Origin of the sequence: Streptomyces viridosporus T7A, assembly GCF_008704515.1 — a bacterium.
Classification (GTDB): Bacteria; Actinomycetota; Actinomycetes; order Streptomycetales; family Streptomycetaceae; genus Streptomyces; species Streptomyces viridosporus.
In genome coordinates, this window is record NZ_CP023700.1 from 2736793 (window position 1) to 2963539 (window position 226747).

At 73.1% G+C, this 226747-nt stretch carries 200 protein-coding genes, 4 tRNA genes, 8 pseudogenes and 1 riboswitch (2 of these 213 running past the window's edge); of the genes and pseudogenes, 113 read left to right on the forward strand and 99 right to left on the reverse strand.

Going from position 1 to position 226747, the window contains the following annotated elements:
- From CP969_RS12750 to CP969_RS12780, 7 genes are all read left to right on the forward strand, one after another.
- A protein-coding gene (locus CP969_RS12750; RefSeq protein WP_016826490.1) for a glycoside hydrolase family 10 protein crosses the window boundary here: on the forward strand, positions 1 to 903 show its 3' portion. It extends 507 nt beyond the left edge of the window; 903 of the gene's 1410 nt are visible here — the last part of the coding sequence; its start codon lies beyond the left edge, outside the window; the stop codon is at positions 901 to 903.
- 308 nt (positions 904 to 1211) lie between these two features.
- Positions 1212 to 1284: riboswitch (cobalamin riboswitch) on the forward strand.
- A gap of 129 nt (positions 1285 to 1413) precedes the next feature.
- Positions 1414 to 2649 (forward strand): prenyltransferase/squalene oxidase repeat-containing protein, encoded by a 1236-nt coding sequence (locus CP969_RS12755; RefSeq protein WP_016826489.1) that lies wholly within the window; start codon positions 1414 to 1416, stop codon positions 2647 to 2649.
- Complete coding sequence (locus CP969_RS12760) at positions 2646 to 3338, forward strand: SCO2322 family protein (protein WP_016826488.1); 693 nt, start codon at positions 2646 to 2648, stop codon at positions 3336 to 3338. Before CP969_RS12755 ends, CP969_RS12760 begins: the two co-directional genes overlap by 4 nt.
- Positions 3331 to 4491 carry an energy-coupling factor transporter transmembrane component T gene (locus CP969_RS12765; RefSeq protein WP_004988778.1) on the forward strand — a complete coding sequence of 387 codons (1161 nt, stop codon included), beginning with the start codon at positions 3331 to 3333 and terminating at the stop codon, positions 4489 to 4491. The genes CP969_RS12760 and CP969_RS12765 overlap by 8 nt, the downstream gene beginning before the upstream one ends.
- Complete coding sequence (locus CP969_RS12770; protein WP_150474922.1) at positions 4488 to 6149, forward strand: ABC transporter ATP-binding protein; 1662 nt, start codon at positions 4488 to 4490, stop codon at positions 6147 to 6149. The genes CP969_RS12765 and CP969_RS12770 overlap by 4 nt, the downstream gene beginning before the upstream one ends.
- On the forward strand, positions 6146 to 7006 hold the full coding sequence (locus CP969_RS12775) for an ECF transporter S component (RefSeq protein ID WP_016826485.1): 861 nt from the start codon (positions 6146 to 6148) through the stop codon (positions 7004 to 7006). Before CP969_RS12770 ends, CP969_RS12775 begins: the two co-directional genes overlap by 4 nt.
- A gap of 338 nt (positions 7007 to 7344) precedes the next feature.
- A complete protein-coding gene (locus CP969_RS12780) occupies positions 7345 to 7761 on the forward strand; it encodes a lytic transglycosylase domain-containing protein (protein ID WP_004988774.1) in 417 nt (138 codons plus the stop codon).
- A gap of 108 nt (positions 7762 to 7869) precedes the next feature.
- Here the strand turns inward: CP969_RS12780 and CP969_RS12785 are convergent, their stop codons facing one another.
- Positions 7870 to 10029 carry a bifunctional glycosyltransferase 87/phosphatase PAP2 family protein gene (locus tag CP969_RS12785; RefSeq protein ID WP_016826484.1) on the reverse strand — a complete coding sequence of 720 codons (2160 nt, stop codon included), beginning with the start codon at positions 10027 to 10029 and terminating at the stop codon, positions 7870 to 7872.
- 387 nt (positions 10030 to 10416) lie between these two features.
- Here CP969_RS12785 and proP point away from each other — a divergent pair, with 387 nt between their 5' ends.
- Positions 10417 to 11802: a glycine betaine/L-proline transporter ProP gene (proP, locus tag CP969_RS12790; RefSeq protein WP_016826483.1), complete on the forward strand. Its 1386-nt coding sequence runs from the start codon at positions 10417 to 10419 to the stop codon at positions 11800 to 11802.
- Between the two features lie 103 nt (positions 11803 to 11905).
- Complete coding sequence (locus tag CP969_RS12795) at positions 11906 to 12586, forward strand: O-methyltransferase (RefSeq protein ID WP_004988757.1); 681 nt, start codon at positions 11906 to 11908, stop codon at positions 12584 to 12586.
- A 9-nt stretch (positions 12587 to 12595) separates the two neighbouring features.
- Here the strand turns inward: CP969_RS12795 and CP969_RS12800 are convergent, their stop codons facing one another.
- Positions 12596 to 12988 carry an FHA domain-containing protein gene (locus tag CP969_RS12800; protein ID WP_016826482.1) on the reverse strand — a complete coding sequence of 131 codons (393 nt, stop codon included), beginning with the start codon at positions 12986 to 12988 and terminating at the stop codon, positions 12596 to 12598.
- A gap of 98 nt (positions 12989 to 13086) precedes the next feature.
- On the opposite strand from CP969_RS12800, the gene CP969_RS12805 reads away from it, so the two are divergent.
- Positions 13087 to 13509 carry a DnaJ family domain-containing protein gene (locus tag CP969_RS12805; protein WP_016826481.1) on the forward strand — a complete coding sequence of 141 codons (423 nt, stop codon included), beginning with the start codon at positions 13087 to 13089 and terminating at the stop codon, positions 13507 to 13509.
- Here CP969_RS12805 and CP969_RS12810 read toward each other — a convergent pair.
- Both CP969_RS12810 and CP969_RS12815 read right to left on the reverse strand, forming a co-directional pair.
- Positions 13498 to 14127: a hypothetical protein gene (locus CP969_RS12810; RefSeq protein ID WP_016826480.1), complete on the reverse strand. Its 630-nt coding sequence runs from the start codon at positions 14125 to 14127 to the stop codon at positions 13498 to 13500. The genes CP969_RS12805 and CP969_RS12810 overlap by 12 nt on opposite strands.
- Positions 14128 to 14132: 5 nt before the next feature.
- On the reverse strand, positions 14133 to 14804 hold the full coding sequence (locus CP969_RS12815; protein ID WP_026085227.1) for a hypothetical protein: 672 nt from the start codon (positions 14802 to 14804) through the stop codon (positions 14133 to 14135).
- Positions 14805 to 15062: 258 nt separating this feature from the next.
- Between CP969_RS12815 and CP969_RS12820 the strand changes: the two genes are divergently transcribed.
- Positions 15063 to 15554, forward strand: coding sequence for a GNAT family N-acetyltransferase (locus CP969_RS12820; protein ID WP_004988739.1), 492 nt, complete (start codon positions 15063 to 15065; stop codon positions 15552 to 15554).
- A 6-nt stretch (positions 15555 to 15560) separates the two neighbouring features.
- Here CP969_RS12820 and CP969_RS12825 read toward each other — a convergent pair whose 3' ends face one another.
- Positions 15561 to 17666, reverse strand: a complete 2106-nt coding sequence (locus tag CP969_RS12825) for an MFS transporter (protein ID WP_039831674.1) — start codon at positions 17664 to 17666, stop codon at positions 15561 to 15563.
- A gap of 158 nt (positions 17667 to 17824) precedes the next feature.
- Between CP969_RS12825 and CP969_RS12830 the strand changes: the two genes are divergently transcribed.
- The gene (locus tag CP969_RS12830) at positions 17825 to 19030 is read left to right on the forward strand and encodes a peptidoglycan-binding domain-containing protein (RefSeq protein ID WP_223887072.1); all 1206 of its coding nucleotides are present in this window, start codon (positions 17825 to 17827) and stop codon (positions 19028 to 19030) included.
- 27 nt (positions 19031 to 19057) lie between these two features.
- Here the strand turns inward: CP969_RS12830 and CP969_RS12835 are convergent, their stop codons facing one another.
- Entirely contained in the window at positions 19058 to 19741 is a 684-nt protein-coding gene (locus CP969_RS12835; protein ID WP_016826477.1) for an HAD-IA family hydrolase, read from the reverse strand.
- 761 nt (positions 19742 to 20502) lie between these two features.
- Here CP969_RS12835 and CP969_RS12840 point away from each other — a divergent pair.
- From CP969_RS12840 to CP969_RS12855, 4 genes are all read left to right on the forward strand, one after another.
- Positions 20503 to 21147 (forward strand): HNH endonuclease family protein, encoded by a 645-nt coding sequence (locus CP969_RS12840; protein WP_004988725.1) that lies wholly within the window; start codon positions 20503 to 20505, stop codon positions 21145 to 21147.
- A gap of 68 nt (positions 21148 to 21215) precedes the next feature.
- Positions 21216 to 22862 (forward strand): alkaline phosphatase D family protein, encoded by a 1647-nt coding sequence (locus tag CP969_RS12845; RefSeq protein WP_016826476.1) that lies wholly within the window; start codon positions 21216 to 21218, stop codon positions 22860 to 22862.
- Positions 22863 to 23115: 253 nt separating this feature from the next.
- Positions 23116 to 23568 carry a DoxX family protein gene (locus tag CP969_RS12850; protein ID WP_004988722.1) on the forward strand — a complete coding sequence of 151 codons (453 nt, stop codon included), beginning with the start codon at positions 23116 to 23118 and terminating at the stop codon, positions 23566 to 23568.
- A gap of 269 nt (positions 23569 to 23837) precedes the next feature.
- Entirely contained in the window at positions 23838 to 24440 is a 603-nt protein-coding gene (locus tag CP969_RS12855; protein WP_016826475.1) for a DedA family protein, read from the forward strand.
- 55 nt (positions 24441 to 24495) lie between these two features.
- Here the strand turns inward: CP969_RS12855 and CP969_RS12860 are convergent, their stop codons facing one another.
- Positions 24496 to 24726, reverse strand: coding sequence for a DUF2277 domain-containing protein (locus CP969_RS12860; protein ID WP_016826474.1), 231 nt, complete (start codon positions 24724 to 24726; stop codon positions 24496 to 24498).
- Between the two features lie 422 nt (positions 24727 to 25148).
- Between CP969_RS12860 and CP969_RS12865 the strand changes: the two genes are divergently transcribed.
- A complete protein-coding gene (locus CP969_RS12865) occupies positions 25149 to 25508 on the forward strand; it encodes a hypothetical protein (RefSeq protein ID WP_026085226.1) in 360 nt (119 codons plus the stop codon).
- 106 nt (positions 25509 to 25614) lie between these two features.
- Here CP969_RS12865 and CP969_RS12870 read toward each other — a convergent pair.
- Positions 25615 to 25686: transfer RNA gene (locus CP969_RS12870), tRNA-Val, on the reverse strand.
- Positions 25687 to 25882: 196 nt separating this feature from the next.
- Between CP969_RS12870 and CP969_RS12875 the strand changes: the two genes are divergently transcribed.
- The 3 genes from CP969_RS12875 to CP969_RS12885 all read left to right on the forward strand — a co-directional run bounded on the left by CP969_RS12875 (position 25883) and on the right by CP969_RS12885 (position 28529).
- A complete protein-coding gene (locus tag CP969_RS12875; protein ID WP_016826472.1) occupies positions 25883 to 26716 on the forward strand; it encodes a DUF4097 family beta strand repeat-containing protein in 834 nt (277 codons plus the stop codon).
- A 74-nt stretch (positions 26717 to 26790) separates the two neighbouring features.
- The gene (locus CP969_RS12880; protein WP_026085225.1) at positions 26791 to 28227 is read left to right on the forward strand and encodes a hypothetical protein; all 1437 of its coding nucleotides are present in this window, start codon (positions 26791 to 26793) and stop codon (positions 28225 to 28227) included.
- 74 nt (positions 28228 to 28301) lie between these two features.
- Positions 28302 to 28529, forward strand: a complete 228-nt coding sequence (locus tag CP969_RS12885; RefSeq protein ID WP_016826470.1) for an FmdB family zinc ribbon protein — start codon at positions 28302 to 28304, stop codon at positions 28527 to 28529.
- Positions 28530 to 28553: 24 nt separating this feature from the next.
- Here CP969_RS12885 and CP969_RS12890 read toward each other — a convergent pair.
- Both CP969_RS12890 and CP969_RS12895 read right to left on the reverse strand, forming a co-directional pair.
- Positions 28554 to 28676 (reverse strand): annotated as a pseudogene (locus CP969_RS12890) (DNA-binding response regulator); the annotation flags it as partial.
- Positions 28670 to 28828, reverse strand: a pseudogene (locus CP969_RS12895) (sensor histidine kinase); the annotation flags it as partial. The pseudogenes CP969_RS12890 and CP969_RS12895, both read right to left, overlap by 7 nt.
- Before the next feature lie 245 nt (positions 28829 to 29073).
- Here CP969_RS12895 and CP969_RS12900 point away from each other — a divergent pair.
- Positions 29074 to 29913, forward strand: a complete 840-nt coding sequence (locus CP969_RS12900; protein ID WP_004988711.1) for a DedA family protein — start codon at positions 29074 to 29076, stop codon at positions 29911 to 29913.
- A gap of 16 nt (positions 29914 to 29929) precedes the next feature.
- Here CP969_RS12900 and CP969_RS12905 read toward each other — a convergent pair whose 3' ends face one another.
- From CP969_RS12905 to CP969_RS12915, 3 genes are all read right to left on the reverse strand, one after another.
- Positions 29930 to 30742, reverse strand: a complete 813-nt coding sequence (locus CP969_RS12905) for an HAD family hydrolase (protein WP_004988710.1) — start codon at positions 30740 to 30742, stop codon at positions 29930 to 29932.
- Entirely contained in the window at positions 30742 to 33267 is a 2526-nt protein-coding gene (locus tag CP969_RS12910) for a phosphoribosyltransferase (RefSeq protein ID WP_078495422.1), read from the reverse strand. The genes CP969_RS12905 and CP969_RS12910 overlap by 1 nt, the downstream gene beginning before the upstream one ends.
- An 85-nt stretch (positions 33268 to 33352) precedes the next feature.
- A complete protein-coding gene (locus CP969_RS12915) occupies positions 33353 to 34519 on the reverse strand; it encodes an HpcH/HpaI aldolase/citrate lyase family protein (RefSeq protein WP_004988707.1) in 1167 nt (388 codons plus the stop codon).
- A gap of 173 nt (positions 34520 to 34692) precedes the next feature.
- Here CP969_RS12915 and CP969_RS12920 point away from each other — a divergent pair, with 173 nt between their 5' ends.
- Positions 34693 to 35637, forward strand: coding sequence for a TerD family protein (locus tag CP969_RS12920; RefSeq protein ID WP_016826465.1), 945 nt, complete (start codon positions 34693 to 34695; stop codon positions 35635 to 35637).
- A gap of 34 nt (positions 35638 to 35671) precedes the next feature.
- Here the strand turns inward: CP969_RS12920 and CP969_RS12925 are convergent, their stop codons facing one another.
- From CP969_RS12925 to CP969_RS12950, 6 genes are all read right to left on the reverse strand, one after another.
- A complete protein-coding gene (locus CP969_RS12925; RefSeq protein ID WP_016826464.1) occupies positions 35672 to 36409 on the reverse strand; it encodes a TerD family protein in 738 nt (245 codons plus the stop codon).
- 144 nt (positions 36410 to 36553) lie between these two features.
- Entirely contained in the window at positions 36554 to 37693 is a 1140-nt protein-coding gene (locus tag CP969_RS12930) for a DUF475 domain-containing protein (protein ID WP_004988704.1), read from the reverse strand.
- 50 nt (positions 37694 to 37743) lie between these two features.
- Positions 37744 to 38319, reverse strand: coding sequence for a TerD family protein (locus tag CP969_RS12935; RefSeq protein ID WP_004988703.1), 576 nt, complete (start codon positions 38317 to 38319; stop codon positions 37744 to 37746).
- Between the two features lie 397 nt (positions 38320 to 38716).
- The gene (locus CP969_RS12940) at positions 38717 to 39292 is read right to left on the reverse strand and encodes a calcium homeostasis/redox stress adaptation protein (RefSeq protein WP_004988702.1); all 576 of its coding nucleotides are present in this window, start codon (positions 39290 to 39292) and stop codon (positions 38717 to 38719) included.
- Positions 39293 to 39424: 132 nt separating this feature from the next.
- On the reverse strand, positions 39425 to 39883 hold the full coding sequence (locus CP969_RS12945) for a peroxiredoxin (protein ID WP_004988699.1): 459 nt from the start codon (positions 39881 to 39883) through the stop codon (positions 39425 to 39427).
- Between the two features lie 176 nt (positions 39884 to 40059).
- A complete protein-coding gene (locus CP969_RS12950; RefSeq protein ID WP_016826463.1) occupies positions 40060 to 40497 on the reverse strand; it encodes a DUF3052 domain-containing protein in 438 nt (145 codons plus the stop codon).
- A 436-nt stretch (positions 40498 to 40933) separates the two neighbouring features.
- On the opposite strand from CP969_RS12950, the gene aceE reads away from it, so the two are divergent.
- Complete coding sequence (aceE, locus tag CP969_RS12955) at positions 40934 to 43681, forward strand: pyruvate dehydrogenase (acetyl-transferring), homodimeric type (RefSeq protein WP_016826462.1); 2748 nt, start codon at positions 40934 to 40936, stop codon at positions 43679 to 43681.
- Between the two features lie 85 nt (positions 43682 to 43766).
- Here the strand turns inward: aceE and CP969_RS12960 are convergent, their stop codons facing one another.
- On the reverse strand, positions 43767 to 44075 hold the full coding sequence (locus CP969_RS12960; protein WP_004988693.1) for a hypothetical protein: 309 nt from the start codon (positions 44073 to 44075) through the stop codon (positions 43767 to 43769).
- Positions 44076 to 44401: 326 nt separating this feature from the next.
- Positions 44402 to 46021, reverse strand: coding sequence for an MFS transporter (locus tag CP969_RS12965; protein WP_004988691.1), 1620 nt, complete (start codon positions 46019 to 46021; stop codon positions 44402 to 44404).
- A 111-nt stretch (positions 46022 to 46132) separates the two neighbouring features.
- Here CP969_RS12965 and CP969_RS12970 point away from each other — a divergent pair, with 111 nt between their 5' ends.
- The 3 genes from CP969_RS12970 to CP969_RS12980 all read left to right on the forward strand — a co-directional run bounded on the left by CP969_RS12970 (position 46133) and on the right by CP969_RS12980 (position 49006).
- Positions 46133 to 46822 (forward strand): TetR family transcriptional regulator, encoded by a 690-nt coding sequence (locus CP969_RS12970; RefSeq protein ID WP_016826460.1) that lies wholly within the window; start codon positions 46133 to 46135, stop codon positions 46820 to 46822.
- Positions 46823 to 46876: 54 nt separating this feature from the next.
- Positions 46877 to 48094 carry an alpha/beta hydrolase gene (locus CP969_RS12975; RefSeq protein WP_016826459.1) on the forward strand — a complete coding sequence of 406 codons (1218 nt, stop codon included), beginning with the start codon at positions 46877 to 46879 and terminating at the stop codon, positions 48092 to 48094.
- 66 nt (positions 48095 to 48160) lie between these two features.
- Positions 48161 to 49006, forward strand: a complete 846-nt coding sequence (locus CP969_RS12980; protein WP_016826458.1) for a DUF4429 domain-containing protein — start codon at positions 48161 to 48163, stop codon at positions 49004 to 49006.
- Positions 49007 to 49155: 149 nt separating this feature from the next.
- On the opposite strand, the gene CP969_RS12985 is transcribed toward CP969_RS12980, so the two are convergent.
- Positions 49156 to 49620 carry a MerR family transcriptional regulator gene (locus CP969_RS12985; RefSeq protein ID WP_016826457.1) on the reverse strand — a complete coding sequence of 155 codons (465 nt, stop codon included), beginning with the start codon at positions 49618 to 49620 and terminating at the stop codon, positions 49156 to 49158.
- A gap of 95 nt (positions 49621 to 49715) precedes the next feature.
- Between CP969_RS12985 and CP969_RS12990 the strand changes: the two genes are divergently transcribed.
- From CP969_RS12990 to CP969_RS13000, 3 genes are all read left to right on the forward strand, one after another.
- On the forward strand, positions 49716 to 50186 hold the full coding sequence (locus CP969_RS12990; protein WP_026085223.1) for a GNAT family N-acetyltransferase: 471 nt from the start codon (positions 49716 to 49718) through the stop codon (positions 50184 to 50186).
- 18 nt (positions 50187 to 50204) lie between these two features.
- A complete protein-coding gene (locus CP969_RS12995) occupies positions 50205 to 51032 on the forward strand; it encodes a serine hydrolase domain-containing protein (protein WP_016826455.1) in 828 nt (275 codons plus the stop codon).
- A gap of 694 nt (positions 51033 to 51726) precedes the next feature.
- Positions 51727 to 53301, forward strand: a complete 1575-nt coding sequence (locus CP969_RS13000; RefSeq protein WP_016826454.1) for a S8 family peptidase — start codon at positions 51727 to 51729, stop codon at positions 53299 to 53301.
- A gap of 145 nt (positions 53302 to 53446) precedes the next feature.
- Here the strand turns inward: CP969_RS13000 and CP969_RS13005 are convergent, their stop codons facing one another.
- Complete coding sequence (locus CP969_RS13005; RefSeq protein ID WP_004988677.1) at positions 53447 to 53866, reverse strand: ATP-binding protein; 420 nt, start codon at positions 53864 to 53866, stop codon at positions 53447 to 53449.
- A gap of 95 nt (positions 53867 to 53961) precedes the next feature.
- Here CP969_RS13005 and CP969_RS13010 point away from each other — a divergent pair, with 95 nt between their 5' ends.
- Complete coding sequence (locus CP969_RS13010; RefSeq protein WP_016826452.1) at positions 53962 to 54810, forward strand: helix-turn-helix domain-containing protein; 849 nt, start codon at positions 53962 to 53964, stop codon at positions 54808 to 54810.
- Complete coding sequence (locus CP969_RS13015) at positions 54770 to 54967, forward strand: DUF397 domain-containing protein (RefSeq protein ID WP_004988675.1); 198 nt, start codon at positions 54770 to 54772, stop codon at positions 54965 to 54967. Before CP969_RS13010 ends, CP969_RS13015 begins: the two co-directional genes overlap by 41 nt.
- Positions 54968 to 54985: 18 nt before the next feature.
- Here the strand turns inward: CP969_RS13015 and CP969_RS13020 are convergent, their stop codons facing one another.
- Together CP969_RS13020 and CP969_RS13025 are read right to left on the reverse strand one after the other, a co-directional pair.
- A complete protein-coding gene (locus CP969_RS13020) occupies positions 54986 to 55186 on the reverse strand; it encodes a hypothetical protein (RefSeq protein WP_004988672.1) in 201 nt (66 codons plus the stop codon).
- Positions 55187 to 55307: 121 nt separating this feature from the next.
- Positions 55308 to 55988, reverse strand: coding sequence for a pirin family protein (locus CP969_RS13025; protein WP_016826451.1), 681 nt, complete (start codon positions 55986 to 55988; stop codon positions 55308 to 55310).
- 49 nt (positions 55989 to 56037) lie between these two features.
- Here CP969_RS13025 and fasR point away from each other — a divergent pair, with 49 nt between their 5' ends.
- The 5 genes from fasR to fabF all read left to right on the forward strand — a co-directional run bounded on the left by fasR (position 56038) and on the right by fabF (position 60986).
- Positions 56038 to 57243: a fatty acid biosynthesis transcriptional regulator FasR gene (gene fasR, locus CP969_RS13030; protein WP_016826450.1), complete on the forward strand. Its 1206-nt coding sequence runs from the start codon at positions 56038 to 56040 to the stop codon at positions 57241 to 57243.
- Between the two features lie 89 nt (positions 57244 to 57332).
- A complete protein-coding gene (locus CP969_RS13035) occupies positions 57333 to 58256 on the forward strand; it encodes an ACP S-malonyltransferase (RefSeq protein WP_004988662.1) in 924 nt (307 codons plus the stop codon).
- 22 nt (positions 58257 to 58278) lie between these two features.
- Positions 58279 to 59280 (forward strand): ketoacyl-ACP synthase III, encoded by a 1002-nt coding sequence (locus CP969_RS13040; protein ID WP_004988659.1) that lies wholly within the window; start codon positions 58279 to 58281, stop codon positions 59278 to 59280.
- Positions 59281 to 59382: 102 nt separating this feature from the next.
- Positions 59383 to 59631, forward strand: coding sequence for an acyl carrier protein (locus CP969_RS13045; RefSeq protein WP_004988657.1), 249 nt, complete (start codon positions 59383 to 59385; stop codon positions 59629 to 59631).
- A gap of 83 nt (positions 59632 to 59714) precedes the next feature.
- Complete coding sequence (fabF, locus tag CP969_RS13050; protein WP_004988655.1) at positions 59715 to 60986, forward strand: beta-ketoacyl-ACP synthase II; 1272 nt, start codon at positions 59715 to 59717, stop codon at positions 60984 to 60986.
- Between the two features lie 76 nt (positions 60987 to 61062).
- Here the strand turns inward: fabF and CP969_RS13055 are convergent, their stop codons facing one another.
- Positions 61063 to 61557, reverse strand: a complete 495-nt coding sequence (locus tag CP969_RS13055) for a DUF3145 domain-containing protein (RefSeq protein ID WP_004988652.1) — start codon at positions 61555 to 61557, stop codon at positions 61063 to 61065.
- Positions 61558 to 61796: 239 nt separating this feature from the next.
- Between CP969_RS13055 and CP969_RS13060 the strand changes: the two genes are divergently transcribed.
- The 3 genes from CP969_RS13060 to CP969_RS13070 all read left to right on the forward strand — a co-directional run bounded on the left by CP969_RS13060 (position 61797) and on the right by CP969_RS13070 (position 65402).
- Positions 61797 to 62723 carry an SGNH/GDSL hydrolase family protein gene (locus tag CP969_RS13060; protein WP_171817533.1) on the forward strand — a complete coding sequence of 309 codons (927 nt, stop codon included), beginning with the start codon at positions 61797 to 61799 and terminating at the stop codon, positions 62721 to 62723.
- Positions 62724 to 62795: 72 nt separating this feature from the next.
- Positions 62796 to 63767, forward strand: a complete 972-nt coding sequence (locus CP969_RS13065; protein ID WP_004988642.1) for an aldose epimerase family protein — start codon at positions 62796 to 62798, stop codon at positions 63765 to 63767.
- A 369-nt stretch (positions 63768 to 64136) separates the two neighbouring features.
- Positions 64137 to 65402, forward strand: coding sequence for a pyroglutamyl-peptidase I (locus CP969_RS13070; RefSeq protein WP_026085220.1), 1266 nt, complete (start codon positions 64137 to 64139; stop codon positions 65400 to 65402).
- On the opposite strand, the gene CP969_RS13075 is transcribed toward CP969_RS13070, so the two are convergent.
- The 3 genes from CP969_RS13075 to CP969_RS13085 all read right to left on the reverse strand — a co-directional run bounded on the left by CP969_RS13075 (position 65374) and on the right by CP969_RS13085 (position 68042).
- Positions 65374 to 65988 (reverse strand): LysE family transporter, encoded by a 615-nt coding sequence (locus tag CP969_RS13075; RefSeq protein ID WP_016826446.1) that lies wholly within the window; start codon positions 65986 to 65988, stop codon positions 65374 to 65376. The genes CP969_RS13070 and CP969_RS13075 overlap by 29 nt on opposite strands.
- Entirely contained in the window at positions 65985 to 66779 is a 795-nt protein-coding gene (locus CP969_RS13080) for an EI24 domain-containing protein (protein WP_016826445.1), read from the reverse strand. The genes CP969_RS13075 and CP969_RS13080 overlap by 4 nt, the downstream gene beginning before the upstream one ends.
- Positions 66780 to 67019: 240 nt before the next feature.
- Positions 67020 to 68042, reverse strand: coding sequence for an NADP-dependent oxidoreductase (locus CP969_RS13085; RefSeq protein ID WP_016826444.1), 1023 nt, complete (start codon positions 68040 to 68042; stop codon positions 67020 to 67022).
- Positions 68043 to 68135: 93 nt separating this feature from the next.
- Here CP969_RS13085 and CP969_RS13090 point away from each other — a divergent pair, with 93 nt between their 5' ends.
- Positions 68136 to 68576 carry a MarR family winged helix-turn-helix transcriptional regulator gene (locus tag CP969_RS13090; RefSeq protein ID WP_004988630.1) on the forward strand — a complete coding sequence of 147 codons (441 nt, stop codon included), beginning with the start codon at positions 68136 to 68138 and terminating at the stop codon, positions 68574 to 68576.
- Positions 68577 to 68656: 80 nt separating this feature from the next.
- Here CP969_RS13090 and CP969_RS13095 read toward each other — a convergent pair whose 3' ends face one another.
- Positions 68657 to 69403: an SCO2400 family protein gene (locus tag CP969_RS13095; RefSeq protein ID WP_026085219.1), complete on the reverse strand. Its 747-nt coding sequence runs from the start codon at positions 69401 to 69403 to the stop codon at positions 68657 to 68659.
- Positions 69404 to 69622: 219 nt separating this feature from the next.
- On the opposite strand from CP969_RS13095, the gene CP969_RS13100 reads away from it, so the two are divergent.
- The 8 genes from CP969_RS13100 (at position 69623) to CP969_RS13135 (ending at position 80193) form a co-directional block, all read left to right on the forward strand.
- Positions 69623 to 70786: a mandelate racemase/muconate lactonizing enzyme family protein gene (locus CP969_RS13100; protein WP_016826441.1), complete on the forward strand. Its 1164-nt coding sequence runs from the start codon at positions 69623 to 69625 to the stop codon at positions 70784 to 70786.
- 31 nt (positions 70787 to 70817) lie between these two features.
- Positions 70818 to 71822 carry a zinc-dependent alcohol dehydrogenase gene (locus tag CP969_RS13105; RefSeq protein WP_016826440.1) on the forward strand — a complete coding sequence of 335 codons (1005 nt, stop codon included), beginning with the start codon at positions 70818 to 70820 and terminating at the stop codon, positions 71820 to 71822.
- Between the two features lie 177 nt (positions 71823 to 71999).
- Positions 72000 to 72968: a glycosyltransferase family protein gene (locus tag CP969_RS13110; protein ID WP_016826439.1), complete on the forward strand. Its 969-nt coding sequence runs from the start codon at positions 72000 to 72002 to the stop codon at positions 72966 to 72968.
- A gap of 143 nt (positions 72969 to 73111) precedes the next feature.
- The gene (gene chvE / locus CP969_RS13115) at positions 73112 to 74215 is read left to right on the forward strand and encodes a multiple monosaccharide ABC transporter substrate-binding protein (protein ID WP_004988617.1); all 1104 of its coding nucleotides are present in this window, start codon (positions 73112 to 73114) and stop codon (positions 74213 to 74215) included.
- A 43-nt stretch (positions 74216 to 74258) separates the two neighbouring features.
- Positions 74259 to 75809, forward strand: coding sequence for a multiple monosaccharide ABC transporter ATP-binding protein (gene mmsA, locus CP969_RS13120; protein WP_004988614.1), 1551 nt, complete (start codon positions 74259 to 74261; stop codon positions 75807 to 75809).
- Positions 75806 to 77050, forward strand: coding sequence for a multiple monosaccharide ABC transporter permease (gene mmsB / locus CP969_RS13125; protein ID WP_016826437.1), 1245 nt, complete (start codon positions 75806 to 75808; stop codon positions 77048 to 77050). Before mmsA ends, mmsB begins: the two co-directional genes overlap by 4 nt.
- 53 nt (positions 77051 to 77103) lie before the next feature.
- Positions 77104 to 78264 (forward strand): aldose epimerase family protein, encoded by a 1161-nt coding sequence (locus CP969_RS13130; RefSeq protein ID WP_016826436.1) that lies wholly within the window; start codon positions 77104 to 77106, stop codon positions 78262 to 78264.
- A gap of 204 nt (positions 78265 to 78468) precedes the next feature.
- Positions 78469 to 80193, forward strand: a complete 1725-nt coding sequence (locus CP969_RS13135) for a pyridoxal phosphate-dependent aminotransferase (protein WP_150474924.1) — start codon at positions 78469 to 78471, stop codon at positions 80191 to 80193.
- A 42-nt stretch (positions 80194 to 80235) separates the two neighbouring features.
- On the opposite strand, the gene CP969_RS13140 is transcribed toward CP969_RS13135, so the two are convergent.
- The 14 genes from CP969_RS13140 to CP969_RS13205 all read right to left on the reverse strand — a co-directional run bounded on the left by CP969_RS13140 (position 80236) and on the right by CP969_RS13205 (position 93836).
- Positions 80236 to 81495 carry a lytic transglycosylase domain-containing protein gene (locus CP969_RS13140; protein WP_016826433.1) on the reverse strand — a complete coding sequence of 420 codons (1260 nt, stop codon included), beginning with the start codon at positions 81493 to 81495 and terminating at the stop codon, positions 80236 to 80238.
- A 63-nt stretch (positions 81496 to 81558) separates the two neighbouring features.
- Positions 81559 to 82434 carry a hypothetical protein gene (locus tag CP969_RS13145; protein WP_016826432.1) on the reverse strand — a complete coding sequence of 292 codons (876 nt, stop codon included), beginning with the start codon at positions 82432 to 82434 and terminating at the stop codon, positions 81559 to 81561.
- Positions 82435 to 82479: 45 nt separating this feature from the next.
- Positions 82480 to 83028 carry a nuclear transport factor 2 family protein gene (locus CP969_RS13150; RefSeq protein WP_016826431.1) on the reverse strand — a complete coding sequence of 183 codons (549 nt, stop codon included), beginning with the start codon at positions 83026 to 83028 and terminating at the stop codon, positions 82480 to 82482.
- Positions 83029 to 83055: 27 nt separating this feature from the next.
- Positions 83056 to 83709 (reverse strand): nuclear transport factor 2 family protein, encoded by a 654-nt coding sequence (locus tag CP969_RS13155; RefSeq protein ID WP_016826430.1) that lies wholly within the window; start codon positions 83707 to 83709, stop codon positions 83056 to 83058.
- Positions 83706 to 84221, reverse strand: coding sequence for a hypothetical protein (locus CP969_RS13160; RefSeq protein ID WP_004988595.1), 516 nt, complete (start codon positions 84219 to 84221; stop codon positions 83706 to 83708). The genes CP969_RS13155 and CP969_RS13160 overlap by 4 nt, the downstream gene beginning before the upstream one ends.
- Entirely contained in the window at positions 84218 to 85495 is a 1278-nt protein-coding gene (locus CP969_RS13165) for an MCE family protein (RefSeq protein ID WP_016826429.1), read from the reverse strand. Before CP969_RS13165 ends, CP969_RS13160 begins: the two co-directional genes overlap by 4 nt.
- Positions 85492 to 86823: an MCE family protein gene (locus CP969_RS13170; RefSeq protein WP_016826428.1), complete on the reverse strand. Its 1332-nt coding sequence runs from the start codon at positions 86821 to 86823 to the stop codon at positions 85492 to 85494. The genes CP969_RS13165 and CP969_RS13170 overlap by 4 nt, the downstream gene beginning before the upstream one ends.
- Entirely contained in the window at positions 86820 to 87863 is a 1044-nt protein-coding gene (locus CP969_RS13175; RefSeq protein WP_026085217.1) for an MCE family protein, read from the reverse strand. Before CP969_RS13175 ends, CP969_RS13170 begins: the two co-directional genes overlap by 4 nt.
- Positions 87860 to 88945, reverse strand: coding sequence for an MCE family protein (locus tag CP969_RS13180; protein ID WP_004988589.1), 1086 nt, complete (start codon positions 88943 to 88945; stop codon positions 87860 to 87862). Before CP969_RS13180 ends, CP969_RS13175 begins: the two co-directional genes overlap by 4 nt.
- Entirely contained in the window at positions 88942 to 90000 is a 1059-nt protein-coding gene (locus CP969_RS13185; protein WP_004988588.1) for an MCE family protein, read from the reverse strand. Before CP969_RS13185 ends, CP969_RS13180 begins: the two co-directional genes overlap by 4 nt.
- On the reverse strand, positions 89997 to 91250 hold the full coding sequence (locus CP969_RS13190) for an MCE family protein (protein WP_026085215.1): 1254 nt from the start codon (positions 91248 to 91250) through the stop codon (positions 89997 to 89999). The genes CP969_RS13185 and CP969_RS13190 overlap by 4 nt, the downstream gene beginning before the upstream one ends.
- 1 nt (position 91251) lies before the next feature.
- The gene (locus tag CP969_RS13195; protein WP_016826424.1) at positions 91252 to 92058 is read right to left on the reverse strand and encodes an MlaE family ABC transporter permease; all 807 of its coding nucleotides are present in this window, start codon (positions 92056 to 92058) and stop codon (positions 91252 to 91254) included.
- A 6-nt stretch (positions 92059 to 92064) separates the two neighbouring features.
- Positions 92065 to 92829: an MlaE family ABC transporter permease gene (locus CP969_RS13200; protein ID WP_004988583.1), complete on the reverse strand. Its 765-nt coding sequence runs from the start codon at positions 92827 to 92829 to the stop codon at positions 92065 to 92067.
- Complete coding sequence (locus CP969_RS13205) at positions 92826 to 93836, reverse strand: ABC transporter ATP-binding protein (protein ID WP_016826423.1); 1011 nt, start codon at positions 93834 to 93836, stop codon at positions 92826 to 92828. Before CP969_RS13205 ends, CP969_RS13200 begins: the two co-directional genes overlap by 4 nt.
- Before the next feature lie 721 nt (positions 93837 to 94557).
- Between CP969_RS13205 and CP969_RS13210 the strand changes: the two genes are divergently transcribed.
- The 4 genes from CP969_RS13210 (at position 94558) to CP969_RS13225 (ending at position 99314) form a co-directional block, all read left to right on the forward strand.
- On the forward strand, positions 94558 to 95193 hold the full coding sequence (locus CP969_RS13210; RefSeq protein WP_004988573.1) for a hypothetical protein: 636 nt from the start codon (positions 94558 to 94560) through the stop codon (positions 95191 to 95193).
- Positions 95194 to 95316: 123 nt separating this feature from the next.
- Positions 95317 to 96891, forward strand: coding sequence for a DUF6801 domain-containing protein (locus CP969_RS13215; protein WP_026085214.1), 1575 nt, complete (start codon positions 95317 to 95319; stop codon positions 96889 to 96891).
- A gap of 48 nt (positions 96892 to 96939) precedes the next feature.
- Positions 96940 to 97881, forward strand: a complete 942-nt coding sequence (locus tag CP969_RS13220) for a hypothetical protein (protein ID WP_016826420.1) — start codon at positions 96940 to 96942, stop codon at positions 97879 to 97881.
- Between the two features lie 221 nt (positions 97882 to 98102).
- The gene (locus tag CP969_RS13225; protein WP_026085213.1) at positions 98103 to 99314 is read left to right on the forward strand and encodes a PucR-like N-terminal domain-containing protein; all 1212 of its coding nucleotides are present in this window, start codon (positions 98103 to 98105) and stop codon (positions 99312 to 99314) included.
- Positions 99315 to 99348: 34 nt separating this feature from the next.
- Here CP969_RS13225 and CP969_RS13230 read toward each other — a convergent pair whose 3' ends face one another.
- Both CP969_RS13230 and CP969_RS13235 read right to left on the reverse strand, forming a co-directional pair.
- Positions 99349 to 100335, reverse strand: a complete 987-nt coding sequence (locus CP969_RS13230; protein ID WP_016826418.1) for an arabinan endo-1,5-alpha-L-arabinosidase — start codon at positions 100333 to 100335, stop codon at positions 99349 to 99351.
- A gap of 304 nt (positions 100336 to 100639) precedes the next feature.
- A pseudogene (locus CP969_RS13235) lies at positions 100640 to 100963 on the reverse strand (DUF4360 domain-containing protein); the annotation flags it as partial.
- A gap of 271 nt (positions 100964 to 101234) precedes the next feature.
- Here CP969_RS13235 and CP969_RS13240 point away from each other — a divergent pair.
- Positions 101235 to 104213, forward strand: coding sequence for a glycoside hydrolase family 35 protein (locus CP969_RS13240; RefSeq protein WP_016826416.1), 2979 nt, complete (start codon positions 101235 to 101237; stop codon positions 104211 to 104213).
- Positions 104214 to 104296: 83 nt separating this feature from the next.
- Here the strand turns inward: CP969_RS13240 and arfA are convergent, their stop codons facing one another.
- From arfA to CP969_RS13260, 4 genes are all read right to left on the reverse strand, one after another.
- Positions 104297 to 105811 (reverse strand): arabinosylfuranosidase ArfA, encoded by a 1515-nt coding sequence (gene arfA, locus CP969_RS13245; protein WP_016826415.1) that lies wholly within the window; start codon positions 105809 to 105811, stop codon positions 104297 to 104299.
- 85 nt (positions 105812 to 105896) lie between these two features.
- Positions 105897 to 106760, reverse strand: a complete 864-nt coding sequence (locus CP969_RS13250) for a carbohydrate ABC transporter permease (RefSeq protein WP_016826414.1) — start codon at positions 106758 to 106760, stop codon at positions 105897 to 105899.
- Positions 106757 to 107695, reverse strand: coding sequence for a carbohydrate ABC transporter permease (locus CP969_RS13255; protein ID WP_016826413.1), 939 nt, complete (start codon positions 107693 to 107695; stop codon positions 106757 to 106759). Before CP969_RS13255 ends, CP969_RS13250 begins: the two co-directional genes overlap by 4 nt.
- Positions 107692 to 109050, reverse strand: a complete 1359-nt coding sequence (locus tag CP969_RS13260) for an extracellular solute-binding protein (RefSeq protein ID WP_026085212.1) — start codon at positions 109048 to 109050, stop codon at positions 107692 to 107694. The genes CP969_RS13255 and CP969_RS13260 overlap by 4 nt, the downstream gene beginning before the upstream one ends.
- Positions 109051 to 109422: 372 nt before the next feature.
- Between CP969_RS13260 and CP969_RS13265 the strand changes: the two genes are divergently transcribed.
- The 5 genes from CP969_RS13265 (at position 109423) to CP969_RS13285 (ending at position 115085) form a co-directional block, all read left to right on the forward strand.
- Positions 109423 to 110658: a DUF6545 domain-containing protein gene (locus CP969_RS13265; RefSeq protein ID WP_004988549.1), complete on the forward strand. Its 1236-nt coding sequence runs from the start codon at positions 109423 to 109425 to the stop codon at positions 110656 to 110658.
- Between the two features lie 109 nt (positions 110659 to 110767).
- Entirely contained in the window at positions 110768 to 111274 is a 507-nt protein-coding gene (locus CP969_RS13270; RefSeq protein ID WP_016826411.1) for a hypothetical protein, read from the forward strand.
- Entirely contained in the window at positions 111271 to 112455 is a 1185-nt protein-coding gene (locus CP969_RS13275; protein WP_109538806.1) for an MAB_1171c family putative transporter, read from the forward strand. Before CP969_RS13270 ends, CP969_RS13275 begins: the two co-directional genes overlap by 4 nt.
- Positions 112456 to 112504: 49 nt before the next feature.
- Positions 112505 to 113695 (forward strand): MAB_1171c family putative transporter, encoded by a 1191-nt coding sequence (locus CP969_RS13280; RefSeq protein WP_004988543.1) that lies wholly within the window; start codon positions 112505 to 112507, stop codon positions 113693 to 113695.
- A complete protein-coding gene (locus tag CP969_RS13285) occupies positions 113685 to 115085 on the forward strand; it encodes an NAD(P)/FAD-dependent oxidoreductase (protein ID WP_016826409.1) in 1401 nt (466 codons plus the stop codon). Before CP969_RS13280 ends, CP969_RS13285 begins: the two co-directional genes overlap by 11 nt.
- Positions 115086 to 115118: 33 nt before the next feature.
- On the opposite strand, the gene CP969_RS13290 is transcribed toward CP969_RS13285, so the two are convergent.
- From CP969_RS13290 to CP969_RS33215, 4 genes and pseudogenes are all read right to left on the reverse strand, one after another.
- Entirely contained in the window at positions 115119 to 115979 is an 861-nt protein-coding gene (locus tag CP969_RS13290; RefSeq protein WP_016826408.1) for an SMP-30/gluconolactonase/LRE family protein, read from the reverse strand.
- Positions 115976 to 116749 carry an IclR family transcriptional regulator gene (locus CP969_RS13295; RefSeq protein ID WP_004988534.1) on the reverse strand — a complete coding sequence of 258 codons (774 nt, stop codon included), beginning with the start codon at positions 116747 to 116749 and terminating at the stop codon, positions 115976 to 115978. The genes CP969_RS13290 and CP969_RS13295 overlap by 4 nt, the downstream gene beginning before the upstream one ends.
- A gap of 246 nt (positions 116750 to 116995) precedes the next feature.
- Positions 116996 to 118230, reverse strand: a pseudogene (locus CP969_RS13300) (PucR family transcriptional regulator).
- Complete coding sequence (locus CP969_RS33215) at positions 118227 to 118382, reverse strand: hypothetical protein (protein ID WP_016826406.1); 156 nt, start codon at positions 118380 to 118382, stop codon at positions 118227 to 118229. Before CP969_RS33215 ends, CP969_RS13300 begins: the two are co-directional and overlap by 4 nt.
- Positions 118383 to 118584: 202 nt before the next feature.
- Here CP969_RS33215 and CP969_RS13305 point away from each other — a divergent pair, with 202 nt between their 5' ends.
- The 10 genes from CP969_RS13305 (at position 118585) to CP969_RS13350 (ending at position 130796) form a co-directional block, all read left to right on the forward strand.
- Entirely contained in the window at positions 118585 to 119571 is a 987-nt protein-coding gene (locus CP969_RS13305) for a cell envelope lipid trafficking protein PgfA (RefSeq protein ID WP_004988523.1), read from the forward strand.
- A 176-nt stretch (positions 119572 to 119747) separates the two neighbouring features.
- On the forward strand, positions 119748 to 120953 hold the full coding sequence (locus CP969_RS13310; RefSeq protein ID WP_026085211.1) for a glycosyltransferase family 4 protein: 1206 nt from the start codon (positions 119748 to 119750) through the stop codon (positions 120951 to 120953).
- A complete protein-coding gene (locus CP969_RS13315) occupies positions 120950 to 121726 on the forward strand; it encodes a class I SAM-dependent methyltransferase (RefSeq protein ID WP_016826404.1) in 777 nt (258 codons plus the stop codon). Before CP969_RS13310 ends, CP969_RS13315 begins: the two co-directional genes overlap by 4 nt.
- Positions 121723 to 126075: an alpha-(1->3)-arabinofuranosyltransferase domain-containing protein gene (locus tag CP969_RS13320; RefSeq protein WP_191093695.1), complete on the forward strand. Its 4353-nt coding sequence runs from the start codon at positions 121723 to 121725 to the stop codon at positions 126073 to 126075. Before CP969_RS13315 ends, CP969_RS13320 begins: the two co-directional genes overlap by 4 nt.
- The gene (locus tag CP969_RS13325; RefSeq protein ID WP_016826402.1) at positions 126072 to 127376 is read left to right on the forward strand and encodes a condensation protein; all 1305 of its coding nucleotides are present in this window, start codon (positions 126072 to 126074) and stop codon (positions 127374 to 127376) included. The genes CP969_RS13320 and CP969_RS13325 overlap by 4 nt, the downstream gene beginning before the upstream one ends.
- Positions 127373 to 128137 (forward strand): class I SAM-dependent methyltransferase, encoded by a 765-nt coding sequence (locus CP969_RS13330; protein ID WP_016826401.1) that lies wholly within the window; start codon positions 127373 to 127375, stop codon positions 128135 to 128137. The genes CP969_RS13325 and CP969_RS13330 overlap by 4 nt, the downstream gene beginning before the upstream one ends.
- A 15-nt stretch (positions 128138 to 128152) precedes the next feature.
- Positions 128153 to 129169, forward strand: a complete 1017-nt coding sequence (locus CP969_RS13335) for a hypothetical protein (RefSeq protein WP_171817502.1) — start codon at positions 128153 to 128155, stop codon at positions 129167 to 129169.
- On the forward strand, positions 129075 to 129380 hold the full coding sequence (locus CP969_RS13340; RefSeq protein ID WP_016826399.1) for a Trm112 family protein: 306 nt from the start codon (positions 129075 to 129077) through the stop codon (positions 129378 to 129380). The genes CP969_RS13335 and CP969_RS13340 overlap by 95 nt, the downstream gene beginning before the upstream one ends.
- Entirely contained in the window at positions 129377 to 130219 is an 843-nt protein-coding gene (locus CP969_RS13345) for an FkbM family methyltransferase (protein ID WP_016826398.1), read from the forward strand. Before CP969_RS13340 ends, CP969_RS13345 begins: the two co-directional genes overlap by 4 nt.
- Positions 130185 to 130796, forward strand: coding sequence for a hypothetical protein (locus CP969_RS13350; protein ID WP_039831190.1), 612 nt, complete (start codon positions 130185 to 130187; stop codon positions 130794 to 130796). The genes CP969_RS13345 and CP969_RS13350 overlap by 35 nt, the downstream gene beginning before the upstream one ends.
- On the opposite strand, the gene CP969_RS13355 is transcribed toward CP969_RS13350, so the two are convergent.
- Entirely contained in the window at positions 130774 to 131649 is an 876-nt protein-coding gene (locus CP969_RS13355) for an ATP-grasp domain-containing protein (RefSeq protein WP_016826396.1), read from the reverse strand. The genes CP969_RS13350 and CP969_RS13355 overlap by 23 nt on opposite strands.
- A 208-nt stretch (positions 131650 to 131857) precedes the next feature.
- Here CP969_RS13355 and CP969_RS13360 point away from each other — a divergent pair, with 208 nt between their 5' ends.
- The 6 genes from CP969_RS13360 to CP969_RS13390 all read left to right on the forward strand — a co-directional run bounded on the left by CP969_RS13360 (position 131858) and on the right by CP969_RS13390 (position 138398).
- The gene (locus tag CP969_RS13360) at positions 131858 to 132934 is read left to right on the forward strand and encodes a MerR family transcriptional regulator (protein ID WP_016826395.1); all 1077 of its coding nucleotides are present in this window, start codon (positions 131858 to 131860) and stop codon (positions 132932 to 132934) included.
- Between the two features lie 941 nt (positions 132935 to 133875).
- Positions 133876 to 134172 carry a hypothetical protein gene (locus CP969_RS13370; RefSeq protein WP_016826394.1) on the forward strand — a complete coding sequence of 99 codons (297 nt, stop codon included), beginning with the start codon at positions 133876 to 133878 and terminating at the stop codon, positions 134170 to 134172.
- A gap of 68 nt (positions 134173 to 134240) precedes the next feature.
- Positions 134241 to 135008, forward strand: coding sequence for an ATP-binding cassette domain-containing protein (locus CP969_RS13375; RefSeq protein WP_016826393.1), 768 nt, complete (start codon positions 134241 to 134243; stop codon positions 135006 to 135008).
- Positions 135005 to 136237, forward strand: a complete 1233-nt coding sequence (locus CP969_RS13380; protein ID WP_106431068.1) for a DUF7224 domain-containing protein — start codon at positions 135005 to 135007, stop codon at positions 136235 to 136237. Before CP969_RS13375 ends, CP969_RS13380 begins: the two co-directional genes overlap by 4 nt.
- A 203-nt stretch (positions 136238 to 136440) precedes the next feature.
- Complete coding sequence (locus CP969_RS13385) at positions 136441 to 136857, forward strand: hypothetical protein (protein ID WP_223887073.1); 417 nt, start codon at positions 136441 to 136443, stop codon at positions 136855 to 136857.
- 1019 nt (positions 136858 to 137876) lie between these two features.
- The gene (locus tag CP969_RS13390) at positions 137877 to 138398 is read left to right on the forward strand and encodes a pyridoxamine 5'-phosphate oxidase family protein (RefSeq protein WP_016826390.1); all 522 of its coding nucleotides are present in this window, start codon (positions 137877 to 137879) and stop codon (positions 138396 to 138398) included.
- On the opposite strand, the gene CP969_RS13395 is transcribed toward CP969_RS13390, so the two are convergent.
- A complete protein-coding gene (locus CP969_RS13395; protein WP_078495420.1) occupies positions 138385 to 138567 on the reverse strand; it encodes a hypothetical protein in 183 nt (60 codons plus the stop codon). The genes CP969_RS13390 and CP969_RS13395 overlap by 14 nt on opposite strands.
- 210 nt (positions 138568 to 138777) lie before the next feature.
- Between CP969_RS13395 and CP969_RS13400 the strand changes: the two genes are divergently transcribed.
- Positions 138778 to 139872, forward strand: a complete 1095-nt coding sequence (locus CP969_RS13400; protein WP_051044426.1) for a Gfo/Idh/MocA family protein — start codon at positions 138778 to 138780, stop codon at positions 139870 to 139872.
- Here the strand turns inward: CP969_RS13400 and CP969_RS33800 are convergent.
- Positions 139821 to 139997 (reverse strand): annotated as a pseudogene (locus CP969_RS33800) (prevent-host-death protein); the annotation flags it as partial. The gene CP969_RS13400 and the pseudogene CP969_RS33800 overlap by 52 nt on opposite strands.
- A 231-nt stretch (positions 139998 to 140228) precedes the next feature.
- On the opposite strand from CP969_RS33800, the gene CP969_RS13410 reads away from it, so the two are divergent.
- The 4 genes from CP969_RS13410 to mreB all read left to right on the forward strand — a co-directional run bounded on the left by CP969_RS13410 (position 140229) and on the right by mreB (position 145423).
- Entirely contained in the window at positions 140229 to 141683 is a 1455-nt protein-coding gene (locus tag CP969_RS13410; RefSeq protein ID WP_016826387.1) for an acyl-CoA synthetase, read from the forward strand.
- Entirely contained in the window at positions 141676 to 143091 is a 1416-nt protein-coding gene (locus tag CP969_RS13415; protein ID WP_109538792.1) for a carboxyl transferase domain-containing protein, read from the forward strand. The genes CP969_RS13410 and CP969_RS13415 overlap by 8 nt, the downstream gene beginning before the upstream one ends.
- 302 nt (positions 143092 to 143393) lie before the next feature.
- A complete protein-coding gene (locus CP969_RS13420) occupies positions 143394 to 143816 on the forward strand; it encodes a CU044_2847 family protein (RefSeq protein ID WP_016826386.1) in 423 nt (140 codons plus the stop codon).
- A gap of 569 nt (positions 143817 to 144385) precedes the next feature.
- Positions 144386 to 145423 carry a rod shape-determining protein gene (gene mreB, locus CP969_RS13425; protein ID WP_026085208.1) on the forward strand — a complete coding sequence of 346 codons (1038 nt, stop codon included), beginning with the start codon at positions 144386 to 144388 and terminating at the stop codon, positions 145421 to 145423.
- A gap of 31 nt (positions 145424 to 145454) precedes the next feature.
- Here mreB and CP969_RS13430 read toward each other — a convergent pair whose 3' ends face one another.
- Positions 145455 to 146408, reverse strand: a complete 954-nt coding sequence (locus CP969_RS13430; protein WP_016826384.1) for an anti-sigma factor RsbA family regulatory protein — start codon at positions 146406 to 146408, stop codon at positions 145455 to 145457.
- Positions 146405 to 146761, reverse strand: coding sequence for an STAS domain-containing protein (locus CP969_RS13435; protein WP_004988473.1), 357 nt, complete (start codon positions 146759 to 146761; stop codon positions 146405 to 146407). Before CP969_RS13435 ends, CP969_RS13430 begins: the two co-directional genes overlap by 4 nt.
- A gap of 199 nt (positions 146762 to 146960) precedes the next feature.
- Here CP969_RS13435 and CP969_RS13440 point away from each other — a divergent pair, with 199 nt between their 5' ends.
- Both CP969_RS13440 and CP969_RS33220 read left to right on the forward strand, forming a co-directional pair.
- Positions 146961 to 147638, forward strand: coding sequence for an ANTAR domain-containing response regulator (locus CP969_RS13440; protein ID WP_026085207.1), 678 nt, complete (start codon positions 146961 to 146963; stop codon positions 147636 to 147638).
- 323 nt (positions 147639 to 147961) lie between these two features.
- Positions 147962 to 148132, forward strand: a complete 171-nt coding sequence (locus CP969_RS33220) for a hypothetical protein (RefSeq protein WP_016826381.1) — start codon at positions 147962 to 147964, stop codon at positions 148130 to 148132.
- A gap of 49 nt (positions 148133 to 148181) precedes the next feature.
- On the opposite strand, the gene CP969_RS13445 is transcribed toward CP969_RS33220, so the two are convergent.
- The 3 genes from CP969_RS13445 to CP969_RS13455 form a co-directional block, all read right to left on the reverse strand.
- Positions 148182 to 148258: transfer RNA gene (locus CP969_RS13445), tRNA-Ile, on the reverse strand.
- A 178-nt stretch (positions 148259 to 148436) separates the two neighbouring features.
- Positions 148437 to 148509 (reverse strand) — tRNA-Asn (locus tag CP969_RS13450).
- A gap of 5 nt (positions 148510 to 148514) precedes the next feature.
- Positions 148515 to 148587 (reverse strand) — tRNA-Asn (locus CP969_RS13455).
- Between the two features lie 167 nt (positions 148588 to 148754).
- On the opposite strand from CP969_RS13455, the gene CP969_RS13460 reads away from it, so the two are divergent.
- From CP969_RS13460 to CP969_RS13475, 4 genes are all read left to right on the forward strand, one after another.
- The gene (locus CP969_RS13460) at positions 148755 to 149060 is read left to right on the forward strand and encodes a hypothetical protein (protein ID WP_004988467.1); all 306 of its coding nucleotides are present in this window, start codon (positions 148755 to 148757) and stop codon (positions 149058 to 149060) included.
- Between the two features lie 50 nt (positions 149061 to 149110).
- Positions 149111 to 150565: an FGGY family carbohydrate kinase gene (locus tag CP969_RS13465; RefSeq protein WP_026085206.1), complete on the forward strand. Its 1455-nt coding sequence runs from the start codon at positions 149111 to 149113 to the stop codon at positions 150563 to 150565.
- Positions 150566 to 150677: 112 nt separating this feature from the next.
- Positions 150678 to 152411, forward strand: a complete 1734-nt coding sequence (locus CP969_RS13470) for an ABC transporter ATP-binding protein (RefSeq protein WP_004988461.1) — start codon at positions 150678 to 150680, stop codon at positions 152409 to 152411.
- Positions 152411 to 154339, forward strand: a complete 1929-nt coding sequence (locus CP969_RS13475; RefSeq protein WP_026085205.1) for an ABC transporter ATP-binding protein — start codon at positions 152411 to 152413, stop codon at positions 154337 to 154339. Before CP969_RS13470 ends, CP969_RS13475 begins: the two co-directional genes overlap by 1 nt.
- A 44-nt stretch (positions 154340 to 154383) precedes the next feature.
- Here CP969_RS13475 and CP969_RS13480 read toward each other — a convergent pair whose 3' ends face one another.
- Positions 154384 to 155676 (reverse strand): RNA polymerase sigma factor, encoded by a 1293-nt coding sequence (locus CP969_RS13480; protein ID WP_016826378.1) that lies wholly within the window; start codon positions 155674 to 155676, stop codon positions 154384 to 154386.
- Positions 155677 to 155778: 102 nt separating this feature from the next.
- On the opposite strand from CP969_RS13480, the gene CP969_RS13485 reads away from it, so the two are divergent.
- Entirely contained in the window at positions 155779 to 156432 is a 654-nt protein-coding gene (locus CP969_RS13485; protein ID WP_016826377.1) for a hypothetical protein, read from the forward strand.
- Positions 156429 to 157421 (forward strand): nucleotidyl transferase AbiEii/AbiGii toxin family protein, encoded by a 993-nt coding sequence (locus tag CP969_RS13490; protein WP_016826376.1) that lies wholly within the window; start codon positions 156429 to 156431, stop codon positions 157419 to 157421. The genes CP969_RS13485 and CP969_RS13490 overlap by 4 nt, the downstream gene beginning before the upstream one ends.
- Positions 157422 to 157430: 9 nt before the next feature.
- Here CP969_RS13490 and dnaG read toward each other — a convergent pair whose 3' ends face one another.
- From dnaG to CP969_RS13510, 4 genes are all read right to left on the reverse strand, one after another.
- The gene (dnaG, locus tag CP969_RS13495; RefSeq protein ID WP_016826375.1) at positions 157431 to 159350 is read right to left on the reverse strand and encodes a DNA primase; all 1920 of its coding nucleotides are present in this window, start codon (positions 159348 to 159350) and stop codon (positions 157431 to 157433) included.
- Between the two features lie 68 nt (positions 159351 to 159418).
- Entirely contained in the window at positions 159419 to 160684 is a 1266-nt protein-coding gene (locus CP969_RS13500; protein WP_016826374.1) for an NAD(P)/FAD-dependent oxidoreductase, read from the reverse strand.
- 169 nt (positions 160685 to 160853) lie between these two features.
- Positions 160854 to 162185, reverse strand: a complete 1332-nt coding sequence (locus tag CP969_RS13505; RefSeq protein WP_004988441.1) for a deoxyguanosinetriphosphate triphosphohydrolase — start codon at positions 162183 to 162185, stop codon at positions 160854 to 160856.
- Between the two features lie 49 nt (positions 162186 to 162234).
- On the reverse strand, positions 162235 to 163062 hold the full coding sequence (locus tag CP969_RS13510) for a sirohydrochlorin chelatase (RefSeq protein WP_191093696.1): 828 nt from the start codon (positions 163060 to 163062) through the stop codon (positions 162235 to 162237).
- 210 nt (positions 163063 to 163272) lie between these two features.
- Here CP969_RS13510 and CP969_RS13515 point away from each other — a divergent pair, with 210 nt between their 5' ends.
- The 3 genes from CP969_RS13515 to CP969_RS13525 all read left to right on the forward strand — a co-directional run bounded on the left by CP969_RS13515 (position 163273) and on the right by CP969_RS13525 (position 166772).
- Entirely contained in the window at positions 163273 to 163974 is a 702-nt protein-coding gene (locus tag CP969_RS13515) for a SanA/YdcF family protein (protein WP_004988439.1), read from the forward strand.
- A gap of 108 nt (positions 163975 to 164082) precedes the next feature.
- Positions 164083 to 166260 carry a molybdopterin oxidoreductase family protein gene (locus tag CP969_RS13520; protein WP_016826372.1) on the forward strand — a complete coding sequence of 726 codons (2178 nt, stop codon included), beginning with the start codon at positions 164083 to 164085 and terminating at the stop codon, positions 166258 to 166260.
- Between the two features lie 104 nt (positions 166261 to 166364).
- Complete coding sequence (locus CP969_RS13525; RefSeq protein WP_004988435.1) at positions 166365 to 166772, forward strand: gamma-glutamylcyclotransferase family protein; 408 nt, start codon at positions 166365 to 166367, stop codon at positions 166770 to 166772.
- A gap of 22 nt (positions 166773 to 166794) precedes the next feature.
- On the opposite strand, the gene CP969_RS13530 is transcribed toward CP969_RS13525, so the two are convergent.
- On the reverse strand, positions 166795 to 167379 hold the full coding sequence (locus tag CP969_RS13530) for an NADPH-dependent FMN reductase (RefSeq protein ID WP_004988434.1): 585 nt from the start codon (positions 167377 to 167379) through the stop codon (positions 166795 to 166797).
- A gap of 321 nt (positions 167380 to 167700) precedes the next feature.
- Between CP969_RS13530 and CP969_RS13535 the strand changes: the two genes are divergently transcribed.
- Positions 167701 to 168258 (forward strand): hypothetical protein, encoded by a 558-nt coding sequence (locus tag CP969_RS13535; protein ID WP_016826371.1) that lies wholly within the window; start codon positions 167701 to 167703, stop codon positions 168256 to 168258.
- Between the two features lie 116 nt (positions 168259 to 168374).
- A complete protein-coding gene (locus tag CP969_RS13540) occupies positions 168375 to 169025 on the forward strand; it encodes a class F sortase (protein WP_004988428.1) in 651 nt (216 codons plus the stop codon).
- A 122-nt stretch (positions 169026 to 169147) separates the two neighbouring features.
- Here CP969_RS13540 and CP969_RS13545 read toward each other — a convergent pair whose 3' ends face one another.
- Positions 169148 to 169930: a sulfite exporter TauE/SafE family protein gene (locus tag CP969_RS13545; RefSeq protein ID WP_004988426.1), complete on the reverse strand. Its 783-nt coding sequence runs from the start codon at positions 169928 to 169930 to the stop codon at positions 169148 to 169150.
- A 195-nt stretch (positions 169931 to 170125) separates the two neighbouring features.
- Between CP969_RS13545 and CP969_RS13550 the strand changes: the two genes are divergently transcribed.
- The 3 genes from CP969_RS13550 to nirD are packed head-to-tail and all read left to right on the forward strand — an operon-like array spanning position 170126 to position 174320.
- Entirely contained in the window at positions 170126 to 171343 is a 1218-nt protein-coding gene (locus tag CP969_RS13550; protein WP_016826370.1) for an NAD(P)/FAD-dependent oxidoreductase, read from the forward strand.
- Positions 171343 to 173955, forward strand: a complete 2613-nt coding sequence (nirB, locus tag CP969_RS13555; protein ID WP_016826369.1) for a nitrite reductase large subunit NirB — start codon at positions 171343 to 171345, stop codon at positions 173953 to 173955. The genes CP969_RS13550 and nirB overlap by 1 nt, the downstream gene beginning before the upstream one ends.
- Positions 173952 to 174320 carry a nitrite reductase small subunit NirD gene (gene nirD, locus CP969_RS13560; protein ID WP_016826368.1) on the forward strand — a complete coding sequence of 123 codons (369 nt, stop codon included), beginning with the start codon at positions 173952 to 173954 and terminating at the stop codon, positions 174318 to 174320. Before nirB ends, nirD begins: the two co-directional genes overlap by 4 nt.
- Positions 174321 to 174377: 57 nt before the next feature.
- On the opposite strand, the gene CP969_RS13565 is transcribed toward nirD, so the two are convergent.
- The gene (locus CP969_RS13565; protein WP_016826367.1) at positions 174378 to 175307 is read right to left on the reverse strand and encodes an oxidoreductase; all 930 of its coding nucleotides are present in this window, start codon (positions 175305 to 175307) and stop codon (positions 174378 to 174380) included.
- A 204-nt stretch (positions 175308 to 175511) separates the two neighbouring features.
- Here CP969_RS13565 and CP969_RS13570 point away from each other — a divergent pair.
- A pseudogene (locus CP969_RS13570) lies at positions 175512 to 176670 on the forward strand (alkaline phosphatase PhoX).
- Between the two features lie 185 nt (positions 176671 to 176855).
- Positions 176856 to 177299 carry an excalibur calcium-binding domain-containing protein gene (locus CP969_RS13575; protein WP_016826362.1) on the forward strand — a complete coding sequence of 148 codons (444 nt, stop codon included), beginning with the start codon at positions 176856 to 176858 and terminating at the stop codon, positions 177297 to 177299.
- 138 nt (positions 177300 to 177437) lie between these two features.
- Here CP969_RS13575 and ppdK read toward each other — a convergent pair whose 3' ends face one another.
- Positions 177438 to 180185 (reverse strand): pyruvate, phosphate dikinase, encoded by a 2748-nt coding sequence (gene ppdK / locus CP969_RS13580; RefSeq protein WP_004988410.1) that lies wholly within the window; start codon positions 180183 to 180185, stop codon positions 177438 to 177440.
- Positions 180186 to 181058: 873 nt separating this feature from the next.
- Here ppdK and CP969_RS13585 point away from each other — a divergent pair.
- The 3 genes from CP969_RS13585 to CP969_RS13595 all read left to right on the forward strand — a co-directional run bounded on the left by CP969_RS13585 (position 181059) and on the right by CP969_RS13595 (position 184635).
- Positions 181059 to 182663, forward strand: coding sequence for an alkaline phosphatase family protein (locus tag CP969_RS13585; protein ID WP_016826359.1), 1605 nt, complete (start codon positions 181059 to 181061; stop codon positions 182661 to 182663).
- Between the two features lie 233 nt (positions 182664 to 182896).
- Positions 182897 to 184498, forward strand: a complete 1602-nt coding sequence (locus CP969_RS13590) for a sodium-dependent transporter (RefSeq protein ID WP_016826358.1) — start codon at positions 182897 to 182899, stop codon at positions 184496 to 184498.
- Positions 184498 to 184635 carry a methionine/alanine import family NSS transporter small subunit gene (locus CP969_RS13595; RefSeq protein ID WP_004988400.1) on the forward strand — a complete coding sequence of 46 codons (138 nt, stop codon included), beginning with the start codon at positions 184498 to 184500 and terminating at the stop codon, positions 184633 to 184635. Before CP969_RS13590 ends, CP969_RS13595 begins: the two co-directional genes overlap by 1 nt.
- Positions 184636 to 184714: 79 nt before the next feature.
- Here the strand turns inward: CP969_RS13595 and dusB are convergent, their stop codons facing one another.
- Positions 184715 to 185893 (reverse strand): tRNA dihydrouridine synthase DusB, encoded by a 1179-nt coding sequence (gene dusB / locus CP969_RS13600; protein WP_016826357.1) that lies wholly within the window; start codon positions 185891 to 185893, stop codon positions 184715 to 184717.
- A 97-nt stretch (positions 185894 to 185990) separates the two neighbouring features.
- Here dusB and CP969_RS13605 point away from each other — a divergent pair, with 97 nt between their 5' ends.
- Positions 185991 to 187436, forward strand: coding sequence for an MFS transporter (locus CP969_RS13605; protein WP_026085204.1), 1446 nt, complete (start codon positions 185991 to 185993; stop codon positions 187434 to 187436).
- A 686-nt stretch (positions 187437 to 188122) separates the two neighbouring features.
- Positions 188123 to 188329 carry a hypothetical protein gene (locus CP969_RS13610; RefSeq protein ID WP_016826355.1) on the forward strand — a complete coding sequence of 69 codons (207 nt, stop codon included), beginning with the start codon at positions 188123 to 188125 and terminating at the stop codon, positions 188327 to 188329.
- A gap of 154 nt (positions 188330 to 188483) precedes the next feature.
- Here CP969_RS13610 and CP969_RS13615 read toward each other — a convergent pair whose 3' ends face one another.
- Complete coding sequence (locus tag CP969_RS13615; RefSeq protein ID WP_004988388.1) at positions 188484 to 189866, reverse strand: glycine--tRNA ligase; 1383 nt, start codon at positions 189864 to 189866, stop codon at positions 188484 to 188486.
- A gap of 159 nt (positions 189867 to 190025) precedes the next feature.
- Between CP969_RS13615 and CP969_RS13620 the strand changes: the two genes are divergently transcribed.
- The 4 genes from CP969_RS13620 (at position 190026) to CP969_RS13635 (ending at position 193181) form a co-directional block, all read left to right on the forward strand.
- Positions 190026 to 190991, forward strand: coding sequence for a metal ABC transporter substrate-binding protein (locus tag CP969_RS13620; RefSeq protein ID WP_026085203.1), 966 nt, complete (start codon positions 190026 to 190028; stop codon positions 190989 to 190991).
- Positions 190992 to 191026: 35 nt separating this feature from the next.
- Positions 191027 to 191794 (forward strand): metal ABC transporter ATP-binding protein, encoded by a 768-nt coding sequence (locus CP969_RS13625; RefSeq protein ID WP_026085202.1) that lies wholly within the window; start codon positions 191027 to 191029, stop codon positions 191792 to 191794.
- Between the two features lie 3 nt (positions 191795 to 191797).
- Positions 191798 to 192700, forward strand: coding sequence for a metal ABC transporter permease (locus tag CP969_RS13630; RefSeq protein ID WP_016826352.1), 903 nt, complete (start codon positions 191798 to 191800; stop codon positions 192698 to 192700).
- A gap of 61 nt (positions 192701 to 192761) precedes the next feature.
- The gene (locus CP969_RS13635) at positions 192762 to 193181 is read left to right on the forward strand and encodes a Fur family transcriptional regulator (protein WP_004988380.1); all 420 of its coding nucleotides are present in this window, start codon (positions 192762 to 192764) and stop codon (positions 193179 to 193181) included.
- 151 nt (positions 193182 to 193332) lie between these two features.
- Here CP969_RS13635 and CP969_RS13640 read toward each other — a convergent pair whose 3' ends face one another.
- From CP969_RS13640 to CP969_RS13655, 3 genes are all read right to left on the reverse strand, one after another.
- Positions 193333 to 194166: an isoprenyl transferase gene (locus CP969_RS13640; protein ID WP_004988378.1), complete on the reverse strand. Its 834-nt coding sequence runs from the start codon at positions 194164 to 194166 to the stop codon at positions 193333 to 193335.
- 61 nt (positions 194167 to 194227) lie between these two features.
- Positions 194228 to 194974 (reverse strand): DNA repair protein RecO, encoded by a 747-nt coding sequence (gene recO, locus CP969_RS13645; protein WP_004988377.1) that lies wholly within the window; start codon positions 194972 to 194974, stop codon positions 194228 to 194230.
- 234 nt (positions 194975 to 195208) lie between these two features.
- Positions 195209 to 195427 (reverse strand): hypothetical protein, encoded by a 219-nt coding sequence (locus tag CP969_RS13655; RefSeq protein WP_004988375.1) that lies wholly within the window; start codon positions 195425 to 195427, stop codon positions 195209 to 195211.
- 96 nt (positions 195428 to 195523) lie between these two features.
- On the opposite strand from CP969_RS13655, the pseudogene CP969_RS33810 reads away from it, so the two are divergent.
- Positions 195524 to 195934: pseudogene (locus CP969_RS33810) on the forward strand (transcriptional regulator); the annotation flags it as partial.
- Between the two features lie 166 nt (positions 195935 to 196100).
- Here CP969_RS33810 and CP969_RS13670 read toward each other — a convergent pair.
- On the reverse strand, positions 196101 to 196298 hold the full coding sequence (locus CP969_RS13670) for a hypothetical protein (RefSeq protein WP_016826348.1): 198 nt from the start codon (positions 196296 to 196298) through the stop codon (positions 196101 to 196103).
- Between the two features lie 11 nt (positions 196299 to 196309).
- Positions 196310 to 196894, reverse strand: a complete 585-nt coding sequence (locus tag CP969_RS13675; protein WP_016826347.1) for an ArsR/SmtB family transcription factor — start codon at positions 196892 to 196894, stop codon at positions 196310 to 196312.
- A gap of 327 nt (positions 196895 to 197221) precedes the next feature.
- Here CP969_RS13675 and CP969_RS13680 point away from each other — a divergent pair, with 327 nt between their 5' ends.
- Entirely contained in the window at positions 197222 to 197479 is a 258-nt protein-coding gene (locus CP969_RS13680) for a hypothetical protein (protein WP_016826346.1), read from the forward strand.
- A 32-nt stretch (positions 197480 to 197511) separates the two neighbouring features.
- Here CP969_RS13680 and CP969_RS33815 read toward each other — a convergent pair.
- The 7 genes and pseudogenes from CP969_RS33815 to CP969_RS13715 form a co-directional block, all read right to left on the reverse strand.
- Positions 197512 to 197933, reverse strand: a pseudogene (locus tag CP969_RS33815) (LuxR C-terminal-related transcriptional regulator); the annotation flags it as partial.
- A gap of 667 nt (positions 197934 to 198600) precedes the next feature.
- Positions 198601 to 199794 carry a hypothetical protein gene (locus CP969_RS13690; protein ID WP_016826343.1) on the reverse strand — a complete coding sequence of 398 codons (1194 nt, stop codon included), beginning with the start codon at positions 199792 to 199794 and terminating at the stop codon, positions 198601 to 198603.
- Between the two features lie 101 nt (positions 199795 to 199895).
- Positions 199896 to 200903 (reverse strand): SCO2521 family protein, encoded by a 1008-nt coding sequence (locus CP969_RS13695; protein WP_026085200.1) that lies wholly within the window; start codon positions 200901 to 200903, stop codon positions 199896 to 199898.
- Position 200904: 1 nt separating this feature from the next.
- Complete coding sequence (locus CP969_RS13700; RefSeq protein WP_016826341.1) at positions 200905 to 201870, reverse strand: SCO2522 family protein; 966 nt, start codon at positions 201868 to 201870, stop codon at positions 200905 to 200907.
- Positions 201867 to 202784: an SCO2523 family variant P-loop protein gene (locus CP969_RS13705; protein WP_016826340.1), complete on the reverse strand. Its 918-nt coding sequence runs from the start codon at positions 202782 to 202784 to the stop codon at positions 201867 to 201869. Before CP969_RS13705 ends, CP969_RS13700 begins: the two co-directional genes overlap by 4 nt.
- 3 nt (positions 202785 to 202787) lie before the next feature.
- Positions 202788 to 204632 carry an SCO2524 family protein gene (locus CP969_RS13710; RefSeq protein ID WP_004988354.1) on the reverse strand — a complete coding sequence of 615 codons (1845 nt, stop codon included), beginning with the start codon at positions 204630 to 204632 and terminating at the stop codon, positions 202788 to 202790.
- Positions 204633 to 204687: 55 nt separating this feature from the next.
- The gene (locus CP969_RS13715; protein WP_016826339.1) at positions 204688 to 205443 is read right to left on the reverse strand and encodes an SCO2525 family SAM-dependent methyltransferase; all 756 of its coding nucleotides are present in this window, start codon (positions 205441 to 205443) and stop codon (positions 204688 to 204690) included.
- 339 nt (positions 205444 to 205782) lie between these two features.
- Between CP969_RS13715 and CP969_RS13720 the strand changes: the two genes are divergently transcribed.
- Positions 205783 to 206331 (forward strand): GNAT family N-acetyltransferase, encoded by a 549-nt coding sequence (locus CP969_RS13720; protein ID WP_004988348.1) that lies wholly within the window; start codon positions 205783 to 205785, stop codon positions 206329 to 206331.
- A gap of 72 nt (positions 206332 to 206403) precedes the next feature.
- Here the strand turns inward: CP969_RS13720 and CP969_RS13725 are convergent, their stop codons facing one another.
- Both CP969_RS13725 and leuA read right to left on the reverse strand, forming a co-directional pair.
- The gene (locus CP969_RS13725) at positions 206404 to 207105 is read right to left on the reverse strand and encodes a TerB family tellurite resistance protein (RefSeq protein WP_004988345.1); all 702 of its coding nucleotides are present in this window, start codon (positions 207103 to 207105) and stop codon (positions 206404 to 206406) included.
- A 184-nt stretch (positions 207106 to 207289) separates the two neighbouring features.
- Entirely contained in the window at positions 207290 to 209011 is a 1722-nt protein-coding gene (gene leuA, locus CP969_RS13730) for a 2-isopropylmalate synthase (RefSeq protein WP_004988344.1), read from the reverse strand.
- Positions 209012 to 209342: 331 nt separating this feature from the next.
- On the opposite strand from leuA, the gene CP969_RS13740 reads away from it, so the two are divergent.
- From CP969_RS13740 to CP969_RS13750, 3 genes are all read left to right on the forward strand, one after another.
- Positions 209343 to 210413: a M4 family metallopeptidase gene (locus CP969_RS13740; RefSeq protein ID WP_004988339.1), complete on the forward strand. Its 1071-nt coding sequence runs from the start codon at positions 209343 to 209345 to the stop codon at positions 210411 to 210413.
- 57 nt (positions 210414 to 210470) lie between these two features.
- A complete protein-coding gene (locus CP969_RS13745; protein WP_004988331.1) occupies positions 210471 to 210737 on the forward strand; it encodes a protealysin inhibitor emfourin in 267 nt (88 codons plus the stop codon).
- Positions 210738 to 210805: 68 nt separating this feature from the next.
- Positions 210806 to 212116, forward strand: coding sequence for a GH1 family beta-glucosidase (locus tag CP969_RS13750; protein WP_016826337.1), 1311 nt, complete (start codon positions 210806 to 210808; stop codon positions 212114 to 212116).
- An 18-nt stretch (positions 212117 to 212134) separates the two neighbouring features.
- Here the strand turns inward: CP969_RS13750 and era are convergent, their stop codons facing one another.
- The 8 genes from era to CP969_RS13790 form a co-directional block, all read right to left on the reverse strand.
- Positions 212135 to 213088 carry a GTPase Era gene (gene era / locus CP969_RS13755; RefSeq protein ID WP_026085199.1) on the reverse strand — a complete coding sequence of 318 codons (954 nt, stop codon included), beginning with the start codon at positions 213086 to 213088 and terminating at the stop codon, positions 212135 to 212137.
- Between the two features lie 111 nt (positions 213089 to 213199).
- Complete coding sequence (locus tag CP969_RS13760) at positions 213200 to 213550, reverse strand: hypothetical protein (RefSeq protein ID WP_004988325.1); 351 nt, start codon at positions 213548 to 213550, stop codon at positions 213200 to 213202.
- 35 nt (positions 213551 to 213585) lie between these two features.
- Positions 213586 to 213945, reverse strand: coding sequence for an MmcQ/YjbR family DNA-binding protein (locus CP969_RS13765; protein ID WP_004988321.1), 360 nt, complete (start codon positions 213943 to 213945; stop codon positions 213586 to 213588).
- Positions 213942 to 215243 carry a hemolysin family protein gene (locus CP969_RS13770; RefSeq protein ID WP_004988317.1) on the reverse strand — a complete coding sequence of 434 codons (1302 nt, stop codon included), beginning with the start codon at positions 215241 to 215243 and terminating at the stop codon, positions 213942 to 213944. Before CP969_RS13770 ends, CP969_RS13765 begins: the two co-directional genes overlap by 4 nt.
- A complete protein-coding gene (gene ybeY / locus CP969_RS13775; RefSeq protein WP_004988315.1) occupies positions 215240 to 215737 on the reverse strand; it encodes an rRNA maturation RNase YbeY in 498 nt (165 codons plus the stop codon). Before ybeY ends, CP969_RS13770 begins: the two co-directional genes overlap by 4 nt.
- 12 nt (positions 215738 to 215749) lie before the next feature.
- Positions 215750 to 216820 (reverse strand): PhoH family protein, encoded by a 1071-nt coding sequence (locus CP969_RS13780; protein WP_004988313.1) that lies wholly within the window; start codon positions 216818 to 216820, stop codon positions 215750 to 215752.
- Between the two features lie 150 nt (positions 216821 to 216970).
- Positions 216971 to 218128, reverse strand: a complete 1158-nt coding sequence (locus tag CP969_RS13785) for a carbohydrate kinase family protein (RefSeq protein ID WP_016826335.1) — start codon at positions 218126 to 218128, stop codon at positions 216971 to 216973.
- Positions 218129 to 218237: 109 nt separating this feature from the next.
- Positions 218238 to 219584 carry a glucarate dehydratase family protein gene (locus tag CP969_RS13790; RefSeq protein ID WP_016826334.1) on the reverse strand — a complete coding sequence of 449 codons (1347 nt, stop codon included), beginning with the start codon at positions 219582 to 219584 and terminating at the stop codon, positions 218238 to 218240.
- A 443-nt stretch (positions 219585 to 220027) separates the two neighbouring features.
- On the opposite strand from CP969_RS13790, the gene CP969_RS13795 reads away from it, so the two are divergent.
- Positions 220028 to 221371 (forward strand): MFS transporter, encoded by a 1344-nt coding sequence (locus CP969_RS13795; RefSeq protein ID WP_004988306.1) that lies wholly within the window; start codon positions 220028 to 220030, stop codon positions 221369 to 221371.
- Between the two features lie 3 nt (positions 221372 to 221374).
- Here CP969_RS13795 and CP969_RS13800 read toward each other — a convergent pair whose 3' ends face one another.
- The 4 genes in view from CP969_RS13800 to CP969_RS13815 are tightly spaced (at most 53 nt apart) and all read right to left on the reverse strand, a layout consistent with a single transcriptional unit that may run on beyond the window.
- Positions 221375 to 222379: an adenosine deaminase gene (locus CP969_RS13800; protein WP_016826332.1), complete on the reverse strand. Its 1005-nt coding sequence runs from the start codon at positions 222377 to 222379 to the stop codon at positions 221375 to 221377.
- A gap of 20 nt (positions 222380 to 222399) precedes the next feature.
- On the reverse strand, positions 222400 to 223305 hold the full coding sequence (locus tag CP969_RS13805) for a ribonuclease Z (protein WP_016826331.1): 906 nt from the start codon (positions 223303 to 223305) through the stop codon (positions 222400 to 222402).
- A 6-nt stretch (positions 223306 to 223311) separates the two neighbouring features.
- The gene (locus CP969_RS13810; RefSeq protein ID WP_004988298.1) at positions 223312 to 223665 is read right to left on the reverse strand and encodes a histidine triad nucleotide-binding protein; all 354 of its coding nucleotides are present in this window, start codon (positions 223663 to 223665) and stop codon (positions 223312 to 223314) included.
- 53 nt (positions 223666 to 223718) lie between these two features.
- On the reverse strand, positions 223719 to 226747 hold the 3' portion of the coding sequence (locus tag CP969_RS13815) for a S41 family peptidase (protein WP_026085198.1). The gene runs 178 nt beyond the window's last position; 3029 of the gene's 3207 nt are visible here — the last part of the coding sequence; its start codon lies off the right edge, out of view; the stop codon is at positions 223719 to 223721.

Genomic DNA, 226747 nt, shown 5'->3' on the forward strand with positions numbered 1-226747 from the left:
ATCCACTCCTGGGACGTGGTCAACGAGGCGTTCCAGGACGGCGGCAGCGGCGCCCGGCGCAGCTCGCCCTTCCAGGACAAGCTCGGCAACGGCTTCATCGAGGAGGCGTTCCGCACCGCCCGCGCGGCCGATCCGAACGCCAAGCTCTGCTACAACGACTACAACACCGACGGCGTCAACGCGAAGAGCAATGCCGTCTACGCCATGGTCCGGGACTTCAAGTCCCGCGGCGTGCCGATCGACTGCGTCGGCTTCCAGTCCCACTTCAACCCCAACTCCCCCGTGCCCTCCGACTACCAGGCCAACCTCCAGCGCTTCGCCGACCTCGGGGTCGACGTGCAGATCACCGAGCTGGACATCGAGGGCTCGGGCACCGCGCAGGCCACCGACTACGGCAACGTCGTACGGGCCTGCCTGGCGGTGACGCGCTGCACCGGCATCACGGTGTGGGGCATCCCGGACAAGTACTCGTGGCGGGCGAGCGGAACGCCGCTGCTGTTCGACGACAACTACAACAAGAAGCCCGCCTACCACGCCGTGCTGAGCGCGCTCGGCGGCTCCTCCGGCGGCGACCCGGGCGGCCCGGGCACCCCGGGCGCGGCCTGCACCGCCACCTACACCACGGCGGAGGACTGGGGCGGCGGCTACAACGGCAAGGTGACCATCACGGCGGGCGGTTCACGGATCAGCGGCTGGAGCGTGAACGTCACGCTGACCGCCCCGCAGAAGGTCGCCACGGTCTGGAACGGCACGCCCACCTGGGACAGCAGCGGCAACGTCATGACGGTGCGCTCCAGTTGGAACGGCACGCTGGAGGCCGGAGCCTCGACCAGCTTCGGGTTCACCGTGAACCGGAACGGCGGCTCGACGCCCCCGCAGGTCGGCGCCTGCACGGCCTCCTGACCGGTCCCCGCCCCCGGCCGGCCCGCATCCCGCCGACGGGTGCGGGCCGGCCTCCCGCCGCGCCCGGCCCTCCCCGGCACCGGTGTCCCCGGTGCCGGCCCCCGCGGTCGGCGTCACCTCACCACCGCGGTGCCCCACCGTCGCGAGCCCGCTCCCCCTCCGGCTCCCCGTCGTGCACGCTTCGGCTCCCCGTCGTGCACGACAGCCTCGCCGTACCGCCGCCGTGACCCCGATCACCCCAGGAAGCCACCCCTGGTCCCTTTCCTACGGCCGGGTAGAGTGGCGGGGTCGTCATCACACCCGTACGGGGGGAAGCCGGTGCAATTCCGGCGCTGACCCGCAACCGTGAGCCGTCCACCGGGACGGCGAGCCGGAATGCCCCGGACGGATCGTGACCGGCTCACGTGCCCGGCGCTCCGCCGGTACACGGCGCCGTCGAGGTATACGGAGCCGAGCCGCCGGGGTGTCCCGTGCTGCCCGGCTCCCCGCAGGGAGAGGCACCCGCCGATCATGAACGTCCGCCGCAGCGCAGCGGTCCTGACCGCCGTCGCCGTGATCGGCGCCGCCGCGCCGGCCGCCGCCGACGCGTCCCCTTCCCCGTCGCCGTCCCGGGCGGCGCTCCCGTCCGCCCTCTACGGCGACGGGGACCCGCAGTACGACGGCGTCTGGCGCCAGTCGCTCGCCCTGCTCGCGCAGCACACGGTGGGCGTCGAGCCGCCGGAGCCGGCCGTCGACTGGCTGGCCGGGCAGCAGTGCGCCGACGGCTCCTTCGCCCCGTACCGCGCCGACACCGCGAAGGCGTGCGACGACAAGACGATGGTCGACACCAACCAGACCGCCGCCGCCGTCCAGGCCCTCGCCGCGCTCGGCGGCCACGACGCCGTGACCGAGAAGGCCGTCGGCTGGCTGAAGTCCGTGCAGAACGAGGACGGTGGCTGGGGCTACACGGCGGGCGGCGACAGCGACACCAACTCCACCTCCGTCGTCATCGGCGCGCTGACCGCCGCCGGCGAGCGGCCGGCCGACGTGAAGAAGGACGGCAGGTCCCCCTACGACGCCCTGCTGAAGCTGGCGCTCCCGTGCGATGCCGACGGCGCGGGCGCCTTCGCCTTCCAGCCGGGCAAGAAGGGCGAGTTGGTCGCCAACGCGGACGCGACGGCGGCGGGCGTCCTCGGTTCGCTCGGCAAGGGCCTGGTCGTCGAACCGGGCGAGGAGGCGAAGACGAAGGCCGGCTGCGAGAAGGCCGCGACCCCCGAGCAGGCCGCCGCCAACGGCGCCGCCCACCTCGCCTCCGTCCTCGCCGAGGACGGCCACCTCACCTCCGCCCTCGCCGGCGCCGAGGACCAGCCCGACTACGGCAACACCGCCGACGCGGTCGTCGCGCTCGCCGCGCAGGGCTCCACCGAGCCGGCCACCGCGTCCCTGGCCTGGCTGGAGAAGAACGCCGCCGACTGGGCCGCCCAGAGCGGCCCCGCCGCCTACGCCCAGCTGATCCTCGCCGCCCACGCCACCGGCGCCGATCCGCGCGACTTCGGCGGCACCGACCTGGTGGAGCAGCTCACCGCGACCGGCCCGGCCGCCCAGGCGGACCAGGACGGCAAGGGAGAGGAGGACGAGGCGGAGAAGAAGCAGCAGGAGGAGAAGGACTCCGGCTTCGGCATCTGGTGGTTCGTCGGCGTCTGCCTGGTCGCCGGTGTCGGCGTCGGCTTCCTGATCAGCGGCCGCGCGAAGAAGCGGCAGCCGTGATACGCCGCACCGTCGTCCTGTTCCTGGCCGCGCTCCTGCCGTTGCTGGCGGGCGCGGGCCAGGCGCAGGCCACCGGCTACCGCTACTGGTCCTTCTGGGAGCGCGACGGCGGGGCGTGGACGTACGCCACCCAGGGCCCGTCCCTCGCCCGCCCCTCCGACGGCGACGTCCAGGGCTTCCGCTTCTCCGTCAGCGAGGACTCCGCCGACGCGGCGAAGCCCCGCGGCACCGCCGACTTCGCCGCCATCTGCGCCGGGACCCCGCCGCGGGACGGCGAGAAGCGCGTGGCCCTGGTCATCGACTTCGGCACGCCCGCCGACGCCCCCGCCGGCGAGACCCCGCCCGCGGGCCGCACGGCCTGCGCCCGGGTCTCCCCGGACGCGACGACGGCCGACGCCCTGGCCGCCGTCGCCAAGCCCCTGCGCTACGACACCAGCGCCCTGCTGTGCGCGATCGCGGGGTACCCGGAGAAGGGCTGCGGGGAACAGGTGTCGGGCGAGAACGCCCCGGCACCCGGTGAGAAGGACACCCCGAACCCGTCGGGCTCTTCGGACTCCTCGGATTCCCCGGGCTCCTCGGACTCCTCCGGCTCCTCGGACGGCGGTCCGTCCCTGGGCCTGGTGGCCGGGATCGCGGTGGTGGTGCTCCTGGGCGCGGCGGCGACCTGGCAGGTACGCCGTCGTGGCTAGCGACGCCCGCCCGCGGGGGCGTTCCGGCACCGCCGTCCCGGTGCCGCCGGACGTCCCCGCCTCCCGCCACCGCGGCACCCCGCTCCACCCCGGCGCCTGGTGGCTGTGGGCCCTCGCCCTGGGCACCGCCGCCACCCGCACCACCAACCCGCTGCTGCTCGCCCTGCTCATCACGGTCTCCGGGTACGTCGTGGCGACCCGCCGCCCGAACGCCCCCTGGGCCCGCTCCTACGGCGCGTTCGTCAAGCTCGCCCTCGCCGTGCTGCTCGTCCGCCTCCTCTTCGCGATCGTCCTCGGCTCCCCCATCCCCGGCACGCACGTGATCGTCCACCTTCCCGAAGTCCCGCTCCCCGACTGGGCGCAGGGCATCCGCCTCGGCGGCCGGGTCACCGCCGAGGCCCTCACGTTCGCCCTGTACGACGGCCTGAAACTCGCCACGCTGCTCATCTGCGTGGGCGCCGCGAACGCCCTCGCCAACCCCTCCCGCCTGCTCAAGTCCCTCCCCGGCGCCCTGTACGAGATGGGCGTGGCCGTCGTCGTGGCGCTGACCTTCGCCCCGAACCTGATCGCCGACGTCCAGCGCCTGCGCGCCGCCCGCCGTCTGCGCGGCCGCCCCGACAAGGGGCTGCGCGGCCTCCTGCACGTCGGACTGCCGGTCCTGGAGGGCGCGTTGGAGCGTTCCGTCGCCCTCGCCGCCGCGATGGACGCCCGCGGCTACGGCCGCAGCGCCGAGGTCCCGCCGTCCGTCCGCCGGACCACCGCCGCCCTCACCCTCGGCGGTCTGCTCGGCGTCTGCGCCGGAACGTACGGGCTGCTCACCGCCGAGGGCGGCACCTACGGCCTCCCCGTCCTCCTCGTCGGCCTCGCCGCCGCCCTGGCCGGCCTGTGGCTGGGCGGCCGGCGCACCCTGCGCACCCGTTACCGCCCCGACCGCTGGGACGCCCGTGCCTGGCTGGTCGCCGGTTCGGGCGCGGCGGTCGCGGCGCTGCTGGCCCTCGCCGCCGGCCGCGACCCGGCGGCCCTGCACCCCGGCGTGGTCCCGCTCGTCGCCCCCACCCTCCCCCTGTGGCCCGCGGCGGCCGTCCTGATCGGCCTGCTCCCCGCCTTCGTCACCCCCGCCCCCGAGGGCGCCCCCCGCAAGGAGCCGTCGTGATCCGCTTCGAGAACGTGTCGGTGACCTACGACGGTCTGACGCAGCCCTCCGTCCGGGGCGTCGACCTCGAGGTCCCCGAGGGCGAACTGGTCCTCCTCGTCGGCCCGTCCGGCGTCGGCAAGTCCACCGTGCTGGGCGCGGTCAGCGGTCTGGTCCCGCACTTCACCGGCGGCACCCTGCGCGGCCGGGTCACCGTCGCCGGCCGCGACACCCGCACCCACAAGCCGCGCGAACTGGCCGACGTCGTGGGGACGGTGGGCCAGGACCCGCTCTCCCACTTCGTGACGGACACCGTCGAGGACGAACTCGCCTACGGCATGGAGTCGTTGGGCCTCCCCCCGGACGTGATGCGCCGCCGCATCGAGGAGACCCTCGACCTGCTGGGCCTGGCCGACCTGCGCGACCGCCCCCTCTCCACCCTCTCCGGCGGCCAGCAGCAGCGGGTCGCCATCGGCTCGGTCCTCACCCCGCACCCCCGGGTGCTGGTCCTGGACGAACCGACCTCCGCGCTCGACCCGGCGGCGGCCGAGGAGGTCCTGGCGGTCCTCCAGCGCCTGGTCCACGACCTGGGCACCACGGTCCTCATGGCCGAGCACCGGCTGGAGCGCGTCGTCCAGTACGCCGACCGGGTGGCCCTGCTGCCGGGCCCCGGCGAGCCCCCGCTCCTCGGCGCCCCGGCGGACGTGATGGCGGTGTCCCCCGTCTTCCCTCCCGTGGTGGACCTGGGCCGCCTCGCCGGCTGGTCCCCGCTGCCGCTCACCGTGCGGGACGCCCGGCGCAGGGCGGCCCCGCTGCGCGAACGCCTCGCCGACCGGGAGCCGCGGCGGGACGCGGTCCCGGCGCCCGCGCCGCCCCCGGCCGGCCGGCGCCTGTTCCGGCGCGCGAAGCCGGACGCCCCGTCCCCCGCGTACGTGGCCGAGGTCCGCTCCCTCGCCGTCCGCCGCGACCGCGTCCGGGCCCTGCGCCACGTCGACCTGACGGTCGTCCCCGGTGAGACCATCGCCCTCATGGGCCGCAACGGCGCCGGGAAGTCGACGCTGCTGAACGCGCTCGTCGGCCTCGTCGAACCGTCCGCCGGATCGGTGCGCACCGGCGACGCGGTGCCCCACCGCACCCGCCCCCGCGACCTGGTCCGCCGCGTCGGCCTGGTCCCGCAGGAGCCGCGCGACCTGCTCTACGCCGACACGGTCGCCGCGGAGTGCGCGGCGGCCGACCAGGACGCGGACGCGGAGCCGGGCACGTGCCGCGCCCTGCTGTCCGAGCTGCTTCCCGAAGTGGCCGACGACACCCACCCCCGCGACCTGTCCGAGGGCCAGCGCCTGGCGCTCGCCCTGGCGGTGGTCCTGACCGCCCGCCCGCCGCTGCTCCTCCTGGACGAGCCGACCCGCGGCCTGGACTACGCGGCGAAGGCCCGCCTGGTGGCGATCCTGCGCTCACTGGCCGCCGAGGGCCACGCGATCGTCCTGGCCACCCACGACGTGGAACTGGCGGCGGAACTCGCCCACCGGGTGGTCCTGCTCGCCGAGGGCGAGGTGATCGCGGACGGCCCGGCGGCGGAGGTGGTCGTGGCCTCCCCGTCCTTCGCCCCGCAGGTGGCGAAGGTCCTGGCCCCGCAGCACTGGCTCACGGTCTCCCAGGTCCGGGAGGCGCTGTCGTGACCGCCGAGGGCACCGGTACGACCCGCGGCGGCACCGGCACGCAACGCCAGGCCCGGGCCGTCCGGCTGGGTCCGCGCTCCCTGGCGGCCCTGGTCCTGGTGAGCGCGGTGGGCGTGGCCGGCTTCGGCTGGCCCTTCCTCGCCCCGCCCGACTCCACCCTGAACGCCCACGCCCAGGACGCCCCCTGGCTCTTCGCCGGTCTCCTCGTCCTGCTGGTCGCGGTCGTGGCGGCGACGATCTCGGAGTCCGGCCTCGGCCCGAAGGCGGTGGCGATGCTCGGCGTCCTGGCGGCGACGGGCGCGGCGCTGCGCCCCATCGGCGCCGGAACGGCCGGTCTGGAGCCCATGTTCTTCCTCATGGTCCTCAGCGGCCGGGTCCTCGGCCCCGGCTTCGGCTTCGTCCTCGGCTCGGTGACGATGTTCGCGTCCGCCCTGCTCACGGGCGGGGTCGGCCCCTGGCTGCCCTTCCAGATGCTGGCGATGGGCTGGTTCACGGCGGGCGCGGGCCTGCTGCCGGGCCCGGACCGCCTGCGCGGCCGCGCCGAGGTCCTGATGCTGGCGGCGTACGGCTTCCTGGCGGCCTTCGCCTACGGCACCGTGATGAACATGGCGGGCTGGCCCTTCATGTCCGCCCTCGCCTCGAACATCTCCTTCGACCCGGAGGCGACGGTCCCCGCGAACCTGGCCCGCTTCCTGGCCTACTGCCTGGCCACGTCCCTCGGCTGGGACCTGGGCCGGGCGCTGGTCACCGTCGCGCTGACCCTGGTGCTGGGCGCCCCGGTCCTGCGGGCCCTGCGCCGCGCCACCCGGAGGGCGGCCTTCGAGGCGCCGGTCACATTCGACGCTCCCGCTCGGTGAGACGCCGCACGCGGTCCGTGACCGGGGTGGTGAACCACCCCACATGACGCGGATCACGTACGAAGCGGGGCCGTAGACACGGCGCGGCGCCGGACCCCGGCGCCACCGGGTCACACCAAGCCTCCGTGCCCCGCCCTCACCCTGACACGGCGTCCGATATGCGACCTCGGGTAGTAAAAGGGCTCATTGCGGTCAAACCCCGGATTTGTTTCGGTGAAGCGGTCGCCAGGCGCCGACGTGCCCTCCCGGGCCGCGGCGCCGACGCATGTCCGCCGCGCACCGCACGGCACCGGGCACCGCACACGGCGACCACCCCGTCCCCGACCGAAAGGCCGCCCGTGTCCGCCGTTTCCCTCCTCCGCACCCTCGCCACCCCGAAGAAGGCCGTCGCCGGTGCCGCCCTCGCCGCAGCCGCCTGCGGCACGCTGATCGCCGCCGCACCCGCGCAGGCCGCGCCGACGGCGGCCACCTCGGCCCAGGCGACCGCGCAGAAGATGATCGGCAACTCGGCGCAGTACCAGTGCTTCTCGAACATCGTCCAGCACGAGAGCAACTGGAACCACACCGCCACCAACGCCTCCAGCGGCGCGTACGGCCTGGTCCAGGCCCTGCCGGCCACCAAGATGGCCTCGGCCGGCTCCGACTGGAAGACCAACCCCGCCACCCAGATCAAGTGGGGTCTGGACTACATGAACGACCGCTACGGCAGCCCCTGCGCCGCCTGGGACTTCTGGCAGTCCAACAACTGGTACTGATCCCGACTCCCGCACCCCGTACCGAAGGCGGCGGCTCCCCGATCCCCGGAGCCGCCGCCTTCGCCATGCCCGAAGACGCCCCGGCCCCGGGACCGGGCGAGTACCGGATCAGCTCGGAGCACGATCCTTCTCCGGCGCCGACGGCTGGCTGCCGATCCTGCCGACGGTCCTGCCGACGGCCTCGGCACCGCTCCCGGAACCGGTCCCGGAATCGGTCTCGCCACCACCCTCGGCACCGGTCCCGCCACCGCCCTCGCCGTCCCCCTCGGCTGCGGCCGTGACCGTCCGGGCGCGCGGGCCCTGGAGCAGGTACGTCAGTCCGAAGCCGGCACCGACGACGATCGCGCCGCCGACCGCGTCCAGGATCCAGTGGTTGCCGGTGGCGACGATCGCGGCGGCCGTGAACAGGGGGTGGAGCAGACCGAGCGCCTTCATCCACATCCTGGGCGCGATGATCGCGACGACCAGTCCGCACCACAGGGACCAGCCGAAGTGCAGCGACGGCATCGCCGCGTACTGGTTGGTGAGGGCGGTGAACGTGCCGTAGTCGGGCTGGGAGAAGTCCTGCACGCCGTTGACCGTGTCGATGATCCCGAGGTGCGGCATCAGGCGCGGCGGGGCCAGCGGGTAGAGCCAGAAGCCGACCAGGGCCAGGAGGGTGGTGAAGCCGAGGCTCGAGCGGGCCCAGCGGTAGTCGACGGGACGGCGCCAGTACAGCAGGCCGAGGACGGTCAGCGGGACGGCGAAGTGGAACGAGGTGTAGTAGAAGTCGAAGAAGTTCCGCAGCCAGCCGATCTCCACCACGGCGTGGTTGACCGCGTACTCGATGTCCAGGTGGAGCACGCGCTCGAGGTCGAGGATCTGCTGCCCGTGCTCCTCGGCACGGGCGCGGCCGGCCGCGTTGCTGCCGCCGGTCGCGGCGAGCCGGACCTTGGCGTACGCGGCGTACGTGACGCGGATCAGCAGCAGTTCGAGCAGGAGGTTCGGGCGGGTGAGCACCCGGCGCAGGAACGGCAGCAGCGGGACGAACCGGAAGCGGGCCGGGACCGGGGCGGCGTACCGGGTCGGGACGGGTGAGCGGAAGTACGGCGAGGTGCGGGAGAGGAACGGGACGGCGGTGGCGGCGGCCAGGGCGGCGAGGAGGACGACGTTGTCGCGCAGCGGGTGCAGCGCGGCCATGTCCGGCAGCATCATCTTGGCCGGCAGCGTCATCACCAGGACGACGGCGACGGGCCACACCGGCCGGTCGGAGGCGCGTCCGCCGACCCGGCCGACGGCCGTGAGGAGCACCCACAGCAGTTGGTGCTGCCAGGCGGTCGGGGAGACGGCGATGGCGGCGCAGCCGGTGACGGCGACGGCGAGCAGCATCTGGCCGTCGCGGGCGTAGTGGACGGCGCGGCGCAGGCCGAGGGCCACCACGGCGGCGCCGAGCAGCAGGAAGAGGCCGATCTCGAGGGGGCCTTCCAGGCCGAATCGGAGCAGGGCGCCGTGCAGGGACTGGTTGGCGAGGTCGTCCGCGGGGCCGCCGAGGCCGGCGCCCGCCATGTGGTGCACCCAGTAGGTGTGGGAGTCCTGCGGCATGGCGGCCCAGGCGAGCGCGGTGGCCGCGGCGAAGGTGGCGCCGGTGGCCGCGGCGGCCCGGCGGCGGCCGGTGAGCCACAGCAGCGGCGCGAGGAGCAGCAGGGTGGGCTGGAGGGCCGCCGCGACGCCGATCAGGACGCCGCCGGCCCGCTGGCCGTGCGCGACGAAGCAGCCCAGCAGGACGAGGAGGACCGGGATGATGCTGGTCTGGCCGAGCCACAGGGTGTTGCGCACCGGCAGGGACAGCATGAGCAGGCTGACGGCGACCGGGGCGGCGAGCAGCGCGGTGCGCCGGCCGACCGGTTGGGGCAGGGCGCGGGCGGCGATCACGCCGAGGGCCACGACCAGCAGCAGCGTGCCGAAGGTCCAGCCCCAGCCGAGGGCCTCCTCGGCCGATCGGGTGAGGGGTTTGAGGACGAGCCCGCCGAAGGGGGTGCCGGTGAAGCGGGTGGAGTCGTAGAGGGAGCCGCTGACGTGCAGCACGCCCTCGGGGCCCACCCAGGTCTCCAGGTCCGTCAGCCGCTCCCCGCGCGGGGTGCCCAGGACGACGGCCACCTGCCGTACGGCGAGGACCGCGGCGAGCAGCCACAGTCCGAGGCGCGCCACGCGCAGCCGTGCCCGGGTGTCGCCGACGACCGTCGCTCCGAATCCCTCCGCCGGTCGCCCGCCGTGCTCCGCATTCGCCACGCCCCGCCTGCCTCCCGCCCCGCTCGCCCACGCGCCCGTGCGTGGGGTCCGTCCTGCGCACCCTATGAGGCTCGCACCGTCCCCGGGCAAAGACGCAGGAAACCCCCGCGTCACCTGGCGTCCCTCCCGCTTTTGTCCGGATGACGACAGTCCGCGGGGGCCGGGCCGCCCGCCGCGGGCGCGAGATGGCTCACAGCGAGCGGCCGGCCGGGACGCCGCGCGGAGGGGCTGCGGCCCTGCCCACGCCACATTTAGATGCCGTGTGCAGCTAAACGCATACCGTCCGTAGAGGGGCCAAGTGCGCTTATCGTCGCTTTCTCGGCCCGAGCGACAGCGTCGCCGCGCGGACCCGTCCCTGTTCCCGTCGAAAGGTAGGCGAGCGAAGTTTTGTCGACTGCCCCGGTCGTCGCTCCCCCGTCCTCGTCCGCGTCGCGGAAGGCCGACCCCGCCGCCCCCACCGTCACCGATCCCGCGCTCGTCCGGCGTGCCGTGAAGGCGGCAGCGCTCGGCAACGCGATGGAATGGTTCGACTTCGGCATCTACAGCTACCTCGCGGTCACGCTGGGCAAGGTCTTCTTCCCCTCGGGCGACCCCACCGCCCAGTTGCTGTCCGCGTTCGGCGCCTTCGCCGCGGCCTTCCTGGTCCGCCCGCTCGGCGGCATGGTCTTCGGCCCGCTCGGCGACCGCGTGGGGCGGCAGAAGGTCCTCGCCCTCACGATGATCATGATGGCGGCGGGCACCCTCGCCATCGGTCTCATCCCGTCCTACGCCACGATCGGCGTGGGCGCCCCGATCCTGCTGCTGGCCGCCCGCATGGTGCAGGGCTTCTCCACCGGCGGCGAGTACGCCGGCGCGTCCACCTTCATCGCCGAGTACGCCCCCGACAAGCGGCGCGGTTTCCTCGGCAGCTGGCTGGAGTTCGGCACGCTCGCCGGGTACATCGCCGGCGCGGGCCTGGTCACCCTGATGACCGCGCTGCTCTCCTCGGAGGACCTGCTCTCCTGGGGCTGGCGCGTCCCGTTCCTGATCGCGGGCCCGATGGGCGTCATCGGCCTCTACCTGCGCACGCGCCTGGAGGAGACGCCGGCGTTCGCGGCCGAGGTGGAGAAGGCGGAGAGCGACCGTCCGAAGGTGCCGCTGCGCGAGATGGTGACCGGCCAGTGGCGCGCGCTGCTGCTGTGCGTGGGCCTGGTGCTGGTCTTCAACGTCACCGACTACATGCTGCTGTCGTACATGCCGAGCTACCTCACCGGTGAGCTGGGCTACGACACGACGCACGGTCTGCTCGTGGTCCTCGGCGTGATGGTGCTGATGATGGTCGTCCAGCCGTTCGCCGGTGCGCTGACCGACCGGGTCGGCCGGCGGCCGGTGATCGCGGCCGGGTGCGCCGGGTTCCTGCTGCTGTCCGTCCCGGCGCTGCTGCTGATCCGCGAGGGCAGCCTGCTCGCAGTCGCCCTCGGCTTGGCCGCCCTCGGCCTGCTGCTGGTGTGCTTCACCGCCTCCATGCCCTCCGCGCTCCCGGCGCTGTTCCCGACCCGCGTGCGGTACGGCTCGCTGTCGATCGGCTTCAACGTCTCGGTGTCGCTGTTCGGCGGCACGACCCCGCTGGTGGTCACGGCCCTGATCGGCGCGACCGGCGACGTGATGATGCCCGCCTACTACATGATGGCCGCGGCCGTGATCGGCGGGTTCGCGGTGTGGCGCATGGCGGAGTCGGCGGGACGCCCGCTGCCGGGTTCGGCGCCGTCGCTGGAGGCGGCCGGGACACGCTGAGGGCACCGGCCGGGAAATCCCCCGGCCGGTGCCCCGTGCGCCACTATCTTCGTCAGCGCCGCCAGTCGGACGAACTGACCGGCCCTACGGAAGGTGCAGGTGCATGAGCGAGTCGCGGCTCTGGCAGGAAGTGGACTACTACCTCACCGCCCGCCTCCTGTCCGACGCCCTCGGGGACGACGCCCTGACGGCCGCCCTGCGGGACAGCGAGGCCGCCGGCCTGCCGCCCATCGCCGTGTCGCCCACCCAGGGCAAGCTGCTCCAGCTCCTCGCCCGGGTGCAGGGCGCCCGGCACATCCTGGAGATCGGCACGCTCGGCGGCTACAGCACCATCTGGCTGGGCCGCGCCCTCCCGTCCGACGGGCGGCTGATCTCCCTGGAGTACGACCCCCGGCACGCCGAGGTCGCCACCCGCAACATCGCCCGCGCGGGACTCGACCGGCAGGTCGAGGTGCGGGTGGGCCCGGCGCTGGAGTCGCTGCCCCTGCTGGCCGACGAGAACCCGCCCCCGTTCGACCTCGTCTTCATCGACGCGGACAAGGCCAACAACCGCCACTACCTGGAGTGGGCCCTGAAGCTCACCGGCACGGGCAGCCTGATCGTCCTGGACAACGTGGTACGGGGCGGCCGGGTGGCGGACCCGGACGACACCCATCCGGACGTGCTGGGCACCCGCGCCGCGCTCGACATGATCGGCAGCCACCCGCGGCTGAGCGGCACGGCGATCCAGACGGTCGGCGCCAAGGGCCACGACGGCTTCGCGCTGGTCCGGGTGGTGGAGTGAGCCGGCGCCTCACACCTCGTGGTAGAAGCCCACGTTGACGCTGCGCGGGGCGGTGCGGTCCTGGACGACGACCTCGCCGCTGCCGCCCCGGGGCAGCACCACGGCGCCGCCGTAGGGGACCGTCTGGGCGTACTCCCCGACGATCAGCCGCACCTCGGAGGACGGCTCGGGCTGGGAGCCGCGCAGCCAGGTCAGCCGCCAGGCGCCGTCCTGCAGGCACTGGAACTCCAGGTGGACCCGGGAGACGAACAGCCAGTCGTCCGGCGTGGAGAGCCGGCACACCGACCTGTCCCGGCCCACCCGCAGCACGGCGCCCGGCTCGCTGGGCGCGTCGGCCATGAGCATGCCGGCCGTGGCGCCCGCTTCCGCCGCGGACACGGCGGCCATGGTGAGTTCGAGCACGTGCGCTCCTCCTGAGACGTCCTGGCGGGCGGCCGGATCGGCTCGCTGCCGCCGCATGATAAAACGCCCGGCTGTGCGGCGTCCGGCACAATGGCCTCATGACCGAGCGGAAGCCACCCGGCGTCGACTTCGAGTCCTGGGTCGACAAGCAGATCCGTGACGCGGAGGCGCGCGGAGAGTTCGAACGGTTGCCGGGGACGGGCAAGCCGCTCCCCCGTGAGGTGGAGACCACCTACGACGAACTGTGGTGGGTCAAGCGGAAGATGGCCCGCGAGGGCTTCTCCGTGCTCCCGCCGGCGCTGGCCCTGCGCAAGGAGGCCGAGGACGCGCTGGAGGCGGCCCTCGCGGCCCCCTCGGAGCGGATCGCGCGGAAGATCCTCACGGAGATCAACGACCGGATCCGCGAGATGATGTTCAAGCCGCCGCCCGGCCCCCCGCTGGGCAAGAAGCCGTACGACGTCGAGGACGTCGTACGGCAGTGGCGGGAGCGCCGGGCCGCGGCGGGCGGGTCAGACGCGTAGCAGCCGTTCCGCCAGTTCCCGGTAGTCCCGCAGGGCGAGGCGCAGTTGTTCGGTGTCGGTCGCCGCGGCGCCCCCGCCGTCGGCGGCGTCGGCGGCCTGCCAGGACCGGCGCAGGGTGCGGCGCCGCTCGCTCACCGCGTCCGTGAGGCGCGCGGTGAGTTCCTGCAGGATGTGGTCGGCCTCCTCGACGGCGCCCCGCGGCGCGTCGACGAACCCGGCCACGGCGTGGTGCAGCTGCGCGGCGAGCTTGTCGGTGTCGTCGTGCGGGAGGAGACGGGGGCGGGAGGCCGGGGCGTCCGCGCCGTCGTGGCCCGGGCCGGGCATCCGCTCCGTGCCGTGGTGCGCGGTGCCGCCGTTCGGGGTACCGCCGTCCGGGGTGCCGCCGCTCTGCGGGTGGGCGGCCACCAGCGGGCTCTCGGCGCCGGTGCCGGAGGCGGTCCGGTCGGAGGCGGTCCGGCCGGGGGCCCGGCCCGTGTCCTCGCCGGTGCCGAAGGTGTCCCGGTGGGCGCCGGGGGTGCCGGACGTGCTCGGCACGCCCGGGGCCGTGCCGGTGCCGGAAGCGGTACGGGCGCCTTCCGGGGGCAGTTCCTCGCCGGTGCGTCGGGTCGTGTCGGGCATGTCGCTCAGCTCTCCTTCGCCTGGTGCCGGTGGAAGACCGACGTCGCGTGGTGGCCGCGGCCGGCCGGGGACCTGTGCCCGCCGTCCGCGGCGGCGCGGTGGCGTCCGCGGTCGTGGGCGGAGGACCGGATCAGTTCGTCGAACAGGGCACGGGCCTCGACCATGGCCTCGCGCATCTCCTCGGTCCCCGCGCCGCCGTCGTGCGCGCCCCCCGCGCGGGCCTGGGCCACCCGGTGCACGCGCCGGTAGCCCTCGACGTGGTGCGCGTGGTGCACGGACAGCGCGGCGAGCTGCTCCTCGTAGTGCCCGCCGTCGGGGAAGCCCTTCGCGCCGGCCAGCTCGGCGAGCAGCCGGTCCGCCTCGGCGAGCGCGTCGCCCGGCGAGTCGACGAACCGCTCCTGCGCGGCCGTCCAGCGCGCCTCGTACCGCTCCCGCTCGGCGGGCTCCAGGGTCCGTTCCCGCAGGTCGCCGTGGCGCTCCACGCGCTCGGCGAGCTCCCGCTCGGCGGCCTTGGCGTCCCCGTCGTGCCGGGCGACGGCCCGGTCGTACTCGGGCCCGAAGCGCCGCTTCAGGTTCGCGCCGTGCCGTGGGCCGCGGGCGCGCAGGGTCAGGGCGGCCGCGGCGACGACGACGAGCACGGCAATCACGATCAAAAGAATGATCAGACCAGTGGACATGGATGCCTTCCGGGTTCTCGGCCAGGCCGGCACTCCTCGCGAGCCGGTTCACCCACCGGGTTGCCCGAAGGTTCCCCCACAAACAGTCACCGGTCCCCACCGGTCCGGAGTCGAGCCGCGGGCGCCCTCCCCCGTCCCCCGCGTCCCTCGCGCCCCCCGGCCGTGGCGGACGGCGGCCGCCGCCCCCCCGTCCACTCGCCCCCTCGGCCGGCCTTATTCGCTTGCGCACCCGCCGGGAGGGCCGCCGAGAATGCGGGCATGTCCTGGACCGTCGCCCCGGAACCGCACGACTCCCCCGTCGCCGCCGCGCTCTGGCGGGCGTACTACACGGAGGTCAGCGACCGCTGGTACCTGCTGCACGAAGGGCGCCGGACCGACCCCGGGGAGCTGGAGCGCGAGATCGCGGCGCGGCCGGGCGGCGATCTCGCACCGCCCAAGGGCCTGCTGCTGGTCGCGCGGTACGCGGGGGAGCCGGCCGGCAGCGCGGGCATCCGGCTGCTGGACGACGCGACCGCCGAACTCACCCGGGTGTTCCTCCACGCGGGGGTGCGGGGCAGGGGCGGCGCGGCGCTGCTGGTGCGGGCCGCCGAGGACGCGGCCCGCGCGCGCGGTGCCACCCGGATGGTCCTCGACACGCGCGGGGACCTCGTCGAGGCCCGGGCCCTGTACGCCCGGCTCGGCTACACGGAGACCGAGCCGCACAACACCGACCCGTACGCCGAGCACTGGTTCGCCAAGGGACTCGGCTGACCGGCGTCATCCGGCCGGCGTGGCCGGGCGCTCGCGTCGCGGGCCCTCCCGTTGCGGGCCCTCCCCCTGTGCGCCGCACAGCTCGCCGGTCAGCTCGTGCACCAGCCGCACGAGGTCGGTCGGACGCTCCGGCCCCCACCAGTCGCCGAGCAGTTCGGCCAGGGAGTCCTCCCGGGCCCGCGCCAGCCGCTCGGCCACCTCGCGCCCCTCGTCGGTCAGGACGAGCCCGAGGCCCTGGCGCACGGCGAGGTGCCGTACCTCGACCTGGCGGGCGGCCTCGACGACGATGTTCAGCGGGACGGGGCCGCGCTCGGCGAGCCGGGCCGGCTCCACCGTGCCGTACCTCCTGATCCGCAGCAGCAGCCAGCTCGCCGCGGGCAGCAGGTCGTAGCCCGCGCGCGCGGTGATCCGCTGGTAGACCTCGCGCCGCCCCTCCCGGGTGCCGAGCAGGGACAGCGCGCGGTACACCTCGTCGTACGACGACCGCTCCACGGGGTTGCTGGCCAGCGTCTCGGTGGCGTCGGGCGCGGTGACCGAGGCGCGCAGCCGGTCCTCCTTGAGGAACCAGGCCAGCACGAAGCCGAGGAGGGCGACGGGGGCGGCGTACAGGAAGACGTCGGTGATGGCGGAGGCGTAGGCGTCGACGGCCGAGGCGCGCAGCGCGGACGGCAGGGCGCCGATGCCGCGCGGGTCGGCCTCCAGCGCGTCGGCGGAGACCCCCGGGGGGAGGGCGGTGCCGCGGAAGGCGTCGGTGAGTTCGTCGCCGAGCCGGCCGGCGAAGATCGTGCCGAAGATGGCCACGCCGAACGAGGCGCCGATCGACCGGAAGAAGGTCGCGCCGGAGGTGGCGACGCCGAGGTCCTCGTAGGAGACGGCGTTCTGCACGATCAGCACCAGGACCTGCATCACCAGGCCGAGTCCGGAGCCGAAGACGAAGAAGAAGAGGCTCGTCACGGCGGTGGAGCTGTGCGCGTCGAGCTGGTGGAGCAGCAGCAGTCCGAGGGTGGTGACGGCGGTGCCGGCGACCGGGAACACCTTCCAGCGGCCGGTGCGGCTGACGATCTGCCCGGAGCCGGTCGAGGCCAGCAGCATGCCGGCCACCATCGGCAGCATGTGCACGCCGGACACGGTCGGGCTGACGCCCCGGACCACCTGGAGGTAGGTCGGCAGGTAGGTCATCGCGCCGAACATGGCGAACCCGACGATGAAGCCGATCACGGCGGAGAGCGTGAAGGTGCGCACGCGGAACAGCTTGAGCGGCAGCACCGGCTCGGCGGCCCTGCGCTCGACGGCCACGAAGGCGACGGCGAGGACGACGCCCAGCACCGCGAGCCCGACGATCCGCGGCGAGCCCCAGCCCCAGGTGGTGCCGCCGAGGGAGGCGACCAGGACCAGGCAGGTGGCGACGGAGGCGATGAGGAAGGTGCCGAGGTAGTCGATGACGTGCTTCGTCGACCTGCGCGGGATGTGCAGCACCGTCGCGATCACGGCGAGCGCGACGATCCCGAGGGGCAGGTTGACGTAGAACACCCAGCGCCAGCTCAGGTGCTGGGTGAACAGCCCGCCGAGCAGCGGCCCGAGCACACTCGTCGTGCCGAAGACCGCGCCGAACAGGCCCTGGTAGCGGCCGCGTTCGCGCGGTGGGACGAGGTCCCCGACGATCGCCATCGACAGCACGATCAGCCCGCCGCCGCCCAGGCCCTGGAGCGCGCGGAAGGCGATCAGCTGGAACATGTCCTGCGCCGTGCCGCACAGCGCGGAGCCCACCAGGAAGATCACGATGGCGGTCTGGAAGAGCTTCTTGCGCCCGTACTGGTCGCCCAGTTTGCCCCACAGCGGGGTCGCGGCGGTGGAGGCCAGCAGATAGGCGGTGACCACCCAGGACAGGTGCTCCAGGCCGCCCAGGTCGCTGACGATCGTGGGCAGCGCGGTGGCCACGATGGTCTGGTCGAGGGCGGCGAGCAGCAGACCGAGCAGCAGCGCGCCGATCGAGAGGAGGACGTTGCCGGACACCTGCTCCCGGGCGTCGGCGCCACGGGCCGGCGGTCCGGCGCCGGGTGAGGGCTGCGCTCTGCCCGCCTTCGGCGTCGTTCCGTGCGCGTCCCCGGCCATGAAGACCTCCCAGGTTCCGGTTTTCCCCTCCATCGTGATCGGTGCGACCCGTTATGGCCTGTCGAGTCCCTGCGGAATTTCGCATTCCGGGGGCGCGCGCACCGGGGTGTGAAGAAGATCTGCATAATCTCTGGAGTTCGCGAGGGGAGGGACGACACGTGGAACAGCCGAACGGGAACCCGTGCCCGGAGTGCGGCGCGCCCAGGCACCGGGACCACACGCCGTCCTGCACCTGCACCCTCCGCGCGTCCGACGCCCTGCGCGACGCCCGCACGGCGCAGGCGGCCGCGGCGGAGGACTTCGACCCGCTGCGCATACGGCCGTACGTCGAGCTGGACGGCGGGGCGGCGGACAGCGCACCGGATACGCCGGGTGGTGCGCCGGACGGCGGACGGGACACCGGGAGGGCTCCGGGATCGCGGGGCGCGCAGGACGCCCCCGCGGCGTCCGGGGCGCCGCGGGCGGCCGACGCGACCGTGCAGTTGCGTGCCGTCACCCCCCAGGCCCCGGGCCCCGCGGACCCGTCCGGCGCCCGCGCCCCCTCGGACGCCCCCGCCCCCACCGGCACCCCGGCCGGTCCCTCCGACGCGCCGGGCGCCGGGAATCCCACCTCCGTGCTCCCCACACCGCTCGCGCCGCCCACCACCGAGCCGAGCGCCACGGACCTGGACCTGTTCGAGACCGGGCACCCGTCCCCGTCCCAGGCCGCCCCGGCCGGGGACGACACCGTCGGCCGGGCCGCCGCTCCCCCGCGCCGGCGCCGCCGCACCGGCCTGCTCGCGGTCGCCGGGGCCGTCGTCGCCGTGGTGGGCGCGGCCGGATGGGCGAGCGGACTGTTCTCCTACGAGACGCCGTCCCGGGACGGCGCGCCACCGGAGGACATCAGGGCGGGCGTGCCGGACCCCTCCTCCGCCCCGCTGTCCGCGACACCGACGACGGGCGCGTCCTCCGCCGCTCCGACCTCCGTCTCCTCCCCGTCGGCCTCGGCGTCCGCGAGCGCGAGCCCGTCGGCCTCCCCCTCGCCCTCGGCGACCAGCGCCACCCCGAGCCCGTCGGAGTCCGCCGAACCGTCCTCGACCCCGACGACCCCCGCGCCCACCGTTGCCACCGAGGGGACGGAGGAGGACGGCCCCGAGGCCGCCGCTCCCGTCCTCGGCCGCGGCGACCGGGGACCGGAGGTCACCGAACTGCAGCTGCGCCTGCGCCAGTTGCACCTGTACAACGGCGACGTCAACGGCCAGTTCAACCGCCGCGTGGAGGACTCCCTGCGCGCCTACCAGTGGGCCCGCGGCCTCCAGGACGAGCTGGGCGTGTACGGCCCCCGGACCCGCGCCCGGCTGGAGTCGGAGACCCGGGAGCCGTAGGGGACCGTTCCGGTACCGCGGCCGGGGTCAGGCCCCCGCGTGCCCGGACCGCTCCGTCACGTGCAGCCGGATCGTGCCGTCGGACCCGGCCTCCACCCGCACCTGGGTCAGGTCCCGCACGACCACGTCCGGCGCGTGGAAGCCGGCCCGCGGGCCGACGCCCACGACCCGCATCCCGGCGGCGCGGCCCGCGGCGATGCCGGCGCCGGAGTCCTCGAAGACCACGCAGTCGGCGGGGGCGACGCCCAGTTCCGCCGCGCCCTTCAGGAAGCCCTCGGGGTCCGGCTTGCTCGCGCCGACGGACTCCGCGGTCACCCGCACCGCGGGCAGGTCCAGGCCGGCGGCGGCCATCCGGGCGGTGGACAGGGCGACGTCGGCGGAGGTCACGAGCGCGTGCGGCAACCCCTCCAGCGAGGCGAGGAACGCGCGGGCGCCCGGTATCTCGACGACGCCCTCGGTGTCCGCCGTCTCCTCGGCGAGCATGCGCGCGTTGTCCGCGTGGTTCTGCTCCATCGGCCGGTTCGGCAGCAGCAGCGCCATCGACGCGTACCCCTGGCGTCCGTGCACGACCTTCATGACCTCGTCCCCGTCGAGGCCGTGCCGCTCGGCCCAGCGGCGCCAGACGCGCTCGACCGAGGCGTCGGAGTTGACGAGGGTGCCGTCCATGTCCAGCAGGAGGGCGCGGGCGGTGAGTACGGCGGTGGCCGTCATCGGCAGCTCCAAGGCGCGGAGGAAGGGGCTGGGCGGGGAGCCCGGGAGGCCGGCGGGCGCGGCACCCGGAAGGGCGCCGCGTCCCGAACCGGAGGACAAGGCGGCCCCGCCCGCCGGTCAGGGAAAACGGGCGGGGACCACTTTGTTCATCCACGGTACAAAACAAACCCGGCATCCCGCCACCGTCTCCACCGATCGTTCACCTGGACTTCGGCTCCCCGTCGCCCGCACCGGTCCGCGCGGCGGGCCGTCACCCGGTGACCGCCTCCCGGGGCGGGACCGGCGGGGGCGGTCCCGTCGGGCGGTCCGGCCAGGAAGACGGCGCCGGGGTTGACGGCCGTCACGGCCGGGCCGATCAAGGGCTCCCGATCGGTCGGGGCCATCCCGCCGAGAGTGCCGTGCGTGGCCGCGGGCGACCTCGGCGCGGCGGCGCACACGGCGCCCGCGCCCTACGGCACGGGCGCGCACCGCCCATCGAAGGCTTCACCGGGGGTGACCCCACCTCGCGGAGTCCGCCTTCGGGTGCCGCCCCGGGCGGGCCGAGCAGCGCGCCGACGGCCCGGCGAAGAGCCGCCCCCTTCCGCGCCGCCCCTGGCGCGCGAGCCTCCCACCGCCCCGGGGGCGGAAGTTTCACACGTCAACCATAGACGTGACATGACCGCGTCACTAACTTCTTACCGGACACACCCCTCCCCGCAACCCGGAGCGGTGAGCATTCCCCTGCTCGCACTCCAACGCCCTCACCTCACCAGGGAGTTCGCATGCCGAAGTTCTACGCGCGTCGACGGGTCGGCACGGTCGCGGCGCTCACCGGGCTCATAGCCTCCCTCGGGCTGCTCAACGGCCCGAGCGCCTCCGCCGCCCTGCCCACCCCGATCAGCGGCTCCACCGCCCGCAGCTACCTCGCCACCCTCACCGTGGCCGCCGAGAACCGCACCGGCTACAACCGCGACCTCTTCCCCCACTGGATCACCATCAGTGGCTCCTGCAACACCCGCGAGACCGTCCTCAAGCGCGACGGCACGAACGTCGTCACCGACTCCGCCTGCGCCTCCACCAGCGGCAGCTGGTACTCCCCCTACGACGGCGCCACCTGGTCCGCCGCCTCCGACGTCGACATCGACCACCTCGTGCCGCTCGCCGAGGCCTGGGACTCCGGCGCGGGCTCCTGGACCACCTCGCGCCGCCAGGCCTTCGCCAACGACCTGACCCGCCCGCAGCTCCTCGCCGTCACGGACAACGTCAACCAGGCCAAGGGCGACCAGGACCCGGCCACCTGGATGCCCTCGCGCACGGCCTACCGCTGCACCTACGCCCGCGCCTGGGTCCAGGTGAAGTACTACTACGGCCTGTCCGTCGACTCGGCCGAGAAGTCCGCCCTGCAGAGCCACCTCGCGAACTGCTGAGTGCCGCAACCTCCCCCCGGCCTCCGTCGCTGCGTACCGTACGGGGCGACGGAGGAAGGGGTCTCACCATGGCCGCACTGCGCCTAGGGCCGCTGCTGAGGTACGTCGACGGCTCGTCCGCGACCGTCTGGGTCGAGACGAGCCGCCCGGGCACCGCCGAGGTGCGCTGCGCGGACGGGTCCGGCGGGACGGCCGGCACCTTCCAGGTCGCCGGGCACCACTACGCGCTCGTCCGGGTGACCGGCCTGACCCCGGGCACGGCCACGCCGTACGAGGTGTTCCTGGACGGCGCCCGGGTGTGGCCGCCCGCCGAGGGCCCCTCCCCGCCCCTGCCGCCCTCCGTCATCCCCGCCCCGGGCACCGGCGACCGCGTGCGCATCGCCTTCGGCTCCTGCCGCTGGGCCTCCCCGCCCGCCGGCGGGCACGACCCGGTCGGCCCCGACGCCCTGGACACCCTGGCCGGGCGCATCGCCGCCGACCCGGACGCCGAACGGCCCGACGTCCTGCTCCTCCTGGGCGACCAGGTGTACGCGGACGAGACCTCCGACGCCACCCGCGCCTGGCTCGCCGCCCGCCGCGACCTGAACGACCCTCCGGGCGACCAGGTGGCGGACTACGAGGAGTACACCCGCCTCTACTACGAGTCCTGGCTCGACCCGCGGGTGCGCTGGCTGCTCTCCACCGTCCCCAGCTGCATGATCTTCGACGACCACGACGTCATCGACGACTGGAACACCTCCGCCTCCTGGGTCGAGGACATGCGCGCCACGTCGTGGTGGCGCGAGCGGGTGCTCAGCGGTCTGATGTCGTACTGGGTGCACCAGCACCTGGGCAACCTCTCCCCCGCGGAGCTGGCGGCGGACCCGCTGTACGCGGCCGTGCGCGAGAGCCCCGACGGCACGGACGCGCTGCGCGCCTTCGCCTCCCGGGCGGAGGCCGACGCCGCCACCGTGCGCTGGAGCTACCGGCGCGACTTCGGCCGGGTGCGGCTGCTGATGGTGGACAGCCGCGCGGCCCGCGTCCTGGCGGAGGACGAGCGCTCCATGCTGGACCCGGGGGAGGCGGCCTGGCTGCGCGAGCAGGTCCTCGACGGGCGCGGCTCCTACGACCACCTCCTCGTCGGCACCTCCCTGCCCTGGCTGCTGCCGCACCTGGTGCACGACGTGGAGGGGTGGAGCTCCGTGCTGTGCCGGGGCGACAAGGGCGCCCGCTGGGCGCGGCTCGGGGAGAGGCTGCGGCGCGCGGCGGACCTGGAGCACTGGGCGGCGTTCCCGGAGTCCTTCGCCGATCTGGCGGAGCTGATCGCCGAGGCCGGTACGGGACCCGAGGCCCCGGCGACGGTGTGCGTGCTCTCCGGCGACGTCCACCACGCCTACGTCGCCGAGCCGAGCTGGCCGGGGCGGGCCGGGCCCGACGCCCGGGTGGTGCAGCTGACCTGCTCCCCCGTCCACAACTCCATCCCCCTGTCGATGAGGCTCGGCTTCCGCTTCGGCTGGAGCGCCGCCGCCCGGTGGCTCGGCCGGGTCTTCGCGCGGCACTCCGGTCTCGCCCGGCCGCCGGTCACCTGGCGCAAGACGGGCGGGCCGTGGTTCGGCAACCAGCTCATGACGCTGACCACCCGGGGGCGGTCGGCGGTGCTGCGGCTGGAGCACACGCGGGAGGACCCGGCCGGGACGCGCCTGAGGACGGTGGCGGAGACCCCGCTGAGCCGGTGACCGCCGGGGACCCTGTGAGCCTCCTGTGCGGGGAGGTGCGTATTCGGTCACGCCGCTGGACGCGGCCGTGGGGCGGCGACCGTACTGACGTGCGACGGTGAGCGGGCGAGGGCCGCGAACCGAGGCGTCCTCACGGCCGAATGTTGAACTTGCAAGCAATGTTTAGGGGTGCCTAACGTGAAGTTCCGACTCGGTTCCGTCCCCCCCGGACCGGTCCCGCCCGGGGCCGGCCTGACCGAAGGAGACCCCCCACATGACCGGACGCCTCAACAGCGCCCAGCCCTATGCCCTGGGCGCGTTCCGCATGGTCGTCGGCCTGCTGTTCGCCTGCCACGGCGCCGTCGCCCTGCTCGGCGTGCTCGGCGGCGCGGACGGCAACGGCGGCACCGTCGAGGCCGGTGCCTGGCCCCAGTGGTACGCGGCCCTGATCGAACTCGTCTGCGGCAGCCTGGTGCTGCTCGGCCTCGGCACCCGCGCCGCCGCGTTCCTGTCGTCCGGCGCGATGGCGTACGCGTACTTCAAGGTCCACCAGCCCGAGGCCCTGTGGCCGATCGACAACAGCGGCGAGGGCGCGGCCCTGTACTGCTGGGCGATGTTCCTGCTGGTGTTCACCGGCTCCGGCGCCTTCGGCCTGGACCGGCTGTTCGCCAGGCGCTCGCCGGCGCAGGAGCAGCAGACGGCGGACCAGGCCGCCGTGGCGGTCTGAGCGGCCCGACCGGCACCGGAGGGTGTCCTCCCCCACCCGGGGAGGGCATCCTCCGTCGTTCGCCCGGTGCCCCCCGGCCCGGGTCCCGGGCGGCGGACCGCGGGCCCGTGGCGGACGCCGGCGAACTCCCGGCAGCGGGCGCACGAACCCCCCGTGACCTTTCTGTCACACACCCCGCGTACGCTGTATGGCTGTCAACGGTCACTCCTGCCGCTCCCCCCGCGACATCGCGGCACGGTCTGACCCACGGGGGAGCACGGGGAGTTCGGGTGGAGAGTCTCGGGGCGCTGGTCGGCAGCCCGTGGATCTATGCGGCGGTGGCCCTCTCGGTCCTGCTCGACGTGTTCCTGCCGGTCCTGCCCAGCGGGGTCCTGGTGATCGCCGCGGCCACGGCGGCGGCCGCGGGCACGGCGGCCGACGTGCCCGACATCCTGGTGCTGACGCTCTGCGCCGCCACCGCCTCCGTCCTGGGCGACCTGGTCGCCTGGCGTCTCGCCTGGCGCGGCGGTCCCCGTCTGGACCGGGCGATCGCCCGCTCCCGGCGGCTGACCCGCGCGCAGGAACGTCTCGGCGTGACGCTGGTCCGGGGCGGCGGCGCCCTCGTCGTCCTCGCCCGCTTCGCCCCGGCCGGCCGCTCGCTCGTCTCCCTCGGCGCCGGGGCCGCACGCCGCCGCGCCCGCGAGTTCCTCCCCTGGTCGGCCCTGGCGGGCCTGTCCTGGGCCGCGTACAGCGTGGCCCTCGGCTACTTCGGCGCCCACTGGCTCGGGGCGACCTGGCTGGCCACGGCGGTGTCGGTGGGCGCGCTGTTCGGGGCGGGGGCGGGAGCGGCGTTCCTGGTGCGGAGGCGGCCCCTTCCTTCAAAGGCCCCGTAGGGCCCGCGGGGCGGACCCCGCCGTCCGTCCGCGGACCCGGCGCTCCGCCGAGGCGCTACCCCGCCCGCCGGGCCTCGGCGCCCCGCACCTCCAGACCGTCCAGCAGTGCGGCGGTGGCTTCGGCGACCGCGTCCACGGCCCGGTCGAAGACCTCGCGGTTGTGGGCGGCCGGCGCCCGGAAGCCGGACACCTTCCTCACGTACTGCAGGGCGGCGGCCCGGATGTCCTCCTCCGTGGCCTCCTCGGGCAGCGCGGGCGGACGCAGGGTCTTGATGCTCCGGCACATGCCCCCAGTGTGACCCGCCGGGGGGCCTGCCGGCCACGGAACCGGCGCCTACGGCGGTCCCGGCGGACGGCCACCGCCCTCCGGGGCCGGCCGGCGCGAGGGGCTCCTGGCGGGACGGGGCCGCCGGCGCGAGGTGACGCCGGGGCCGGCCGCCCCCTCGAACCGGACGCCGCCGGCGGCGCGTTGCCCCGCGCGGCGCGGCGGCACGGCCCACCGGCTCCCGGGAGCGGGCGGCACGGTGCGGGAGTTGGCCCGCACCGCGCCGCAACGGCCCGCCCTCCACCCCGCGTTCGGGCCCGTCCGCCCGTCGTGCGGTCCGGGCCCGGAGACCGACCGGGCGGTGGTTCCACGTCCGGGTGAACCTCCGGTCCGGGCCCCTGAGCAACTCGCCTCACTAAATCGAACAGGCGTATCATCGGGACGTGGCTGCGACCTATGACTTTCCGAGTGACCTCCTCGCCGGTCAGGAGGAACTGCATCAGGTCCGGGCCGAGTTGTCGGCCCTGCTGAAGCGGCTCCCCTGGTCGGTCGAACCCCTCGACGGCTTCAGCGACGACAACGGCTGGCGCAAGGTCGAGCGCCCCGCCTCGCCCGGTTGGACCGAGGACGAACAGGCCGAGGTGGAGAAGCTCCGGCGCCGGGAGCACGAGCTCGCGGTGTTCGTCAGCACCCACCGCTACTGGTCCGAACTCACCGGCCCCGACCGGATGCACGCCCGCTCCCGGCTCAAGCGCACGGCGGGCGAGGGAGCTCCGCCGGACCGGGCGGAGGAGTCCCCCTAGGGAGCGCGGGGCACCGCAGAGGACAGGGAGGACGGGCGAGGGCCCCCGGACGGTGTCCGGGGGCCCTCGCCCGTCGATGTGGGCCGGCGTCCGCCGGCGACCGCGGTGGGCGCGGACGGTTTCGAACCGCCGACATCCTGCTTGTAAGGCAGGCGCTCTACCCCTGAGCTACGCACCCGGGACCCGGGCCGTGCACCCAGGTCGAATGGACAGACTACATGGCCCGGGGCACGGTCCGGAAAACCCGTCCCGGGGGTTGTCCCCACCTCCGATCCGGTGGTGGTCCGGATCCCCCTCCGGGCCACCGGTCCCTACGGTCGAAGGGCACCGCAGAGCACCGCAGAGCGCCACCGTCCGTCCAGGGGGAGACCGCCATGACCCGCACGATCCGCACCGCCGGCACCCACCGGACCGTCGGCACCGCGCCCGCCGGCGGTCCCGGCCGCACCGCTCGGACGCGCGCCCTCGCCCTCGCCGGTGCGGCCGTGGTGCTCGTCGCCGCTCTGAGTGCCTGCGGGGCGTCGGCCGCGGACGACGACGATCCCGACCGCCGCTCCTTCGCCCTGCCCGGCGGCACCCTCACCATCGACTCCGACGACTCCGCCCTCGAGATCGTCGCCGCGGACGGGCACCCGCCGGGCGAGGTCCGGGTCACCCGGTGGTTCCGGGGCACGGTCGCCCTCGGCAGGGACCCGGAGGTCACCTGGTCCCTGGACGGCGACCGGCTGGTGCTGCGCGTGCGGTGCTCCGGCGTCGTCGCCGACTGCTCCGCCAGGCACCGCGTCCAGGTGCCCCGCGGAATCACCGTCAAGGTCGAGGAGGAGGACGGCAGCGTGCGGGCCCGGGGTTTCCGCGACGCGCTGAGCATCCGCACCACGGACGGCTCGATCCACGTCACCGACTCCACGGGCCCCCTGGAGCTGCGCAGCGGTGACGGGTCGGTGCGCGCGGAGGTCGCCTCCCGCACGGTGCGCACCCGCACCGGCGACGGCTCGTCCCACCTCCAACTCGAGGCCGTGCCCGACCTGGTGGAGTCCCGCAGCGGCGACGGATCCCTGACCATCGACCTGCCCCGGGCCGCCTACCGCGTGGACACCGCGACCGGTGACGGCGCCGAGGACGTGTCCGTGCCCCGCGACGACTCCAGCCCCCACCTGGTGACCGCCCGCACCGGCGACGGCAAACTCACCGTCCGTACGACGAACTGACCGGCCCGTGTGTTCGTCCTCCACGAGTGGGAGAATGGCACCGGGCCGGGCGAACGACAGTACGGGAGAGGGATGTGACGGCGATACCAGCGCAGCCGTACTCGCCGTCGGTGCCGCGTGTGCCCCGCACACGCCGCCTCCTCCCTCCTCCCCCGGGGCCGCGCCCCCGCCGGGGCCGCGGGACGTCCGGTCCGCTCCGGGCCACGCTCGCCCTCGTGGGACTCCCGCTGGTCGCCGCGGTGGCGCTGCCCGCCGCGTTCGCCGGCGGCGGCACCCGGCGCTGGTTCGGCGGGCGGGCCGAGAACCAGCGGGCCGAGGCCCAGGCCGCCAAGGACGCGGCGGCGGCCGCGTTCTACGAGCTCGACACCGCCCAGCGCGACCTGCGGATCTCCATCGAGACGATCACCGCCGTCGACGACTCGCCCGCCGCCCGCCGTGCCGTCGACGGCTTCGAGGCGCTCAGCGGACGCATCGACGAGGCCAGCCACCGCTACATCGACGCCGTCGACGCCCACGACCTCGACCGCGACGACCTGGAGGCCTCGGCCGCCTCCCGGGCCCGCGTCGACCTGACCGCCGCCAGGGACGAGCTCGGGCGGGTCAAGCGGGAGCTGGACCGCTTCGCCGACGGGCTCGGCCCGCTCCTGGGCAAGGCCGAGACCCAGCTGGCCCGGCTCGCACCCGCCGTCGAACGCGCCCGGCAGGCGCTGCTCGCCGCCTCGAACGCCCTCGACACCGCGCGCGGGTCGGGGCTGAGCGCCGACGACCTCGCCGCCCGGCTCGCCGCCCTCGCCCCGGAACTGACCAAGCTGAACCAGGGCGCCGGGCAGCACGGCGTACCGCAGACCCTGGAACGGGCCGAACGCGTCACCCGCGAGGCCGAGGCCGTCCGCGCCGAGGCGGAGCGGCTGCCGGAGCGGGCCGCCGAGATCGACCGCCGGCTGGTCTCCCTGCGCACCCGCGCCCAGGCCCTCACCACCCGCTCGGAGCAGGTCGAGCCGGTGCTCAGCGAACTGCGCCGCCGCTTCGCCGTCGCCTGCTGGCAGGACCTGCAACACGTCCCCGAGGTGGCCGGGGAGAACCTGCGCCAGGCCGAGGCCCGGCTCGCCGAGGCCAGGACCGCCCGCGGGGAGCAGCGGTGGGCGGACGCGACCGCCCTGCTGGCGACCGTGCGGGCGCTGCTGAACACCACCGACGAGGCCGTGTCCGCCGCCGGTGACCGTCTGCGGCGCCTGAACGCGGTGCAGAAGGACCCGGAGCAGGAGATCGAGCGCACCCGCTTCGCCATCCGCGACGCCCAGCGCCTGGCCATGGCCGGACGCAACACCCCCGACCCGCGCCACGCCCGCCCCCTGGACGACGCCGTGGCCCGCCTGGAACGGGCCGTCGCGGGTCTGGAGGGCCGCCACCCCGACTACTGGCACTTCCTGACGGAGACGGAGGCGGTCCGCACGACGGTGAGCCGCGTGGTCGCCCTCATCCGGGAGGAGCGGGGCGCCGGCGCCCACTGACGGCCGTTTCCCCCTCCCCCGGAAGGACCGCCCGTTCCGTACCCGGGGCGCCGGGCTCCGGTTAACCTGTGCCCATGCCTCGCTACGAGTACCGCTGCCGGACCTGCGGCGACACCTTCGAACTGAGCCGTCCCATGGCCGAGTCCTCCGCCCCCGCGGCCTGCCCGGCGGGCCACGACGACACGGTGAAGCTCCTCTCCACGGTCGCGGTGGCCGGCTCCGCCCCGGCCCCGGCCCCGGCGCCCCGCGCGAGCGGTGGTGGCGGTGGCGGCGGCTGCTGCGGCGGGGGCTGCTGCGGCTGACGTCCGGTCCCCCGGACCGGCAGGTCAGCTCCCCAGGTACCGCAGCACCGCCAGCACCCTGCGGGAGCAGCCCTCGCCTCCGGTCGGCCCGAGCTCGTCGAAGATCGCGTCGGTGTGCCCCTGCGCCATCTCGGCCAGGATCACGCGCACGGCAGCTCCGCGATCACCAGGGTCGGCCCGCCCGGCGGACCGCGCACCTCCAGGTGCCCGTCGAGGGCGGCGCCCCTGCGGGCGGGCCCGAACAGTCCGCTGCCCGCCGGGTTCGCCCCGCCCCGGCCGTCGTCCTCCACGCTCACCCGCAACGCTCCCTGCCGCGGTCCGACCGCGACGACCGTCCGGGGCGGTGCCGCGGCGGCCGCGGCGGTCCCCGTGGGTGAGTCCCACCGCGCACCGCGTCGCGCCACGTCTCGCATGATCGCGAGGCCAGTCGGCGGCGCGGGCCGGGCGCACCGCGGAAAACCGCAACGCGTCCTGCGGTGGACCGCAGGGCGTCGTGCGGTCCTCCTCAGGTTTTCTTCAGCTCCGGTTCTCTAGCGTGGACTGCATGACAGCCATCGCAGCGCACACGATCACAGCGGGCCCCCTCCTGCCGGAGACGGTCACCGCCGCGATACCGCTCGCGTCCGCGGGCGAGGGTGCCGGGCCGCAGTGGGTCAACGACCTCATGGACGCGCTGGGCGCGCCGGGGGCGGGGCTCGCCATCGCGCTGGAGAACCTCTTCCCGCCGATACCGAGCGAGGTGATCCTGCCGCTGGCGGGGTTCGCCGCGAGCAGCGGGCGGATGAGCCTGCTCGCCGTCCTGCTGTGGACGACGGCGGGCTCGGTGATCGGCGCGCTCGCGCTGTACGGGGTGGGTGCGCTGCTCGGCCGGGACCGGACGCTGGCGATCGCGGGGCGCCTGCCGCTGGTGAAGGTCGCGGACATCGAGCGGACGGAGGCCTGGTTCCTGCGGCACGGGACCAAGGCGGTGTTCTTCGGCCGGATGATCCCGCTCTTCCGCAGTCTCATATCGGTGCCGGCCGGTGTGGAGCGCATGCGGCTGCCGGTCTTCCTCGGCCTGACCACGCTGGGCAGCGCGATCTGGAACACCGTGTTCGTGCTGGCGGGCTATGTCCTGGGGGACAACTGGGAGCAGGTCACGACCGTCGTCTCGGCGTACTCGAAGGTGGTCCTCGGTGTGGCCGCGCTGGCGGTGCTGGCGTTCGTCGTCGTGCGGCTGCTGCGTCCGGGGGCCGGCCGCCGGAGGCGGACCGGGCGGGCGGGCGCGGACGGTGCCCGTCCGTCGGACCCCGCCGACGGCGACACCCCCGACACCCTCGCCCTCCGGTACGACGCCCCCGGCGCCCCCGGCGGCCCCGACCGGTACGAGCCCGCCGACCGGTAGGGGCCCCGCGGGGGCGTCACCGGTGCGAGCGCGCCGTCCGCAGGAACTCGCGCAGGATCCGCTCACCGGCCAGGACACCGCGTTCGGGCAGTGCGCTGATCGCGGGGGCCGTCCAGTCGGCGTCGGCCAGTTCGCCGTGGCCGGGCCGCCAGCCCCGGTCCGCGGCGAGGAGCAGGTCGGCGTCCAGGAGGGAGTCGCCGGCGGCGAGGGTGAGGTCGGCGCCGGTGCGGCGGGCGACCTCGGCCATGGCCGCGCTCTTGGTGAGGGGCCCCGGCACGGCGTAGATCTTGCGGCCCTGCAGGGACACCGTCCAGCCGCGGTTCTGCGCCCACTCCCCGAGTTCCTTCACCCACTCCTCGCGCAGCAGTTCCCGCTCGACGACGAGGTAGGCGAAGAGGTCGTCGGCGACCCGGTGCTTGCGCACCCAGACCGGGTCCGCGGTCCGCAGCAGATGGTCCTGCACCTCGGACAGCGGGGCGCACTCGTCGGCCAGGCGGGCGAGCACCCGTGCGTGCCAGTCCCGGTCGGACACCCCGTCGACCAGGAGGTGGCCGCCGTTGGCGCAGATCGCGTAGGTCGGGGCGGGGCCGGGGAGGTTGATGCGCTGGTACTGCTTGCGGGTGCGGGTCGTCGTGGGGACGAAGACGGCCGTGTCACCGAGGTCGGCGAGGAGTCCGGCCGCCGTCTCCGTCATGTAGGACAGGGGCCTGCTCTCGTGGACCTCCACGCACAGCAGCCGGGGCGCCCGCGCGTCCGGCATGGTCAGGGCCAGGGCGGCGGCGGAGTAGATGAGCGTGCGGTCGAGGTCGCTGGCGACGAGGACGGGCATCAGCGCGTCACCGCCCTGCCGTCGGCGCCGGTCGCTCCCCGGGTGAACCGGGGGTGGATCAGTCCGACGCAGGTGTAGGGGAGTTCGGCGACCTCCTCGACGGGGACGCCCCGCTGTTCCGCGAGCAGGCGCACGTGGTCGAGGTCGCGGCCGGCTCCGGCCCGCGCCAGCACCTTCCAGGGCACCCGGCGCAGCAGTACCCGGGTGGTCTCGCCGACGCCGGGCTTGACGAGGTTCACGTCGTGGATGCCGTACTCCTCGCTGATGCGCTCGACCGCGGCCCAGCCCTCCCAGGTGGGGGTGCGGTCGGTGGCGAGCAGTTCCGCGGCCTGGACGCGGGCCGCGTCCGCGACCTCCGGGAAGCGGGCGGAGACGGCGTCCAGGAAGGCCACCGAGACGTCCGCGTCGGCCAGTTCGCGGTAGAACTTGGCGCCGTGGAAGTCGTGCGGGCCGACCAGGTCGGCGCGGAGCACGGTGCGCGAGACCAGTCCGGAGACCGTGGAGTTGAGGCAGGCGGAGGGGATGAGGTAGTCCTCGCGGGTGCCGTAGGTCCGTACGCAGGAGCCCGGGTCGGCCAGGACCGCGATCTCCGGGTCGAAGCCGGTGATGCCCTCCTCCTTCTCGAACTCCGCGACGGCCTGGGCGAGTTCGCGGGTGATGGCGCCCTTGCCGGTCCAGCCGTCGACGAAGACGACGTCCCGGGGGTCGTGGTGGGCGGCCAGCCAGCGCAGCGCGTTGGCGTCGATGCCCCGGCCGCGGACGATGGAGACGGCGTAGTGGGGCAGGTCGAGGCCGTGCCGGTACCGGGCCCAGCGGCGCATCAGGATGCCGACGGGGGTGCCCGCGCGGGCCAGGGAGGCGAGCACCGGAGGGGAGGAGCGCTCGGTGAGCACCGTCTCGGTGACCACGCCCACCGCGTGGGCGAGGCGGGCGGCCGAGGCGTCCAGGGCCGCGCGGAACAGCTCCTGGTACTGCTCGCTCGGCTGGTACTCCACCGGCAGCGACTCCGCGTAGTGGGCGCCGCCGCTCTGGATGGCCTCCTCGCGCTCCTCGGTCGGCGCCTCCAGCGTCACGTCCGAGAGGTCCTGGAGCAGCCAGCCGACCTCCTCGGGCGGGTACGAGGAGAAGGCGGGGCCTCTGAGGGGCTCGGGCAGCATGGTGGCGGGCCTTTCGGGGGCGTGCGGTGCGTCCGGTGCCTCCGTGGGCGCGGGGACGTACGACGGCACGACCGCGAGGAGGACCTGGGAGGTGTGCGCGGCGAGCCGGGCGAGCAGGCCGCCGGGTGCGTGCAGCGCGGGGGTGTCGGCGGCCGAGTCGACGACGGCGACGACGGTGTCGAAGCCGGCGCCGGCGACGTTGTAGGCGTAGCGCTCGCCGGGGCCGTCGGCGGGGTCGTCGTGGGCGGGGAAGACCAGCCGGGTGCGTATCGCGTAGCCGGGGTCGTCCACGGCGAGGACGGGCGAGCGGGTGGTGGTGGAGAAGCGCACCTCGGCACCGGTGACCCGTTCCAGCTCGCGGGCGAGGCGGAGCGGCGCGTACATCAGCTCCTCGAAGCCGAGCACGAGCACCCGGCGGGCGCCGTCGGGCAGCGCCTCGGAGAGCCGGGCGGCCATGGCGGGCAGGGCGGCCTCCAGGCGGGCGCGGTGGGCGGGGGTGAATCCGTGCCGCCCGCCGTCGGGCAGCCCGTGGGGCCACCCCAGCGCGACCCGTGTGATCCGCCCGGTCCCGGCGGCGGCCCGCTCGGCCGCCCCCGTGCCGGACTCCGCCTCGTGCCGGGCCACCAGTTCCCGCCCCTTCTCCAGGACGTCCTCCGGCAGCCGGACCGTGCCCGAGGCGGCCGCCACCAGGTCGACGCGGGCGCCGATCTCGCGGGCGAAGTCCTCCAGGCGGTCGGCGTCGGCGGGCGAGCGCACGTCGACCAGGGCGACCACGACGTAGCGGCGCCGCGGGTGGCGGGCGTGCAGGTCGCGGATGGTGTTCAGCACCGTGTTCCCGGTGGAGAACTCGTCGTCGACCAGGACCAGCGGGCCGTCCCCGGCCAGCAGCTCCGGGTCCTCCGGGAGCAGCAGGTGGGAGGTCGCGTGGGAGTGGGACTCCTCGAAGCCGCCGGCGGTGGCGACCCCGGGGACCGGGCGGCGGGTGGAGTGCAGGCAGGGGGCGAGGCCCAGGCCGTCGGCGACCGAGTGGCCGAGGCCGGTCGCGGTCTCCGCGTACCCGAGGACGACCGCCCGGCCCGCCTCGTCGCCCAGCAGCTCGCGCACCCGGCGGCCGAGCGCGAAGCCGTGGCCGTACACCACGGACGGCGACTGGGGGACGTGCTTGCCGAGGACGTGGGACACCAGCAGGTGCGCCCGCTTCGGGTTGCGGCGCAGCGCCAGTCCCAGCAGCTCGGTGAGCCGGTCGTCCCCGACCAGCTCGACGCCGAGCCGCTGGGCGACCCAGTTCCCGGACCAGACGTCGCCGCCGGTCCGCGGCGCCCCGTCGGGCACCGTTCGCCGCTCCCCCTCGTTCACTGCGTTCTCCATGGATTCCCTGTGCTCGGTTCGGCCGGCGTGGTCGTCGCGGCCGGTCGGGTCTGTGCGGCCTCCGGGGCCGGTGCGGTGCGCGCGGTCACTCCTCCAGGCACGCCGCGAGCAGCTCCACGAAGCCGATGTCCTCGTTCGCCACGCCGAAGGCCTCGGCGCGCAGCAGGACCCGCTCGGCCCAGGCGCGGTGCGGCTTCACCTCGTTCATCTTGTTCGTGTAGGCCGACCTCAGTACACCCCCACCGCCGCGTTCCGGCCGCAGGATGTCCTGGGCGTCGCTGAACTCCTCGTGACTGACCACGGACAGCGCGTGCACCGGCAGCACGTGCGAGGGGTGGATGCAGGTCTTGCCCAGCAGGCCGTTGGCCCGGTCGAGGGAGATCTCGCGCAGCAGGCCGTCCATGGCGTGCTCGATCAGCGTCTGGCGCAGCGCCGCGGCCTGCACCTCCAGGAAGGGGCTCTGCCGCAGCTGCGGCTTGAACATGCGCTCCTGGAGCCGGAAGTACTCCCAGACCGGCCCGGTCACGGTGAACCCGGTGCCGTCGGCCCGGCCCAGCATGTTCACCACGTCGGCGATCACGGAGGCGACGACCTGGATGTCGTACGCCGTCATGTCGGGGCCCCTGCGCAGCCCGTAGGAGGAGCAGAAGTCGGTCACGCCGAGCCGCAGCGCGAGGACCCGGTCGCGGTACTTGTCGACCGCGCGGTAGATGCCCTCCAGGGTCGCCACGCGCGACTCCCGGTAGAGCAGTTCGGGCGACTCCAGCACCGGCATGGCGAAGAGCCGGTGACCGTGAGCGGCCTCGGCGGCGGTCACCGCCTCCAGGAAGGGCAGGCCGCGCTCCGCGGTGAACTTCGGCAGGACGAATCCGGACAGCAGCCGGACGGCGGGGCCGAGGCGCCGGACCAGGTCGGGGATCTGCTCGGGGAAGCGGACCCGGATGAACAGCAGCGGCAGATCCGCTCCGGGCCGTCCGGCCAGGTCCGTGAACTGGCGTACGAGGTTCTCCTCGGCGGCGCTCACGTCCGCGTCGGCGATGGAGTCCTCCAGGCACAGCACCATCGAGACCACCCCGCGTCCGCCCTGCTTGACGACGTCGTCGGCGAGCCGGGGCCGGGTCGCCGGGCTGTAGAGGGTGGCGCCGAGCGCCGCGGAGAGCAGTCGGGCCGGGGAGTCCTGCGTGAACACGCTCGGCTCCCGGTAGAAGAGACGTTTCCGCACCGCAGGGGCGATGTGCCCGAAATGACGCATTGAACTCCCCCGTGGCTTCTGGACGGTCTGTGCAAGGTAGGAAGGTGGCCGGTAATAGTACGTAGAGATCGATGTCGGAGGTTCCCGCCCGCCGTGAACATCAGGTGACCCCGCCGTATCGCCCCACGCACCCCGCATTGTCGTGACCAGGACGGAGAAGGCAGGATGACCGCATGACGCACGCGATGCTGAAGGGGTCCAACATCCCTCTGGAAGCCACCACGGTACGCGCCGTGCTGCGCTGGTCGCCCGGGCAGGGGGTGCCGGACGTCGACGCCTCCGCGCTGCTCCTCGGCCCCGACGACCGCGTGCGCTCCGACGAGGACTTCGTCTTCTACAACCAGCCCCGGCACCCCTCCGGGACGGTCTGGCGGCTCGGCAAGAAGCGCGTCGCCGAGAGCCTGACCGATACGATCCAGACAGATCTCGCCGGTGTCGAGTCCGGCGTGGGCCGGATTCTCCTGGTCGCATCGGCGGACGGGGTCACGTTCGACCACGTACGGGAGCTGCGCATTCTGCTGTACGACGCCCAGGCGGCCGACGGGGACGCGCTGGCGTACTTCGACATCAAGCCGGAGACGGGCCAGGAGACGGCGCTGATCTGCGGTGAGCTGTACCGGCGGGGGGACGGCTGGAAGTTCCGGGCGCTCGGCGAGGGCTATTCGAACGGGCTGAAGGGCCTGGCGACCGACTTCGGCATCTCGGTGGACGAGTCGGAGGCCGCGCAGGACCCCGAGGCCGCCGACACCGTCCAGCAGGCGCCCGCGACGGCGCAGACGCAGGTCCCGGTCCCGGACCGGACCCCTCCGGAGGCGCCGACCCAGCCGCACGCCCCGGTGGTGCCGCCGGTCCCCGAGGTGTCCCGGCCGCTGCCGCCCGAGCAGCCGGCGGGGGTGCCCGCGCAGCCCTCGTACGGCTATCCGCCGCAGCAGCCCCCCGCGCCGGCCCGGCCCGCCTACGGCTACCCGCATCCGACCGCCCAGCCCGCCTACGGCTATCCGCAGGCGCCGGCCGCCACGGGGGCGCCGGCCGGCCACGCCTTCCCGCCGCCGGTCCCCTCCGCCCCGGACCCCGACTTCCGGCTCCCGCCCCAGGGTCCGCAGTTCATCGGACGGTAGCGGTCCGCCCCGGTGGGGGACCGGGGCGGACCCTTCACCGCCCGGCCTTGCTCTTGTAGCCCCTGCCCCACTGCAGCCCCCACCCGTACAACCGGTCCAGCTCCGCCTGGAACCCGTAGACGAACCGCACCTCGCGGCGGACGAGGATCTCGTTCTTGACGTTCTCGATCATCACCACCGCGCAGGAGCGGGCCTGCGGATGGCGTTCGTCGAGGCCGATCTCGATCCGCGGGCCGCTGCTGGGGTAGAGCGTGACCATGGCCTGGGTGCGGTCGAAGGCGGGCGTCTGGTCGTAGATGTAGGCGAAGACCAGCAGGCGCTTGATGTTCTCGCGGTGGTCCAGGTTGACGTACATGGTCTCGCCCGAGCCCGAGCCGAACCGGTCGTCGCCGCTGAGCTTGACGTACGGCGGCCCGTTGGCGTCGCCGAGGAGACCGCCGAGGGGCTGGACGACGCCCTTGGTGCCGTCCTGGAGCTCGTACAGGCAGCCGAGGTCCAGGTCGACGTTGACCATGCTCTGGCTGTGCCCGACGACCTCCGGCGGCTTGAGCGCCTTGAAGGGGTGGCGCAGCAGGCTCTCGCGCTGTGTTCCGCCCAGGTCGGAGGTGCGCATCCGCCAGCTCAGGTTGATCCGCAGATGGCCGGTGGCCGCGCCCTGCCTGGTCAGGGACACCTGCGACTGCCGTTTGGTCAGCTCGATGGCGTTGGTGGCCGCGTTGCCCGAGTCGAAGGCGCTCTCGCGTCCGCGCCACAGTCCGTCCAGGAAACCCATGTCCCGCCCCACTCCAGTCGTCGAACCCCGCACGCGCCCGCTCCGGCCGCCGGGGCCCACCGGTCCCGGACGGCCGACGGGGCGGCCTCGAGGAGTGGTCCTCGATGGCCGCCCCGCCCAGAGCGTTCCTCACCCGGAGGGCCGTCACACCCCGGAGGAGACCTCGGTCTTCGTGGCCGCGTCCCCCTCGGCCGCCGCCAGCCGCTTGTTGCGGCGCACGGAGGACCAGAAGGAGGCACCGATCAGGAAGACGCCGATGAAGCCGGTGATGAGCTCGTTGACCTCGTACCGGATGGTGATGAGCAGGAGCGCGGCGAGGGCGCCGATGGCGTAGTGGGCGCCGTGCTCGAGGTAGACGTAGTCGTCCAGGGTGCCCTGGCGGACCAGGTAGACGGTCAGCGACCGGACGTACATGGCGCCGATGCCCAGGCCCAGCGCCATCAGGACGATGTCGTTGGTGATGGCGAAGGCGCCGATCACGCCGTCGAAGGAGAAGGACGCGTCCAGCACCTCGAGGTAGAGGAACATGAAGAACGCGGCCTTGCCGGCCAGGGCCACCGCCGAACGGGGCTTTCCTTCCCGTGCGGCCTTCTCCTCCTCCTCGTGCTCGCGTTCCTCCTCCTCTTCGAGCTTGCCCTCGAAGAACCCGGACAGACCGCCCACGACCAGATAGGTGATCAGACCGGCGATGCCGGAGAGCAGGACCGTCTCCGCCTTGTCGACGTGGGTGCCGCCGTGCTGGTGGGCCTGGGTGGCGAAGGCCGTCGCGGAGATCAGCAGGACGATCAGCGCGATGCAGACCGACAGCATGTCGACCTTGCCGAGCTTGGCCAGCGGCCGCTCCAGCCAGGCCAGCCACTTGATCTCCCGGTCCTCGAAGATGAAGTCCAGGAAGATCATCAGCAGGAACATACCGCCGAACGCGGCGATCGCCGGGTGGGCGTCGGTGACGAGTTCCTGGTAACGGTCCTTGTCGCTGAGCGCGAGGTCGACCGCCTCGATCGGCCCCAGCTGGGCACTGACGGCGACGATGACGACGGGGAAGACCAGCCGCATGCCGAAAACGGCGATCAGAATGCCGATGGTGAGGAAGATCTTCTGCCAGAAGGCATTCATCTTCTTCAGGATGCCGGCGTTGACCACCGCGTTGTCGAAGGACAGCGAAATCTCGAGGATGGAAAGGATCGCCACGATGCCGAAGGCGGTCCACCCCCCGAAAAGGAACGCTGCGACCAGACCGAGCGCGGTGACCGCGAACGACCAGCCGAAGGTTTTCAGAACCACTGGCTACCCCATGGTGTGTGTACGGGTCTCCCCCGCCGCCGTGATCGGCTTTACGAAACGTTGACTCCGAAGTCTAGGGCGATGCCCCGCAGCCCCGACGCGTACCCCTGTCCCACTGCACGGAACTTCCACTCGCCCTGATAACGGTAGAGCTCACCGAAGATCATCGCGGTTTCGGTGGAGGCGTCCTCGCTGAGGTCGTAGCGAGCGAGTTCCTGGCCGTCCGCCTGGTTGACCACGCGGATGAAGGCATTGCTGACCTGGCCGAAGGTCTGACCGCGCTCGTCGGCCAGGTGGATGGAGACCGGAAAAACGATCTTGTCGCACCGGACCGGCACCTTGGAGAGGTCGACCAGCAGCGACTCGTCGTCGCCGTCGCCCTCGCCGGTGAGGTTGTCACCGGTGTGCTCCACCGAGCCGTCCGGGCTCTTGAGCTGGTTGTAGAAGACGAACCACTCGTCCCCGATGACCCGGCCGTCACTGCACATCAGTGCGCTGGCGTCGAGGTCGAAGGGGGCTCCGGTGGTGGAGCGCGCGTCCCAGCCGAGCCCGACCATCACCTGCCTGAGGTTCGGTGCGGCTTTGGACAGGGAGACATTGCCCCCCTTGGCGAGCGTGACGCCCATGATGCTGGTCCCTCCCCTTGAGGCCTGTCTTTGGTTCACCCCGGGGACACGGGGTCCGGCACGCGCCCCCCGAGCTCTCGACTCCGCTCGAGCAGGGGGACCCCAGCCGCGTCGTCGTCGGTCGCCGACCGCCCCGAGCTCTCCACGAGCCCGAGCAGGGGGGTGCTCCCCCTCGCGTCGACTCCCTCCTCCGCCTCGCGGCTGCGCGCACCGGGCCTCGTTCACCGGAGCTTCGCCGGGCGCCGCCCCTCGCGATCGGGCTGATCCGAAAGGCGGGCCAGGCGATGTTTCTCAGGTGCTCCTGCACGTCCGGCGCCGCACGTAAACCGTGCGGCGCCGGACAGTACGGGCCGTGCGGGCGGTCCGGTCCGGGCGTGCCCGCCCGGGCGCGGCCGTCTCAGACGTTCACCCCGAAGTCCTGCGCGATGCCGCGCAGGCCGGAGGCGTAGCCCTGGCCGATGGCGCGGAACTTCCACTCCGCGCCGTGCCGGTACAGCTCGCCGAAGACCATGGCGGTCTCGGTGGACGCGTCCTCCGAGAGGTCGTAGCGCGCGATCTCGGCGCCGCCGGCCTGGTTGACGACGCGGATGAACGCGTTGCGCACCTGGCCGAAGGACTGCTGGCGGTTCTCGGCGTCGTAGATGGAGACCGGGAAGACGATCTTCTCGATGTCCGCCGGGACGGTGGCGAGGTTGACCTTGATCTGCTCGTCGTCGCCCTCGCCCTCACCGGTGAGGTTGTCGCCGGTGTGCTCCACCGAGCCGTCGGGGCTCTTGAGGTTGTTGAAGAAGACGAAGTGCTGGTCGCTGCCGACCTTGCCCGAGTTGTTCAGGAGCAGCGCGCTGGCGTCCAGGTCGAAGTCGGTGCCGGTCGTGGTGCGGACGTCCCACCCCAGTCCGACGATGACCGCGGTCAGGCCCGGCGCCTCCTTGGTCAGCGATACGTTGCCGCCCTTGCTGAGGCTGACTCCCACGAGTCCTCCCTTGGTGTCCGGGGGCGGGTGCCCCGTGGTGCATTGGATGTCGGATCAACGAGTCGATCCTAGTGAGGGGTTCCCGGCCCTCGCAGGCCCCGGGGCCGAAGGGCCGCGGGGTGTCGGGCGGGATCACAGCATGTCGAGCGCCTTGACGTACTCGTCCAGGTCACGCGCGTCCGGCAGCCCGTTGACGATGGTCCACCGCACGAGGCCCTCCTTGTCGATGACGAAGGTGCCGCGCACGGCGCACCCCTTGCCCTCGTCGAAGACGCCGTAGGCGCGCGAGACGTCGCCGTGCGGCCAGAAGTCCGACAGCAGGGGGTACTCCAGCCCCTCCTGCTCGCCGAAGACGCGCAGCGTGTGGATGGAGTCGTTGGAGACGGCGAGCAGCTGGGTGTCGCGGTCGGCGAAGCGCGGCAGGTTGTCGCGCAGCTCGCACAGCTCGCCGGTGCACACGCCGGTGAAGGCGAAGGGGTAGAAGACGAGCACCACGTTCTTGTGGCCGCGGAAGTCGGACAGCCGCACGGTCGCCCCGTGGTTGTCCTTGAGTTCGAAGTCGGGGGCCTTGTCGCCGACCTGGATCGCCATCGTCGTGTCCGTCCCTTCCGGGGGTTCGTTCGCGAGTACTCGCGTCACCACCCTACGCAGGGAGCGGGACACGCCGACGGACGGGCTGACGCGTGACGTGGCGGTCAGCCCGTCCGGGACGGTGGCCGGCGGACGGGACGGCGTCCGGGGACGGACGGCCCGGCCGCGGGCCGGGTCTACCGCTTGGACTTGGCGGCCTTGGGCGTCGCCAGCCGGCTGCCGCTCCAGTCCTTGCCCACGCTGACGCTCTTGGACGCCGTCAGGCCTGCCGTGGTGGCGGCTTCCGAGATGTCACTCGGCTCCACATACCCCGCACGGCCGGTCTTCGGCGTGAGCAGCAGGATGGCGCCGCCCTCCTCGATGTACGTGGTGGCATCCACCAGCGCATCCGTCAGGTCGCCGTCGTCGTCACGGAACCACAGCACAACGGCGTCGGCCACGTCGTCGTAGTCCTCGTCGACCAAATCACTCTCGATGACGCCCTCGATGGCCTCGCGGAGCTCCTGGTCTACGTCGTCGTCGTAGCCGATCTCCTGGACCACCTGCCCGGGCTGGAACCCCAGCCTGGCGGCAGGGTTCGTCCGCTCCTCCGCGTGGTCCGCGGTCGCGCTCACGGGTTGCCTCCTGATCATGTCTTGGGAATATCTCAGCCACGCGCGTGCGCGAAGCATTGGCCGTAGTCCACACGGGCGGGACGGATCGCGCAAGTACCCGGCCGTCCAGACCGCCGAAACGGTGACGATCCGGGCCGGGTCACCGCAACTCCAGGCACACCATCATGGCCCACAGTGATGCACACCACACTCTTGTGCCCCTTTTGGGCGTTTGGGAACCGTTCACGGGAGCGAGAGTCGAATGTACGCCCACGGGTAGGAGATCCGAAGGCGTTCGCCCCACGCCGTCGCGCCGCTCCCGCGCCCGGGTTACCTCGGGGTAGAGATGACGTTTGCGGCCCCGAGGTGGACGATGGGGAGCGGCACGAACCCGGCCGCACCAGTGGCACAGCGACCCTCTGACCCTCTCACGGCCCTCTGACAGGTAAGGAACAGCGTGGCTTCCGCATCCGATCGCAACCCGATCATCATTGGCGGCCTTCCGAGTCAGGTTCCTGACTTCGACCCGGAGGAGACCCAGGAGTGGCTCGATTCCCTCGACGCCGCCGTCGACGAGCGCGGCAGGGAGCGGGCCCGTTACCTGATGCTGCGGCTGATCGAGCGGGCCCGCGCCAGGCGCGTGGCCGTGCCCGAGATGCGCAGCACGGACTACATCAACACGATCCCCACCCGTGCGGAGCCGTTCTTCCCCGGCAACGAGGAGATCGAGCGCAAGATCCTCAACGCGACCCGCTGGAACGCCGCGGTGATGGTCTCGCGCGCGCAGCGGCCCGGCATCGGGGTCGGCGGCCACATCGCCACCTTCGCGTCCTCCGCCTCGCTGTACGACGTGGGCTTCAACCACTTCTTCCGCGGCAAGGACGAGGGCGACGGCGGCGACCAGGTCTTCTTCCAGGGACACGCCTCCCCGGGCATCTACGCCCGCGCCTTCCTGCTGGACCGGCTGAGCGAGCAGCACCTGGACGGCTTCCGGCAGGAGAAGTCGAAGGCGCCGTACGCCCTGTCGTCGTACCCTCACCCGCGGTCGATGCCGGACTTCTGGGAGTTCCCGACGGTGTCGATGGGCCTGGGCCCGATCGGCGCGATCTACCAGGCGCGGATGAACCGCTACATGCACGCGCGCGGCATCGCGGACACCTCGAAGTCGCACGTGTGGGCGTTCCTCGGCGACGGCGAGATGGACGAGCCGGAGTCGCTGGGCCAGCTCTCCCTGGCCGCCCGCGAGGGCCTGGACAACCTCACCTTCGTCGTCAACTGCAACCTGCAGCGCCTCGACGGCCCGGTGCGCGGCAACGGCAAGATCATCCAGGAGCTGGAGTCGGTCTTCCGGGGCGCCGGCTGGAACGTGATCAAGCTGATCTGGGACCGCTCCTGGGACCCGCTGCTCGCGCAGGACCGGGACGGCGTGCTGGTCAACAAGATGAACACCACGCCGGACGGCCAGTTCCAGACCTACGCCACCGAGACCGGCGCCTACATCCGCGACCACTTCTTCGGCGACGACCACCGGCTGCGCGCGATGGTCGAGCACATGACCGACCACCAGATCCTCATGCTGGGCCGCGGCGGTCACGACCACCGCAAGATCTACGCGGCGTACAAGGCGGCCCTGGAGCACAAGGGCCAGCCGACGGTGATCCTCGCCAAGACCGTCAAGGGCTGGACGCTGGGCCCGAACTTCGAGGGCCGCAACGCCACGCACCAGATGAAGAAGCTCACGGTCGACGACCTCAAGCGCTTCCGGGACCGGCTGCACCTGCCGATCTCCGACAAGGACCTCGAGTCCGGCCTGCCGCCGTACTACCACCCGGGCCGCGACTCGGAGGAGATCCAGTACATGCACGACCGCCGCAAGTCGTGCGGCGGCTACGTGCCGACGCGCGTGGTGCGGTCGAAGCCGCTCGCCCTGCCGGACGACAAGACGTACGCGTCCGTGAAGAAGGGCTCGGGCCAGCAGTCCATCGCGACCACCATGGCCTTCGTCCGGCTCCTGAAGGACCTCATGCGGGACAAGGAGATCGGCAAGCGGTTCGTGCTGATCGCGCCGGACGAGTACCGCACCTTCGGCATGGACTCGTTCTTCCCGAGCGCGAAGATCTACAACCCGCTGGGCCAGCAGTACGAGGCGGTGGACCGGGACCTGCTGCTCGCCTACAAGGAGGCGCCGAACGGGCAGATGCTGCACGACGGCATCTCCGAGGCCGGCTGCACGGCCTCGCTCATCGCCGCGGGTTCGGCGTACGCCACGCACGGGGAGCCGCTCATCCCGGTGTACGTCTTCTACTCGATGTTCGGTTTCCAGCGCACCGGCGACCAGTTCTGGCAGATGGCCGACCAGCTGGCGCGCGGTTTCGTACTGGGCGCCACCGCGGGGCGTACGACGCTGACCGGTGAGGGCCTCCAGCACGCGGACGGCCACTCGCAGCTGCTGGCGTCCACCAACCCCGCCTGCGTCGCCTACGACCCGGCGTTCGGGTACGAGATCGCGCACATCGTGAAGGACGGCCTGCGCCGGATGTACGGCGGGGACGAGCAGCACCCGCACGGCGAGGACGTCTTCTACTACCTGACCGTCTACAACGAGCCCATCCAGCACCCGGCCGAGCCCGAGAACGTGGACGCCGAGGGCATCGTCAAGGGCCTCTACCGCTTCAGCGAGGGCGCGCAGGGCTCCTTCCCGGCGCAGATCCTGGCCTCCGGTGTCGCGCTGCCGTGGGCGATCGAGGCGCAGCGGATCCTCGCCGAGGAGTGGGACGTCAAGGCCGACGTGTGGTCGGCGACCTCCTGGAACGAGCTGCGGCGCGAGGCGGTGGCCTGCGAGGAGCACAACCTGCTGCACCCGGAGGAGGAGCAGCGCGTGCCGTACGTGACGCAGAAGCTCGCCGGGGCGCAGGGCCCGGTGGTGGCGGTGTCGGACTGGATGCGCTCGGTGCCGGACCAGATCGCGCGCTGGGTGCCGGGGACGTACCAGTCGCTGGGCGCCGACGGCTTCGGCTTCGCGGACACGCGCGGGGCGGCCCGGCGGTTCTTCCACATCGACGCGCAGTCGATCGTGGTGGCGGTGCTGACGGAGCTGGTCCGGGAGGGCCACCTCGACCGGCCCGTGCTGAAGCAGGCCATCGACCGCTACCAGTTGCTCGACGTCTCCGCGGCCGACCCGGGCGCGGCGGGCGGCGACGCCTGACGCCCCACGCGCACAGGGAGGAGGGCCTCCGGCACGGTGCCGGAGGCCCTCCTCCCGTTCGGTTCCGGGTCGCCCGTGCGGCCGGTCAGAACATCCCGTACCCCGGGCCGGTCGCCCCGGCCAGCCAGATGACGGCCAGGAGCGTGTCGATGGCGCCCAGGACGAGGGCGACCACGGCCGTCGCCGGGCGGGAACCCGCCCAGCTGCGGCCCATGGCGAGCCATCCGCAGACGATCGCCACGGGGCCGAGGATGATCCCCAGCACGAAGAATCCGGCGACCGCGCAGATGACTCCGATGATTCCGAGCGTCGCGCGATCCGGCCCGCTCCGTAGCCCCGTCCGGCCACGTGAGCGGGGGTGCCTGCGCGTTCCGTGTCCGAAGCTCGCCATCATCAACTCCCTGAACCCCTAGGTTGGTTGGGGTGTTTCGGGGTTCTTCGTCATGGCGGGTACCCCCGCTTCGGCCGTGAATTCACGCCGCGCGCACGGCAGGAGGGGCGCTGCCTGCGCGCTGCCCCCCTCCGGCAGCGCGCCGCAGCCGCTGTCCTCCATGCCCTGCGGAGGACCTGACCCACTGTGACCTGCGGTGCCCTCCGGAGGGGAGGGGTCACCACAGGGGTTCACCCTGATGGGTGAAATCGGTCCCGAATGCACCGGATCCGCGCCGGATTCGCACCGGATCCACGCCGGATCCGCGCCGAACGCACGTCGGACGTACGTCAGATGTGGCCGACGCCCGCGCCGGCCTCCGCGTTCTCCCCGCGCTTGGCGAGGAAGGCGACCAGCACCGCGACGGCGGCCACTCCGGCGGCGACCAGGGACGCCAGGCTCATGCCGGAGACGAAGGTGTCGTGCGCGACGTCGGTGATCTTCTCGGCGATCGGCGCCGGGGTGCCCTCGGCCACCGGAGCGACCCCCTGCTGCACGCCCTGTTCGGCCTGCTCGAGCTGGGCCGGGGTGAGCTTCGGCAGACCCGCGTCCGCCCAGTTGTCCGCGAGGTCGTGGTCGACCTTCGAGGCCATCACGGCGCCCAGCACGGCCGTGCCGAGGCTGCCGCCGACCTGCATGGCGGACTGCTGCAGACCGCCGGCGACACCGGACAGCTCCAGCGGCGCGTTGCCCACGATGACCTCGGTGGCGCCGACCATGACGGGGGCGAGACCGAGGCCGAGCAGCGCGAACCAGAGCGACATCGCACCGCTGCCGGTCTCCTTGTCCAGGGTCGACATGCCGTACATGGCGAGCGCGGTGAAGGCCATGCCGCCGGCCAGCGGGACGCGCGGGCCGACCTTGGTGATCATCGCGCCGGCCAGCGGGGAGGCGACGATCATCATGCCGGTGAGCGGCAGCAGGTGCAGACCGGCGTCGACCGGGCTCAGGCCGTGCACGTTCTGGAGGTAGAAGGTGACGAAGAACAGGCCGCCCATGAAGGCGATGGCCATCAGGACCATCAGCACCACGCCCGCGGACAGCGGGACGGAGCGGAACAGCGCCAGGGGGATCAGCGGCTCCCCGACCTTCTTCTCCCAGACCGCGAAGGCCCCGAAGCCGGCGATCGAGGCGAAGACGAACGCCCAGGTGTAGCCGTCGCCCCAGCCCCACTCCGGGGCCTTGATCAGGGCCCAGACGAGGCAGAACATGGCGGCGGACAGCAGGGCGATGCCGAGGACGTCGAAGGAGCGCGGGGCGTTCTCCGCGCGGTGGTCCAGCAGGATCCACACGCCGAGGACGACGGCGAGGACGCCGACCGGCACGTTGATGAAGAACACCGACTGCCAGTTGACGTGCTCGACGAGGACACCGCCGAGGATCGGGCCGCCCGCGGTGGAGGCGCCGATGACCATGCCCCAGATGCCGATGGCCATGTTGAGCTTCTCGGCCGGGAAGGTGGCCCGCAGCAGGCCGAGCGCGGCCGGCATCAGCAGGGCGCCGAACAGGCCCTGGAAGACGCGGAAGACGATGACCGCCGTGATGCCGTCGGACAGTCCGATGGCGGCCGAGGAGGCGGCGAAGCCCGCCACCCCGATGAGGAAGGTCTGCCGGTGGCCGAAGCGGTCACCGAGCTTGCCCGCGGTGATCAGGGAGACCGCGAGGGCGAGGAAGTAGGCGTTGGTGATCCACTGGAGATCGGACCAGGTGGCCCCCAGGTCCCTGCCGATGGCCGGGTTCGCGATGGCCACGATGGTGCCGTCGAGGGCCACCATCATGACCCCTACGGCGACGGTGAAGAGGGTGAACCAGGGGTGCCCGCGCAGCCCCCTGCCCGGCGTCGCGCCCGACGGGCCCCCCGGCGCCGATCCCCCCGGCTCCGCCTTGTCGATGGTGGTCTGACCAGTCATGCGTTCGAGGCTAATGACAGTGACTGCCAGTTGACAAACCATTTCACCCGGCAGTAACTGACACGACATTCCCCCTTGGCCCGAACCGGGGGAGCAGTTCGAGGAGGACCGATGGAGACGGCCGGGACCCCCGTCAGGACGGTGCCGCGACCCGGTCTGCGGGAGCGCAAGAAGCAGCGCACCCGGGACGCGCTGGTCCGGGCCGCACTGGAGCTGTTCGCCACCCGCGGGTACGACGGGACGACCGTCGACGACATCGCCGCGGCCGTCGACGTCTCGCAGCGCACCTTCTTCCGCTACTTCGCCGGCAAGGAGGAGGTGGCGTTCTTCGTCCCGCGGCTCGCGGAGTCGCACGTCGTCGAGGCCGTGCGCGGGCGCCCCCCGGGCGAGGCGCCGCTGGAGGCGCTGCGCCGGGCCGTGCTGGACGGCTGGGACGGCATCAACGGGGCCGTCGAACGGCTCGTCCCCCTCGACCTGCACCTGCGGGTCTGCCGGGTGATCGAGTCGACACCGGTGCTGTTCGCCGCCCGTCTGCGGCGCGCGACGGAACTGGAGGAGGAACTGGCCCGCGTCATCGCCGAGCGCGAGGGGCTCGACGTGGACGCCGACCCCCGGCCGCGGATCCTGGTGGCCGCCTTCGGCGGGGCGGTGCGGGTGACGGAACGGCGGTGGTCGGCCGGGGGCGACCTCACCGCCGCGGCCCTGCGCGACCTGATGGCGGCTCACCTGGACCTGCTGGGACCGGCGCTCGCGGAGAACTGGCGTACGGGCCGATCCCCGGATCGACGCACTGAAACGTGATCCCGGTCACTTGATTCACGCGAGACCCTCTCGTTCTCCTAGTGTGTCCTTTCAGTGACTTCCTTCGACACCTCCCCGCACCTGAACGCCTGGCGCGCGCTGCTCGCCCTCGCCGTCGTCTTCGTGATGCTGGCGACCACCGGCTGGACGGCGCTGCGCAACCAGCGGGAAGCACCCCCGCTCCAGGCCTCGCTCAACGCCTGGGGGAAGGGCCGCATGGCCGGTCACCGGCTGCCGGACCCGCAGTCGGCGCCCGCGCGGCTGGCCCGGTTCTTCGCCTCCCTCACCGAGGGGCAGCGGGCGGCTCTCGCCCGTCGTTATCCGCTCGCGGTCGGCAACATGAACGGCGCACCGGTCGCCCTGCGCTACCGCGCCAACCGCATCGCGCTGGAGCAGGCCCGCGAGGTCGAACGGAAACGCGTGCACGACAGCCGCCTCACGCCCGCGGGGCAGGCGCAGGCGGTCCGCCGGACGGAACGCCTCGCGGCGCTGATGCGCCCGGACCGGCACATCCTCGCCTTCGACCCGTCGGGCTCGGGCCGGGTGGCCGAGGTCTTCGGCGACCTGCGCACGGCCGACCGGGTCTCGGTGGTCGTCCCCGGCGTCGACACGGACCTGCTCACCTTCCAGCGCACGCACCGCGGGTACGCGGCGCCCGTCGGCATGGCCAGGTCCCTGTACGCGGCCGAGCGCGAGGCCGCCCCCGCGACCCGCACCGCCGTGATCGCCTGGGCCGACTACACCGCCCCCAGCGGACTCGGCATGGACGCGGCCACGGCGATGCGCGCCGAGGACGGCGCGGCGCGGCTGAACGCGATGCTGCGCGGACTGCCCGGGAAGGCCCCGGTCTCGCTGTTCTGCCACAGCTACGGCTCCGTGGTGTGCGGGCTCGCCGCGCCCGCGCTGCCGCGACGGGTGACCGACATAGCGGTGGCCGGCAGCCCCGGGATGCGGGTCGAGAAGGCCTCCCAGCTGGACACCTCCGCGCAGGTGTGGGCGATGCGGGACGCCGACGACTGGATCCAGGGCGTGCCGTACCTGGAGGTCGGCGGCCTGGGGCACGGCGCCGACCCGGTGGCCTCGGGGTTCGGGGCGCGGGTGCTGTCGGCGCGGGAGGCGAAGGGGCACAGCGGGTACTTCGAACCGGGCACGGACAGTCTGCGGAACTTCGCCGAGATCGGGGTTGGCGCATACCGTGCGGTGTCCTGTGCGCACGAGGGCGACGTCTGCCGCGCGGGTTTGTCCGGCGCGGTGGCCACCGGACGCGCGTAGCGGCGGAGGAACCGCGGTGTGCGCGGGGAGAGGACGGGAAAGCTCGTGCCGCATACGATGAGCCGCATGGGTGACGTACTGGCCGGATTTCATGCTGCCTGGGAGTTCGAGTCCGACTCCGTGCTCATCCGCTACGAACGGGGGATGCGAACACCCAAGTTGTTCCAGGCGCTCGGGGAACGGCGCGTGCCCTTCGAGGCGATCGAGGGGGTGACCCTGACCCCCGGCAGGCGCGGCACCGTGGTGCTGCGCGCCGAGCCGCGGCCCGGCGCCGATCCGCTCATGGAGGCGGCCGCCGGGCAGTTGAAGGAGAGCTGCGACCCGTACCGGCTGGTGCTGCCCGCCGAACGCGAGACGCTCGCCGAGTACTACGCCGACGAACTGCGCGCCCGGCTCACCGAGTCCGGACCGGCCGAACGCCACCTGGTGGCGGCGCCCGGGACACCGCGCCAGTTCAAGGCGTACGACGGGAAGGCGTCCTTCGACGGGACGTCGGTGTCCTTCCGCTGGTTCTGGACGGGAGCGTCGTCGGCCAAGTGGAAGGCCGGCGACCAGCGTTTCCCCGTCGGTGAGCTGAGCGGCGTGGAGTGGCGGTCGCCCGAGGTGTTCGAAGGGCACCTGCGGCTGCTGCACCGGGACGCGGCGGCGCCTCCCGCGCAGCCCGACCAGGACCCGGCGGCCGTGGTGTTCGGGCTCGGCTACGGGCCGGTGCACGAGTCGCTGCCGTTCGCCGCCGCCGTGCTGGCGGCGGTGCGCACCAGCGAGCCGGTGCCCGCGGTGGTCGCGGCCCCGCGCCGCGATCCCGCCGACATCGCCGACCGCATCCGCCACCTGGGGGAACTGCACCAGGCGGGGCTGGTGACGGACGAGGAGTTCTCCGTGAAGAAGGCGGAGTTGCTGGCGGAGCTGTGACGCTCCGCCGGGAAGCACCGGTTCGCGCCTGCCGGGTGCGGTTCCCGTGCGGGCGCGAGGCGAAGCTCATCCCCATGCGGCCGAGGCCCTGCACGCCCACCTCGGGGCCGCCCCGTCCAGTGCCGCCGTCGTGATCCGGTCGTCCGCCCTCATGTCCTCTCCGTCGCCAGGGCGCGCCCGGCGTCCGCGTAGAAGCTGATCTTCCGGTCGAGTACGGCGAGGGTGCCCTGGAGCTCGGCGATCCGGGCCAGCACGTCCTCGCGGGTCTCCTTGAGCAGTTCGAAGCGCTCGGTGTACGTGTGGTCGCCGGCGCGGACCAGTTCCGCGTACCGCACCATGTCCGCGACCGGCATCCCGGTCAGGCGGAGCTTGCCGACGAGGGCGAGCCAGTCGAGGTCGCGGTTGCGGTAGCGGCGCTGACCGGTGTGGGACCGGTCGATGTGCGGCATCAGCCCGATGCGCTCGTACCAGCGCAGGGTGTGCGCCGTCAGCCCGGTGAGGGCGACGACCTCGCTGATCGTGTACCGGTCCTCGCCGTCCGGCCGCCGATTCCCCTGCGGCGGTCCGGCGCAGGTCTCGGTGGTCGTGGTGTCCGTGGTCTCCGTCACCGTCATGGCCTCCACGCTAGAACCCTGGAGTGCGCTCCGGGCAAGCACACGCGGAAGGAATCGGCGGACGGGGACCCGCCCGGCTGATTACCGTGCCGTGCATGACTCTCGTACGCCGTGCGGTGCCCGAGGACGCGGAGGAAGTGCTGCGTCTGCGCCAGGTGATGATCGATTCGATGGCCCGGTCCGACCCCTCCACCGCCTGGCACGCCGACTCCCTGCCCGTGCTGCGCGGCAGGCTGGCCGAGCCGGACGGCACCTTCGCGGCGTTCGTCGTGGACCATCCGGAGCGGCCGGGCGCGCTGGCGGCGCTGGTGGCCGGCACGGTCGACTACCGCATCGGCGGGGCGCGCAACCCGCAGGGCGTCGACGGCTACGTGTTCAGCGTCGCCACCGACCCGGACGCGCGCCGCCGCGGCTACGCGCGCGCCTGCGTGGAGGCGCTGCTGGAGTGGTTCCGCGAGCGCGGCGCCCGACGGGTCCGCCTCACCGCGTCCGCGCAGGCCGAGCCGCTGTACGTCTCGCTGGGCTTCGAGCGCAGGCCGGACCCCTTGCTGGAGCTGAGACTGTGAGCGCTTAGGCTCGACGGCATGTCGTCGAAGAGCCTCGCACTGATCGAGAACTGGCCGGTCCCCACCGCCGCGGCGGGTGCCGTACGGGCGGACGGCACCGTCCTAGGCACCCACGGACCGACCGGCCACCGCTTCCCGCTGGCCTCGGTCACCAAGCCGCTCGCCGCCTACGCGGTGCTGGTGGCGTACGAGGAGGGCGCGATCGAGCTGGACGAGCCGGCCGGCCCCGAGGGTTCCACCGTCCGGCACCTGCTCGCGCACACCTCCGGGCTGCTCTTCGACGAGCACCGGGTCACCTCGGCGCCCGGGGAGCGGCGGCTGTACTCCAACGCCGGGTTCGAGCAGCTGGGGGACCACGTCGCGCGGGCGACGGAGATCCCGTTCGCGGAGTACCTGCGGCAGGCGGTGCTGGAGCCGCTGGGGATGACGTCGACGTCGCTGGAGAACACCGGCTCCCCCGCCAAGGACGCCGTGTCCACGGTGGACGACCTGCTGCGTTTCGCGGCCGAGGTCCAGGCCCCGCGGCTGCTGGACCCCCGCACGGTCGCCGAGGCGATGACGGTCCAGTACCCGGGCACCAAGGGCGTCCTGCCGGGCTACGGCCACCAGAACCCCAACGACTGGGGCCTCGGCTTCGAGATCCGCGACGCCAAGTCCCCGCACTGGACGGGCGCCTCCTCCTCGCCCCGCACCTTCGGCCATTTCGGGCAGTCGGGCACGTTCCTGTGGATCGACCCGGACGCGGGCGCGGCCTGCGTGGCGCTCACCGACCGCGCCTTCGGCCCCTGGGCGATCGAGGCGTGGCCGCCGTTCACGGACGCGGTGCTGGCGGAGCTGCGCGGCTGAACCCCGTCCGGCGTCCCGGTCGAGGCGCCCGGCGGACGGGGCCGGGACGGTCCGAGGGGCCGGCGCACGCGTGGAAGCGGCGGCTCCGGCGGTGGGGACGAACCGTCCGGTCACCGCACGGCCGAAAATCGCCGGTCCGGGCCGCGGTACGCCGAGGGGTGGACGTGACCGAGCCCGGCGGGTGAAGTCGTTGAACGGGTAAGGAAAATCGGGGGCTTGATCGCCACCCCTCACTCCGCGTGACCGGGAACGGGCGGGTGCAGGGCCGGGGCGGACGCGAACCGGACTGGCGCGAATGCGTCTTGACGCTCACCCAAGGAGCGGAGAACGGCAGGTCGCCAGGGCGAAGAGGGTGAACGGCGCGCGCCACGGAGGGGCGCCGGCGCACTCCCACGGAGCCACTGTGACGGTGATCTCGTTTACCCAGCGTGTCTGTGCCGGTTGGTGGCATTCTGTCACTTCGCTTTTGTGACGCGGAGGTTACCGCGAGGCAAGACCCCTTGTGCAATCCGCGTAGACCGTTCAATCTTTCGGCTGGCGACAGGGAAATGCAGACACGGTCGTGGCGTCCGTGTTTGGCATGCACCTGTCACATGTCCGTCCGGAAGGGCCGGTGCGGACGTTCGGTTCGTGCGTCTCACGCGGACGCACCTTCCCCCCACCCACGCACCACCTATTGAGGAGGAACCCTCAGATGGCAGTGATGCGAAACTCCGGACGCAGAACGCTCGCCGGAGTCAGTGCGGTCGTCGCGACCGCCCTCGCCGGCGGTCTCTTCACCGCCCTCCCCGCGAACGCCGCCGAGCCCGCGACCGGGACGATCGCCTACGCGGACGCGCCGAACGCCGTCAAGGACAGCTACATCGTCACCCTGAAGGCGGACACCAAGGCCGGCTCCGCCAAGGGCAAGGGAGTCGCGAAGAAGCACGGCGCCAAGGTCGAGCACACCTTCCGCCAGGCCGTCAACGGCTACACCGTCGAGGCCACCGAGGCGGAGGCCGCCAAGCTGGCCGCCGACCCCTCGGTCGCGCTGGTCGAGCAGAACCGCACCTTCACCACCCAGGCGACCCAGACCAACCCGCCGTCATGGGGCCTGGACCGCATCGACCAGACCGCGCTGCCCCTGAACAGCTCGTACACGTACGACGACACGGCCGGTCAGGGCGTCACCGCCTACATCATCGACACCGGTGTGCGCATCTCCCACAGCGACTTCGGCGGCCGCGCCCGCAACGGCTACGACGCCGTCGACGGCGACTACGTCGCCCAGGACGGCAACGGCCACGGCACCCACGTCGCCGGCACGGTGGCGGGCACCTCCCACGGCGTCGCCAAGAAGGCCTCCGTCGTGGGCGTCCGCGTCCTCGACAACAACGGCTCCGGCACCACCGCCGGCGTGATCGACGGCGTCGACTGGGTCGCCGACAACGCGGTCCTCCCGGCCGTCGCCAACATGTCGCTCGGTGGCGGCGCCAGCACCACCCTGGACAACGCGGTGCGCAACGCCATCTCCGCCGGCGTGACCTTCGCGGTCGCCGCGGGCAACGAGTACACCACCGCGACCGGCTCGCCTGCCCGGGTCTCCGAGGCGATCACCGTCGGCGCCACCACCAGCACGGACGCCCGCGCCAGTTACTCGAACTACGGCTCGAACCTGGACATCTTCGCCCCGGGCTCCTCCATCACCTCCGCCTGGCACACCGGCGACAGCGCCACCAACACCATCTCCGGCACCTCGATGGCCACCCCGCACGTCGCGGGCGCCGCGGCCCTGTACCTCGCGGACAACCCGTCGGCCACTCCCGCGCAGGTCGCCTCCGCGCTGATCGCGGGCTCCGTCTCCGGCGCGGTCACCAGCCCGGGCACGGGCTCCCCGAACCGTCTGCTGTACGTCGGCACCGGCGGCGGCAGCACCCCGCCGGCGGGCAAGACCTTCACCAACACCGCGGACTACCCGATCCGGGACAGGGCGACCGTCGAGTCCCCCCTCACCGTCACCGGCGTCTCCGGCAACGCGCCGTCGGCCCTGCAGGTGCCGGTCGACATCGTCCACACCTACATAGGTGACCTGACGGTCCAGCTCGTCGCCCCCGACGGCTCGGTCTACACCCTCAAGTCGTCCGGCACCGGCGGCTCCGCGGACAACATCAACACCACCTACACCGTGAACGCCTCCTCGGAGACGGCCAACGGCACGTGGAAGCTGCGGGTCACGGACAGCTACTCCGGCGACACCGGCTACATCAACAGCTGGGGCCTGACGTTCTGACCGTCTGACCCGGCGACGACCGGCGGCCGGTGAGGCCGGAGGTCGCCCCTTCCCCTCCCTGGTCCCGCCCCCGTCACGGTCCGCCGTGCCGGGGGCGGGACTTCCGTGCGGACGCCCCGGGGCAGCCCCGGCACCGCCGTACGCCTCAGGCACCGGCCAGGCACTCGAACCACACCGTCTTGCCCCGCCCGTCGGGACGGACGGCGACACCCCACCGGTCGGTGACCGCGTCCACGATCACCAGTCCGCGCCCGCCCTCGCCGAGCCCGTCGCCGGCGGCCCGCGTGGGCAACCGCGGACAGCCGTCGGCGACCTCCACCCGCACCCCGCCGGGCCGCAGCAGGAAGCAGATGCGGCAGCGACGGCCGGGCACGTGCCGCACGACGTTGGCGACCAGCTCCGTGAGTGCCAGCTCGGCGGCATCGGTCAGGCCGGCCAGCCCCGCCCCGGTGAGGTACAGCCGCAGGATGCGGCGCAGGTGCCGGGCCGAGTGCTCCCCCACGGCGAACTCGGCGCGGTACTCCCTCGCGATGTCCGCGGTACGCGGATCAGTTGCGTGATTCACGCCACAAGACTGCAACGCAGCGCTTACGCTCGACTACGCAAAGAAACGAACGACGCGAGGCGTTGCAGCCCGCCGTCCGCCCGTGAGGTGCCGCCGTGGTCAACGTCCACTCCCTCGACCCCACCGCCTCCCCGCTCGACTACTACGGCTGGGAACTGCGCCGCCAGCGCGAGGCGCACGGCCTCAAGCAGGGACAGCTCGGCGAGATCATCTTCTGCACGGGCTCGCTGATCGGCCAGATCGAGACCACGAAGAAGGTCCCCACCCGCGACTTCTCCGAACGCGTCGACGCGGCCCTCGGCACGGACGGCCTCTTCTCCCGCCTCATCGGCCTGGTCCTGCGCAGCCAACTGCCCACCTGGTTCCAGCCGTACGCGGAGATGGAGGCGAAGGCGGCGTACATCTCCACGTATCAGGCGCAGGTGGTGTACGGGCTGCTGCAGACGGAGGAGTACGCGCGGGCGGTGCTCGCCACCGGGCTGCCGGACGACCTCGAGGGTCTGGTGGCGGCACGGGTGGAGCGCCAGCGCATCCTGGAGCGCGAACAGCCGCCGCTGGCCTGGGTGGTACTGGACGAGGCCGTACTCCACCGGCCGATCGGCGGCGCTGAGGTCATGCGGCGTCAACTGGCCCACTTGTTGGAGTTCACGGGCCACCGCTGGGTGCACGTACAGGTCCTGCCGAACAGGACGGGTGAACACGCCAGCCTCGCCGGTTCGTTCAATCTCCTCCGCTTCGAGGACGACCCGGACGTGGTTTACACGGAGGACCTCATCTCCGGCCACATGACGGCCAATCCGGAGACCATCAAAGAAGCCGCACTCCGTTACGCTCGCTTGCAGGCTGCCGCACTCTCCGTGGAGGATTCGGCGGAGCTGATCACCCGCGTGATGGAGGAACGCTATGGACACCGCTCCCGATCCGAGGAACAGCCAGTGGCGTAAGTCCAGTTACAGCGGGAACACCGGCGGCGACTGTGTCGAGGTCGCCGACACCCGCCCCACCGGCACCGTCCCCGTCCGCGACAGCAAGAAGCCGTCCGGCCCGGTCGTCACCGTCGGCGCCGGTGCCTGGCAGGCGTTCGTCGACGGCCTGCGCTGAAGCGCGGCGCGGGACGGCTCAGCCCTGTGGCTCCTGCGGTTTGAGGTCGATCTCGCGCAGGTTCTGGTCCTTGAGCTCGGTGCGGGCCTCCGTGCGGTGACCACGGGCGATGTAGTCCCGCACCACCGCCTCGATCGCGTCCTGGGGTGAGCCGATCCCGGCCAGGACCATCACCTCCACCACGAGTTCGGCGTCGAGACTGATGCTGACTTTGGCCATGGTGCCCCCCTCATCGCGTCGCATCGGCACTCTAGCCGCTCGGGGGCCGGCGGCACCCGCTCAGGAACCGACGGCAAGCGGCGAGGGGAGGAGGCGGGAGCGGCTGCGACTCCCCGCCTCCTCAGGTTCGCCTCGTCCCCCGCATCTCCCACAGCAGCAGCTCCGCCGTCGGGCTCACGGCGGTCGCCGCCAGGTCCTTCGCGTCGGTGATGCGGGCCGCGTCCCCCGGACCCAGGGTCTCGCCGTCCAGGGCCACTTCGCCGCGCACCACGTGGGCGTACACGTACGCGGCGTCCGGGACGGCCGTCCGCCCGCCCGCCGTCAGGCGGCGGACGTGGAGCGTCGCGCCGGCCTCCGGGAGGGCGTAGGGGGCGGAGTCGGCCAGGCCGCGGACGACTTCGTAGGAGGGGTCTCCGTCCGGCTCCGTCGGGGTCAGCCACATCTGGAGGAAGACCAAGGGGACGTCGCCGTCGTTGCGTTCCACGTGCCGCACCCCGGACGCGGCGCTCAGGCGCTGGACGTCGCCGGGGCGGACCACCGTCTCCCGTCCCGTGGAGTCCCGGTGGGTCAGCTCGCCCTCCACCACCCAGGTCACGATCTCGGTGTGGCGGTGCGGATGCTCGTCGAAGCCGGCGCCGGGAGCCAGGTGCTCCTCGTTGCAGGCGATCACCGCGCCGAAGCGGAGGTTGTCGGGGTCGTAGTGGGGGCCGAAGGAGAAGGCGTGCCAGGTCTCGATCCCGGCCGCCGGCTCACCGCCCCGATAGCGCTCGTGCGCACGCCGTACGTCGATCACGGAGTCCACGGTAGACCCGGGGGGACGTGCTTCCGTCCGGATGAGGCAGGCTTGTCCCGTGCCCGAACCCGAAACCAGCACCACCGAATCCGCAGCACGTCCCGCCCACCCGCACGCCGCGACGCTGAAGCGGCTGGAGAAGTCGTCCGGCAGCCTGGCCGCGCAGGCCATCACGCGGATGGACGAGACGCTGCCCTGGTACCGGGCCATGCCCCCGGAGAACCGTTCCTGGATCGGGCTGGTCGCCCAGGCGGGCATCGCCGCCTTCACCGAGTGGTTCCGGCGCCCCGACGCCCCGCAGGCCATCTCCACCGACGTCTTCGGCACCGCGCCGCGCGAGCTGACCCGGGCCATCACGCTGCGGCAGACCGTGGAGATGGTGCGCACCACCATCGAGGTCATGGAGACGGCCATCGACGAGGTGGCGGCACCGGGCGACGAGTCCGTGCTGCGCGAGGCCCTCCTCGTCTACGCCCGGGAGATCGCCTTCGCCACCGCCCAGGTGTACGCGCAGGCGGCCGAGGCACGGGGTGCCTGGGACGCGCGCCTGGAGTCGCTGGTGGTGAACGCCGTGCTCAGCGGCGAGGCCGACGAGGGGGCCGTGTCCCGGGCCGCCGCCCTCGGGTGGAACTCGCCCGAGCACGTGTGCGTGGTGCTGGGCACCGCGCCCGACGGCGATTCGGAACTGACCGTGGAGGCGATCCGGCGGGCCGCCCGGCACGCCAAGCTCCAGGTGCTGACCGGGGTGCTCGGGGACCGGCTGGTGGTGATCGCGGGCGGCAGCGACAACCCGCTGAGCGTCGCGAAGTCGCTGATCGGGCCGTATGCGCCGGGTCCGGTGGTGGCCGGTCCGGTGGTGCCGGACCTGCTGGCCGCGACCCGGTCGGCGCAGGCCGCCGCGGCGGGGCTCAAGGCGTGTTCCGCCTGGCAGGACGCCCCGCGCCCGGTGCTGGCGGACGACCTGCTCCCGGAGCGGGCGATGGCCGGGGACCCCTCGGCCCGCGAGCAACTGGTGGAGGAGATCTACAGACCGCTGGAGGAGGCCGGGGCCGCGCTGCTGGAGACGCTCAGCGTCTATCTCGAGCAGGCGAGCAGTCTCGAGGGCGCGGCGCGGATGCTGTTCGTTCACCCCAACACCGTCCGTTACCGGCTCCGACGTGTGACAGACGTCACCGGATGGTCGCCCTCCGATGTACGCTCGGCCTTCACGCTGCGGATCGCCCTGATCCTGGGGCGTCTCGCCGATGGCGATCTTCAGCCCTAGTGTTTTGTCGGGGCTCCACAAAAGCCCCTCGTGTTCTTCGTCCCTGTCCTCACGGGCGGTCGCGACCGTCCCCAAGAGAGAGTGTGAGAGTGCTCGTACTCGTCGCTCCCGGCCAGGGCGCCCAGACGCCCGGCTTCCTGACTGAATGGCTCGACCTGCCCGGTGCCGCGGACCGCGTCGCCGCCTGGTCCGACGCCATCGGACTCGACCTGGTCCACTACGGCACCCGGGCCGACGCGGACGCGATCCGCGACACGGCCGTCGCCCAGCCGCTGCTGGTCGCGGCCGGACTGCTGTCCGCCTCGGCACTCGGTGCCATGGAGGACATCGCGCCCGGCGCGGTCGCCGGTCACAGCGTCGGTGAGATCACCGCCGCCGCCTTCGCGGGTGTCCTCGACGACACCGCCGCGCTGAGCCTGGTCCGTACCCGGGGCCTGGCCATGGCCGACGCCGCCGCGGTCACCGAGACCGGTATGGCGGCGCTGCTCGGCGGCGACCCCGAGGTGACCGTGAAGCACCTGGAGAAGCTGGGCCTGACCCCGGCGAACATCAACGGCGCGGGCCAGATCGTGGCGGCCGGCACCACGGAGCAGCTCGCCGCGCTCGAGGCGGACAAGCCCGAGGGCGTGCGCAAGGTCGTCGCGCTCAAGGTCGCCGGCGCCTTCCACACCCCCCACATGGCTCCCGCGGTCGACACGCTGGCGCGGGCCGCCGCGGACCTGACGCCGGGCGACCCGAAGGTCTCCTACGTGTCGAACAAGGACGGCGCGGCCGTGGCGACCGGTGCCGAGGTGCTCGAGCGCCTGGTCGGCCAGGTCGCGAACCCGGTCCGCTGGGACCTGTGCATGGAGACCTTCAAGGAGCTCGGCGTGACCGCCCTGCTGGAGGTCTGCCCCGGCGGCACCCTGACCGGACTCGCCAGGCGTGCGCTGCCCGGTGTGAAGACGCTGGCGCTGAAGACCCCCGCCGACCTCGACGCGGCCCGCGCGCTCATCGCCGAGCACGCCGCCTGACCGCCCTAAGGAGCCGACCCGCATGGCGAAGATCAAGCCCAGCAAGGGCGCCCCGTACGCGCGCATCCTCGGTGTGGGCGGCTACCGGCCCACCCGGGTCGTGCCGAACGAGGTGATCCTGGAGACGATCGACTCGTCCGACGAGTGGATCCGCTCGCGCTCCGGCATCGAGACGCGGCACTGGGCGTCGCCCGAGGAGACCGTCGCGGCGATGTCCGTCGAGGCCTCCGGCAAGGCGATCGCGGACGCCGGGATCGACGCCGCGCAGATCGGCGCCGTGGTCGTGTCGACCGTGTCGCACTTCGCCCAGACCCCGGCCATCGCCACCGAGATCGCCGACAGGCTGGGCACGGACAGGGCCGCCGCCTTCGACATCTCGGCCGGCTGCGCGGGCTTCGGCTACGGCCTCACGCTCGCCAAGGGCATGGTCGTCGAGGGGTCGGCGGAGTACGTCCTGGTCATCGGCGTGGAGCGGCTGAGCGACCTGACCGACCTGGAGGACCGGGCGACCGCCTTCCTGTTCGGCGACGGCGCCGGCGCGGTGGTCGTCGGTCCGTCCCAGGAGCCCGCGATCGGCCCGACCGTGTGGGGCTCGGAGGGCGACAAGTCCGAGACCATCAAGCAGACCGTGCCGTGGACGGACTACCGCGACGGGACGGTCGAGAAGTTCCCCGCGATCACCCAGGAAGGCCAGGCGGTGTTCCGCTGGGCCGTGTTCGAGATGGCGAAGGTCGCCCAGCAGGCGCTGGACGCGGCCGGGATCACCGCGGACGACCTGGACGTCTTCATCCCGCACCAGGCCAACGTGCGGATCATCGACTCGATGGTGAAGACCCTCAAACTGCCGGAGCACGTCACGGTCGCCCGTGACATCCGCACCACCGGCAACACCTCGGCCGCCTCGATCCCGCTCGCGATGGAGCGGCTCCTGGCGACCGGCGAGGCGAAGAGCGGCGACACCGCGCTCGTCATCGGCTTCGGGGCGGGTCTCGTCTACGCCGCATCGGTCGTTACCCTCCCCTAGGCACTCCGTGCCGGATCATGGGATCCGGCACGGGAACCGCACCACCTGCCGCTGACGCGGCGGGCGCCACACCCTCTGGAATCACAACGAAGGAGCGCCACCATGGCCGCCACTCAGGAAGAGATCGTCGCCGGTCTCGCGGAGATCGTGAACGAGATCGCCGGCATCCCGGTTGAGGACGTCCAGCTGGACAAGTCCTTCACCGACGACCTGGACGTCGACTCGCTGTCCATGGTCGAGGTCGTCGTCGCCGCCGAAGAGCGCTTCGACGTCAAGATCCCGGACGACGACGTCAAGAACCTCAAGACCGTCGGCGACGCGACCGAGTACATCCTCAAGCACCAGGCCTGAGCCCCGCTCGGGCGCTGAGCCCGGCCCCGCCACCCGGCGGTGGCGCCGTACGAATCCTCGTATCCGTTGGAGAAAGAATTCCCGTGAGCTCGACCAATCGCACCGTGGTCGTCACCGGTATCGGCGCAACCACACCGCTGGGTGGCGACGCGGCCTCTACCTGGGAGGGCCTGGTCGCCGGACGTTCCGGCGTCAAGCCCCTGCAGCAGGAGTGGGCCGCCGAGCAGGCGGTCCGCATCGCGGCCACCGTGGCCGTGGAACCCACCGAGGTCATCCCCCGGCCGCAGGCCCGCCGCCTGGACCGCTCGGCGCAGTTCGCGCTGGTCGCGGCCAAGGAGGCGTGGGCCGACGCCGGCTTCGAGGGCAAGGCCGGTGAGGACCCGAACGTCGACCCGGACCGGCTCGGCACGGTCATCGCCTCCGGCATCGGCGGCGTGACGACCCTGCTGGACCAGTACGACGTGCTGAAGGAGAAGGGCGTCCGCCGCGTCTCCCCGCACACCGTCCCCATGCTGATGCCGAACGGCCCCTCGGCCAACGTGGGCCTGGCCGTGGGCGCCCGCGCGGGCGTGCACACCCCGGTCTCGGCCTGCGCCTCGGGCGCGGAGGCCATCGGCTACGCCATCGAAATGATCCGCACCGGCCGCGCCGACGTCGTGGTCGCGGGCGGCACGGAGGCGGCGATCCACCCGCTGCCGATCGCCGCGTTCGGCAACATGATGGCGATGTCCAAGAACAACGACGACCCCGAGGGCGCCTCGCGCCCCTACGACGTCGCCCGTGACGGCTTCGTCCTCGGCGAGGGCGCGGGCGTGATCGTCCTGGAGTCCGCCGAGCACGCCGCCCGGCGCGGCGCCCGCGTCTACGCGGAGGCGGTCGGCCAGGGCATCTCCGCCGACTCCCACGACATCGTGCAGCCGGAGCCGGAGGGGCGCGGCATCTCGCACGCCCTGCAGAACCTGCTGGACCGCACCGACCTGGACCCGGCCGAGATCGTGCACGTCAACGCGCACGCCACCTCGACGCCGGCCGGTGACATCGCCGAGCTGAAGGCGCTGCGCAAGGTCTTCGGCGACGACGTCGACCACATGGCGGTCTCCGCCACCAAGTCGATGACCGGTCACCTGCTCGGCGGTGCCGGCGGCGTGGAGTCGGTGGCGACGGTGCTCGCGCTGTACCACCGGGTGGCCCCGCCGACCATCAACGTCGAGAACCTCGACCCCGAGGCCGAGGCGCACGCGGACGTGGTCCGCGGCGAGGCGCGCAAGCTGCCCGTCGAGGGCAGGATCGCCGCGCTGAACGACTCCTTCGGGTTCGGCGGACACAACGTGGTGCTGGCGTTCCGGACGGTGTGAGCCACGCCGTCACGCGCAGGAAGCCCCCACCCTCACGGGTGGGGGCTTCCGCGTGTCGGACGGCGGGGGAGCCCGGTCAGACCACCTGGTGCAGCCAGCGCACCGGGGCGCCCTCGCCGGCGTAGCGGAACGGCTCCAGCTCGTCGTCCCAGGGCTTGCCCAGGAGCTTGGCGATCTCCGCCTCCAGGTCGGTCTCACCGCCGCGGGAGCGGGCCAGGGCGGCGCGCAGCCGGTCCTCGGGGATCAGGATGTCGCCGTGCATGCCGGTGACGGCGTGGAAGATGCCCAGGTCGGGGGTGCAGCTGTAGCGCTCGCCCTCGGCGGTGGGGCAGGGCTCCGCGGTGACCTCGAAGCGCAGCATCTGCCAGCCGCGCAGCGCGGAGGCGAGCTTGGAGGCGGTGCCGGCCTGCCCCTGCCAGGAGAACTCCGAGCGCCAGGTGCCCGGGGCGGCCGGCTGGCGGATCCAGTCCAGGCTGACGCGCGTGCCGAGCACCCCGGCGACGGCCCACTCGACGTGCGGGCACAGCGCGCGCGGCGCGGAGTGCACGTACAGAACTCCACGAGTCGTCACCGGAACCTCCGGGCAGAGCGGGACATCTTGGAACGGACGGAACGGCAGCGACCCGGCGGGCCGCGTTGATGGCGAGGCTACCGTGCGACGGCGCAAGGAGTGTGACGTACCGTCGGTCCCGGTGTCGGGAAACGTCCACCATTCACCCGGCAGGACGCCTGTACGGGGCGAGACGTTGCCGTCCGCCGAGCGGGAACCCCCGGGCGTTGTTATGGGTGGGGGGACGGGTTGACACCACGATGTGCGGGGAGGCGACGGAATTGGATCGGGCGACGCTGAGGCGGCGCCGCCGCTCACGGACCGTTCTCGCCGTGGTGACGGCCGCCGTCCTGGGGACGGCCGGCTGTGACGCCGTCGGCGGTGCCGCCGCGCCCGGCACGGGCGTGCAGCAGGGCGAGCCGTCCCCGAGCCCCACGCCCGTGTGGGACACCAGTCCCTCCTCCGTCGCCGCCGTCGGTGACTCCATCACCACCGGCTTCGACGCCTGCGCGGTGCTGACGGACTGCCCCGAGGTGTCGTGGGCGACGGGCAGCAGCGACGAGGTCGACAGTCTCGCGGTGCGGCTGCTGGGCAAGGCGGGCGCGGCCGAGCGGAGCTGGAACCACGCGGTGACCGGGGCCCGGATGGCGGATCTGCCGGGCCAGATGGCGCGGGCGGTGCGGCGTGCTCCGCAGCTGGTGACGGTGATGGTCGGGGCGAACGACGCCTGCCGGGACACGGTGGCGGCGATGACGCCGGTGGCCGACTTCCGCGCCGACTTCCAGGAGGCGATGAACACCCTGCGCAAGGCGTTGCCCAAGGCTCAGGTGTACGTGGCGAGCGTGCCGAACCTGAAGCGGCTGTGGTCGCAGGGGCGGACCAACGCGCTGGGCAAGCAGGTCTGGAAGCTGGGCATCTGCCCGTCGATGCTGGGCGACGCGGACGCGCTGGACGCGGCGGCGACGCTGCGGCGCGCGACGGTGCAGAAGCGGGTGGAGGACTACAACGAGGTGCTGAAGGAGGTCTGCGCCGCGGACCTGCGGTGCCGCCACGACGACGGCGCGGTGTACGAGTACCGCTTCGGCACCGGTCAGCTCAGCCGCTGGGACTGGTTCCACCCCAGTATCGACGGGCAGGCCAGGCTGGCGGAGATCGCCCACCGGAAGGTCACCGAGAAGCGGCCGTGACGCGGCGGAGCGACGGTGACGCGCCGGGAAGGCCGTGACGTGCCGGGGAGGCCGTGACCTATCGTTTCGCGCATGAACGAACTCTTCGGCACCCTTCCCGACGGCACCCCGGTGCACCGCTGGGCCCTGGAGCGGGCGGGCGTGCGGGTGCGGATCCTGTCCTACGGCGGGATCGTGCAGAGTGTGGAGGTGCCGGACCGGGAGGGACGGGCCGGGGACGTGGTGCTGGGCTTCCCCGACCTGGACGGCTACCTCGCCCATCCGGAGCCCTTCCTGGGCGCCCTGATCGGCCGGTACGCCAACCGGATCGCGGGCGCGCGCTTCCCCCTGGACGGGGTCACGTACGCGCTCGCCCCGAACAACGGGCCGAACTCGCTGCACGGCGGGGAGCGGGGCTTCGACAAGCGGGTGTGGGACGTGACGGCGGTCGGGCACGGTCTGCGCCTGACCCGGGTCAGTCCGCACGGCGAGGAGGGCTTCCCGGGCCGTCTGGAGGTCTCGGTGACGTACACGCTGGACGAGCGGGGCGCGCTGGGCATCGCCTACGAGGCGGTGACGGACGCGCCGACCCCGGTGAACCCGACGAACCACTCGTACTGGAACCTGGCCGGTTCCGGCAGCGCGGCCGGGCACGAGCTGCGGGTGGCGGCCTCCCGCTTCACCCCGGTCGACGCGGACCTGATCCCGACGGGCGAGCTCGCCGACGTGACCGGCACCCGCTTCGACTTCCGCCAGGGGCGCGAGGTCGGCACCGGGTACGACCACAACCTCGTGCTCGACAAGGGCGTGACGCCGGAGCCCGTGGAGGTCGCCGAGCTGTACGACCCGGAGTCGGGCCGGGTGCTGACGGTGGCGACCACCGAGCCCGGGATGCAGCTGTACACCGCGGACCACATCGGCGCGCCCTTCGCCCCCGGCGCCGGCGTCGCGCTGGAGACGCAGCACTTCCCCGACTCCCCGAACCGCCCGGAGTTCCCGGACACCGTCCTGCGGCCGGGCGAGGTGTTCCGCTCGGCGACGGTGTACGGGTTCGGCGTGCGCTGAACCCCTCCGCGCGGGGCGCCGGGTCCCCCGAGCCCCGGTCCGGGGTCAGGGTCCCGGACCGGAGCTGCTCGGGTGGGCATCGCCCGGGTCCGACGTTAACCGCCGCGCCGCTCTCGCGGTCCGTGATCGAGCACCCCGTCCGGATCCCGTACGAACCTTTCACAAACGGGCCGCCCCCCTCACCCCGCGCGCCGGCACCACGGCCCCCGGGGCGCTCCCCGGCGCGCCGCGCGGGACGGCGCGGACTCCCCCTCGGGCGACGGGGACGCCCCCGGGCTCCCCGCCCCGTGGCGCGGCCCCCTCCGCCCACGCGATACTGCGGCCTCCGGCATCCCGCGTACCCCACGACGAACGGAAGGCCCGACCCCCTTGAAACCGTTGCGCGTTCGCCTCGCCGTCCTCGGCCTCGCCCTGCTGACCGGGGGCCTCGCCGCCCCCGCGGCCCCGGCCGCCGCCGAGCCCGCGGCCCCCTCCCCCACCGTCGAGGAACGGCGCCTGGAGGGAGCGGTCCCGCAGGAGATACTGCGCCGCTCCGGATTCGACACCGTGGCACCGCGGTTCGCCCGCTCCCTCGACCGCGCACGCTCCTTCGCCCAGGCCCGCCGCACCGTCGTGCGCGAGGGGACGGCGCTGTGGCGCAGGGCCGTCGACCGGGCGCAGGGGCGCGGGCCCTCCGGCGGTGACCTGAGCCGGGACGACGACCGGCCGCTGTACTGGGCACGGCTCGGCATGGCCCGTGAACTGCGCACCTGGCAGCCGGGGTTCGGACTGACCGAGGCGCAGCGGGCGCGGTTGCTCGACGAGCTGGAGCGGACCTCGCGGGGGCAGACCGCGATCCGTCACCCGCGCGGCGAGGGCGTCCGGCGGATCCTGCTGACCGGGTTCGACCCGTTCACCCTGGACCGGGACATCCGCATCTCCAACCCGTCCGGCGCCACCGCGCTGGCCCTGGACGGCACGGTGATCGAGACGCCGGACGGTCCGGCACACGTCGAGACGGCCGTGTTCCCGGTGCGCTGGCGGGACTTCGCGGAAGGCGCGGTGGAGCGGGCGCTGCGACCGCACCTGCCCGGGGTCGACCTGTTCACCACGGTGAGCCAGGGCCGGGTCGGCCGCTTCGACCTCGAGCGGACCAACGGGGCCTGGCGGGGCGGCTTCCCGGACAACGAGAACGTCTCCCGCACCGGGACGGTCCCGGTCACCGATCCGGCCGCGCAGCCCCAGTGGACGACCACCACCCTGCCGTACGCGGCCGTCGTCGCCGCGGACACCGGGCCGTTCCCGGTGTACGACAACACCGCCGTGACGGAGATCCCGGCGGGGGGCACCGCACCCGTCGTACGGCCCGACGGGCCCACTCCCGGCTCGACGGCCCGCGCGGGCGGCGGCGGTGACTACCTCTCCAACGAGATCGCCTACCGGGCCACCCTGCTGCGCGACCGCCTCGGGCTGCACGACGGGCTGCCGGGCGGCCACGTCCACACCCCGGTCCTGCAGTTCGGCGCCGGGAACACCGACCCGGCGACGGGGACGGTCACGGACCCGGCGTTCGTGCGGAACCGGCTGGACATCATCGACCAGGTGCGGGAGATCGTGACCGTGGCGATCAGTGCGACGGAGCGAACGCGAGGCTGACGCCGAGGCCGGCCAGGGCGGCTCCGACGACCTTGTTGAGGACCTTCTGGCCGCGCAGCATCAGGGTGCGCATACGGTCCTGCGAGAAGAACACCGCGACGACGCCGAACCACAGCAGGTGGGCCAGCGACATGAACAGCCCGTAGCCCGCCTGCTGCGCGAACGGCGTGCCGGGGCCGACGACCTGGGCGAAGGTGGAGACGACGAAGAGGGTCGTCTTCGGGTTGAGGACGTTGGTCAGGAACCCGGCGCGCAGGGCCGCGAACGGGGTGAGCTCCGTCTTGTTCCCCAGGTCGACGGCGACCTCGCCGCGGGTGCGGAAGGTGCGGACGCCGATGTACACGAGGTAGGCCGCGCCGACCAGTTTGACGAGGGTGAAGAGGAAGGCGGAGGAGGCGATCAGCAGCCCGACGCCGAGCATGGTGTAGGCGACGTGCACCAGCACGCCGGCGGCCACCCCGGCCGCGCCGAGCAGTCCGGTGCGGCGGCCGTACAGGTAGCTGCCCCGCACCACCATGGCGAAGTCGGCGCCCGGGGCGATCACCGCCAGGACGGTGATGGTGGCGACGGCGAGGACCTCGGTCACGACCGGGCGTCCTGCGCCTCCGGCGCCTCGGCGCCGTCCCCGGCGGTCTCCTCACCGAGCAGGTCGCGCGCCATGAGGGTGGCGCCGGCCACCGCGCCCGGCATCAGGAACACCGCGACGAACGGGACGAGGAAGGCCAGTCCCAGGGGTGTGCCGAAGCCCCAGACGAGGGTCTTGCGGGACCGCAGCAGGCCGAGCCGCTCGCGCAGTTCGACCCCGCGCCGCTGGAGCGCGACGGCGGTGAGCTCCTCGGTGAGGAAGAACCCGGTGACGAAGAAGCCGATCACCGGTACGACGGTCTGCCCGAGGACCGGGACGAAACCGAGCGCGAAGAGCAGCACGGCCCAGACCAGTGCCCGCACGACGATGCGGAGGCTGTCCCGGCCGGAGATCCACAGCTCCCGCCAGAGCGGCAGGTTCGACTCGGGCGCGGTGCCGTCGGGGGACACGTCCCGGTCGACCTTCTCGGAGAGGCTCTCGTAGAAGGGCTGCCCGACGAGCAGCGTCACCGCGGTGAAGGTGAGCACGGACAGCAGCAGTCCGAGCGCGAACAGGACGACGGTGAGGAACCCGCGGAACAGGCCGGACCAGGGGCTGGACCAGTCGTCGGCGAACGGCGTCGCCCAGGCGACGAAGCCCTCCCCCCACACGGCGAGCGCGACGAGCGCCGCCGCGTACAGCACGAGGGTGATCAGCCCGGGCAGCAGCCCGAACCCGTACTGCTTGCCGTGCCGGGCCACCCACCGCTGGCCCTTCAGGAGATACCGAAAACCCGCCCCGAGATCGCGCATGGGGAAGACCTTATCGGGGCGCGGCCGGACGGCCTGACCCAGCGTCGGCCGAGCGGGCCGACCCCGCCGGACCGCCGCCACCGGTACCGGGCGCCGGGCGGTCCCGGGCGGTCCCCGGGCCTCTGCGCGTGCCCGCAGGCGAGGGCCGCACCCCACGTCCAGGAGTGCGGCCCTCGCCGTACGCAACGACCGTCGCCGCCGCGGCGTCACGGTGGGGGCTTCGCGGGGCCCGCGGAGCCGTCAGAGCTTGACGATCATCTTCCCGGTGTTGTCGCCGCGCAGGACCCCGAGGAACGCCTCGAGGTTGTTCTCGATGCCCTCGACGACGGTCTCCCGGTACTTGAGCTCGCCGGACCGCACCCAGGGGCCGACCTCCCGGACGAACTGCGGCTGGAGGTCGTAGTGGTCGCCGACCAGGAAGCCCTCGATGCGGCCGCGGGTCTGGATCAGGCGGGCGAGGTTCTTCGGGCCGGGCGCGGGCTCGGTGTTGTTGTAGACGGAGATCGCTCCGCAGATGGCGATGCGGCCGCCCCGGTTGAGGGAGCCGATGGCCGCCTCCAGGTGGTCGCCGCCCACGTTGTCGAAGTACACGTCGACGCCGTCCGGGGCGGCGGCGCGCAGCTGCTCGCTCACCGGGCCGTTCTTGTAGTTGAACGCGGCGTCGAAGCCGTACTCCTCGACGAGGAGCTCGACCTTCTCGTCGGAGCCGGCGGAACCGATCACCCGCGAGGCGCCCTTGAGCTTCGCGATCTGTCCGACCTGGCTGCCGACGGCGCCCGCGGCGCCGGACACGAAGACGGAGTCGCCCTCCTTGAAGGCGGCGGTGCGCAGCAGGCCCGCGTAGGCGGTGAGCCCGGTCATGCCCAACACGCCCAGGTACGCCGACAGCGGCGCGGCGTCGGGGTCCACCTTGACGGCGTTCTCGGCGGCCACGACGGCGTACTCGCGCCAGCCGAAGAAGTGCAGGACGTGGTCGCCGACGGCGATCCCCTCGGCGTTCGAGGCGATGACCTCGCCGACGGCACCGCCCTGCATGACCTTGCCGAGCTCGTACGGGGCGACGTAGGACTTGGCGGCACTCATCCGGCCGCGCATGTACGGGTCGACGGAGAGGTACGTGTTCCGTACCAGCACCTGGCCCTCACCGGGCGCGGGCACCTCGGCCTCGACGAGGGCGAAGTCCTCGGGCTTCGGCCAGCCGACGGGCCGGCTCAGCAGATGCCACTCGCGGCCGGTGGTGGGGGGCGTGGGGGCGTCGGGCATGACCGGGCACCTTTCCTCGAAATACTTCACTACCTGAAACAACCATGCGCCTGAATATTTCAGGATGTCAAGCAAGTGGGTACCCTGGACGGCATGGCCGCACCCCGCACCTCCCGCCGCCCCGACGCCCTGACCCTGGAGGTCGTCGAGCTCATCGGCGCCGTCGTGGCCCGCTACCACGAGGAGTACGAGGAGGCCGCCGCCGGTCACGCGCTGACGGGCGCGCAGGCGCGGCTGCTGAGTCTGCTGTCGCTGGAGCCGCTGCCCATGCGGCAACTGGCCCGGCGGTTGAAGTGCGAGCCGTCGAACGTCACCGGCATCGTCGACCGGCTGGAGGCCCGGGGCCTGGTGGAACGCCGCCCGGACCCGGCGGACCGCCGGGTGAAGCTGGCCGCGGCGACGGTCGAGGGGCGGCGGGTGGCCCGCAGCCTGCAGGACTCCCTGCGGTTCGCGCGCGAGCCGCTGGCGGGGCTGGCGGAGGAGGAGCGGGTGGCCCTGCGGGACGCCCTGCGGAGGATGCTGCGGGAGGACTGAGCGGGGTGCCGCGCCCGGACCGGGCGGGGCGCGGGGAAGCGGGGGCGAGCCGGTTCGCACCGGTCTCCCGCGTCAGGGGCTCAGGTGCACCACCACAGGAACCGTTCGCAGGTCTTGGAGGGTTCCGGCTCCGGCTCGGGCTCCTCCGTGGTCGGGTCGGGCTCGGGAGCCTCCGGTTCCGACGGGGGCGCCGACGGGGGAGCCTGCGTCGGCCCGGCCGACGGCGCGTCCGCGGGCGCGGACGACGCGTCCTCCTCGGCGCCGGCCTCGTCCTCGGCCCCCTCCGACTCCCCGTCCTCCGGGGACGCCGAGGCCGACGGGGAGTCGGAGGCCGCCGGGGAGGCGGACGTCGACGCGGACCCCGCCCCCGCGCCACCGCTCGGCGACCGCGTCGGCTCCAGCTCCAGCTCCACCGCACCGCCGTCGGCCGAGTCCTCGCCCGCCGTCACCGGCCCGGGCCGCGATCCCGGCGCCTCCATGCCGAGCTCCGCCAGGCTCAGTCCTCCCGCGGCCAGCACGAAACCCGCCGCGACCAGCAGCGTCCGGCGGCGCCGCCGCCGGTGCGCCGCGGCCTTGCGGTCGCGCCGACCGCCGGCCCGGCCCCGGGAGCCGGGCCCCGGACCCCCGCCGTCGCCTTCGTCGTCTTCGCCGCCTTCACCGTCCTCGTCGCCCTCGCCGTCGGTGACGGCCTTCGCCGCCGCCCCCTCGTACTCCGCGGGCACGACGGGTTCCTCCGTACGGGCGCGGAGCGTTTCGGCGGGGGTGCCGCACCCAGGGCAGGCGAGGGCGCCGTTGAGGTGCCGTCGGCACGGGTGGCAGTAATCCATGACGCGGGAAGACTAGGTTCCGCTCAAGTGGGGTTCCTAGACCTTGCTGTGAAGGTTTGGTAGGGACCCACTCCCCCAGGTTTCGAACCTGCCGAAACCGCTGCCGCGCGACCCATTGACACCTCCACCGCGCCCTCCTTACTGTCTCGCCAGCATTTCGAACGTGTGCCGAAATATCGAACGGGTCGAACCGAGCCGACAACACGAGGGGCAACTGCCGTGCGCATCACCGGAATCAGCACGCACGTGGTCGGGACGCCGTGGCGCAACCTGACCTACGTCCAGGTGCACACCGACGAGGGTCTCACCGGAGTCGGTGAGACCCGGATGCTGGGCCACACCGACGCACTCCTGGGTTATCTGAAGGAAGCCGAGGTCAACCACATTCTCGGTTCCGACCCGTTCGCTGTCGAGGACCTCGTCCGCCGGATGAAGTACGGCGACTACGGCCGCGCCGGCGAGATCGTGATGTCCGGCATCGCCGTCGTCGAGATGGCCTGCTGGGACATCAAGGGCAAGGCCCTGGGCGTCCCCGTCTGGCAGTTGCTCGGCGGCAGGGTCACCGACAAGGTCAAGGCGTACGCCAACGGCTGGTACACCACCGAGCGGACCCCGGAGGCGTACCACAAGGCCGCGCGGGAGGTGAGGGAGCGCGGCTACCGGGCGCTCAAGATCGACCCCTTCGGCACCGGCCACTTCGAACTCGACCACCGCCAGACCCTGTACGCCGTCTCCCTGATCGAGGCGGTCCGCGACGCCATCGGCCCCGAGGCCGAGCTGATGCTGGAGATGCACGGCCGCTTCTCCCCGGCCACCGCCGTCCGCCTGGCCCGGGAGCTCGCGCCCTTCGACCCGGCCTGGCTGGAGGAGCCGGTGCCGCCGGAGAACCTCAAGGCCCTGGAGAAGGTCGCCGCGAAGGTCGACATGCCCCTCGCCACCGGCGAACGCATCCACGACCGCATCGAGTTCCGCGAGCTGTTCGAGAGCCAGGCCGTGGACATCCTCCAGCCGGACGTCGGCCACATCGGCGGCATCTGGGAGACCCGCAAGCTCGCCGCGACCGCGGAGACCCACTACATGCTGGTCGCGCCGCACAACGTCGGCGGACCCGTCCTGACCGCCGCCTCCCTCCAGGTCGGCTTCACCTCCCCGAACTTCAAGGTCCTGGAGCACTTCAACGACTTCGCGGACGCGGAGATCAAGAAGGTCGTCAGGGGCGCGCCGCAGGTGAACCCGGAGGACGGCTGCTTCCACCTGTCCGACGCCCCCGGTCTCGGCGTGGAGCTGGACGTGGACGCGGCGGCCGAGTTCCCCCAGCAGCAGGCCCGGTTCGACCTGTGGGCCGAGGGCTGGGAGCAGCGCAAGCCGAAGGGGACGAAGTGACCGCGCCGAACCGCCCCCTTAGGGAGGCACGATGAGCACCGCCGTCGTCGTCGAGGGACCCGGCGAGCACCGCCTCGTCCCGCACGAGCCGCGCGAACCCGGCCCCGGAGAGGCCCTGGTCCGGGTCCACGCCGCCGGCATCTGCGGCAGCGACCGCGAGGTGTACCAGGGCAACCGGCCCAAGGGGTACGTGCGGTACCCGCTGATCCCGGGCCACGAGTGGTCCGGGACCGTGCGGGACGTGGGGGCGGGCGTGCCCGCCTCCCTGGTCGGCCGCAAGGTGGTCGGGGAGGGCTTCCGCAACTGCCAGGTCTGCGACCGCTGCCACGCCGGTGAGACGACGCTGTGCTCGGCGGGCTACGAGGAGACCGGGTTCACCCAGCCGGGCGCCATGGCCGCCACGCTGACCCTCCCGGCCCGTCTGCTGCACGTCCTCCCGGACGACGCCGACCTCGGCGCCGCCGCACTGCTGGAGCCGGCCGCCTGCATCGCCGCCGCCGCGCTCCGGGCGAACGCCCTGCCGGGCGAGCGGGTGGCCGTGGTCGGCACCGGCACCCTCGGCATGTTCGCCGTGCAGTTCCTGAGGGCGAACTCCCCCGCCGAGCTGCTGGTCGTCGGCACCCGGGACGACCGGGAGGCGCTGTCGCGGCAGTACGGCGCGACCGACTTCCGCACCAAGGACCGGCCGCTCCCGGACGACTTCGACGTCGTGATCGAGACCGCCGGGTCCGCCGGCGCCGCCCGTACGGCGGCCTCGCTGCTCCGGCGCGGCGGACGGCTGGTCCTGACCGGCATCCCGGCCCCGGGGGCCGACGGGCTCGACCCGACGGACCTGGTCGTACGGCAGTTGGAGGTGCACACCGTCTTCGGGGCACCGCCGGACGCCTGGGCGCACACGGTGCGGGTGTTCGCCGCCGGGCTCCTCGACCCGCTGCCGCTGGTGACGCACGAACTGCCGCTCGCCGAGTTCCCGCGCGCCATCGAGCTGGTGGGATCCGGCGACCCGAAGGTGGGCAAGGTCCTGCTGCGCCCCTAGGGCGCGCCCCGGCCGTACACCGGTACGGGGGCGACCTGGCGGTCCCCGTGCCGGCGTGCCCCGGTCCGCACCGTCCGACCGGTGCTGTCCGGCCGGCGCCACCCGCGCCCGGCCCATACTCGCCCCGCACCCCGATCCGCGAACTTCGTCCGACCCACCGAACACAAAGGACAGCTTGTGACCGACGCTTCCGCCACGGCACCCCGCAGGCCCGGTGAGCAGGCGCTCGCCGCCCTCGGCCTGGGCGCGCCCGCTCCCGAGCCCGCCGACGCCTCGCCGCACTCCTTCCCCGGCGGCGGCCGCTGGCGCACCGAGATCCCCTCCTGCGAGGGGCCGGAGGCGCTGGCGGTGGTCCTGAAGGAGGCCTCCCGCCTCGACGTGCCGATCCACCGGATCAGCCAGGGCAGCGGCGTGTGGATGCTGACCGACGCCGAGATCACCGAGATGGTCGAGGCCACCGCCGAACGGGACATCGAACTGTGCCTGTTCACCGGCCCGCGCGGCACGTGGGACATCGGCGGCTCGACCCGCACCGACTCGGGCGGCGCCGGACTGCGCGCCCGGGGCCACGACGCGGTCGCCGGGTGCGTCGAGGACGCCGTGCGCGCCACGGAGCTGGGCGTCAAGTGCCTGCTCGTCGCCGACGAGGGCGTGCTGTGGACGCTGCACCGGGCACGGGGGGCCGGCCTCCTCCCGGCCGACACCACGCTGAAGGTCTCGGCGCTCGTCGGACCGGTCAACCCGGCCTCGTACGCGGTGTACGAGCGGCTCGGCGCCGACTCGATCAACGTGCCGAGCGACCTGACACCGGCTCACCTCACCGAGATACGACGGGTTTCGGCCACTCCGATGGACCTGTACATCGAGGCGCCCGACGACCTCGGCGGCTACGTGCGGATGTACGAGGTGGCCGAGCTCATCCGGCGCGGCGCGCCGCTGTACCTGAAGTTCGGTCTGGCCAAGGCACCCGGGATCTACCCGTACGGGCACCACCTGCGGGAGCTCACCCTGGCGACCGCCAAGGAGCGGGTGCGGCGCGGCCGGCTGGTCCTCGATCTGCTGGCGCGCCACGGCGCGGACGGCGACATGGCACCGGTCGGTTCGCGGCTTCCGGGTGATCTGAGCCGGTTCGACGCCTCGTCATAACGTTCCGGAAACTCGACTTCACAGAAGTAGACACAGCCGCGCACAATCCCACACAACCGTTCTCGGTCCCTCCTGGCCCCCACTCCCGGAAGCGACTTCGCACCTCTCGAACCGACCCCGCACACACATCAAGGATGATGATCATGCGTAACCGCAGAGCCGCCCTCGCCGCAGCCGCCTCCCTCGCCCTCGCCCTGACCGCCTGCGGCCAGAACAGCGAAGGCGGCAGCGAGGAGGACGAGAAGGGCGCGAAGGGGGCCACCATCGGCATCGCGATGCCGACCAAGTCCTCCGAGCGCTGGATCGCCGACGGCAACAACGTCGTCAAGGACCTGGAGTCCAAGGGCTACAAGACCAAGCTGGTCTACGGCGAGGACGACCCCGACCAGCAGGTCTCCCAGGTCGAGAACCTGATCACGCAGGGCGTGAAGGCCCTGATCATCGCGGCCATCGACAACAAGTCGCTGAACAACGTCCTCCAGCAGGCCGAGGAAGCCGGCATCCCGGTGATCTCCTACGACCGCCTCATCCTCGGCACGGAGAACGTCGACTACTACGCCTCCTTCGACAACGAGAAGGTCGGCGAGCTCCAGGGCACCTACATCGTCGAGAAGCTCGGGCTGAAGGACGGCGGCGAGAAGGGCCCGTTCAACATCGAGCTGTTCGCCGGCTCCAACGACGACAACAACACCCGCTACTTCTTCCAGGGCGCGATGAACGTCCTCAAGCCCTACATCGACAAGAAGCAGCTCGTCGTCAGGTCCAAGCAGACCGAGCTGAACCAGGTCACCACCCTGCGCTGGGACGGCGGCACCGCGCAGAAGCGCATGGACGACATCCTGACCTCGGCCTACCGCAGCGAGCGGGTGGACGCCGTGCTCTCGCCGTACGACGGCATCTCCATCGGCATCCTGTCCTCCCTCAAGTCCGACGGCTACGGCGCCAAGAACAAGCCGCTGCCGGTCGTCACCGGCCAGGACGCCGAGGTCGCCTCGGTGAAGTCGATCGTCGCCGACGAGCAGTCGATGACCGTCTACAAGGACACCCGCGAACTCGCCAAGGTCGCCTCCAACATGGTCGACGCCCTGCTCAACGACAAGAAGCCCGAGGTCAACGACGAGAAGACCTACGACAACGGGGCGAAGGTCGTGCCGGCCTACCTGCTGGAGCCGGTCGCCGTGGACAAGGAGAACTACCGGGAGACCGTCGTCGACTCCGGCTACATCAAGGAGAGCGACCTCAAGTAACCGCCGCCCACCGAAGACCCACCACCGACCGGAAGGCACGACCATGGCGGGACCCGTCCTGGAAATGCGCTCGATCGTCAAGACCTTTCCCGGCGTCAAGGCGCTGTCGGACGTCAGCCTGACCGTCCGGCAGGGCGAGGTCCACGCCATCTGCGGCGAGAACGGCGCCGGCAAGTCGACCCTGATGAAGGTCCTCTCCGGTGTCCACCCGCACGGCACCTACGAGGGGGAGATCCTCTTCGAGGAGGAGGTCTGCCGGTTCAAGGACATCCGGGCCAGCGAGCAGCACGGCATCGTGATCATCCACCAGGAGCTGGCCCTGGTGCCGTACCTCTCCCTCGCGGAGAACATCTTCCTCGGCAACGAGCACGCCACCCGCGGGTTCATCAACTGGAACGAGACCCTGCGGCACGCCGCCGAACTGCTGCGCCGGGTGGGGCTCCACGAGCACCCCGAGACCCGGGTCGCCGACATCGGCGTGGGCAAGCAGCAGCTGGTGGAGATCGCCAAGGCGCTGTCGAAGAAGGTGAAGCTGCTCATCCTCGACGAGCCGACCGCGGCGCTCAACGACGAGGACAGCGGCAAACTGCTCGACCTGATCCTGCAGTTGAAGGAACAGGGCATCACCTCGATCATCATCTCCCACAAGCTGAACGAGATCCGCCGGGTCGCCGACTCGGTGACGATCCTGCGGGACGGGCAGACCATCGAGACGCTCGACGTGAAGGCCCCCGAGACCACCGAGGACCGGATCATCAGCGGGATGGTCGGCCGCGACCTGGAGCACCGCTTCCCGGAGCGGACCCCGCACCACCCCGAGGAGGGCACCGCCCCGGCGCTGGAGATCCGCAACTGGACCGTGCACCACCCGATCGACCAGCAGCGCAAGGTCGTCGACGACGTGTCGCTGACCGTGCGGCGCGGCGAGATCGTCGGCATCGCGGGCCTGATGGGCGCCGGCCGCACCGAGCTCGCGATGAGCCTCTTCGGCCGCACCTACGGACGGTACGCGGGCGGCACGGTCCTCAAGGACGGCCGGGAGATCCGCACGAAGACCGTCCCCGAGGCGGTCGCGCACGGGATCGCGTACGTCACCGAGGACCGCAAGCACTACGGCCTGAACCTCATCGACACCATCAACCGCAACATCTCCCTCAGCGCCCTCGGCAAGGTCGCCAGGCGGGGCGTGGTGGACGAGCACGAGGAGCGGCAGGTCGCCGAGGGCTTCCGGAAGTCCATGAACATCAAGGCGCCGACGGTCTTCGAGCCGGTGGGCAAGCTGTCCGGCGGCAACCAGCAGAAGGTCGTCCTCAGCAAGTGGATCTTCGCGGGTCCCGAGGTGCTGATCCTCGACGAGCCGACGCGCGGCATCGACGTCGGGGCCAAGTACGAGATCTACACGGTCATCGACCAGCTGGCCGCCCAGGGCAAGGCGGTCGTCTTCATCTCCTCCGAGCTGCCCGAGCTGCTGGGCATGTGCGACCGCATCTACACGATGGCCGCCGGGCGGCTGACCGGTGAGTTCTCGCGGGCCGAGGCCTCCCAGGAAGCGCTGATGCGTCAGATGACGAAGGACAAAGAGGTAACCCGATGAGCACGGAAGTCACCGACAAGAACCCGGCCGCCGCGCCGCCGGGCAGGAGCGGGGCGGGCACGGGTGACGGCCTGCTCCAACTGGTCCTGGACGGCATGCGCCGCAACATGCGGCAGTACGGCATGCTGATCGCCCTGGGCCTGATCGTGGCGCTGTTCGCGGTGTGGACCGACGGCGACCTGCTGCTGCCGCGCAACGTCTCCAACCTGGTGCTGCAGAACAGCTACATCCTGATCCTCGCGATCGGCATGATGCTGGTCATCATCTCGGGCCACATCGACCTGTCGGTCGGCTCGCTGACGGCGTTCGTCGGCTCCATGGCCGCCGTCTTCATGGTCCGCAACGACCTGCCGTGGCCGCTCGCGGTGGTGCTGTGCCTGGCCGTGGGCGCCATCGCGGGCGCGATCCAGGGGTTCTTCATCGCCTACGGCGGCATACCGTCGTTCATCGTGACCCTCGCGGGCATGCTGACCTTCCGCGGCCTGACCGAGATCTTCCTGGAGGGCCAGACCCTCGGCCCGTTCCCGAAGGGCCTGCAGAAGATCGCCAACGGCTTCATGCCCGAGGTCGGCCCGGAGACCAACTACCACAACCTCACCCTGCTCCTCGGCTTCGCGCTGATCGCGCTGGTGGTGCTCCAGGAGGTCCGCGACCGCCGGCGCCAGCAGGAGTTCGCCCTCGACGTCCTGCCCGCCAAGCTGTTCCTGCTGAAGCTGGTCGCGCTGGCCGCCGCCATCCTGGTGGTGACGCTGCTGCTGGCCAGCTACAAGGGCGCCCCGATCGTGCTGCTGATCCTCGGCGCGCTGCTCGTCGGCTTCGGCTACGTGATGCGCAACGCCGTCATCGGCCGCCACATCTACGCCATCGGCGGCAACCTGCCCGCGGCCAAGCTGTCCGGCGTGCGGGACAAGAAGGTCACCTTCCTGGTCTTCCTGAACATGGGCATGCTCGCGGCCCTGGCGGGTCTGGTCTTCGCCGCCCGCTTCAACGCGGCCTCTCCCAAGGCCGGTCTCAACTTCGAACTGGAGGCGATCGCGGCCGCGTTCATCGGCGGCGCGTCGATGAGCGGTGGTGTGGGCACCGTGCTCGGCGCGATCATCGGCGGTCTGGTCCTGGGCGTGCTGAACAACGGCATGAACCTCGTCGGCATCGGCACCGACTGGCAGCAGGTCATCAAGGGCCTGGTGCTGCTGGCGGCGGTCGGGTTCGACGTGTGGAACAAGCGCAAGGTCGGTTCGTAGGTCAGCTCGGGCCCCGCCGGACGGCGGGGCCCCCTCCATCACGGGAGCCGCACATGGAACTGAACAGACGCACGGTCATCGCGGGAGCCGCGGCCGCCGGGGTCGCGGCCGCCACCACGGTCGGCGGGACGGCGCACGCGTCGGGGTCGGGGGGCGGGGGGAAGCCCGTGAGGACGCTCTTCGGCAGGCTGGCGGACGGCACCCGGGTCCACAGCTGGTCGATGGAGAACGGCGGGACCCGGATGAGGGTCCTGTCCTACGGCGGCATCGTCCAGTCGCTGGAGGTCCCCGACCGCCGCGGCCGGTACGCCAACGTCTCCCTCGGCTTCGACGCCCTCGAGGACTACGTCGCCTCCAGCCCCTACTTCGGCGCCCTGATCGGCCGCTACGGCAACCGCATCGGCAAGGGCCGCTTCACCCTCGACGGCACGGTCCACCAGCTCTCCGTGAACGACGGCGAGAACAGCCTGCACGGCGGCGCGCGGGGCTTCGACAAGCGGGTCTGGGACGTCGAGCCGTTCACCCGGGGCTCCGACGTCGGCCTGCGCCTGCACCACACCAGCGTCGACGGCGAGATGGGCTACCCGGGCACGCTGCGGGCGACGGTGACGTACACCCTCACCCGCGACGGCGACTGGCGCATCGACTACGAGGCCACCACCGACAAGGCCACCGTCGTCAACCTCACCAGCCACGTCTACTGGAACCTCGCCGGCGAGAGCAGCGGCTCCGTCCACGACCACGAACTGTCCCTCGCCGCCTCCCGCTACACACCCGTCGACGCGGGGCTGATCCCCACGGGCGAGCTGGCGAAGGTCGCGGGCACCCCCTTCGACTTCCGCCGGGCCAAGCCGATCGGCCGGGACATCCGCACCCCCCACCAGCAGGTGCTGTACGGGCAGGGCTTCGACCACAACTGGGTGCTCGACAAGGGCGTCACCGCCCGCCCCGAGCACGCGGCGACCCTGCGCGACCCGTCCTCCGGCCGCACCCTGCGGATCGCCACCACCGAGCCGGGCCTGCAGTTCTACTCCGGCAACTTCCTCGACGGCACCCTCGTCGGCACCGGCGGCCGCGTCTACCGGCAGGGCGACGGACTGTGCCTGGAGACCCAGCACTTCCCGGACTCGCCGAACCGGCCGTCGTTCCCGTCGACCGTGCTGCGGCCGGGCCGGACGTACCGGACGACGACGATCCACTCGTTCGGCGCCTGAAGCCGGCGGCCGGGAGTCCGGTGACCCGGGGCGCGTGACGCGTGACACGCGCCCCGGGTTCCCGACGTCACACTTTTTTCACATCGGTTGAACAGCGTCACACCCCCCTTCGTATGTACGGGTGGCCCGTGCTCCCCCGCGCGGGCCACCCACGCATGACGGGCCCGGTACGTCCCCGGCGGGCCCGCCGCCCACGGAGGTTCCATGGCCGACAACGCCCTCTCGCTGTTCCGCAGCACCGCGGCGCACAGCCCGTCGATGGCGGCGCTGACGCGGGAGAGCGACGGGGCCGGCCCGGTGGACTTCTGCATCCCCTGCAACCCCTACTTCCCCACCCCCGCCATGTTCGAGGAGATGGCGGTCAGGCTGCGCGAGATCGTCACGTACTACCCGAGCAGCGCCGACACCATCACGGCCGAGCTGTGCGACCTGCTCCGACTGCCCCCGCAGTGCGTGGCGATGGGCAACGGATCGACCGAGCTGATCACCTGGATCGACCACCTCCTCGTCCGTGAGTCCCTCGCCGTCCCCGTCCCCACCTTCGGCCGCTGGACCGACCAGCCCATGGAGACCGGCAAGCGGGTCGACATGTTCCCGCTCCAGGAGTCCAGCGGCTTCGCCCTGGACCTCGCGCAGTACGCGGAGTTCATCCGCGCGCGGGGCACCCGGGTGGCCGTCGTCTGCAACCCCAACAACCCCGACGGCGGTTTCCAGCACAAGCACGCGATCGTGCAGTTCATGGACGCGATGGCCGACCTCGACCTGGTGGTGGTCGACGAGTCCTTCCTGGAGTTCGCCGACGCGGAGGCGGAACCGAGCGTGGTGCAGGAGGCGATGCTGCGGCCGAACGTCATCGTGCTGCGCAGCCTCGGCAAGAACTTCGGCCTGCACGGCATCCGCTTCGGCTACCTCGTCGCCAACCCGGCGCTCGCGGGGAAGGTGCGGTCGATGCTCCCCAAGTGGAACCTCAACTCCTTCGCCGAGCACGTGGTGTTCATGCTGAAGGAGCACGGGGCCGAGTACGCCCGGAGCCTGCACCAGGTCCGCCGCGACCGCATGGACATGTCCGGCCAGCTCTCCTCGTTGCCCGGCCTGACGGTCTACCCCTCCCAGGGCAACTTCCTCTTCGTGCGCCTCCCCGTGGGCGCCGAGGGCACCGTGGTCCGGGACCGGATGTTCACCGAGCACCGGATCCTGGTCCGCGAGTGCGGCAACAAGATCGGTTCCTCCAGCCGCTTCCTGCGCCTCGTGGTGCGCCCCCAGGTGGACGTGCGCCGCCTGGTGACCGGCCTGGAGCAGGTGCTCTACGGGGCGCCCAGGAGGGGTGCCCCGGTGCCCGAGCAGGCCACGGGAACCGGCTACAGCTCGGGCACGGCAGCGGTGGACCGCCTGGTGAGCCAGACCAACGGCGCGGGCACCCAGGGCCTGGCCGCCCAGGCCGTCGGCGCCGGAGCCGACGTCCCGGGGCTCCCCGCCGCACCGGCCGCCCACACCGGCGTGCCGCTCCCCGCCGCCGCGTCCGCCCCGGCGGTGGGCGCGGGCGGCGGGACGCCGGTGCCGGCGGCCGCCTCGATGGGGCCGCAGCCGGCGCCGGTCCCCCAGCCGGCGCCGACGCCGGTCCCCCAGCCGGCGCCGACGCCGGTTCCCCAACCGGTTCCGGAGCCGGTCCCCCAGCCGGTTCCGGAACCGGTCCCGCACCCCCTGGCGCCCGCGGCCCGGGCACCGGTCCCCGAGCCGGCGCCGGTCCCCGCACCGGTCTACCCGGCGCCGGCCCAGGTGCCCCCGCCCACCGGCCCCACCCCGCCCGGCGTCCCCGCCCGCGGCGGCCTGACGGCCGCCCAGGTCAGGGGCACCGACGGCCTCTCCGGCGTCCCGGCGACGGGCTGGCCGGGACCGCAGGCCTGGCCGAACGCGGCGGGAACGGGATAGGCGGGCCGAGGACGCGGACGTCCGCCCGGCGGGTGCCGGGCCTCACTCGGAGGCAGGGGCCGGGGCCGTCGGACAGGGCGAGGCGGTCGGGGAGGCGCTGGGGTCGGGGGACGGGGTCGCGGACTCCGCAGGGCAGTCGTCCGGGGCGGTGGGCGAGGGACTCGGATCGGTCGTCGGGTCCGGCGTCGGCGACGGGCTCTCGGTGGGGGACCCGCCGGGCGGCTGCGAGGGGCCCTGGCTCGTCGGGGGCGCCGTCGGGGAGGTGGGTTCCGGGGACGGGACGGAGGGCGCCGGGGTGGGCGACGGCGAAGGGGCGGAGGGGGACGGCCCGGGACCGGCCGTCGTGCCCGGGTCCGGGCCGATGACGATGCCGCCCCCTTCCTTCCCGTTCCCCCTGCCGCCGCTCCCGCCGTCGACGGGTTCGGTCGCCGGGGTGTCGCCGCCCGCGCCGGGGCTCCTCGGGACGACGCCCTTGCCGTCGGGGACGGGGCGGACCCCCTGGCGGTAGAACTCCAGCCAGTACCTGACCAGTTCCAGGTAGGAGCGCGAGTGGTTGTAGCTGAGGACCGCCCGGTCCAGGTCCGCGGCCCGGCCCAGGTCCCGGTCGCCGGCGCACAGGTAGTGGCCGGCCGCCAGGGCCGCGTCGAAGATGTTGTTCGGGTCGGCGCGGCCGTCGCCGTTGCCGTCCGTGCCCCAGCGGGCCCAGGTGGACGGCAGGAACTGCATCGGGCCCACCGCGCGGTCGTAGACCGTGTCGCCGTCGTGGGCGCCCCCGTCCGTGTCCCGGATCAGGGCGAAGCCCCGGCCGTTCAGCGGCGGCCCGGTGATCCGGCCCAGCGTCGTGCCGTTGCCGTCGACCGCGCCGCCGCGCGCCTGACCGGACTCGACCTTGCCGATCGCCGCGAGCAGTTCCCAGGGCAGCCGGCAGCCGGGGTCCGTCCTGCCGACGGAGGCCTCGGCGGCGCGGTAGGCGCGCAGCACGGTGGCCGGGATGCCGGACTGCGAACGGAGGTCCCGCACGAGCGCCGGGGCGGCCGAGGCGACCTCCGGGGTGGTCAGGGGCGGGAGTTCGGTGTGGTAGGAACCGTCGCCCGGAGGAGCGGGCTCGGCGTACGGGCCGCCCGCCGCCGGCCCGCGCGCGTCGTCGGCGGACGGGGCGGCGTGGGCGTCCCGTAAGTCCCCGACGAGTCCGGGCGCCCGGGAGGCGGTGAGCGCCGCCATGGCCGCCACGGTGAGGGCGGTCGTCCGCAGTCCCCTGCGGGTCCGGCCGGTGCGCGGACGTCGTGCGCGGCGTAGGGGCATGGCTGTCACTCCTGTCGGATGCGGGGGCGCGTGCGCCCGTGGGTTCCGTCGGTCGTGCGGCCCTCAGCGGCCGAAGGTGTCGATGCCGGAGACGAGCCACCGTCCGTCGCGGTGCACGACGTCGACGGCGAGCATGGCGCCCGCGTACACGCCCTCGTCCCCCGCGCTCTTCCGGCTCCCGCCCGTCCTGTCCGCCCCGCCCGCGGCGGTACCGTTCCCGGCGGTGCCGACGCTGCTCTGGTCGGCGTAGACGAGGACCCGGGCCCGGTCGCCGTCGATCCGTTCGACCCCGCTCTCGGTGACCGTCGTGGTGATCACCGCCTTCTGCGCGTCGGCCCGCTTCCGGACGTCGGCGAGCAGGGCGCGGTGCTGGTCGACGGCCTTTCCGGTGAGGAGGTCCCGCGCGGCTTCCTCGAGGGCGCCGGGATCGGTGTGGTCGTAGGAGAAGAGCCGGTCGACGGCCTGGGACGTCCGCCCCTTGAGCTCGCTGGTGCGGGCCAGGTCGGTCAGGGCGGTGTTGCGCAGCGCGGGGTCGTCCCGGAGCGCCTCGGCCTCCGCGTGCGCCCAGCCCGCGAAGCCGCCGAGGAGCACGGTCAGGACGCAGAGCGCCGCGAGACCCGCCGGGCGACGCGACCGGCCCCGGGCGCCCTCCCCGTCGAGCGCGGCCCCGGACGCCTTCCGGTCCGCCGTCCCGTTCCCGGGCCCCGGCACCTTCCCGGATCCGGGCGCCTTCCCGTCCGCGGTCGCCTTCCCGTCCGCGGCCGTCTCGGCCGTCCGCGCGGAGGGCGGGGGCGGGGAGCCGGGAGGGGGCAGGACGGCCGTGCCGCCCGTACGGGCCGGGCTTCCGGCGCTCTCCGGGGTCCCGGCCGAGGTGGCGGACCGGGTGGCGCGGGCCTGGCGGCGCCGCTGGCGGTTGATGTGGTGACGGGTCGTCGACATCGTGCTGTCCTCTCGGTGCGGCGGCCTGCGCGGTACGGAACCGGGTCAGCCGGTCGGTGCGCCGCCCACGGGGGCCTGTCCCAGGGCGCTCAGCTTCCACCGGCCCCCGGTGCGGGTGAGTTCGCCGAGCATGCGGCTGTCCTTGTCCGTCTTCGCGCCGTCGGACGCCCTGACGGTGACGCGCAGGGCGATCAGCACCCGGGCGCGGCCGGCGCGGTCGTCGAGTTCGGTGACGGCGCCCGACAGCACCCGGGCCGTGGTGACCGTCTTCGCCTCCTTCACCTGCTCGGCGAACTCCGCACGCCCTGAGGACAGTTGTTCGTGCAGTTCACCGGTGGTCGACGACTCCCACAGGTCGAGCCCCTGCTTCAGGTCCCGGTGGTCGAGCGTGTTGAGGTTCTGCACGGCCTGCTCCCCGGCGGCGAGCGCCTCGTCCCGTTGCGCGGCGTACGCGGCCCGGTCGTCGTGGGCCGCGCGGTACCAGTCCTGCCCCGTCCACGCCGCGAAGCCGCCCGCGACGAGGGTGAGGACGAGGACCAGGGACGGCAGCGGCCGGGGGCGGTGTGCGGTGAGGGCGCGGACCGCGCGTTTCATGGGGTGCTCCAGTCTCTCGCGCACGTGCTAGCGGGCCTTGAGGTCGACGATCCGCCACCGGTCGTTCTCGAGCCGGGCCGTGACGGTGAGTTGGGCCGCCGCGGTGGTGGCCTCGTCCTCGCCGCGACGGGAGGTCTGGTCGAGGAAGACCAGCAGGCGCGCCCTGTCGCCGTCGAGTTCGATCACCCCGGTGCGGACGGCTCGGGTGCTCAGGGTGACGCGCTGCCCGGTGAGGTCGTCGCGGACCCGGTCGAAGAGTTCCCGGTACTGCCGGGCGGCGCGGCCGCCGAGGGCGGTGCGTGCGGAGCGCTCGGTGGCCGCGGTGCCGTCCGGTGTGTAGGAGAAGACGCGGGCCAGGGCGTTGCCGACCTCGCCGGCGACGCGGGTGGTGGCCTCGGTGTCGGTGAGCGCGCGGTTGCGGGCGGACTCGGCCGACGTCAACTGGTGGGCGCCGTAGAGGAAGCCGCAGCCACCGAGGACGAGCACCGCGGCGGTCCCGGCGAGGGCGGCCCGCCGCAGACGACCGCCGGGCGGCCGGCGGGTGCGGGCACCGTCCGCCTCGTTCGCCGTGTCCGTCGTGTCCGTCGTGTCCGTCGTGTCCGTCGTGTCCGCGGAGAGTTCGTTCCCGGAACTCTCGTTCCTGGGACGCCCGCCCCCGCGCAGCAGCCGTGTCGGCGTCATCGGTCCCCGCCCTCCTGCTCCTGCGCGAGCGGTACCGCGCTCAGCGCCCGCACCTTCCACTCCCCCTCGTCCGTGCGGGCCAGGACCGCCTCCAGGCGTTTGCGGTCGGTGGCCGGCTTCTTCGACCCGGCGGGCGTGACCTCGACACGGACGGTGGTGATGAGCTTGGCCGTGCCGGTGCGCGTGTCGAGCGCGGTGACGGCGGCCTCGGTGACCGTGCCGCGCGCCGAGGCGCCCGCCTTCGCCTCGGTACGGCCCAGTTCCTCGCGCAGCGGCCCGGTGGAGGCGTCGCGCCAGGCCCGGATGCCCTGCTCCGCCCGCTGCCGGGTGGAGGCGTCCAGCGTGGTAAGCACGGCGACGCCCTCCCGTCCGTCGGCGAGCGCCTCGTCCCGCTCCCGGCCGTACGCGAGCGCGTCGTCGGTGCGCGCCTGCGCGTACGTCCACGCACCGGTGCCGCAGAAGCCGAGCGCCAGGGCGAGCCCCGCGCCGGTGAGGACCCGGGCCCGCCTCATCGCGTGCTCCCGCCGGCCGGGGCGAGGAGTCCCGCCATGTCCTGCGGCGCCTCGCCGTCCTGGCCGGGCAGGGCGAGGGCACCGGGGAGCGCGGCCGGTCCGCCGGTCCGTGCCCCGCCGCTGCCGGAGGGCAGGGAGCCGGGCCTGGCCGGGTCGGGCACCGCGCCGCCCTTCGGGGCGTTCGCCGAGCCGCGCACGTTGAACCCGTCCGCGGCGGAGGCGGTGCAGGCAGCGCCGGTGTTGAGGGCGGGCGTGGTACCGAGGTCGAGCCCGTTGCGGTAGCGCGTGGCGCCGTATCCGGCGGTGCAGGGCAGGGGCTTGAAGAAGGTGACGGCCATGCCGAGGTTCAGCTTCCCTCCGTCGACGGCGGTGGCGCCGACGGCGACGGCCGCCGGGTACTTCACGAGGAGTTCCTCCGTGCCGCGCTGCCGGGTGACGGCGATCTCGGAGGTGGTGAGGAGGTTGGCGAGGACGACGCCGAGGCTCGGGTCGAGGTCCCGCAGGACGCCGCTGACCTGGGTGGCGGCCTCAGGGGTGACGGTGAGGAGGCGGCGCAGGTCGGCGTCGGAGCCCTTGAGGGTGCGGGCCAGCTCCTTCGCCCCGACGGCGAAGTCGCGGATGGCCCGCTCCTCCTCGGCCTGGGTGCGCAGGACGGTCTCGCCGTCGGTGATGAGCCGGGTGGTGGAGGGCAGGGCGCGGTCGGCCGCCTCGACGAAGTCGCTGCCGCTGTCGAGCAGGACCTGGAGGTCGTCGCCGTGGCCCTCGAAGGCCTTGCCGAACTCGTCGACGACCGTGCGCAGGTCGTCGAGCGGGACGGAGCGGGCGAGGTCGTCGATGCTGCTGAGCACGTCGGTGACGGGTGCGGGCACCTGGGTGTCGGCCTGTTCGATGCGGGCGCCCTCGGCGAGGTAGGGGCCGCCGTCGCTCTCGGGCCGCAGGTCGATGTACTGCTCGCCCACGGCGGAGAGGCCGGCGACCACGGCACGGGTGTCGGCGGGGATGCGCGGGGCGGACTTCTTGATGCGCAGTTCGGCGACGACGCCGTCGGCGGTGAGGCCGATCGGTCCGACGCGCCCCACGGAGACGCCCCGGTAGGTGACGTCGGAGTGGGTGAACAGGCCACCGGTGCGCGGGAGGCGCACGTCGACGGTGTAGTGGTCGGCGACGCCGACGTACCGGCCGAGGTCGGCGTAGCGGAGGCCGAGGTAGGAGAGGGCGAGGACGGCGACGAGGAGGAAGGCGAGGTTCTTCAGCCGTACGGCGAGGGTGATCACCTGCCCTCACCCCCGTCCGGGGCCGCCGGTGTCGCGCCCGTCCCGGTGGCGGGCGCGGACACGGAGGGCAGCGGCAGGGGCGAGGAGTCCCGCGACGGGGCCCCCGACGGCGGAACGGACGACGACGGTGACGCGGCCCCCGGTGCGCCGCCGCCCTTCCCGGCGGACCGCTTCTCCCCCGCCGCGCCCGGTCCGCCGCCCGCCGGGGCGGACGGCGGGGCCGCGTCCCGGGGCACCAGGGGCGGGATCACCTGGGTCCCGGGCGCGGCGACCATGCTCAGGTACACGTTGAGGTAGTCGCCCTTCACCCCGCGCAGCACCTCGTCGGTGAACGGGTACGTCAGCAGCACCTGGAGCGAGTCGGGCAGGTCCGCGCCCGCGTCCGCGAGGGCCTTCAGGGTCGGCGCGATGGCCTCGAGGTCGGCGATCATGTCGTCCTTGCTCGCGTCGATGGTGGAGACGGCGACGCCGGAGAGCGTGTCGAGGGAGCGCAGCATGGTCAGCAGGGAGCCGCGCTGTTTCTCGAGCGTCTTCAGCCCGGGTGAGAGGTCGGTAAGGACGGTGCCGACGTCGTCCTTGCGGGTGGCGAGGGTCGCGGAGAGCCGGTTGACGGCGTCGAGGGCGTCGGTGATGTCGCCCCGGTGGTCGTCGAGGTCGGTCACCAGGGTGTCGACCCGTTTCAGCAGGGAGCGGACCTCGGGTTCGCGGCCGCCGAGCGCCGCGTTGAGTTCCCGGGTGATGGTCCTGAGCTGGTCGACGCCGCCGCCGTTGAGGAGCAGGGACAGCGCGCCGAACACCTCCTCGACCTCGGTGTTGCGGCTGGTGCGGGAGACCGGGATGACGCCCCCGTCCTCCAGCCTTCCGGCTCCGCCCTCCCGGTCGGGGGCGACGAGCTGGACGTACTTCTCGCCCAGCAGGCTGGACTGTTCGAGCCGGGCGGTGGCGTCGGCGGGCAGCCGCACGTCGCCGTTGATCCTCATGGTGACGCGGGCCGACCAGTCGTCGCGGCCGAGTTCGATGCGGGTGACCCGGCCGACGGCGACGTCGTTGACCTTCACCGCGGACTGCGGGACCAGGCTGAGCACGTCCTGGAGTTCGGCGGTGACGGTGTAGGGGTGGTCGCCGAGGTCGGCGCCGCCGGGCAGCGGCAGGTCCTCGATGCCGTCGAAGCGCGGCAGCTCGACGGTGACCGCGCCGAGGGCCAGGGTGAAGCCGAGGCCGAGGGCGAGGAGTCCGCCCAGGGTGAGGCCGGCGGCGCCGCCCGTGGTGAGCGCGCCGCGCCTCACCGCCGCGGCCCTGGGGCCGAAGTGCCGTCCGCCGCGCTTCATCGCTCCCCCTTCCCGGTGGCCGCGGGCCCGTCGCCGTGCGCGGACGAGCCGCCCGTCGCGGGCAGCGGCAGCAGCGGTCCGCCCATGCTGATCTCGTTGAGGTTGGCGCGGCCGTCGAGGGTGCGGGTGTCGGGGTTGTAGGCGTTCACCACGTTGCCCGCGGCCAGCGGCGCCACGTCCAGTGCCTCGGCGAGCGAGGCCCGTTGCTCGACGAGGGTCCGGGTGAGGGGGACCAGCCGGTCGACGTTCTTCTTCAGTTCGCCCCGGTTGTCCTCGATGAAGGTCTTGACCTGGCCGAGCGCGGTGCCGAGTTCCTCGAGCGCGCCGGCGAGGTCGTCCTTGTTGTCGGCGAAGAAGCCGACGACCTCGTCCAGGCGTTCCTGCGCGGTGCGCACGTCGGTGTCCTTCTCCTTCAGCATGGTGGTGAAGGTCTGGAGCCTGCGCAGCGTGTCGAACAGGTCGCCGCTGCTGCCGTCGAGGGTCCTGGCCGCCTTGCCGAACTCCTCGATGCCGTCGCCGATGGCCTCGCCGTTGCCCTCGAGGTTGGCGGCGCCGGTGCTCAGCAGTTCGGACAGGGCGCCGCCGGAGTTGGCACCGTCCGGGCCGAGCGCCCGGCCGAGTTCGGTGATCGAGTCGTAGAGCTGGTCGATCTCGACGGGGGTGCGGTTGCGCGCGGCGGGCAGGACGGCGCCGTCGGCGAGGGCGGGGCCCGTGCTGTGCGCGGGGGTGAGCTGCACGTAGCGGTCGGCGACGACGCTCGGCGCGACGACGACGGCCCGCGCGCCCTCGGGGACCTTCACGCCCTCGTCCAGCAGGAGGCCGACGCGCACCGTGGTGCCCTGCGGCCGCACCGACTCCACCTCGCCGACCCGCACCCCGAGGACGCGCAGGTCGGACCCGGCGTAGATGCCGACGGCGCGGTCGAAGTAGGCGGTGATGCGGGTGCCGTCGGAGTCGAGGACCCGGACGGCGGTCAGGCCGCTGGCGGCGAGCACCGCGAGGGCGAGCACGCCGGTGAGGACTCTTCTGCGTCTGCTCATCGCTCACCGCTCCCCTGGGCCGCCGCCTGTCGCGGCGGCATGCAGCCGGTCTCGGGCAGGGACGTCTCGGGCAGGTAGTCGCGGGGGACGACGCCGCACAGGTAGCTGTCGAACCAGCGGCCGTTGCCCAGGGTGTTGCCGACCAGGCGGTAGTACGGGCCGACCAGCGCGAGGGTCTTGCCGAGCTGGGTGTTGTTCTTCTCCAGGACGTCGGTGACCCGGCCGAGGGCCTTGAGGGTGGGGCCGAGCTGCTTCTCGTTGTCCTCGACGAGGCCGGCGAGTTCGATCCCGAGCTTCCTGCTGCCCTTGAGCAGGGCGCGGATGGCGTCGCGGCGGTCCTGGAGTTCGCCGAGCAGGGAGCCGCCGTCCTCGATGAGGGTCTCGAAGCTGGACTTCCTGTTCTGCAGCGTCTTGGTGAACCGGGCGCTTCCCTCGAGGAGTTCGGAGAGTTCCGCGTCGCGCTCGGAGACGGACCTCGACAGCGCGGACAGGCCGTCGGCGGCCTTGCGCACATGGGGCGGGGAGTTCTCGAAGGTCTCGGAGAGGGTCTCGAAGCTCTCCGCGAGCCGCCGGGTGTCGATCTCCTCGACGGTGGAGCCGAGGTCCTGGAACGCCTGCGTCACGTCGTAGGGGGAGGTGGTGCGGGACAGCGGGATGCGGCTGCCGGGGTCCTGCCGGCCGGAGCCGAGCGGGTCGAGCGCCAGGTACTTGTCGCCGAGGAGGGTCTTGATGGCGATGGCGGCGGTCGTCCGGTCGCCGAGCCAGGCGTCCTCGACCTCGAAGGTGACCTTCACCCTGGCGCCGTCCAGCGCGACGCCGGTGACCTCGCCGACCTTGACGCCGGCGATGCGCACCTCGTCGCCCTCGTCGAGGCCGGCGGCCTCGGAGAAGTCGGCGCTGTAGTGCGTACCGCCGCCGAACGGCAGCCGCTGCGCGTTGTGGACGAGGGCGGTGAGCAGGGTGAGGGCGAGCAGCCCGACGACGGCGACGGCGACGGGGTTGCGTTCCCTGACCGGTGTGATGCGCGGACGCCGGGACGCGGCCGGCCGGCCGGTCCGGTCGCGCCGTGCGAAGGGTCTCATCCGCGGCACCTCGATTCGGTGATCGCGATGCCGGTCGGCGCCTCGGAGCCGTCGGAGGTGGTCACTCCGCTCACGCGTGCCTCGCAGAGGTAGAGGTTGAACCACGATCCGTAGGAGGACAGGCGGGCCAGGGCGGTCATCTTGGCGGGGGACCGGTCGAGGAAGTCCTCGATCTGCCCGGTGTGTTCGCCCAGGCCCGTCGAGAGCCGGCCCAGTTCGCGGATGTCCCGTTCGAGGGGCGCGCGTCCGTCCTCGAGGAGACCGGCGGTGACGGTGGTCAGGTCGCCCATGGCCTCGACCGCCTCGCCGAGGGGCTTGCGGTCGTCGTTGAAGCCGGTGACGAGGTCCCGCAGGGTGACGACGAGGTCGTCGAAGCCGTCCTCGCGGTCGTTGAGGGTCTCCAGGACGGTGGTGAGGTTGTCGACGACCTCGCCGATCACCTCGTCCTTGGCGGCGACGGTCGTGCTGAGCGAGCCGATGTGGCGGATCAGGCTGTCGACGGTGGCGCCCTCGCCCTGGAGCACCTGCACGATCGATCCGGCGAGTTCGTTGACGTCCTTCGGGGAGAGCCCCTCGAACAGCGGCTTGAAGCCGTTGAAGAGCAGGGTCAGGTCGAGGGCGGGCGTGGTGCGGTCGAGCGGGATGGTGTCGCCCGCCTCGAGGGTGCCGGTGAGGTCGCCGCTGCCGCGGTCGAGGGCGATGTAGCGCTGGCCGACCATGTTGAGGTACTTCACGGCGGCGGTGGCCGACCGGGGCAGCCGGCGGTCCTCGCGGACGGTGAAGGTGACCTGTGCGGTGCGCCGTTGCACGACGCGGACATCGGTCACCTCGCCGACCTCCACCCCGGAGATCCGTACGCTGTCGCCGTCGACGAGTCCGGTGACGTCGGTGAACAGGGCCCGGTAGGTGCTGGTGCCGGTGCCGACGCCGGTGTCGGCGACGCTGAGGCCGAGCACGGTCGTGGCGAGGGCGGTGACCACCACGAAGGCGAGGGACTTGAGCAGCGGTCCGGTCAGCGGGCGGCGCCGGGTGTGCGCGTGGTCCGTGCTGGTCATCCGAGGGTCACCTCCGTGCCGCGGTAGGCCGGGCCGACGAGCAGGCTGCTCCAGTCGGGCAGGTCGCCGGGGTGCCGGCCGGCGGCGGGTGCGAGCAGTTCGTTGACGAGGTCGTTCTCCTGCGGGGAGTTGGCGGGCCCGAGGTCCTGGTCGGCCGCCGCGGCGGCCTGCGCGGCGGGCCGGGCGAGGGAGCCGAGGTAGGGCACGGAGGGGCAGCGGGGGCCGCCGCCGGCGCCGTACACCGGGGTGTCGCGGCCGGGGAGGTAGGCGCCGCGCGAGGGGACGGCGGTGACGTCGACGTGGATGCCGGGCCGGTCGGTGCCCTTGCCGAGCGCCTTGTCCATGGCGGGCACGAACTCGGCGAGGGTGCGCAGGGTGCAGGGGAAGGAGGGGGCGTACTCGGCGAGCAGTTCCAGGGTGGGCCGGCTGGTGGCGCTGAGCCGGATGATGTTCTTCTCGTTCTGCCGCAGGAAGGCCGTCATGTCCTCGGCCGTCCGGGTGGTGGCGCCGAGGGTGCCGGCGTACGCGGCCTCCTGCTCGGCGAGGGTGCCGCTGGTGGTGGTGAAGTCGGTGAGCGCCGTGATGATGTCGGGCGCGGCGTCCGCGTAGACATGGCTGACCTTCACGAGGTGCTTGAGGTCCCGGTTGAGGGTGGGCAGGTGGGGGTTGAACTCCCTGAGGTGCGCGTCCAGTCGGCCGAGCGTGTCGCCGAGCCGGTCCCCGCGCCCCTCCAGGGCCTGCGAGACGGCCGACAGGGTCGCGGAGAGCTTGTGCGGCTGGACGGCGGTGAGCATCGGCAGGACGTCGTCGAGGACCTGCTGGAGTTCGACGGCGTTCTCGGAGCGGTCCTGGGGGATGACGGCTCCGGGGGCCAGGGGTTCGGCCGAGGGGGCCTCGGGCGGCACCAGGGCCACGAACCGCTCGCCGAACAGGGTGGTCGGCAGCATCTGCGCGCGGACGTCGGAGGGCACGTCGTCGAGGGCGCCGGGTTTCATGGCGAGGGTGAGCCGGGCCCCGTCGCCGGTGGCCTCGACGGCGCGGACCTCGCCGACGACGACGCCGCGCAGTTTGACCTCGGCGCCCAGGTGCATCTCGTTGCCGACGCTGCCGGTCTCGACGACCACCGGGTCGGAGTCGGTGAACCTCTTGTCGTAGACGGCGACGGCCAGCCAGACCAGCAGGGCGGGGACCAGCAGGAACACCACCCCGGCACACCGGCGGCGCACCGCTTCGCCTCGTGCTCCGCTCATCTCACCCCGCCACCTTCACGGTCGTGGTCGCGCCCCACAGGGCGAGCGACAGGAAGAAGTCGGTGACGCTGATCAGCACGATGGCGTTGCGCACGGAGCGGCCGACGGCGACGCCGACGCCGGCGGGGCCGCCCGTGGCGCGGTAGCCGTAGTAGCAGTGGGCGAGGATCACCATCACGCTGAAGATCAGCACTTTCAGCACCGAGAGCAGGACGTCCGTCGGGGAGAGGAAGAGGGCGAAGTAGTGGTCGTACGTGCCCTGGGACTGGCCGTTGAACAGGACGGTCACGGAGCGGGACGCCAGGTAGGAGGAGAGCAGCCCGATCGCGTAGAGCGGGACGATGGCGACGACCCCGGCGATGATGCGGGTGGTGACCAGGTAGGGCATGGAGCGGATCCCCATCCCCTCGAGGGCGTCGACCTCCTCGTTGATGCGCATGGCGCCGAGCTGGGCGGTGAAGCCGGCGCCGACGGTCGCGGAGAGGGCGAGCCCGGCGACCAGGGGGGCGATCTCGCGGGTGTTGAAGTAGGCGGAGACGAATCCGGTGAACGCGGCCGTGCCGATCTGGTCGAGGGCCGCGTAGCCCTGGAGCCCGACGACGGTTCCGGTGAAGAGCGTCATCGCGATCATCACGCCGATGGTGCCGCCGATGACGCCGAGGCCGCCGGAGCCGAAGGCGACCTCGGCGAGGAGGCGCTGCACCTCCTTGAGGTAGCGGCGCAGGGTCCGCGGGATCCACAGCAGCGCCCGGGCGTAGAAGAGCAGGTGGTCGCCGGAGCGGTCGAGCCAGACGAGCGGGGAGGCCATCGGGCCTCAGCCTCCCTTCGGCGGGACGATCTGGAGGTAGAGGGCCGTCATCACCATGTTCACGAAGAAGAGCAGGAGGAAGGTGATGACGACGGACTGGTTGACGGCGTCGCCGACGCCCTTGGGGCCGCCGCGCGGGTTGAGGCCCCGGTAGGCGGCGACGATGCCCGCGATGAACCCGAAGACCAGCGCCTTGAGTTCGCTGATGTACAGGTCGGCCGGCTGGGCGAGGGCGGAGAAGCTGGACAGGTAGGCGCCGGGGGTGCCGTCCTGCAGGACGACGTTGAAGAAGTAGCCGCCGAGGGTGCCGACGACGGAGACCAGGCCGTTGAGCAGGACCGCCACGCCCATGGTGGCCAGGACCCGGGGCACGACCAGGCGTTGCACGGGCGAGACGCCCATGACCTCCATGGCGTCGAGCTCCTCGCGGATCTTGCGGGAGCCGAGGTCGGCGCAGATGGCGGAGCCGCCGGCGCCGGCGATCAGCAGGGCGACGATGAGCGGGCTCGCCTGCTGGACGACGGCGAGGACGCTGGCGCCCCCGGTGAACGACTGGGCCCCCAACTGCTGGGTCAGGGAACCGACCTGGAGCGCGATGACGGCGCCGAAGGGGATGGAGACGAGGGCGGCGGGCAGGATGGTGACGCCCGCGACGAACCAGAACTGCTCGACGAACTCGCGGAACTGGAAGGGTCTTCGGAAGATCGCGCGGCTCACTTCGGCGGCGAGCGCGAAGAGCCGGCCGGTCTGCCGCAGCGCGCCGGTGATCATGCGCCGCTCCCGGCGGCGGGCATCGGCAGGGTGGGCGCCCCGGCGTTCCTCGCGTCGGCCTCCCGGAGGGCGGAGCGCGCGGCGGGCGGCAACTGGTCGATCATGCTCATGACACGCTCGCGCCGCCGGGCGACGGCCCGGCGCGGCGGGAGGCCGGGCGACGGCTCCAGTTGCGGGACGATCCGCCGGGGCCGGGACGGGGTGGTGCCGGCGGCGCCCGCCTCGGCGGCGAGGGTGGCCGCGTCCTTCTCCTCGGACATCCCGATGGGGCCCTCGCGCCGGCCGTCGAGGAACTGGGCCACGACCGGCTCCTCGCTGGTGAGCAGCACCTCGCGCGGGCCGAAGGTGACGAGCTCGCGCCGGAAGAGCATCCCCATGTTGTCGGGCACGGTGGCGGCGATGTCGAGGTTGTGGGTGACGATCAGCATCGTCGCGTCGATCTGCGCGTTCAGGTCGATCAGCAGTTGGGAGAGGTAGGCGGTGCGGACCGGGTCGAGCCCGGAGTCCGGTTCGTCGCACAGGATGATCTGCGGGTCCAGCACGAGCGCGCGGGCCAGGCCGGCCCGTTTGCGCATGCCGCCGCTGATCTCCCCCGGGAGCTTGCCCTCCGCGCCCAGCAGCCCGACGACCTCGATCCGCTCCATGACGATGCGGCGGATCTCGGACTCCTTCTTGCGGGTGTGCTCGCGCAGCGGGAAGGCGATGTTGTCGAAGAGGGACATGGACCCGAAGAGGGCCCCGTCCTGGAACATGAGCCCGAACAATTTCCGGGTCTCGTAGATATCCCTCTCGGGACTGTTCACCATGTCCACCCCGTTGATGAGAACACGGCCCTTCTCGGGTTTGAGCAGCCCTATGAGCGACTTCAGGAAAACGGTCTTCCCGGTGCCGGACGGGCCCAGCATCACGCTCACCTCTCCGGCGGGAAGGGTGAGTGTCACGTCCTGCCAGATGCTCTGCTCACCGAAGGACTTGGTCAGGCCCTCGACCACCACTTCGATTCCCATGTCACCTCCAGCGGACGTGTGTCGGACGTGCACCGCGGGCGCACGTTAGGTCGGCGCGGGACGTACTGACAACGGGTGCGGCGCCGGTTCCCCGTTCTCCTCCCGGAGTTTGTCACCGTGCGGACAACACGCCGGACCCGCACTTGTCTCCGGGGAGACAGGGCGGGGTCCTGCGGCTCCGGAGGGTGTGGATCCGCGGGACCCCGCCGACGGACCCCCGGCCCGAGCGGGAGGGCGAGGCCGGAAAGCATCCGTCATGGCTCCGGTCGGCGGGGGCCACCGACCCGGAACCGAGCACCACACCGGCACGTTACGACCGAGTAACCTCGGCGGGCAATACCGGAATACGAGTTTTCCGGGACACCGACTTCAGCCATCCCGAACCTGTCAGGGCGCAGATAAAACACACCTCCGACATTGTCACCGGGTGAGCAGGACGGCCCGACGGCGAGCGGCGAGCAGGGAGACCCCGCAACACCGGCCGGGAACACCGACATTGACATGTGGTGACTAAGGCGATCCGCGAATCACTCACCCCGGAAACAGATGGTTCCACTTTTCAAAGAATCATGAACGGTGGCATTGTTCGGCCAAGTTTCCCGCAAGTAACGTCATTGCTCGCGGACAGGGAACACCGAGCCGCGGGCCGCACGGCCTCCCTCTCGATCACCTCGGTCACGGCCCATCTCTGCCGGTCAATCCACAAGGAGAGTCCCAGGCCATGAAGAAAACCCTCAGAAGGACCGCTGTCGTGGCGGGTGCGGCCGCGGCCGCGTTCGGCCTCACCGCCGGGACCGCCTCGGCGGTGCCCTCCACGGTGTGGACCGTCACCCCGTCGGGCAGCTACACGGCGACGAACAGCGGCAACATCGTGCTGACCGCCACCATCCCGATGACGTGCACGGTCTCGGGCGCGTCGGGCAGCATGGGGAGCGCCACCGGCAACCCCGCCACGGTCGCCACCATCAGCGCCATCAACTTCGGCACCTCCGCCTCGCCGTGCACCAGCGTCCTGGGCACCGTCACCACCGTGGCGGTCACCCCCTGGACCGTCGTCGCCCAGGACTACACCGCCTCGACCGGCGTCACCAAGGGCTACGTCGGCAACGTCACCGCCAACGTGACCGCCGGCGCCTGCAAGTTCACCGTGACGGGCAAGGCCTCGGCCACCTACACCAACTCCACCGGCATCCTGGCGGTCAACAGCGTCGCCGGTGACCTGGCCGTCAGCTCCAGCCCCGCCCCCGTCAACTGCGGCACGGTGGTCACGACCGCCACCAGGCCCATCTTCAAGGGCAACTACGCCATCAAGGCGTCGAACGGCACCATCCCGAAGATCGTCGGCTCCAACCCGTAAGGCACCGCCCGCCCGCGTCCGCCCGGCCGGCACGCCCGGCCGGGCGGACGCGGACCGTCCCTGCCGGACCTCAGGGAAGCCGGCCGCCGGCTTCCGACGCCAAGCGACCCGAGCGGAGCAGCAGTGAGAGGCAACCGTGTCGCCGCATCGCGGCCACCCCGTGTCCGTGCCAGGACGGCGACGATCGGCGCGTTCGTCGTCCTCGCCGCCATGGTCCCGGCGGCGGCCTCCGCGGCGGGCAGCCAGGAGGTCGACGCCGAACTCCCCTACATTTGCGCGTTCCCCTCGGGAGAGCTGCCGGCGACGGTGCGGGTCTCGGCGGCGTTCCCGGACCGGGCGGGGGCCGGCGAGGCGTTCTCGCCCACCGGCGTCACCACCACCGTGGAACTCCCGGCGGAGGCGGTCGCGGACCTCACCGCGCTCGGTGCCGCCACCGCGCGGGCCGCCACCCGCCTCACCGTCGGCGTCACCCAGAACGAGGCCGCCGCCGAGGCCACCTGGCGCGGCACGGCGGAGCCGGTCACCCTCCCCGGGTCCGGACCGCTGGCGCTGACCACGACGGGGGACGTCCCCTCGGTGACCGGGCGGAGCGACGGCGACCTCGTCTTCTCCGCCGGGGACCTCGCCGTCGACCTGGAACTCGGCGCGGCGGACGGGTCCGCCGCCGACCCCGGCCCGCTGACCGTCGACTGCTCCCTCGCCGAGGACGCGCCGGAGGAGGGGCTGCTGGCCGCCGTGCCGGTCGGCACGGACGCACCGCAACCGAGCGGCCCGCCGTCCCTCCCGGGTTCCCCTCCCGGGCCGTCCGGTCCCTCCTCCGGTCCGGAGGAGGAGCAGGGGGAGCGCGCGCCGAAGGTCACGGAGGGCACGCCCGGCGGCACCGCCGCGGACCGCGACGCCCCACCGTGCCGCTACGACGAGAACCGTCCGCCCACGTCGGCGTCGCTGAACGCCTACGTCACGGGCTACACCAACGTGAACAAGCTGAAGGGCGCCTCGCTCCTCCCGGTGTCCTGCATGCTGATCGAGCAGGGCATCCCCGGTGACGGCCCTCCCGACCCGGACCACCTCGTCTTCGACACCGTGTCGCAGGGCGACTTCCACTACGAGGGGCGCAAGCGGACGCCCCCCGTCGAGAGCACCTTCCTGGCCTTCGGCTTCACCCCGGTGAAGGCCACCATGGTGCTGGAGCAGACGGGCCCCATCAGGATCGACTCGCGCATCAAGATGCGCCTCTCCGACCTCCTGACGATCGGGGAGACCTACATCCGGGCCCCGCTGGTCCTCCGGGTGACCGCCCTCGAGATCAACGGCACCCCCCTGGACGTCGGCCCCGACTGCACGACCGAGAAGCCCCTCACCTCCCCCGAGCCGGACCCCGCGAACCACCCCGGTGACCACGTGGTGCTGTACGGCAGGGGCGAGCAGGTCTTCGGTGAGGACGCCACCGGTTACATGCTCCTCACCGGCGGCCCGCTGACCGGCGAGGTGACCATCCCCGCCTTCACCGGCTGCGGCACCGGCGGCGAGCGGATCGACCGCCTCCTCACCGCCTCCGTCTCCGGCTCCGGCAACTACGTCAAGCAGATCCAGGGCCAGACGTGCTCGATCGCCAACCCGGTGTTCGAGACCCCGTTCACCAGGGGCGAGTGCACCGAGGACCTGCAGCCCTACCAGATTCCCGTCCCCGAGCGCTGAGCCGGCCCCTCCCTCCCGTCCCTCCCACCTCCACGGAAGGCCATCCCCATGCCCCGGTTCTCCCCCCGCACCAAAGTCGCCACCGTCTCCGCCCTGACCGCGCTCGGCGCCCTGGCCTCCCTGGGCACCGCGACCGCCGCCGAGCCCGCGCTGAACGGCGAGTGGGCGCCCTTCACCCGCTGCCCCGTCGACGCCCCGGCGATGCTGGCCGCCGACGGCTTCGACAAGACCCCGCAGTGCGTGGTCTCCACCTCCGCCGGCGGCTCCATCAAGCTGGGCAGGACCACCGTGGTCACGGGCAGGACCAACCTCCAGATCGGCGTCGTCCAGAACACGGACGGCACCAGCAGTGTCGTCGCCCCGCCCTCCGGCGCGCTCGTCGCCGACTCCGCCACCGTGCCCGGCGGCCTGCTCGGCCTGATGTGCCCGAGCGACATACCGGTGATCACGGCCCTCTGCGAGACGCTCGAGAACTCCAGCCTCAACAAGATCACCGCCACCATGGAGTCCGTCGGCGCGCCCTACGCCTTCGACCAGACCGCGGGCGTCCTCACGGACCTGCCCATCGTCGCCCTGCCGGTCCGCATCCACCTGGAGAACCCGCTCCTGGGCGGCAAGTGCTACATCGGGTCGGCGTCCCACCCGATCGTGCTGCGCCCGAAGAACCTCGACTACCCCGAGTTCGGGATGAGCCTCTTCCAGGGCAACGGCACTCCCGACGAGAGCGGCGAGATGAGCCGGATCAACCTCACCGGCGCCACCCAGAGCGACAGCACCTTCGCCGTTCCCGCCGCCACCGGCTGCGGCCTGAACATCGGCCTGATCAACGCCGCGGTCAACGCGAAGACCGGCCTGCCCTCCGCCTCCGGGAACAACAACCTCACCCTCGACGACACGCAGACCCACCTCACCGGCCTCAACGCGCCCGGCACCGTCGCCCCCGACGCCGGCAGGGTCCTGGCGGAGAACTGGCACTCCGCCGTCAGGTGACGGCCGGGCGGGCCGGCGTTCCACCGCCGCACCGGAGACCGGTTCCCGTGTCGGTGAAGCGGTTTCCTCCCAAGAGGTGTACAGCACAACAAAGTTGATTTACCTTCAGCTTTTCGGACCGGTGTGCACCTGGTGGGCCGGCCCAGGTTCCGTCCGCCGTCCGGCGTGGCGGTGCCCGGCCGGCCGCCCTGCCGGACATGTCGGAGAGCAAGGGATCGCTCATGCCCTCAATCGCACGCCCTTCGGTGCTCGGTGAACCGCTCGATCCGCTCCCCAGGAAGTTCGCGGCCTTCATGCGGCCGGAACTACCGGGCCTGCTGAACGAGATACGGACCGAGGTCACCCGCGTCTACCCGGTGTACGGCCGGCTGCTCAACGGTCCGGACGGGGACGCGATCCGCCAAGGCGTCGAGCAGGCGCTGACCGCCTTCGTGGACCGCGTGGCCGACCCCGGCAAGAGCTCCGAGACACGGGACCAACTGCTGCGCAGGTTCGGCCGGGTGGAGGCCTACGAGGGCCGCGACCTGGAGATCCTGCAGGGCGCCTACCGGCTCGGCGCCCGCATCGCGCTGCGCCGGGCCAAGACGCTGGGCCGGCAGTACAGCCTCTCCCCCACGCTCGTCCTCGCCTTCGCCGACGCCCTCTTCGCGTACGTCGAGGAGCTGGAGGCGGTCACCCGCGAGGGGTACGCGGAAGTGCGGGAGCGGGCCGCGTCCGAGGTGTCCGCGTTACGAAGACAGTTACTGCACCTCCTCCTCGCCGCCTCGCCGCTGCCCCAGACGACCGTCTCCGAGCTGTGCAAGGCCGCCGCCTGGGAACTGCCCCGGACCTGCTTCCTCGTCGCCCTCCGCCCCCCGGTGCCGGAGCACATCCAGGCCGGACTCGACGGCGACGTCCTCGCCGACCTGGACATCCCGCAGCCGCACCTGCTCGTCCCCGGGGACCTCACCCCGCAACGCCTGGACATGCTCGGTACCGCCCTGGCCGGCACCCGTGCCGCGGTGGGCCTGCCCGTACCGGTCGCACAGGCCGCGGACTCCGTCCGCTGGGCGCGCCGCGTGCTCCAGCTCGTCGACGACGGCGTGGTGCCCGACGCCCCGCTGCTCCGCTGCGAGGACCACCTGATCACCCTGTGGCTGCTGTCCGACCCGGCCCTCGTCGACCATCTCGCGGCCCGCGAGCTGGCCCCGCTCGCGGGCCTGCCCGCCAGGCGGCGCGACCGGCTCGTGGAGACCCTCCGGGCCCACGTCTCCACCCGGGCGCCCGCCGAGCAGGTCGGCGAGATGCTGGGCGTGCACGCCCAGACCGTCCGCTACCGCCTGCGGACCCTGGACGGCTACCTGGGCGACCGGCTCGCCGACCCCGACCGCCGCTTCGCCCTCGAGGTGACCCTGCGCTCGCTCCACCTGCGGGAGCACGGCGACGCGGAGTGACCACCGCGGCCGGTGGGGTGCGGGGCCGGCGGGGTCAGTGGGCGACGGGCCATCCGCTGCTCCAGTCCAGGAGGTTGATGCCGAGCTTGGGGGTGCCGCCGTCGTTGCCGTCGTAGTAGTGGTAGACGATCAGGTCCCCGTCGACGTCCTTCAGGATCGACTGCCCGCCGGGGCCGATGACGCTGCCGTGCGACTCGAGCACGGGCGTGCCCCCGTTGCTCATCATCGCGACGCCGTTCCTGTCGCGGTACGGCCCGGTGACGGCGGTGGCGCGGCCGACCTTGACCTTGTAGGTCGAGCCGGTGCCGGCGCAGCAGGTGTCGTAGGAGGCGAAGAGGTAGTAGGAGCCGCCCCGCTTGACGATGAACGGCGCCTCGACGGCCTTGGTCCCGGTGGGGCGGGAGGCCAGGGAGTAGCGGGTGGTGTTCGAGGAGAGCTGCTTCCCGGTGGAGGGGTTGATCTGGATCATCTTGATCCCGGTCCACCAACTGCCGAAGGAGAGCCACCACTTGCCGTCGTCGTCGACGAAGAGGTTGGGGTCGATGGCGTTGTAGTCGCTGGAGGAGGTGGAGGTGTGGACGGTGCCCTGGTCCGTCCAGCTGCCCGGCTGCCCGGTGGTGGAGGTGGCCAGCCCGATGGCGGAGGTGTTCGAGCCGAACGACGAGACGGAGTAGTACATCAGGTACTTGCCGCCCTGGTACGAGATGTCCGGCGCCCACGCCTCCGGCACGGAGGAGTAGGTCCGCCACCAGCTCGGGCGCGAGGAGAACGCGTCCGCGCCGGCGGAGAAGGCGGTGCGGTCGGCGGAGGTCTTGTTGCTGATCCCGCCGCCGGTGGCGTAGAGCAGGTACTGCCCGGAGGACGTCCGGACCATCGACGGGTCGTGCGTGACGACGGAGCCGGTGACGCGGCCGGGGTCGGGGTACGCCGAGGCGGTGGTCGGCACGAGCGCCAGGAGGGCGGCGGCGGGGAGGGCGAGCAGGGCGGTGCGCATTCGGGTGAGACGGAGGGTGCGGTTCATACGGGTTCTCCTTGCGGTGGGGGTCACGGCCTGATGGCGTGTTCGCCATCTCGAACAGCGATCGCAAGTTCGAACGGACCGTAGAATCGAACCCCTTGCGCGTCAATGACCCGCGCAGCCCCGATCCGCAGCGGACCCGGCGACCTGGGGCCCGGCGGACGGCAGAAGGTCGAGATCGATCGGTACCGCGAGAGCGAGCGAGCCGGTGACGCACCCCGGCCACGGGCGCGCCACCGACCCGCCGACCCGCCACCGGCCCGCCGGCGACGCGTCAGCGACCGGTCAGCGGCAGGTCGGCCGCAGGTCACCGCCCCGGACACTCCTTCCACGCCAGGTGGCACACCGTGCTGATGTCCCCGTCCGCGGAGTCCATCGTCAGGAAGCTGACCTCACCGGGGGACGTGGCCCCCGCGCTGACCCTCAACTCCGTGTTGATGTTGAAGTTGTGCTGGACCCCGCAGGGCGCCCAGACCACCTGGGCCCGGTCGGTCGTGTCCGTGGCCTGCCAGTTGCCGTCGAGGGGGCCGGTGAAGGGGTGGGTGCGGTACTCCGTGTTCGAGGAGCCCTGGAAGTAGTACGAGGCCCGCTGCGTGCCCTGCGTGCCCTGCGCGCCGGGCCGCAAGGAGGCACGGAGGTGGGTGAAGACCGGGAGCGCTGGAATCGTAGGGAGCGCGGCGATCCGCGGACAGGGTGAACTCCGGCCATTCACATCCGGTCGCGCCCGACCGCACCCGACCGCGCCCGGTCACGTCCGACGCGCCACAACAGGGCGAACCGGGACGTAACGGAACCCCGCGTGAACGGGAGGGGGCCGGTCCGTGGACAATGGCCCACCGGGGCCGCCCCGGCGCACTCACGCAGCCCCGCACAGCACAGCAGGCACAACAGGAGGCGCTCCCTTGGAGCTCAGCAGGCGTACCTTCACCGCCCTGGCCGGCACGGCGGCGCTCGGCCTCGCGCTGGCCGGCAGCAGCGGGGCGGTGCCCGGACCGCGCGGGGCGCGCACCGTGCCGACGGGACCGCCGCCCCCCGCGCCGAGCGCGGACGGCAAGCGGCACCGGGTCGGTTTCGACCGGTACTCGCTGCTGGTCGACGGCCGGCGCCTGGTGCTCTGGTCCGGTGAGGTGCACCCCTTCCGGCTGCCGAGCCCGTCCCTGTGGCGGGACGTGCTGCAGAAGCTGCGCGCCCACGGGCACAACGCGGTCACCGTCCACGTCCCGTGGAACCACCACTCCCCCGCGCCCGGACGGTACGACTTCACCGGGGTGCGGGATCTGGACCTGTTCCTGCGGACGGCCGCCGAGGAGCGGCTGTACGTCGTCCTGCGTCCGGGGCCGGGCGGTGCCGCCGACGTGGACGCCGGCGGCCTCCCGGGGTGGCTGACGGTCGCCGAGGGCACGGCGCGGACCGCCGACCCGGCGTACCTGCGGCACGTCGACGCGTGGCTGAGCGCGGTCGACACCATCGCCGTCCGGCACCTGTTCACCCGGGGCGGCGGCACCGTGCTGCTGTACCAGCTCGAGGACGGGTCCGGCGTCCGCGCCGACGATCCGGCCGGGCGCGCCCACCTGACCCACCTGTACGAGAAGGTGCGCGCCGACCGCATCGACGTACCGCTGTTCCACACGGGCGGCGGGCCGGACGGGAGCGGGGCGCCGGAACTCCTCGGCACCGGCCGGGAGAAGGGGCGCCTGCTGCACGGGATCGACGTGGCCACCCCGCCCGGTGAGGTGCCGCCGGACCTCGGGCACTTCGGGGAGCACGGGACCGGCGCCGGTACGCGCACGCCCGGCTTCCTGGCCGGGGCGGCCGGCGGGGCGGCCGACCCGTGGGGCGGGGCGCCGTCCGGCGGCAAGGGGTACGCGCAGGTGCGCCGGACCCACGACGCGGCGTACGAGCGGCGCAACCGCCTCACCCACCTCGCCAACGGGATCACGGCGCACACCGTCCGCATGGCGTTCGGCGGGACCTCGTGGGGCTGGCTGCCCTCGCCGGGCGTCTACACCTCGTACGACTACGGGGCGGCGATCGACGAGGGGCGCCGGCCGACGCCGAAGCTGGCCCCGCTGCACCAGCTCGGGCACCTGGTGCGGACGGTGCCCGACCTCGCGCGGCTGGACCCGGCCGAGGAGGTGCGGGCGGCGGACGAGCGGATCACGGTGTACCACCTGGCCAACCCCGACACCGACGCCCAGGTGTACGTCCTGCGCAACGACTCCGCCGAGCAGGTCACCTCGATGCTGCCGGGGACCGACGTCGACGTGCCCGTCACCGTGGGGGCGCGGGACGCCAAGCTGCTCGTCACCGGGCTGGAGCTGGGGCGGCGGAAACTGGCGTACTCCACCGCGCAGCCCATGCTGAACACGACCGTCGGGCGGCTGGACATCGCGGTGTTCACCGGCCGGCACCGCGAGGTGGCGCAGGTCGCGCTGGACTGCGACACCCAGCCGGTCACCAACCGGCTGGACGACGAGCCCGCGTGGGCCTACGACCGGGGCAGGCTCAACGTGGTGGTGCCGCTCGGGGTGGGCGGGCTGAGCCGCGTGCTGGTCGAGGGCGGGGACTCCGAGACGCCCATGCTGCTGCTGTTCACCGACGACGCGACCGCCCTGCGGCTGTGGCCGTACGAGACCCCGTCCGGCCCGCTGCTGGTCTACGGTCCGGCGCTGCTGCGCTCGGCCGCCCTGCGCGGCTCCACCGTCCACCTCACCGGCGACGTCGTCGGCGCGACCGGCCTCGAGGTGTGGGCGCCGCGCGGGATCACCACCGTGACCTGGAACGGGCGGCCGGTGCGCACGCACCTCAGCCGGGCCGGGAGCCTGCTGATGGAGGGGCTGTTGCCGGCGGCGCCCCGGGTGCGGCTGCCCGCGCTCGGCGGCTGGCGGAGGCGGGACGGGAACCCGGAGTCCGAGCCGGACTTCGACGACTCGGCGTGGACGGCCGCCGACCGCACGTCGTCCCGCAGCACCACGCCCGTGCCCGAGGGCCGGCCGGTCCTCTTCGCGGACGACTACGGCTTCCACTACGGCGACGTCTGGTACCGGGGACGGTTCGAGGACGCTCGCGGCCTCGAGGCGGTGTCGCTGTCCTACAGCACCGGTACGCAGGGGCTGCTGATGGCCTGGCTGGACGGGCGGCCGCTCGGCACGCACCGCATGCCGGTGCCGGACGAGGACACGGCGGAGCGGGGCACCTGGACGGCCACGGCCACCTTCGAGGTGCCCGGGAAGCTGCGCCGGCGGGGCCGGCGGGTGCTGTCGGTGCTCGTACGGCGGATGCAGCACGACGGGGGCCGGGCGGACGGCGGGGCCGGGGACGCCCGCCCGGACGCGTACCGGGCCGCGCGCGGACTGCTGTCGGCGGACTTCGAGGGCGGCTCCCGGGACGTGGACTGGCGGATCCGGGGCGCCGTGGAGCCGGACCGGGTGCGCGGGCCGCTGAACAACGGCGGGCTGCACGGGGAGCGGGAGGGCTGGCACCTGCCGGGGTACGACGACCGGGACTGGGAGGCCGTGGAGTTCCCGCGCGAGGACCGGCGGCAGGGGGTGGCCTGGTACCGGACGGACTTCCGGCTGGACGTCGACCCCGGCGTGGACGCCTCGATCGGGCTCACCCTCGAGGACGATCCGGAGCGCGCCTACCGCGTCCAGATCTTCCTGAACGGCTGGAACATGGGCCAGTACATCAACGACGTGGGCCCGCAGCACACCTTCGTCCTGCCGAACGGGATCCTCCGCACGCGTGGGTCCAACACCCTGGCCCTGGCCGTGCTGTCCGACGGCACCACACCCGCGGGTCCGCGCGACGTCCGGCTGACGCTGCTGGGCGCGGCGGAGGGCGGGGTGCCGGTGGAGGCGGTGGACTCACCGGGGCGGTGAGTCCACCGCCCCGGCGGGTCCGTCACGGAGCCGTCGCGAGCCCCTCGGGCCCGTCGGGCCCGTTCCGGGCCGCGGTGCTCCCCCTACGCCAGCCGGATCACGTTCCAGGACAGCGGCTCCAGGACGGTGGTCAGCCGGCCGTCGGCCAGGGCCGTGCCCCCGGCCGTGCGCGGGGTGACCCGCTCGGGGTCGTCGAGGGTGTTGCGGGCGTCGGGGTCGGCGTCCGCGAGGACGCTGTGCTCGATCACCGAGGTGAGGCCGAGCCCGCCCAGCGCGACCTCCAGCGGCAGCGCCGCGGTGCGGCCGCGGTTGACCGCGAAGACGGTGACCGTGCCGTCCTCGGCGCGCACGGCGGTGGCGTGCAGCAGGTCGGTCTCGCCGTACCGGGCGGTCTCGTACGTCGGCGAGTCCACGCGGACGTCGAGGACCTCGCCGCGGCCGTACTTCGAGGCCTGGGCGAACGGGAAGAACGTCGTCTGCCGCCAGGCCGGGCCGCCCGGCTCGGTCATGATCGGGGCGATCACGTTGACGAGCTGGGCCAGGCAGGCGACGGTGACGCGGTCGGCGTGCCGGAGCAGGGCGATGAGCAGCGAGCCGAAGACGACCGCGTCGGTGACGCTGTAGTTGTCCTCCAGCAGGCGCGGGGCCTCGGGCCAGTCGTCCTGCTCGAAGGTCCGGGCCTGTTCCTGCCAGCGGGACATGTACCAGACGTTCCACTCGTCGAAGGAGAGGTTGATCCTCTTCCTCGACTTCAGCCGCGCGCCCACGTGGTCGCAGGTGGCGACCACGTTCTCGATGAAGGACTCCATGTCGACGGCCGAGGCGAGGAAGGAGTCGACGTCGCCGTCCACCGGCTCGTAGTAGGCGTGCAGGGAGATGTAGTCGACCAGGTCGTACGTCTCGGCCAGGACCTTGGCCTCCCACTCGGCGAAGGTGGGCATGGACTGGCCGGAGGAGCCGCAGGCGACCAGTTCGACACCGGGGTCCTGCTGGCGCATGGCGCGGGCGGTCTCGGCGGCGATCCGGCCGTACTCCTCGGCGGTCTTGTGGCCGGTCTGCCAGGGGCCGTCCATCTCGTTGCCCAGGCACCACAGGCGGATGCCGTAGGGGTCCTGGTCCCCGTGGGAGGCGCGCAGGTCCGACAGCGCGGTGCCGGAGGGGTGGTTGGCGTACTCCTGGAGTTCCAGGGCCTCGGCGACGCCGCGGGTGCCGAGGTTGACGGCCATCATGGGCTCGGCCTGCGGCCCGAGCTTCCGCAGGAAGTCCATGTACTCGGACAGGCCGAAGCGGTTGGTCTCGGTGGAGTGCCAGGCGAGGTCGAGGCGGCGCGGGCGGTCCTCGACGGGACCGACCGAGTCCTCCCACTTGTAGCCGGAGACGAAGTTGCCGCCGGGGTAGCGGACGGCGGTGACGCCGAGTTCGCGGACGAGTTCCAGGACGTCCCCGCGCAGGCCGGCGGCGTCGGCGGTGGGGTGGCCGGGTTCGTGGATGCCGGTGTAGACGCAGCGGCCGAGGTGTTCGACGAAGGAGCCGAAGAGGCGGGGGTCGACCCGGCCGACGGTGAAGGCGGGGTCGAGGGTGAAGCGGGCGGTGCGCATGGGGTCCTTTCGGGAGGTCGGTTCCGTTCGCGGGTGGTGGGCGGGGAGGGGAGGGCGGCCGGTTCTGGCCCCGGTCGCGGAGGACTCACTGACCCGCCAGACCGGTGTGGGCGACACCCGCCACGATCTGGCGCTGGAAGAAGACGAAGACGATGATCAGCGGCAGGCCCGCCATGAGGCCGCCGGCCATGAGCTGGGCCCACTGGATGCCGTAGGAGTTCATGACGGTCGCGATGCCGTTCGGCATGGTCATCAGGTCGGGGTCGTTGGTGACCATGTACGGCCACAGGAAGTTGTTCCACGAGCTGATGAAGGTGAAGATGCCGACCGCCGCGAGCGAGGGGCGCGACAGCGGCAGGACGATCGTGAAGAAGACGCGCCAGCGGCCCGCGCCGTCGATGAAGGCGGCCTCCTCCAGCTCGCGCGGGACGCCCTGGAAGAACTTGTAGAGGATGTAGACCATCGCGGCGGGCGCGCACTGCGGCAGGATCATGCCCCAGTAGGTGTCCACCATCCCCAGCTGCTGGACGGTGGTGAAGAGGGGGACGCCGAGCACGGCCGGGGAGACCATGAGCCCCGCCATCACCACGCCCAGCAGGACGCCCCTGCCCCGGAACTCGGTGCGGGCGAAGCCGTATCCGGCCAGCGCGCTCACCAGCAGCACGACGGCGGTGACGCAGACGGAGACGACGAGGGAGTTCACGAACCAGTTGGTGAGGTTGCCGGTCTCGAGGAGGGTCGTCCACGCCTGGCCGGTCCAGTCCTCGGGCAGCCAGTGCGGCGGCACCTCGACGGCCTCGGTCTCCGACTTCCACGAGGTGGACAGCGCCCAGGCCAGCGGGGCCAGGAAGACCGCGGAGACGGTCGTGCCGAGGAGGGTGAGCACGATCTGGCCGGTCGTCCACGCCTTGCGGGGCCCGACCCGGGTCCGTGGTGCGGCGGTGGTCATCGGCCGCCCTCCTCACGGTTGCGCAGCAGCCACATCCGGGCGAGGGCGACGGCCGCGATGATCACGAAGAAGATGACGGAGATCGCGGAGGCGTAGCCCACGCGGTAACTCGTGAAGCCCTGTTCGAGGGTGTACTGCACGAAGGTGCGGGTCGACTCCTCCGGCCCCGGCCCGAAGTCCTGCATCACGACGGCCTGGTCGAAGACCTGGAGCGAGGCGAGGACCTGCAGGGCGACGACCAGCCCGGTGATGTGGCGCAGCATCGGCAGCGTGATGCGGACCATGCGGTGCCAGGCGTTCGCGCCGTCCAGCTCGGCGGCCTCGTAGAGGTGTCGCGGGATGCCCTGGAGCGCGGCGAGGTAGAGCAGGAAGCTGAAGCCGACCGTCCACCACAGGGTGGTGATGACGATCGCGAGCATCGCGTACGACTTGTCGGTCAGCCACGGCGTCTCGATGCCGAGGACGTGGTTGACCATGCCCGTGCCGGGGTTGAACAGCCACTGCCACAGGTTGGCGGCGACGGTGGACGGCAGCAGGAACGGCGTGAAGAAGCACAGCCGCCACAGCCACTTCCCGCGCTCGATGTGGTGGGCCAGCATCGCGAGCAGGAAGGCGAGGACCGTGATGCAGGGCACCACGAGCAGCGTGAAGGAGGCGCTGTGGCCGAGCGCGTCCCACATCAGCGGGTCGTCCAGGGCCTCGCGGTAGTTGTCGAGGCCGACGAAGCTCGTGCCCTCGCCGGAGATGTTGGCGTCCGTGAGGCTCAGGTGGAGGCCGCGCACCAGCGGCCAGATCACGAAGAGCGCGAACAGCACGAGGAACGGGGCCACGAACCAGCCGCCGTGCTGGAAGCCCGGTCCGCGGCGGACGCCGGCCCCGGCGGCGGTCCTCACGCGGGCCGGGCGGACGACGGTCTCGGCACCGGTCGTCGTCATGCGGCCGCACCCCCCTGCGCGGCGGTGCGGCCGTCCATGGGGTTCTTCGCGGCGAGGAGCCGGCCGAGCGTGTTCTTCATCCGGCGGGCGGCGGCCCGGGGATCGGCGGAGCCCGTCGTGGAGGAGACGACGATCGGGCCGACGCGCTGGGCGAGGATGCCGGTGGAGCCGGCGAACCACACCTTCGGTTCGGTGGCCTGGTGGTCCATCGCCGAGACGTACTCGCTCTGCGGGTCCAGCTTCCGGTACGCGGCCGAGGACAGGGTCGGCGTGTACGCGGGGATGTGCCCGCCGGCGGCCCACTGCCGGGCGTGCCGGACGACGTGGGCGGCGAGCCGGTGGGCGGCTTCGTTGGTGGCGCCGCCGCGGTCGGACTGGTGCGGCAGGACGAAGGCGTGCGACTCGGCGTGGGTGGCCGGCCGGCCGAAGACGGGCGGCAGCGGGGTCGCGCCGTAGTCGACCTCCGCGCCGTCGAAGACCGGCACCGACCAGTTGCCCTCCCAGACGAAGGGGGCGCCGTTGATGAACTGTTCGGCGCCCGCGCCGCCCCCGAAGCCCGGGTCGGCGTACCCGTCGGTGACGTGCCGGCGCAGGAACCGCAGGACCTGGACGGCCTTGTCGGTGTCGAAGGTGACCTCGGTGCGGGTATCGTCGAACCAGGTGCCGCCGAGCTGGGTGTAGAAGGCGACGAAGAACCACCACTGGAAGTTCTGGTCGTTGTGCCACAGGCCGATGGTCTGCAGCCCCTTCCCGGTGGCCCGCCTGGCTTCCTCCAGCAGGGCGAACCACTCGTCGGTCGACGTCACGGGCACCATCCGCCCGTCGGCGCCGAGCAGGCCCGCCTTCTTCAGCACGTCCCTGCGGTAGAAGCAGAGCTGGACGTGGATGTCGAGCGGGAGGGCGTAGAGCCTGCCGTCGACGACGGCGCGCTTCCACAGGTCGGGGTTGAAGTCCGCTTCCTGCACGCCGTACTCGGCGAGCAGGCCGACGTCCCAGGGGTCCAGGAGGCGGCCGGGTGAGAAGCCGGTGACGCGGCCCAGGTGCATGACGCCGAGGTCCGGGGCGCGGTTGCCCGCCGCCGCCATGGCGAGCTTGGTGTAGAAGGGGCTGCCCCACTGGAGGGTGGAGTCCTTCACCTCGATGCCGGGGTTGGCCTCGCGGAAGGAGTCCAGCATCGCGATCATGTTGGAGCCGTCGCCGCCGCTGAAGAGGTTCCAGTAGCGCACACGGGTGTCCGCTCCGGAGGCGAGTGCGTCGGCCCCGGTCCCGAGCGCCGCGAAGCCGAAACTCCCGGCGACCGTCAACCCGCCTAATCCGGCGAGGAGTTGCCTGCGATCCAGGTCAGGTCGTCCCATGCCTGCCCCATCTGCTCGTATGGATGCCCATCAAGGAGTTGTTCGACATATCGAATGGTGCCCGTAACTTCGAACGGGACCGTAGGTGTCGGGCGCGGCCGCGTCAATGCCTCGGACAAGAACCCGGGGCAGGGCTTTCCCCGCGTCCCCGCGTCCCCGCGTCCCCGCGTCCCCGCGAGGCGACCACCCCGGAACGCCCCCGGCGGTACGCCCCGGAAGGCGTCCGCCCGCTCCGGTCCGCACGGTCACGCACGGTCAGGTGTGACCGGAGAACGGTCACCGGTTCGCATGACGCGGACACGTGTGGCCGCGTAGGCTCGAACGGCCTTGAGTGGGACGGCTGATGAGCGGTGACGAGAGCGAGGGGACGCGATGGACGTCGCGGACGCGGCCAGGGGTCCGGCCTCGTTCCTCAGCGAGTTCTACACGTCCTTCTGGTGGATCCCGGCCGCCGTCCTGGCCGCCGCCCTGGCGATCAAACTGCCCACGATCATCCGGCTCTGGACGGATCCGCTGCTGCGCGCGGTCGGCGGACTGCTGCTGCTCGCCTGCGCGGTCTTCGTGTTCGTCGCGCCCTCGACCATCGCCTGGGTCAACCGGGTCACCGGCGTGCCGAACATCTCGGCCCCCTGGGTGTACTCGCTGCTCACCGCGTTCTGCGGCTCCTGCCTGGTGCTGATCATCGCCTGGCGCGACGGCCTGTCCGAACGCTCCGCCGCCAGCCGCCGGGCCACCCGCCGGGTCCTCTCCGCCTACGGCGGTGTGATCGTCCTGCTGTGGGTGCTGTTCGCCCTCGCGGACGTGCCCGTGGAGCGGACCCGGGACCTGGACACCTACTACGCCAACACGCCGTTCATGCGCGAGGAGATCCTGCTGTACCTCCTCGCGCACACCACCGCCGTCCTCATCACCTCGAAGCTGATCTGGAACTGGATCCGCACCGACGGACTCGACGCCTGGCTGCGCTGGGGACTGAAGTTCCTGGGCGTCGGCTACGCGCTGAACCTGGCCTTCGACGCCGCCAAGCTCACCGCCGTGGCGGCCCGTTGGACCGGCAACGACCTGGACTGGCTCAGTCTGAACGTGGCCCCCGCCCTGGCCTGCCTGTCCGCCGTGTCGATCGCGGTCGGCTTCATCCTGCCGCACGCCGGCCAGTACCTGCACGAGCGCTGGCGGCTCCGCCTCGCCCACCACCGGCTGCGGCCCCTGTACCTGCTGATGAGGAGCGTGCACGGCTCCGGCGTGCCGTTCGTGCTGCGCGCCAGTCCCGAGCTGCGCCTGACCCGCCGCGAGACCTTCATCCGGGACGTGCTGCTGCCGCTGGCCCGGCGCACCGACGAGCGGCTGCGCGAGCGGGCGTACGACGCCGCCCTCGGCCTCGGCTTCCCGCCGGAGCGGGCGAAGGCGCTGGCCGCGGCCGTGGCGATCCTCGACGCCGTCGACGCCGGGCCCGGCGCGGACGGGGGCGACGGCGCCCACGACCCCGACACCACGGACCTGCTCCGCGAGATCGGGGCCCTCTCGCGCGCCCTGCGCCACCCCGAGGACGTCCGGGAGGTCCGCGTCCGCGCCCTGGCACCCGGGGACACCGTGGCGGTCACCGAGTGACCGTGCCGCACGCGGAACTGGCCGGGACGACCACCGTCTTGGCATATTGCACAGGTGACCGAGCCACGACCGGGGGAACAGGGAGACAGCGGTGCGTACCAGGAAGGAGATGCGTCGTCTCGCTGACGCCCTCATCGACCCCATCCGGGTGGCGGTCCCGGCGGACCCCGAGGTCCTGTTCGAGGCGCTGGTCGCCTCCGTCAGCGCCTGGCGGGGACGGGAAGTCGTCGTCCACCGCGCGGCGTTCCCGCCGCACACCGCCAGCGGGCTGTGGCTGGAGCGCGAGCACCACGACGACGTGGTGGTGGACGAGCGGGCCGCCGCGTGGCACCAGATCGTGATCTTCTGCCACGAGGTGTGGCACATGAACCGCCGGCGGGCGGAGGCGGCGCCCGGCGACGGGCGGCCCCGGCCGATCGCCGCGCGCACCGACTTCAGCCTGGCCGAGGAGCAGGAGGCGGACCGCTTCGGCATGCTGATGGGGCGCCGGCTCCGCACCTGGCTGGAGGCCTCCACCGACTCGGTGTTCGCCGCGGAGGGCGGTGACCCCGAGGACCCCCAGGACCTCGCCGGACGCATCGGGGCCGCGCTCAACTACCGCGGGACGAAGAAATGAGCGGCCTGATCAACTACACCAGTTGCGGGGTGCTGTGGCTCGGTCTGGTGGTCAAGTCCCCCGACCTGCTGCGCCACCGCCGCGATCCGTACCTGTGGTCCATCTGCGCGGTGCTGGGGCTGGCCGGGCTCTGCTTCTTCCTCGGGGCGCCGCCGACGGTCGGCGCGATCAACCGGCTCGGCGGGGTGCCGAACCTCGCCGCGCCGCTGACGTACGCGGCGATCACCGGGTACTGCGCCGCCTCCCAGGTCCTCGTCGTCCACTGGCGCGGCGGACCCCGGGTGCACCGCACCGCCCGGCGCTGGATCCTCGCCTACGCCGGTGTCGTCCTCGGCATCGCGGTGACCTTCGCCCTCGGTGACGCGCCGGTGGAGCGCCGCACCGACCTGGACACCTACTACGCGACGACCCCGTTCATCGCCCAGATGATCGTGCTGTACCTGGTCGCGCACCTCACCGCGGTGACCGTCACCACGGCGTCGTCGCTGCGCTGGGCGCGCCGGGTGCGGGGCGGGCTGCGGGTGGGGCTGGTGCTGCTCGGGACCGGCTCGCTGTGCGGCGCCGGGTACAGCGTGGCCAAGCTCGTCGCGGTGGGCGCCCGCTGGACCGGGCGGGACTGGTCGGTGCTCGGCACCACCGTCTCCCCGGTCACCGCCGGTATCGGCGCCCTGCTGACGGTCGTCGGGGTGCTCGTCCCGCTGGTGGCGCCCCGGGCGGCGGAACGGCGGCGGGCCCGGCGGACGTACGCCCGCCTCGAACCGCTGGAGCGGGCGCTCGAGGACCTGCTCACCCGCCGGACGCTGCGGCTGCCCCGGCCCCGGTTCGCCTCCCCCGCCACCCGGCTGGTGTGGCGCCAGACCAGCATCCACAACGCGCTGAGCCACCTGGACGCCTACTTCGACCGGGAGCTGTACGACCGGACCCGCGACGGTGTGCTGGGCGCGACGGGCGACCCGGAGCGGGCCGAGGCCGCCGCCTGGGCCGCGGTGATCACCGCCGCGGTACGGCGCGAGGCGGCCCCGGGGCACGGGGCCCCGCCGCCCGGCGGCACCGGCCGGCTCCTCGACCGGGTCCCGGGGCCGGCCGGCCTGGCCCGGATCGCCGACGCGCTGGCCGGTGCCGCCCCGGTGCCGCCGGCCGCCGCCGTGCCCGGCGGCCGGACCACGGCGGGGGCCGTGTGAACCGGGAGGACCGCGGCCACCGGGTGCCGGACGAGGGGAGCCGTCCGGTATGAGCCTCGTCGTGTACCTGGGGGCCCTGGTCTTCGGGATGTCCTCGGTGCTGCTGCTGCGCCGCCCGCGCACGGCCGTGCGGAACCCGCTGACCCTGTCCACCTGCGTGGCGATCGCCCTCGGCGCCCTGGTCTTCGTCTGCGCCGCGCCGGCCACCCTGGCCGCCGTCAACGACCTCACCGGCATCCCCAACTTCGGTGCGCCGCTGACCTACGGCATGCTCTCCGCGTACAGCTGCGCGGTGCTCGTGCTGCTGATCAACTGGCGGGGCGGTCCCCGCGAGCGGGTGCGGCGCATGGTGCTGCGCAGCATCGCCGCCTACGGGGGGCTGGTGGCCGCCATCGTCGTGCTGTTCGCGCTCGCCGAGGCGGACACCGAGCGGCTGACGGACCTGGACACGTACTACGCCAACACCCCGTTCATGCGGGAGATGATCCTGCTGTACCTGGTCGGGCACAGCGCGGCGATGCTGGTGATGTGCGTGGTGTGCGTCAAGTGGGGCCGTGAGGTCACCGGGCTGCTGCGGACCGGGCTGCGGCTGATCCTGTGCGGGGCGCTGCTGGACGTGCTGGGCTTCCAGCTGGCCAAGTACACGGCGGTCGTGGCGCGTTGGTCGGGCCACGACCTCGACTTCCTGTCCACCACGCTCGCCCCGCCGATGGCCTCGCTGGCCGCGCTGCTGTGTGCGGCGGGGTTCGTGCTGCCGAGGCTGCTGCCGCCGGCCCTCGCGCAGTGGCGGGGGCTGGGCGACTACCGGCGGCTGGATCCGCTGTGGTCCCTGGTGAAGTCGGTGTCCACCGCGCCCAAACCCTCCGTCGCCTGGTGGCAGCTTCCCCAGGACCGGCTCCAGTGGCGCGAGGTGTCCATCCACGACGCCCTGCTCACCCTGGCGCCGTACTTCGACCACCGGGTCCGCGAGCGGGTGCGGGACACCGCCCTGAGCGCGGGCCGCTCCCCCCACGAGGCCCGTCTCGCGGCGGAGGCCGCCATGCTCACCGACGCGGCGCGCCGGGCCGCCGCCCGCGAGGAACCCCCCGAGACCGCAGGCACCTACCGTCTGCACGCCACCGAAGTGTCCGGCACCGGCGGGCTGGTGGAGCTGGCCCAGGCGCTGCACCGACAGCCCGCCGCGGCGCCGCCGACCGCGGCCGGACCCACGACCGAACCCGAGGAGCCCCATGTCGCGTAGAGCTGTCGTCATCGGTGCCGGCCTGGCCGGCATGCTGGCCGCGGCCGTCCTGTCCACCGCGGGAGCGGACGAGGTGGTCGTGCTGGACCGCGACGACCTGCCCGAGGGGCCCGAGCACCGCAAGGGGCTGCCGCAGGGGCGCCACGCGCACCTGCTCATGGCCGGGGGGATGGCCGCCATGGAGGACCTCCTGCCGGGCGCGGGTCTGCGCAAACGGCTGCTCGCCGCCGGGGCCCACGAGGTGTCCCTCAGTTCGGGCATGCTGGCCCGCACTCCCGAGGGCTGGCTCAGACGGTGGCGCCGCGAAGGCCCGGCCATGCTCACCTGCAGCCGGGCCCTGCTGGACTGGGAGGTGCGGGCCGCGGTGCTGGAGCACTGCCGGGTCGAGGTCCGCAAGGCCGCCGTGGTGGGGCTGACGGGCTCCCCGGCGCGGGTGCGAGGGGTGCGCGTCGCCGCCCCCGGAGAGGACACGGAGCTCGAGGCGGACTTCGTCGTCGACGCGAGCGGACGCGGCACCCGGGTCGTCACCTGGCTGGCCGGGCTCGGGCTGACCGGCATCGAGGAGCGGACCGTGGACTCCGGGCTGGTGAACGCGACGCGCGTCTACCGGATGCCCGAGGGGGCGGAGCGTTTCCCGCTGACGGTCGTGCAGCCCGACCCGTACGGGTCCGGGCCGGGGCGCAGCGGGATGATGCTGCCGATCGAGGGCGGCCGCTGGATGGTGAGCCTCGGCGGCACCCGGGGCGGTGAACCGCCGGCGGACCCGGAGGGCTTCCTGCGGTACACGCTCGCGCTGCCGGACCCCCTCGTGGGACGGCTGATCTCCGGGGCCGAACCGCTCACCGACATCCACCTGAGCCGGTCCACCAGCAATGTGCGGCGGTACCTGGAGAGGTCCGCGCGGTGGCCCGAGGGCTTCGTCGTCCTCGGGGACGCACTGGGCACGTTCAACCCGGTGTACGGGCAGGGCATGTCGGTGGCCGCGTTCGGCGCGCGGGTGCTGGACCGGGAGGTGAGCCGCTCCGGCCTGGCCTCGCCCGGTCTCGCCCGGCGGGTGCTGCGCGGGGCGGCGCGGTCGGTGGACGCCGCGTGGTCCATGGCCGTCGGCCAGGACCTGTTCTACCCGGAGGTGCGCGGCGGCCGGCCGGGCGTCGCCGACCGCGTCGCCACGGCGTACTCGCGGCGCATGACGCGGGCGGCCACCGGCTCCCCCGCGGCGGCCTCCGCGCTCTGGGACGTCACCAGCATGCGCACGCCCCCGACCCGCATGTTCCGCCCGGCGGCGGTCCTGGCCGCCCTCACCGGCCCTGCGCTGCCGCCGTTGACGGCGCCCCCGATGACTCCCGGCGAACGCAGGATCCTGCGGGACATCGACCGCACCGGCCTCTGAGCGGGGCGCCGGAGCCGGGGACGGGCCCCCGGCTCAGCCCTCGAACGCCGGTGGCGCGAGACCCCGGCCCGCGTCGGGGACCACCAGGAGCGAGCCCGCCAGGGGGTGCGGGGCGGGCAGGCCCACCCGGGCCGTGGTGACGTACAGGTCGGTCAGGCCGGCGCCGCCGAAGGCGCAGGCCGTGACGCGGGGGACCGGGAGCGGGATCACCCGGTCCAGGTCGCCGGCCGGGGTGTAGCGGCGTACCGCGGCGCCGTCCCACAGGGCGACCCAGACGCAGCCGTCGGCGTCGACGGTGAGGCCGTCGGGGAAGCCGGCGCCCTCCTCGATCTCGGCCAGGGGGCGGCGGCCGGTGACGCGGCCGGTGGCGGGGTCGTGGTCGAGGACGTCGATGCGGCGGGTGGGGGTGTCGACGTAGTACATCAGGCGGCCGTCGGGGCTCCAGCCGGTGCCGTTGCTCACCGTCACGTCGTCGAGGACGGTGCGGGCCGTGCCGTCCCCGGTGATCCGGGAGAGGGTGCCGCCGCCGGTGGCCTCGTCGTAGCGCATGGTGCCGGCCCACAGCGTGCCGTCGGGGGCGACGGCGGCGTCGTTGCCGCGGCGGCCGGGGACGGCGTCCCGGTGCAGCCAGCGGAAGGTGTCGTCGGGGTCGAGCAGGCCGACGCCGTCGCGCAGGTTGAGGACCAGGCCGCCGCCCGCGCGGGGCTTGACGGCGCCCACGTGCTGGTCGGTGCGGCGCAACGTGCGCCGGCCGGTGGCCGGGTCGTAGGTGTGGACGCGGGAGGCGAGGATGTCGATCCACAGGAGGCGGCCGGCGGCCGGGTCCCAGGTGGGGCCCTCGCCCAGGGTCGCCTCCGCGCGGACGGCCACCTCGTACGCGGTGCGGCGCGTCATGCCGCGCTCCGGTGGCCCAGGCGCTCGGACAGGTCGGCGGCGCCCTTGACGGCCAATTGCTCCAGCTCGCCCAGGCGCTCGTCGCTCCAGCGGATCATCGGCACGGAGATGGACAGCGCGGCCACCACCTGCCCCGTGCGGTCGCGCACCGGCGCGGCGACGCAGGAGACGTCCGGGTTGGACTCGCGGCTCTCCACGGCCACGCCCCGCGCCCGGATCTCCGCCAGGGCCTCGCGCAGGGCGGCCGGGTCGGTGATGCTGTTGGGGGTCATCGCGACCAGTTCGGCGTCGTCGGGGAGGCGCGCGGCGAGCTCCTGCTCGGGGAGGGAGGCCAGCAGCATCTTGCCGACGGAGGTGCAGTGGGCGGGCAGCCTGCGGCCGGCCGCCGACACCATCCGCACCGCGTGCGTGGAGTCCACCTTGGCGATGTAGATGACGTCCGTGTCCTCCAGGATCGCCACGTGCACCGTCTCGTCGCAGGTCTCGGCGACGGACCGGGCGACCTGCTGGCCCTCGGCGGCCAGGTCGAGGTGTTCGGCGTAGCGGGCGCCGAGCTGGTACGGGCGGACGCCGAGCCGGTAGCGTCCGGGCTGGCCGGCCACCGGGACGATGTACTTACGGGCGGCGAGCGTGGTCACCAGCTCGTGGACGGTGGTGCGCGGCAGCTGGAGCCTGCGCACGATGTCCGGGGCGGAGAGCGTCCCGTCCCCGTCGAGGAAGAGCTCGAGAATGTCGAGAGCCCGGGTCACGGCTGGTACGAGGCGTCCCACGACCGGCCCCCTCCCTATGTGTCTCAGGCGCCTGCGTTCGAGATTTCAACAGGCGATCGGCATGACGAACACACAGGCTAGCCACCCGGGCCGACCCGGGCAATGGCGCGGACCCGGGCCGGGCCCGCGCGGGCGGTGACCGGGGCACGGTGGTCGCGCCGCGGTGACCCGCGGCGGGCGTACTGCGCCGGCCCGCGGTGATCGGGCCCCGGTGGCCGTGTCCCGGTGGCCGTGCCGCCCCGTCGGTCACCGCGGGCGGGGGTCCCCCAGCGCACCGCGGAGCCGCTGGGCCCTGAGGACCAGTTCCAGTTCGAAGCGGCGGTCCGGGTGGTCGATCTCGTCGCCCCACAACTCGCGGATCTGCCGCAGCCGGTAGCGGACGGTCTGGGGGTGGACCCCGAGCCGCGCCGCCACCTCCGGCGCTCCGCCCCGGGTCTCCAGCCACGCCAGCAGCGTTTCCGCGAGCCGCCGCCCGTGCGTGGGACCGCAGTGCGCCAGCGGGGCCAGGCAGCGCAGCGCGAGGTCGTCGACCAGTTCCTCCGGCTGGAGCAGCACCAGTGCCTCGGTGTGCTCGGTGCAGTACAGCACCTCGCCGGCCGGCAGCAGCTTCCGCTCCATCAGGTCCAGCGCGGCCTCCGCCCAGCGCAGCGACTTCGCCGCGTCGGCGAGCGCCACCGGCGGCCCGATCGCCCCGGACCAGCCGGCCAGCGCGCGGTGCAGCAGGTCGGAGCGGCCGGCTCGGGGATGACCATGCGGGGCTGCTCGTACTCCATGTCGAGCAGCACGCCCTGCCCCACCGCGGGCGCCACCGCCTCCCGCGCCGGGCGCAGCAGCACGCCGACGGCGACCTTCTCGGGCAGCGGCCAGCCGATCCGCGCGGCGCGCTCGGCCAGCGCTTCGGCGGGATCGCCCCGGTGCTGTTCGGTGAACAGCAGCTCCATCAGCCGGCGTTGCAGCCGCAGCAGCTCCCCCGCCTGGCGGGCGGCGGCCTCGGCGTACCCGCGCACGGACTGGTCGACCAGGCCGTCGAGGTACTCGTAGCCCGCGTCGACCAGTTCGTACATGGCGGGCGGGGGGATGTCGACGCGCTGGCCGATGTCGGCGAAGCAGCGCCAGGCCAGGCGGACGCCCAGGCGGTAGATCGCCTGGAGGGAGTCCAGCGACCGTCCGTGCAGGCCCTCACCGCGGCCGAACTCCTGGAAGACTCCGGGCGGTACGGTCGGCCGCCCCTGCGGGTAGTCCGCGTGCGCCAGGTGCTGGACGAAGACCTCGATGGCGCGGCGGACGCCGACGAGGCCCTTGGGGGCGCCGGAGTCGTCGAAGAAGACGGGCAGGTGGGGGTACTCGCGCCGGATCTCGCTCATGATGTGCTCGGCGAGCGCGGGCGCCTCGGCCATGGCGATCTCGGTGAACCGGAGCACCTGGTGGCGCGGTACGTCCCGCCACGCGGAGCGGGCCGTGACGGTCCTGGAGGCGGTCACGGCCCGGCGCTCCCGGCCTGTTCATAAGTGATCATGGGAGTGTTCGGCTGGTCGGGCCCGGCTTCGAGCAGGGCGACCACACCGAGTGCGGCGCTGACGGCGAGGGCCGCGGCGAGCGCGACCGTCAGTGCGGCGGCGAGCAATCTGGACATCGCAGGGTCAGCCTCTCTGTCGGGAGGTTCCCCACCCCCGCACCGTGACCGACCACCCCTGCCCGTCGTGTCCCAGTGTCGGCATGCCGTTGACACCCCGTCAAGAGGGGGCCTACGGTTCCCCGCCCATACGCCACGCGCACATTCCTCCGCGGCTCCGGCCTTTCCGCGCCGAGCCGTCCCGAGCCCCTGGAGCGCCCGGATGCGCCGTAGAACTTCCCCGTTTTCCCTGGTCCTGCTGGGTCTCGGCACCTTCCTGCTGGTGCTGGCACCGCTGCTGGTGTGGTACGTGCACCCACGCGCCGCGGTGAACCCGATCGACATCGACACCACTGCCGTCTACACCGGCCGGGGCAGCGTTTTCGACACCGACCGGGTCGAGACGGTGCCCGACCAGAAGATCACCATCACCCAGCGGGTGCGCGGTGACGTCGCGGACAGCGAGCGCAGCGGGAACGCCGTGTGGGACGTGATCACCACGGTCGACACGGACGAGTCCCTGCCGGCCGCCGACCCGCACGACGCGCTGGCCTTCACCCCGCACCGCTGGGTGCTGGACCGGAGGACCACCAAGCCCGTGCACTGCTGCGAGGAGACCTCCCGCATCGAGGGCGAGGCGTATCTGAAGTTCCCCTTCGACGTGCAGAAACGCTCCTACCAGTGGTGGGACAACACCCTCGGCGACACGGTCGTCCTGCGCTACCGGGGCACCGCGAAGGTCCAGGGCTACACGGGGTACCGGTTCACCGCCTCGGTGCCGCCGACGAAGTCCGGCACCCGGCTGGTGCCGGGCAGCATCGTCGACCTGCCGGACCGTCCGCAGGTGCTGGCCGAGGAGTGGTACGCCAACCACGGCATCGAGCTGATCGTGGACCAGCGCACGGGCCGGGTGCTGCGCGCGCAGACCGGCCCGAAGCAGACCCTGCGGGCGCCGGGCGCGGACGAGGACGCGGCCGTCCTGCTGGACGCCGAGAAGATCGTGTTCACCGACCGGACCCAGAAGGAGGCCGTCCGCCAGGCCGAGCGCGACAGCGGCCAACTGCGCCTGCTGGGCGAGACGCTGCCGGTCGGTGCGGCCGTGGCGGGGGGACTCCTCGCGGTGGCCGGAGGAGTCCTGTTGGCGCGCGGACGCACGGAGGAAGAAGACACCGAAACGCCCGGTATGCCGCATTCCGTGCTCACGAAATGACAGGGCGCCGGCTTCAACAAAGCCGGAAATTGTCACGCGCGTGAGTAGCCGTGGGCAACGGCTGGGCGAAAACTGTGCATCCCCACCCCACCCCGGTCCGGCCACGCCCCGTCCGCAACCCCACGGCGCCCCACCGCCTCCGACTTCCCCACTCTCCGAGACGAGTTGGAGCAACGATGCCCCAGCACGTACCGTCCCCTCCTCCCCTCTCGGCCTCGCCCGAGCGGGGGGACTCCCACGAGCGAGGGGACTCCCACCGCGCCGCGTCCCCCAGCGCGTCGCAGCGCCCGGTGGCGCTCCCCGCCCCTCCCCGCCGGATCGTCTTCCTCGCCCACCGCGACCTGGGCAACCCGTCCGCCGGCGGCTCCGAGCTGCTGGTCGACCGGCTCGCCGACGGCCTGACCCGTCTGGGCCACCAGGTCACCCTGCTGTGCGGGGGACCCGCGTCCTTCCGTGACTACCGGGTGGTGTCGGCGGGCGGCACGTACGGTCACTACCTCCGTGCCCCGTCCGCCTTCGCCCGTCAGGTCGGCGACTGCGACCTGCTGGTCGAGGTGTGCAACGGCGTGCCGTACCTGGCGCCGCTGTGGCACCACGGGCCCACCCTGTGCCTGGTCAACCACGTGCACACCGACCTGTGGCCGATGCGCTTCGGCGGCCCGCTGGCCCCGGCCGCGCGGATCGGGCGAAAACTCGAGCACTGGGCGCTGACCGGTGCGCGCCGGCGCGGGCTGCTGGTCGCCGTCTCCCCGTCGACCGCGCACGCGCTGCAGGGACTCGGCGTACCGCGGGAGCGGATCCGGATCGTGCACAACGGTGTGGAGGAGCCGGGCCCGCGCACCCCGCGCTCCCCGGAACCGCTGTTCGTGGCCGTGGGCCGGCTCGTCGAGTACAAGCGCATCGATCTGCTCCTGAGGCTGTGGGAGCGGGTACGGCCGGTCACCGGCGGCCGGCTGGTGATCGTCGGTGACGGCCCCGAGCGGGACCGGCTGGAGCGCCTGGCCGGTCCGGACGTCGCGTTCGCCGGGCACGTGTCCGAGGCGGAGAAGCACCGCCTGCTGTGCGCGGCCTGGCTGCTGCTGCACCCGTCCGCGGTCGAGGGGTGGGGCCTGGTCGTCACCGAGGCCGCCGCCCGCGGCACGCCGGCGATCACGTTCGACGTCCCCGGTCTGCGGGACTCCGTGGTGGACGGCGTGACCGGTGTGCTGGCCCGGGGCGAGTCCTCGTTCGCGGCGGCCTGGTGCACCCTCGCGCTGTCCGCGCACCGCCGGGAGCTGATGGGCGAGGCGGCCCGCGACCGCGCCGCCCGCTTCCGCTGGGACCGCACCGTGCGGCAGTTCCGGGCGGTGGCGGCCGAGGCCGTGGGGGGCCGGCAGCAGTGAGCACCGGCGGACTCCCCGGCCGGACGGGGCCGAGAACCGGGCGGGGGCCGAAGGACCCGTCGCTGCGCAGGTCCCTCGCCCTCTTCCGGGCCTTCCTGCACGAGCAGGAGGACCCCGACGCCTGTTACGCGCTGCTCGCCCGGGACGCCGCCGACCAGGTCGAGGCGTACGACGGCCCGGTGGCCGGCCGGGTGGTGGTGGACGTCGGCGGCGGCAGCGGCCACTTCACCGAGGAGTTCCGCGCCCGCGGCGCGTACGCCTACCTGTTCGAGCCCGACGTGCGGGAGCTCGCCGAGAAGCCGCCCGAGGGGACGGTGGTCGCGGACGGTTACCTGCTGCCGCTGGCCGACGGGTGCGCGGACGTCACGTTCTCCTCCAACGTCCTGGAGCACGTGGCCGATCCGCAGACCTTCCTCAGCGAGCTGGTCCGGGTGACCCGGCCGGGCGGGCTGGTCTACGTGTCGTTCACCAACTGGCTGTCCCCCTGGGGCGGTCACGAGTGGGCCCCCTGGCACTACCTCGGGGCCGAGCGGGCCCGGGCCCGCTACCGGCGCCGCACCGGCAGGCCGGCCAAGCACACGCTCGGCGAGAACCTCTTCCCCGTGCACATCGGCACCACCCTGCGGCACGTGCGCGCCCGTGACGACGTACGGATCGTCTCGGCGCGCTCCCGCTACTGGCCGTTCCTCACCGAGACCGTGGTCAAGGTGCCCGGCCTGCGCGAGTTCGCCACCTGGAACCTCCTCCTCATCCTCCGGCGGTGTCCCGTATGACGACCATGGTCCAGGCTCCTCCTCCGGCAGCCGTCCCCCGCTCCCCGAACGCCGCGGGCCCCTCCCCGGGCCCGCGGTCGCGGCGCTGGCTGCTGGGTTTCTGGGCCGTGGTGTTCGTGCTGTTCCTCGCGGTGCAGCCCGGCCGGCAGACCTTCGACACCAAGCTCGGCGTCACCGTCGACCCCGGGCAGTTCCTCGCCGACCTGGGCCAGTTGTGGCACGACCGGGGGTCGTTCGGCGGGATCTCCGACCAGTACGTCGGCTACCTCTGGCCGATGCTGCCGTACTACTGGGTGTGCGACCTCCTGCACCTTCCCGTGTGGCTGGCGGAGCGGCTGTGGATGTCGCTGATCGTGTCGGTCGCGTTCTGGGGCGCGCTGCGCCTGGCGGAGCGGCTGCGCGTGGGCGGCGGGGCGTCCCGGCTGCTCGCGGCGGCGGCGTACGCGCTGTGGCCGGTGTTCACCGCGGTCGTCGGTTCCACGTCGGCCGCCGCGCTGCCGGGCGCCTTCCTGCCCTGGGTGCTGCTGCCGCTGACGAACGAGCGGTACACGGCCCGGGTCGCGGCGCTGCGCTCGGCGCTGCTCGTGCCGTTCATGGGCGGGGTCAACGCGGCCTCGACGCTGGCCTCCCTGCTGCCCGTCGGCCTGTACCTGCTCTCCCGCCCGCCGCGGCAGCGGAGACTGATCGCCTGGTGGGCGCCCGCGGTGGCCGTGGCGACGGCCTGGTGGTGGATCCCGCTGCTGCTGCTCGGGATCCACGGCGAGAACTTCCTCCCCTACATCGAGACCGCGCGGACCACGACCGACACCATGGCGGCGACGGAGGCGCTGCGCGGCGCCGGGAACTGGGTGGCCTACCTCCACTTCGGTGAGGCGTGGCTGCCGGCCGGCTGGACCGTGGCCTCCTCGGCGCTCGTGGTCGTCTGCTCGGCGCTCGCGGCGGGGCTGGGCCTCGCCGGGATCGCCCGGCGGGACGTGCCGGAGCGGCGCTGGCTGGTGCTGACCGTGCTGGTGACGGCGCTGGTGCTGCTCGCCGGGTACGGCGGCGCGTTCGGCGCCCCCTTCCACGCGGTGGTGCAGGACTGGCTGGACGGCTGGGCGGCGCCGTTCCGCAACATCTACAAGTTCCAGACGGGACTGGCGCTGGCGCTCGTGCTGGGCCTGGCGCACCTGGTGGGCACGGCCGCCGAGTCGCGCGGGACCCACCGGGTGCGCGGGCGGCGGTTCGCCCCGCTGGTCGCCGCGGTCCTGGTGCTGCCGGGGCTGCTGTGGCCGTACCTCAACGGCTCGATCCTCGCGCCGGGTTCGTTCCAGGAGATCCCCAAGTACTGGCGGGCCACGGCCGACTGGCTGGAGAAGTACTCCCCCGACGCCCGCGCCCTGGTGGTCCCGGCCACCGCGCACGGCATCCACACCTGGGGGTCGACCATCGACCAGCCGCTGGACGTGGTCGCCGAGTCCCGCTGGGCGCAGCGCGACTACGTGCCCTTCGGCACCCCCGGCAACCGGCGCGCGATGGACGCGGTCGAGCAGGCCCTGCTGACCGGCGCCGCGGTGCCGGGACTGGCCGACTACCTGAGCCGGGCCGGCGTCTTCTACGTCGTCGTCCGGGGCGACCTCGACCCGGACCAGATCGGCTCCGTGCCCACCGCGACGGTCAGGCGCACCCTGGAGCAGTCCGGGTACGAGCGGGTCACCGGCCTCGGCCCGGTCATGACCGGCGGCGTGATCGCGGACGGCACCCCGCTCCAGGTCGAGGGCCTGTACCCGCGGCAGCGGGCGGTGGAGATCTACCGTCCGGCCGGCGGGGACGTCCCGCGGCCCGGACAGGCCGGACTGCTGCCGATCGCCGACACCGCCGTGGTCTCCGGCGGCCCCGAGGCGCTGCTGCCGCTCGCGGACGGGCTGCGCGGCCGGCCGGCCGTGCTGACCGGTGACGGGCACCCCGGGCTCGGCACCCCGCCGGTGCAGGTGGTCGGCGACGGACTGCGGCGCGCGGACACCCGGTTCGGCCTGGTCAACGCCAACACGTCGTACACGTACACCAGCGACGAGCGCAACGCGCCGGACGCCGAGCAGAACGCGGGCGAGCCGCCGCACCAGATCCTGCCGGTCGAGGGACGGGACCACCAGACGGTGGCCGAACTGCGCGGCGCCCGCTCGGTGACGGCCTCCTCCTACGGCAACTGGCTGTTCCACCTGCCGCAGTTCGACCCGGTGAACGCCTTCGACGGCAACCCCGACACCGCGTGGGCGGAGGGTTCGGCCGACTCGCCGGACGGGCAGTGGCTGCGCATCGCCTTCGACGGCACCTACGACATGCCGGACTCCCTCGGCATCACCCCGCTGCCGCAGGACGGTGTGCGGGCGGCGGCGACCCGGGTGCGGGTGGAGACGGAGAAGGGGTCGGCGACCAGCTTCCTCCGGGCCAACGGCACCCGGCAGGAGATCGAGGCGCCCGCGGGCGCGACGGGCTGGATGAAGCTGACGATCGTCGACTCGACGGCCGAGCGCGCCGGTCTGACCGGCGCGGGCTTCTCCGAGATCGACCTGCCCGACGTGCAGGTGACCCGGCTGCTGCGGCTGCCCACCGACGCGGAGAAGTCCACCGCCACCGCCGAGGTGATCTCCCTGCACCGCGCCGCCGACCCCACGGGGTTGTCCGCCGTGGGCACCGAGGCGGGACTGCACCGCCGGTTCACCACCGGCGCGGCGGGGACGTACGAGGTGACGGCGCGCGCGGTGGCGGTGCCGGGCGAGGCGCTGGACCGGCTGCTGTACGAGGTGGCGCCCGAGCAGCGAAGCCGGATCGTCGCCACCGCCGACTCCACCGCCCGCCTCGGCGCCGGCCTGTCGGCGCGCAACCTCACCGACGGCGACCTGACCACGGCGTGGGTCGCGGGCGAGCGGCCGACCTTCCACCTGAGCTGGGAGGGCGAACAGCCGGTCGGCGAGCTGGTGCTGGCTCCCGCCGGGGGCCTGTCCGCCCGGGCCGCCGAGGTGCACATCAGCTCCCCGGACGGCGCGGCGGTCGCCGAGGTGGACGAGAACGGCTGGGTCCGCTTCCCGCCGATCACCACCGACCGGCTCGACGTCACGGTCACCCGGACCGCCCCGCTCACCCTGCACAACCCGGTCGTCGGCGAGGACCTGCAGCTTCCGGTGGGCCTGACGGAAGCGTACGTCCCGGCCCTCGACCAGTACCGCACCCCGCAGCCGTCCGGCACCCGGGAGGTCTCGCTGGCCTGCGGGAAGGGACCGGTGCTGGCGGTGGACGACGAGCTGTACGAGACGAGCGTGCGGGGGACGGTACGGGACCTGGTGGAGCGGCGCCCGATGGAGGTGACCCTCTGCCGGGGCGGCGGTGACGACCGGGGACTGGAGCTTCCCGCGGGCGACCACCGGGTCGAGGCCGGTGACGCGGGTCCGCTGGCGCTGACCGAGGTGACCCTGACCCGCGGGACCGTGCCCCGGGCCGCCGGCTCCGGGCGCCAGTTGAAGATCCAGGACTGGCTCGGCGACCACCGCGAGGTCACCGTCGGCTCGGGCGCGGCCTCGTACCTGACGACGTACGAGAACCACAACGACGGCTGGAAGGCCACCCTGAACGGCGAGGAGCTCACGCCGCTGCGGCTGGACGGCTGGCAGCAGGGCTGGCGGATCCCGGCGGGCGCGGGCGGCACGGTGAAGCTGTCCTACGAGCCGGCCACGACCTACGACGCCGGGCTGATCGGCAGCGGGATCGGGATCGCGGTGCTGATCGGGCTGGCGCTGTGGCGCCGCAACGCCGAGAACCCCGACGAGCCGCAGCCGGCTCCCGCACCGCCCGGCCCGTGGCTCGGCGTGGTGGCGCTGACGCTGGTCGGCGTGGTGATCGCGGGCTGGTGGGCGCTGCTGGTCCCGGCGCTGGCGCTGCTGGCACGGCGGCGGCACACGCTGCTGGTGCCGGTCGCGTTCGCGGCCCTCGCGGGGGCGGGCGTCGCGGCGGCGCTCGGGGCCGGGGAGCCGGTGGGCGCCGGCACCGGAGCGTACGGGCACGTGGCCCAACTGCTCGCACTGGTCGGCCTGTTCGCCGCTCTGGTGAGCCTCGGGGAGACGCGCGGGCGGAAGGGCCCGGCCCGGGGGCCGGGCGGGCGCGGGGACGGTCCGGGGTCGACGGCGGTGCTGCCGCCGGTGCCCGCGGCCGGCCCCCACGTGTCGGGGATGTCGCCCGCTCCCCACACGCACCCCGCGCCGCCCCTGCCCACCGCGGTGCCTCCTCCCGCCCCGCAACCGCCCCCCGCCTCCGGCCCGTCCGCGCGGCGGCTGCCCGGGGTGCCGGGCGACCCGGGGAAGGGCGGCACCGTATGACCGCTCCCCCGCGCATCCCCTTCCCCGTGGTCGACGAGGTCTCCCGGCACTGCCTGCAGGAGGCGGAGCCGGAGACCGTCCACATCGAGGTACACCTCCCCGGGCACCTGGACCACGGCCGTCTGCGCAAGGCGTTCACGGAGGCCCTGCGCCGGCACCCGCGCATCCTCATGCGCGAGGCGCCGGGCCCCTGGTACCGGCGCCGCTACGAGTGGGAGCTGACCGACGAGCCGGACGTGGAGGCGGTGCGCTTCCCGCCCCCGGGGAGGGACTCCCTGGAGGGCGCCCGCGGCCGGTCCCTGTCCCAGGCGCCCCCGCTCACCGCGTCCCCGCCGGTCCGCCTGGAGGTGGTGGACGACGCGGTGACGGACACGGCGGTGACGGACACGGCGGTGGCGGACGGCGGGCGGGGCACGGCCCTCGTCCTGACCGTCAACCACACCGCCCTCGACGGCCCCGCCTGCCTCCGGGTCCTGGCCACCGCCGCCGAGGTGTACGGCGGGCGGGACAACGCCCCCACCGCCCCGCCCGTGCGCCCCGCGGAGCCACCGCAGGGCCCGCCGGACGTCCCCTCCCCCTGGGCACCGCCCGCCCGGGTGGCCCCCGGCACCCCCGGGCGGACCCCCGGCAACGGCCAGCTCCTCACCGAACTGCCGCTCCCGCACCGGCCGAAGGGCTCCCCGTACACCGTGAACGACCAGCTCATGGTCGCCACGGCCCTGACGGTCGCCCACTGGAACCGGGAGCGCGGGGCCGCCCGCCGCCCCCTGCGCATCACCATGCCGGTGGACGACCGGCCCCGGGACGCGGCCATGCCGATCGGCAACGGCACCCGGCTCGTGGACGTGTCCTTCGCACCGGACGAGCTGGACTCCGTCCCGATGCCCGAGCTGCTGCGCCGCACCGCCCTGCGCACCCGCGCGCTGAAGTCCCTCCCCCGGCCCCAGCTCGGCCACGGCGCCGCCCTGCTCACCGCGCCCTGGGCGCCGGTCGCCTGCCGTGCCGCCCTCACCCGCGCCCTGCGCCGGGCGGCGGCGCCCTGGACGTCGACCACGCTGCTCAGCAACATCGGGCGGATCCCGTACCCGCTGGACTTCGGCGAGGAGGCGGGGCGGGCGCACGCCGTGTGGTTCTCGGCGCCGGCCCGGATGCCCCGCGGGCTCACCTTCACCACCGCCTCCACCGCGGGCCGGCTCCATCTGGCCCTGCGCTGGTCCCGCACGCTGCTCGGCCCCGGCGACGGCGCACAGCTGCGCGATCTCTTCGCGCACCACCTGCACACCACGGAGGCGACCCCGTGACGACCACGCCGACCACCCCGACCGCACCGGCCACCACGCCCCCGCCCCGCGACCTGCGCGACTTCTACGAGAACCCCGCCGTCCCCGTGGCCTCCGGCCCCGCCCGCAGCCGCCGCCAGGCCCGCATGCTGGCCCGGGCGCTCGGCCCGGCCGGCCACGGGGGCCCGCGGACGGTCCTCGACATCGGCTGCGGCGACGGATCCGCCGCGGCCACCGCCGCCCCCTTCCTGCGCGGCCACCGCCTCGTCGGCGTCGACTGGTCCCAGGACGCCCTCGCCCGCGCCCGCACCCGGCTGCCGTACGCGGTGCGCGGCGAACTCACCGGTGGCGGACTGCCGTTCGCCTCCGCCTCGGCCGACGCGGTCCTCTTCAGCGAGGTGCTCGAGCACCTCGTCGACCCGGACGCGGCGCTCGACGAGATCCGCCGCGTGCTGCGCCCCGGCGGCCATCTGATGCTCTCCACCCCGAACCTGGCCGCCTGGTACAACCGGGTGCTGCTGCTGGCCGGGGTGCAGCCGGTGTTCTCCGAGGTCAGCCTGCGCGGCATCCACGGCCGGCCGGGCACCGAGGTGGTCGGGCACCTGCGGCTCTACACGGCCCGCGCGCTGCGGGAGTTCGTCGCCGCGTCCGGTTTCACCGTGGTGCGCCTCGAGGGCGCCCCCTTCCACGGGGTCCCGCGTGCGCTGCGGCCGCTGGACCGGCTGGCCTGCGCCGGCCCCTCGCTCGCCTCGATCCTGCTGCTGCACGCGCGGAAGACGTGAGGGGGCCGGGGGGTCATGTGGTGGGGAGTGGCCGCCGCCCTGCTGGCGAACGTCCTCTACAGCGGCGGGTTCGTCCTGGAGAAGCGGGCGCTGGCCACCCTGCCCGAAGTGACGGTCCGCCGGCCCGCGCGGCTGCTGCGGCTGGTGCTCGGCAGCCCGCTGTGGATCGGCGGCGCGCTGGCCCTCGCGGCCGGTTTCGCCGCCCAGCTGGTGGTGTACCGCACGCTGCCGATCGCCGCCGCGCAGGGCCTCTTCGTCTCCGGCCTGGTGCTGCTCGTGCTGCTGTCGGCCCAGGTGCTGGGCGAGGAGACCAGCGGCCGGGAGCGGTACGCGCTGGGCGCCATCCTGCTCGCGCTGCTGATGGTGGTGCTGTCGCTGCGCGAGGGCGGTCCGGGCGCCGACGCCGTGGGCCACGCGGCGCCGTACCCGCTGATCCTGCTGGTGTGCGTGCCGTCGCTGGCGGCCGGGGTGTGGCTGTACGCCTCCGCCGAGCGCCGTGCCCGCCGCCGCCACCGGATGCCGACCACGGGCGTCGAGTACGGCGTGGCCGTCGGCCTGCTCTACGGCGTCAGCTCACTGGCCATCAAGGGGGTGTCGGGCCGGCTGACGACCGACGGCGTCGGCGGCGCGGTGCCCGCCCTGCTGCTCTCCCCGTACCCGTACCTGCTGCTGTTCACCGGCGCGTTCGGTCTGGTGATGTCGCAGGCGGCGCTCCAGCGCTGCCGGGCCTCGCTGATCGTGCCGGTGTGCACGACCGTCTCCTGTCTGTACTCGGCGGTGCTCGGCACGCTGTCGTTCGGCGAGGAACTCCCCGACGAGCCGCTGCGGCTGGCGTTGCGCGTCGCGGGCACGGTGCTCGCGGTCGCCGTGCTGCTGGTCATGCCGAAGCACGACACCGCCCGCCGACCGACCCCCACGCCCGAGGAGCTGACATCCGGTGAACCCCGACGACCCGCTGCTGCGGATCCTGGCCTGCCCGCTCGACAAGGGCCCGCTGCACCTGCTGCCCCCCGCCCCCGGCGCGGACCGTGAGGAGGGGACGGGCGGACGGGCGGCGCGGGAGGCGTCCCTGTACAACCCGCGCCTGCGCCGCCGCTATCCGATCGTCGACGGCATCCCGCAGTTGCTGCCCTCGTCCGGGGAGCAGGTCCCGGACGAGGAGCACGAGAAGCTGCTGACCCGCATGTCCCCCGCGCCCCCCTCCCCCGCGCACCGCCCCGGCACCCCCGGGACGGCGCCGTGACACCGCCCGCGCACCGGACCCCGGCCGCCCGCGCGGCGGCCTTCCTGCCCACCCGTGCCGTGGCCCTCGCGGCCCGGACGGTCTACCCCCGCTTCGAGCCCGAACTGGCCCGGCTCGCCGACCTGTGCCCGCCGGAGTGCGACACGGCGGTGGACGTCGGCGGCTGGTACGGCCCGTGGACGCACCGGCTGGCCCGGCACGTCCGGCGCGTGGTGACCGTCGAACCGGTCCCCCACCTGGCACGGCTGCTCGCCGCCACCGCCCCGCCGAACGTACGGGTGATCCGCGCGGCGGCCTCGGACCGCTCCGGCACGGCCCGGTTGTGGCTGCCGCCGGACGACGACGGCGACCGGGGCGTGTCGTCCCTGGTCCGCCGGGACATCCACGGCCACTGCCTGGACGTCACCTGCGTCACCCTGGACGAACTGGGCCTGCGCGACGTCGGCTTCATGAAGATCGACGTGGACGGCAGCGAGTCGGCGGTGCTGCGCGGGGCGGCCGGCATCCTGGCCCGCGACCGCCCGGCCCTCTTCGTGGAGCTGGAGTCCCGCATCCAGCCCGTCGCCCCCGTGGTGACGTACCTGTCCCGCCTCGGCTACGACGGCTGGGTCCTGCCCGCCGACACCTGGATCCCGCTGTCCCGCTTCCCCCTGGAGGCCCACCAGGCCCGCACCTCGTACGTCGTCTCGCACGGCCTGCTCCGCCGGGTCCTGCCCCACGGCCCGCTGAGGGGCCCGCGCTACGTCAACTCGGTGCTGTTCCTCCCGGACGGCCGCCGCCCCGGAGGGGCGCGCAGGGGCGACGATGGTTCCCATGCCCTCCGCGAAGCCCCCCGCTAGCCCCTTCACCGCGCTCGACTTCCAGCTGGTGCTGCTGCGCCGCATGGCCGACTTCAACCCCGACCTGGTGGAGGACGCCCGGCGCACGCTGGGCGCCCCCCTCGCGCGGATGCGCGAGGCCCACAGGCGCTGGCAGGCGATGGTCCGCTCCCCGCGCTCCCGCCCTCCCCTGTCCCGGTACCGCTCCGTCCTCGGCGAGCCGGAGTCCCGGACCCCGCGCCGGGTCGGCGACCTCGACGGCGAGGCGTGGCAGTGGCCGGTCCCGCTCTGGCCCGACCTGCGCTTCGAGGTCCTGACCGGCTCCGGGGGCGCCGTCTGGAACGAGTGGCTGGTCCGCGCGCCGGACGCCGCACCTCCCGCCCCGCGCACGCTGGAGGACCTGACGCCCTGGTCCTGCACGGTGGACGAGGCCGCCCGCGCCTTCCCCCCGGCCCGCCCCCTGGAGGGCACGGCACCGGCCCGGTGGGGCCTGGCCCTCACCGCCCCGGACGTCCGGGGCGAACGCCACGAGGTGGTCGCGGAGTTCACCTGGGGCCTGCTGCAGCGGACGGCGGTCAGCGGCCCCCCGCGGCCTTGAGGACCTCCTCCACCACGCGCTCCACGGACCCCGGGTGCAGCGACAGGAACAGGTTCGGCTCGACCAGCTCCAGCTCCATCACGCACGGCTCCCCGTCCGGCCCGTCCACGAGGTCGACCCGGGCGTACAGCAGCTCGGGCGCCCCGGGCACGGCGGCCAGGGCCCGCTCGGCGACGGCGCGTTCGGCCGGGGCGGGCGTCCAGGCGGTCAGTCCGGGATGGGCGACCTTGCGCTCGTCGTAGGGCGTCCCGGGCGCGAGCACCGCCTGCTTGCGGCTGGCGTGCAGCAGACGTCCGCCGAAGAACTGCAGCGCCCGCTCACCGGCGGTGTCGATGCCCCGCACGTACGGCTGCACCATCGCGGTGAGCCCGTCGGCGTGCATCCGCCGCAGGTGCCGTACGGCCGTGTCGTGCTCCTCGGGCGCGTAGCGGGCGGCGAACCGGGCGCCGGCGCCGGAGGCGGGCTTGACGACGTACTCGTGGTCGGCCGGGAGGTCGGCCGGGTCCCCCGGGGCCAGGTAGCGGGTGGGGACGACCGGCACGCCGGCCGCGGCGAGGTCGCCGAGGTACCGCTTGTCGGTGTTCCACCGCACCACGTCCGCCGGATTGGCCAGCCGGGTGGCCCTGCCGCACCGCTCGGCCCAGGCGGTGAACTCGGCGGCCCGCCAGCTGTAGTCCCAGGTCGAGCGGATCACGGCGAGGTCGAAGCCGCTCCAGTCGGCCTCCTCGTCGTCCCACACCACGGCGGACGCCTCGGCCCCGGCCTCCCGGAGCGCCCGCACCAGCCCCGGCAGGTCACGGTCCTCGGCCACCGAGGGCCCGGGCCGGCAGGTCACGAGCGCGATGCGGGGCACGGCGGGCTCCCCCCTCGTACGAACGGTCGATCGGACCGGCAGGCTAGCAATCCGGGATGTCCGGTGCCTGCCCCGCCCGCCTCCGCAACCGGAAACAGGAACCGGATCGCGCGCTTGACCTTCCCCTTCGGTGAAGCCCCAGCATCGGTGGCGGAACGCGGGACGACGCGGGACGCGGCAGGACGGCCACGAGAGGTACGGGGGACCCATGGGGATGCTGACGATCGGCGCGTTCGCGAAGGCGTGCCGGCTGTCCTCGAAGGCACTGCGCCTGTACGACGAGCTGGACCTGCTGCGGCCCGCCCGGGTGGACCCGGACACCGGCTACCGCTACTACGCGACCGGGCAGTTGGAGCGGGCCCGGCTGGTGGCGTGGCTGCGGCGGCTGGGCATGCCGCTGGCGGAGATACGCCACGTCTGCTCGCTGGACACCGCGGCCGCCGCCGGGGAGATCCGGGCGTACTGGGCCCGCGTCGAGGCGGAGACGGCCGTACGGCGGGACCTCGCCGCGTTCCTGGTCGATCACCTGACGGAAGAGTCGAGAAGGGACACCACCATGAACGCCACCACCCTGGAACTGCGCCACCACGCCCACTCCGACCGGGGCCGCGTCCGCCCCGCCAACCAGGACACCGCGTACGCGGGCGGCCGGCTGCTGGCCGTGGCCGACGGCTTCGGTCCGGCGGGCGCGCCGGCGAGCGGTGCGGCGGTGGAGGCGCTGCGGTTCCTGGACGCGGGGGAGATACCGGCGGGCGGTGTCCTCAACCTCCTGGAGGACGCGGTCCAGGGCGCGGCGCAGGCGGTGCGCGACGCGGCCGCCGGCGCGGAGGAGGCGGGCACCACGCTGACCGCCCTGCTGTGGACGGGCTCCCGGCTGGCCCTGGTCCACCTGGGCGACTCGCGGGTGTACCTCCTGCGCGACGGCACGCTGTTCCGCATCACCCACGACCACACGGTGGTCCAGTCGATGCTCGACGAGGGCCGCCTGACTCCGGAGGAGGCCGCCTCCCACCCCCAGCGCTCCCTCCTGCTGAAGGCCCTCACCGGTGCCGGGACGACCGCGTCCCCGGACCTCCGTCTCCACGACGCCCACCCCGGCGACCGCTACCTCCTCTGCTCCGACGGCCTCCCGGCCGTCGTCCCCGACGACACGATCCAGCGCCTCCTCGCCGCCGCCCCGGCCCCGGACGACGCGGTCCACGCCCTGATCACCGAGGCCAACGGGGCAGGGGGCCCGGACAACGTCAGCTGCGTGGTGGCGGACGTGGTGGAGACGGCGGCCTGATCCACGGCGAGGGCGGCGCCGAGACCGACGGGTACGGGGAGACCACGGTCGCGGCGCTCCCTGGGTCTGTACGAGGCGCTGCGTGGTTCGTAGCGGCGTGCGGGCCTGCGCTTCAGGGAACTGAGTCCTTTCCCCCTTGAGGGTGGCGAGTTCGAGTGCGATGACGGCTCGGGCGACGGCGGTGATCCGCATGGTGCCGCGACGGAGCTCTCGCAGGAGCCGTCAGCACGCGAGGGTGGCCATGGCTCGCTCGACGAAGGCGCGGATCTTCGCGTGGGACCGGTCGTGACGTCGGCGCCGGCCGCGCAGGTCCTTGCCCCGGAACGGGACGCGGACGACCGCGCCCGCACCCTGGTAAGTCTTGTTCGCCCGTGGGTGCCGAAGCGGCCAGAAGGCCGACGGCCTCGCGTGTGTACCGGTGGACCGCCGCGATCCCGACCCGGAAGCCCGCTGTGGGGGGACCGGAGAGGCGTTGCAGGGCGCGGCGGGACAGATCGGTACCGGACGGGTGGGCAAGCACGCGAAAGCTCCTGGCGGACCGGTGATCCCGGTCGTGGACCCGTCCACCAGGAGCTTTCCTCATGCTCACCGCCGGGGCCACCGACCCCCATCATCCGTCGGGTTGGAAACGGCTCACTGCCGGCCGCAGTGAGGAAGCATTCCGAGCCATCAGAATTTTCGTCCGCAGAGCCTCAAAATCCCTTACGGAGCTGTTCATCAATTCGGCCACCCTTTAAGCACCTCCACTCGAGCATTGAAAAACATAAGGTGAAAATTGCACATAAAGATTACATTCCTTGGGCGGCACGGGCGTCTTTTCGGCCAATGTTGATCTTGAGGCTGCGCGGAGATCTCTGTGTGGCATACAGTCTTCACAACCGGGATATGCCTGGCGCATGACCCTCGTATGGGGGCCATGAAAGCACGGGAAGGATTTCCATATGCGCAAGAGAGCTGCTGCTGTCATAAGCGCCGCCTTCATGACCGTCGGCGCGCTGGCCGCTTCGCCCGCCTCGGCCGGTGAAGTCGGCGCGCAGGCGCTGAGCTGCAAGACGAGCGCGGGAAGCACGGGCGGGTGGGCCGAGTGCACCGGTTCCGGTAAGTGGAGGGCGAAGGCCGTCTGCAACTTCGAGGCCGACCTCTACTCGGAGCGAGTGGACCAGAAGAGCGGTACGGTGCGCGTCTACGTCCCCGACTGCACCTTCAGCATCGAGAAGGTTGTTGTCGAGCTGCTGTAAGCAGCTCAGTGAGCGCGTTGGGGGGCGTAGTGCAAGTACGCCCCCCAACGCTGTCAATAGGATTGCACATGCTGTTGGTTGAAGTGAACGATCTGCACCAGGGATACCGGGGGAAGCCGGTGATCCAAGGCGTCAGCCTCACGCTTGAGGCCGGCGCCTTTGGCCTGCTTGGCCCCAACGGGGCCGGAAAAAGCACACTTCTGCGCAGTTTGGCCACCGCGAGCCGGCCGACTTCAGGGGCTCTCAGGCTGTTCGGGCGCGACGTTCGAACGCTCAAGGAACTACGCGCGGCGCGACGTGAAATCGGGTACCTTCCTCAGAGCTTCGCCTATCCTGCCGACTTCACCGTCACAGACTTCGTGCGGCATTGTGCGTGGCTGCGTGAAGTACCGCGAAGCGACATCACGAAGGCGGCGGCGGAGGCCATCGAGCGGGTGGAACTCCAGGGCCAGGCGAGCACTCCGCTGCGTAAGCTCTCCGGAGGCATGCTTCGCCGAGCCGGCATCGCCCAGGCCATCGCCGGCCGCCCCACACTGATCATCCTTGACGAGCCCACCACAGGACTGGACCCGCATCAGCGCGTTCGATTTCGCGAACTCGTGCGCGACTTGGCTCAGGACAGCTGTGTCCTGCTGAGCACGCACCTCGTCGAAGACGTGGCGCACACGTGTGCCCGTATGGGTGTGCTGTATGAGGGCACATTGCGTTTCGTGGGACCGCCGGCAGAGTTGCAAGCGCTCAGTACCGCTGATGCGCCGGGAGACACCCCCTTGGAGCGCGGATACGCAACGGCTCTCGGCGCGCCTTCCCTTCAGGACCGGGCAGGCGCCAAGTGACCGGCTTCCTCGTCGAATTCCGACGCACCCCGTTGCGCTGGGCAGCGCTTCCTTTGTTCGCCGCCGCTGCGGCGATGATTTTCTTCGTCGGCGATCCCTGGCAGGGTTCTTGGCCGGAAACATCAGCGGCGTCTACACGGGCGGCAGTGCCTTTGATGATCGCCGGTGTCGGTCTTGCCGCTCAGCAGTCGTCCCGGCTGCGCCGCAGCGGCTCAGACCTGCTTCTGACCGCTCGGCCCTTGCCGCAGGTGGAACTGGCCCGGCTGGCTGCTGACGCTGCGTGGCTCTGCCTTGTATACGTGCTCTGTACGGCCTGTGCCTGGATCACGGCGGCAGGGGCCCCCGGAGGGCCTTGGCTCGATTACCCGCTGTTCGGTCTCAGTGGAATCATTTTCGCGCTCGCTTTGGGGCATTTTATCGGCCGTATCGCACCCACCCGATTCACCGGGGCGATTGCGGCGATCGGCGGCTTCCTGCTTTTCAGCCTCGTCTTCAGCTCCAACTCGTCACCACTTGCGTACATCGCTTTCTACCATTCAATCGATGTGCGCATTTCGTCCGCGCACCTCGCCTGGCGCCTTGCCATTACGGTCCTGGCTCTGGCGGCGGCTTGCACGGTGGGCTGGGTTCTGGAATCAAGCGGGCGCAGGAAATCAACTTCAATCACAGGTGTCTTCTTTTCTGCCGCAACGTTGATCGCCATCGGAGCCATGCCGGGGAACGGGAGCCTCCTCCTGGAGGGCAGGCAGGCCGAAGAACCGGTATGCGCTCCGAGCGGTGAAAGTTCCGTCTGCGTGTGGCCCGAGCACGCGGACCGTCTTCCGGAAGCAGTCGAAGCGGCACGGAAGGTCGCGCAGGCCGCCGAAGGAGTCCTTTCCCCTCCTGCGCGGTACATGGAGCAGGGACTGGGAGAGGGCGGCACCGGTGGCTTCACCCTGGACCACGGTCCCCGGGACCTGCTTCATACCGTCCTCATCGAGATGACCGACTCTCACAAGAATTGGTGCGAAGAGGAGTCCGAGAAAAAGATGCAGATTCGGGTGGACGCGGGGCTACGGCTCGAAGCGTGGCTCGAGGCGCGGGCAACGAGATCCACCCAGCTGCCCTCCTATGAGTACTCGGGGGATACTTCATGGCAGCAAGATGTCCTCAAAGTCATGAAACTTCCCGACTCCCAGCAGGTAGAATTCGCCACACAGTGGGCCAAGGAGATGCGGACACCGTGCTAACAGCCGATCGGGGGTTTTCGCCACTTCGAAGCCATCTCAGGTCCCATCACAGCGTACGCTCCTTCGTTTTCATGGCCGGATGCGCAGTCGCTCTGACATGGTGGGGCGGTCAAGCCGTCCTGTTCCCCAACGTCAGTGGTGACGAGCCCATCCCCGCCACCGGAGCAGGATTCATCCCCCTCCTCCTGAGCGTAGGCGTGCTGATGTCGACCATCGACAACATGGCGGACTTCTCACATACCGCCGCCCTGCCCAGACGTCATGTTCTCAGCCTGCACCTCGCCGTCGCCTTCGCCATTTCGGCAATTCTCACCTGTCTGGCTCTGCTCCTGTCCCAGGACGCCGCCGCCCTCCCCCTGGCGCTACGGAACCTGCTCGGTTTTACCGGGCTTTCGGCGCTCTCCGCGGCAGTGCTCGGTTCCCGACTCTCCTGGCTCTTCCCCGTGACCCAGGCCGTGCCCGCTTTTTTGATCGGTTCACCAGGAGCACGGGGCACCGATGCCCAGTGGTGGGAATGGCCACGTGCAGCGGTTGAGAACGGGACGGCGTGGACCGTGAGCACGGTGCTCTTCGTCACAGGCGCCGGCCTTTTCATTCTGCGCACCAACCGGCAGTCCTGAAAATTTTCCGACCACCAAACGAAGCATCGAGCCCTTCCCACCCTGATGGCGCAGCTTGGAAGTTGGGCTGACAACGCGGTGAGGCCCCTGGCAGATGGGATCTCGACCGAGGGAACCGTCTCCACCGGAGGCTTCACGTACTTGTTCACCCTTCCGGCACCGACGTGTTCCGCTGACATCCGACGTTGACATCGACAACCGCGGACGGCGGCGACACACGGCAACCTCGTCTGGTGTCAGCGCACGAGGTGGGCCCTGACCAGGCCGAGAGCGGATCGGACTCCTGAGGTGGTGGGCAGATCCGCCTGTTGCTCTCCCGTCGGTGTCCGGGACGTGTGCCCCGGTCGGTCCTTCTGCCTGCCGCGTTTCCGCGGGGGGAAACCGGCTGTGAAGGTGTGCGACATCCCGTGAGTTCCCCTGAGCTCTGCTGACTCCCTGGGCCCGTGGCCGGGGGGTTCTTCCTCCTTCGTGCGAGCACTCGGCATCACCCTCAGGAAAAGAACTTGGCCCGGATTGACGCGACTTGGAGTCGGCGTCAGCAGATCCTTGGGAGAGGCGCAGGCACTCATCCCAGGCTTCAAGAAAGCTCTCGTAGGTGTTGAGGCGTTCTTGGCGCATCCAGTGACCGTGCTCGACGGCACCTTGGTCCTGTACTTGCCGCCGGACGGCTTCGGCGTTCTTTTCCGCGCCGAACTTAGCTGCCCGCGCCCCAACAACCGCTCCCAAGCCGGTTGCCACTAACCCGATCACTGCGATGGCGAGAGGAACCACGAAATCCGTCACGGCGGCACATCATGGCTGCTCAATCAGTTCAAGGGAACACCGCGTCGTGCGGCCTGACAGCAGGACCAACGGCATCACAGCTCGTCAATCAACCGCGAATACATGAACCTGTCCCGGCGTTCGTCCCCCACCTGTTGCCATCCACGCAGCACCGAGCGCAACCCGCGCGGAGCAACCTCACCGCTGCTTCATCAATGACGACAGAGGGTGTCGGGTTTACGGCCGACGATGGACGTATGCGCGAAACCCCAGAAGAACTCGACAAGCTCCAGTCCCTCCTCGACTCCTCCCTCTCCGGGGCGACCGCACACCTCCGCTCGATCGTCGAGGGCCGCACCATCACGGCGGCGCAGCTCACCGGGGTCCTCACCGGCATGTGCACGCTCGCCCTCTCCACGGTGACCGCAAAGGGCGAACCGCGGATCAGCGGCGCCGACGGGCACTTCCTGCACGGCCGGTGGCACTTCGGCACGGCGCGCAACGCCGCCAAGGCCCGTCATCTCGCGGCCCGTCCGGCCGCCAGCGTCGCGCACATGCGCGGCGAGGACCTCGGCGTGTTCACCCACGGCACGGTGGAGGAGCTGAACCCCGAGGACGCCGAGACCACGGCCGACTGGCAGGAACTCCTCGCCTACTTGAAGGACTTCTACGGCGACGACGACGCCTTCGACTGGAACCGCGAGGTCGTCTACTACCGGCTGAACCCGCACTGGATGACCGTCTACGCCCCCGACCTCGACAAGCTCACCGGCAGGTGACGCCGGGCCCGTCGACGAGGGCCTGCACCTGCGCGTACGTGGGTGCGGGGCCGGTCGACGGCACGCCGTCGCGTACCGCCAGCGCCGTGGCGACGGCCTCACCCAGCGCCCGCCGGTACAGCAGCGACCCGAGGCTGCCCCGCCCCCAAGCTCTCAACTCCTTCCCCAAGCTCTCAACTCCGCTTCGCTGCGTTCGAGCAGGGGGCCGCTCGGCGTCTTGCCGGTCCAGGGGACCAGGAACGGCAAGGTCGCGAGTTGGCCCCGAACCCACGGAAGCAACCCCGCAGAGCACGACGACGGACCTTTGAGTTCCCACCGAGAACCCTTCAGTTTGCGTGAACTTACGGGACTCAAGGGGGGCCCGGAAGAGGATGTCCGTATGCGGACAGGAGTGGTCGGACTCAGGAGGGGGCTTCACCTCGCGGACTGGTGCCGCAAGGTGGGCTTGGAGGTCGTGGCGGCATGTGACCGCGACCCCGAACGCCGCGCCGCGGCGCGGGCGCGGCTGCCCGGTGCGGTGCTGGTGGAACGGTGGCAGGAGTTGCTGGGGCACCGTCTTGACGGGGTCGTCCTGGCCAACGACTTCGACGAGCACGCGCCGCTGGCCATCGCGTTCCTGGACCGTGGGGTGCATGTGCTGTCCGAGTCGGCGGCGTGCGTGGACGCCGCGGAGGGTGAGCGGCTCATCGCGGCGGCGGACAGGTCGTCCGCGACCTACTCCTTCGCCGAGAACTACGTGGCCCATCCGCACGTCCGTCTCATCCGCCGGGCGATCGAGGCCGGGGAGCTGGGCCGGGTCAGCCTGATCGAAGCGGACTACCTGCACGGCATGTCCCCGGCCGATGTCACGGGCCTGATCGGTGACCCGGCGCACTGGCGCGGGCGCATCGCTCCCACGGCGTACTGCACGCACACCCTCTCCCCGGTGCTGGCCCTCACGGACGCCTGGCCGGTGGAGGTGTCGGCGTTCCCGGTGGACGAGGCGGACCCGCGCGCCGCGGTCGTCATGGCGGTACGGCTGTCCACCGGGGCGCTGGCCCTCACCCGGCACGGCTTCCTCCAGGGGGAACCCGACAGCCACTGGAGCTGGATCTCCGTACGCGGTACCAAGGCGCTGGCCGAGTCCGTCCGGGCCGCCGGCGAACGGTCCTGGTCGGTCCGTGTCAGGACGGAGGGCTGGGCGACCCCGGAGGGCCACGCCCGCGAGGAGGAACGCACCCCCGTGCCGCTCACCCTCGCCGGGGAGCCCGTGGCACGCGAGGCCGAGGGCACCGTGGCGGTCCTGCGCGCCTTCCGGGCCACGATGGAGCGCGGAGAGCCACCGCTGGTACCGGTACGGCCCGCCGTGGCCGCGTCACTGGTCGGCGTGGCCGGCGCGGAGTCACTGGCCGACGGTTCCCGCCCGGTTCCGGTACCCGTGATGGCGAACTCCCGGCGGGAGACGGACCGGCGGCGCCGCAGGGGGACGAGCTGACCGATCGGGTGTCGGTCACGGGTGACGGTGAACGACCGGCCGCCCTGTACGGCGTCCATGATCTCGCGGGACCGGTCGCGCCGATCCCGCCGGATGTTTTCGGGCTGAACGCTCACACCGGCCATGCCGGTGCCTCGTGCCACGGCGCGCCCCCCAATGGCACCCCTGCCGAAGGCCTGCCCCGACCGCCTTCGACCGCGGGCGTCGCGAGCGACCGGGGCGGGGTCGCGGTCGGGGCCGGCTGCCCCGGGGCCCGGCGGTGGTGTGGACGGTGACGGTCGTGACCGGCTTGGGTAGGACGTCCAGGCAGCGACCGCGCCGCCCCCACCGGCAACGAGACCCAAGGAGTACGCCGCGTGTCCTCTCTCTTCCCGGCCCTGACCGACGCCTCGGCCGCCGACCGGCCCGCCCTGCGGTTCGGCGAGCGCTCACTGACGTACGGGGAACTCGCCGCGGCGGCCGGCGCGGTGGCCGCGGGACTCGGGGCGGCGCGCCGGGTCGCCGTCTGGGCCACGCCGGCGCCGGAGACCGCGGTGGCCGTGACCGCCGCGCTGGCCGCCGGGGTGCCCGTGGTGCCGCTCAACCCCAGGTCGGGCGAGAAGGAGCTGGCGCACATCCTGGCCGACAGCGCCCCGGACCTGGTGCTCACCGCACCGGACGTGGACCTCCCGCCCCCGCTGCGGGAGGTGCCCCGCCTCGACGTCGGCCCGGGCGGCGGGGCGCCGGGCGGGCTCCCCGAGGAGCGGGCGGGCGACGAGGATCCGGCCCTGATCGTCTACACCTCCGGCACCACCGGCCCGCCCAAGGGCGCCGTCCTCCCCCGCCGCGCGGTCGCCGCCACCCTGGACGCGCTCGCCGACGCCTGGCGGTGGACCGGCGACGACGTCCTGGTGCACGGGCTCCCGCTGTTCCACGTGCACGGGCTCGTCCTCGGCACGCTCGGCCCGCTGCGCCGCGGCGGATCCGTGCGCCACCTCGGCCGGTTCACCACCGAGGGCGTGGCGCGCGAGCTGAACGGCGGCGCGACCATGCTGTTCGGCGTGCCGACGATGTACCACCGGATCGCGGAGGCGCTGCCCGGCTCCCCGGAGCTGGTCGAGGCGCTGGCCGGGGCGCGGCTGCTGGTGTCGGGCTCCGCCGCGCTGCCGGTGCACGACCACGAGCGGATCGCGGCGGCGACCGGACGCCGCGTCGTCGAGCGGTACGGCATGACGGAGACCCTGATGAACACCAGTGTCCGCGCGGACGGCGAGGCCCGCCCCGGCACGGTGGGCGTGCCGCTGCCGGGCGTTCGGCTGCGGCTGGTGGAGGAGGACGGGGCACCGGTGGCGGCACACGACGGCGAGACCGTCGGCGAGATCCAGGTGCGCGGGCCGAACCTGTTCACCGAGTACCTCAACCGGCCGGACGCCACGGCCGCCGCCTTCACCGCCGACGGCTGGTTCCGCACCGGCGACATGGCGGTGCGCGACCCCGACGGCTCCGTCCGGATCGTCGGCCGCAAGGCCACCGACCTGATCAAGAGCGGGGGTTACAAGATCGGTGCGGGGGAGATCGAGAACGCGCTGCTGGAGCACCCGGGCGTGCGGGAGGCCGCGGTCACCGGGGAACCGGACGCCGACCTGGGCGAGCGGATCGTGGCGTGGGTCGTCCCGGCGGATCCGCAGTCCCCGCCCGTCACGGAGGAGTTGGCCGAGCACGTCGCCCGTCGTCTCGCCCCGCACAAGCGCCCGCGCGTCGTCCACCACCTCGACGCCCTCCCCCGCAACGACATGGGCAAGATCATGAAGCGGGCGCTGCGCCATGGCTGACCCGGCCGGCCGTCTCTCCGCCCGCGAGGCCGTCGCCCTGGTCACCGACGACTTCTCCGAACTGCCCGCCCCCACCCGGGCCTCCGCCCCCGACGGCCCCCTCGCCTGGCCCGGTTACGACGCCGCCCGTGCCCGCGCCGCCGAACGCACCGGTGAACAGGAGTCCGTGATCTGCGGCGACGCCCGCGTCGAGGGCACCCGGGCGGTGCTGATCGCGTTCGAGTTCGGCTTCCTCGGCGGCTCGCTCGGCGTGCGCACCGGCGACCGCCTGGAGGCGGCGTACACCCATGCCCGCGAGCACCGGCTGCCGGTCGTCCCGCTGATCGCCACCGGCGGCAGCCGGATGCAGGAGGGCATGCTCGCCCTCACCCAGCTCCAGCGCGTGGCCCGCGCGTCGGCGCTCCTGAGGGAGGCGGGGCTGCCGCAGATCGCGGTGGTGCGGGACCCGACGACCGGCGGCGGCTGGGCCACCCTGGGCGCGGGCGCCGACGTGGTCCTCGCCCTGCCCGGGGCCCAGGTCGGCTTCGCCGGCTCGCGGGTGCGGCCGGCGGACGCGGACCCGGCGGCGTACACGGCCGAGGCGCAGGTGGCGGCGGGGGCGGCGGACGCGGTGGTACGGCCCGGGGAACTGCGGGAGACGCTGGGGCGCTGGCTGCGGCTGCTGACCCGCCCGTCGGCCGCGCCGGCCCCGCCGCCCGCGGCCCTGGGCGCACCGGACCTGCCGGCCACCGGCTGGGACGCCGTCCGGCGTGCCCGCGCGCCGCGCCGCCCGCGCGCCACCGCCTACCTGGACGCCTACTTCGCCCACCGCGTCGCGATCGGCGGCGACCGCTGCGGCGGCGCGGACCCCGACGGCGTGCTCTGCGGTTTCGGCGAGCGCGAGGGTCGTACGGTCGCCTACGCGGCGCAGACCGGGGCGGCGACCCGTCCCGCCGGGTACCGCACCGCCGCCCGGCTGGTCCGGCTCGCGGACCGGCTCGGCATCCCGGTGCTGACGCTGGTGGACACCCCGGGCGCGGCCAACGACGCGGAGGCGGAACGGCAGGGGGCGGGAGCGGCGATCGCCGACCTGTTCGGCGCGGTGGCCGCCGCCCGTACCCCGGTCACCACGCTCGTCGTCGGCGAGGGCGGTTCGGGCGGCGCGCTGGCCCTGGCCGCCCCCGGCAACACCTGGGCCACCCCGGACAGTTACTTCTCGGTGATCGCCCCGGAGCTCGCGGCGGCGATCCTCAAGCGCTCCCCGGCGGAGGTCGAGGCCACGGCCGACCGGCTCCGCATCCGGCCGCAGGACCTGGTGGAGCTGGGGGTCGTCCGGGGCATCGTCGAATCCGGATCCGAACAGGGGAGCACGCGTTCCCCGGAACAGGTGATCGTCACCCGTGAGGGCGGACGCGACCCAAGAGGTTGACGATACTCACGGTGTGCGAGCGACGGGCTGCAGACCGTGATCGCACGGGTCCCAACTGACGCATCACCGCAAGGAGAACGCACGATCATGAACCTTCTCACCGACGTCCTCGCCGGCCTCGTCCACTTCATCGGCTGGCTGGTCTGACGTCCGAGGAAGAAGCGACCGCGGCGCCGTCTCCCCGTCCCAGGGAGGCGGCGCCGTTCGCGTGCCCGGTGTCCGTAACCCGTGTGCCGGACCAAGCACCTTGCGTAGCATGGGAGTTCGTCTGCGTCACACACGGCGGGGGAGCGCGCGGCACCATGGACGGGTTGATGCGGTTCAGGACCGAGGACGGCACCGCGGTGGTCGTGGAGGGCGTCGAGGACGGGTCCGGCACCCGGCTCGTCTCGCGCGGCGACGGCCCCGCCCGGGCGGCGCGCACCTTCGAGGGCTCCCTGGAGGGCGTGCGCGCGGCGGCCGCGTCCGCGCTGCGGGTCTTCCGGGACGGCTCGCTCAAACCGGACACGGTGGAGCTGGAGTTCGGGGTGAAGCTGACCGCGGAGGCCGGGGCGATCATCGCCAAGGGCTCGGCGGAGGGACACCTGGTCGTCAAGCTCAGCTGGTCGCCGGGGCAGGGCGGGACGGACACGGGCCCCGGGACGGACTCGAGCGCCGGAGCGGCCGGGGGCGCCGGGACGGACGCGGTCCCCGGGACGGACGGGCGGGCCGCCGGCCGGTCATGAGCGGGGCTGCCGCCCGGCAGCCCCGGACCGGGTGCGGGAGCGAGGCCGGCGCGGGCCTCCCGGTCTCCGTGCCTCCGCGCGCCGGGTGCTCATCTGCGTCGTCCACGTCGTCCGGTGCGGCGCCTCCCCGGGGGTCCGGGTGAGCCCCCCGGAGGACCGAGTGGGACCCCCGGAGGACCGAGTGGGACCCCGGAGGTCCGGGTGAGCTCCCCGGACCGCGGCGCCCCGGATGCGGCGGAGGAAGGGCACACCGGCGGCACCGGCCCCGGCGGCGTCGCCGTACGGGAGCGGGACGTGCGGGCGGGCCGGACACCGCCCGCGCCGGCACGCACCCGCCCCCTGCACGGTGACCGGATCGGTCGCCCGCCGCCGGAAGCGCCGTCGGAAGCGCCGCCGTCGCGCCGCCGGTGTGCCCTTCCTCCGCCGCCGGGTCGGGACGGCTCCTGACCCCCGTTCAGCGGCCCCCCGCCCGGCCCCCCAGGAAAGGCGCCCGCCCCCGGGCCCGCGCACGATGTCGGAGAGGTCCGTCGTCCGGCGGGCCGCTGGGTCCGCACTCGGGAGGATCTGCCGTGACCGCCACTTTGGAGCAGTTGCGCCGCTGCCACTTCGCCGTCGACCTCGGGGCGGCCCGCACCCGGGTGTACGTCAAGGGCTCCGGTCTCGTCGTCGACCAGCCGTCCGTCGCCGCCGTGAACACCCGCACCGGCGCCCTGATCGCGGTCGGCGAGTTCGCGGAGAAGATGACGGGCCGCACGCCGGGCTACATCCGCGTCGTGCGGCCCGTCTCCGGCGGCACCGTCGTCGACATCGAGATGGCGCAGCGCATGTTGCGGCAGTTGCTGAGCGACCGGGTCCGCCGCACACTGCGCCGCAAGCCCCGGCTGCGCGCCGCGGCCTGCACCCCGCACGACGCCGACCCGCTCGCCCAGCGCGCCGCGATCGAGACCCTGGTCGGCCTCGGCGCCCGCCGGGTGGAACTGGTCGACACGCTGATCGCCGCCGCCGTCGGCTGCGGTCTGCCCGTGGAGCGCCCCGAGGCGACCATGGTCATGGTGTGCGGGGCGGCGGCCACGCAGGTGGCGGTGCTCTCCCTGGGGTCGATCGTGACGGCGGAGCGCGTCCCCGTCGGCGGCGAGGCCGTGGACCACGCGATCGTGCAGCATCTGCGCCACCGGCACCAGCTGGTGCTGCCGAGCCAGTCCGTCCGGCCGCTGCAGCTCGCGCTGTCCGGCACCGGGCTCACGCCCGAGGGACCGAGGTCGACGGAGATCCACGGGCGGGACGTCGCCACCGGCCTGGCCCGTTCCGTGAGGGTCGACACGGCCGCCATCCGGGAGGCCATCCAGACACCGCTCACCGCCGTCCTCGACGGCATCGGCAAGGTGCTGCGGGAGTGCCCGCCCGATCTGGTCGCCGACCTCGCCGACCGCGGGATCGTGATGGTCGGCGGGAGCGCCCTGCTGCCGGGCCTGGACCAGATGCTGCGTCAGGCGACGGGCATGCCCGTGCACATCGCCGAGCGGCCGGACGTGTGCGCCGTGGAGGGGCTGGGCGCCATGCTGGAGGGCAGGATCGCACCGATGGTGCTGGATCCGCTGAGGGCCTGAGTCCGGCCGGACCCGGCCGGCCGCGAAGCGGTCACCGGGCGAACCAGCACCGCACCGTCGTGCCCTCGTCGCCGGTGTGCATCCGCACCAGGTCGGCGATCAGGTTGACCAGCAGCAGCCCGCGCCCGCCGCTCCGGCCGCGGACCGGGGGCCGGCGTCCGGCGAGCGGATCGGTGAGCCGTCCCCGGTCGCGCACCTCGCACAGCACGTGGCCGCCCTCGCCCCAGACCCGCAGCACGCCCGCACCGCCGCCGTGCACCACACTGTTCGTGGTCAGCTCGGCCGCGGCGAGGGCCAGGTCCTCCAGGGTGACGCCGGTGAGGCCGAGCCGCCGCCCCTCGTCGGTGGTGAGGTGCCGGACCCGGGTCAGCGACTCGGCGGCGAAGGGGAGGGTCAGCGCGTCCGGCACGAGCGGCAGCGGCTCGTTGTAGCGGGCGACGACGGCGTCGGGGGCGTAGGCGGCGCTGTCCCGCGCCGGGCCGGAGCCGGCCGGGAGGACGACGGGGTGGGTCGCGCGGGCGTCGGCGAGGACCGGTTCGGGCAGGTTCCCGGCGTCGTAGGGGCACAGGATGGTCACCGTGCGGCCCCGGAAGGCGGCGTTGATCAGCGCCTCGTGCTGGGCGCAGGCGGGGTACTCGGCCGCGGAGCGGCCGGCCCAGATCGGCTCGCCGATGATCCGCACCCGGCGCCCGTCCGGCTGGGCGTCGGCGAAGGAGCGCAGCACGCCGGGGATGATCCGGCCGGGGTTGCGTCCGGCCTCCCGCATGTCCAGCAGCCGGACGGCCCGCGCGTCGTCGCCGAGCGCGTCCCGGATCAGCCGCAGCCGGTCACCGGGCACGGCGACCGCCACGGGATCGCCGGCCGCCAGTGCCTCGCGCACGAACGGGACGGTGCCGTCCAGGTACTCCCGCTCGTCCCGGTAGAAGAGGGCGGGGTGGGCGAAGGGTTCGGGGGCGGCCTCCGCCTGTTCGGCCGCGGCTCTCATGACATCGACACCTCGATCGTCGGAAGGTCGGGCCAGAACATCTCCAGCACCCGTCGCAGGGCCGGCGGCGGACGGCGCACCACGAACCGCCGGCCGTCCCCGAGCCGCTCGGCGGCGGCCACCAGGGCATCGGCGCCCGCGACGTCGACGAACGTCACCTCGGACAGCTCCAGGTGGTACACGTCCTCTCCCTCGCGCACCGCCCGCTCCAGCGCGCGTTCCCAGACCGTGTGCGTGGCCAGGCCGACCTCTCCGGCCGCACGGACACCACGGCACCCGTCCAGTGGGCGCACCGTCAGGAACGGCACCGAGGTCCCGGATCCGTGCGGCGCCTGACGCCCAGTGCCCAACACCGCCTCCCCGTGTTCAGGACCAGCAGGTACCCCGGTGATTCCCGGTCATTCCCCGGTCCGGCGTGTAGGGAGGCGCAGGTGGGGCAGGCGCACCCGCAGTACGGCCGGGACCGTGCGCAGCCTACCGCCCCGGTTCCGGCGGTGGCCGAACTCACCCGGACGTCCGGCGACCACCCACGAGGACCGACAAGGCGGTGACATGACTTCCTCGGCACCCCTCCCCCTCCCGGGCAGGACGAACACCTTGGTCATCGGCGGGCGCATGGAGGCGGACCGGGCACTGCTCGTCCCGCGTGGCGAACTCGTCCGCGGGTGCGCGCACGCCCTGGCCGAGAAGCTGGCCCGGCTGCCCGCCGACACGGCGCGGGTGGATCTGGACATGAGCGGCGTGCACTTCATGGACACCGCCGGACTGGAGTTCCTCGACGTCCTGCGCGACCACGGCCGCCGGCGGTCGGTGCCGGTCACGGCCACCCGCTGGAACGGCCAGCCGCGCCGCATCCTGGAGCTCGCCGGCCTCGACACCGCGGACCCGCTGCGCCGCCCGGCCCCGGAAGGCGCATCGGCGCGGGCCGCCTCGGCGGTGTCCCTGGAACGGGCGGAACGGCTGCACACGCTCCAGGCCGAGGTCGAGCAGCTCCGGCAGGCGATCGCCTCCCGCCCGGTCATCGACCAGGCCCGCGGCGTCCTGATGGCCACGTACGGCTGCACCTCGGACGAGGCCTGGCACATTCTCCGGGAGGCCTCCCAGCTGTCCAACACCAAGCTCCGCACGGTCGCCGCGGCCCTGACGGCCTGCGCGGCGGCGGAGGGCACTCCCCCGCCACCGGAGGTCCGCACGGCCCTGACCAGGGCCCTCGCACGCCGACGGTCCTGAGGAACGGCCCAAGGGCCGCGGGCCTTCCGTGAGCTGATGCGCCGTCATCGCCGCCACCGCCGCGATTTCCGTGCTTTTCGCGCCATCTGCGCTTATCGTACTTTTCGCGCTTTCCGTCCTGTCCGCGCCCGTCGTGCCCGTCATGCCCGTTATGCCCGTCGCGTCTGCCGCGCCCGCCGTACCTGCCGCGCCTGCCCCGTGCACACCAGTGCCGCTGGTGAGGACGGCCCTGCGGGGGTACTCGGCTCGCGCGCCGCCGGAGCACCCCTCCCGGCCGCCCGGCGGCGGACGGCCACCTGTTCCACGACGAGGAGGCACCCACGATGACCGAGCACCACACCCCGTCCCAGGCCGAGGGCGACCGCGACGACGAGGAGCCCACCACGAGCTCCGAGCCGCGCCCCACTCCCTCCCAGGCGGAGGGCGACCGCGACGACACGGAGGAGTCCACCGGGACCGACAGCGACACCGGCCCGCCCGGCGCCGGAACCTGAGGAGCCGGGTCCGCGCACGCACGGCGCTGGTTCCTGCGCGTGCAGCGAGTGGTGGGGCGGGTGGGACTCGAACCCACGGCCGACGGATTATGAGTCCGCTGCTCTAACCGGCTGAGCTACCGCCCCATGGCGGCGTGTCGCGTACATGTGTGCGCGCCGTCTGCCGCAGCATAGCCGCTCATACGATCTCCTGCCTCGGCTGGGCGGCTGCGCACGGCCTTCGTGACCATGGAGACCGCACCCGGCCCCGTACGGTTCCGGCGCACATGAAAAAGGACCCCCAAGGGGGTCCTCGTTCATCATGCTCCCCCGACTGGACTCGAACCAGTAACCTGCCGGTTAACAGCCGGCTGCTCTGCCAATTGAGCTACGGAGGACCGAGCTCCCCCGACTGGACTCGAACCAGTAACCTGCCGGTTAACAGCCGGCTGCTCTGCCAATTGAGCTACGGAGGAATGCCTCGTTGCATCGAACGTACCTCCCTGGGTATCCGCCAGGGGGCGCGCGCTCGCTGCGACACATACATTAGCGCAAGCAGGGGGGTGCTCCGCCAATCGGTACTCCCTGCGCGAGCCGCGCCGGAGACCTACGCAGACTTGAGCAGAGGGAAGGGTGTGCCGCCATGCGTTACCGGCTCACGTTCGTCACCGGAGTCGTCCTGGGTTACGTGCTGGGCACGAGGGCCGGACGCGAACGCTACGAGCAGTTGAAGAAGTCCGCGCAGCAGTTCACGCGGAACCCCGCCGTGCGCAACACCGCGGAGACCGCGGCGCAGCAGGGCCGTGAGTTCGCGGGCAAGGCGTACCACGCGGTGAGCGACAAGGTCGGGGACCGCATGCCCGACTCGGTGGCCCACCGGGTGCGCACCCTGCGCGAACGCACCGCGCAGGGGGCCGGTGAGGACGACTGGGGCACGAGCAACACCTAGGGCCGACGGCCCGGCGCGGCGAGGTTCCGGGGTGCGGCAGAATTTCGGGCATGGGGATAGTTGCCGGGTTGGACAGTGCGCCCGATTTCACTCGTATCGTCGTCTGTGACACGGACACCGGGGCCGTGATCAGGCAGGGATATGCGCCACACCCGGTGGAGAGCCCCGTGGGCGGAGGCCGTCCCTCCGACGTCGATCCGCAGGCCTGGCTGCTGTCGCTGGGCGAGGCCGCGGGCGGCGGGCTGCTGGAGGGGGTGCAGGCCATCGGGGTCTCCGCGCAGCAGAACGCGCTGGTGCCGCTGGACGCGCAGGGCAACACGGTGCGGCCCGCCCTGGTCGGCGGCGACAAGCGGGCGCAGGTCGCGGCGGCCGACCTGATCGAGGCGCTCGGCGGGCGCGAGGCGTGGGCGCAGGCGGTGGGGAGCGTGCCGCAGGCCGCACAGCCGGTGACCAAGCTGCGCTGGATGGCCCGCAGCGAGCCCGAGAACGCCGCGCGCACGGCGATGCTGCTGCAGGCGCACGACTGGCTGGTGTGGCAGTTGCTGGGCCGGCCGGTGCGCCGGACCACCGACCGGGGCGGCGCCTCCGGCACCGGCTACTGGGCGGCGGCCACCGGTGGTTACCGCCCCGACCTGATCGAGCTGGCGCTCGGGCACCAGGCCGTGGTGCCCGAGGTGATCGGCCCGGCGGAGGCGGCCGGGACGACGCCGGAGGGGCTGCTGATCTCCGCCGGGACCGGCGAGACGATGGCGGCGGCCTTCGGGCTGGGGATCGGGCTGGGCGACGCGGTGGTGTCGCTGGGGGCGTCCGGGTCGGCCATGGCCGTGCACCCCGAGGCGCTGTACGACCCGAGCGGGACGATCACCTCCCTCGCCGACGCGACCGGTATGCACCTGCCCGTCGTCACCACGCTGAACGCCGTGCGGACCCTGCGCGGCACGGCGGAGCTGCTCGGGGTGCCCGACCTGGAGACCCTGTCCGACCTGGCGATGAAGTCGACGCCGGGGGCGCACGGGCTGGTGCTGCTGCCCTACCTGGAGGGCGAGCGGACGCCGAACCTGCCGCACACCGCCGGGACCCTGGCGGGGCTGCGGCGCGAGTCGATGAAGCCGGAGCACCTGGCGCGGGCCGCGTTCGAGGGGATGCTGTGCGGGCTGGCGGACGCGCTGGACGTGCTGCGCGGCCGGGGCGTGGAGGTGCGGCGGGTCTTCCTGCTGGGGCCGGTCGCGGAGCTGCCCGCCGTGCAGGCGGCGGCGCCGCCGCTGTTCGGGGTGCAGGTGATGGTGCCGCAGCCCGCGGACTACGCCGCGGTCGGCGCGGCCCGGCAGGCGGCCTGGGCGCTCGGCGTCTCCCAGGGCACCCTGGACCCGCGCACCCCACCGGTCTGGCAGGGCGCGGCGGCGCAGGTGCTGGACCCGGGTGAGGAACTGGCGGTGGGCCAGGCGGTGCGCCAGCAGTTCGTGTCGGTGCGCGAGCAGACCCACCCGGGGGCGTTCCGGCTGTGACGCCGCGGCGCGGTCCGGCGCGTTAAATCGGTTGAGGTAACGCGGGTGGAGTGTTCGACGATGGGGGCCACGGGCAACCAACGCCCCCGTCGACCACTCCGAGAGAAGCAGCGTGCTCATCAGACTTCTGCGTGCCCATCTCAGGCCCTACAAGAGACCCATCGCCCTCCTGGTGCTGCTGCAGTTCCTGCAGACCTGCGCCTCGCTCTACCTGCCCACCTTGAACGCGGACATCATCGACGACGGTGTGGTCCAGGGGGACAGCGGCTACATCCTGACCCACGGCGCCGTGATGATCGGCGTCTCGCTGGTGCAGGTCGTGTGCAACGTGGGCGCCGTGTACTACGGCGCCCGGACCGCGGCGGCGCTGGGGCGGGACGTGCGCGCCGCCGTGTTCGACCGGGTGCAGTCGTTCTCCGCGCGTGAGGTCGGTCACTTCGGCGCGCCCTCGCTGATCACCCGGACGACGAACGACGTCCAGCAGGTGCAGATGCTGGTCCTGATGACGTTCACCCTGATGGTGTCGGCGCCGATCATGTGTGTGGGCGGCATCGTGATGGCGCTCGGGCTGGACGTCCCGCTGTCCGGGGTGCTGGTCGCGGTGGTGCCGGTGCTGGGGATCTGCGTGACGCTGATCGTGCGGCGGCTGCGGCCGCTGTTCCGGACCATGCAGGAGCGGCTGGACACGGTGAACCGGGTGCTGCGCGAGCAGATCACCGGCAACCGGGTGATCCGGGCGTTCGTGCGGGACGCCTACGAGCAGCGGCGGTTCCGGAAGGCCAACACCGAGCTGACCGAGGTGTCGCTGGGCACCGGCAACCTGCTGGCGCTGATGTTCCCGGTGGTCATGACGGTGGTGAACCTGTCGTCGATCGCGGTGGTGTGGTTCGGTGCGCACCGCATCGACAGCGGCGGGATGCAGATCGGCGACCTGACCGCGTTCCTCGCCTATCTGATGCAGATCGTCATGTCCGTGATGATGGCCACCTTCATGTTCATGATGGTGCCGCGCGCCGAGGTGTGCGCCGAGCGCATCCACGAGGTGCTGGACACCTCCTCGAGCGTCGTGCCGCCCGTCGCGCCCGTCACCGAGCTGCGCCGCCACGGCCATCTGGAACTGAGGGGCGCCGGCTTCGGCTATCCGGGCGCCGAGGAGCCGGTGCTGAAGGCCGTCGACCTGGTGGCGCGGCCGGGTGAGGTCACCGCCGTGATCGGCTCCACCGGCAGCGGCAAGTCCACGCTGCTCGGACTGGTCCCCCGGCTGTTCGACGCGACCGACGGCGAGGTGCTGGTGGACGGCGTGCCCGTGGCGGACATCGACCCGGCGCTGCTGGCACGGACGGTCTCCCTGGTGCCGCAGAAGCCGTACCTGTTCGCGGGGACGGTGGCGACCAACCTGCGGTACGGCAATCCGGACGCCACCGACGAGGAGCTGTGGCACGCGCTGGAGGTGGCGCAGGCCGAGGAGTTCGTGCGGCGGCTGGAGGGCGGGCTCGACGCGCCGATCGCGCAGGGCGGCACCAATGTCTCCGGCGGTCAGCGCCAACGGCTCGCGATCGCGCGGACGCTGGTGCAGCGCCCGGAGATCTACCTCTTCGACGACTCCTTCTCCGCGCTCGACTACGCCACCGACGCGGCCCTGCGCGCGGCGCTGGCCGAGGAGACCGCCGAGGCGACCGTGGTGATCGTCGCCCAGCGGGTGGCGACCATCCGGGACGCCGACCGGATCGTGGTGCTGGACGAGGGCCGGGTGGTCGGCACCGGCCGGCACCACGAGCTGATGGCGGACAACGAGACCTACCGGGAGATCGTGCTCTCCCAGCTGACGGAAGCGGAGGCTGCCTGATGGCGGGGCCTGCGGCGCGGATGATGGCCGGAGGCGGCCCCGACCAGCGCACGATGGACTTCAAGGGATCGGGCAAACGGCTGATCGCCCGGTTCGGACCGGAACGGCTGACGATCTACGGGCTGCTGGCCTGTGTGGTGCTGAGCGTGGGGCTCAGCGTGATCGGGCCGAAGATCCTCGGCCGGGCGACCGACCTGGTCTTCGCGGGCATCGTGGGGCGTGAGATGCCCGCGGGCGCCTCCAAGGAGCAGGTGCTGGACTCGATGCGCGAGCGCGGCGACGGCGACGTCGCCGACATGCTCCGCAGCACCGACTTCACCCCCGGCGAGGGCATCGACTTCACCGCCGTGGGACACGTCCTGCTGCTCGCGCTGACGGTGTTCGGGGCCGCCGGCCTGCTGATGGCGGTGGCGACGCGCCTGGTGAACCGGGCCGTGAACCGCACCATGTACCGGATGCGCGAGGACGTGCAGACGAAGCTGTCGCGGCTGCCGCTGTCGTACTTCGACCGGCGGCAGCGCGGGGAGGTGCTCAGCCGGGCCACCAACGACATCGACAACATCGGGCAGACGCTGCAGCAGTCGATGGGCCAGCTGATCAACTCGCTGCTCACCGTCATCGGCGTGCTGGCGATGATGTTCTACGTCTCCTGGATCCTCGCGCTGGTCGCGCTGGTGACCGTGCCGCTGTCGTTCGTGGTCGCCACGCGCGTGGGCAAGCGGTCGCAGCCGCACTTCGTGCAGCAGTGGCGCACGACCGGCACGCTCAACGCGCACATCGAGGAGATGTACACCGGGCACGCCCTGGTGAAGGTGTTCGGGCGGCAGGAGGAGTCGGCGAAGCGGTTCGCCGAGGAGAACGAGGCGCTGTACGAGGCCGGGTTCCGGGCGCAGTTCAACAGCGGCGTCATGCAGCCGCTGATGTTCTTCGTGTCGAACATCAACTACGTGCTGGTGGCGGTGGTCGGCGGTCTGCGGGTCGCGTCGGGCGCGCTGTCCATCGGTGACGTCCAGGCCTTCATCCAGTACTCGCGGCAGTTCTCGATGCCGCTGACGCAGCTCGCCTCGATGGCGAACCTGGTGCAGTCGGGCGTCGCGTCGGCCGAGCGGGTCTTCGAACTGCTGGACGCCGAGGAGCAGCAGGCCGACCCCGAGCCGGCCGAGAGGCCGGCCGCGCTGCGCGGGCGGGTGGCGCTGGAGCAGGTGTCGTTCCGCTACGACCCCGACAAGCCGCTGATCGAGAACCTGACGCTGAAGGTCGAGCCGGGGCAGACGGTGGCCGTCGTCGGCCCGACCGGCGCCGGCAAGACGACGCTGGTGAACCTGCTGATGCGGTTCTACGAGGTCTCCGGCGGGCGCATCACCCTCGACGGGGTGGACATCGCGCGGATGTCCCGGGACGAACTGCGCGCCGGCATCGGCATGGTGCTCCAGGACACCTGGCTGTTCGGCGGCACCATCGCGGAGAACATCGCCTACGGCGCCACCCGCGAGGTCACCCGGGCGGAGATCGAGGAGGCGGCCCGGGCGGCCCACGCCGACCGGTTCATCCGCACCCTGCCCGACGGCTACGACACGGTGATCGACGACGAGGGCAGCGGGGTCAGCGCCGGCGAGAAGCAGCTCATCACCATCGCGCGGGCGTTCCTGTCCGACCCGGTGATCCTGGTGCTGGACGAGGCGACGAGCTCCGTGGACACCCGCACCGAGGTGCTGATCCAGAAGGCGATGGCCGAACTGGCGCACGGACGCACCTCGTTCGTCATCGCGCACCGGCTCTCCACGATCCGGGACGCGGACACGATCCTCGTCATGGAGAACGGCTCGATCGTCGAACAGGGCTCGCACGAGAAGCTGCTGGCGGCCGGCGGGGCGTACGCGCGGCTGTACCGGGCGCAGTTCGCGCAGGCGGTGGCGGAGGTGGACTGAACCGACGCGGCGGGTCGCCCCGGTCGGGGCGGCCCGTCCCCGCGTCAGTCCAGGTAGCCGCGCAGCTGGTCGGCGAAGGCGTGGTCGCGGAGCTTGTTGAGGGTCTTGGACTCGATCTGCCGGATCCGCTCGCGGGTCACGCCGAAGATGCGGCCTATCTCCTCCAGGGTGCGGGGGCGGCCGTCGACGAGTCCGTAGCGGAGCTGGACGACCTTGCGCTCCCGCTCCCCCAGCGTCGACAGCACCGCCTCCAGGTGCTCCCTCAGCAGCAGGAACGCGGCCGACTCGACCGGGCTCGCGGCGTCACCGTCCTCGATGAGGTCGCCGAGGGCCACGTCGTCCTCCTCGCCCACCGGGGCGTGCAGGGAGACCGGTTCCTGGGCGAGCCGCAGGACCTCGCCGACCCGCTCGGGGGGCAGGTCGAGGTGGGCGGCGACCTCCTCCGGGGTCGGCTCGCGGCCGCGCTCCTGGAGCATGCGGCGCTGGACGCGGACGACGCGGTTGATGAGCTCGACGACGTGGACGGGGACGCGGATGGTGCGGGCCTGGTCCGCCAGCGCGCGGGACATGGCCTGGCGGATCCACCAGGTGGCGTAGGTGGAGAACTTGTAGCCGCGGGCGTAGTCGAACTTCTCCACCGCCCGGATCAGACCGAGGTTGCCCTCCTGGACCAGGTCGAGCATGGTCAGCCCGCGGCCCACGTACCGCTTGGCGACGGACACCACGAGCCGCAGGTTCGCCTCGATGAGGCGGCGCTTGGCCATCCGCCCCATGACGACGAGCCGGTCCAGGTCGTGGGCGAGCCGGCTGTCCAGGTCGGGCGTGAGCCGCAGCTTCTCCTCGGCGAACAGCCCGGCCTCGACGCGGCGGGCGAGTTCGACCTCCTCGGCCGCGGTGAGCAGGGGGATGCGGCCGATCTCCCGCAGGTACTGGCGGAACAGGTCCGAGGAGGGGCCGCCGGTCTCGGGGCGCGGGGGCGGGGTCTCGGCGGGCTCGGCGGGCTCCCTCGCGTCCGCGGGCGGTTCGGCCGGCTCGGGCGGGGCCCCGGGGTCCGTCCCGGCCCCGGGGTGGTGCACGACACGGCTCTGCGCGGGCACCGCCACCAGGACGTCCGCGGCCGGCGGCGCGCCGACCGTGCTCGTGTCGGTCTGGGCGAGGGTCTGGGTCTGCACGGGGGCGACCTCCAGGATGATCGCCGTCGCCGGGAGGGGCGGCAGCGGTACTTCGGGAGCGGAGTCGGCGGCCTCGCCGCTGTCCGTCCCGTACGCGATGGGCGGAACCGCGGGTGTCCGGGACCCGTCGTTGACGGATCGGCCGCGCTCCGAGGACTCAGGCACCGCACCCCAGTGTGGGGTACGACACATCGTCCCCACGAGGGGCGTGCGATGACTTTTTGCGTCCGGTCCGTGACCGGGCGGTTACACCGCACGGAAACCCGGATGCCGGGCGCGGCCCCGGTCTGGGACGATCCACCGGTGTCCGATCCTCTGTACGAAACCCATGTGACGGTCCGCTGCCGCGGCCCCGAGGAGCCGGAGCGGTTGCGCCGGTGGGCCGCCGCGGCCGGTCTCAAGCTGACGCACATCGTGCTGTCCCGGGGCCGGATGCGCGACCAGCCCATGCTCACCCTGTCCGGCTCCCGCACCCGGGCCGAGGAGGAGGCGCGGGCGCGGGAGGTCGTGGAGCGGCTGCGGGCGGACAGGTTCGAGCCCGTGCGCGTGAAGACCGAGACGTCGCCGTGGGCCCCGGAGGTGCCGGACGGACCGTGCCCGGACGGGCGGTACTTCGAGCACCACGTCAAGCTGCTGCTCACCGCCGGCGCGGATCTGGACGCCCTGGCGGCCCGGGTCGTGCCGCACGGCGCCCATCTGTCGTGGAACGCCCGGCGGGTGCGCGAGGAGGCGCGGCACGAGCGGTTCGTCACCCAGCGCCACCACGGGGACGCCGAGGGCGCCGCACGGGCCCTGGGAGGTCTGCTGGCGGACCTCGGCGGTTACGAAGTGCTGAGCGTGGAGCGGGAGTTCGTGCTCCACGACAGTGACGTGTCGGTGGACGAGGGATGGCTCACGGAGCCGGTGGGGGGACGACGATGAGCGGCACGGCCGGGTGGGGGTCCGGCGGGTGGATCGACGGGGTTCCCCGCGAGCCGCTGGACGAGGCCGCGCGCGGGGCGGACGACCTGCCGCGGACGCTGCGGTGGGTGCCGGGGGACGGCGTGGTGCAGCGCCCCGTCTTCGACCCCGCCCTGAAGCACCACCGCAACGCCTACCGCGCGACCGACCCCCGGTTCGCCGACCCGGCCCGGGACGACTCGTGGCGGGCGGCGCGGCGCCGGGCGCTGGACCTGGTGCTGGCCGCGGTCGCGGACTCGGAGTGGGTGGACGCGCTGGTGCTGCGGGGCAGCGTGCTGATGTCGGCGTGGTTCGGCGACGCCGCCCGCGAGCCGGGCGACCTGGACTTCGTCGTCGTGCCGCACACCTGGCGGATCGACGACGGGCGGACCGGGCGGATGCTGTCCGGGATCGCCGAGGCCGCGCAGGCGACGGCCGACGCGCGCGGACCGGGGGTCGGGATCTCGGCCCGGGGCGCGGTGGTGGAGGACATCTGGACCTACGACCGGGTGCCGGGGCGGCGCATGGTGCTGCCGTGGGGGGCGCCGGGGCTGCCGGGCGGTCATGTGCAGCTCGACTTCGTCTTCAACGAGAAGCTGCCCGAGGCCCCCGAGCCGGTGGAGCTGCCGGGCGGCGCGGTGGTGCAGGCGGCGACGCCGGGCCTGTCGCTGGCGTGGAAGCTGATGTGGCTGCTCACGGATGTGCACGGGCAGGGCAAGGACCTGTACGACGCCGTGCTCCTGGCGGAGCGGTACCCGCTGCGCCACGCGCTGCTGCACGAGGTGTTCCGGCTGTCGGGCGAGTGGCCGTACCCGTACCGCGAGCAGGTCCTGCTGGAGGACGTGGTGGAGGCGGTCCGGGAGGTCGAGTGGGAGCACTTCGTCACGGAGTACCCGCGGTTCAAGGACGCCGAGCAGGAGTTCGTCGACCGGCTGGTGCGGGCGGTGACGCCCGCGTTCACCCGGGACTGACCCGGTCCCCTACAGCGCCGCCGCGCCGTGTTCCCGCAGTGCCTGGTCGTACTGCTGCAGGACCCACAGCTCGTTCTGCACGGAGGCCAGTTCGGCCGGGTCGCCGTGGGTGGCGAGGCGGGTGAGGCGGCTGGTGACGTCGCGGATGCGGCGCTCGACGGCGCGGCGGCGGACGGTGACGAGCTGGGCGCCCGCGTAGGTCTCGTCGACCTCCTTGACGCCCCGGTGCAGCATGATCGCCTCCACGGCGAGTTCGGTGACCATGGCGCGGACGGTGTCGTCGGGAGCGGCGTCGCGGACCCGGATCAGGTACTCCTGCGGGTCCTGCACGCCGTACTCCGCGCCGCCCGCGTCCAGGATGGCCTGGCGCACGGCCGCGTAGGGCGGGGCGGTGAACTCGTCGACGCCGTACGCGTCGAAGGCCGGGGAGACCAGTTCCGGGCGCTGGAGGGCGAGCTTGAGCAGTTCGCGTTCGGTGGCGAAGACCGGGTTGCGCAGGGTGAGGGCGGGACCGCGCGGGGCGGCCGGGGCGGGGGCGTACTGCTGGGGGCCGCCGCCGCGCTGCCGGTCGGGGGCGGGGCCCTTGCCGCCGCGTTCGCGGGCCCAGCGGGCCAGTTGCGCGACCCGCTTGACGACGAACTGGGTGTCGAGGATGCCGAGCATCCCGGCGAGCTGGACGGCGACCTCGTGCTGGGCGCCGCTGTTCTTGATGCGGGCGACGACGGGCGCGGCCTCGTCGAGGGCGGCGGCACGGCCGGCCGGGGTGTCCAGGTCGTAGCGGCCGACGATCTGGCGCAGGGCGAACTCGAAGAGCGGGGTGCGGGGCTCGACCAGGTCGGCGACGGCCTCGTCGCCCTTGGCCAGGCGCAGGTCGCAGGGGTCCATGCCGTCGGGGGCGATGGCGATGTAGGTCTCGGCGGCGAACTTCTGGTCGTCCTCGAAGGCGCGCAGGGCCGCCTTCTGACCGGCCGCGTCGCCGTCGAAGGTGAAGATCACCCGCGCGCTGCCGTTGTCCATGAGCAGCCGGCGCAGGATCTTGATGTGGTCGCCGCCGAAGGCGGTGCCGCAGGTGGCGATGGCGGTGGTGACGCCGGCCAGGTGGCAGGCCATGACGTCGGTGTAGCCCTCGACGACGACCGCGCGGGAGGACTTGGCGATCTCCTTCTTCGCCAGGTCGATGCCGTAGAGGACCTGGGACTTCTTGTAGATCGCCGTCTCGGGGGTGTTGAGGTACTTGGGGCCGTTGTCCGCGTCGTGGAGCTTGCGGGCGCCGAAGCCGACGACCTCCCCGCCGATGTCGCGGATGGGCCACATCAGCCGGCCGCGGAAGCGGTCGATGGGACCGCGGCGGCCCTCCTGGGACAGGCCGGAGAGGACCAGTTCCTTGTCGCTGAAGCCCTTGCCGCGCAGGTAGCGGGTGAGGTGGTCCCAGCCCTGGGGGCTGTAGCCGACGCCGAAGTGCCGGGCCGCGGCCTGGTCGAAGCCGCGCTCGGCGAGGAAGACCCGGCCGGTCTCGGCCTCGGGGGAGGTCTCGAGCTGCTCCGCGTACCACTCCGCGGCGATCTTGTGGGCCTCGACCAGGCGGATGCGCTCGCCGCGCTGGTGGGCGGGGTTGTAGCCGCCCTCCTCGTAGCGCAGGGTGATGCCGGCCTGGGCGGCCAGCCGCTCGACCGCCTCGGAGAAGGAGAGGTGGTCGATCTTCATCACGAACGTGAGGGTGTCGCCGCCCTCCTGGCAGCCGAAGCAGTGGAAGAGTCCCTTGCTCGGGCTGACCTGGAAGGACGGCGACTTCTCGTCGTGGAAGGGGCACAGGCCCTTGAGGTTGCCGCCGCCCGCGTTCCGCAGCTGGAGGTACTCGGACACCACGGCGTCGATCGGGACCGCGTCCCGTACCGCCTTCACGTCCTCGTCGTTGATCCGTCCTGCCACGGGTGAAGTCTAAGCGGGCGGTCGGACACCCCCGGGACGGGGAGCACGGCACGGGGCGGGCGGCCGCTTCAGGGCACGAGGTTCTCGAGCGGGACGTGCGGGTCCGCCAGCGCCTCCGTGTCCACCGCGGTCCGGGAGCGGATCAGCCGCTGGATCGGGTCCGTGACGTCCCACACGTTGACGTTCATCCCGGCCAGCACCCGGCCCTCCCGCACCCAGAACGCGATGAACTCGCGCTTGCCCGCGTCGCCCCGGATCACCACCTGGTCGTAGGAGCCCGGGGGCGCCCAGCCGGAGTACTCCATGCCCAGGTCGTACTGGTCGGTGAAGAAGTACGGCACCCGGTCGTACACCTCCTCCCGGCCGAGCATCGCGCGGGCCGCCGCCGGGCCGCCGTTGAGGGCGTTGGCCCAGTGCTCCACGCGCAGCCGGGCGCCGAAGAGGGGGTTGGGGAAGGAGGCGACGTCGCCGGCCGCGTGGATGTCGGGGTCGGAGGTGCGCAGCCGTTCGTCGACGAGGACGCCGCCGCCGTCCGCGGGGGCGGCGAGCTCCAGGCCCGCCGCCTCGGCGAGGGAGGTGCGCGGGGCGGCGCCGATGGCGGCGAGGACCGCGTGCGCGGGGTGTTCCTCGCCGTCGTCGGTGCGGGCCGCGAGGACCATGCCGTCCTGCCCGGTGATCTCGGTGAGCGTGGCGCCGAAGTGGAAGCGCACGCCGCGCTCGATGTGCAGCTCGGCGAAGAGCTGGCCGAGCTCGGGCCCGAGGACCGAGTGCAGCGGGGTCTGGCCCCGGTGGACGACGGTGACCTCCGCGCCGTACTGGCGGGCCGCCGCCGCGACCTCCAGGCCGATCCAGCCGGCCCCGGCGATCACCAGGTGGCCGTTGTCGCGGCCGAGGGAGGTCAGGACGCCCTTGAGGCGGTCGGCGTGGGCGAGGCGGCGCAGGTGGTGGACGCCGGCCAGGTCCGTGCCCGGGATGTCGAGGCGGCGGGGCTCGGCACCGGTGGCCAGCAGCAGCTTGTCGTAGTGGACGGTGGTGCCGTCGTCGCCGAAGCGGACGGTCTTCGCGGCGCGGTCGACGGCGTCGACGGTCTGGCCGAGGTGCAGTTCGATGTCGTGGCGCGCGTACCAGGCGGGCTCGTGCACGAAGGCGCCGTCGCGTTCGTCCTTGCCGAGGAGGTAGCCCTTGGACAGGGGCGGCCGCTCGTAGGGGTGGTCGCGTTCGTCGCAGATCAGTATCACGCGGCCGGTGAAGCCCTCCGTCCGCAGCGTCTCGGCCGCCTTCGCGCCGGCCAGGCCGCCTCCGACGATGACGAATGTCTGATCCGCGTCGACCACTTGATGCCTCCTGCCGGGATCCGGGGGTGTCCCCCGGAGAACACTGTGGGTGCCGCCATCTGCGAGCGTCCCGCACGCAGTGGGGTGCGGGAAGGGGTGGTGACCCGATCAGGCCACGCGGGGTCACCTTCGGGCGTGCTCGCGCCCCTCCCGTCTCATCGGTCCCCTCTCATCCCTGCCCCGTGAGACGGGAGTGAAGCGAGCGGGCCGAGGCGTCGGTGAGGGACGCGATCTGGTCGACGATCACCCGTTTGCGGGCGCGGTCGTCGGGGGCCCGGTCGAACAGGGAGCGGAACTGCGGGTCCAGCCCCTCGGGGGCGCGGGCGGTGAGCGCCTCGGCCAGTTCGAGGACGACGATCCGCTGGTCGGCGCGGAGCCGCTCCTGTTCGGCGCGCTGCATGACGTACCGGTCGGCGACCGCCTTGAGGACGGCGCACTCCATGCGGGTGCTGCGCGGCACGACCAGCTCGGCCTCGTACCGGGTGAGCCGCCCGCTGCCCCACGCCTGCCGGGTGGCGCCCTCGGCGGCGAGGCAGAAGCGGCCGATGAGCTGGCTGGTGGCGTCCTTCAGGCGGGCCTGGGCGACGGCGGTGCCGTCGTAGCCGTGCGGCCACCACTCCTGGGCCAGGAGGCGGTCGAGGGCCTCGGCGAGCTCGGCGGGGTCGGTGCCGGCGTCGACGTACCGGCCGACGGCGACGGCGAAGACGGCCTCCCGCTCGGGGTCGGCGTGCAGGAGGTTGGGGTCGATGTGGCCGGCGTGCAGGCCGTCCTCCACGTCGTGCACCGAGTAGGCCACGTCGTCGGCCCAGTCCATGACCTGGGCCTCGAAGCAGGTGCGAGTGCCGGGGGCGTCCTCGCGGACCCAGTCGAAGACGGGGCGGTCGTCCTCGTAGACGCCGAATTTCGGGGAGGCCGGGTCGGTGGGGTGGGCGCCCCGGGGCCAGGGGTACTTGGTGGCGGCGTCAAGGGCGGCGCGGGTGAGGTTGAGGCCGACGCTGGTGAGGTCGCCGGTGGCCGGGTCGGCGACGAACCGCTTGGGTTCGATGCGGGTGAGCAGGCGCAGCGACTGGGCGTTGCCCTCGAAGCCGCCGCAGTCCTCGGCGAACTCGTTCAGCGCCTGCTCGCCGTTGTGCCCGAAGGGCGGGTGGCCCAGGTCGTGGGAGAGGCAGGCGGCCTCCACCAGGTCGGGGTCGCAGCCGAGGGCGGCACCGAGCTCGCGGCCGACCTGGGCGCATTCGAGGGAGTGGGTGAGGCGGGTGCGGGGGCTGGCGTCCCACACCTGGCTGGAGGTCCCCGGGGTCACGACCTGCGTCTTGCCGGCCAGGCGGCGCAGGGCCGCGGAGTGCAGGACGCGCGCGCGGTCGCGCTGGAAGGCGGTGCGGCCGGGGCGTTTGTCGGGCTCGACGGCCCACCGCTCGACGGCCGAGGGGTCGTACCCGGCGGGCGGGACGTGGTGCTCGGACGGCGGTGCCAGGGGGGTGTCGGATGCGATGCCTTCCATGTGCCGACAGTAGACGCAGCCACCGACATACGGGATGTCGGCGGCCGTTTCACGCCGGTGCGGGAGCCGTCCCCCGTGCCTGGTCGTAGCGGTGCAGGAGGAGGCGGGCCACCGCCGGGTGGGCGCCCAGGGGGGCGGAGGCGATCCACGGCGCGGCTTCGGCGCACTCCGTGGCGAAGCGGCCGGGGGCGGTGAAGCAGGAGGCGACGGCCACCCGGTGGCGGCCGCGGGCGGCGAGGGCGCGCAGGGCGTCGGGGACGGTGGGGGCGGCGGCGGAGGCGTAGGCGGGGACGACGGGGACGCCGAGGCGTTCGGCGAGCAGGCGCGCGGTGCGGCCGGTGTCGGCCTTCGCCTCGGGGTCGCGGGACCCGGCGGCGGCGAGCACGACCCCGCTCGCGCGGCGCGTCCCGTCGTCCGTACGGGTGGGCCAGCCGGCCTCGGTCAGGCGGGCGTGCAGGGCGTCCACGAGCAGCGGGTGCGGGCCGAGCGGGGCGGCCACGCGCGGGTGCGGCCGGGCCCGGGCGGCCATCTCGGGGATGTCCCGTTTGACGTGGAAGCCGCGGCCGAGCAGCAGCGGGACGAGGACGGCGGGCTCGGTGGCCCGCGCGCCGAGCTCGTCGAGCGTGTCGGGCAGCAGGGGCGCGTTCAGCTCGATGTGGCCGAGGTGCACCGGCAGGCCGGGGCGGAGGGCGCGGACGCGGTCGAGGAGCGCCCGTACGGTGCTCGGCGCGCGCGGGTCGCGGCTGCCGTGGGCCACGACGACGAGGGCGGGCGGCACCGGGCGGCGCCGCCCGTCCGGCGGGCCGGGCCGTCCCGCGGGCCCGGTGCCGGTCCGGTTCATGGGGCCCGCCGTGGTGTCGAGGTGCGTCGCCGTCATGCACCGAGGGTGGCCGCCGCGCGTTGCCCGGCCGTTGCGCGCCGGTGACGGGCGTTTTCCGGCGGCTCACGGTGCGGGCCGCGGGGGTGTGAGGCCGTTCGACCTGCGGGTTCGCTCCCTCCCGTGAAGCGGGTCACAGGGCGCCGCGTGAACCGGGGGGCGCGGTGGGGCGTCTCTCCCCGTCGAGGACCGACCGGGGAGGGCCGTCCGATGCGCCGTTTCGGAGTTCGCAGACCACGCCTGCCGCGCACCCGCGCGGGGCGGCGGCGGCTGACGCAGGCGGTGATGGCGGCGTGCGTGCTGGCCCTGCTGCCGGCGACGTGGCTGCACCTGGCGGCGGACGGCCGGCTGCGCACGACCGCCGACGTGCCGCGCACCGAGGTCGCCGTGGTCTTCGGGGCCGGGCTGTGGGACGGGGAGCCGTCGCCGTACCTCGCCCGCCGGCTGGACGCGGCGGTGGAGCTGTACCGGGCGGGGCGGATCGAGGTGGTGCTGGTCACCGGCGACAACAGCCGCGAGGAGTACGACGAGCCGGACGCGATGCGCGCCTACCTGACCCGGCACGGCGTGCCCGACGCGCGGATCGTCAGCGACTACGCGGGCTTCGACACCTGGGACTCGTGCGTCCGCGCGAAGAAGGTCTTCGGCGTGGACCGGGCGGTGCTCATCAGCCAGGGCTTCCACATCCGGCGGGCGGTGGCGCTGTGCGGGGCGGCCGGGGTCTCCTCGTACGGCGTCGGGGTCGACGACCGGCACGACCTCGTCTGGTACTACGGGGGCGTCCGGGAGATCCTCGCGGCGGGGAAGGCGGCGGCGGACCTGACGTTCCGCCCGGACCCGCGGTTCCTGGGGCCGAAGGAGCCGGGGGTGGAGCGGGCGTTGGCCGACGCGTCCGCACGGGCGGTTCGATGAGGGCGCCGGACGCCTCACCGCGCCCCGCGGCCGGCGGGGAGGGCGCCGTACCGGCCGTGTAACGGGGACCGGTGCGCGGCGTAACACCGGCGGCGCAGGCTGGACCGCATGCAGAACACCGTGACGCCCACGCACTGCCCCTACTGCGCCCTGCAGTGCGGGATGCATCTGACGCCCGCGCCGGACGGCACCGTCGAGGTGGGCGAGCGCGCGGACTTCCCGGTGAACCGGGGCGCGCTGTGCGGGAAGGGGCGCACCGCGCCCGCCGTGCTCTCCTCCCGGGTGCGGCTGACCTCCCCGCTGGTGCGTTCCGGGGGCGGCGCGCTGGTCCCGGCCTCCTGGGAGGAGGCGCTGGACCGGGTCGCGCAGGGGCTCGGCCGGACCCGCGCGGAGCACGGGGCGGACGCGGTCGGGGTGTTCGGCGGGGGCGGGCTGACCAACGAGAAGGCGTACGCCCTCGGCAAGTTCGCGCGGGTGGTGCTGGGCACCTCCCAGATCGACTACAACGGCCGTTTCTGCATGTCGTCGGCGGCCGCCGCGGGCATCCGGGCCTTCGGCCTGGACCGCGGGCTGCCCTTCCCGCTGGAGGACGTGTCCAGGACCGGCTGCGTGATCCTGGTGGGGGCCAACCCGGCGGAGACGATGCCGCCGGCGCTGCGCTGCTTCACCGGCCTCAGGGAGAACGGCGGCACGCTGGTCGTCGTCGACCCGCGCCGCACCAGGACCGCCGAGCAGGCCGACCTGCACCTGGCGCCCCGGCCCGGCACCGACCTCGCGCTGGCCCTCGGGCTGCTGCACCTGGTCGTCGCCGAGGGCCGCACCGACGAGGCGTACATCCGGGAGCGCACCACCGGCTGGGAGGAGGCCCGGGCCGCGGCGATGGCGCACTGGCCGGAGTACGTGGAGCGGGTCACGGGGGTGCCCGTCCCCCGGCTCCGGGAGGCCGTACGGCTGTTCTGCGAGCCGGAGGCGGCGATGGTGCTCACCGCCCGCGGCCCCGAGCAGCAGTCCAAGGGCACCGACACGGTGGGCGCGTGGATCAACCTGTGCCTGGCGACGGGGCGGGCGGGCCGGCCGCTGTCCGGGTACGGGTGCCTGACCGGGCAGGGCAACGGGCAGGGCGGGCGCGAGCACGGCCAGAAGGCCGACCAGTTGCCCGGCTACCGCAAGCTGACCGACCCGGTGGCGCGCGCCCGTGTGGCCGAGGTGTGGGGCGTGGATCCCGACAGCCTGCCCGGGCCGGGACGCAGCGCCTACGAGCTGCTGGACGCGCTGGGTACCGACATCCGCTCGCTGCTGGTGATGGGCTCCAACCCGGTGGTGTCGGCGCCCCGCGCGGCGCACGTCGAGGAGCGCCTTCGCGCGCTGGACTTCCTGGCGGTGTGCGACGTCGTGCTGTCGGAGACGGCCGCGCTCGCCGACGTCGTGCTGCCGGTGACGCAGTGGGCCGAGGAGACGGGCACGACGACGAACCTCGAGGGCCGGGTGCTGCTGCGCCGCCGGGCGATCACCCCGCCGGAGGGGGTCCGCGGCGATCTGGAGGTGCTGCACGGACTGGCCGCGCGGCTGGGCGGTGAACGGGGTGCGGAGAAGGGCTTCCCGACCGATCCCGAGGAGGTCTTCGAGGAACTGCGCCGGGCCAGCGCGGGCGGGCCCGCGGACTACTCGGGGATCACCTACCGCAGGCTGGCGGAGGGCGACGGCGTGTTCTGGCCGTGCCCGGCCCCGACGGACCCCGCACCGACCGCCGCCGGCACCTCCGGGAGCACCCCGCCGACCACCGCCGGCACCTCCGGGAACGGTGCGCCCGGCCCCGGCGTCCACCCCGGCACCCCCCGCCTCTTCCTCGACCGGTTCGCCACCGAGGACGGCCGGGCCCGGTTCGCGCCCGTGACGCACCGCGCGATCGCCGAGGAGCCCGACGAGGAGTACCCCGTGCTGCTGACCACGGGACGGGTCCTGGCGCAGTACCAGTCCGGTGCCCAGACCCGGCGCGTGGACGAGCTGAACGCCGCCGCGCCCGGCCCGTTCGTGGAACTGCACCCCCGGCTCGCACAGCGGCTCGGCGCGGCCGAGGGCGACCCGGTGGCCGTGGTGTCCCGGCGGGGCCGGGCGGTGGCGCCGGCCCGGATCACGACCGCGATCCGCGCCGACACGGTCTTCATGCCGTTCCACTGGGCGGGCGAGGGCCGGGCGAACACCCTCACCAACCCCGCCCTGGACCCGACGTCGGGGATGCCGGAGTTCAAGGCGTGCGCGGTGCGGGTGGAGGCGGTGCGTCCGTGACCCGGCCCCCCGGTGCCCGCGGGCGGGGGCGAGAATCGTTTCCGCAAGGCTTCCGCCGGCGCGTCCGCGCGGCGGAGCTCCGTCGACCGTCCGCAGGTGAACGAGTGACCCTCCCCTTCTTCGTCTACGGCACGCTCCGCCCCGGCGAGGTCAACCACGCCCTCTTCCTGCGCGGCCGCACGCTCCGGGAGGAGCCCGGCCGGCTCCCGGGCGCGGTGCTGTACGAGGGGCCCGGTTACCCGTACGCCGTGGAGGAGCCGGGCGGAGTGGTCGACGGGGAACTGGTCACCGCGCTGCCGGAGGCCTACCCGGGGCTGCTCGCCGAGCTGGACCGGCTGGAGGAGTACGTGCCGGGCGACCCGCGCAGCCTGTACGAGCGCGTGGCGCGGGAGGTGGTCCGGACCGCCGACGGCAGGGCGGTCCGGGCCTGGGTGTACGTCGCCGCACCCGCCGTCGCCGCCCGGCTGCGGGCCCGGGGGACGCCGATCAGGAGCGGGAACTGGCGGGGGTGAGGGCCCGGGGCGGCGGACCGGTTCAGCCCGCGTACGGGCTCCTCTCCCGCGCCTGCCGCAGCGCCGTCGCCCACCACACCAGTTGGTCCAGCATCGTCTTCGCCGCCGCGTCCGGCCGCGCCGGGTCCTTCAGGCGGCCCTCGTCGTCGAAGGACGCCCCCGCGTGGTGGAAGGAGACGGTGTCGCGGACGGTGACGGCGTGCAGCTCGGCGAAGACCTGGCGCAGGTGCTCGGCGGCGCGCAGGCCGCCGGCGAGTCCGCCGTAGGTGACCAGGGCGACGGGCTTGGCGCGCCACTCGGTGGAGTGCCAGTCGACGAGGTTCTTCAGGCCCGCCGGGAAGGAGTGGTTGTACTCCGGGGTGAGGACGACGAAGGCGTCCGCGCGGGCCAGCTTCGGGGTGACGTCGGCGAGCGCGGCGGTGGCCCGCGCGGTCGGCTCCAGGGTGGTGGGCAGGTCCACGTCGGCGACGTCCACGACGTCGACGTCGAGGTCGTCCCGGTCGCGGAGGCGGTCCAGGAGCCAGCCGGCGACGACGGGGCCGAAGCGGCCGTGCCGGTTGCTGCCGACGACGAGGGTGACCCGGAGGACATCGGTTGCTGTCTTCATGCGGCAGAGCCTGGTACCTCGACTTAACTGGAGGTCAAGCGACGCGCCCGAACGTCCCGGTCACCCGTTCACAGCCGCGCCGCGCACCCTTCGGGTGCTTTCCCGCGACCGGGGCGGCTATCCGGCCGTGACCTGCTGAAACACGATCGGTGCGGCATCCGCCGGGGTCCGTCCGACACCCGTTCGGACCGCTTCCTGACGCTTCCTCAGGGAGCGGTCCGGGCCCGGTGGCACTTACCTCGGAGGAGCAGGGACGCGTCCGACGGCGGCACATGGGGGTGCCGCGGGCCGCGACCCCTTCGTGAGCTCGAGGGAGCATCGATGCGACGCACCGCCCGGTTGCTGGCCGGTACCGCGCTCGCCGTGGCCGTCGCGGGAACGCTCGCCGCACCCGCGTACGCCGGGGGGACCCCCACCCCGGCGGGCCGCGGCCACGGCGCACCGGCCGGAAGCCTGCGGGTGCACCCGTCCTCGACCGTGCCGGGCACGCACGTCACGGTGAACACCTCGGCGTGCGGCGACGCGGGACCGGCGGACGGTGACGCCACCGCGGTGGGCGCCGGCCGGTTCGCGCTGGCCCCGAGCAGGCGCGCGCGGGAGGCGGTCGGGCAGTTCCGGGTGCCGTCGAGCGCGCAGCCGGGGACGTACGAGATCGTCGCGACGTGCGCCGAGAGCGGCCGGCGGGTGACCGGTGACCTGGTGGTCGCGCTGACGTCCGCTTCCTCGCAGGTGTCCCCCCGGGGAAGCGTGAAGACGGGGATCGGTGGCGCCCTGGGCCCCGATCCCGTGCAGACCGCGGCCGGTGTGGCGGCTCTCGCCGTCGCCGCCGCGGGCGGTACCTGGCTCCTGCATCGCCGGGCGAGAGGCGACGGGATCTGACGGGCACCCTCCGCTGCCCGTCGACCGGTACCGCAGGTCCCCTCCCCCTCCGGGTCCGATGCCCCTCGCGGCCCGGAGGGGGGCACGGGGCCGACTCGAGGAGAGGTCAGTCCACCATGTGCCGCAGGTTCCGCCGGGCCGGCAGTCCGGTCAACGCGGTCATAGCCGCCGTCACCGTGTGCGCCCTGTGCTCGGGACTGTGGCTGCTGCGCGACGGGGCCGGGAGGAACGCCCCGCCGCAGCCGTCCGCCGCCCAGGCGCACACCGGCGTCGACGACCACAGCGGCGGCCGGGCCGCGGCGCCCGCGCTGCCGCCCTCCCCGCCCGACCGCGTCCGCATCCCCGCGATCGGGGTGAACGCGCCCCTGACCGGCCTCGGCCTGACGCGGAACGGCGGCCTCGACGTCCCGCCCGCCGACCGGAAGAACCTCGCCGGCTGGTACGAGGCCGGCGTCACCCCCGGCGAGACCGGCACCGCGATCATCGCGGGCCACGTCGACAACACCGAGGGCCCCGCCGTCTTCTACTCCCTCGGCGCGCTGCGCAAGGGCAGCACCATCGAGGTGGACCGGCGCGACGGCGGCGCCGCCGTGTTCACGGTGGACGCCGTCGAGGTGTACGACGCGAAGGACTTCCCCGACGCGCAGGTGTACGGCGCGGCGACCCGCCCCGAACTGCGGGTCATCACCTGCGGCGGCGGCTACTCACGCACCACCGGCTACCGGGGGAACGTCGTCGTCTACGCGCACCTGACGGGCCGCCGCTGAGTCGTCCCGCGCCCCGCGTCAGCCCCGGAAGGGGCCCGTTCCCGGTGGTCCGGCCGGCGGGGCGGGCCCCGGCCGCCCCGGCCCCGGGCAGCCGCCCGGCCGCGTCCGGGCCGGGGGGCGCCTCAGGCCAGCCACTGCTCGTACGCCAGGTTCGCCACCAGCGCGAAGACGACCGTCAGCAGCACGAGGCGCACGAAGCGGCTGCCCTTCTTCAGGGCCGTGCGGGCGCCGAGCGTGCCGCCCGCCAGGTTGAAGACGGCCATCAGCGCCGCCAGCTGCCACAGCACCGCCCCCTGCCAGGCGAACATCGCCAGCGCGCCGGCGTTGGTGCAGCAGTTGACGATCTTGGCGGTGGCGGAGGCGGTGACGAGGTCGAGGTGGAGCAGGGCGGTGAGGGCCAGCACCAGGAAGGTGCCGGTGCCGGGGCCGATGAGGCCGTCGTAGAAGCCGATGCCGCCACCGGCCAGGCCGATCGCCGCGAGGATCTGCCGGCGGGTCGCCGGGCCGGTGGCGGGGGCGGTGCCGAAGGCGGGGCGCAGGATGACGAAGGCGGCCACACCGAGCAGCACCACCATGATCACCGGTTTGAGGACCTCCGTGCTCATCCCGGCCGCGAAGAAGGCCCCGCCCGACGATCCGGCGAGGGCGGCCAGTCCGATGCGCACGGCCGTGCGGACGTCCACGGGAGCCTTGCGGGCGTAGGTCACCGCCGCGCCCGTGGTGCCGACGATGGCGACCGCCTTGTTGGTGCCCAGGGCGTGCGCCGCCGGGGTGCCGGCGGGGAGCCCCAGCAGCAGGGCCGGCAGGAGCAGCAGCCCGCCGCCGCCGACCACGGCGTCGATCCAGCCGGCGGCGAGGGCCGCGAGACAGAGCAGAACGACCACGGTCAGCGAGATGTCGGGCATGATCGCGACCCTAGGGACGAGATAGTTGTGCCGTCCATCAAGATGAGCATTTCCTGAGGTTGACCCTCCTCACATCCGCCGCGGACCGGGCCCCCGAACCCTCACATCCGCCCCCCGCCCCCGCTGAGGGCAGCGTTCCGCACGGGAAACGGCGGGGATGCGGCCGGGTAACACCCGCACCGCACGCTCGAGGGCATGACCTCGAACGAGCGCGTGGTGGTGATCGGCTCCGGCCTCGCGGGCGTACGTCTCGCCCGGCGGCTCGACGAGCTCGGCACGCCCGTGACCCTGATCGGCGAGGAGGAGCACCCCCCGTACAACCGGGTGCTGCTCGCCGAGGTGCTGGCCGGACGCTACGGCCCCGAGGTGATCGCCCTGCCGGCGCCCGCGGGGCCAACCCGGGCCCGGGCCACCGGCATCGACCGTGCGGCACGGACCGTCGTCTGTGCCGACGGCACGGTGATCGGATACGACCGGCTGGTCCTGGCCACCGGCTCCCACCCGGTACTGCCGCCGCTGCGCGGCCTGTTCACCGCCGGCCACGAGCTGCCCGGGGGCGTGCACGCGTTCCGCACCCTGGACGACTGCCTGGGCCTGGACAGGGCGGTGCGGCCCGGGGTGCGGGCGGTCGTCGTCGGCGGCGGGCTGCTCGGGGTCTCCGCGGCCCGCGCGCTCGCCGTGCGCGGCGCCCGGGTCGTCCTCGCCCAGCGGTCCGAGCGGCTCGTGGAACGCCGGCTCGACCCGGTCGCCTCGCGGCTCGTCCGGCGGCACCTGACCGGCCTGGGCGTCGAGGTGCACACCGGGTGCCGGGTGCGGGACGTGTGCTGCGCCGCCGGCGCCGTCCGCTCGGTGGAGCTGGCCGACGGGTACGTCCTCGACACCGACCTCGTGGTCCTGGCCTGCGGGGTCCGTCCGCGCACCGGGCTCGCGCGGGCCGCCGGGCTGGAGGTCCGCGGGGGCGTCGTCGTCGACGACGAGCTGCGCACCTCCGACCCGTACGTCCACGCCGTCGGCGACTGCGTCGAGCACGCCGGCACGGTGTACGGGCTCGCCGCCCCGGCGCTGGAGCAGGCCGACGCGCTCGCCGCGCTGCTCGCCGGGGACACCCGCGCCCGCTACACCGGCACCCGCTCCCTGACCCGGCTCACCCTCACCGGGCCGGGCGGTCCCCTCGACCTCGCCGCGTTCGGCGAGGTGGAGGCGCTGCCGGGCGACGACGTCGTCCAGCTCACCGACGCCACCCGGGGCACCCACCGCAAGGTCGTCGTCCGCGACGAGCGCCTGGTCGGCGGGGTCCTCGTCGGCGAACTCGGCACCGTCGGCGCCCTCGCCCGCGCCTGGGAGGGAGCGGAGCCGCTCCCGTCCGGCGACGGCCCCCCGCTCCACCTGCTCACCCACGACGGAGGCTCCTGATGACCGCCACCCCGGAGGCGTCCCCCACGATCGTGCTCGTCGGCCACGGCATGGTCGGCCAGCGCTTCCTCGAAGCGCTCGCCGAGCGCGGCCTGACCGCCACGCACCGCGTGGTCGTGCTGTGCGAGGAGCCGCGCCCGGCCTACGACCGCGTCCGGCTCACCTCGTACTTCTCGGGCAGGACGGTCGAGGACCTGTCCCTGACGGACGCGGCGTTCCTCGCGGAGCACGGCATCGAACTGCACCTCGGCGACCCGGCGGAGCACGTCGACCGCGCGGCGCGGAAGGTGACGGCCCGCTCAGGACTCGTCGTCGGCTACGACGTCCTCGTCCTGGCCACCGGCTCCTCCCCCTTCGTGCCGCCCGTGCCGCACCGGGACGCCGAGGGCTGCTTCGTCTACCGCACCGTCGAGGACCTGCTCGCGATCGAGGAGTACGCGCGGACCGGGGCGGCCGTCGGCACGGTGGTCGGCGGCGGCCTGCTCGGCCTGGAGGCGGCGGGCGCCCTCAAGGACCTCGGACTCGCCCCGCACATCGTGGAGTTCGCGCCCCGGCTGATGCCCCTGCAGGTCGACGAGGGCGGTGGTGCGGCGCTGCTGCGCACCGTCGAGGGCATGGGCCTGACCGTCCACACCGGCGTGGGCACGCAGGAGGTCCTCGTCGGCGACGACGGCGCCGTCACCGGGATGCGGCTGTCCGACGGCTCCGAACTCGCCACCGACATGGTGGTGTTCTCCGCCGGTGTCCGCCCCCGCGACCAACTGGCCCGGGACTGCGGCCTCACCGTCGGCGAGCGCGGCGGCATCGCCGTCGACGAGCGGTGCCGCACGGTCGCCGACCCGCACGTCTTCGCGATCGGCGAGTGCGCGCTGGCCGCCGACGGCCGGGTGTACGGCCTGGTCGCCCCGGGTTACGCGCAGGCCGAGACGGCCGCCGCGGCGATCGCCGACGACGAGGGGAAGGCGTTCACCGGCGCCGACCCGTCCACCAGGCTGAAGCTGCTCGGCGTGGAGGTGGCGTCCTTCGGCGACGCGCACGGCGCCACCGCCGACTGCCTGGACGTCGTCTACTCCGACTCGCGCGCCGGCCTGTACAAGAAGCTGGTCGTCGGCCGCGACGGCACGCTGCTCGGCGGCGTCCTGGTCGGCGACGCGGAGGCGTACGGCACGCTGCGCGCCCTCACCGGCTCGGTGCCCCCGGTCCCGCCGGAGACCCTGGTCCTGCCCGCCGGCGCCGGGGCCCCGGCCCGGCTCGGCCCCTGCGCGCTCCCCGACGACGCGGTCGTCTGCTCCTGCCACAACGTCACCAAGGGCACGATCCGCGGCGCGGTCACCGAGCACCGGTGCACCACCGTGCCCGAGGTGAAGAAGTGCACCGGGGCCGGCACCGGCTGCGGAAGCTGCGTCAAGGTGCTGGGCCGGCTGGTCGAGGCCGAGCTGGCGGCGAGCGGCGTCGAGGCCGACAAGGGCCTGTGCGGCTGCTTCTCCCGGACCCGCGAGGAGCTGTACGAACTCGTCCTCGCCCTGCGCGTCACCTCCTACCGCGACCTGCTGGACCGGTACGGCCGCGAGGGGGCCCGGGGCGGCGACGGCTGCGAGGTCTGCAAGCCGGCGGTCGGCTCGATCATCGCCTCCCTCGCCCCGGCGATCGGCGCCGGCACCCACGTCCTGGACGGCGAGCAGGCGGCCCTGCAGGACACCAACGACCACTTCCTGGCCAACCTGCAGAGGAACGGCTCGTACTCGGTGGTGCCCCGCATCCCCGGCGGTGAGATCGCCCCGGAGAAACTGATCGTGATCGGCGAGATCGCCCGCGACTTCGGCCTCTACACGAAGATCACCGGCGGTCAGCGCATCGACATGTTCGGCGCGCGGGTCGAGCACCTGCCCCTGATCTGGGCCCGTCTGGTGGACGCCGGCTTCGAGTCCGGCCACGCCTACGGCAAGTCGCTGCGCACGGTGAAGTCCTGCGTGGGGCGGACCTGGTGCCGCTACGGCGTGCAGGACTCCGTGCGCATGGCGATCGACCTGGAGCTGCGCTACCGGGGGCTCAGGGCGCCGCACAAGCTGAAGTCGGCGGTCTCCGGCTGCCAGCGCGAGTGCGCGGAGGCCCGGTCCAAGGACTTCGGCGTGATCGCCACGGCGGGCGGCTGGAACCTCTACGTCGGCGGCAACGGCGGCGCCACCCCGCGCCACGCGGACCTGCTCGCCCAGGACCTCTCCGACGCCGAGCTGATCCGCCTCGTCGACCGGTTCCTGATGTTCTACATCCGCACCGCCGACCGCCTGGAGCGCACCTCGACCTGGCTGGAGCGGATCCCCGGCGGCCTGGACCACGTACGGGACGTCGTCGTCCACGACTCCCTCGGCATCTGCAAGGAGCTGGAGTCCCTGATGGCCGCCCATGTCTCCCACTACCGCGACGAGTGGGCCGAGGCCATCGCCGACCCCGAGAAGCTCGCCCGGTTCGTCTCCTTCGTGAACGCGCCCGGCACCCCCGACCCGGTCGTCGGCTTCGTGCCCGAGCGCGACCAGGTGAAGCCCGACCTGCCGCTGCTGCGCATCGGCCCGCGCCCCTCCGCCGAGACCCTGGAAGGAAGCACCCGGCGATGACCCCGGCACTCGAGACCACCGGCCCGAAGGTCCGGCTCCGCCTGGAGGGCGGCTGGTTCACGGTCTGCGACCTCAGCGCGCTGCTCCCGGGCCGCGGGGTGGCGGCCCTGCTCCCCGACGGCCGCCAGGCCGCCGTCTTCGCCGACCGCGCCGGCCGCCTGCACGCCATCGACAACCGCGACCCCTTCACCGGGGCGGCGGTGCTCTCCCGCGGCCTGACCGGCACCCACCGGGGCCGCCCCTTCGTCGCCTCCCCGCTGCTCAAGCAGCGCTTCGACCTGGAGTCGGGACAGTGCCTGGACGACGCGACGGTGCGGGTGACGGCGTACGAGGTGACCGCGGCCGAGGTGACCGCGGCCGAGTGACCCGCCGGGGGTCCGAGCGGTCCGAGCGGTCCGAGCGGTCCGGGTGGCCCGGTCGGCTCACGCGGCCTCGGGGAGGGCGTAGGTCACGCCCGTGAGGTCCTCGGAGGCGGCCCACAGCCGCTCCCCCATCGCGTCGTCGAGGGTCCAGGGCGCCCGCCAGGAGGGTGCGGGCGCCCCGCGCCACAGGGCGAAGGAGGGTCCGACGAACGCGTCGGGGCGTACGCCGGGCGCGGTCGCGGCGTACAGCACGGGCAGCGCGCCGACCTCGGCGGACTGGGCGAGGAACCGGTTGCCGAGCCGCATCAGCCGCTCGACGGTCCGGCGCCCCTCGGCGCGCGGTCCCGCGGTCTGGAGGTTGGTGGCGGCGTACCCGGGATGGGCGGCGGCCGCCACGACATCGCTCCCGTACCCCGTGAGCCTGCGGGCCAGCTCGTGCGTGAACAGCAGGTTCGCCGACTTGGAGCGGGCGTAGGCGGTCCAGCGCCGGTAGCGCCGCTCGCTGTTGAGGTCACGCGCGTCGATGTTGGCCATCGCGTGCACCATGCTGGACACGGTCACGACGCGCGCCCCCGGTGCCGCGAGCAGCGCCGGCAGCAGCAACCCGGTGAGGGCGAAGTGCCCCAGGTGGTTGACCCCGAACTGCGTCTCGAACCCGTCCGCGGTCGTCCCGTGGGGCAGCCCCATCACCCCGGCGTTGTTGAGGAGCAGATCGACCCGCTCGTACGGAAGGGCGGCCACGAACCCCCGCACGGAGGCCAGGTCCCCGAGATCCAGCCGCCGCACCTCCGCCTCGGCGCCCGGCACCTCGTCGCGCAGCAGGTCCAGGGCCACCCCGCCCCGCTCCTCGCTCCGGCAGGCGAGCACCACGCGCGCCCCCGCACGGGCCAGTTCACGCGCCGCCACGTACCCGAGCCCGCTGTTGGCCCCGGTGACGACGGCGAGCCGCCCGCCCTGACCGGGAATGTCGTTCGCGCTCCACCCGGACATGCCGCGCTCTCCCTCCGCCACCCCCGCCTTCGCCTGCCGACCGTCGGATTCAGCCTACGGGGGACGGGCACGCGCCGCCCCGCCGCCGGTCACCGTCCCGTACGGCCACAGCCATGGCATGTTCATTCCATACGCCTAGGTTCCCCACCGCAGCTCCCGCCGCCGACCGGCGGCGGGGCGGTCACGACACCTCTTGGAGCGAGAGTGGAACGTCGTACCTTCCTGCGTACCGCCGCCGTCGGCGGCTCGTCCGCCGTCCTCGGCGGAACCCTGTGGCGCGGCGCCGCGCACGCCGCCCCCGCCCAGCCCGGCACCGGCCCCTACGGACCGCTCGGCGCGGCGGACGCGAACGGGATCAGGCTTCCGGCCGGGTTCACCAGCCGGGTGATCGCCCGTTCCGGCCGGCAGGTCGCGGGCACCTCGTACACCTGGCACCCCGCCCCCGACGGCGGCGCCTGCTACGCGGACGGATCGGGCTGGATCTACGTCTCCAACTCGGAGATCAACCCCTCGGGCGGCGCGAGCGCGGTGAAGTTCTCGGCCACCGGCGCCGTCACGGGCGCGTACCGCGTCCTGTCCGGCACCCGGCAGAACTGCGCGGGCGGGAAGACCCCGTGGAACACTTGGCTGTCCTGCGAGGAGGTGGACCGGGGCTACGTCTACGAGACCGACCCCTGGGGCGTGAAGGCGGCGGTCCGCCGTGACGCGATGGGCCGCTTCAAGCACGAGGCGGCGGCCGCCGACCCGGTCCGCGGGGTGATCTACCTGACCGAGGACGTGTCGGACGGCTGCTTCTACCGGTTCCGTCCGACGACCTGGGGCGACCTGTCGTCGGGCACGCTGGAGGTGCTGGTCGGGGGCAGCGGCACGAGCGGCCCGGTGAGCTGGGCGCGGGTCCCGGACCCGTCCGGCGCCACCGCCACCCGCAACCAGGTCTCCGGCGCCAAGCGCTTCAACGGCGGCGAGGGCTGCCACTACGCGGACGGCACCTGCTGGTTCACCACGAAGGGCGACAACCGCGTCTGGCAGTACGACGCGTCCGCCCAGACCATCGAACTCGCCTACGACGACTCCCTGGTGACGGGCGGCACGGCCCCCCCTGACCGGCGTCGACAACATCACCGGCTCCTCCTCCGGCGACCTCTTCGTGGCCGAGGACGGCGGCACCATGGAGATCTGCGTCATCACCCCCGACGACGTGGTGGCCCCGTTCCTGCGGATCGACGGCCAGTCCGGCTCCGAGATCACCGGCCCGGCGTTCTCCCCGGACGGCACCCGCCTGTACTTCTCCAGCCAGCGCGGGACGAGCGGGAGTTCGTCGGGCGGCATCACCTACGAGGTGAGGGGGCCGTTCCGGTCGTAGCGGAACGGCGGCGGAAGTGCGGTAACGGAACGGTCACACCAGGGGACGGTAGCGGAGAGCCACCTTGCGATCACGTCACGTTTCCATCACAAGCTCTCCCCGCTGTCGCCACAACGCGAGCTCCTCAGTAGCTTCTTGATCTCAAACGAGCACCCGCACCCGCACCCGATCCGGGGGGCCTCTCCATGAACTCCACGACCCCGTTCCGCACGTCCGCCGCCACGGCCCTCGCCGCCCTCGCCCTGGCCGCACTGCCCGCCACCGCCGCCGTGGCCCACGACGGCGCCCACCCGTTCAAGAACTGCACCGAGGCGTACGCCAACGGGTACGAGAGCATCGCCCAGGGCGACGACCACTACGGCGAGCACCTGGACCGCGACGGCGACGGCATCGGCTGTGACCAGCCGCCCGCGGACTTCACCCCCCACGACAACGAGAACATCGGCACCGGCACCGGCACCGACACCGGCACGGGGACCGGGAACACCGGCTCCGGGAAGCAGGACGGCGCGGACCTCGCCGAGACCGGCGGCGACAACACCACCCTGTACCTCGCGGCGGGCGGCGCCGCCGTGCTCCTCGTGGGCGGCGTGACGCTCGCGGCGCGCCGGCGCCGCGGCACCCGCTGACCCCGCGCCGGGAAACGGACGGGGGCGGCACCCCCGCACGGGTGCCGCCCTCCGCTTTCCGCGATCCGGAGCCGTTGCCGATCGGTGAGGGTGGTCGGGTGACAGACAACGGCTCCGGGGCTGGTACGCCCCGAAGGGCTAGCGGTGGTCGCTTCCGGTGGAGGTGACCGCCGCGCGGCCGGCCTCCAACCGGGCTACCGGGATGCGGAACGGGGAGCAGGAGACGTAGTCCAGGCCGACCTCGTGGAAGAAGTGGACCGACTCCGGGTCGCCGCCGTGCTCGCCGCAGACGCCGAGCTTGAGGTCGGGCCGGGTGGTGCGGCCGGCCCGGGCGGCGAGCTCCACCAGGGAGCCCACGCCGTCCTTGTCGATCGTCTCGAACGGCGACACCCCGAAGATGCCCTTCTCCAGGTAGGCCGTGAAGAAGCTGGCCTCCACGTCGTCCCGGGAGAAGCCCCACACCGTCTGGGTGAGGTCGTTGGTTCCGAAGGAGAAGAACTCCGCCGCCTCCGCGATCTGTCCGGCGGTCAGCGCGGCGCGCGGCAGCTCGATCATCGTGCCGATGGCGAGCTTGAGCTCGGTGCCGGTGGCCTCCTGGACCTCGGCGATGACCCGGTCGGCCTCCTCCCGGACGATCTCCAGCTCCTGGACCGTGCCGACCAGCGGGATCATGACCTCCGCGCGCGGGTCGCCCTTGGCCGCCCTGCGCTCGGCCGCGGCCTCGGCGATGGCCCGTACCTGCATGGTGAACAGGCCGGGGATGACCAGGCCGAGGCGGACGCCGCGCAGACCCAGCATCGGGTTCTGCTCGTGCAGGCGGTGCACCGCCTGGAGCAGGCGCAGGTCGTTCTCGTGCGGCTCCTGCCGGGACTCGGCGAGCGCGACGCGGACCGACAGCTCGGTGATGTCGGGCAGGAACTCGTGCAGCGGCGGGTCGAGCAGGCGGATGGTGACCGGAAGGCCGTCCATCGCCTCGAACAGCTCGACGAAGTCCTGCTTCTGCTGCGGGAGCAGCGCCTTGAGGCACTCCTCGCGCTCGTTCTCGGTGTCGGCCAGGATCAGCCGCTCCACCAGCTCGCGCCGGTCGCCGAGGAACATGTGCTCGGTGCGGCACAGTCCGATGCCCTGGGCGCCGAACCGCCGCGCCCGCAGCGCGTCCTCGGCGTTGTCGGCGTTGGCGCGCACGCGCAGCCGGCGCTTGCGGTCGGCGAAGGCCATCATCCGGTGCACGGCCTCGACCAGCTCGTCGGCGTCGTCGGCGCCCGGGTGCATGCGGCCCTCGAAGTACTCCACGACCGGGGACGGGACGACCGGGACCTCACCGAGGTACACCTTGCCCGTCGAGCCGTCGATGGAGATCAGGTCGCCCTCCTCCACCACGCGCCCGCCGGGGACGGTCATCCGGCGGCGCTTGGTGTCGACCTCCAGCTCCTCCGCGCCGCACACACAGGTCTTGCCCATGCCGCGCGCGACCACGGCCGCGTGGGAGGTCTTGCCGCCGCGCGAGGTGAGGATGCCCTCGGCCGCGATCATGCCGTCGAGGTCGTCGGGGTTGGTCTCGCGGCGGATCAGGATGACCTTCTCGCCGGAGCGGGACCACTTGACGGCGGTGTAGGAGTCGAAGACCGCCTTGCCGACCGCCGCGCCCGGGGAGGCCGCGATGCCGCGGCCGACCTGCTCGACCTTCGCGTTCTCGTCGAAGCGCGGGAACATCAGCTGGGCGAGCTGGGCGCCGTTGACCCGGGTGAGCGCCTCGGCCTCGTCGATCAGGCCCTGGTCCACCAGCTGGGTGGCGATGCGGAAGGCCGCGCCCGCGGTGCGCTTGCCGACGCGGGTCTGCAGCATCCACAGCCGGCCGCGCTCGATGGTGAACTCGATGTCGCAGAGGTCCTTGTAGTGGTTCTCCAGGGTCTCCATGATCTGCATGAGCTGGTCGTACGAGTTCTTGTCGATCCGCTCCAGCTCCGCGAGCGGCACGGTGTTGCGGATGCCCGCGACCACGTCCTCGCCCTGGGCGTTCTGCAGGTAGTCGCCGTAGACGCCCTGGTGGCCGGAGGCGGGGTCGCGGGTGAAGGCGACGCCGGTGCCGGAGTCCGGGCCGAGGTTGCCGAAGACCATGGAGCAGACGTTGACGGCGGTGCCCAGGTCGTGCGGGATGCGCTCCTGACGGCGGTACAGCTTGGCGCGGTCGCCGTTCCAGGAGTCGAAGACCGCCTTGATGGCGAGGTCCATCTGCTCGCGCGGGTCCTGCGGGAAGTCCCGGCCGGCCTCGGTCTTGACGATCTTCTTGAACTTGGTGACGAGCTTCTTGAGGTCGGCGGCCTCCAGCTCGGTGTCGACCGTGACCTTCTTCGCCGCCTTCGCCGCCTCCAGCGCGTCCTCGAAGAGCTCGCCGTCGACGCCGAGGACGGTCTTGCCGAACATCTGGATGAGGCGCCGGTAGGAGTCCCACGCGAACCGGTCGTCGCCGGCCTGCTTGGCCAGGCCCTGGACGGACTTGTCGGAGAGGCCGATGTTGAGGACGGTGTCCATCATGCCCGGCATGGAGAACTTGGCTCCGGAACGGACCGATACGAGGAGGGGGTCGTCGGCCTGTCCGAGCTTCTTGCCCATCCTCTCCTCGAGGGCGGCGAGGTGCGCACTCACCTCGTCACGCAGTGCCGCCGGTTCCTCGCCGCTCTCCAGGTAGACCTTGCAGGCCTCCGTGGTGATGGTGAAGCCGGGCGGGACGGGAAGGCCCAGATTGGTCATCTCGGCGAGGTTCGCACCTTTTCCGCCGAGGAGGTCCTTGAGGTCCTTGTTGCCCTCGGTGAAGTCGTAGACGAACTTCACGCCCTCAACGCTCGTGCCCGACTGGGTTCCGTGGTGATCTTTGTTTTCCGACACGGGTCTCGACTCCTCGAGGACGCGGTGGCTGCCCTGACGGCGAGGAACATACCCAGATCAAAGGCGTATGGGTACGTCCACTTGTGCGTCATGGGCCCGTAACCGGTCGTCCGCCAGCGGATCGAAAGTCAAAGCTTGACCAAGCCGGCGCGATCGAGTGTTTTCACTTCTTGAACGCGAGAATCGTCGGCACACCCCTCCGCGTGCTCATATGAGCGGCAATCCGCACCTCTGATTTCGCTCGATGAACGATCAGAGGATGGCACTGAGTGCCAGACTTTGAGAAGTGCAGCCACCTATGATCCGCTCATCTGAGCGCAACCCTTATCAAGGGTGGCGAGAATCACGCCATGGCGGCGGACCGGATTTCACGATGCGGACGTGCACCGGGGCGGGCGGGGCCCACCGGAATCCCGGCGGACTGAACGCACCGGCCGGCGCACCCGTACGGAACTGCGGCGGACCCGGACCCCCACGCCGGGTCCGCCTCCTCGACCGAGTTCCGCACGGGTACGGAAGGACCTCCGGGTGCCTGTCTCCTCACGCTTGCGCCGACCGGCACGGAAGACCGAAGAGACCCGAGAGAACGGGGAGAACGGGGAGAACGGGGAGAAGGGGGAGAACAGGGGGAACGGGGAGAGCGAGAAGCCGAACGCGGACGGGCGGACGCGGCCCGAGCCCGGCACCGAGCCGTCCTCTCCCGATCCGGCCCCCCGTACCCCTCTCCCCCTTCGTCTCCTTCTCCGCGTCCCCTTCCGTCTCCCCCGTCTCCCCCGTCTCCTCCATCTCCCCCGGCTCCTCCGCCGTCTCCGCACCCGACTCGCGGACCTGCGGCGCGCGCACCCGACCGCCGCGCGCGCCGTCCGCCGGAGCGTGCACGTCCTCGCCGCCGTCCTCCTCGTCGGCGCCCTGCTGCTGCCCGACACCCTCGCCGGGCTCCGCCCGAGCCGGTTCGCGCGGATACCCGCCGAGGCCGTCGTCGGCGCCGCGCTGCTGCTCGCCCTGCCGCGCCGGCCGCGGAGCGTCGTGGCGGCGCTGTACGGGGCGGGCATCGGCGTCCTGACCGTGCTGAACCTGCTGGACATGGGGTTCACCGAGTACCTGGGCCGGCGCTTCGACGTCGTCCTCGACTGGGAGCTGCTCGACGACGCCCAGGCGTACATCGAGGACTCGATGAGCGGCACGGCCGCCACCGCCGCCGCGGTCGGTGCGGTCGTCCTCGCCCTGCTCCTGGTGGCCGGCCCGGCGCTGGCCGCCGTCCGCCTGGGCCATCTGCTGGCCCGGCACCGCTCCCGCGCCACCCGGGGCGTGCTCGTGGCGGGCACCGTGTGGATCACCTGCGCCGCCCTCGGCCTCCAGGTCTCCGGCGTGCCGGTCGCCTCCGACCGTGCCGCCGACGCCCTGCGGGCGCAGGCCCGGCGGGCGGTGGACACCCTGCGCGACGAGGCGGCGTTCGCGAAGGAGGCGCGGGCGGACGCCTTCGGGGCCACCCCGCCCGAGCAACTCGTCCCGGACCTGCGCGGCAAGGACGTCGTCTTCGCCTTCATCGAGAGCTACGGCCGCGCCGCCGTCGAGGACCCCCTCGTCGCCCCCGGCGTGATCCGCACCCTCGACACGCACACCGAGGCGCTCGCGCGGGCCGGTTACCACGCCCGCAGCGGCTGGCTCACCTCGGCGACCTTCGGCGGCAGCAGCTGGCTCGGCCACTCCACGGCGCTGTCCGGCCTGTGGATCGACAACCAGCAGCGCTACCGCACCGTCACCGGCGGCGACCGCCTCACCCTCACCAAGGCGTTCCAGAAGACCGGCGCCTGGGACACCGTCGGCGTCATGCCGGGAGTGCAGAAGGGCTGGCCGGAGGCGAAGTGGTACGGCCTGGACAAGGTCTACGACGCCTTCGACCTCGGCTACCGGGGTCCGAAGTTCAGCTGGTCGACGATGCCCGACCAGTACGCCCTGGAGGCCTTCGAGCGCCTGGAGCACGGCCGCGCGCGCGACCGGCCGCTGATGTCGGAGGTCATCCTGACCTCCAGCCACCAGCCCTGGGCGCCGCTCCCCGAGCTGGTCGGCTGGGACGAGCTCGGCGACGGCTCGGTCTTCGACGCCGTCCGGAAGGACGGGCGGAAGTCCGCCGACGTCATCGCCGACACCGCCGCCTCCCGGCGGGAGTACGGCCGGTCGATCCAGTACTCGGTCACCAGCCTCCTGCAGTGGCTGGAGCGCTACGGCACCGACGACACCGTCCTGGTCTTCCTCGGCGACCACCAGCCCATCGCCCGGGTCAGCGGCCACCGCGCGAGCCGCGACGTGCCGGTGTCGATCGTCGCCAAGGACCCCGCGGTGCTGGAGAAGATCGCCGACTGGAACTGGACGGAGGGCCTCAGGCCGTCCGAGGACGCGCCCGTGTGGCGGATGGACGCGTTCCGCGACCGTTTCCTGAGGGCCTACGGCTCCGTCCCGCACCCGACCGGCGGCTAGGACCGGTCCGGCGCGATCCGCCGGACAGACCCCGGTCCCCTCTCGCGGACGGCCGACGGGGACGGGACGGCACCGGTCCGATCAGCCGCGCAACCCGCCCGTGGCCTCGGCCGACACCGCGCGCCGGGCCCGGCGGCAACGAACGTGACCGTTATACGACGACCCCTGTTCGCCAGGCGTTCCTGTTGCTAGCGTGCCGCGCTACGCAAGAAAATGACCAAGGAACCGTGATCATGTCCAGTCCTTCCCGTGAGCAGTGGGGGAGCCGCGCAGGCTTCCTGTTCGCCGCGATCGGATCGGCGATCGGCCTCGGCAACATCTGGCGCTTCCCCGCCGTTGCCTACGAGAACGGCGGCGGGGCCTTCCTCCTGCCGTATCTCGTCGCGCTGCTGACCGCCGGTATCCCGTTGCTCGTCCTCGAGTACTCGATCGGCCACCGATTCCGGAAGTCGCCCCCGGCGGCCTTCCGCAAGCTGTCCCGGCCCGCTGAGGCGATCGGCTGGTGGCAGGTCGCGATCTGTTTCGTGGTCGCCGCCTACTACGCCGTCATCATCGCCTGGGCGGTGCGCTACGTCGGTTACTCCTTCGGCGAGCAGTGGGGCGACGACGCCAACGCCTTCTTCTTCGGCGACTTCCTCCAGGCCGCCGAGACGCCCGGCGTCATGTCGTCCTACGTGGGCGGTGTGTTCTGGCCCCTCATCGCGGTCTGGGTGGTCGTGCTCGTCATCCTGGCGCTCGGCATCCGCAACGGGATCGAGAAGGCCAACAAGTTCTTCATCCCGCTGCTGGTGCTCTTCTTCGTCGTCCTCGTCGGCCGCGCGCTCACGCTCGACGGCGCCGGCAAGGGACTGGACGGCCTGTTCCGGCCGGACTGGTCGGCGCTCGGCGACGGCAGCGTGTGGGTCGCCGCGTACGGTCAGATCTTCTTCTCGCTGTCCATCGGCTTCGGCATCATGATCACGTACGCCTCGTACCTGAAGAAGCGCTCGGACCTCACCGGCACCGCGATGGTCGCCGGCTTCGCCAACAGCGCCTTCGAGATCCTCGCGGGCATCGGCGTGTTCGCCACCCTCGGCTTCATGGCCGCGGCCCAGGGCGTCGGGGTGAACGAGGTCGCGAGTTCCGGCATCGGCCTGGCGTTCGTGGCGTTCCCGACGGTCATCTCCCAGATGCCGATGGGCGCGCTGTTCGGCGCGCTGTTCTTCGCCTCGCTGGTGATCGCCGGCCTCACCTCGCTGATCAGCATCGTGCAGGTCGTCATCGCCGCCGTGCAGGACCGCACCGGTATGCGCCGGGTCCCGGCGGTCCTGAGCGTCGGCGGCGCCGTCGCCCTGGTGTCGATCCTCGTCTTCCCGACCGACAGCGGCATCTACCTGCTGGACGCGGCGGACCACTTCATCAACCAGTACGGCATCGTGCTCGCCGCGCTGGCCTCGCTCGTCCTCGTGGGCTGGCTGCTGCGCCGGCTGCCCGCCTTCCAGAAGCACGCCAACGACGTCTCCACGATGCGGGTCGGCCGCTGGTGGCTGGTCTGCCTCGGCATCGTCACCCCGCTGGTGCTCGGCTGGATGATGGTCGACAGCCTGCGGGCGGAGTTCGCCGAGAACTACGAGGGCTACTCGACGGAGTTCCTGCTCTGGGCCGGCTGGGGCGTCGCCGCGGCGGCGCTGCTCGTCGGCGTGGTCCTCAGTCTGGTGCCCTGGCGCTCCGCCGACTCCGAAGCCGCCGAGGAGGCGGGCTCGGAGGCGAGCACGGCGGCCGGCGCGAAGGCCGGTCCGGACTCCGCCGTGAAGGCGGGCTCCGGCTCCGACGCACCTGAAGGGGGGAAGAACTGATGTCGACGAGTGCGATCATCATGCTGATCGTGGCCATCGTGATCGTCTGGGGCGGTCTGGTGGGCGCCATCGTCCACCTGCGCCGCCACCCCGAGCGTCCCGAGGACGACGCGGCCCCGGCGCAGCCCGCGGCCTGAGCGGTCCGGACACACCGGGACGGCTCCGCTCCGCGGGGAGCGGAGCCGTCCGCATGCCCTCCGTACGGAGGGGAGCCGATCAGCCGCCGGAGGTGTCGAGTTCGGCGTCCTCGCCGACGCCCGCGCAGTCGTACGGGTCCTTCAGCCAGCCGTCCGGCAGCACCACCCGGTTGTTGCCGGACGTACGGCCGCGGGGGCCGTCGGCGCCGGTCGGCCAGGGCTGGTCGAGGTCGAGCCCGTCGAGGCCGGCCCGCAGTTCCTCCAGCGAGGAGGTGACCGCGAGCCGCTTGCGCATCTCGGAGCCGACCGCGAAGCCCTTCAGGTACCAGGCGACGTGCTTGCGGAAGTCGATCACGCCGCGGGACTCGTCGCCGATCCACTCGCCGAGCAGGGTCGCGTGCCGGACCATGATGTCGGCGACCTCGCGGAGGGTGGGCCGCGTACCGCGTCCACCGAGGTCTCCGGCACCGGCCCGGGTACCTCCCTCGAAGGCCGCCACCAGGTCCGCGAACAGCCACGGCCGCCCGAGGCAGCCGCGGCCCACGACCACGCCGTCGCAGCCCGTCTCGCGCACCATCCGCAGCGCGTCCTCGGCCGACCAGATGTCGCCGTTGCCGAGCACCGGGATCTCCGGGACGTGCTCCTTCAGCCGCGCGATGGCCTCCCAGTCGGCGGTGCCGCCGTAGTGCTGGGCGGTGGTGCGGCCGTGCAGCGCGATGGCCCGCACGCCCTCCTCGACCGCGATCCGCCCGGCGTCCAGGTAGGTCAGGTGGTCGTCGTCGATGCCCTTGCGCATCTTCATCGTCACCGGCAGGTCCCCGGCCCCGGCGACCGCCTCGCGCAGGATGGCGCGCAGCAGGTTCCGCTTGTAGGGGAGGGCCGAGCCGCCGCCCTTGCGGGTCACCTTGGGGACCGGGCAGCCGAAGTTGAGGTCGATGTGGTCGGCGAGGTCCTCCTCCACGATCATGCGGACGGCCTTGCCGACGGTCGCCGGGTCGACGCCGTAGAGCTGGAGCGAGCGCGGCCTCTCGCTCGCGTCGAACGTGATCAGCTGCATGGTCTTGTCGTTGCGTTCGACCAGCGCCCGGGTGGTGATCATCTCGCTGACGAACAGTCCCTTGCCCCCGCTGAACTCCCGGCACAGGGTGCGGAAGGGCGCGTTGGTGATCCCGGCCATGGGGGCGAGCACGACGGGCGGCTGGACCGTGTGCGGGCCGATCTGCAGGGTCGGGTTCGTCGTGGACGTGGGCGTGGGCATTCCCCCATTGTCCCGCATGCCGCTGGGTGTCCGTCACCCTGATCGTGTAGTGGTCATTAGTTAGCCGCACTATTGAAGTCCGCCTACGATGGGACCCATGTCCGAGCTCAGCCCCCGCCGACGCGTGCTGGTGCTCGCGATCTGCTGCATGAGCCTGCTGATCGTGAGCCTGGACAACACCGTCCTGAACGTCGCCCTGCCCTCCATGCAGCGGGAGTTCCACGCGAGCACCTCGGGTCTCCAGTGGTCCATCGACGCCTACACCCTCGTCCTTGCCTCGCTGCTGATGCTCGCGGGCTCCACCGCCGACCGGATCGGCCGCAAACGGGTCTTCATGACGGGCCTGGTGGTCTTCACCCTCGGCTCGCTGCTGTGCTCGCTCGCCCCGAGCCTCGAGGCGCTGGTGGTCTTCCGGATGGTGCAGGCGGTGGGCGGTTCGATGCTCAACCCGGTCGCCATGTCGATCATCACCAACACCTTCACCGACCCCCGCGAACGCGCCCGCGCGATCGGCGCGTGGGGCGCGGTCGTCGGCCTCTCGATGGCCGCCGGCCCGCTGGTGGGCGGTCTGCTGGTGCAGTCGGTCGGCTGGCGCTCGATCTTCTGGATCAACCTGCCGGTGGGCCTCGCCGCCCTGCTGCTCACCCTGCGCTTCGTCCCGGAGTCCCGCGCGCCCCGGGCCCGCCGCCCCGACCCGGTCGGCCAGCTCCTGGTCATCGCCCTGTTCGGCTCCCTGACGTACGCGATCATCGAGGCCCCGCACGCCACCCTGCCGGCGATCGCCCCCTTCGCCGTCCTCGCGCTCGCCTCCCTGGTCGCCCTCCTGCTCTACGAGCCCCGCCGCCGCGACCCCCTCATCGACCTCCGCTTCTTCCGCTCGGCACCCTTCAGCGGGGCCACGGTGATCGCGGTGAGCGCGTTCGCGGCGCTCGGCGGGTTCCTGTTCCTGACCACGCTCTACCTGCAGAACGTCCGGGGGCTGAGCGCCCTGGAAGCCGGTCTGTGGATGCTCCCGATGGCCGTCCCCACCTTCCTGTGCGCCCCGCTCTCCGGCCGTCTGGTCGGCAGCCGGGGCCCGCGCCTGCCGCTGCTGATCGCGGGCGGCGCGATGACGGTGAGCGGGTTGCTGTTCGCCCTCTTCGAGGCCGAGACCTCCGACGCCACCCTCTTCATCGGCTACGTCCTGTTCGGCGTCGGCTTCGGCTTCGTCAACGCCCCCATCACCAACACCGCCGTCTCCGGCATGCCGACCGCCCAGGCCGGGGTGGCCTCGGCGGTCGCGTCCACCAGCCGTCAGCTGGGCCAGGCGCTGGGGGTCGCGGTGGTCGGCGCGGTGCTGGCGGCCGGGGTGGGGTCGTCCCCGTATGCGGACGCCTTCGTACCGGCGGCACGGCCCGGCTGGTGGATCCTCGCCGGCTGCGGGCTCGCGGTCCTGGTGGTGGGCGCGGCGACCTCGGGCCGCTGGGCCCGCGGGACGGCGCGGCGGACGGCCGAGCGGCTGGCGCCGCCGGAGGTCCGCCGGACCGTCGGGACGGGCGCGTAGCGGGCCCGCGTCACCGCGTCCCGGCGACGGGTCCGCCGGGAGCAGGGTGACGAGTCCGGGCCACCGCTCGGGGCGCTCCCGCACCAGGTCGCGCAGGACCGGGCCGGCCGCGAGCAGGTGCCGGCGGCAAGCGGTCCACGGGACGGCGCTGTCGCTCCCGGGCACGTTCCGGCGCAGGGGGACGCCGTGGCCCAGCACGTCGGCCGGCAGCTCGGCGATCGTGACGACCCCGTCCCGCTCCCCCGGGTCCTCGGGCAACGGCCTGCCGCCGGAGAAGTGGCCGCGCGTGCCGGGGCGTTCGAGCCTCAGCAGGCGCACTTCGCGCACCGCGCAGGGCCGTGTCGTTCGCCGGGACGGCGGCCACCGCGTTGCCGATCCCGGTCCGCTCGGCGGCGGCTCCCGTCCGCCCGGCCGGGTACGCCATGGACCACGCCGACGTGTCCGGCGCGAGCACGGCCACGAGGACACCCACCGCCTCAGCCGACGTCCCGCCCCTCCCCCGCCCTCCGCAGCGGTGGCGAAACGGTGCCGTGCCGTGCTCCGCCGCGGCCCGGGACTCCGCGGATCGGCCCGTGCGAACGGAGCGCGCCGGAAGGCCGGTTGGCGTCGTGTTCCCGCCGCGCGCTGCTTGCGGTCGCCGAACGGGGAAGGAGTACGAGGACGGACGGCGCAAGACCGGAGGGGCCATGCCGCAGCTCGACACGGACAAGATCAGCCGCTGGGATCTCCACGGCCGCGAGCACGTCGTGCGCGTGCGACGCACCGGCGTGCAGCGCACGCTCAGCTGCGACACGTGCGGCTGGCGCAGAGGCGCCCGGTTCCTGCCCTGGGCCAGGGCGCAGGAGCACCTCGCCGACGCCCACCAGGCGACGGTGAACCCGGCGGCCGCGTAGGCCGGCGGGCGGCGGCCGCGCGCGGGGCCACCGGGAGGCGGCGCCTCAGGGCGCCCCGCCCCGGACACGTCCCCGGAAACGCGCCGGCCCCCGGCACGGGCACCACTGCGGTGCCGTGCCGGGGGCCGGTCGACGTCGGTCGTCGGGGGACGCCTCAGCAGCCGACCAGACGCGCCGCCAGGTAGCCCTCGATCTGGTCCAGCGAGATGCGCTCCTGCTTCATGGTGTCGCGCTCGCGCACGGTCACCGCGTTGTCGTCCAGCGTGTCGAAGTCGACGGTCACGCAGAACGGCGTACCGATCTCGTCCTGGCGGCGGTAGCGGCGGCCGATGGCGCCGGCGTCGTCGAACTCGATGTTCCAGTTCTGCCGCAGCGCCTGGGCCAGGCCCTTCGCCTTCGGCGACAGCTCGGGGTTGCGGGACAGCGGGAGCACCGCGACCTTCACCGGGGCCAGGCGGTGGTCGAGCCGCAGCACGGTCCGCTTCTCCAGCTTGCCCTTGGCGTTGGGCGCCTCGTCCTCGACGTAGGCGTCGAGCAGGAAGGCGAGCATCGCCCGGCCGACACCGGCCGCCGGCTCGATGACGTACGGCGTCCAGCGCTCGCCGGCCTCCTGGTCGAAGTAGGAGAGGTCCTGGCCGGAGGCCTTCGAGTGCGCGCCGAGGTCGAAGTCGGTGCGGTTGGCGACGCCCTCCAGCTCGCCCCACTCACTGCCGCCGAACTGGAAGCGGTACTCGATGTCGGCGGTGCGCTTGGAGTAGTGGGAGAGCTTCTCCTGCGGGTGCTCGTACCACCGCATGTTCTCCTCGCGCAGGCCGAGACCGGTGTACCAGTTCCAGCGCTGCTCCATCCAGTACTCCTGCCACTTCTCGTCCTCGCCCGGCTTGACGAAGAACTCCATCTCCATCTGCTCGAACTCGCGGGTGCGGAAGATGAAGTTGCCGGGCGTGATCTCGTTGCGGAAGGACTTGCCCATCTGGGCGATGCCGAACGGCGGCTTGCGGCGCGAAGTGGTCTGCACCTGGGCGAAGTTGGTGAAGATGCCCTGGGCGGTCTCGGGACGCAGGTAGGCGATGGAGCCGGAGTCCTGCGTCGGGCCGAGGTGGGTGGAGAGCAGGCCCGAGAACTGCTTGGGCTCGGTGAAGGTGCCCTTGTTGCCGCAGTTGGGGCAGTTGAGGTCGGCGAGGCCGTTCTCCGGGGCGTGGCCCTTCTTCTCCTCGTAGGCCTCCTCCAAGTGGTCCGCGCGGAACCGCTTGTGGCAGGAGGTGCACTCGGTCAGCGGGTCCGTGAAGGTGGCGACGTGGCCGGAGGCCACCCACACCTCGGGGGCCAGGATGACGGACGAGTCGATTCCGACCACGTCCTCGCGCGACGTCACCATGTAGCGCCACCACTGGCGCTTCAGGTTCTCCTTGAGCTCGACACCCAGCGGCCCGTAGTCCCAGGCGGCACGCTGGCCGCCGTAGATCTCACTGCAGGGGAATACGAAGCCACGGCGCTTGCTCAGGCTGACGATGGTGTCGATCTTGTCGGCGGCCACGGTGCTCTCTTCATTACGACGACGGGCGACGAAGCGAGATGCTTCCAGCGAATGACCCAGGTTACCGGCGAGGACCGCCCCTCAACCAATCGGTCTCCCTGTGCGGACTCCCACCCCCCTTGTTGACAACGGTTTCCATATTATTTGAAAATGAGTGTCATGAACGTACGACGACTCCCCCTCCCCACGGCCGTCGTGGCCGCGGCCGCCGCCCTCGGTCTGGGCGCCCTCTCCGCCTGCTCCTCCGGCGGTGCGGCCGCGGGCAGCACCGACAAGTTCGACGTCGTCGCGTCGTTCTACCCGATGGCGTTCCTCGCCGAGCAGATCGGCGGCGAACACGTCCACGTCACCAGTCTCACCCAGCCCGGCCAGGAGCCGCACGACCTGGAGCTCAGCACCCAGCAGATCGTGCAGCTCCAGGAGGCCGACGCGGCGCTCCACCTCAAGGGCCTGCAGCCCGCCGTCGACGAGGCCATCGCCCAGTCCGAGGTCGGCACGAAGATCGACGCGGCCACCCTGACCTCCCTCGAGGACCACGAGGACGAACACGGCCACGAGGACGAGCACGAGGACGAGCACGGCCACGAGCACGAGCACGAAGGCGGCAAGGACCCCCACGTCTGGCTCGACCCGGTCAAGTACGCCGAGGTCGCCGAGGGGGTCGGCAAGGCCTTCGAGAAGGCCGACCCGGACCACGCCGCCGACTACCGGAAGAACACCGAGGCCCTGGTCGGCAAGTTGAACGACCTCGACGCGGCGTTCGAGACCGGGCTGAGGAACAGGAAGACCGACGTCTTCATCACCACGCACGCCGCCTTCGGCTACCTCGCCGAGCGCTACGGCCTGATCGAGGAGGCCATCAGCGGCCTGTCCCCCGAGTCCGAGCCCAGCGGCGCACGCGTGAAGGAGCTCACGAGGACGGCCGAGGCCGACGGCGTCACCACCGTGTTCTACGAGACGCTCGTCAGCGACCGGACCGCGAAGACCCTCGCCGACGACGCCGGGCTGAAGACGGACGTCCTCGACCCGATCGAGGGCATCACCGACGGCTCCCGCGGCGACGACTACTTCCAGGTCATGGAGTCCAACCTCGAGTCCCTGCAGACCGCCCTGGGAGCCAAGTGACCGCCCCCGGACACCCCGCCCCCTCGGAGGACGGCATGAACGAGCCCGTCATATCCCTGCGCGGCGTCCGCGCCGAGCTGGGTGCACGCCCCGTCCTGCGCGGCATCGACCTCACCGTGCACCGCGGTGAGGTCGTCGCCCTGCTCGGCGCGAACGGCTCCGGCAAGTCGACGGCCGTGCGCAGCCTCATCGGTCAGGTGCCGGTCGGCGCCGGCGAGATCGAGCTGTTCGGCACCCCGCAGCGCCGGTTCCGCGACTGGGCGCGCGTGGGCTACGTCCCGCAGCGCACCACCGCCGCGGGCGGCGTACCGGCGACGGTGACCGAGGTGGTCTCCTCGGGCCGCCTGGCCCGCACCCGCTTCGGCGTCTTCCGCAAGGCCGACCGCGAGGCGGTGCGGCGCGCCCTGGACCTGGTCGGCATGGCGGACCGGGCCAAGGACTCCGTCGACGCGCTCTCCGGCGGCCAGCACCAGCGGGTGCTGATCGCCCGCGCGCTCGCCGCCGGACCCGAACTGCTGATCATGGACGAGCCGATGGCGGGCGTGGACCTGGCCAGCCAGAAGGTCCTCGCCGAGACCCTGAGGGCCCAGGTCTCCGAGGGCGCCACCGTCCTGCTCGTCCTGCACGAACTGGGCCCCCTGGAGCCCCTGATCGACCGGGCGGTCGTCCTCCGCGACGGCTGCGTCCTGCACGACGGCCCGCCCCCCGAGGCCGTCGGCCAGCACGCCCTGCCCGGCCACGACCACGTCCACCCGCACGCACCGGCGGGCGCCGAACCGATCCGCACGGGACTGCTGAGCTGACCCATGGAAATCCTGAACTACGCCTTCATGCAGCGGGCACTGCTCGCCGCCGTCCTGGTCGGCATCACCGCGCCCGCCGTCGGCATCTACCTCGTCCAGCGCCGCCAGGCCCTGATGGGCGACGGCATCGGCCACGTCGCCATGACCGGCGTCGGCCTCGGCTTCCTGCTCAGCTGGTCGCCGGTGTGGATGGCCGCGCTCGTCTCCGTCCTCGGCGCCGTCCTGATGGAGCTGATCCGCTGGTACGGCCGGACCCGCGGCGACATCGCCCTCGCGATGCTCTTCTACGGCGGCATGGCGGGCGGCGTCATGTTCATCAACCTCGCCCCGACCGGCTCCAACGCGAACCTCACGTCCTACCTGTTCGGCTCCCTGTCGACGGTCTCCGCGTCCGACGTGACGGCCATCTGCGTCCTGGCCGCGTTCGTCGTCCTGGTCACGGTCGGTCTGCGCCGGCAGCTGTTCGCGGTCAGCCAGGACGAGGAGTTCGCGCGGGTCACGGGCCTGCCGGTGCGCTTCCTGAACCTGCTGACGGCGGTCACGGCGGCGGTGACGGTCACGGTCGCGATGCGCGTGGTCGGCCTGCTGCTGGTGAGCGCGCTCATGGTGGTCCCCGTCGCGGCCGCCCAGCAGCTCAGCCGCAGCTTCGCCGCCACCTTCGCCCTCGCCGTCGCGATCGGCGTGAGCGTGACCCTCGGCGGCACGGTCACCTCCTACTACCAGGACGTGCCGCCCGGCGCGACGATCGTGCTGCTGACGATCGGCGCGTTCATCGTGCTGACCGCACTGGCGACCCCGCTGGCCCGCCGCCGCGCCCGGGCGCTGGCCGCCGCACATCCCGGCGGTGACCCCGTGGAGTGCGCGATCCCGGGCAGCCGCGTGACCGCCGACGGGGCGGACGTCTGACCCACCTCCGCCCGGACACTGGCACAATGGCCCCGGCAGAGGCAGACGTGAGGAGGCAACGGTGACCACCGCTGGACCGCCCGTGAAGGGCCGCGCCACTCGGCAGCGGGCCGCTGTGGCGGCTGCGCTTCAGGAGGTCGACGAGTTCCGCAGCGCGCAGGAGCTCCATGACATGCTCAAGCACAAGGGCGACTCGGTCGGACTCACCACGGTCTACCGCACGTTGCAGTCCCTCGCCGACGCCGGCGAGGTCGACGTCCTGCGCACCGCCGAGGGCGAGTCCGTCTACCGCCGCTGCTCCACCGACGACCATCACCACCACCTGGTCTGCCGCGGCTGCGGCAGGGCGGTCGAGGTGGAGGGCCCGGCCGTGGAGAAGTGGGCCGAGGCCATCGCCGCCGAACACGGCTACGTCAACGTGGCGCACACGGTCGAGATCTTCGGCACCTGCGCGGAGTGCGCGGCGACCCGCGACGCGTGAGGACCGGTGAGCCCCGGGCCCGGAGAACCCGGGTCCGGGGCTCAGGCATGTCCCACCCGCGCGGCGGACGACGGCCCGGGAGCACGGTCCCCGCCGGTACGACGCGCGGACCGTGCTCGCACCGCCGGGGCGCGCCGCCGGCGGCCTCGCATCACGCCTGCTCGCCCTCCATGGCCAGCAGCTCCTCGTTGGGGATCGCGCCGCCGAAACGGCGGTCCCGGGAGGCGAATTCGAGGCAGGCCCGCCACAGGTCACGGCGGTCGAAGTCCGGCCACAGGACGTCCTGGAAGACCATCTCGGCGTAGGCGCTCTGCCAGAGCAGGTAGTTGGACGTGCGCTGCTCGCCGCTCGGCCGCAGGAACAGGTCGACGTCCGGCATGTCCGGGTAGTAGAGGTACTTGGCGAAGGTCTTCTCGGTCACCTTCGACGGGTCGAGCCGCCCGGCCCGCACGTCCTCCGCGAGCGCCTGCGCGGCGTCGGCGATCTCCGCGCGCCCGCCGTAGTTCATGCAGAAGTACAGCGTCAGCCGGTCGTTGTCCTTCGTCTGCTCCTGGGCGATCTGGAGCTCCTTGGCCACCGACTTCCACAGCTTGGGCATCCGCCCCACCCAGCGCACCCGCACCCCGAGCTCGTCCAGCTGGTCCCTGCTCTTGCGGATGAAGTCCCGGTTGAAGTTCATCAGGAAGCGCACCTCGTCCGGCGAGCGCTTCCAGTTCTCGGTGGAGAAGGCGTACAGGGAGATGGCCCCCACGCCCATCTCGATCGCGCCCTGCAGCACGTCCAGCACCCGCTCGGCGCCGACCTTGTGCCCCTCGGTGCGCGGCAGCCCCCGCTCCTTGGCCCAGCGCCCGTTGCCGTCCATGACGATCGCCACGTGGTTCGGGACCAGCTCGCCCGGGAGCTTCGGGGGCCGCGCGCCGGAGGGGTGCGGTTCCGGCGTCCTGTACTCCCGGCGCTGGCGCCCCAGGAACCCGCGTACGACCATGTGTCTCTCGTCTCCTCGTGCCGACGTTCTGTGCTTGCCTGTCGCGACGTGCCGCTCGCGCTCACTTCTCGACGTACCGGAGCGAGCGCAGTCCGCGCTCCAGGTGCCAGTGCAGGTAGGCGGACACCAGCCCGCTCCCCTCCCGGACGTACCGCGCCTCGCACGCGTCCGCGGTCTCCCAGTCTCCCGTGAGCAGCGCGCCGAGCAGTTCCAGGGCCTGCGGCGAGGGTACGACGCTGCCGGGCACCCGGCAGTCGACGCAGAGGGAGCCGCCGGACGCGACCGAGAAGAACCGGTTCGGCCCGGGCATCCCGCACTTCGCGCAGTCGCCGAAGCTGGGCGCATAGCCGTTGACGGCGAGGGAGCGCAGCAGGAACGCGTCGAGGACGAGGTGCGGTGCGTGCTCGCCCCGGGCGAGCGTCCGCAGGGCCCCGACCAGCAGCAGGTACTGCTGCACCGCCGGCTCGCCCTCGTGGTCGGTGAACCGCTCGGCGGTCTCCAGCATCGCCGTGCCGGCGGTGTAGCGGGCGTAGTCGGTGACGATCCCGCCGCCGTACGGCGCGATGGTCTCGCTCTGCGTGCACAGCGGCAGACCGCGCCCGACCAGCTCGCTCCCCTTCGCGAAGAACTGCACGTCCACGTGCGAGAACGGTTCGAGGCGCGCGCCGAACTTCGACTTCGTCCGGCGCACCCCCCTCGCCACGGCGCGTACGCGCCCGTGACCGCGTGTGAGCAACGTGATGATCCGGTCCGCCTCACCCAGCTTCTGGGTGCGCAGCACGATGCCGTCGTCGCGGAACAGACTCATGACATCCATTGTCGCCCACCCCTCGGGGCACCTCACCGCGGCCGCGGGCACGGGCGTACGCGGTCGCCGCGCGCGGCCGCTCCGCCGGCCTCGCACGGCGGGCGGCCCCCGGACCGGCGTCCCCCTCCCGGCCGCCGCCGTACGGTCTCGGCTGGGCGTAGGGCCCCCCGCGCCCCGGGACGACGCCGATCCGCTCGGTGCGGGTGCCGACGACGCGGGCACCGACGGGGGGCTTCACCGCGCCACCGCCGTCACCGCCGCCGCGATCCGCCGGGCGGTCTCCGCGGAGCACCGCCCCAATTCGACGAGCGGACAGGGCGCCTCCCGCGCGAGACTCACCGGGTCCAGCCCCAGTGACGGCAGGGTGATTCCGGCCTTCGCGAGCGCCGCCCGCAATTCCTCCACCGCTTCCTCCGCCTCTTCGACGCAGAGCACCGAGCGCTGCACCTCCACCGCGATCCCCTTCCCTTCCGGTTTTCACTCTTCGTATCCTCACCGTCGCACTCCGTGTCTACCCTCGGGGAGGGTTTGCGCACCACAAGCACGGGGGTGTGCAAAGGGACGAAGAAGGGGGCAGCAAGGGCCAACGGATCGCGCCGGGCCGCGTGGGAGTTCTTCGGGGCGGAGCTGAAGCGGCGACGGGAGGAGGCGGGGTTCACGCAAGTGGAGCCGGGGGCGCGGGTGTTCCTCCCGGGCGGCCACGTCGGCCAGTTCGAACAGGCCATGGGGAAACCTCGATCGGACGCGGCACAGCGGATCGACGCGGTCCTGCGAACCGGCGGTGTTTTCGAGTAGTTGTGCAGGAAGCCGATCGACGACCGGCGGTGTGCGGATTGCTTCGCGGAGGTGGTGGAGTTCGAGAAGCTCGCCACCACGCTGTGCGAGTCCGCTCCCGCATTGGTTCCGGGACTTCTCCGGACGGCGGGGTGCGCCCGCGGTGACCGTGGCGCCCCTGGCCCTGACCGAGTCGGCGGCAGAGGACTCCGGACGATGCGCGCCTACGACCTGAGCGACGCACGCCGGCGCAGGAGCAGCTACAGCGACGGTGAAGGCGGCAGCTGCGTCGAGGTCGCCGGCGGAGTCCCCGGTATGAGGGTGAACGCCCCGACGGGGGCGTGTCCTGCCGTCAGGGGACGGTGGTTGCCGTCCTGGGGGCGGTGACCAGCCGCAAGCCGACCTCCACGAGGGTCCAGCCCAGGCGGCCCCGGAGGTCGTAAGGGGTTCGGCGGCCACGGGTCGCCCCGGCGAGGCGGTGGGCGTCGGCCTCGGCACGGAGGTCGGCGACGCGGACGCGGTGCAGGGCCAGACGGGTCTCGGGATGCATCGAGCGGCCTCTCATTCCGTGCGGACGGGCAGGACGTGGGTGTGGACGCGCACCTGTTCGACGTCCGGGGTGCCGTCTTCGGGGGCCTGCGCGCGGTAGCTCTCCACGAGGTCGTGCATCTTGTGGACGAGTTCGTCCGCGAGCTCCGGCGTGAGGCGCAGCGTCCAGTCGCTCATGTCCGAGGCGCGGCGCCAGGACTCGGACCAGTCGTCGTTGCCACCGAGCCAGGTCGCGACCTCCCGGGTGTGCTGGTTCGCGACCTCGTGCAGGAACAGGTCGGCGGCCCCACGGACCTCGGGGTCGCGGTCCTTGAGCAGGGCGTCGTCGAAGCGCACTCCCTTGTGGACCGCCTTCCACCAGCGCTCCCGCCCCTTGCCGTGCTCGGGCACGTCCTCCACGAAGCCGTGGGCGGCGAGCTGGCGCAGGTGGTAGCTGGTGGCTCCGCTGGACTCGCCCAGCTTCGCGGCCAGCTGTGACGCGGTGGCCGGTCCGTTGCGCCGCAGCACGTTCAGCAGCTGCATGCGCAGGGGGTGCGCGAGTCCGCGCAGCGAACGGGCGTCGAGACTGCGGATCCTCGAGTCCTGGGTGTCATCCATGACCCCAAAGGTAGCCATGCAAAGAAACCGTTGCAAGGCTTTCTTTGCAACGTACTCTTTGCACGGTTGGCGTCCTGGCCCACCGGGTCGGGGCATCCCCGGTGACGCACTCGGTCGAAGAGGTCCCGGTCGTCTCCCGCGGGCGGCCGTCGGTCCGCCGCACGACGGCCCGAGGAGGCACCGGCGGGGTCTTCCGGGCTGCTCGTCGGACCGGACGATGAGCTGTCGATGGCTCCGTTGGCGTGACGTTTCGCCGCGGTCGCAACCGGGGCGGGCGCGGGCGGGCTCCTGTCCTGCAGAACCGACACCCCTGGCGAGGAGACCGACATGACCGCCACCGCTTTCGAGTACGGCCCGAACCACGCCTCCGCCGAGGGCGACTACCTGCTGGCCCCGCCGAACCCGGCCGAGCGTCTCGACACCTCCATCGCCCCGCGCGACCGCCGGCGGCTGGAACTCCAGGCGGCCCTCACCGCGGCCGGCATCCCGCCCCGCCCCGAGGACCGCGAGGCCATCGACAGCCTCAGCGCGCTGTCCGGCAGCGTCAACACCACCATCCAGCGCTGGCTGCACCACACCCTCTGACGGACGCGCGGCGGACACGGCCCACCCACGGGTCATGGCCTCCCCGGTGCCACCAGTCCCGACTCGTGGGCCACGATCACCAGTTGGGCCCGGTCCCGCGCCCCGAGCTTGCCCGTGATCCGGCTGACGCGGGTCTTCGCGGTGAGCGGGCTCAGGCCCGACGACTCGGCGTTCTCCGTGTTGTTGGGGCCGCGCGCGACCAGGGCGAGCACCTCCCGCTCACGGTCCGACAGACAGTCGGGACCGGCGGCCACCGGCGGGGACGGGCTGCGCGGGAACCGCTCGGTCAACCGTGCCGTGGGGCCCGGTGAGAGCAGGGCCTCACCGGCCGCGGCCGTACGGACGGCGTCCAGGAGTTCGGCGGGCCCGGTGTCCTTGACCAGGAAGCCGGAGGCGCCGGCGCGCAGCGCGTCCACGGTGTTCTCGTCGGTGCTTAGGTGGTGAGGACGAGCGGCACGATCACCGGGCGGTCCCTCGACTCGGCGGCGGCGAGGTCGAGTAGCTGGGCGCCGGGGCCGCCGACGTGGGCGCCGTCGTCGAGTGCGTCGCGCGGGGCCTCGATGGTGCGGGTCCCGCCCGCCGACTCGGGGGCGGCGGTGGTGATCACGGAGATCTCGGTCCGGCCTCCCCCGCTCCCGGCCCCGCTCGAACGGGGAGCCCCCTCCGCTGCGTCCGGTGGTCGCCTCGGCGACCCCCTCGGTGGCGCGGACCTCCTCCAGCACGGCGTCGGCCCGGCCGGCGGGGGCCATGACGGTGAGCGGGCGGCTGCTGCGCTCGGGGTAGCCCTCGGCGAGCGTGCGCATCGCGGTGACGGACTCCGGGCGTTCGGTGAAGCAGCAGGGCGGCCGGCCAGAGGCCGACCACCACCCGGGGCACGGCGCGCCGTCACCGTGTACGTGTCCTCGCGGCCCCATGAGACGGGCCTCCCTCCAGTCGGATGTCCGGGTCGGTCTCCGGACTCCCGGCGCGAGGGGGGCGGTTCGTCGGGCGTGAGGGCGAGTTGCGGGGTACTGCGCGGGGCGGTGCGGCGCCGGGGGTGCTCCCGGGGGAGTACGGACGGTGTACGGGAGGTGAGGGGGGAAGCGGGGCCGTTCCCCGGGAGGGGGCCGGTCCGTGCCCGCTCAGCCCCGGTCGACCATCCAGGTGCCGTCCTCCTCGTCGTCGACCCGCACCTCCAGTTCGCGCAGGCTCATGCCGGCCTCCCAGAGGTCCCTGAAGCGCTTCATCCGGTCCTGGACGTGGTCCGGCCGCGCGATGAGCCGGGTCCTGATGTTGACGTCGCGCAGGTCCTGGTCGATCTCGAAGGAGACCGCCTCGTCGTAGACGATGAAGTCGTTGGTGGTGCCGCGCAGCAGGTGCGGCGGCAGTTCCGGCAGGACCGCCACGCGCACCTCGATGTGCAGCACTTCCTGCTCCTCGCACAGCCGCAGCAGCCGGTCGTCCAGTTCCCGCGCGCTCTCCAGCAGGAACAGCCGCCGTACCGGCACCCCGTGCTCGTCGATCGCCTCCTGCTGGGCGTGGAGGTAGCGGCTGGCGGGCTCGCTGTTCCAGAACTCCCGGTCGACGGAGGTGCTGGTGGCGCAGATGGACTCCTCCGCGGCGCGGGTGAGGGCGAGCATCCAGTCGTGGTTCTCGCCGGGGCACTCCACCGTCAGGGTGGTGAGGTCCGTCATGTACCCGATCACCCGCTGCATCTCCAGGCGGACGAAGGTGGACAGGATCGGAGGTCCGGGGGCCAGGACGTCGGCGAAGTTGGTGGCCAGGTCGGGCACCGCCTCGATGGGGATCCGGGCCGGCTGGGGCCCGGCGGAACGGTCCGTCGCGACGGGGAGGTTCTCGGCGAGCTGCTTCACGTCCTCGGTGTACCGGACCAGGTCGCTGCGCAGGTCGTCGTGGCGCCGCAGCCCGTCCCGTACGGTGGCGGCGGTCTCGGCCAGCAGGTTCTCCGCGCGCCTGGCCCGTTCCTCCGCCGTCCGGTCCGGGCCGAGGAGGTACTGGACGGCCACCGCGGCGGCGGCGCAGAGTCCGGCGGCGGCGAGCTGCCGCGGCAGTCCGGCCTCCGGGCTCAGCAGGGCGGCGAGGCCCCAGGCGAGGAGGCCGAGGACGAGGCCGATCTGCAGCCGGCGCGGCCACGGGGCCGGGGCGGCGTTCCGGTCCGGTCCCGTGAGGGGGGTCGGCGGGCGGTCCGGGGCGGACGACGTGCGGGGTGGGCCCTGCGGGCCGGGGACCGTCCGGTCGCCCGCGCGGTCGGACGTGCCCACCGTGCCGGGCGGGCCCGCCGTGTCGTCGGGCTGGGGTGTCTGTGCCGTGCTCATCTCGCTTCTCCCCCCGTTGGGATGTGCGTCGGATCGGGGTGCGGGGATGTGCGTGGGGTCGGGCCGGGCCCACCGGGGGCCGGTGGGCCCGGTGGGAAGTGTCAGGGGACCGGCTCCACCTCCCGGTGGGAGGAGGGGATCGCGTGCAGGGTGAGCTGGTCGCGGATGCGCTGCACCAGGGTCTGCCACTGCCGGGTGAACCCGGGCCGTTCCTCCAGCGCGTCCCACAGCGGGGCCAGTTCCCCGGCCACCCGGGCCCGCGGCATCCACAGGTGCAGCAGGTGGTCGACGGCGGGCCGCAGGGCCCTGACGACGGCGGGGAGGTCGTCGGGGCCCTGCGGCCGCGGCCGGGCGGGCGGCGGCGCGGAGCCCAGGCGGATGCCGTCCAGGATGCGGACCACGGTGGTGAGCAGCCAGTCGTGCAGGGCGAGGTCGTCGCAGAGTCCGGCGACCTCGGCGCTGCGGGTGCCCTCGGGGACCCGCAGCCGTACGGTGCGCAGCTCGTCCTCGGCGAGGGTGAACCGCTCGATCGACGGGCCGTCGCCGGGGTCCGCGGGCAGGGCCACCCAGCGGAGCCGGGTGGGCCGGGACCTGAGGGGCGGCCGCTGGTCGAGCAGGGGGTGGCGCAGCAGCCGCGTGAGCAGCCCGTCGGCGATCAGGCCGACGTCGAGTTCGCCGTGCCGTCCGCCGCCGAGCAGCCCTTGGGCGACCGCCTCGCGGGGCAGCTTCCCGAACGGCTCGACCACTCCGGGCCGCACCAGGTAGTGCCCCCAGGGGCGGCGGTGGTCGGGGCCGGCGGCGGGGACGCGGAAGTACGCGGAGCTCTGCAGGACGCGTCCCTCGGTGAGCGAGGCCCGTGCGGTGACCGTGCCGACCGCGCGGACCCTGGAGCCGTTGGAGCTGGGCAGGGGGCAGTCGACGCCGGTGAGGGTGTCGGGCGAACGCCCGTAGAGGTTGGGGCGCTCGGAGAGCAGGACCCGCTCGTCGGCGCGCAGTCCGAGGAGCTGGGCCGCGGACCGGCTGTCGAGGGCCTGCCGGGCGGGCAGCAGGCAGGTGCGGACCTCGCCGCAGGCGAGCACGGCACGCGGTGTGGTCTCCCCCGGCCGCATGTCACGACCCCGCGTAGAAGACGTAGGAGATGCGGTCGGCCACCGAGTCCGGGACGGCCACCGCCTCGCGGGCGGACCGCTCGGCGACCTGGCGCAGCGCCTCCGGGTCCACCTCGGTCTGGTCGAGGATCACCCGGACGGCGTGCTCGACGGGTAAGAACCGGTTGGGTAGCACCGAGCAGGTCCGGTAGGCGGCGAACGGGTCCGCCCGGGGGTTGAGCCGGATCAGCGGGGGCAGTTCGTCCCAGTCCTCCGGGAAGCCGGAGGCGGTGTGCGGGTGGGGCACCAGGACGGGGTCGCCCTGGTGGCGCAGCAGTCCGAGGCGGGCGAGCTGCCACACCGCGGCGAGGAAGGGGCAGGACCAGGTGCGGTGTCCGTCGGGGGCGTCGCTCCAGAGTTCGACGTCCAGGAAGACCGAGTGGCGGCGGGCCGCGGTCTCCCGGGGCGGCTGCCAGGCGGTGGCCTTCTTCATCGCCTGCGGGGTGCGTGCGACGGGGCTGCGCTCGCCGTTGGCCAGCCAGCCGGTCTGGGCGGCCGGCGGGCGGATGCCGTAGCTGCCGGGCGGCGGTTCCTCGACGAGGCGGCCGGCCACCGCCTCCGCGACCGGCACCTTGCCGGCGTCCGCGCAGCCGGACTCGCGGGCCAGGTAGTCGACGGTCACTCCGGCCCGGTCGGCCTCCGCCAGCAGCAGCGGGACGAGTTCGGCGGGGCTGGAGAAGCGGGTGAAGTAGTCGTCGATCAGGAAGCAGGTGCTGATCCGGGGGCGTTTGCCGCCGGCCTGGGCCGTCGCGAAGGCGCGGGCCGCCTCCGCCCAGGGGCGGACCCGCTCGAAGTGGCGCCGCAGGTGCTCGGGGCCCGCCTCGAGGTCCTCCATGTAGAAGTGGCCCAGCTCCAGGGAGAGATGGGCCAGGGGCACCGCCTGGGTCCGTGGTTCGGCGGTGGTCTCGCGGAACACCGCGTCCGTCATGGCCGCCCCCAGTGGGAATCGTCGGTCAGGCGCCGGGCGATCTCCTCCAGCGCTTCCAGGGTCTCCTTGTTGGCGATCTGGGTGGCGAGCACGTCCTCCTCGGTGATCAGCTGCTCGCGCCACTGGAGGATCGGCTCCAGCGGCACGATGCCGAGCACCACGCTGTCGCCGATGCGGTGCTCGGAGGCGAGCCGGCGCAGCGCCTCGTCGCAGGCCTGCATCCAGGCGGCCTGGGCGGGTGATCCCTGGGCCCACAGAGGCGATTCGGGGTCGGGTACGGCGGCCCGGACGAAGCGGATGTTGCCCTGCAGCGCCTCCTCGTCGTGTCCGCGGTCGACGCCGCCCTTGATGATGCCGTTCTCCCGGTGGACGAGTCCGGAGGCGGCGATCACGTGCTGCCGGGTCCAGCGGTGGAAGACGAGCCAGCGGAAGGGGACGTAGCGCATCCGGGGGTGGGCGGTCGCCGCCAGGACCATGTCCACGGCGTAGCTGCGGCCGGCGCTCAGGTCCACCAGGATGAGGTCGAACTCGCCGTTGAGCCGCAGCAGCAGGTCGACGCACCGCTCCAGGGCGTCCTCGTCGGTGGCGAACTCGCCGCCGCCGGCGTCGCCGGGGAAGAGGACCAGGCGGCCGGACTGGTTGGGCCGGGCGCGCAGCAGGGGGTGCTCGGTCTGCCGCCAGACGTCGATCCTGGCCGGCTCGGCGACGTCGCCCTCGAGGTAGGAGTGCAGGCCCCGTTCCTCGGTGCCGCGCATCGCGCCGGGCACGTCGAAGACGGCGGCGGCGGTCGGAGAGCCGAAGTCGAAGTCCACGTACGCCACGTGATCACCGGTGAGGGCCCGCTGGTAGGCCAGGTTGGCGCTGGTCACCGAACGGCCCGTGCCCCCCTTGTCGGAGGCGGCGAAGACGAGCACGGCTCACACCTCCTGGGTGGCGGCGCCCCGGGCCTGGGCCAGGGTGTCGAGTTCCTGGAGCACGGGCAGGGCCAGCGCGAACGCGGTGGCGGGCCGCTCGTCGACCAGGCTGCGGGCGTGGTCCAGGCGGCTTTCGATGCTCCGCATGGCCCGCCCCCGGTTCCCGTCGGCGGGGACGGAGGCCTCCATCTGCTCCTTGCCGAACAGGTGGGTGGCCTCGCTGAGCAGGTCCCGGGCCAGTTGGGCGAGTTCGGGGCTGCGGATGGGCTGCTGCTCGTACAGGTTGCGGGCGGCGACCAGGCACTCGGTGACGCGTTCGGTGATGCTCCAGGACAGGCGCCGGTTGAGGCCGCGCGCGTCCGGGTAGACGGCTCGCGCGTTGTCCCAGAGGCCGGCGCCCTCGCCCTCCTCCATCCGCCGGTCCCACAGGTGCTCGAACGTCTGCTCGGCGAGGCGCAGCAGGCGGTCCTGGGCGTCGATGTTCCGGGAGAGCGCCGCGAGCTGGACGGCCCGCTTGAGCAGTTGGGCCGAGAAGTCGGTCATCCGCCACTGCAGGAGCGTTCCGGAGCGTTCGGAGCCGGCGAGCGGCATGAGGACGCCCGGGTCGTGCAGGGCGACGGCGGGGTCGTCGCGTTTCATCCGGCTGGTGATCCGGCCGCGGTCGGCGAGGCGTTCCATGACGGCGACGGTGCGGGTGAGGTCGTCGTCGGTGGCCTTCCGGCGGATCAGGTCGTGGACGAGGATGGCCGCGACGGTCAGGGAGAAGTACTCCGACTCCAGCCGCAGACCGGTGGTCTGCCAGGGGAGGTCCTCCAGGGGCCAGCGCTCGCTGCCGAACCGGGCGATGGCCGACCAGTACTGCTGGCTGAGTTCCCAGCGCAGGCGCAGCGCCTCGGCGAGCTTCTGCTGGTCGGCGTCGAGCAGGCCCAGGGTGAGGGTGCGGTCGGAGAACAGGTCCTGGATGCCGTCCAGGGCGACCACGGTGAAGTACACGTAGGGCAGCCGGTCGGCGATGCCGTCGGGCTGGCCGGGGGCCTGGACGTCGAGGTCGGTGATCTTCGGCGCGTCCTTCACCACGCCCCAGGCCCAGCCGCACTCGAAGAGCTGGCTCTCGTCCCGGATGCTCTCGTCGACCTGGATGCCGCGGCTGAGGCTTTCGATGATGGTGGCGCGCAGCGGGCGGAACCGGCGGGAGAACTGCTGGAGCACCGCCCGGTCGGACTGCCTGTTCTGCCCGATGACCTGGATCAGCCGCCGGCCCTGTTCGGACTCGGCGTCGAAGACGTTGACGGTGAAGGAGCGCAGCAGGCTGATCATCGCGGCGGTCAGCCGTGTGTTGGTGGCCTCCCTCAACTCACCGATCGCCTTGCGCACTTCGGGGCGGGTGGTGCTGCTCTCGTAGACCTTGAGGAACCCGAGGGTGGCCAGGCAGAGCGTGACGGACATGGAGTAGGAGTCGACCACGCCCAGCTTGCCCTGCTCGTAGGTGAGCTCCTCGTGGGGGTCGGCCGGTTTGAAGTACGGTCCGCCGGCGAAGGTGGGGCTGTCGTCCGGTCCCGTGTAGGTGCGCATGAACTGGGACAGCGCGGTGATGAGGTTGGGGGGGATCTCCAGTCGGCTGCCGACCCGTTCCAGCGCGCGCAGGACGTCCCGTTCGGTGGTGTCCGGCTGGTCGAGGCGGAACGCGGGCACCTCGGTGGCGGGGTACAGCAGGCAGAGCAGCCGCTCGGCGTCCGCGACGCTGCTCAGGCCGTCGGTGTCCCCCCAGACGAGTTTCCCGTCGTCGAACGAATGGCGGGCCGCGGCCTGCCAGATGTCCAGCAGGTGCTGGCGCGGCTTGATCTGCATCCCCGTACCCCTCGTACAGATCCGGTTGCCCTGTGTTCAAACATGGTCCCCGTTCCTACGGGGCGGCAACCTCCGAGTTCCGCCGCCCCAGCGCGAGGATCATCCCCTCGTGTCCCGGCCGCACCATGTGGTGCAGATCGTGGATCTCCAGTTCCTCGGCGAACTTCTCCAGGCCGTCCTGGACCTGGTCCGCGTTCACCCGGTAGGCCGGGTACCGGTGGTCGCCGACCTGGTATCCGAGCGACTCCTTCATGAACGCGGCGGCGAACGGGGCCCCGTCGTTCAGCACGTCCATGAAGCACCGCACGCCCCGCTGGAACTCGTCGGGGCACTCGGACATGGAGTCGGCGACGAAGAACATCGTCCCGAGGTCCCAGCGCCGCTGCCCGTCGAGGTCGAGCAGGTTGGCCCGCTCCACGCGGACGATCTCGCCGAACCGGTTCCTGGGTTCGACCTCGCGGTAGGCGGGGGCCTCGCGCAGCACCTCCCAGAAGGCGTCCCACACCACGTCGTAGCCCTCGGGGCCCGTCACCTGCCGCTCCAGGTACTCGACGTTCGGCACCGCGTACTCGAGCAGCAGGATCTTCTCGCACCAGGGGAGCATGGACAGGGCGGGATAGAGGTTCGCGCCGGCCCCGACGTCGACACCGCGCACCGCGTCCGGGACGCCCCGGGCGAAGCAGCGGCCGAAATGGTCCCGCAGCAGTCGCACGATCAGCAGGTCGACCTCGAGCGGGGTCCGGTAGTTGAGGTCGACGTACACCTCTGGATCGAACTTCGACCACGGTGCGTCGGCGTTGCGATCCATCATCACCCTGCCGTGTTCCCTCGAGCGTTCGGACAAGACCGTGTGCCCTGTCTGCGCGTCCTGGGGGACGACGGCAGGTGAAGCAGCATCTCCGGTTCTCGCACGGTAAGCCGGTGAGGCCCGCGGAGACAGCCAGGAACACGCCAGTCCTCGGAGAACGGGCGCACGCCAGGCGCACGTCAGCATATCTCCGTACACCCGAACTCGCCCTTGCACGCGGTGAGTTGGGCGCTCACTCTAACCAGGGGGAGTCACCGGCCGCCACCAGGAGACGCTCATTCCTCCGGGTGACGGGGCCGGCGTCCGTCCCGTTGACGTCCGTACGTCCCGACTGGGGGTGGCATGACCGCCGAACCGCTGGAGCACGCCCTGGACCGCCACGAGCACCTCACGGGGACGGCACCGTTCCCGGGCCCTCGGCGCCTGGTCCTACGGACGGCACGGGAGTCCGACCTGCCCGAACTGCAGAGGCTCGACACGGAGGTCTTCCAGGAGGTCGCCTACCCGGCGTTCCTGCTGCGCCAGCTCTACGACGTGTACGCCGAGCACCTCCTGGTCCTCGACGACGGCGGGGGCCGTCTGCGCGGTTACGTCCTGGCCGCCACCACGGCGCTCAGCCGCGACAGCTGGATCCTCGGCCTGTGCGTGGCCGAGGACCGCCGCCGGCACGGACTGGGCCGGGAGCTGATGCTGGAGGTCCTGGCACGGCTGCGGCACTGCGGGATCGAACGGGTCCGGCTGACCGTGGAACCGGCCAACCGTGCCGCGATCCTGCTCTACCGCTCCCTGGGCTTCCGCCCCGAGCAGCCCGACGCGGGCCTGCGCCGGGACTACTTCGGCCCCGGCGAGGACCGCCAGGTCATGTGCCTCGCACTCCCCCGGCTCCCCTGAACCGCCGCGGCGGCGGGGCCTTCGCCGGGTGCGCGGTGCCGTCCGCTCCGGCCGCGGGCGGCCTCCCGTCCGTCAGGACGGCGTCCGTGCCGCCGCCAGCAGGCGGGAGACGTCGTCCGAGCAGATGGTGAGGGCCGCGCCCACGGTGGCCAGGGTGTCGCGCTCGGCGGGGGTGTAGGGGCCGTCGGCGAGGGCGATGCGGGCGCCCTGCAGGAGGATCGACTCGCGGCCGGGGGCGGCGAGGTGCGGGGCCAGCGGGTCCAGCGCCTCGTGCAGTTCGATGGCGAGGCCGGCCGCGCAGGGCCCCCCGGTGAACCGGCCGGTGTCCGCCTCCAGCGCCTCGACGAGGGCGGCCAGCTGTTCCTCCGTGCAGTCGTCGAAGCCGGCCGCGCGCACGGCGGCCACGGCCGTCTCCAGCGACGCGCGCGAGCCGGCGCCGCCCGCGGCCAGCACCGCGAGGGCGACGGTGTGCACGGCGTCGCGGAGCATCACGGAGAAGCGGGTGGTGGTGGGGTGGTCCAGGACGTCGGTGCCGAAGTGGTGGCGGCAGGCCGCGCATTCGACGACCGGCCCGGTCTCCCCGCGCGGCAGCACGGGCACGCCGAGCAGGGCGAAGCGGCGCTGCCCGGTCAGCCGCTGGTAGTTGCGGTCGCCGCCGCAGCCGGGGCAGAAGAACTCACCGTCGCCGGCGGGCGTCCAGGTGGTTCGGGTGCCCAGGAGGCGCGACAGTCTGGCGGCAGCGGCACGGCCGTTGGGTCCCCGTCCTGGCAGCACGTCGCACCTCCGTAACGCCGCAGCACCATCGCCGCGCACGCGTGATGTTAGCCACATCCGTGAGGCGGAGTCAGCACTCGGGACGACACCTTTCCGTGACCTCCACAGCATTTGGCCGATATGCGACGGGGCCCCGCCCGCCGGGAAAGGCGGACGGAGCCCTCGGGGTCCGTGGAACGGCTGCTCAGCGCGAAGCGCGGTTGACGGCCGAGACGACCGCCTTCAGCGAGGCGCGGGTGGTGTTCGCGTCGATTCCGATGCCCCACAGGACCTTGTCGCCGATGGCGCACTCGATGTAGGAGGCGGCCTGCGCGGAGGCGCCCTCGCTCATCGTGTGCTCCTGGTAGTCCAGCAGGCGCACGTCGACGCCGATGCCCTGCAGCGCCTCGAAGAACGCCGAGATCGGACCGTTGCCGGTGCCGACCAGGGTGGTCTCCACGCCGTCGACCGCGGCCTGGACGGTGAGGGTGTCGACGCCGTCGCGGTCGGTCGTGCTCTGACCGTTGGCGACCTGGATGCGGCCCCAGGGGTTGTCCGGGTTGGGCAGGTACTCGTCCTGGAAGATCGCCCAGATGTCGGCCGGGGTGACCTCGCCGCCCTCTGCGTCCGTCTTCGCCTGGATGATCCTCGAGAACTCGATCTGCATCCGGCGCGGCAGGTCCAGCTTGTGGTCGTTCTTCAGGACGTAGGCGATGCCGCCCTTGCCGGACTGCGAGTTGACGCGGATGACGGCCTCGTAGGAGCGGCCGACGTCCTTGGGGTCGATGGGCAGGTACGGAACGGCCCACTCGATGTCGTCGACGGTGACGCCCTTGGCCTTCGCGTCGGCCTCCATGGCGTCGAAGCCCTTCTTGATGGCGTCCTGGTGGGAGCCGGAGAAGGACGTGTAGACCAGGTCGCCCACGTACGGGTGGCGCGGGTGGACCTCCATCTGGTTGCAGTACTCCCACGTGCGACGGATCTCGTCGATGTCGGAGAAGTCGATCTGCGGGTCGACGCCCTGGGAGAACAGGTTCATGCCCAGGGTGACCAGGTCGACGTTGCCGGTGCGCTCGCCCTGCCCGAACAGGCAGCCCTCGACGCGGTCGGCGCCGGCCATCAGGGCCAGCTCGGCGGCGGCGACGGCCGTGCCGCGGTCGTTGTGCGGGTGGACCGACAGGCAGACGTACTCGCGGCGGGAGAGGTTGCGGCCCATCCACTCGAAGCGGTCGGCGTGCGTGGACGGGGTGGAGCGCTCGACCGTGGCGGGCAGGTTCAGGATGATCTCGCGGCCCGGGCCGGGCTGGTAGACGTCCATCACCGCCTCGCAGACCTCCAGCGCGAAGTCCAGCTCGGTGTCGGTGAAGATCTCCGGGCTGTACTGGTAGCCGAACTCCGTCTCCGGGCCCAGCAGCTTCTCCGCGTACTCCATGACCAGACGGGTGCCGTCGACCGCGATCTGCTTGATGTCGTCCCTGGAGCCGCGGAAGACGACCCGGCGGAAGACCGGGGCGGTGGCGTTGTACAGGTGGACGGTGGCGCGCCGGGCGCCCTTCAGGGACTCCACCGTCCGCTCGATCAGGTCCTCGCGGGCCTGGGTCAGGACGGAGATCGTGACGTCGTCCGGGATGGCGTCCGGGTCCTCGATGATCGAGCGCACGAAGTCGAAGTCGGTCTGGCCGGAGGCCGGGAAGCCGACCTCGATCTCCTTGTAGCCCATCTTGACCAGCAGGTCGAACATCGCGCGCTTGCGGACGGGCGACATGGGGTCGATCAGCGCCTGGTTGCCGTCGCGCAGGTCGGTGGAGAGCCAGCGGGGTGCGGTGGTGATCCGGTTGTTCGGCCAGGTGCGGTCGGGGATGTCGACCTGCTCGTAGCGGCCGTACTTGTGGATCGGCATGGGGCTGGGCTGCTGGCGGTTCGCCATGGTGCGTGGGCTCCTCGATGGTCCGCGGTGTGTCCTCGACGGGACGGCCGACGGCGCAACGCCAGACTCCGCGGGGAGGGGGTCGGCCTCTACTGCAGACCCTCGCCGCGGCAGCTAAGAAGAAGCAGCCCGAAACGCATGATGCTCCGCAGCTTAACCGAGGCGTGCCGCGTGCGGCGGCCTGTATCAGTATGCGGGACCACGGGGAGGAACGGGACAAAAAGTGCCGTATACCACTGCGGGAGGCGACGGGAGCCGGATTGGCGGCGGATTTCATCCATGGTGGTTGCGAGGGGTGACGTGACGGTCACACGGTGCGATGGTGCGGAGCATGACCACCAACGGGGGCTTCGAGCCCGTCTTCTGCACCATCGTTCCGCCCCACGTCCTCGACCGGCTGGCGCAGGCCGAGGACCCCGTGCTCGCCGGGCCCGCGCGCCGGACCCTCCAGCGCGACGCCTACGAGCGCACCCAGCGGCGCCTGACCACGGTCGTCGGCGCCTCCGCCGCCGCCCCGCGCGCCGCGGCCGAGCCCGGCAAGCCGCACCGCACCGTGTACGACGCCCGGCACGGCACCGACCTGCCGGGGAGCAAGGTGCGCGGCGAGGGCGACGAGCCCGGCGGGGACGCCACGGTCAACCGCGCCTACGCCGGCCTCGGCGCCACCTTCGAGCTGTTCCTGAAGGCGTACGCGCGCGACTCGATCGACGGGGACGGGCTGCCGCTGGACGCGACCGTGCACTACGACCGCGACTACAACAACGCCTTCTGGAACGGCGAGCAGATGGTCTTCGGCGACGGGGACGGGGAGATCTTCCTCGACTTCACCCTCCCCGTCGACGTCATCGGCCACGAGCTCGCCCACGGCGTCACCCAGTACACGGCCAACCTGACCTACTTCGGCCAGCCCGGGGCGCTCAACGAGTCCGTGTCGGACGTCTTCGGCTCCCTCGTCAAGCAGTACACGCTCGGCCAGACCGCCGAGGAGGCCGACTGGCTGATCGGCGCGGACCTGCTCGCCCCGCGCGTCACGGGCAAGGCGCTGCGCTCGATGAAGGAGCCGGGCTCGGCGTACGACGACGACGTCCTCGGCAAGGACCCGCAGCCCGCGACGATGGACGACTACGTCCGCACCGGCCGCGACAACGGCGGCGTCCACATCAACTCCGGCATCCCCAACCACGCCTTCTACCTGGCGGCCACCGCCCTCGGCGGGCACGCGTGGGAGCGGGCGGGACAGGTCTGGTACGACGTCCTCACGGGCGGCGAGCTCGCGCAGGACGCGATGTTCGCGGACTTCGCCGCGCTGACGGTGCAGGCGGCCCGCGCGCGGTACGGGGAGGGCGAGGAGCTGCGGGCGGTGGCGAAGGCCTGGGAGCGCGTCGGGGTGCAGACGCCGTAGTCCCCGGGGCGGGCGAGAGGTGGGCACCGCGTCCGTTCTCGTACTAGACAGGAACCCATGCGTATTCAGGTGTGGCGCACGGGCGGGTTCGCGGGGATCGAGCGGCGGGCCGAGGTGGACACCTCGGGCCGGGCCGACGCCCACGAGTGGCACGCCCTGGCCGAGCGGGCCCTGGCCACCGGCCGGAGCACCCCGGCGGCCGGGGTGCCGGACGGGTTCAGCTACCGGATCACCGTGGACGGGAGGTCCGTGTACTGCGCGGACCCCCGGCTGACGCAGGAGCAGCGCGCGCTGATCCGGAGAGTGCTGGAGGAAGGGGCCTGACGACCGTCAACGGCCTTATCCCGCAGGGGCGTTGACTTCGCCTGCCGCCGGTGCGGATGATCCGGCGCATGGCGACGACGAACCCGATCCCCCGTTTCCCGGCCGGTTTCCTGTGGGGCGTGTCGACCTCGGCGCACCAGATCGAGGGGGCGGCCGACGCGCGGGAGCCGTCCGTGTGGGACGCGTTCACGGCCGAGCCGGGGCGGGTGCGGGACGGCTCGACGGCGGCGGTGGCCTGCGACCACGTCCACCGCCACCGCGAGGACGTGGCGCTCCTGGCCGGCCTGGGCGTGGACGCGTACCGCTTCTCGGTCTCCTGGCCGAGGGTGCGGACACCGGGCGGTCTGGACTTCTACGACCGCCTGGTCGACGACCTGTGCGCGGCCGGGGTACGGCCGGTGCCGACGCTGTTCCACTGGGACCTGCCGGCCGGCCTGGACTGGCTGGAGAGGAGCACGGCGGAGCGGTTCGCGGAGTACGTGGGCGAGGTCGCCGGCCGGCTGGGCGACCGCGTGACGAAGTGGATCACGCTCAACGAGCCCGCCGAGCACACGTTGCTCGGCCACGCGCTGGGCGTGCACGCGCCCGGCCGGGAACTCCTCTTCGACGCGCTGCCGGCGGCGCACCACCAGCTCCTCGCCCACGGGCTGGCGGTCCGCGCCCTGCGGGCGTCCGGGGCGGGGGACATCGGCATCGCGAACAGCCACGGCCCGACCTGGCCGGCCTCGCCGGACCGGGCGGACGTGGAGGCGGCCGGCTTCTACGACCTCCTGCTGAACCGCCTCTTCGCCGACCCCCTGCTGCTCGGCCGCTACCCGGAGGGCGTCGACGAGCTGCTGCCGGGGGACGCCGGGGCGGACCTGGAGGTCATCGCCGAGCCGCTGGACTGGTACGGGGTCAACTACTACGCGCCGACGCGCGTGGGCGCCCCGCGGGGTACGGAGACCGACTTCGGCGGGGTGCGGATGCCGGCCGGACTGCCCTTCTCGGTGCGGGAGATCGAGGGGTACCCGGTGACGGACTTCGGCTGGCCGGTGGTCCCCGGGGCGCTGACGGAACTCCTCACGGACTTCCGCGCCCGCTACGGCGACCGCCTCCCCCCGGTCGTCATCACCGAGAACGGCTGCTCCTACGAGGGCCTGGACGACCAGGACCGCATCGCCTATCTCGACGGACACGTCCGCGCCCTGCACCGGGCGCTGGAGGCGGGTGTGGACGTGCGCGGCTACTTCGTGTGGTCCCTGCTGGACAACTTCGAGTGGGCCGAGGGCTACACCCGCCGCTTCGGCCTGGTCCACGTGGACTTCGAGACGCTGCGGCGGACCCCGAAGGCGTCGTACGGCTGGTTCCGGGAGGTGCTGCGGGCGCAGCGCGGCTGAGCGGCCGGGCCCGCGGGCTCAGAAGCCCAGTCGGCGCAGCTGCTTGGGGTCGCGCTGCCAGTCCTTGGCGACCTTCACGTGGAGGTCCAGGAACACCGGTGTGCCGAGCAGGGCCTCGATCTGCTTGCGGGACTTGACGCCGACCTCCTTCAGGCGCTTGCCCTTGGGGCCGATGACGATGCCCTTCTGGCTGGGGCGCTCGATGAACAGGTTGGCGTGGATGTCGAGGAGGGGCTTGTCGGCCGGGCGGTCCTCGCGCGGGAGCATCTCCTCGACGACCACGGCGATGGAGTGCGGGAGTTCGTCGCGGACGCCCTCCAGGGCCGCCTCGCGGATCAGCTCCGCGACCATGACCTGCTCGGGCTCGTCGGTGAGGTCGCCCTCGGGGTAGAGGGCCGGGCCCTCGGGCATCAGCGGGATCAGCAGGTCCGCCAGCAGGTCCACCTGCTTGTTCGCGGTCGCCGACACCGGGACGATCTCCGCCCAGGTGATGCCCAGCTCCTTGCCGAGCCGGTCCACGGCGATCAGCTGCTCGGCCAGCGCCTTGCTGTCCACCAGGTCGGTCTTGGTGACGATCGCGACCTTCGGGGTCTTCCTGATCCCGGCCAGCTCCTTGGCGATGAAGCGGTCGCCGGGGCCGATCTTCTGGTCCGCGGGGAGGCAGAAGCCGATCACGTCGACCTCCGCCCAGGTGGTGCGGACCACGTCGTTCAGCCGTTCGCCGAGCAGGGTGCGCGGCTTGTGCAGCCCGGGGGTGTCCACCAGGATCAGCTGCGCGTCCGGGCGGTGGACGATCCCGCGCACGGTGTGCCGGGTGGTCTGCGGCCGGTTGGAGGTGATCGCCACCTTCTGCCCGACCAGAGCGTTCGTGAGGGTGGACTTGCCCGCGTTGGGACGGCCCACGAAGCAGGCGAAACCGGCCCGGTGGACGGCTTCGGCCGACTGCTCGGATGACTGGGTGCGAACGCTCATGGCGACCATTCTCCCTGATGCCGGGAGCCCCGCCGTACCACCGCCCGCGCGGACCGCGCGGGGCCGGGTTCCGGGAGGCACCGGGCCGGCCGTCCCGTGGAGCCCTTCCCGTCAGCCCGCGGCGACCGTCCCCCGGACCGTCCCGTCGGGGCCGGCCAGCAGCACCGGGGTGCCGGGACCGCCGAGGTCCCGTACGGCCGCGCGGTCCTCGGCCGACGCCGACTCCGCCTCCGTCACCACCGCCGCCGCCTCCAGGGACTTCGCCCCCGACGCCACCGCCATCGCCACCGCCGTCTGCAGGGCGCTCAGCTTCAGGGAGTCCAGGGCCACGGTCCCCGCCGCGTAGGTCCGCCCGTTCTCGTCGCGCACGGCGGCCCCCTCGGGCACACCGTTGCGGGCCCGGACGGAGCGGGCCAGGGTGACGATCTTGCGGTCTTCTGGGTCGAGCGTGCTGTCGGTCATGACCCGAGCATACGAAGCCGCGGCGCGGCCTCTGCTCAGGGCCGGTCGAGGCGGAGGCGCTCGGCGCGCGGCAGACCGGCCACGACCAGGTCGTAGGAGTCCTCGACCAGCTCCCGGACCAGGCGGTCCGGGAGTCCGCCGTCCACCGTCACCGTGTTCCAGTGCCGCTTGTTCATGTGCCAGCCGGGGACGATCAGGTCCGGGTGGTCGGCGCGGAGCCTGAGCGCGTCCTCGGGGTCGCACTTGAGATTGACCTTCAGGGGCCGCGCGTCCAGGTCCGTCAGCGCGAAGAGCCGGCCCCCGACCTTGAAGACCGAGGTCCGGGGACCGAAGGGGAAGTCCTCCACCGCCGCCTCGAAGGAGAGGCAGAGGGCGCGCAGCTCCTGCGGTGTCACTCCGCCTCCTCCTCCCCGTCCACGGGCGGCTCCGCCGGCTCCACCAGCACGGTGACGATCTTGTTCCGGCGTCCGGCCGCGGACTCCGCCGTCAGGCGCAGGACACGGGCGTCCGGGAGTTCGACCAGGGACGACGCGCCGGCGATCGGCACCCGGCCGAGCCGCTTGGCGAGCAGTCCGCCGACGGTCTCCACGTCCTCGTCGTCGAACGCCTCCAGGTCGTACAGCTCGCCGAGGTCGCCGAGGTCGAGGCGGGCGGTGACCCGGTAGCGGCCCTCGCCGAGGTCCTCCACCGGCGGCACCTCGCGGTCGTACTCGTCGGTGATCTCGCCGACGATCTCCTCGAGGATGTCCTCGATGGTGACGATGCCCGCGGTGCCGCCGTACTCGTCGACGGCGACGGCGACGTGGTTGCGCTCCTTCTGCATCTCGCGCAGCAGGTCGTCGGCGTTCTTGGTGTCCGGTACGAAGACCGCGGGCCGCATCGCCGTCGACACCAGGTCGTTCTCCGCGTCCCGGCTGATGTGCGTCCTGCGGACCAGGTCCTTCAGGTAGACGATCCCGACGATGTCGTCCTCGCTCTCGCCGGTCACCGGGATCCGGGAGAAACCGGAGCGCAGGGCGAGGGTGAGGGCCTGGCGGATCGTCTTGTAGCGCTCGATCACCACCAGGTCGGTGCGCGGGACCATCACCTCCCGCACGAGGGTGTCGCCCAGCTCGAAGACCGAGTGCACCATGCGGCGCTCCTCGTCCTCGATCAGCGACTCCTTCTCCGCGAGGTCGACCAGCGCCCGCAGCTCCGCCTCGGAGGCGAAGGGGCCGTGCCGGAAGCCCTTGCCGGGGGTGAGCGCGTTGCCGATGAGGATCAGCAGGGACGGGATCGGCCCCATGATCCGCGCGAGCGGCACCAGCACGTACGCCGCCGCCGTCGCCGTGTTCAGCGGGTGCTGGCGGCCGATGGTGCGCGGCGAGACGCCGACGGCGACGTAGGAGACGAGCACCATGACCGCGATGGCGACCAGCAGCGCCTCGACGGTCCCGTCGAACTCCTGCAGGCAGGCGTAGGTGACCAGCGCGGCGGCGGCCATCTCGCAGGCCACGCGGACCAGCAGCGCCACGTTGAGGTAGCGGGTGGGGTCGACGGCGATCTGGGCGAGCCGGGCGCTGCCCCGGCGCCCGGACCGCACGGCTTCCTCGGCGCGGAAGCTGGAGACGCGGGCGATGCCCGTCTCCGCGCAGGCGAACAGCCAGGCGGCGACGACCAGGGCGACCGCGCCGAGGAGGAGTTGCGGGCTCATGAGACGGTCGGGGCCGGGGACGGGCCGGTCAGGCCCTTCTCCGCGCGCCAGCCGTCCACGATGGCGGCCTGCAGGCCGAACATCTCGGCCTTCTCGTCCGGCTCCTCGTGGTCGTAGCCCAGCAGGTGCAGCACACCGTGGACGGTGAGCAGCTGGAGCTCCTCGTCCATGGTGTGCTGCGTCGGTGCCTCCTTGCCCTGCCTGGCCGCGACCTCGGGGCAGAGCACGATGTCGCCGAGCAGCCCCTGCGGCGGTTCGTCGTCGTCCTTGGACGGCGGTCGCAGCTCGTCCATCGGGAACGACATGACGTCCGTCGGCCCGGGCAGGTCCATCCACTGGATGTGCAGTTGCTCCATGGCGTCGGCGTCCACGACGATCACCGAGAGCTCGGAGAGCGGGTGGATGCGCATCCGTGCGAGCGCGTAGCGGGCGATGTCGAGGATCGCCCGCTCGTCGACCTCGGTTCCGGACTCGTTGTTGACGTCGATCGACATCTGGTGCTCGGTCTACTTCCCCTTGTGCCCGGCCTTGCCCCGGCCGCCCTTGTGGGTGCCGTTCTGGGTGCCGTGCTTGCTGTCGTACTGCTCGTACGCGTCGACGATACGGCCCACCAGCTTGTGCCGGACGACGTCGTGGGAGGACAGCCGGGAGAAGTGGACGTCCTCGACTCCCTCGAGGATGTCCTGCACCTGCCGCAGGCCGCTCCTGGTGCCCTCGGGGAGGTCCACCTGGGTCACGTCACCGGTGATGACGATCTTCGAGTCGAAGCCGAGGCGGGTGAGGAACATCTTCATCTGCTCGGGGCTGGTGTTCTGGGCCTCGTCGAGGATGATGAAGGCGTCGTTCAGCGTGCGTCCGCGCATGTACGCGAGCGGGGCGACCTCGATCGTGCCCGCCGCCATCAGGCGGGGGATGGAGTCGGGGTCGAGCATGTCGTGCAGCGCGTCGTAGAGCGGGCGCAGGTACGGGTCGATCTTCTCGTAGAGCGTGCCGGGCAGGAAGCCGAGCCGCTCCCCGGCCTCGACCGCGGGGCGGGTCAGGATGATGCGGTTGACCTGCTTGGACTGCAGGGCCTGCACCGCCTTGGCCATGGCGAGGTACGTCTTGCCGGTGCCCGCCGGGCCGATGCCGAAGACGATGGTGTGCTTGTCGATCGCGTCCACGTAGCGCTTCTGGTTGAGCGTCTTGGGGCGGATCGTGCGGCCGCGCGAGGACAGGATGTTCTGCGTGAGCACCTGGGCCGGGGTCTCCTGGCCGTCGCTCTCCCCGTCCTCGCTCGCCTTGAGCATGGCGATCGAGCGTTCCACTGCGTCCTCCGTCATCGGCTGCCCGGTGCGGAGCACCAGCATCATCTCGTCGAACACGCGCGAGACGAGGGCGACCTCCGTGGCGTCGCCGACCGCGCTGATCTCATTGCCCCGGACGTGGATGTCGGCCCCCGGGAAGGCCTTCTCGATCACGCGCAGGAGGGAGTCGCCGGAACCCAGCACGGTCACCATGGGGTGCTGGGCGGGGACGGTGAACTGCACTCTCGCCTGCCCCTGCGCGGGGGTGTGAGCTGTGGGTGTCTGAGTCATGGGCCGGCGCTGAAGGCCTGCGATTCCTCCTCTTCACGGCCGCGCTGCTGAGGGCGGCCTCGCGATTCCCAGGGTACGACGCGGGGGTGAGAAGGTCGTAGGACTTTTCCCCGGCCGCCTCCCGGGCGGCCGGGGCGGGGCGGGCCCCTCTCAGGCCGACCGGCGGAAGCCGATCGTCGGGACCGCCCGCCGCAGCGGCCAGGGCCGCACCAGCTCGTCCGGGACCAGGTCCGCCAGGAACGCGTACCGCTGCAGGGCCGCCCGGTCCTGGCCCTCGACCGACTGCACCCGGCGCCACCACGCCGCCACCTCGGCCCATCCCGGAGCCGACAGCGAGCCGCCGAACTCCTGGACGGAGAGCGCGGCGGTGAGGCCGGCGAAGGCGAGGCGGTCGGCCAGCGGCCAGCCGGCCAGGCTCCCGGCGACGAACCCGGCGACGAACACGTCCCCGGCGCCGGTCGGGTCGAGCGCCTCGACGGCGATGGCCGGGACCTCGGCGGCCTCACCGGTGCGCCGGTCCACCGCGTACGCGCCCTGCGCGCCGAGGGTGACGACCGCGACCGGAACGTGCTCGGTGAGGGCGTGCGCGGCGGCGCGGGGGCAGTCGGTGCCGGTGTAGCGCATGGCCTCCTCGGCGTTCGGCAGGAACGCCTCGCAGTGGCGCAGGTCGGGCAGCGCGGCCAGGTCCCACGCTCCGGTGTCGTCCCAGCCGACGTCGCCGAAGACCCGGGTGCCCCCGCGCGCGGCCTCGGCGATCCAGGGCGCGCCGCGGCCCGGGGTGAGGGAGGCGACGGCGGCGCTCGCGCGCGGGGGGTGGGTGGGCGCCGGTTCCTCGGGGGGCGGTTCGTGGCCGTGGGAGACCATCGTGCGCTCGCCGTCGTAGGCCATGGAGACGGTGACCGGCGAGTGCCAGCCGGGCACGGTGCGCGAGGGGGAGAGGTCGATGCCCTCGCCCTGCTCCAGGGCGTCCCAGCAGTACTCGCCGTAGTGGTCGTCGCCGAAGGCCGCCGCGAGGGAGGTGCGCAGGCCGAGGCGGGCCAGGGCGGTGGCCATGTTGGCGACGCCGCCGGGGCTCGACCCCATCCCCCGGGCCCAGGACTCGGTCCCGCGCACCGGGGCGGAGTCGAGCCCGGTGAAGACGATGTCGAGGAAGACGGTCCCGGTGAGGTAGACGTCCCAGGGCGGGTCGTCCGGTGTGCGCAGCGCGGCGAGCGGATCGACCTGGGCCGGGCGGTGCGCCTTCTCGGTGTGTGCCTTGTGTGCCTTCTCGCTGGTGGCGGCGGAGGCGGTGGACGCGGTGGACGCCATCACGGTGCGCTCCCTGCATGGTGCGGTTCAGGCCAGTCTGCACCACACCGCCGTCGGCACGGCCGCGTCACGTCACGGCGGGCCCCCTCCGCGCCCCCCGCCGGACGGGTCACCAGCGCGGCACCGCCGGGGCGACCCAGTCCGGGTCGGCGATCCGCATGGCGGCCGCGTCGTCGCGGTCGCGGAGGCGGCCGTCGTCCGCCAGCCACCGCCGGTGCAGGGCCGCGAGCCGGTCGCGGTCGAGCTCGACGCCGAGTCCGGGTGCGTCGGGGACCCGTACGGCGCCGTGCTCGAAGGCGAGGCGTTCGGTGAGGACGTCCTCCGACTGCCAGGGGTAGTGGGAGTCGCAGGCGTGGTGCAGGTTCGGGACGGTGGCCGCCACGTGGGTCATCGCGGCGAGGCTGATCCCGAGGTGGGTGTTGGAGTGCATGGAGACGCCCACGCCGAAGGTGCGGCAGACGGCGGCGAGGTGCTGGGTGTTGCGCAGCCCGCCCCAGTAGTGGTGGTCGGAGAGGACGACCTGCACGGCGCCCCGGGTGAAGGCCTCCTCGATCTCGGCGAACGTCGTCACGCACATGTTGGTGGCGAGCGGCACGCCCGTCCGGCGCCCGCCACCGCCCTCGTCCGAGGCGCTTCGCGCCGCCCCCCGCGAGCGGGCGGCGACCTCGGCCATGGCGGGGGTGCCGAGCACGGGGTCCTCCAAGTACTCCAGGACGTCCCCGAGTTCCCCGGCCACCTTCAGCGCGGTCTCCACGGACCAGGCGCCGTTGGGGTCGAGGCGCAGGGGGTGGCCGGGGAACGCGTCGGCCAGGGCGCGGACGGCCGCGACCTCCTCGTCCGGGGGGAAGACTCCGCCCTTGAGCTTGAAGGACGTGAACCCGTACCGCTCCTTGAAGGTCCGGGCCTGCTCGACGACGCCGGCCGGATCGAGGGCGGCGCCCCAGTCGTCCTTCTCCGCCGCCACGTCCCGGGGGTGCTCGGCCCACTTGTAGAAGAGGTACGCGCTGTACTCGACGGCGTCGCGCACCTTGCCGCCGAGCAGCGCGTGCACGGGCAGGCCGAGGGACCTGCCGAGGGCGTCGAGGCAGGCGACCTCCAGGGCGGAGAGCACGGACAGGCGCAGCTTGTCGGCGGTCCGCACACCGCGCAGTCCGCCGACGTCGGCCTGGCCGGAGACCCGGGAGGCGTCGACGGCCACCTCGTCCGCATCCGTGAACAGGGCGTTCAGGTCGCTGACCCGGCGGCCGACCAGTCGGTCCGCGAGCGGCCGGGCCAGTTCCAGGTACGTGGTGTCACCGTAGGTCTCGCCCAGCCCGGTGGTCCCGTCGGCGGTCACCACCTCCACAATCAGGCGGGGGGTGTACGGCTGGTGGACGCCCTGCGTGTTGAGCAGGGGCGGGTCGGAGACGAGGATCGGCGTCAGCCGGACCTCCGTCACGGTCAGGTCGCGGGCCACAGGGCGACTCCTACGAGGTCGGGTCCGGCGGAGAGCGGGCCTGGGGGCGGCCGGGCCGCCGTGCCCGTCTCCCCATGGAGACGTCATCCATGTATGGGAATGGAGGTTAGGTACGCGAACATGAACCCGTCAACGGCGCCCCCGGACACCGGCGGTCCGGCCGGCGCCGGAGCGCGAGGAGCGGGTCGCCGCCACGACGCGGGAGGACCGGGCGAAGGTGAAGGCGGGGTTCCCGCGGACGGCGGGGCTGTTCACCGGGGCGGCGCCTTCTGTTACCCGGGTTCCGAAACCCCAAACGCAAGAGTGACGCAGATCACACCTTGCTCGCTCCCGTAGCCGTCCCCCCGCTTGATACAAATTGCCCGCGCGTTCCTGTCCGTCGACGGTCGTCGCCCCCCATCTCCTTTTTCGCACCGTCCCTTTCGCACGCCCCGGGAACGCCCGTGTTCGCCCCTCGCACCACTCCCTGGCCCCTCGTCGCCCTTTTCACGGCCGGGTACCTCGCCCCGTACCTGCTGCCGACCACCGTCGGCCGGCTGGAACGCGGCCTCGACCTCTCGGCGACCCAGGCCGGAGCCGTCGGCAGCGCGCTGCTGCTGAGCTCGGCGACCGCCGGGTTCCTGCTGGCCTCCCGCGTGCAGCGGACCGGGGCGCGGAACCTGGCCCGGTTCGGGCTCGTCCTGGCCGTCCTCGGCTACGGCACCGCCGCGCTCACCACCGCCGTGCCGGTCGTCGTCGCCTGCGCGGTGGTGGGCGGGTTCGGCTCGGGGACGGCCACCACCGTCGCCGCCACCCGGATCGCCGCCGAACCGGATCCGCACCGTGCCTCCACGCTCGGTCTGCTCAGCGTCTCCGCGCTGGCGGGCGTGGTGTACCTGACGGTCCCTCACCTGCCGGGACACGGCCTCACCCTGGCCGCCGTCGCCCTCACCGCGCTGGCCGTGTGGCCGCTGACCTCCCGTCTGCCCGCCGGCACGTCCGGGTCCCGGCACGCGGACCCCGGACCGGTCGGCGGCACCGGCCCGGCCCGCCTCCCGCACCGGCGTTCGGGGCTCGTGCTGGCCGGCGCCATGGTGTTCTGGTCGCTCGCCCAGAACGCGCTGTGGGGCATGAGCGGACGGATCGGTGTCACGCAGGCGCACCTCAGCGAGCCGACCGTCGGCGTCGTCTTCGCCGTGGCGCTGGGCGCCGGGCTGCTGGGCGTGATGGCGGCGGGCGCGCTGGGATCGCGGCTGGGGCGGGCGCTGCCCATCGGCGGCGGCACCGTCCTCATCGCCGGCTGCATCGCGCTGAGCGCCTCCGCCACCGGGCTGGGGAGCTTCGCGGCCGGGGAGATCGCCTGGAACACGGTCTACCCGGTGGTCCTGTCGTACCTGATCGGGCTCGCGGCCTCGCTGGATCCGCGCGGGCGCTGGGCCGTGCTGGTGGGGTCGGCGTCCTCGCTGGGCACCGCCGCCGGGCCGCTGACCGGCAGTGTGTTGTCCGCGCAGGCCGGTTTCCCCGTCATGGGCGCGGTGCTCGGCGCCGGCCTGCTGCTGGTCGCCCTGCCGATGACCGCCGTCGCCCTGCACACCGGCGGGCGTCCGCTGCTGCCGGGCGCGGTCCGGCGCCGTGGCGGCCACCCGGCCGCCGTGGTCGCCGCCGCCACGGGCACCCCCACGGGCGCGGTGCCCGAGGTCGGTGCCCCGGAGCAGCCGGTCGTGGAGATCCCGGTGGACGGCACCCCCTCCCCCGCCCGGGGCGCCTACGACACGGCGGCGGCTACCCGGGCGCCCGGGATCGGCTGAGGGCTACGGGGCGTCGCCCGCGAAGTCGTACGCCTCCACTTCGGCCAGGTACCGCGCCCGCCGCTCCTCGTCGTCCTCCAGGAAGGAGGCGAGGAAGGAGTTGCGGGCCAGCTCGCGCAGGCGTTCCGGGCCGAGGCCCAGCGCCTCGCGCACCGCGGTGAAGTTGTCGCCCGCGTAGCCGCCGAAGTAGGCCGGGTCGTCGGAGTTGACCGTGCACAGCAGGCCCGCGTCGAGCATCGCGGGCAGCGGGTGGTCGGCGAGGGTGTCCACCGTGCGCAGCCGGACGTTCGACAGGGGGCACAGGGTCAGCGGGACGCGCTCGCGCACCAGCCGCTCCACCAGCGCCGGGTCCTCCATGCAGCGCAGCCCGTGGTCGACCCGTTCGACGCCGAGGACGTCCAGGGCCTCGGTGATGTACTCCGGCGGCCCCTCCTCACCGGCGTGCGCCACGCGCCGCAGGCCCAGCGCGGCGGCGGCCTCGTACACCTCGCGGAACTTCGCCGGCGGGTGCCCGACCTCGGCGGAGTCGAGGCCGACGCCGGTGATGCGGTCCAGGTACGGCTTCGCGGCGTCCAGGGTGGCCATCGCCGACCCGGCGGACTCGTCGCGCAGGAAGCACATGATCAGCCGGGTGGAGACGCCGTGCGTCCGCGTGCTGCGGCCCAGGGCCCGCCACAGGCCCTCGACGACCGTGTCCATGGAGACGCCCCGGGACAGGTGCGCCTGCGGGTCGAAGAAGATCTCCGCGTGCCGCACGCCCTGCGCCGCGGCGCGGGCGAGGTAGGCGTCGGCGAGGTCCTCGAAGTCCCGTTCGGTGCGCAGCACCGCCATCAGCGCGTAGTACAGGTCCAGGAAGGACTGCAGGTCCTGGAACCGGTACGCCTCGCGGAGCGCGTCGGTGTCGGCCCAGGGCAGGTCGACGCCGTTGCGCGCGGCGAGGGCGAAGGCGAGCTCGGGTTCGAGGGTGCCTTCGATATGAAGGTGCAGTTCGGCTTTGGGTACGGGCATCGAGCTATCGTACGGGCGTTTCACCGACGCTTCGGAAGTGGTACGCGCAGCAGATCGTGCGCCACGGTCAGGTCCCCGTCGTATCCGGCGGCCCGTGCCTGCCGCTCGAACTCTGCGGGGTCGGTGTAGCGCTGGCTGAAGTGGGTGAGGACGAGGTGGCGCACGCCCGCGTCGCGCGCCACCCGGGCCGCCTGACCGGCGGTCAGATGGCCGTGCTCGACGGCGAGTTCCTCGTCCTCGTCGAGGAAGGTCGACTCGATGACCAGCATGTCGCAGCCCTCGGCGAGCGCGTACACGCCCTCGCAGAGCCGGGTGTCCATGACGAACGCGAACCGCTGCCCGCGCCGCACCTCGCTGACGTCCTCCAGCGACACCCCGCCGAGGACGCCCTCGCGCTGGAGGCGGCCGACGTCCGGGCCCTTGATGCCGTGCGCGGCCAGCCGGTCGGGCAGCATGCGCCGGCCGTCGGGTTCGAGCAGGCGGTAGCCGAACGACTCGACGGGGTGCGACAGCCGGCGCGCCTCCAGCGTGTAGCCGGGGGTGACGGCCAGCGGGCCGTCCACGTCGACCGGGGCCTCGGTGAGGGCGACGGTCTCGCGGTAGGCGGTGGCGTACCGCAGCCGGTCGAAGAAGCGCTGCCCGGAGCGCGGGTAGTGGGCGGTGACCTCGTGCGGCACCCGGTCGAGGTTGATGCGCTGGATCACCCCGGCGAGGCCGAGCGAGTGGTCGCCGTGGAAGTGGGTGACGCAGATGCGGTTCAGGTCGTGCGCGGCGACCCCGGCGCGCAGCATCTGGCGCTGCGTGCCCTCGCCGGGGTCGAACAGGAAGCCCTCACCGTCCCAGCGCAGCAGGTAGCCGTTGTGGTTGCGGTGCCGGGTGGGAACCTGGCTGGCGGTGCCGAGCACCACCAGTTCGCGTACGGACAAGGCTGCTTACCCGGGGGGCCACTCGAGGCCGCGACCGCCCAGGACGTGGGCGTGCGCGTGCCAGACGGTCTGGCCGGCGCCGGCGCCGGTGTTGAAGACGACGCGGTAGCTCTCCAGCTTCTCCTCGTCCGCGACGGCCTGCGTCTCGCGCAGCACGTCCGCCGCGACGTCGGGCGCGGCGGCGGCGAGGGCCGCCGCGTCCCGGTGGTGCGCCTTCGGGATCACCAGGACGTGGGTGGGCGCCTGGGGGTTTATGTCACGGAACGCCACGGTGGTGTCCGTCTCCCGGACGATCGTCGCCGGGACCTGCTTCGCGACGATCTTGCAGAACAGGCAGTCGTCCTGCGGTTCCCCTGCCATGCGGCCTCCTCACGCCCGGATGATCGCTTACCCGGGCATCGTATCCGGACCGGTCAGTCCAGCGCGGGCGGTGTCTTCGCGGGCGCCGTCTCCAGGGCCTCCAGGGCGATGCGGACCGCCTCGTCCAGTTGCACGTCCCGGCCCGCCGCGTGGTCCTGCGGCCGCTGCACCACCTCCACGTCGGGGTCGACGCCGTGGTTCTCCACGCCCCAGCCGTACCCCTCCAGCCAGAAGGCGTACTTGGGCTGGGTGACGAGGGTGCCGTCGACCAGGCGGTAGCGGCTGTCGATGCCGATCACACCGCCCCAGGTGCGGGTGCCGACCACCGGGCCGATACCGAGCGCCCGGATCGCCGCGTTGACGATGTCGCCGTCGGAGCCGGAGAACTCGTTGGCGACGGCGACCACCGGACCGCGGGGCGCGTCCCGGGGGTAGCTCTCCGCCCGCATGCCGCGCGGCAGGTCCCAGCCGACGATCCGCCGGGCCAGCTTCTCCACGACGAGCTGGGAGGTGTGGCCGCCGCGGTTCTCCCGCACGTCCACGACCAGGCCCTCGCGGAGCACCTCGACGCGCAGGTCGCGGTGGATCTGCGCCCAGCCGGGGGCCTGCATGTCGGGGACGTGAAGGTAGCCGAGGCGGCCGCCGGACCTCTCGTGGACGTAGGCGCGGCGGTCGGCGACCCAGGCGTGGTAGCGCAGCGGTTCCTCGTCGGCGACGGGGACGACGACCGCGTGGCGCAGCTCGCCGCCGCCGGCCGGGGAGACGGTCAGCTCGACCGGTCTGCCCGCCGTGCCGACCAGCAGCGGGGCGGGCCCGGTCACCGGGTCGACCGGCTGTCCGGCGACCGCGACGATCGCGTCGCCGGGGCGGACGGCGACGCCGGGCGCGGCGAGCGGGGAGCGGGCGTCGGGGTCGGAGGTCTCGGAGGGCAGGATGCGGTCGACGCGCCAGGCGCCGTCCTCGTGCCGGGAGATGTCCGCGCCGAGGAGCCCCTGCCGGGCGCCGTCGCCGTATCCGCCGCGCGGGGTGACGTAGGCGTGCGAGGTGCCGAGCTCGCCCTGCACCTCCCAGAGCAGGTCGACGAGGTCGTCGTGGGTGGCGAGGCGGTCGAGGACGGGGCGGTAGCGGTCGAGGACGCCGTCCCAGTCGACGCCGCTCATGTCCGGCCGCCAGAAGTTGTCCCGCATGATGCGGCCGGCCTCGTCGAACATCTGCCGCCACTCGGCGGCCGGGTCGACGAACTGGCGGACCCGGCCGAGGTCGACGGTGATGTTGGTGTCGCTGTCGTCGTCGTTCGACGCGCGCCGGTCGCTGGGCACGACCTTCAGCCGCCCGTCGGTCCACAGCAGCACCCGCTTGCCGTCGCCGCTGACCTCGAAGTGGTCGGCGTCCACGGCCAGGTGCTCGATGCGCTGCTGGGCGAGGTCGTAGCGCTCCAGGTCGGTCTTGGGGTCGGGGTCGTCGGGGGTGGCCCGGGAGGCGCCGAGCACCCCGCGCACCGGGTGCCGCAGCCACAGCACCCCGTCCTTGGCGGCGCGCAGGTTGGTGTAGCGGGCGGCCTCGACCGGGAACGGCACGATCCGGTCGGCGAGGCCCTCGAGGTCGATCCGGGTGGTGGGGGTGCCCTCGCTGTCGGGGGTCTCGTCCCGGTCCGGTGTCTCGAAGGGGCGGCCGTGCCGCTGCGGTCCGAACGGGGACGGGGTGGTCGCCGCGAGGGTGATCAGGTACGGGCGGACGCCCTCGACGAAGGCCAGGTCGAAGACGTGCTCGTCGTAGACCGGGTCGAAGGAGCGGGTCGACAGGAAGGCGAGGTGCTTGCCGTCGAGGGTGAAGGCGGGCGCGTAGTCCTGGAAGCGCAGCGGGGTCGCCTCGGTGACCGACAGGTCGGTGGTGTTGGCGAGGCGGAGCTGGCTGAGCGGGCGCGGGCCGGGGTGGGACCAGGCGAGCCAGGCGGAGTCGGGCGAGAACGCCAGCCCGGAGACGTCGCCGTCCTCGCTGCGGTCGACCTCGCGGACCTCGCCGGTCTCGCGCTCGACGAGCAGGACGCGGCCGTCGTGCGAGGCGATCGCGGCGCGGCTGCCGTCGGGGGCCATGGCGAGTTCCAGGACGCGGCCGAGCCGGCCGGCGGCGATGCGGCGCGGGGTCGCGCCCGGGGCGAGGCCGGTGGCGGGGGCGAACTCCAGGGCGTCGTCGCCCTCGGCGTCCGTCACCCACACCACCCACTCCTCGCCGTTCGCGCGGAAGGTGCGGGGCCGCCGGGCGCGGACGCCCGGGGTCGCGGCGAGCGCGCGGGCGGGGCCGGAGCGGTGGGTGACCCAGTGGACGGTGCCGCGGACGCAGACGGCGCTGCCGCGCGCGGTGTGGTCGGGGGAGGCGGAGCCGGACCAGCGGGCGGCGTTCACCGGGAACGGCTGGAGGTCGGCGCGCTGCCCGCCGAGCCGGACGTCGAGCCGGCGCGGCTCGGCCCCGTCCAGGTCGTCCAGGATCCAGAGTTCGCCGGCGGCGGAGTAGACGACGCGGGTGCCGTCGGTGGCCGCGTGGCGGGCGTAGAAGCCCCCGAGGGGGGTGTGCCGGCGCAGGTCGGAGCCGTCGGCGAGGGAGGAGTACAGGGCGCCGGTGCCCTCGTGGTCGGAGAGGAAGGCGATCCTGGCCCCGGCCCACAGCGGGTACTCGATGTTCCCGTCGAGGTCCTCGTGGAGGCGGACGAACTCGCCGTCGCCCTCGCGGTCGATCCACAGCTTGCCCGCCGTGCCGCCCCGGTACCGCTTCCACCAGGCGGCCTCGCGGCCCATCGGCGCGGACAGCAGCACGGTGTGCGGGCCGAGGACGACGTCGCCCACGGGGCCGTACGGGAGGGTGGTGGCCGGGCCGCCGTCGAGGGGGACGGCGCGGGCCCAGGTGCGGCGCAGACTCGGCTGGCCGTGGGCGCTGAGTGCCAGGACCCGTCCGTCCGGGGTCCAGCCGCGCACCTGGGTCTTCAGGTTCCCCCAGTACGTGAGGCGCTCGGCGGGTCCGCCGTCGACCGGCGCGACGTGCACCTCGGGGGCGCCGTCGCGGGTGGAGCTCCAGGCGACGGTGGTGC

Coding starts and splice junctions, on each gene's coding strand:
- CP969_RS12755 (WP_016826489.1), top strand. CDS start 1,414: ATGAACGTCCGCCGCAGCGCAGCGGTCCTGACCGCCGTCGCCGTGATC.
- CP969_RS12795 (WP_004988757.1), top strand. CDS start 11,906: ATGAGCGAGTCGCGGCTCTGGCAGGAAGTGGACTACTACCTCACCGCC.
- CP969_RS12805 (WP_016826481.1), top strand. CDS start 13,087: ATGACCGAGCGGAAGCCACCCGGCGTCGACTTCGAGTCCTGGGTCGAC.
- CP969_RS12810 (WP_016826480.1), bottom strand. CDS start 14,127: ATGCCCGACACGACCCGACGCACCGGCGAGGAACTGCCCCCGGAAGGC.
- CP969_RS12815 (WP_026085227.1), bottom strand. CDS start 14,804: ATGTCCACTGGTCTGATCATTCTTTTGATCGTGATTGCCGTGCTCGTC.
- CP969_RS12820 (WP_004988739.1), top strand. CDS start 15,063: ATGTCCTGGACCGTCGCCCCGGAACCGCACGACTCCCCCGTCGCCGCC.
- CP969_RS12825 (WP_039831674.1), bottom strand. CDS start 17,666: ATGGCCGGGGACGCGCACGGAACGACGCCGAAGGCGGGCAGAGCGCAG.
- CP969_RS12835 (WP_016826477.1), bottom strand. CDS start 19,741: ATGACGGCCACCGCCGTACTCACCGCCCGCGCCCTCCTGCTGGACATG.
- CP969_RS12840 (WP_004988725.1), top strand. CDS start 20,503: ATGCCGAAGTTCTACGCGCGTCGACGGGTCGGCACGGTCGCGGCGCTC.
- CP969_RS12845 (WP_016826476.1), top strand. CDS start 21,216: ATGGCCGCACTGCGCCTAGGGCCGCTGCTGAGGTACGTCGACGGCTCG.
- CP969_RS12850 (WP_004988722.1), top strand. CDS start 23,116: ATGACCGGACGCCTCAACAGCGCCCAGCCCTATGCCCTGGGCGCGTTC.
- CP969_RS12860 (WP_016826474.1), bottom strand. CDS start 24,726: ATGTGCCGGAGCATCAAGACCCTGCGTCCGCCCGCGCTGCCCGAGGAG.
- CP969_RS12875 (WP_016826472.1), top strand. CDS start 25,883: ATGACCCGCACGATCCGCACCGCCGGCACCCACCGGACCGTCGGCACC.
- CP969_RS12885 (WP_016826470.1), top strand. CDS start 28,302: ATGCCTCGCTACGAGTACCGCTGCCGGACCTGCGGCGACACCTTCGAA.
- CP969_RS12900 (WP_004988711.1), top strand. CDS start 29,074: ATGACAGCCATCGCAGCGCACACGATCACAGCGGGCCCCCTCCTGCCG.
- CP969_RS12905 (WP_004988710.1), bottom strand. CDS start 30,742: ATGCCCGTCCTCGTCGCCAGCGACCTCGACCGCACGCTCATCTACTCC.
- CP969_RS12910 (WP_078495422.1), bottom strand. CDS start 33,267: ATGGAGAACGCAGTGAACGAGGGGGAGCGGCGAACGGTGCCCGACGGG.
- CP969_RS12915 (WP_004988707.1), bottom strand. CDS start 34,519: ATGCGTCATTTCGGGCACATCGCCCCTGCGGTGCGGAAACGTCTCTTC.
- CP969_RS12920 (WP_016826465.1), top strand. CDS start 34,693: ATGACGCACGCGATGCTGAAGGGGTCCAACATCCCTCTGGAAGCCACC.
- CP969_RS12925 (WP_016826464.1), bottom strand. CDS start 36,409: ATGGGTTTCCTGGACGGACTGTGGCGCGGACGCGAGAGCGCCTTCGAC.
- CP969_RS12935 (WP_004988703.1), bottom strand. CDS start 38,319: ATGGGCGTCACGCTCGCCAAGGGGGGCAATGTCTCCCTGTCCAAAGCC.
- CP969_RS12945 (WP_004988699.1), bottom strand. CDS start 39,883: ATGGCGATCCAGGTCGGCGACAAGGCCCCCGACTTCGAACTCAAGGAC.
- CP969_RS12960 (WP_004988693.1), bottom strand. CDS start 44,075: ATGATGGCGAGCTTCGGACACGGAACGCGCAGGCACCCCCGCTCACGT.
- CP969_RS12965 (WP_004988691.1), bottom strand. CDS start 46,021: ATGACTGGTCAGACCACCATCGACAAGGCGGAGCCGGGGGGATCGGCG.
- CP969_RS12970 (WP_016826460.1), top strand. CDS start 46,133: ATGGAGACGGCCGGGACCCCCGTCAGGACGGTGCCGCGACCCGGTCTG.
- CP969_RS12980 (WP_016826458.1), top strand. CDS start 48,161: ATGGGTGACGTACTGGCCGGATTTCATGCTGCCTGGGAGTTCGAGTCC.
- CP969_RS12985 (WP_016826457.1), bottom strand. CDS start 49,620: ATGACGGTGACGGAGACCACGGACACCACGACCACCGAGACCTGCGCC.
- CP969_RS12990 (WP_026085223.1), top strand. CDS start 49,716: ATGACTCTCGTACGCCGTGCGGTGCCCGAGGACGCGGAGGAAGTGCTG.
- CP969_RS12995 (WP_016826455.1), top strand. CDS start 50,205: ATGTCGTCGAAGAGCCTCGCACTGATCGAGAACTGGCCGGTCCCCACC.
- CP969_RS13000 (WP_016826454.1), top strand. CDS start 51,727: ATGGCAGTGATGCGAAACTCCGGACGCAGAACGCTCGCCGGAGTCAGT.
- CP969_RS13015 (WP_004988675.1), top strand. CDS start 54,770: ATGGACACCGCTCCCGATCCGAGGAACAGCCAGTGGCGTAAGTCCAGT.
- CP969_RS13020 (WP_004988672.1), bottom strand. CDS start 55,186: ATGGCCAAAGTCAGCATCAGTCTCGACGCCGAACTCGTGGTGGAGGTG.
- CP969_RS13040 (WP_004988659.1), top strand. CDS start 58,279: ATGGCGAAGATCAAGCCCAGCAAGGGCGCCCCGTACGCGCGCATCCTC.
- CP969_RS13045 (WP_004988657.1), top strand. CDS start 59,383: ATGGCCGCCACTCAGGAAGAGATCGTCGCCGGTCTCGCGGAGATCGTG.
- CP969_RS13060 (WP_171817533.1), top strand. CDS start 61,797: ATGTGCGGGGAGGCGACGGAATTGGATCGGGCGACGCTGAGGCGGCGC.
- CP969_RS13065 (WP_004988642.1), top strand. CDS start 62,796: ATGAACGAACTCTTCGGCACCCTTCCCGACGGCACCCCGGTGCACCGC.
- CP969_RS13080 (WP_016826445.1), bottom strand. CDS start 66,779: ATGCGCGATCTCGGGGCGGGTTTTCGGTATCTCCTGAAGGGCCAGCGG.
- CP969_RS13085 (WP_016826444.1), bottom strand. CDS start 68,042: ATGCCCGACGCCCCCACGCCCCCCACCACCGGCCGCGAGTGGCATCTG.
- CP969_RS13090 (WP_004988630.1), top strand. CDS start 68,136: ATGGCCGCACCCCGCACCTCCCGCCGCCCCGACGCCCTGACCCTGGAG.
- CP969_RS13095 (WP_026085219.1), bottom strand. CDS start 69,403: ATGGATTACTGCCACCCGTGCCGACGGCACCTCAACGGCGCCCTCGCC.
- CP969_RS13105 (WP_016826440.1), top strand. CDS start 70,818: ATGAGCACCGCCGTCGTCGTCGAGGGACCCGGCGAGCACCGCCTCGTC.
- chvE (WP_004988617.1), top strand. CDS start 73,112: ATGCGTAACCGCAGAGCCGCCCTCGCCGCAGCCGCCTCCCTCGCCCTC.
- mmsA (WP_004988614.1), top strand. CDS start 74,259: ATGGCGGGACCCGTCCTGGAAATGCGCTCGATCGTCAAGACCTTTCCC.
- mmsB (WP_016826437.1), top strand. CDS start 75,806: ATGAGCACGGAAGTCACCGACAAGAACCCGGCCGCCGCGCCGCCGGGC.
- CP969_RS13130 (WP_016826436.1), top strand. CDS start 77,104: ATGGAACTGAACAGACGCACGGTCATCGCGGGAGCCGCGGCCGCCGGG.
- CP969_RS13135 (WP_150474924.1), top strand. CDS start 78,469: ATGGCCGACAACGCCCTCTCGCTGTTCCGCAGCACCGCGGCGCACAGC.
- CP969_RS13140 (WP_016826433.1), bottom strand. CDS start 81,495: ATGCCCCTACGCCGCGCACGACGTCCGCGCACCGGCCGGACCCGCAGG.
- CP969_RS13145 (WP_016826432.1), bottom strand. CDS start 82,434: ATGTCGACGACCCGTCACCACATCAACCGCCAGCGGCGCCGCCAGGCC.
- CP969_RS13150 (WP_016826431.1), bottom strand. CDS start 83,028: ATGAAACGCGCGGTCCGCGCCCTCACCGCACACCGCCCCCGGCCGCTG.
- CP969_RS13155 (WP_016826430.1), bottom strand. CDS start 83,709: ATGACGCCGACACGGCTGCTGCGCGGGGGCGGGCGTCCCAGGAACGAG.
- CP969_RS13160 (WP_004988595.1), bottom strand. CDS start 84,221: ATGAGGCGGGCCCGGGTCCTCACCGGCGCGGGGCTCGCCCTGGCGCTC.
- CP969_RS13170 (WP_016826428.1), bottom strand. CDS start 86,823: ATGAAGCGCGGCGGACGGCACTTCGGCCCCAGGGCCGCGGCGGTGAGG.
- CP969_RS13175 (WP_026085217.1), bottom strand. CDS start 87,863: ATGAGCAGACGCAGAAGAGTCCTCACCGGCGTGCTCGCCCTCGCGGTG.
- CP969_RS13180 (WP_004988589.1), bottom strand. CDS start 88,945: ATGAGACCCTTCGCACGGCGCGACCGGACCGGCCGGCCGGCCGCGTCC.
- CP969_RS13185 (WP_004988588.1), bottom strand. CDS start 90,000: ATGACCAGCACGGACCACGCGCACACCCGGCGCCGCCCGCTGACCGGA.
- CP969_RS13190 (WP_026085215.1), bottom strand. CDS start 91,250: ATGAGCGGAGCACGAGGCGAAGCGGTGCGCCGCCGGTGTGCCGGGGTG.
- CP969_RS13195 (WP_016826424.1), bottom strand. CDS start 92,058: ATGGCCTCCCCGCTCGTCTGGCTCGACCGCTCCGGCGACCACCTGCTC.
- CP969_RS13200 (WP_004988583.1), bottom strand. CDS start 92,829: ATGATCACCGGCGCGCTGCGGCAGACCGGCCGGCTCTTCGCGCTCGCC.
- CP969_RS13205 (WP_016826423.1), bottom strand. CDS start 93,836: ATGGGAATCGAAGTGGTGGTCGAGGGCCTGACCAAGTCCTTCGGTGAG.
- CP969_RS13210 (WP_004988573.1), top strand. CDS start 94,558: ATGAAGAAAACCCTCAGAAGGACCGCTGTCGTGGCGGGTGCGGCCGCG.
- CP969_RS13220 (WP_016826420.1), top strand. CDS start 96,940: ATGCCCCGGTTCTCCCCCCGCACCAAAGTCGCCACCGTCTCCGCCCTG.
- CP969_RS13225 (WP_026085213.1), top strand. CDS start 98,103: ATGCCCTCAATCGCACGCCCTTCGGTGCTCGGTGAACCGCTCGATCCG.
- CP969_RS13230 (WP_016826418.1), bottom strand. CDS start 100,335: ATGAACCGCACCCTCCGTCTCACCCGAATGCGCACCGCCCTGCTCGCC.
- arfA (WP_016826415.1), bottom strand. CDS start 105,811: ATGCGCACCGCCCGCTTCACCCTCGACCCCGCCTTCACCGTCGGCCGG.
- CP969_RS13250 (WP_016826414.1), bottom strand. CDS start 106,760: ATGACCACCGCCGCACCACGGACCCGGGTCGGGCCCCGCAAGGCGTGG.
- CP969_RS13255 (WP_016826413.1), bottom strand. CDS start 107,695: ATGACGACGACCGGTGCCGAGACCGTCGTCCGCCCGGCCCGCGTGAGG.
- CP969_RS13260 (WP_026085212.1), bottom strand. CDS start 109,050: ATGGGACGACCTGACCTGGATCGCAGGCAACTCCTCGCCGGATTAGGC.
- CP969_RS13265 (WP_004988549.1), top strand. CDS start 109,423: ATGGACGTCGCGGACGCGGCCAGGGGTCCGGCCTCGTTCCTCAGCGAG.
- CP969_RS13270 (WP_016826411.1), top strand. CDS start 110,768: ATGCGTCGTCTCGCTGACGCCCTCATCGACCCCATCCGGGTGGCGGTC.
- CP969_RS13275 (WP_109538806.1), top strand. CDS start 111,271: ATGAGCGGCCTGATCAACTACACCAGTTGCGGGGTGCTGTGGCTCGGT.
- CP969_RS13280 (WP_004988543.1), top strand. CDS start 112,505: ATGAGCCTCGTCGTGTACCTGGGGGCCCTGGTCTTCGGGATGTCCTCG.
- CP969_RS13285 (WP_016826409.1), top strand. CDS start 113,685: ATGTCGCGTAGAGCTGTCGTCATCGGTGCCGGCCTGGCCGGCATGCTG.
- CP969_RS13290 (WP_016826408.1), bottom strand. CDS start 115,979: ATGACGCGCCGCACCGCGTACGAGGTGGCCGTCCGCGCGGAGGCGACC.
- CP969_RS33215 (WP_016826406.1), bottom strand. CDS start 118,382: ATGTCCAGATTGCTCGCCGCCGCACTGACGGTCGCGCTCGCCGCGGCC.
- CP969_RS13305 (WP_004988523.1), top strand. CDS start 118,585: ATGCGCCGTAGAACTTCCCCGTTTTCCCTGGTCCTGCTGGGTCTCGGC.
- CP969_RS13310 (WP_026085211.1), top strand. CDS start 119,748: ATGCCCCAGCACGTACCGTCCCCTCCTCCCCTCTCGGCCTCGCCCGAG.
- CP969_RS13320 (WP_191093695.1), top strand. CDS start 121,723: ATGACGACCATGGTCCAGGCTCCTCCTCCGGCAGCCGTCCCCCGCTCC.
- CP969_RS13325 (WP_016826402.1), top strand. CDS start 126,072: ATGACCGCTCCCCCGCGCATCCCCTTCCCCGTGGTCGACGAGGTCTCC.
- CP969_RS13335 (WP_171817502.1), top strand. CDS start 128,153: ATGTGGTGGGGAGTGGCCGCCGCCCTGCTGGCGAACGTCCTCTACAGC.
- CP969_RS13350 (WP_039831190.1), top strand. CDS start 130,185: ATGGTTCCCATGCCCTCCGCGAAGCCCCCCGCTAGCCCCTTCACCGCG.
- CP969_RS13360 (WP_016826395.1), top strand. CDS start 131,858: ATGGGGATGCTGACGATCGGCGCGTTCGCGAAGGCGTGCCGGCTGTCC.
- CP969_RS13370 (WP_016826394.1), top strand. CDS start 133,876: ATGCGCAAGAGAGCTGCTGCTGTCATAAGCGCCGCCTTCATGACCGTC.
- CP969_RS13375 (WP_016826393.1), top strand. CDS start 134,241: ATGCTGTTGGTTGAAGTGAACGATCTGCACCAGGGATACCGGGGGAAG.
- CP969_RS13385 (WP_223887073.1), top strand. CDS start 136,441: ATGTCGACCATCGACAACATGGCGGACTTCTCACATACCGCCGCCCTG.
- CP969_RS13390 (WP_016826390.1), top strand. CDS start 137,877: ATGCGCGAAACCCCAGAAGAACTCGACAAGCTCCAGTCCCTCCTCGAC.
- CP969_RS13400 (WP_051044426.1), top strand. CDS start 138,778: ATGCGGACAGGAGTGGTCGGACTCAGGAGGGGGCTTCACCTCGCGGAC.
- CP969_RS13415 (WP_109538792.1), top strand. CDS start 141,676: ATGGCTGACCCGGCCGGCCGTCTCTCCGCCCGCGAGGCCGTCGCCCTG.
- CP969_RS13420 (WP_016826386.1), top strand. CDS start 143,394: ATGGACGGGTTGATGCGGTTCAGGACCGAGGACGGCACCGCGGTGGTC.
- CP969_RS13430 (WP_016826384.1), bottom strand. CDS start 146,408: ATGAGAGCCGCGGCCGAACAGGCGGAGGCCGCCCCCGAACCCTTCGCC.
- CP969_RS13440 (WP_026085207.1), top strand. CDS start 146,961: ATGACTTCCTCGGCACCCCTCCCCCTCCCGGGCAGGACGAACACCTTG.
- CP969_RS33220 (WP_016826381.1), top strand. CDS start 147,962: ATGACCGAGCACCACACCCCGTCCCAGGCCGAGGGCGACCGCGACGAC.
- CP969_RS13460 (WP_004988467.1), top strand. CDS start 148,755: ATGCGTTACCGGCTCACGTTCGTCACCGGAGTCGTCCTGGGTTACGTG.
- CP969_RS13465 (WP_026085206.1), top strand. CDS start 149,111: ATGGGGATAGTTGCCGGGTTGGACAGTGCGCCCGATTTCACTCGTATC.
- CP969_RS13475 (WP_026085205.1), top strand. CDS start 152,411: ATGGCGGGGCCTGCGGCGCGGATGATGGCCGGAGGCGGCCCCGACCAG.
- CP969_RS13485 (WP_016826377.1), top strand. CDS start 155,779: ATGCCGGGCGCGGCCCCGGTCTGGGACGATCCACCGGTGTCCGATCCT.
- CP969_RS13490 (WP_016826376.1), top strand. CDS start 156,429: ATGAGCGGCACGGCCGGGTGGGGGTCCGGCGGGTGGATCGACGGGGTT.
- CP969_RS13505 (WP_004988441.1), bottom strand. CDS start 162,185: ATGGAAGGCATCGCATCCGACACCCCCCTGGCACCGCCGTCCGAGCAC.
- CP969_RS13510 (WP_191093696.1), bottom strand. CDS start 163,062: ATGACGGCGACGCACCTCGACACCACGGCGGGCCCCATGAACCGGACC.
- CP969_RS13515 (WP_004988439.1), top strand. CDS start 163,273: ATGCGCCGTTTCGGAGTTCGCAGACCACGCCTGCCGCGCACCCGCGCG.
- CP969_RS13520 (WP_016826372.1), top strand. CDS start 164,083: ATGCAGAACACCGTGACGCCCACGCACTGCCCCTACTGCGCCCTGCAG.
- CP969_RS13530 (WP_004988434.1), bottom strand. CDS start 167,379: ATGAAGACAGCAACCGATGTCCTCCGGGTCACCCTCGTCGTCGGCAGC.
- CP969_RS13535 (WP_016826371.1), top strand. CDS start 167,701: ATGCGACGCACCGCCCGGTTGCTGGCCGGTACCGCGCTCGCCGTGGCC.
- CP969_RS13540 (WP_004988428.1), top strand. CDS start 168,375: ATGTGCCGCAGGTTCCGCCGGGCCGGCAGTCCGGTCAACGCGGTCATA.
- CP969_RS13545 (WP_004988426.1), bottom strand. CDS start 169,930: ATGCCCGACATCTCGCTGACCGTGGTCGTTCTGCTCTGTCTCGCGGCC.
- CP969_RS13550 (WP_016826370.1), top strand. CDS start 170,126: ATGACCTCGAACGAGCGCGTGGTGGTGATCGGCTCCGGCCTCGCGGGC.
- nirB (WP_016826369.1), top strand. CDS start 171,343: ATGACCGCCACCCCGGAGGCGTCCCCCACGATCGTGCTCGTCGGCCAC.
- nirD (WP_016826368.1), top strand. CDS start 173,952: ATGACCCCGGCACTCGAGACCACCGGCCCGAAGGTCCGGCTCCGCCTG.
- CP969_RS13565 (WP_016826367.1), bottom strand. CDS start 175,307: ATGTCCGGGTGGAGCGCGAACGACATTCCCGGTCAGGGCGGGCGGCTC.
- CP969_RS13575 (WP_016826362.1), top strand. CDS start 176,856: ATGAACTCCACGACCCCGTTCCGCACGTCCGCCGCCACGGCCCTCGCC.
- CP969_RS13590 (WP_016826358.1), top strand. CDS start 182,897: ATGTCCAGTCCTTCCCGTGAGCAGTGGGGGAGCCGCGCAGGCTTCCTG.
- CP969_RS13595 (WP_004988400.1), top strand. CDS start 184,498: ATGTCGACGAGTGCGATCATCATGCTGATCGTGGCCATCGTGATCGTC.
- dusB (WP_016826357.1), bottom strand. CDS start 185,893: ATGCCCACGCCCACGTCCACGACGAACCCGACCCTGCAGATCGGCCCG.
- CP969_RS13605 (WP_026085204.1), top strand. CDS start 185,991: ATGTCCGAGCTCAGCCCCCGCCGACGCGTGCTGGTGCTCGCGATCTGC.
- CP969_RS13610 (WP_016826355.1), top strand. CDS start 188,123: ATGCCGCAGCTCGACACGGACAAGATCAGCCGCTGGGATCTCCACGGC.
- CP969_RS13620 (WP_026085203.1), top strand. CDS start 190,026: ATGAACGTACGACGACTCCCCCTCCCCACGGCCGTCGTGGCCGCGGCC.
- CP969_RS13625 (WP_026085202.1), top strand. CDS start 191,027: ATGAACGAGCCCGTCATATCCCTGCGCGGCGTCCGCGCCGAGCTGGGT.
- CP969_RS13630 (WP_016826352.1), top strand. CDS start 191,798: ATGGAAATCCTGAACTACGCCTTCATGCAGCGGGCACTGCTCGCCGCC.
- CP969_RS13640 (WP_004988378.1), bottom strand. CDS start 194,166: ATGGTCGTACGCGGGTTCCTGGGGCGCCAGCGCCGGGAGTACAGGACG.
- recO (WP_004988377.1), bottom strand. CDS start 194,974: ATGAGTCTGTTCCGCGACGACGGCATCGTGCTGCGCACCCAGAAGCTG.
- CP969_RS13670 (WP_016826348.1), bottom strand. CDS start 196,298: ATGCATCCCGAGACCCGTCTGGCCCTGCACCGCGTCCGCGTCGCCGAC.
- CP969_RS13675 (WP_016826347.1), bottom strand. CDS start 196,894: ATGGATGACACCCAGGACTCGAGGATCCGCAGTCTCGACGCCCGTTCG.
- CP969_RS13680 (WP_016826346.1), top strand. CDS start 197,222: ATGACCGCCACCGCTTTCGAGTACGGCCCGAACCACGCCTCCGCCGAG.
- CP969_RS13690 (WP_016826343.1), bottom strand. CDS start 199,794: ATGAGCACGGCACAGACACCCCAGCCCGACGACACGGCGGGCCCGCCC.
- CP969_RS13695 (WP_026085200.1), bottom strand. CDS start 200,903: ATGCGGCCGGGGGAGACCACACCGCGTGCCGTGCTCGCCTGCGGCGAG.
- CP969_RS13700 (WP_016826341.1), bottom strand. CDS start 201,870: ATGACGGACGCGGTGTTCCGCGAGACCACCGCCGAACCACGGACCCAG.
- CP969_RS13710 (WP_004988354.1), bottom strand. CDS start 204,632: ATGCAGATCAAGCCGCGCCAGCACCTGCTGGACATCTGGCAGGCCGCG.
- CP969_RS13715 (WP_016826339.1), bottom strand. CDS start 205,443: ATGATGGATCGCAACGCCGACGCACCGTGGTCGAAGTTCGATCCAGAG.
- CP969_RS13720 (WP_004988348.1), top strand. CDS start 205,783: ATGACCGCCGAACCGCTGGAGCACGCCCTGGACCGCCACGAGCACCTC.
- leuA (WP_004988344.1), bottom strand. CDS start 209,011: ATGGCGAACCGCCAGCAGCCCAGCCCCATGCCGATCCACAAGTACGGC.
- CP969_RS13740 (WP_004988339.1), top strand. CDS start 209,343: ATGACCACCAACGGGGGCTTCGAGCCCGTCTTCTGCACCATCGTTCCG.
- CP969_RS13745 (WP_004988331.1), top strand. CDS start 210,471: ATGCGTATTCAGGTGTGGCGCACGGGCGGGTTCGCGGGGATCGAGCGG.
- CP969_RS13750 (WP_016826337.1), top strand. CDS start 210,806: ATGGCGACGACGAACCCGATCCCCCGTTTCCCGGCCGGTTTCCTGTGG.
- era (WP_026085199.1), bottom strand. CDS start 213,088: ATGAGCGTTCGCACCCAGTCATCCGAGCAGTCGGCCGAAGCCGTCCAC.
- CP969_RS13760 (WP_004988325.1), bottom strand. CDS start 213,550: ATGACCGACAGCACGCTCGACCCAGAAGACCGCAAGATCGTCACCCTG.
- CP969_RS13770 (WP_004988317.1), bottom strand. CDS start 215,243: ATGAGCCCGCAACTCCTCCTCGGCGCGGTCGCCCTGGTCGTCGCCGCC.
- ybeY (WP_004988315.1), bottom strand. CDS start 215,737: ATGTCGATCGACGTCAACAACGAGTCCGGAACCGAGGTCGACGAGCGG.
- CP969_RS13780 (WP_004988313.1), bottom strand. CDS start 216,820: ATGACTCAGACACCCACAGCTCACACCCCCGCGCAGGGGCAGGCGAGA.
- CP969_RS13785 (WP_016826335.1), bottom strand. CDS start 218,128: ATGGCGTCCACCGCGTCCACCGCCTCCGCCGCCACCAGCGAGAAGGCA.
- CP969_RS13800 (WP_016826332.1), bottom strand. CDS start 222,379: ATGCCCGTACCCAAAGCCGAACTGCACCTTCATATCGAAGGCACCCTC.
- CP969_RS13810 (WP_004988298.1), bottom strand. CDS start 223,665: ATGGCAGGGGAACCGCAGGACGACTGCCTGTTCTGCAAGATCGTCGCG.